This window comes from Pseudomonas fluorescens (assembly GCF_001708445.1).
GTDB classification, from domain to species: Bacteria; Pseudomonadota; Gammaproteobacteria; order Pseudomonadales; family Pseudomonadaceae; genus Aquipseudomonas; species Aquipseudomonas gorinensis.
Map to the genome: position 1 here is coordinate 2,739,564 of NZ_CP015637.1, position 230,686 is coordinate 2,970,249.

The 230,686-nt window shown below is 59.8% G+C and carries 191 protein-coding genes and 9 pseudogenes (2 of these 200 only partly in view); 107 read left to right on the top strand and 93 right to left on the bottom strand.

The window, feature by feature from the left end; translation table 11 throughout:
- The 4 genes from A7317_RS12205 to A7317_RS12220 all read right to left on the bottom strand — a co-directional run.
- Positions 1-478, bottom strand: partial view of an FAD/NAD(P)-binding protein gene (locus A7317_RS12205; RefSeq protein WP_069075910.1) — the 5' portion only. The gene continues 992 nt to the left of window position 1, outside the view; 478 of the gene's 1,470 nt are visible here — the first part of the coding sequence; its start codon is at positions 476-478; the stop codon falls past the left edge of the window.
- Entirely contained in the window at positions 475-909 is a 435-nt protein-coding gene (locus tag A7317_RS12210) for a nuclear transport factor 2 family protein (protein ID WP_024075322.1), read from the bottom strand. The genes A7317_RS12205 and A7317_RS12210 overlap by 4 nt, the downstream gene beginning before the upstream one ends.
- 111 nt (positions 910-1,020) lie before the next feature.
- Positions 1,021-1,563 carry an ester cyclase gene (locus A7317_RS12215; RefSeq protein WP_069075911.1) on the bottom strand — a complete coding sequence of 181 codons (543 nt, stop codon included), beginning with the start codon at positions 1,561-1,563 and terminating at the stop codon, positions 1,021-1,023.
- Positions 1,564-1,591: 28 nt separating this feature from the next.
- Positions 1,592-2,596, bottom strand: a complete 1,005-nt coding sequence (locus tag A7317_RS12220; RefSeq protein ID WP_069075912.1) for a polysaccharide deacetylase family protein — start codon at positions 2,594-2,596, stop codon at positions 1,592-1,594.
- Positions 2,597-2,697: 101 nt separating this feature from the next.
- On the opposite strand from A7317_RS12220, the gene A7317_RS12225 reads away from it, so the two are divergent.
- The 5 genes from A7317_RS12225 (at position 2,698) to A7317_RS12245 (ending at position 10,314) form a co-directional block, all read left to right on the top strand.
- Positions 2,698-3,594: a LysR family transcriptional regulator gene (locus tag A7317_RS12225; protein ID WP_069075913.1), complete on the top strand. Its 897-nt coding sequence runs from the start codon at positions 2,698-2,700 to the stop codon at positions 3,592-3,594.
- Between the two features lie 204 nt (positions 3,595-3,798).
- The gene (gene mexE / locus A7317_RS12230; RefSeq protein WP_024075318.1) at positions 3,799-5,040 is read left to right on the top strand and encodes a multidrug efflux RND transporter periplasmic adaptor subunit MexE; all 1,242 of its coding nucleotides are present in this window, start codon (positions 3,799-3,801) and stop codon (positions 5,038-5,040) included.
- 15 nt (positions 5,041-5,055) lie between these two features.
- Complete coding sequence (locus A7317_RS12235) at positions 5,056-8,235, top strand: efflux RND transporter permease subunit (protein ID WP_024075317.1); 3,180 nt, start codon at positions 5,056-5,058, stop codon at positions 8,233-8,235.
- The gene (locus tag A7317_RS12240) at positions 8,232-9,647 is read left to right on the top strand and encodes an efflux transporter outer membrane subunit (protein ID WP_024075316.1); all 1,416 of its coding nucleotides are present in this window, start codon (positions 8,232-8,234) and stop codon (positions 9,645-9,647) included. The genes A7317_RS12235 and A7317_RS12240 overlap by 4 nt, the downstream gene beginning before the upstream one ends.
- Before the next feature lie 139 nt (positions 9,648-9,786).
- A complete protein-coding gene (locus A7317_RS12245) occupies positions 9,787-10,314 on the top strand; it encodes a hypothetical protein (protein ID WP_041160930.1) in 528 nt (175 codons plus the stop codon).
- 737 nt (positions 10,315-11,051) lie between these two features.
- Here A7317_RS12245 and A7317_RS12250 read toward each other — a convergent pair.
- A complete protein-coding gene (locus tag A7317_RS12250; protein WP_069075914.1) occupies positions 11,052-12,074 on the bottom strand; it encodes an AraC family transcriptional regulator in 1,023 nt (340 codons plus the stop codon).
- Between the two features lie 167 nt (positions 12,075-12,241).
- Between A7317_RS12250 and efeU the strand changes: the two genes are divergently transcribed.
- Genes efeU through efeO (A7317_RS12270) form a run of 4 tightly spaced genes read left to right on the top strand, consistent with a single transcriptional unit; the run spans position 12,242 to position 16,468 of the window.
- Entirely contained in the window at positions 12,242-13,087 is an 846-nt protein-coding gene (efeU, locus tag A7317_RS12255; protein WP_024075313.1) for an iron uptake transporter permease EfeU, read from the top strand.
- Between the two features lie 10 nt (positions 13,088-13,097).
- Positions 13,098-14,300 (top strand): iron uptake system protein EfeO, encoded by a 1,203-nt coding sequence (gene efeO, locus A7317_RS12260; protein WP_069075915.1) that lies wholly within the window; start codon positions 13,098-13,100, stop codon positions 14,298-14,300.
- Between the two features lie 14 nt (positions 14,301-14,314).
- Complete coding sequence (gene efeB, locus A7317_RS12265) at positions 14,315-15,622, top strand: iron uptake transporter deferrochelatase/peroxidase subunit (protein ID WP_069077392.1); 1,308 nt, start codon at positions 14,315-14,317, stop codon at positions 15,620-15,622.
- Positions 15,623-15,649: 27 nt separating this feature from the next.
- Entirely contained in the window at positions 15,650-16,468 is an 819-nt protein-coding gene (gene efeO / locus A7317_RS12270; RefSeq protein ID WP_024075310.1) for an iron uptake system protein EfeO, read from the top strand.
- A 55-nt stretch (positions 16,469-16,523) separates the two neighbouring features.
- Here efeO (A7317_RS12270) and A7317_RS12275 read toward each other — a convergent pair whose 3' ends face one another.
- From A7317_RS12275 to pssA, 3 genes are all read right to left on the bottom strand, one after another.
- On the bottom strand, positions 16,524-19,469 hold the full coding sequence (locus A7317_RS12275; protein ID WP_155766393.1) for a hypothetical protein: 2,946 nt from the start codon (positions 19,467-19,469) through the stop codon (positions 16,524-16,526).
- 147 nt (positions 19,470-19,616) lie between these two features.
- The gene (locus tag A7317_RS12280; protein WP_069075917.1) at positions 19,617-19,916 is read right to left on the bottom strand and encodes a hypothetical protein; all 300 of its coding nucleotides are present in this window, start codon (positions 19,914-19,916) and stop codon (positions 19,617-19,619) included.
- Positions 19,917-20,012: 96 nt separating this feature from the next.
- Positions 20,013-21,356 (bottom strand): CDP-diacylglycerol--serine O-phosphatidyltransferase, encoded by a 1,344-nt coding sequence (gene pssA / locus A7317_RS12285; RefSeq protein WP_069075918.1) that lies wholly within the window; start codon positions 21,354-21,356, stop codon positions 20,013-20,015.
- 124 nt (positions 21,357-21,480) lie between these two features.
- Here pssA and A7317_RS12290 point away from each other — a divergent pair, with 124 nt between their 5' ends.
- A complete protein-coding gene (locus tag A7317_RS12290) occupies positions 21,481-22,044 on the top strand; it encodes a TetR/AcrR family transcriptional regulator (RefSeq protein ID WP_024075307.1) in 564 nt (187 codons plus the stop codon).
- 42 nt (positions 22,045-22,086) lie between these two features.
- Positions 22,087-22,566, top strand: coding sequence for a DUF1348 family protein (locus tag A7317_RS12295; protein ID WP_024075306.1), 480 nt, complete (start codon positions 22,087-22,089; stop codon positions 22,564-22,566).
- A gap of 202 nt (positions 22,567-22,768) precedes the next feature.
- Here the strand turns inward: A7317_RS12295 and A7317_RS12300 are convergent, their stop codons facing one another.
- Together A7317_RS12300 and A7317_RS12305 are read right to left on the bottom strand one after the other, a co-directional pair.
- Complete coding sequence (locus tag A7317_RS12300; RefSeq protein WP_069075919.1) at positions 22,769-23,926, bottom strand: PQQ-dependent sugar dehydrogenase; 1,158 nt, start codon at positions 23,924-23,926, stop codon at positions 22,769-22,771.
- Positions 23,927-23,948: 22 nt separating this feature from the next.
- Positions 23,949-24,266 (bottom strand): hypothetical protein, encoded by a 318-nt coding sequence (locus A7317_RS12305; protein WP_024075304.1) that lies wholly within the window; start codon positions 24,264-24,266, stop codon positions 23,949-23,951.
- A gap of 183 nt (positions 24,267-24,449) precedes the next feature.
- Here A7317_RS12305 and A7317_RS12310 point away from each other — a divergent pair, with 183 nt between their 5' ends.
- On the top strand, positions 24,450-25,301 hold the full coding sequence (locus A7317_RS12310; RefSeq protein ID WP_024075303.1) for a Ku protein: 852 nt from the start codon (positions 24,450-24,452) through the stop codon (positions 25,299-25,301).
- Between the two features lie 26 nt (positions 25,302-25,327).
- On the top strand, positions 25,328-27,832 hold the full coding sequence (ligD, locus tag A7317_RS12315) for a DNA ligase D (RefSeq protein WP_069075920.1): 2,505 nt from the start codon (positions 25,328-25,330) through the stop codon (positions 27,830-27,832).
- Between the two features lie 17 nt (positions 27,833-27,849).
- Here the strand turns inward: ligD and lpxO are convergent, their stop codons facing one another.
- Positions 27,850-28,749 carry a lipid A hydroxylase LpxO gene (gene lpxO / locus A7317_RS12320; RefSeq protein WP_024075301.1) on the bottom strand — a complete coding sequence of 300 codons (900 nt, stop codon included), beginning with the start codon at positions 28,747-28,749 and terminating at the stop codon, positions 27,850-27,852.
- Between the two features lie 341 nt (positions 28,750-29,090).
- Between lpxO and A7317_RS12325 the strand changes: the two genes are divergently transcribed.
- A complete protein-coding gene (locus A7317_RS12325) occupies positions 29,091-29,477 on the top strand; it encodes a TIGR03067 domain-containing protein (RefSeq protein WP_069075921.1) in 387 nt (128 codons plus the stop codon).
- Between the two features lie 138 nt (positions 29,478-29,615).
- Here A7317_RS12325 and A7317_RS12330 read toward each other — a convergent pair whose 3' ends face one another.
- The gene (locus A7317_RS12330) at positions 29,616-30,428 is read right to left on the bottom strand and encodes a class I SAM-dependent methyltransferase (RefSeq protein WP_024075298.1); all 813 of its coding nucleotides are present in this window, start codon (positions 30,426-30,428) and stop codon (positions 29,616-29,618) included.
- A gap of 155 nt (positions 30,429-30,583) precedes the next feature.
- On the opposite strand from A7317_RS12330, the gene A7317_RS12335 reads away from it, so the two are divergent.
- The 3 genes from A7317_RS12335 (at position 30,584) to A7317_RS12345 (ending at position 35,010) form a co-directional block, all read left to right on the top strand.
- A complete protein-coding gene (locus A7317_RS12335) occupies positions 30,584-31,822 on the top strand; it encodes an MFS transporter (protein WP_069075922.1) in 1,239 nt (412 codons plus the stop codon).
- Between the two features lie 142 nt (positions 31,823-31,964).
- Positions 31,965-33,551 carry an ABC-F family ATPase gene (locus A7317_RS12340; protein WP_024075225.1) on the top strand — a complete coding sequence of 529 codons (1,587 nt, stop codon included), beginning with the start codon at positions 31,965-31,967 and terminating at the stop codon, positions 33,549-33,551.
- A gap of 283 nt (positions 33,552-33,834) precedes the next feature.
- The gene (locus A7317_RS12345) at positions 33,835-35,010 is read left to right on the top strand and encodes an MFS transporter (RefSeq protein ID WP_069075923.1); all 1,176 of its coding nucleotides are present in this window, start codon (positions 33,835-33,837) and stop codon (positions 35,008-35,010) included.
- On the opposite strand, the gene A7317_RS12350 is transcribed toward A7317_RS12345, so the two are convergent.
- Together A7317_RS12350 and A7317_RS12355 are read right to left on the bottom strand one after the other, a co-directional pair.
- Positions 35,004-36,041, bottom strand: a complete 1,038-nt coding sequence (locus A7317_RS12350) for an alpha/beta hydrolase family protein (RefSeq protein ID WP_024075223.1) — start codon at positions 36,039-36,041, stop codon at positions 35,004-35,006. The genes A7317_RS12345 and A7317_RS12350 overlap by 7 nt on opposite strands.
- A 241-nt stretch (positions 36,042-36,282) precedes the next feature.
- The gene (locus A7317_RS12355) at positions 36,283-36,894 is read right to left on the bottom strand and encodes an FMN-dependent NADH-azoreductase (protein ID WP_024075222.1); all 612 of its coding nucleotides are present in this window, start codon (positions 36,892-36,894) and stop codon (positions 36,283-36,285) included.
- A gap of 124 nt (positions 36,895-37,018) precedes the next feature.
- Here A7317_RS12355 and A7317_RS12360 point away from each other — a divergent pair, with 124 nt between their 5' ends.
- Together A7317_RS12360 and A7317_RS12365 are read left to right on the top strand one after the other, a co-directional pair.
- On the top strand, positions 37,019-37,927 hold the full coding sequence (locus A7317_RS12360) for a LysR substrate-binding domain-containing protein (protein WP_024075221.1): 909 nt from the start codon (positions 37,019-37,021) through the stop codon (positions 37,925-37,927).
- On the top strand, positions 37,924-38,280 hold the full coding sequence (locus A7317_RS12365; RefSeq protein ID WP_024075220.1) for an MmcQ/YjbR family DNA-binding protein: 357 nt from the start codon (positions 37,924-37,926) through the stop codon (positions 38,278-38,280). Before A7317_RS12360 ends, A7317_RS12365 begins: the two co-directional genes overlap by 4 nt.
- Here the strand turns inward: A7317_RS12365 and A7317_RS12370 are convergent.
- Together A7317_RS12370 and A7317_RS12375 are read right to left on the bottom strand one after the other, a co-directional pair.
- Positions 38,269-38,652 (bottom strand): DUF1294 domain-containing protein, encoded by a 384-nt coding sequence (locus A7317_RS12370; RefSeq protein ID WP_024075219.1) that lies wholly within the window; start codon positions 38,650-38,652, stop codon positions 38,269-38,271. The genes A7317_RS12365 and A7317_RS12370 overlap by 12 nt on opposite strands.
- A complete protein-coding gene (locus A7317_RS12375; RefSeq protein WP_024075218.1) occupies positions 38,649-39,479 on the bottom strand; it encodes an undecaprenyl-diphosphate phosphatase in 831 nt (276 codons plus the stop codon). Before A7317_RS12375 ends, A7317_RS12370 begins: the two co-directional genes overlap by 4 nt.
- Positions 39,480-39,709: 230 nt before the next feature.
- Here A7317_RS12375 and A7317_RS12380 point away from each other — a divergent pair, with 230 nt between their 5' ends.
- The 3 genes from A7317_RS12380 to A7317_RS12390 all read left to right on the top strand — a co-directional run bounded on the left by A7317_RS12380 (position 39,710) and on the right by A7317_RS12390 (position 42,555).
- Positions 39,710-41,344, top strand: a complete 1,635-nt coding sequence (locus A7317_RS12380; RefSeq protein ID WP_024075217.1) for a methyl-accepting chemotaxis protein — start codon at positions 39,710-39,712, stop codon at positions 41,342-41,344.
- A gap of 132 nt (positions 41,345-41,476) precedes the next feature.
- Positions 41,477-42,040: a nicotinamide riboside transporter PnuC gene (pnuC, locus tag A7317_RS12385; RefSeq protein WP_024075216.1), complete on the top strand. Its 564-nt coding sequence runs from the start codon at positions 41,477-41,479 to the stop codon at positions 42,038-42,040.
- A complete protein-coding gene (locus tag A7317_RS12390) occupies positions 42,037-42,555 on the top strand; it encodes an AAA family ATPase (RefSeq protein WP_069075924.1) in 519 nt (172 codons plus the stop codon). Before pnuC ends, A7317_RS12390 begins: the two co-directional genes overlap by 4 nt.
- 109 nt (positions 42,556-42,664) lie before the next feature.
- On the opposite strand, the gene ggt is transcribed toward A7317_RS12390, so the two are convergent.
- Entirely contained in the window at positions 42,665-44,389 is a 1,725-nt protein-coding gene (ggt, locus tag A7317_RS12395) for a gamma-glutamyltransferase (protein ID WP_024075214.1), read from the bottom strand.
- Between the two features lie 160 nt (positions 44,390-44,549).
- Between ggt and A7317_RS12400 the strand changes: the two genes are divergently transcribed.
- Complete coding sequence (locus A7317_RS12400) at positions 44,550-45,197, top strand: TetR/AcrR family transcriptional regulator (RefSeq protein WP_069075925.1); 648 nt, start codon at positions 44,550-44,552, stop codon at positions 45,195-45,197.
- Positions 45,198-45,242: 45 nt separating this feature from the next.
- On the opposite strand, the gene A7317_RS12405 is transcribed toward A7317_RS12400, so the two are convergent.
- The 4 genes from A7317_RS12405 to A7317_RS12420 all read right to left on the bottom strand — a co-directional run bounded on the left by A7317_RS12405 (position 45,243) and on the right by A7317_RS12420 (position 51,331).
- A complete protein-coding gene (locus A7317_RS12405; RefSeq protein ID WP_069075926.1) occupies positions 45,243-48,764 on the bottom strand; it encodes a molybdopterin cofactor-binding domain-containing protein in 3,522 nt (1,173 codons plus the stop codon).
- Positions 48,765-48,766: 2 nt separating this feature from the next.
- Positions 48,767-49,252 (bottom strand): (2Fe-2S)-binding protein, encoded by a 486-nt coding sequence (locus A7317_RS12410; RefSeq protein ID WP_024075211.1) that lies wholly within the window; start codon positions 49,250-49,252, stop codon positions 48,767-48,769.
- A gap of 462 nt (positions 49,253-49,714) precedes the next feature.
- Positions 49,715-50,149, bottom strand: coding sequence for a MarR family winged helix-turn-helix transcriptional regulator (locus A7317_RS12415; RefSeq protein WP_081329278.1), 435 nt, complete (start codon positions 50,147-50,149; stop codon positions 49,715-49,717).
- A gap of 129 nt (positions 50,150-50,278) precedes the next feature.
- On the bottom strand, positions 50,279-51,331 hold the full coding sequence (locus tag A7317_RS12420) for a 2,5-dihydroxypyridine 5,6-dioxygenase (protein ID WP_024075209.1): 1,053 nt from the start codon (positions 51,329-51,331) through the stop codon (positions 50,279-50,281).
- Between the two features lie 308 nt (positions 51,332-51,639).
- On the opposite strand from A7317_RS12420, the gene A7317_RS12425 reads away from it, so the two are divergent.
- The 7 genes from A7317_RS12425 (at position 51,640) to A7317_RS12455 (ending at position 62,819) form a co-directional block, all read left to right on the top strand.
- On the top strand, positions 51,640-52,773 hold the full coding sequence (locus A7317_RS12425; protein WP_024075208.1) for an FAD-dependent monooxygenase: 1,134 nt from the start codon (positions 51,640-51,642) through the stop codon (positions 52,771-52,773).
- The gene (locus tag A7317_RS12430) at positions 52,770-53,570 is read left to right on the top strand and encodes an alpha/beta fold hydrolase (protein ID WP_069075927.1); all 801 of its coding nucleotides are present in this window, start codon (positions 52,770-52,772) and stop codon (positions 53,568-53,570) included. The genes A7317_RS12425 and A7317_RS12430 overlap by 4 nt, the downstream gene beginning before the upstream one ends.
- Positions 53,571-53,580: 10 nt before the next feature.
- Positions 53,581-54,333: an Asp/Glu racemase gene (locus A7317_RS12435; protein WP_024075206.1), complete on the top strand. Its 753-nt coding sequence runs from the start codon at positions 53,581-53,583 to the stop codon at positions 54,331-54,333.
- A 312-nt stretch (positions 54,334-54,645) separates the two neighbouring features.
- Positions 54,646-55,278 (top strand): N-carbamoylsarcosine amidohydrolase, encoded by a 633-nt coding sequence (locus A7317_RS12440; RefSeq protein WP_024075205.1) that lies wholly within the window; start codon positions 54,646-54,648, stop codon positions 55,276-55,278.
- 282 nt (positions 55,279-55,560) lie between these two features.
- Positions 55,561-56,871 (top strand): MFS transporter, encoded by a 1,311-nt coding sequence (locus A7317_RS12445; RefSeq protein WP_024075204.1) that lies wholly within the window; start codon positions 55,561-55,563, stop codon positions 56,869-56,871.
- A gap of 153 nt (positions 56,872-57,024) precedes the next feature.
- Positions 57,025-58,170, top strand: coding sequence for a MalY/PatB family protein (locus A7317_RS12450; RefSeq protein ID WP_069075928.1), 1,146 nt, complete (start codon positions 57,025-57,027; stop codon positions 58,168-58,170).
- Between the two features lie 101 nt (positions 58,171-58,271).
- Positions 58,272-62,819 (top strand): dermonecrotic toxin domain-containing protein, encoded by a 4,548-nt coding sequence (locus A7317_RS12455; protein ID WP_069075929.1) that lies wholly within the window; start codon positions 58,272-58,274, stop codon positions 62,817-62,819.
- Between the two features lie 71 nt (positions 62,820-62,890).
- On the opposite strand, the gene A7317_RS12460 is transcribed toward A7317_RS12455, so the two are convergent.
- Positions 62,891-63,106 (bottom strand): TOBE domain-containing protein, encoded by a 216-nt coding sequence (locus A7317_RS12460; RefSeq protein WP_003173733.1) that lies wholly within the window; start codon positions 63,104-63,106, stop codon positions 62,891-62,893.
- Positions 63,107-63,423: 317 nt separating this feature from the next.
- Between A7317_RS12460 and A7317_RS12465 the strand changes: the two genes are divergently transcribed.
- From A7317_RS12465 to A7317_RS12475, 3 genes are read left to right on the top strand one after another with little or no spacing between them, the layout of a single operon-like run.
- Positions 63,424-64,380, top strand: coding sequence for an aliphatic sulfonate ABC transporter substrate-binding protein (locus A7317_RS12465; protein ID WP_069075930.1), 957 nt, complete (start codon positions 63,424-63,426; stop codon positions 64,378-64,380).
- Between the two features lie 10 nt (positions 64,381-64,390).
- Positions 64,391-65,218, top strand: a complete 828-nt coding sequence (locus tag A7317_RS12470; RefSeq protein ID WP_069075931.1) for an ABC transporter permease — start codon at positions 64,391-64,393, stop codon at positions 65,216-65,218.
- A gap of 2 nt (positions 65,219-65,220) precedes the next feature.
- Positions 65,221-65,931 carry an ABC transporter ATP-binding protein gene (locus tag A7317_RS12475; protein ID WP_069075932.1) on the top strand — a complete coding sequence of 237 codons (711 nt, stop codon included), beginning with the start codon at positions 65,221-65,223 and terminating at the stop codon, positions 65,929-65,931.
- Here the strand turns inward: A7317_RS12475 and A7317_RS12480 are convergent.
- Both A7317_RS12480 and A7317_RS12485 read right to left on the bottom strand, forming a co-directional pair.
- Complete coding sequence (locus A7317_RS12480) at positions 65,928-66,845, bottom strand: FecR domain-containing protein (RefSeq protein ID WP_069075933.1); 918 nt, start codon at positions 66,843-66,845, stop codon at positions 65,928-65,930. The two genes, A7317_RS12475 and A7317_RS12480, sit on opposite strands and share 4 nt — an antisense overlap.
- Positions 66,842-67,360, bottom strand: coding sequence for a sigma-70 family RNA polymerase sigma factor (locus tag A7317_RS12485; protein WP_024075197.1), 519 nt, complete (start codon positions 67,358-67,360; stop codon positions 66,842-66,844). The genes A7317_RS12480 and A7317_RS12485 overlap by 4 nt, the downstream gene beginning before the upstream one ends.
- Positions 67,361-67,626: 266 nt before the next feature.
- Between A7317_RS12485 and A7317_RS12490 the strand changes: the two genes are divergently transcribed.
- The gene (locus A7317_RS12490) at positions 67,627-68,592 is read left to right on the top strand and encodes a threo-3-hydroxy-L-aspartate ammonia-lyase (protein WP_024075196.1); all 966 of its coding nucleotides are present in this window, start codon (positions 67,627-67,629) and stop codon (positions 68,590-68,592) included.
- Positions 68,589-68,969: a RidA family protein gene (locus tag A7317_RS12495; RefSeq protein ID WP_024075195.1), complete on the top strand. Its 381-nt coding sequence runs from the start codon at positions 68,589-68,591 to the stop codon at positions 68,967-68,969. Before A7317_RS12490 ends, A7317_RS12495 begins: the two co-directional genes overlap by 4 nt.
- Here A7317_RS12495 and A7317_RS12500 read toward each other — a convergent pair.
- A complete protein-coding gene (locus A7317_RS12500; protein ID WP_024075194.1) occupies positions 68,957-69,583 on the bottom strand; it encodes a helix-turn-helix transcriptional regulator in 627 nt (208 codons plus the stop codon). The two genes, A7317_RS12495 and A7317_RS12500, sit on opposite strands and share 13 nt — an antisense overlap.
- A gap of 298 nt (positions 69,584-69,881) precedes the next feature.
- Here A7317_RS12500 and A7317_RS30615 point away from each other — a divergent pair.
- Both A7317_RS30615 and A7317_RS31315 read left to right on the top strand, forming a co-directional pair.
- Positions 69,882-70,034: pseudogene (locus A7317_RS30615) on the top strand (ribonucleotide-diphosphate reductase subunit beta); the annotation flags it as partial.
- A 193-nt stretch (positions 70,035-70,227) separates the two neighbouring features.
- Positions 70,228-71,199, top strand: a complete 972-nt coding sequence (locus tag A7317_RS31315) for a PAS domain-containing methyl-accepting chemotaxis protein (protein WP_069075934.1) — start codon at positions 70,228-70,230, stop codon at positions 71,197-71,199.
- 39 nt (positions 71,200-71,238) lie between these two features.
- Here A7317_RS31315 and A7317_RS12510 read toward each other — a convergent pair whose 3' ends face one another.
- Complete coding sequence (locus A7317_RS12510; RefSeq protein WP_069075935.1) at positions 71,239-72,567, bottom strand: hypothetical protein; 1,329 nt, start codon at positions 72,565-72,567, stop codon at positions 71,239-71,241.
- A gap of 293 nt (positions 72,568-72,860) precedes the next feature.
- Between A7317_RS12510 and A7317_RS12515 the strand changes: the two genes are divergently transcribed.
- From A7317_RS12515 to hpaR (A7317_RS12530), 4 genes are all read left to right on the top strand, one after another.
- Positions 72,861-74,360, top strand: coding sequence for an APC family permease (locus A7317_RS12515; RefSeq protein ID WP_069075936.1), 1,500 nt, complete (start codon positions 72,861-72,863; stop codon positions 74,358-74,360).
- Entirely contained in the window at positions 74,341-74,913 is a 573-nt protein-coding gene (locus tag A7317_RS12520) for a DUF3156 family protein (protein WP_041161224.1), read from the top strand. The genes A7317_RS12515 and A7317_RS12520 overlap by 20 nt, the downstream gene beginning before the upstream one ends.
- Before the next feature lie 119 nt (positions 74,914-75,032).
- Positions 75,033-75,995, top strand: coding sequence for a transcriptional regulator FeaR (gene feaR / locus A7317_RS12525; RefSeq protein WP_024075640.1), 963 nt, complete (start codon positions 75,033-75,035; stop codon positions 75,993-75,995).
- Between the two features lie 439 nt (positions 75,996-76,434).
- A complete protein-coding gene (gene hpaR, locus A7317_RS12530; RefSeq protein WP_024075639.1) occupies positions 76,435-76,857 on the top strand; it encodes a homoprotocatechuate degradation operon regulator HpaR in 423 nt (140 codons plus the stop codon).
- A gap of 53 nt (positions 76,858-76,910) precedes the next feature.
- On the opposite strand, the gene hpaI is transcribed toward hpaR (A7317_RS12530), so the two are convergent.
- From hpaI to A7317_RS12570, 8 genes are all read right to left on the bottom strand, one after another.
- Entirely contained in the window at positions 76,911-77,711 is an 801-nt protein-coding gene (gene hpaI / locus A7317_RS12535) for a 4-hydroxy-2-oxoheptanedioate aldolase (protein ID WP_069075937.1), read from the bottom strand.
- A gap of 16 nt (positions 77,712-77,727) precedes the next feature.
- The gene (hpaH, locus tag A7317_RS12540) at positions 77,728-78,531 is read right to left on the bottom strand and encodes a 2-oxo-hept-4-ene-1,7-dioate hydratase (protein ID WP_069075938.1); all 804 of its coding nucleotides are present in this window, start codon (positions 78,529-78,531) and stop codon (positions 77,728-77,730) included.
- A gap of 12 nt (positions 78,532-78,543) precedes the next feature.
- Positions 78,544-79,848 carry an MFS transporter gene (locus tag A7317_RS12545; RefSeq protein ID WP_024075636.1) on the bottom strand — a complete coding sequence of 435 codons (1,305 nt, stop codon included), beginning with the start codon at positions 79,846-79,848 and terminating at the stop codon, positions 78,544-78,546.
- A 48-nt stretch (positions 79,849-79,896) separates the two neighbouring features.
- Positions 79,897-80,289 (bottom strand): 5-carboxymethyl-2-hydroxymuconate Delta-isomerase, encoded by a 393-nt coding sequence (locus A7317_RS12550; protein ID WP_024075635.1) that lies wholly within the window; start codon positions 80,287-80,289, stop codon positions 79,897-79,899.
- 14 nt (positions 80,290-80,303) lie between these two features.
- Positions 80,304-81,161 carry a 3,4-dihydroxyphenylacetate 2,3-dioxygenase gene (hpaD, locus tag A7317_RS12555; protein ID WP_024075634.1) on the bottom strand — a complete coding sequence of 286 codons (858 nt, stop codon included), beginning with the start codon at positions 81,159-81,161 and terminating at the stop codon, positions 80,304-80,306.
- 148 nt (positions 81,162-81,309) lie between these two features.
- Entirely contained in the window at positions 81,310-82,770 is a 1,461-nt protein-coding gene (hpaE, locus tag A7317_RS12560; protein ID WP_069075939.1) for a 5-carboxymethyl-2-hydroxymuconate semialdehyde dehydrogenase, read from the bottom strand.
- 5 nt (positions 82,771-82,775) lie between these two features.
- Complete coding sequence (locus A7317_RS12565) at positions 82,776-83,546, bottom strand: fumarylacetoacetate hydrolase family protein (RefSeq protein ID WP_069075940.1); 771 nt, start codon at positions 83,544-83,546, stop codon at positions 82,776-82,778.
- Positions 83,543-84,208, bottom strand: coding sequence for a fumarylacetoacetate hydrolase family protein (locus A7317_RS12570; protein ID WP_069075941.1), 666 nt, complete (start codon positions 84,206-84,208; stop codon positions 83,543-83,545). The genes A7317_RS12565 and A7317_RS12570 overlap by 4 nt, the downstream gene beginning before the upstream one ends.
- A 193-nt stretch (positions 84,209-84,401) precedes the next feature.
- Between A7317_RS12570 and hpaA the strand changes: the two genes are divergently transcribed.
- A complete protein-coding gene (gene hpaA, locus A7317_RS12575) occupies positions 84,402-85,292 on the top strand; it encodes a 4-hydroxyphenylacetate catabolism regulatory protein HpaA (RefSeq protein WP_024075630.1) in 891 nt (296 codons plus the stop codon).
- A gap of 111 nt (positions 85,293-85,403) precedes the next feature.
- Here the strand turns inward: hpaA and A7317_RS12580 are convergent, their stop codons facing one another.
- Positions 85,404-86,660, bottom strand: a complete 1,257-nt coding sequence (locus A7317_RS12580; RefSeq protein WP_024075629.1) for an OprD family porin — start codon at positions 86,658-86,660, stop codon at positions 85,404-85,406.
- Between the two features lie 211 nt (positions 86,661-86,871).
- Here A7317_RS12580 and hpaR (A7317_RS12585) point away from each other — a divergent pair, with 211 nt between their 5' ends.
- On the top strand, positions 86,872-87,294 hold the full coding sequence (gene hpaR, locus A7317_RS12585; protein ID WP_024075628.1) for a homoprotocatechuate degradation operon regulator HpaR: 423 nt from the start codon (positions 86,872-86,874) through the stop codon (positions 87,292-87,294).
- Positions 87,295-87,407: 113 nt separating this feature from the next.
- Positions 87,408-87,479, top strand: a complete 72-nt coding sequence (gene pqqA / locus A7317_RS29965) for a pyrroloquinoline quinone precursor peptide PqqA (protein WP_081329280.1) — start codon at positions 87,408-87,410, stop codon at positions 87,477-87,479.
- A 56-nt stretch (positions 87,480-87,535) separates the two neighbouring features.
- Here the strand turns inward: pqqA and A7317_RS12590 are convergent, their stop codons facing one another.
- On the bottom strand, positions 87,536-88,279 hold the full coding sequence (locus tag A7317_RS12590) for a GntR family transcriptional regulator (protein ID WP_024075627.1): 744 nt from the start codon (positions 88,277-88,279) through the stop codon (positions 87,536-87,538).
- A 136-nt stretch (positions 88,280-88,415) separates the two neighbouring features.
- Here A7317_RS12590 and A7317_RS12595 point away from each other — a divergent pair, with 136 nt between their 5' ends.
- From A7317_RS12595 to A7317_RS12610, 4 genes are read left to right on the top strand one after another with little or no spacing between them, the layout of a single operon-like run.
- Positions 88,416-89,258 (top strand): ABC transporter ATP-binding protein, encoded by an 843-nt coding sequence (locus A7317_RS12595; protein ID WP_069075942.1) that lies wholly within the window; start codon positions 88,416-88,418, stop codon positions 89,256-89,258.
- Complete coding sequence (locus A7317_RS12600) at positions 89,255-90,256, top strand: ABC transporter substrate-binding protein (RefSeq protein ID WP_069075943.1); 1,002 nt, start codon at positions 89,255-89,257, stop codon at positions 90,254-90,256. Before A7317_RS12595 ends, A7317_RS12600 begins: the two co-directional genes overlap by 4 nt.
- Before the next feature lie 13 nt (positions 90,257-90,269).
- Positions 90,270-91,019, top strand: a complete 750-nt coding sequence (locus A7317_RS12605; RefSeq protein ID WP_069075944.1) for an ABC transporter permease — start codon at positions 90,270-90,272, stop codon at positions 91,017-91,019.
- A 51-nt stretch (positions 91,020-91,070) separates the two neighbouring features.
- Positions 91,071-93,443 carry a hypothetical protein gene (locus tag A7317_RS12610; RefSeq protein WP_069075945.1) on the top strand — a complete coding sequence of 791 codons (2,373 nt, stop codon included), beginning with the start codon at positions 91,071-91,073 and terminating at the stop codon, positions 93,441-93,443.
- A 135-nt stretch (positions 93,444-93,578) separates the two neighbouring features.
- Here the strand turns inward: A7317_RS12610 and A7317_RS12615 are convergent, their stop codons facing one another.
- The gene (locus A7317_RS12615) at positions 93,579-94,469 is read right to left on the bottom strand and encodes a LysR family transcriptional regulator (RefSeq protein WP_024075622.1); all 891 of its coding nucleotides are present in this window, start codon (positions 94,467-94,469) and stop codon (positions 93,579-93,581) included.
- Positions 94,470-94,636: 167 nt separating this feature from the next.
- Here A7317_RS12615 and A7317_RS12620 point away from each other — a divergent pair, with 167 nt between their 5' ends.
- The 6 genes and pseudogenes from A7317_RS12620 to A7317_RS31550 all read left to right on the top strand — a co-directional run.
- Positions 94,637-95,719 carry a 4-oxalomesaconate tautomerase gene (locus tag A7317_RS12620; protein WP_024075621.1) on the top strand — a complete coding sequence of 361 codons (1,083 nt, stop codon included), beginning with the start codon at positions 94,637-94,639 and terminating at the stop codon, positions 95,717-95,719.
- Positions 95,720-95,762: 43 nt separating this feature from the next.
- The gene (locus A7317_RS12625) at positions 95,763-97,088 is read left to right on the top strand and encodes a dicarboxylate/amino acid:cation symporter (RefSeq protein ID WP_069075946.1); all 1,326 of its coding nucleotides are present in this window, start codon (positions 95,763-95,765) and stop codon (positions 97,086-97,088) included.
- A 141-nt stretch (positions 97,089-97,229) separates the two neighbouring features.
- Entirely contained in the window at positions 97,230-98,534 is a 1,305-nt protein-coding gene (locus A7317_RS12630) for a CitMHS family transporter (protein WP_024075619.1), read from the top strand.
- 93 nt (positions 98,535-98,627) lie between these two features.
- Positions 98,628-99,881, top strand: coding sequence for an OprD family porin (locus A7317_RS12635; RefSeq protein ID WP_024075618.1), 1,254 nt, complete (start codon positions 98,628-98,630; stop codon positions 99,879-99,881).
- A 126-nt stretch (positions 99,882-100,007) separates the two neighbouring features.
- A pseudogene (locus A7317_RS31545) lies at positions 100,008-100,778 on the top strand (cache domain-containing protein); the annotation flags it as partial.
- A 261-nt stretch (positions 100,779-101,039) separates the two neighbouring features.
- A pseudogene (locus A7317_RS31550) lies at positions 101,040-101,636 on the top strand (methyl-accepting chemotaxis protein); the annotation flags it as partial.
- 96 nt (positions 101,637-101,732) lie between these two features.
- Here A7317_RS31550 and A7317_RS12645 read toward each other — a convergent pair.
- The 4 genes from A7317_RS12645 to A7317_RS12660 all read right to left on the bottom strand — a co-directional run bounded on the left by A7317_RS12645 (position 101,733) and on the right by A7317_RS12660 (position 106,781).
- Positions 101,733-103,031 carry an MFS transporter gene (locus A7317_RS12645; RefSeq protein WP_069075948.1) on the bottom strand — a complete coding sequence of 433 codons (1,299 nt, stop codon included), beginning with the start codon at positions 103,029-103,031 and terminating at the stop codon, positions 101,733-101,735.
- 47 nt (positions 103,032-103,078) lie between these two features.
- Positions 103,079-104,236, bottom strand: coding sequence for a tricarballylate utilization 4Fe-4S protein TcuB (tcuB, locus tag A7317_RS12650; protein WP_069075949.1), 1,158 nt, complete (start codon positions 104,234-104,236; stop codon positions 103,079-103,081).
- Complete coding sequence (tcuA, locus tag A7317_RS12655) at positions 104,223-105,674, bottom strand: FAD-dependent tricarballylate dehydrogenase TcuA (protein ID WP_069075950.1); 1,452 nt, start codon at positions 105,672-105,674, stop codon at positions 104,223-104,225. Before tcuA ends, tcuB begins: the two co-directional genes overlap by 14 nt.
- Before the next feature lie 171 nt (positions 105,675-105,845).
- Positions 105,846-106,781, bottom strand: a complete 936-nt coding sequence (locus A7317_RS12660; RefSeq protein WP_024075613.1) for a LysR family transcriptional regulator — start codon at positions 106,779-106,781, stop codon at positions 105,846-105,848.
- 395 nt (positions 106,782-107,176) lie between these two features.
- Between A7317_RS12660 and A7317_RS12665 the strand changes: the two genes are divergently transcribed.
- Positions 107,177-107,971 carry an SDR family NAD(P)-dependent oxidoreductase gene (locus A7317_RS12665; RefSeq protein ID WP_069075951.1) on the top strand — a complete coding sequence of 265 codons (795 nt, stop codon included), beginning with the start codon at positions 107,177-107,179 and terminating at the stop codon, positions 107,969-107,971.
- 6 nt (positions 107,972-107,977) lie between these two features.
- Here A7317_RS12665 and A7317_RS12670 read toward each other — a convergent pair whose 3' ends face one another.
- Positions 107,978-108,598 carry a TetR/AcrR family transcriptional regulator gene (locus tag A7317_RS12670; RefSeq protein WP_069075952.1) on the bottom strand — a complete coding sequence of 207 codons (621 nt, stop codon included), beginning with the start codon at positions 108,596-108,598 and terminating at the stop codon, positions 107,978-107,980.
- A gap of 162 nt (positions 108,599-108,760) precedes the next feature.
- Between A7317_RS12670 and A7317_RS12675 the strand changes: the two genes are divergently transcribed.
- From A7317_RS12675 to A7317_RS12695, 5 genes are all read left to right on the top strand, one after another.
- Complete coding sequence (locus A7317_RS12675) at positions 108,761-109,201, top strand: hotdog fold domain-containing protein (RefSeq protein ID WP_069075953.1); 441 nt, start codon at positions 108,761-108,763, stop codon at positions 109,199-109,201.
- Between the two features lie 855 nt (positions 109,202-110,056).
- Entirely contained in the window at positions 110,057-111,490 is a 1,434-nt protein-coding gene (locus tag A7317_RS12680) for a hypothetical protein (protein WP_024075609.1), read from the top strand.
- A 10-nt stretch (positions 111,491-111,500) separates the two neighbouring features.
- A complete protein-coding gene (locus A7317_RS12685; RefSeq protein ID WP_024075608.1) occupies positions 111,501-112,307 on the top strand; it encodes a hypothetical protein in 807 nt (268 codons plus the stop codon).
- The gene (locus A7317_RS12690) at positions 112,308-113,792 is read left to right on the top strand and encodes a hypothetical protein (RefSeq protein ID WP_024075607.1); all 1,485 of its coding nucleotides are present in this window, start codon (positions 112,308-112,310) and stop codon (positions 113,790-113,792) included. It begins immediately after the preceding gene.
- Positions 113,792-114,832 (top strand): hypothetical protein, encoded by a 1,041-nt coding sequence (locus A7317_RS12695; RefSeq protein ID WP_024075606.1) that lies wholly within the window; start codon positions 113,792-113,794, stop codon positions 114,830-114,832. The genes A7317_RS12690 and A7317_RS12695 overlap by 1 nt, the downstream gene beginning before the upstream one ends.
- A gap of 77 nt (positions 114,833-114,909) precedes the next feature.
- Here the strand turns inward: A7317_RS12695 and A7317_RS12700 are convergent, their stop codons facing one another.
- From A7317_RS12700 to A7317_RS12710, 3 genes are read right to left on the bottom strand one after another with little or no spacing between them, the layout of a single operon-like run.
- Positions 114,910-117,081, bottom strand: a complete 2,172-nt coding sequence (locus tag A7317_RS12700) for a DEAD/DEAH box helicase (protein WP_069077394.1) — start codon at positions 117,079-117,081, stop codon at positions 114,910-114,912.
- A gap of 43 nt (positions 117,082-117,124) precedes the next feature.
- A complete protein-coding gene (locus A7317_RS12705; RefSeq protein WP_024075604.1) occupies positions 117,125-118,420 on the bottom strand; it encodes an ATP-binding protein in 1,296 nt (431 codons plus the stop codon).
- Positions 118,417-120,837: a TerB N-terminal domain-containing protein gene (locus A7317_RS12710; RefSeq protein ID WP_024075603.1), complete on the bottom strand. Its 2,421-nt coding sequence runs from the start codon at positions 120,835-120,837 to the stop codon at positions 118,417-118,419. The genes A7317_RS12705 and A7317_RS12710 overlap by 4 nt, the downstream gene beginning before the upstream one ends.
- A 278-nt stretch (positions 120,838-121,115) precedes the next feature.
- On the opposite strand from A7317_RS12710, the pseudogene A7317_RS31045 reads away from it, so the two are divergent.
- Positions 121,116-121,262 (top strand): annotated as a pseudogene (locus A7317_RS31045) (glutathione S-transferase); the annotation flags it as partial.
- Positions 121,263-122,098: 836 nt separating this feature from the next.
- On the opposite strand, the gene A7317_RS12715 reads toward A7317_RS31045, so the two are convergent.
- From A7317_RS12715 to A7317_RS12730, 4 genes are read right to left on the bottom strand one after another with little or no spacing between them, the layout of a single operon-like run.
- Positions 122,099-125,707 carry a response regulator gene (locus A7317_RS12715; RefSeq protein ID WP_024075602.1) on the bottom strand — a complete coding sequence of 1,203 codons (3,609 nt, stop codon included), beginning with the start codon at positions 125,705-125,707 and terminating at the stop codon, positions 122,099-122,101.
- A gap of 7 nt (positions 125,708-125,714) precedes the next feature.
- Entirely contained in the window at positions 125,715-126,695 is a 981-nt protein-coding gene (locus tag A7317_RS12720) for an AAA family ATPase (protein WP_017530616.1), read from the bottom strand.
- Positions 126,696-126,706: 11 nt separating this feature from the next.
- Positions 126,707-128,623 carry a caspase family protein gene (locus A7317_RS12725; RefSeq protein ID WP_017530617.1) on the bottom strand — a complete coding sequence of 639 codons (1,917 nt, stop codon included), beginning with the start codon at positions 128,621-128,623 and terminating at the stop codon, positions 126,707-126,709.
- A complete protein-coding gene (locus A7317_RS12730; RefSeq protein ID WP_017530618.1) occupies positions 128,620-129,876 on the bottom strand; it encodes a hypothetical protein in 1,257 nt (418 codons plus the stop codon). Before A7317_RS12730 ends, A7317_RS12725 begins: the two co-directional genes overlap by 4 nt.
- A gap of 353 nt (positions 129,877-130,229) precedes the next feature.
- Here A7317_RS12730 and A7317_RS31050 point away from each other — a divergent pair, with 353 nt between their 5' ends.
- From A7317_RS31050 to A7317_RS12740, 3 genes are read left to right on the top strand one after another with little or no spacing between them, the layout of a single operon-like run.
- Complete coding sequence (locus tag A7317_RS31050; protein ID WP_227496796.1) at positions 130,230-130,490, top strand: hypothetical protein; 261 nt, start codon at positions 130,230-130,232, stop codon at positions 130,488-130,490.
- On the top strand, positions 130,487-130,750 hold the full coding sequence (locus A7317_RS31055) for a Mov34/MPN/PAD-1 family protein (RefSeq protein ID WP_227496797.1): 264 nt from the start codon (positions 130,487-130,489) through the stop codon (positions 130,748-130,750). The genes A7317_RS31050 and A7317_RS31055 overlap by 4 nt, the downstream gene beginning before the upstream one ends.
- Positions 130,750-131,817, top strand: coding sequence for an SAVED domain-containing protein (locus A7317_RS12740; protein WP_024075601.1), 1,068 nt, complete (start codon positions 130,750-130,752; stop codon positions 131,815-131,817). Before A7317_RS31055 ends, A7317_RS12740 begins: the two co-directional genes overlap by 1 nt.
- Before the next feature lie 197 nt (positions 131,818-132,014).
- On the opposite strand, the gene A7317_RS12745 is transcribed toward A7317_RS12740, so the two are convergent.
- Complete coding sequence (locus tag A7317_RS12745) at positions 132,015-132,929, bottom strand: LysR substrate-binding domain-containing protein (protein ID WP_024075600.1); 915 nt, start codon at positions 132,927-132,929, stop codon at positions 132,015-132,017.
- A gap of 266 nt (positions 132,930-133,195) precedes the next feature.
- Here A7317_RS12745 and A7317_RS12750 point away from each other — a divergent pair, with 266 nt between their 5' ends.
- The 7 genes and pseudogenes from A7317_RS12750 (at position 133,196) to A7317_RS12780 (ending at position 143,546) form a co-directional block, all read left to right on the top strand.
- Positions 133,196-134,209, top strand: a complete 1,014-nt coding sequence (locus A7317_RS12750) for a zinc-dependent alcohol dehydrogenase family protein (RefSeq protein ID WP_024075599.1) — start codon at positions 133,196-133,198, stop codon at positions 134,207-134,209.
- A gap of 713 nt (positions 134,210-134,922) precedes the next feature.
- Positions 134,923-136,338, top strand: coding sequence for a hypothetical protein (locus A7317_RS12755; protein WP_081329190.1), 1,416 nt, complete (start codon positions 134,923-134,925; stop codon positions 136,336-136,338).
- A 36-nt stretch (positions 136,339-136,374) separates the two neighbouring features.
- The gene (locus A7317_RS12760; RefSeq protein WP_069075955.1) at positions 136,375-137,781 is read left to right on the top strand and encodes a PLP-dependent aminotransferase family protein; all 1,407 of its coding nucleotides are present in this window, start codon (positions 136,375-136,377) and stop codon (positions 137,779-137,781) included.
- Between the two features lie 106 nt (positions 137,782-137,887).
- Entirely contained in the window at positions 137,888-139,531 is a 1,644-nt protein-coding gene (gene pgm / locus A7317_RS12765) for a phosphoglucomutase (alpha-D-glucose-1,6-bisphosphate-dependent) (RefSeq protein WP_024075596.1), read from the top strand.
- A gap of 118 nt (positions 139,532-139,649) precedes the next feature.
- Positions 139,650-140,708, top strand: a pseudogene (locus A7317_RS12770) (APC family permease); the annotation flags it as partial.
- A gap of 78 nt (positions 140,709-140,786) precedes the next feature.
- Positions 140,787-142,217, top strand: coding sequence for an aldehyde dehydrogenase family protein (locus A7317_RS12775; RefSeq protein WP_069075956.1), 1,431 nt, complete (start codon positions 140,787-140,789; stop codon positions 142,215-142,217).
- A 3-nt stretch (positions 142,218-142,220) separates the two neighbouring features.
- Positions 142,221-143,546: a hypothetical protein gene (locus tag A7317_RS12780; protein ID WP_172831571.1), complete on the top strand. Its 1,326-nt coding sequence runs from the start codon at positions 142,221-142,223 to the stop codon at positions 143,544-143,546.
- Between the two features lie 10 nt (positions 143,547-143,556).
- Here the strand turns inward: A7317_RS12780 and A7317_RS12785 are convergent, their stop codons facing one another.
- Positions 143,557-144,315: an IclR family transcriptional regulator gene (locus tag A7317_RS12785; RefSeq protein ID WP_024075461.1), complete on the bottom strand. Its 759-nt coding sequence runs from the start codon at positions 144,313-144,315 to the stop codon at positions 143,557-143,559.
- A gap of 248 nt (positions 144,316-144,563) precedes the next feature.
- Between A7317_RS12785 and A7317_RS12790 the strand changes: the two genes are divergently transcribed.
- The 9 genes from A7317_RS12790 (at position 144,564) to A7317_RS12830 (ending at position 154,033) form a co-directional block, all read left to right on the top strand.
- Positions 144,564-146,105: an acetolactate synthase large subunit gene (locus A7317_RS12790; RefSeq protein WP_024075460.1), complete on the top strand. Its 1,542-nt coding sequence runs from the start codon at positions 144,564-144,566 to the stop codon at positions 146,103-146,105.
- Between the two features lie 11 nt (positions 146,106-146,116).
- On the top strand, positions 146,117-147,607 hold the full coding sequence (locus tag A7317_RS12795) for an aldehyde dehydrogenase family protein (protein WP_024075459.1): 1,491 nt from the start codon (positions 146,117-146,119) through the stop codon (positions 147,605-147,607).
- 27 nt (positions 147,608-147,634) lie between these two features.
- Positions 147,635-148,429, top strand: coding sequence for an SDR family NAD(P)-dependent oxidoreductase (locus A7317_RS12800; RefSeq protein WP_024075458.1), 795 nt, complete (start codon positions 147,635-147,637; stop codon positions 148,427-148,429).
- 12 nt (positions 148,430-148,441) lie between these two features.
- Positions 148,442-149,482 carry a WD40/YVTN/BNR-like repeat-containing protein gene (locus A7317_RS12805; protein WP_041160939.1) on the top strand — a complete coding sequence of 347 codons (1,041 nt, stop codon included), beginning with the start codon at positions 148,442-148,444 and terminating at the stop codon, positions 149,480-149,482.
- 11 nt (positions 149,483-149,493) lie between these two features.
- Positions 149,494-149,952 carry a VOC family protein gene (locus A7317_RS12810; RefSeq protein ID WP_024075456.1) on the top strand — a complete coding sequence of 153 codons (459 nt, stop codon included), beginning with the start codon at positions 149,494-149,496 and terminating at the stop codon, positions 149,950-149,952.
- 14 nt (positions 149,953-149,966) lie between these two features.
- Positions 149,967-150,569 (top strand): amino acid synthesis family protein, encoded by a 603-nt coding sequence (locus A7317_RS12815; protein ID WP_024075455.1) that lies wholly within the window; start codon positions 149,967-149,969, stop codon positions 150,567-150,569.
- A gap of 61 nt (positions 150,570-150,630) precedes the next feature.
- On the top strand, positions 150,631-152,238 hold the full coding sequence (locus A7317_RS12820) for a bifunctional 3-(3-hydroxy-phenyl)propionate/3-hydroxycinnamic acid hydroxylase (RefSeq protein ID WP_024075454.1): 1,608 nt from the start codon (positions 150,631-150,633) through the stop codon (positions 152,236-152,238).
- A complete protein-coding gene (locus A7317_RS12825) occupies positions 152,235-153,014 on the top strand; it encodes a 2-keto-4-pentenoate hydratase (protein WP_069075957.1) in 780 nt (259 codons plus the stop codon). Before A7317_RS12820 ends, A7317_RS12825 begins: the two co-directional genes overlap by 4 nt.
- Positions 153,015-153,091: 77 nt before the next feature.
- Positions 153,092-154,033 carry a helix-turn-helix domain-containing protein gene (locus A7317_RS12830; RefSeq protein WP_069075958.1) on the top strand — a complete coding sequence of 314 codons (942 nt, stop codon included), beginning with the start codon at positions 153,092-153,094 and terminating at the stop codon, positions 154,031-154,033.
- A 12-nt stretch (positions 154,034-154,045) separates the two neighbouring features.
- Here the strand turns inward: A7317_RS12830 and A7317_RS12835 are convergent, their stop codons facing one another.
- From A7317_RS12835 to A7317_RS12860, 5 genes are all read right to left on the bottom strand, one after another.
- Positions 154,046-154,966, bottom strand: coding sequence for an ABC transporter six-transmembrane domain-containing protein (locus tag A7317_RS12835; protein WP_069075959.1), 921 nt, complete (start codon positions 154,964-154,966; stop codon positions 154,046-154,048).
- The gene (locus A7317_RS12840; RefSeq protein WP_024075450.1) at positions 154,939-155,337 is read right to left on the bottom strand and encodes a hypothetical protein; all 399 of its coding nucleotides are present in this window, start codon (positions 155,335-155,337) and stop codon (positions 154,939-154,941) included. Before A7317_RS12840 ends, A7317_RS12835 begins: the two co-directional genes overlap by 28 nt.
- A 253-nt stretch (positions 155,338-155,590) precedes the next feature.
- Complete coding sequence (locus tag A7317_RS12850) at positions 155,591-156,667, bottom strand: ATP-binding protein (RefSeq protein ID WP_024075448.1); 1,077 nt, start codon at positions 156,665-156,667, stop codon at positions 155,591-155,593.
- Positions 156,664-157,410, bottom strand: a complete 747-nt coding sequence (locus A7317_RS12855) for a response regulator (protein ID WP_024075447.1) — start codon at positions 157,408-157,410, stop codon at positions 156,664-156,666. The genes A7317_RS12850 and A7317_RS12855 overlap by 4 nt, the downstream gene beginning before the upstream one ends.
- 146 nt (positions 157,411-157,556) lie before the next feature.
- Complete coding sequence (locus A7317_RS12860) at positions 157,557-158,384, bottom strand: helix-turn-helix domain-containing protein (RefSeq protein WP_024075446.1); 828 nt, start codon at positions 158,382-158,384, stop codon at positions 157,557-157,559.
- A 186-nt stretch (positions 158,385-158,570) separates the two neighbouring features.
- Here A7317_RS12860 and A7317_RS12865 point away from each other — a divergent pair, with 186 nt between their 5' ends.
- The 6 genes from A7317_RS12865 to valS all read left to right on the top strand — a co-directional run bounded on the left by A7317_RS12865 (position 158,571) and on the right by valS (position 166,018).
- On the top strand, positions 158,571-159,710 hold the full coding sequence (locus tag A7317_RS12865) for a tyramine oxidase subunit B (protein WP_024075445.1): 1,140 nt from the start codon (positions 158,571-158,573) through the stop codon (positions 159,708-159,710).
- Between the two features lie 35 nt (positions 159,711-159,745).
- Positions 159,746-160,168 carry a RidA family protein gene (locus tag A7317_RS12870; protein ID WP_024075444.1) on the top strand — a complete coding sequence of 141 codons (423 nt, stop codon included), beginning with the start codon at positions 159,746-159,748 and terminating at the stop codon, positions 160,166-160,168.
- A 57-nt stretch (positions 160,169-160,225) separates the two neighbouring features.
- Positions 160,226-161,518, top strand: a complete 1,293-nt coding sequence (locus A7317_RS12875; RefSeq protein ID WP_069075960.1) for an NAD(P)/FAD-dependent oxidoreductase — start codon at positions 160,226-160,228, stop codon at positions 161,516-161,518.
- A gap of 12 nt (positions 161,519-161,530) precedes the next feature.
- On the top strand, positions 161,531-162,379 hold the full coding sequence (locus A7317_RS12880; protein ID WP_069075961.1) for an alpha/beta fold hydrolase: 849 nt from the start codon (positions 161,531-161,533) through the stop codon (positions 162,377-162,379).
- A gap of 130 nt (positions 162,380-162,509) precedes the next feature.
- Positions 162,510-163,331, top strand: a complete 822-nt coding sequence (gene nfsA / locus A7317_RS12885) for an oxygen-insensitive NADPH nitroreductase (RefSeq protein WP_024075441.1) — start codon at positions 162,510-162,512, stop codon at positions 163,329-163,331.
- Positions 163,332-163,450: 119 nt separating this feature from the next.
- The gene (gene valS / locus A7317_RS12890; protein ID WP_069075962.1) at positions 163,451-166,018 is read left to right on the top strand and encodes a valine--tRNA ligase; all 2,568 of its coding nucleotides are present in this window, start codon (positions 163,451-163,453) and stop codon (positions 166,016-166,018) included.
- Between the two features lie 139 nt (positions 166,019-166,157).
- On the opposite strand, the gene A7317_RS12895 is transcribed toward valS, so the two are convergent.
- Positions 166,158-166,388 (bottom strand): hypothetical protein, encoded by a 231-nt coding sequence (locus A7317_RS12895; protein WP_041160937.1) that lies wholly within the window; start codon positions 166,386-166,388, stop codon positions 166,158-166,160.
- Positions 166,389-166,564: 176 nt separating this feature from the next.
- Between A7317_RS12895 and A7317_RS12900 the strand changes: the two genes are divergently transcribed.
- Positions 166,565-168,226, top strand: coding sequence for a SulP family inorganic anion transporter (locus tag A7317_RS12900; RefSeq protein WP_069075963.1), 1,662 nt, complete (start codon positions 166,565-166,567; stop codon positions 168,224-168,226).
- A 21-nt stretch (positions 168,227-168,247) separates the two neighbouring features.
- Here the strand turns inward: A7317_RS12900 and A7317_RS12905 are convergent, their stop codons facing one another.
- The 15 genes from A7317_RS12905 to paaF form a co-directional block, all read right to left on the bottom strand.
- Entirely contained in the window at positions 168,248-168,436 is a 189-nt protein-coding gene (locus tag A7317_RS12905) for a CopG family transcriptional regulator (RefSeq protein ID WP_069075964.1), read from the bottom strand.
- Positions 168,437-168,705: 269 nt separating this feature from the next.
- The gene (paaZ, locus tag A7317_RS12910; RefSeq protein ID WP_069075965.1) at positions 168,706-170,754 is read right to left on the bottom strand and encodes a phenylacetic acid degradation bifunctional protein PaaZ; all 2,049 of its coding nucleotides are present in this window, start codon (positions 170,752-170,754) and stop codon (positions 168,706-168,708) included.
- A 30-nt stretch (positions 170,755-170,784) separates the two neighbouring features.
- The gene (locus A7317_RS12915; protein WP_081329191.1) at positions 170,785-172,431 is read right to left on the bottom strand and encodes a cation acetate symporter; all 1,647 of its coding nucleotides are present in this window, start codon (positions 172,429-172,431) and stop codon (positions 170,785-170,787) included.
- Positions 172,428-172,736, bottom strand: a complete 309-nt coding sequence (locus tag A7317_RS12920; RefSeq protein ID WP_069075966.1) for a DUF485 domain-containing protein — start codon at positions 172,734-172,736, stop codon at positions 172,428-172,430. The genes A7317_RS12915 and A7317_RS12920 overlap by 4 nt, the downstream gene beginning before the upstream one ends.
- Before the next feature lie 47 nt (positions 172,737-172,783).
- Entirely contained in the window at positions 172,784-173,860 is a 1,077-nt protein-coding gene (gene paaE, locus A7317_RS12925) for a 1,2-phenylacetyl-CoA epoxidase subunit PaaE (RefSeq protein ID WP_069075967.1), read from the bottom strand.
- Between the two features lie 33 nt (positions 173,861-173,893).
- Positions 173,894-174,418 carry a 1,2-phenylacetyl-CoA epoxidase subunit PaaD gene (gene paaD / locus A7317_RS12930; protein WP_069075968.1) on the bottom strand — a complete coding sequence of 175 codons (525 nt, stop codon included), beginning with the start codon at positions 174,416-174,418 and terminating at the stop codon, positions 173,894-173,896.
- Positions 174,405-175,166 carry a 1,2-phenylacetyl-CoA epoxidase subunit PaaC gene (paaC, locus tag A7317_RS12935; protein ID WP_069075969.1) on the bottom strand — a complete coding sequence of 254 codons (762 nt, stop codon included), beginning with the start codon at positions 175,164-175,166 and terminating at the stop codon, positions 174,405-174,407. Before paaC ends, paaD begins: the two co-directional genes overlap by 14 nt.
- An 8-nt stretch (positions 175,167-175,174) precedes the next feature.
- Positions 175,175-175,456 carry a 1,2-phenylacetyl-CoA epoxidase subunit PaaB gene (gene paaB, locus A7317_RS12940; RefSeq protein WP_007943393.1) on the bottom strand — a complete coding sequence of 94 codons (282 nt, stop codon included), beginning with the start codon at positions 175,454-175,456 and terminating at the stop codon, positions 175,175-175,177.
- A 15-nt stretch (positions 175,457-175,471) separates the two neighbouring features.
- Positions 175,472-176,461 carry a 1,2-phenylacetyl-CoA epoxidase subunit PaaA gene (gene paaA, locus A7317_RS12945; RefSeq protein ID WP_069075970.1) on the bottom strand — a complete coding sequence of 330 codons (990 nt, stop codon included), beginning with the start codon at positions 176,459-176,461 and terminating at the stop codon, positions 175,472-175,474.
- Positions 176,462-176,636: 175 nt separating this feature from the next.
- A complete protein-coding gene (gene paaK / locus A7317_RS12950) occupies positions 176,637-177,962 on the bottom strand; it encodes a phenylacetate--CoA ligase PaaK (protein ID WP_069075971.1) in 1,326 nt (441 codons plus the stop codon).
- A gap of 105 nt (positions 177,963-178,067) precedes the next feature.
- On the bottom strand, positions 178,068-179,273 hold the full coding sequence (gene pcaF / locus A7317_RS12955; RefSeq protein ID WP_069075972.1) for a 3-oxoadipyl-CoA thiolase: 1,206 nt from the start codon (positions 179,271-179,273) through the stop codon (positions 178,068-178,070).
- A complete protein-coding gene (gene paaI / locus A7317_RS12960) occupies positions 179,266-179,715 on the bottom strand; it encodes a hydroxyphenylacetyl-CoA thioesterase PaaI (protein ID WP_069075973.1) in 450 nt (149 codons plus the stop codon). Before paaI ends, pcaF begins: the two co-directional genes overlap by 8 nt.
- The gene (gene paaH / locus A7317_RS12965) at positions 179,708-181,225 is read right to left on the bottom strand and encodes a 3-hydroxyacyl-CoA dehydrogenase PaaH (protein WP_069075974.1); all 1,518 of its coding nucleotides are present in this window, start codon (positions 181,223-181,225) and stop codon (positions 179,708-179,710) included. The genes paaI and paaH overlap by 8 nt, the downstream gene beginning before the upstream one ends.
- A gap of 3 nt (positions 181,226-181,228) precedes the next feature.
- Entirely contained in the window at positions 181,229-182,020 is a 792-nt protein-coding gene (gene paaG, locus A7317_RS12970) for a 2-(1,2-epoxy-1,2-dihydrophenyl)acetyl-CoA isomerase PaaG (protein ID WP_069075975.1), read from the bottom strand.
- Positions 182,021-182,049: 29 nt separating this feature from the next.
- Positions 182,050-182,823 carry a 2,3-dehydroadipyl-CoA hydratase PaaF gene (gene paaF, locus A7317_RS12975; RefSeq protein ID WP_069075976.1) on the bottom strand — a complete coding sequence of 258 codons (774 nt, stop codon included), beginning with the start codon at positions 182,821-182,823 and terminating at the stop codon, positions 182,050-182,052.
- Positions 182,824-183,152: 329 nt separating this feature from the next.
- Here paaF and paaY point away from each other — a divergent pair, with 329 nt between their 5' ends.
- From paaY to feaR (A7317_RS12990), 3 genes are all read left to right on the top strand, one after another.
- Complete coding sequence (gene paaY / locus A7317_RS12980; RefSeq protein WP_069075977.1) at positions 183,153-183,749, top strand: phenylacetic acid degradation protein PaaY; 597 nt, start codon at positions 183,153-183,155, stop codon at positions 183,747-183,749.
- A gap of 79 nt (positions 183,750-183,828) precedes the next feature.
- On the top strand, positions 183,829-184,752 hold the full coding sequence (gene paaX / locus A7317_RS12985) for a phenylacetic acid degradation operon negative regulatory protein PaaX (protein WP_069075978.1): 924 nt from the start codon (positions 183,829-183,831) through the stop codon (positions 184,750-184,752).
- 83 nt (positions 184,753-184,835) lie between these two features.
- A complete protein-coding gene (feaR, locus tag A7317_RS12990) occupies positions 184,836-185,750 on the top strand; it encodes a transcriptional regulator FeaR (protein ID WP_069075979.1) in 915 nt (304 codons plus the stop codon).
- Positions 185,751-185,800: 50 nt separating this feature from the next.
- Here the strand turns inward: feaR (A7317_RS12990) and tynA are convergent, their stop codons facing one another.
- The 9 genes and pseudogenes from tynA to A7317_RS13030 all read right to left on the bottom strand — a co-directional run bounded on the left by tynA (position 185,801) and on the right by A7317_RS13030 (position 195,263).
- Positions 185,801-188,089 (bottom strand): primary-amine oxidase, encoded by a 2,289-nt coding sequence (gene tynA / locus A7317_RS12995; RefSeq protein ID WP_069075980.1) that lies wholly within the window; start codon positions 188,087-188,089, stop codon positions 185,801-185,803.
- Positions 188,090-188,196: 107 nt separating this feature from the next.
- Positions 188,197-188,718: a cytochrome C gene (locus A7317_RS13000; protein WP_069075981.1), complete on the bottom strand. Its 522-nt coding sequence runs from the start codon at positions 188,716-188,718 to the stop codon at positions 188,197-188,199.
- Positions 188,719-188,731: 13 nt separating this feature from the next.
- On the bottom strand, positions 188,732-189,253 hold the full coding sequence (locus tag A7317_RS13005; RefSeq protein ID WP_069075982.1) for a methylamine dehydrogenase light chain: 522 nt from the start codon (positions 189,251-189,253) through the stop codon (positions 188,732-188,734).
- A gap of 18 nt (positions 189,254-189,271) precedes the next feature.
- Positions 189,272-189,880 (bottom strand): methylamine dehydrogenase accessory protein MauD, encoded by a 609-nt coding sequence (mauD, locus tag A7317_RS13010; RefSeq protein WP_069075983.1) that lies wholly within the window; start codon positions 189,878-189,880, stop codon positions 189,272-189,274.
- A gap of 3 nt (positions 189,881-189,883) precedes the next feature.
- Entirely contained in the window at positions 189,884-190,423 is a 540-nt protein-coding gene (locus A7317_RS13015; protein WP_069075984.1) for a MauE/DoxX family redox-associated membrane protein, read from the bottom strand.
- Between the two features lie 13 nt (positions 190,424-190,436).
- Positions 190,437-191,585: an amine dehydrogenase large subunit gene (locus A7317_RS13020; RefSeq protein ID WP_069075985.1), complete on the bottom strand. Its 1,149-nt coding sequence runs from the start codon at positions 191,583-191,585 to the stop codon at positions 190,437-190,439.
- Positions 191,586-191,762: 177 nt separating this feature from the next.
- Positions 191,763-192,674, bottom strand: coding sequence for a methyl-accepting chemotaxis protein (locus tag A7317_RS31555; RefSeq protein ID WP_420492579.1), 912 nt, complete (start codon positions 192,672-192,674; stop codon positions 191,763-191,765).
- Positions 192,666-193,886, bottom strand: a pseudogene (locus tag A7317_RS31560) (chemotaxis protein); the annotation flags it as partial. The gene A7317_RS31555 and the pseudogene A7317_RS31560, both read right to left, overlap by 9 nt.
- A gap of 54 nt (positions 193,887-193,940) precedes the next feature.
- Entirely contained in the window at positions 193,941-195,263 is a 1,323-nt protein-coding gene (locus A7317_RS13030) for a hypothetical protein (protein ID WP_069075987.1), read from the bottom strand.
- Positions 195,264-195,507: 244 nt separating this feature from the next.
- Here A7317_RS13030 and A7317_RS13035 point away from each other — a divergent pair, with 244 nt between their 5' ends.
- The 10 genes and pseudogenes from A7317_RS13035 to tnpC all read left to right on the top strand — a co-directional run bounded on the left by A7317_RS13035 (position 195,508) and on the right by tnpC (position 206,134).
- Complete coding sequence (locus A7317_RS13035; RefSeq protein ID WP_069075988.1) at positions 195,508-195,897, top strand: c-type cytochrome; 390 nt, start codon at positions 195,508-195,510, stop codon at positions 195,895-195,897.
- A gap of 24 nt (positions 195,898-195,921) precedes the next feature.
- A complete protein-coding gene (locus A7317_RS13040) occupies positions 195,922-197,412 on the top strand; it encodes an aldehyde dehydrogenase family protein (RefSeq protein ID WP_069075989.1) in 1,491 nt (496 codons plus the stop codon).
- A gap of 547 nt (positions 197,413-197,959) precedes the next feature.
- Positions 197,960-199,327 carry an epoxide hydrolase family protein gene (locus tag A7317_RS13045; protein ID WP_024075437.1) on the top strand — a complete coding sequence of 456 codons (1,368 nt, stop codon included), beginning with the start codon at positions 197,960-197,962 and terminating at the stop codon, positions 199,325-199,327.
- Positions 199,328-199,390: 63 nt separating this feature from the next.
- Complete coding sequence (locus tag A7317_RS13050) at positions 199,391-200,464, top strand: alpha/beta fold hydrolase (protein WP_069075990.1); 1,074 nt, start codon at positions 199,391-199,393, stop codon at positions 200,462-200,464.
- A gap of 24 nt (positions 200,465-200,488) precedes the next feature.
- Positions 200,489-200,998 (top strand): cytochrome P460 family protein, encoded by a 510-nt coding sequence (locus A7317_RS13055; RefSeq protein WP_024075435.1) that lies wholly within the window; start codon positions 200,489-200,491, stop codon positions 200,996-200,998.
- A gap of 24 nt (positions 200,999-201,022) precedes the next feature.
- Positions 201,023-201,799, top strand: coding sequence for an alpha/beta fold hydrolase (locus A7317_RS13060; RefSeq protein WP_069075991.1), 777 nt, complete (start codon positions 201,023-201,025; stop codon positions 201,797-201,799).
- 248 nt (positions 201,800-202,047) lie between these two features.
- Positions 202,048-203,466 (top strand): aldehyde dehydrogenase family protein, encoded by a 1,419-nt coding sequence (locus A7317_RS13065; RefSeq protein ID WP_069075992.1) that lies wholly within the window; start codon positions 202,048-202,050, stop codon positions 203,464-203,466.
- A gap of 393 nt (positions 203,467-203,859) precedes the next feature.
- A complete protein-coding gene (gene tnpA, locus A7317_RS30620) occupies positions 203,860-204,192 on the top strand; it encodes an IS66-like element accessory protein TnpA (RefSeq protein ID WP_069075993.1) in 333 nt (110 codons plus the stop codon).
- On the top strand, positions 204,189-204,524 hold the full coding sequence (gene tnpB / locus A7317_RS31065; protein WP_003177794.1) for an IS66 family insertion sequence element accessory protein TnpB: 336 nt from the start codon (positions 204,189-204,191) through the stop codon (positions 204,522-204,524). The genes tnpA and tnpB overlap by 4 nt, the downstream gene beginning before the upstream one ends.
- Positions 204,525-204,605: 81 nt before the next feature.
- Positions 204,606-206,134 (top strand): annotated as a pseudogene (gene tnpC / locus A7317_RS13080) (IS66 family transposase).
- Positions 206,135-206,151: 17 nt separating this feature from the next.
- On the opposite strand, the gene A7317_RS13090 reads toward tnpC, so the two are convergent.
- Positions 206,152-206,610, bottom strand: coding sequence for a winged helix-turn-helix transcriptional regulator (locus A7317_RS13090; protein ID WP_003429427.1), 459 nt, complete (start codon positions 206,608-206,610; stop codon positions 206,152-206,154).
- A gap of 96 nt (positions 206,611-206,706) precedes the next feature.
- On the opposite strand from A7317_RS13090, the gene A7317_RS13095 reads away from it, so the two are divergent.
- The gene (locus A7317_RS13095) at positions 206,707-207,654 is read left to right on the top strand and encodes an aromatic alcohol reductase (protein WP_069075996.1); all 948 of its coding nucleotides are present in this window, start codon (positions 206,707-206,709) and stop codon (positions 207,652-207,654) included.
- A gap of 458 nt (positions 207,655-208,112) precedes the next feature.
- Here A7317_RS13095 and A7317_RS13100 read toward each other — a convergent pair whose 3' ends face one another.
- Both A7317_RS13100 and A7317_RS13105 read right to left on the bottom strand, forming a co-directional pair.
- Positions 208,113-208,820, bottom strand: a complete 708-nt coding sequence (locus A7317_RS13100) for an HNH endonuclease (RefSeq protein ID WP_069075997.1) — start codon at positions 208,818-208,820, stop codon at positions 208,113-208,115.
- A complete protein-coding gene (locus A7317_RS13105; protein ID WP_069075998.1) occupies positions 208,817-210,169 on the bottom strand; it encodes an AAA family ATPase in 1,353 nt (450 codons plus the stop codon). Before A7317_RS13105 ends, A7317_RS13100 begins: the two co-directional genes overlap by 4 nt.
- Positions 210,170-210,918: 749 nt before the next feature.
- On the opposite strand from A7317_RS13105, the gene A7317_RS30630 reads away from it, so the two are divergent.
- On the top strand, positions 210,919-211,287 hold the full coding sequence (locus A7317_RS30630; RefSeq protein WP_155766395.1) for a hypothetical protein: 369 nt from the start codon (positions 210,919-210,921) through the stop codon (positions 211,285-211,287).
- Between the two features lie 115 nt (positions 211,288-211,402).
- Complete coding sequence (locus A7317_RS30635) at positions 211,403-212,707, top strand: MBL fold metallo-hydrolase (RefSeq protein ID WP_155766396.1); 1,305 nt, start codon at positions 211,403-211,405, stop codon at positions 212,705-212,707.
- 430 nt (positions 212,708-213,137) lie between these two features.
- Here A7317_RS30635 and A7317_RS13110 read toward each other — a convergent pair.
- The 4 genes and pseudogenes from A7317_RS13110 to A7317_RS13120 form a co-directional block, all read right to left on the bottom strand.
- A pseudogene (locus A7317_RS13110) lies at positions 213,138-213,341 on the bottom strand (integrase core domain-containing protein); the annotation flags it as partial.
- Positions 213,342-213,353: 12 nt separating this feature from the next.
- Positions 213,354-213,596, bottom strand: a pseudogene (locus A7317_RS29995) (transposase); the annotation flags it as partial.
- A gap of 123 nt (positions 213,597-213,719) precedes the next feature.
- Entirely contained in the window at positions 213,720-216,896 is a 3,177-nt protein-coding gene (locus tag A7317_RS13115; RefSeq protein WP_069076000.1) for a UvrD-helicase domain-containing protein, read from the bottom strand.
- Complete coding sequence (locus A7317_RS13120; protein WP_155766397.1) at positions 216,893-219,511, bottom strand: PD-(D/E)XK nuclease family protein; 2,619 nt, start codon at positions 219,509-219,511, stop codon at positions 216,893-216,895. Before A7317_RS13120 ends, A7317_RS13115 begins: the two co-directional genes overlap by 4 nt.
- Positions 219,512-219,945: 434 nt before the next feature.
- On the opposite strand from A7317_RS13120, the gene A7317_RS13125 reads away from it, so the two are divergent.
- Positions 219,946-220,677 (top strand): hypothetical protein, encoded by a 732-nt coding sequence (locus A7317_RS13125; RefSeq protein ID WP_069076001.1) that lies wholly within the window; start codon positions 219,946-219,948, stop codon positions 220,675-220,677.
- Position 220,678: 1 nt separating this feature from the next.
- Complete coding sequence (locus tag A7317_RS13130) at positions 220,679-220,987, top strand: hypothetical protein (protein ID WP_155766398.1); 309 nt, start codon at positions 220,679-220,681, stop codon at positions 220,985-220,987.
- A gap of 71 nt (positions 220,988-221,058) precedes the next feature.
- Here A7317_RS13130 and A7317_RS13135 read toward each other — a convergent pair whose 3' ends face one another.
- Positions 221,059-221,598: a hypothetical protein gene (locus A7317_RS13135; protein WP_050572377.1), complete on the bottom strand. Its 540-nt coding sequence runs from the start codon at positions 221,596-221,598 to the stop codon at positions 221,059-221,061.
- A complete protein-coding gene (locus A7317_RS13140; RefSeq protein WP_069076003.1) occupies positions 221,591-222,466 on the bottom strand; it encodes a WYL domain-containing protein in 876 nt (291 codons plus the stop codon). Before A7317_RS13140 ends, A7317_RS13135 begins: the two co-directional genes overlap by 8 nt.
- 130 nt (positions 222,467-222,596) lie before the next feature.
- On the opposite strand from A7317_RS13140, the gene A7317_RS13145 reads away from it, so the two are divergent.
- Positions 222,597-223,787, top strand: coding sequence for a metallohydrolase (locus A7317_RS13145; RefSeq protein WP_069076004.1), 1,191 nt, complete (start codon positions 222,597-222,599; stop codon positions 223,785-223,787).
- A complete protein-coding gene (locus A7317_RS13150) occupies positions 223,784-226,009 on the top strand; it encodes a Mov34/MPN/PAD-1 family protein (protein ID WP_069076005.1) in 2,226 nt (741 codons plus the stop codon). The genes A7317_RS13145 and A7317_RS13150 overlap by 4 nt, the downstream gene beginning before the upstream one ends.
- 1,031 nt (positions 226,010-227,040) lie before the next feature.
- On the opposite strand, the gene A7317_RS13160 is transcribed toward A7317_RS13150, so the two are convergent.
- The 3 genes in view from A7317_RS13160 to A7317_RS13170 are tightly spaced (at most 11 nt apart) and all read right to left on the bottom strand, a layout consistent with a single transcriptional unit that may run on beyond the window.
- A complete protein-coding gene (locus A7317_RS13160) occupies positions 227,041-229,155 on the bottom strand; it encodes a hypothetical protein (RefSeq protein ID WP_069076007.1) in 2,115 nt (704 codons plus the stop codon).
- Positions 229,142-230,662 (bottom strand): site-specific recombinase, encoded by a 1,521-nt coding sequence (locus A7317_RS13165; protein ID WP_069076008.1) that lies wholly within the window; start codon positions 230,660-230,662, stop codon positions 229,142-229,144. Before A7317_RS13165 ends, A7317_RS13160 begins: the two co-directional genes overlap by 14 nt.
- 11 nt (positions 230,663-230,673) lie before the next feature.
- A protein-coding gene (locus tag A7317_RS13170; RefSeq protein WP_069076009.1) for a tyrosine-type recombinase/integrase crosses the window boundary here: on the bottom strand, positions 230,674-230,686 show its 3' portion. 1,241 nt of this gene lie beyond the right edge of the window; only the last 13 of its 1,254 coding nucleotides appear in the window; the start codon falls outside the window, past its right edge; its stop codon occupies positions 230,674-230,676.

Genomic DNA, 230,686 nt, shown 5'->3' on the forward strand with positions numbered 1-230,686 from the left:
CAAACGGCGCCGCGCTGCCGGTGCATACCAGCACCGCCGAGGCTGAACGCTGGCTGCCATCCTCCAGCTCCAAGCGGTATTCACCGTGGGCGACCGGCTTGATATGGCGCACCGCCGCACGCACCACCCGGTGCTCGATGCCCCGGGCCTCGGCCAGGTCGCGATACTCGGCATACCGTCGTTTGAGGTAGCCCGACACCCAGGCCCGCGGCACAAACGCCTGCTCACCGACATCGATGCCTTGGGCCCGCAGGTAGTGCTGGAAGTCATGCATGTCGTCGTCCAGCACCGACATGGTCTGTACCGAGGTATTGCACAACAGCGCGTCCTGGGAGGCCGTGAAGGCGATTGAATCCGCCAGCCCTTCGGGATCGATGATCTCGATGCAACCCGCCACGCCCGTGCGCACCAGCTTGATAAAGGCCGCAACGCCGGTGACTGAGCCACCAATGATGGCGACCGTCGCCCGCCGCGTCACAACGTATGCGCCTTGGCCAGGACAGGCGCCAGCAACCGCACGCCGTACCAGCCCCAATACACGCGGTGATAGGTGATCAGGCCGTTTTCGATCTCCATCATTTCCATCAGGTCGACCTGTTCGCCTTTGGGCGTCTTGCGCGGGTACTCCCAGGTCAGGTTGCGACCATTGATGAACGCTTTGTCGCTGCGATACCACTCGGCCAAGTCACTGGGGAACTTGCGCTTGCTGTCTTCCATGAACCGCTGGATCACGTCGCGCCCCACCAGTACCCCGCTGCCGTGGTCGGGGTAGATCGCCAGCACCAGGGGTGTCTCGAACACCGCGTGTTCTGCGTACAGCGCTGCAGTGGCCGCGAGGTCGCCCGCACAGACGGTGGTGTGCCAAGCTTCATAAATACCCAACAGGCCAGGATCGATAGACGAAGTCATGGAGTTTCCTCAGGGGGCAACACTGCAATAATAGAAGCCCCAACTATAGGGAATTGCCACCCCAGGATGCTTCGACCTGGCCCGAAGTGTCTGCCCTGCCCCTCTCAGGCGTCAGAGCGCGCCCAGCTGTTTCATCACACTCAGGTTGTCTTCGATGTGCCAGTTGGCGGCGATCTTGCCGTTTTCGATCTGGTAGATATCGGTGGCGATAAAATCCACCGGTTGCCCCGCCCCCTGGGTCTGGCCGAATGTACCGGTGAAATGCCCGCGAAAATGCAGGTGCACCACCACCCGGTCACCGGCAAGGATCATCTGTTCGACCTCGCAACGCAGGTCCGGCACCGCACCGCGAAAGGTCCGCGACGCCAGCAACGCGCCCTGCGGGCCGGGTTGGCGACCGGGCGGCGGGGTTTTGTCGACGAAATCATCGGCCAGGGCCTCCAGCGCCAGGCGTTCGTCACCGGTATTCCAGAAGGTGTCATAGCGCAGGGCGGCGGTTTCCATGCTGGCCCGCTGTGCGGCCGACAGGCTGTTGTCGATCACCCGCACGCCCGGCTTCACCAGCTCGGGGGTTGCCGCCATGGCCGCGCTGCAAAACGACGAGGCCAGGAGCGTAGTGACAATGCCAAAGCGCGATATCGCTGAGTGTTTCATGCTGCAGTTTCCTTGTGTGGGGGACGGTTCAAATCGTCTCGCCTTCCCTGACGCTGAGGGGGCTCTTGAGGGTGTATTGCGCGATCGCGTCCTTGCGCATGAAGGCGACGCCGGGGTGGCTGTTGGCGTAGCGCAGGAACTCATCCCAGACCCTGACCATTTGCGGCGTACCGCTGATGCGGTCGTGGGCACTGATCGACATCATGCGGCGCCGGCTGCCGGCCTCTTCGTACAGCTGGTCGAAATCCAGCTTCACCTGTTCCAGGAACTGCGACGGTGAGTAGTTGCGGCCTTCGATCAGGACAATGTCGTTGTTGCGCAAGGTGTACGGCACCACCACAAAGTCCTTGCCGTTGACCTGTTCGATAAACGGCTCGTCACGGCTCACATCATCGATGTGATAGACGTAGCCCAGCTCTTGCAGCAACGACAAGGTATTGGGGCCGCGGCGCAACCAATTGCAGTTGTAGCCGCTGACCGGTTGGCCGGTGACGTCTTGCAGCATGCGGGCGGCCTGGCGCAGGAACGTGCGTTCTTCATCACGGCTCATGGCAAATTGCGAACTCCAGCGCGGGCCATGGCCGGAGGCTTCATGGCCGCGCGCGACGATCTCGCGGGCCAATTCAGGGTGGCGCTTTACCGCGTCCCCGATCATGTGGCTGGTGACCTTGACGCCATGCCGGTCCCAGAGGTCGAGCAGCCTGGGAATACCTTCGCGGTAGCCATAGGCGAACCAGGTATTGGTGGCCGGGTCGGCGGGCACGTTGTCGGGAAAATCCACAGGGGGAAACGGGCTGTCGGTACCCTTGAGCGGTTGCCCGCCGGCTTCGAATTGCATCGACACTGACCCCACCAGGCGCGTATTGCCCGGCCAGAAGCCGCCCTTGGCCTGGCGTACGCTTGCCGCTGGGGCAGCGTCCGTTGGCGCCGTGGCCGCGTTGGCCGTGCCGAGCAACGATCCGGCGGTTAGTACCGCGGCACCGGCGCCCGCCTGGGCCAGGAAAGTACGCCGTTGCAGGTTCACGTATGACATGAGCGTCACTCCGTTGGATAAACACGGATGCAACCCTAAGCCTTTAGGTTTATTTTGATAATTGAGCGCAAATCAAAAATCACTTTCGGAAAAACCGAATAATGCTACTGAAGAACCTTGAGCTGTTTTTGCTGATTGTCGAGAAAGGCGGGTTATCCGCGGCCGGCCGGGAACTGGGTTTATCGCCGGCCTCCGTGTCGGAACGGCTGGCGCAGTTGGAGAGTTTCTACGGTGCCAGCCTGCTCAACCGCACCACCCGCGCGATCAACCTCACGGATGAAGGCCGCCTGCTGGTCGATGGCGCCCGGCGCCTGCTGGCGGAGGCGGATGAGTTGCACAGCAGCATTCGCCTGGGCACCCAGAGAATTTCCGGGCCGATCCGCCTCAGCGCCCCGGAAGACCTGGGCCGCCAATACATCGAGCCGATCCTTGCGCAGTTTATGCAGGAGTACCCGCAGGTCAGCATCGACCTGAACCTCAGCGACGGCTACGTCGATCCCGTCAGCCAGGGAATCGATTTCGCCGTGCGCTTCGGCGCGTTGGCCGACAGCACGCTGCATGCGCGGCTGATCGGTGAAAACCGACGTGTTGTGTGTGCGTCACCGCTGTACCTGGCCCGGCATGGCACCCCGCAACACCCCGAGGACTTGACCCGACATGAATGCCTGGTCATGCGCTTCGGTATCAATATCGCGCGGGAATGGACCTTCAAGCTGCACGGCAAGACACACCGCATCCTGGTGAGTGGCCGCCGCGTGGCGAATGACGGCGCGCTGGTCCGGCAATGGTGCCTGGCCGGCCATGGCCTGTGCTTGAAATCGGTGTGGGATGTGCGCGCCGACCTCGATGCCGGGCGCTTGGTCGAAGTACTCAAGGACTACGACCTGGGTGGCACCGCACTGAACATCGTCTACCCGCCCTCGCGGGTCCAGCCCCGGCGCGTGCGCCTGCTGATAGAGCGGATCGCCGCGCAGTTGACGGCTGAGGGCACACCGTAAGCCTGGATAAGTTCCTTGCAGCCTGCGCAACACACCTTTGCTATCAATCACATTGATAGCTGCCTAATGAAACCTGCATGCTAGAGGGCTGACAACGCGCTTATATCATTCCGAATGATAGTTACCTTTGCTTCATTCGATTCGTGACATACCGCCTCGCCGCGCATGATCCGCCCATCTCAAATACATTGGCGGATGCACCTCATGGAACAGTCACTCAAACACTTACGCTTTCCCTTGGCGATTTTGGCCGTGGTAGTGATGAGCGCGTGCGGCAAGGCCCCGGAACAAGCGGCCGCCATGCCTGCTGCGAAAGTCAGCGTGGCCAAGGTACTCGAACAACCGGTCAACGAGTGGGACGAGTTCACCGGTCGCCTGGAAGCGCCTGAGACCGTACAGATTCGTCCACGGGTTTCTGGCCAGATTGACCAAGTCGCTTTCACCGAAGGCGCTTTGGTCAAGAAAGGCGACCTGCTGTTCCAGATCGACCCGCGTCCATTCCAGGCCGAAGTGCGCCGCCTCGAAGCCCAACTGGCGCAAACCAAAGCCGCTGCCACCCGCAGCGATAACGAAGCCCAACGCGGCGAGCGCCTGCGCCAGAGCAATGCGATCTCCGCCGAACTGGCCGACTCGCGCACCACCGCCGCCCAGGAAGCCCGCGCGGCTGTCGCCGGGATCCAGGCGCAGTTGGACCTGGCCAAGCTGAACCTGAGCTTTACCCGCGTCACCTCGCCGATCAGCGGCCGCGTCAGCCGTGCCGAAATCACCGCCGGCAACCTGGTGACCGCCGATGTCACCACGCTGACCAGCGTGGTCTCCACCGACAAGGTCTACGCCTACTTCGACGCCGATGAGCGCGTGTACCTCAAGTACACCGAGCTGGCTCGCCAGGGCCGTCGCGGGGCGACCACCCCGGTGTACCTGGGCCTGTCGAATGAAACCGGCAACCCGCACCTGGGCCAGATGAACTTTGTCGACAACCAGGTCAACCCGGCCACCGGCACCATCCGTGGCCGCGCCGTGTTCGATAACAGCAAAGGCGAATACACCCCTGGCCTGTACGCACGCCTGAAACTGGTCGGCAGCGGCACCTACTCCGCCGTACTGATCAACGACGAGGCCGTGGGTACCGACCTGGGCAAGAAGTTCGTGCTGGTGATGGAAGGCGACAAGCCGGCTTATCGCGCGGTGGAGCTGGGGCCGAAGATCGAAGGCTTGCGTATTGTGCGCAGCGGCCTGAACAAGGACGACACCATTATCGTCAAGGGCCTGCAACGCGCGCGCCCCGGCTCGCCGGTCGCCCCGGAAACCATTCCGATGGCCAGCAAGGAAACCCTCGCCGCCTTGGCCCAACAACGACAAGCGCTTGAAGCCAGCAACCTGGAACAAGTGGCGCCGGACAAAACCGCGCCCAAACTTGCCAGCGCTGCGACTCCACGCGGTTAAGGGATACGACTCAAGATGAATTTTTCCAAGTTCTTCATTTCGCGGCCGATCTTCGCAGCGGTGCTGTCGCTGCTGATCCTGATCGCCGGTGCGATCTCGCTGTTCCAGTTGCCGATCAGCGAATACCCGGAAGTGGTGCCGCCCACCGTGGTGGTACGCGCCAACTTCCCGGGCGCCAACCCCAAGGTCATCGGTGAAACCGTGGCCGCGCCGTTGGAGCAAGCCATCACCGGCGTCGAGAACATGCTGTACATGTCCTCGCAGTCGACCGCCGACGGCAAGCTGACCCTGACCATCACCTTCGCCCTGGGCACCGACCTGGACAACGCGCAGGTGCAGGTGCAAAACCGTGTGACGCGGACTCAGCCAAAATTGCCTGAGGAAGTGACGCGCATCGGTATTACCGTGGACAAGGCCTCCCCCGACCTGACCATGGTGGTGCACTTGACCTCGCCGGATCAGCGTTACGACATGCTGTACCTGTCCAACTACGCGATCCTCAATATCAAGGATGAGCTGGCCCGCTTGGGTGGCGTGGGCGACGTGCAGTTGTTCGGCATGGGCGACTACTCCCTGCGTGTCTGGCTGGATCCGAACAAGACCGCCTCGCGCAACCTGACCGCGACCGATGTGGTCACCGCGATCCGCGAGCAGAACCGCCAGGTAGCAGCCGGTGCCCTGGGCGCCCAGCCTGCTCCAACGGATACCAGCTTCCAGTTGTCGGTCAATACCCAGGGTCGCCTGGTCACCGAGGAAGAGTTCGAGAACATTGTGATCCGCGCCGGCGCCAACGGTGAAATCACGCGCCTCAAGGACATCGCCCGCGTCGAGCTGGGGTCCAGCCAATACGCGCTGCGCTCGCTGATCGATAACCAGCCGGCCGTCGCGATTCCGATTTTCCAGCGCCCCGGCTCGAACGCCATCGACATCTCCAACGATGTGCGCGCCAAGATGGCCGAGTTGAAAAAGAGCTTTCCGGCGGGCATGGATTACCGTATCGCCTATGACCCGACGATCTTTGTGCGCGGTTCCATCGAAGCGGTCGTGCATACTCTGTTCGAAGCACTGATCCTCGTGGTGCTGGTGGTGATCCTGTTCCTGCAGACTTGGCGCGCCTCGATCATTCCGTTGGTGGCAGTACCGGTATCGTTGATCGGTACGTTTGCGGTGATGCACCTGTTCGGGTTCTCGCTCAACGCCCTGTCATTGTTCGGCCTGGTACTGGCCATCGGCATCGTGGTGGACGACGCCATCGTGGTGGTGGAGAACGTCGAACGTAATATCGAGCTGGGCCTGGCGCCGTTCCCGGCAACTGAAAAAGCCATGAGTGAAGTGACCGGCCCGATCATCGCCACGGCGCTGGTGCTGTGTGCGGTGTTCATTCCAGCCGCCTTTATCAGTGGCTTGACCGGCCAGTTCTACAAACAGTTCGCCTTGACCATTGCGATCTCGACGGTGATCTCGGCGTTCAACTCGCTGACCCTGTCCCCTGCCCTGGCCGCCGTGTTGCTGCGCGGTCACGATGCGCCGAAGGATCGCTTCTCGAAGTTCCTCGACAAGCTCTTTGGCGGCTGGTTGTTCCGTCCCTTCAACCGCTTTTTCGAGAAAGCCAGCCATGGCTACGTGGGTACCGTACGCCGGGTGATTCGCGGCACGGGCATTGCCCTGTTCGTGTACGCCGGCCTGATGGTGCTGACCTTCTTCGGGTTTGCCCACACCCCGACCGGTTTCGTACCGGCCCAGGACAAGCAATACCTGGTGGCCTTCGCCCAACTGCCCGACGCTGCGAGCCTGGACCGCACCGAAAACGTGATGAAGCGCATGTCGGACATCGCCCTGAAGCAACCCGGTGTGGAAGCCGCGATTGCCTTCCCCGGCCTGTCGATCAACGGATTCACCAACAGCCCGAACAGCGGCATCGTGTTCGTGACCTTGAAACCGTTCGATGAGCGCAAAGACCCGAGCATGTCCGCCGGGGCAATTGCCGGTGCATTGAACGGCAAGTACAGCGGCATCGAAGAAGCCTACATGGCGATCTTCCCACCGCCGCCGGTACAGGGGCTGGGCACCATCGGCGGATTCCGCCTGCAGATCGAAGACCGTGGCAACCTCGGCTATGACGAGCTGTACAAAGAAGTGCAGAACGTCATCACCAAGAGCCGTGGCGTGCCGGAGTTGTTCGGCCTGTTCACCAGCTACACGGTCAACGTGCCACAGGTCGACGCGGCCATCGACCGTGAAAAGGCCAAGACCCACGGCGTGGCAATCAGTGACATCTTCGACACCCTGCAGGTGTACCTGGGTTCGTTGTATGCCAACGACTTCAACCGCTTCGGGCGTACCTATCAGGTCAACGTGCAGGCTGAACAACAGTTCCGTCAGGACTCCGACCAGATCGGCCAGCTGAAAGTGCGTAACAACAAAGGCGAGATGATCCCACTGGCCACCTTCATCAAGGTCAGCGACACCTCAGGGCCAGACCGTGTGATGCACTACAACGGCTTTATCACCGCTGAAATCAACGGCAACGCGGCACCGGGCTACAGCTCCGGCCAGGCCCAGGCGGCGATTGAAAAACTGTTGAAGGATGAACTGCCCAACGGCATGACGTACGAGTGGACCGACCTGACCTATCAGCAGATCCTCTCGGGCAACACCGCGCTGTTCGTATTCCCGCTCTGCGTACTGCTGGCGTTCCTGGTACTGGCCGCCCAATACGAAAGCTGGAGCCTGCCACTGGCGGTGATCCTGATCGTACCGATGACGCTGCTGTCGGCCATCACCGGGGTGATCATCTCGGGCGGCGACAACAACATCTTCACCCAGATCGGCCTGATCGTACTGGTGGGCCTGGCCTGTAAGAACGCGATTCTGATCGTCGAGTTCGCCAAGGACAAACAGCAGGAAGGCCTCGACCCGCTCGCTGCGGTGCTGGAAGCCTGCCGTCTGCGTCTGCGGCCGATCCTGATGACCTCGTTCGCCTTCATCATGGGCGTGGTGCCCTTGGTGCTGTCCACCGGTGCCGGTGCCGAGATGCGGCATGCCATGGGTGTGGCGGTGTTCTCCGGGATGATCGGTGTGACCTTCTTCGGTCTGTTGCTGACGCCAGTGTTCTACGTACTGATCCGTCGCTATGTGGAGCGCAGCGAAGCGCGCAAAGCGGCCAAGGCCTTGAAGCTGGAGACACAGCAATGAGTGTGAAAGTCTTTCTGCCGAGCTTGCTGGTCCTGGCGCTGAGCGCCTGTGCCGTGGGCCCGGACTACAAAACCCAGACCCCGGAGGCGGCGAATATCACCGCCGCCGCGGACGCCAAACAGTATGACCACGCCAAATTCGAAGGCATCTGGTGGCAGCAGTTCGACGATCCGACCCTCAACCAGTTGGTCACGCAATCGCTGCAAGGCAACCGTGACCTGCGCGTCGCCTTTGCCCGCCTGCGCGCTGCACGGGCGATCCGCGACGACGCCAGCAACGACGCCATGCCGACGATTACCAGCCGCGCCAGCAGTGACCTGGCCAAGGGGCAAATCCCTGGCCAGACCACCCGGCGGGTGAACAGCGAGCGGTATGACCTGGGCCTGGACATGGCCTGGGAACTGGACCTGTTCGGGCGCATCCAGCGCAACCTGGAAGCCACCGACGCCGACCAGCAGGCCGCCGAAGCCGACCTCTACCAACTGCAAGTCACGATGATTGCCGAACTGGTGGACGCCTACGGTCAACTGCGTGGCGCGCAGTTGCGTGAACGCATCGCCTTGGACAACCTGAAGAACCAACAGGAGTCACGCACCATCACCGTCAGCCTGCGCGACGCCGGTGTGGGCGATCAACTCGACGTGGAGCGTGCCGACGCACGCCTGGCGGCGGTGGAAGCCAGCGTGCCGCAACTGCAAGCCGAGCAAGTGCGCGAGCGTAACCGCATCGCCACCCTCCTCGGCCAGCGCCCCGACAAGCTGACCGTGGACCTGAGCCCGAAAGACTTGCCGGCGATTGCCAAGGCGCTGCCGATCGGCGATCCAGGGCAACTGCTGCAACGACGCCCGGACATCCTCAGCGCCGAACGCAAACTCGCCGCCGCCACCGCGCGCATCGGCGTGGCCAAGGCCGACCTGTTCCCACGGGTCAGCCTCAGCGGCTTCCTCGGCTTTACCGCCGGGCGGGGTTCGCAGATCGGCTCATCGGCCGCGAACGCCTGGGCCCTCGGCCCGAGCATTACCTGGGCCGCCTTTGACCTGGGCAGCGTGCGTGCCCGCCTGCGCGGCGCAGACGCCGAAGCCGATGGCGCCCTGGCGACCTACGAGCAGCAAGTGTTGCTGGCCTTGGAAGAGTCCGAGAATGCTTTCAGTGATTACGGCAAACGCCAGCAACGCCTGGTCTCGCTGATCCGTCAAAGCGAATCCAGCCGCGCCGCCGCCGACCTCGCCGCGATCCGCTACCGCGAAGGCACCGTGGACTTCCTGGTCCTGCTCGACGCCCAACGCGAACGCCTGGCCGCCGAAGACTCCCAGGCCCAGGCCGAAGTCGACCTGTATCGCGGGATTGTGGCGATCTACAAGGCGCTAGGGGGTGGCTGGAAACCAGACACCGTCGTGGCGACTGCCCAGTAACGTAAAGAGCTCCTTTGGTTGGTCGCATCCAGCCAATTTTTTGCCCCATGGTCCATTCGGTCGCGGGGCTTTTTTTTAAAGTGACATTTAGGATGGCCGATAAATTAAGTGTAGTTTTCAACTAATGGAGGATTTCACGATGGCCGTTTTGTTGACTGCGGAACAAATGAGGCACACGAAAGCGTCGAACCCGTTTCAAATACAACATCCGGAACAGGTGACGAACAAATTCACAATAACGGAAGAATCAAAAGCCGCGGAAACGCTGAAACTTGGCAAGCAGCAATCGATTGATGAGTTGAAAGTATTCTTGAAAGACTATGACATGACATCGATCACCACCAACGAACTAAAAAAAGTCGGCAGCCGACTCTATAACAGTGGCGTCATTGATGGCGAAGCTTTTCATATGTTCATCTCTGGCCTGGGTGCTTTTGATGCCAACGGCCAGCAAGCCGAAACCGACGTAAAATACAATGCAATCGCGTTATTCAATGAAAAGCTAGAAGACTATCTGTCGTTTGTTGAAAGTCATCCAAACGTCAAGCGCTCCCAAGGCATCCCCGAATATATCCAAGGCATGGTCGCTGCCAATCACGCAATCAATGCACTGACATTTTTCGTCAATTCATCCAAAAACGAACTTTCGATAGAAGAGCATGCTTGAAATGAGCCCCATGCAGGGCGCCAACGACATCCTCGGCGCCCTGCTGCTTCAGGACATTACCGACCGAACCTGACCGTTCCCCAATAGGACTTGGAGACCGTTTCGCGGTTCTCTAGCATTACCCGGTAAGTACCCAGTGGACCGAGCCATGAGGCATAGGCTGACAAGGGGTTACCGGCCACTGTTTTCCAGGAACCGCCCACCTGTTGTTGAATGTAAATCTGTGGCGCTCTGCCCCCGCCTGCGGCTGACACCATTGCGTCAATATTTGCGTTAGAGCAACCGTTGGCCCCAGTAATGGTGAATGGACCAAGCGCGACAGCCTCTGATTCGGGTTGAATTATTCCGCTATAGCTGTCAGTAATAGTCAAGCACAAAGCAGACACTTGGGCCGACAGCAACATCAAAGCCAGACATGGCAATGCAAAAAGACCTTTCATGATTTTCACCTTCAGTATCAAGCCAATAATATTTATTTCCACTACTCAAGACTGATACCCGCTATGCCTTTTAATTCCCCATAGGCGGCCCTCGACTTAGCGGCGCGCAATCGCTGTAGCCAAGGCACGCCGAACATGATTCGAACCATTAAAGAAAAGTAATAACTACCGTGCCAAGGACTATGCATGATTAAGCACTGGCAGTAAGCCGGCCACTTCCTAAAATCTCGAAAGACCCTTCTGTCGTCCGCAAGAAGAACTAAGTCAGTTATTTCCTAATCCCGCACACCCCTGCGGTTACAGCCTATTTGTCTCATTCAAAATCAAACTCCGATAATGCCCCGGATTCGACCCCGCCCATTTACGAAACGCCTTATAAAACGAACTGGTGTCGGCAAACCCCAGTCGCGTCGCGATCTCGGCAAAGCTGATGTGGGGTTCCGCCAGCCAGACAATCGCCAGCTCTTTGCGCACGCTGTCCTTGAGGCCCTGATAGGTCTGCCCTTCTTCCGCCAGGCGGCGGCGCAAGGTTGAGGCGGAGATGCACAGGCTGGCGGCCAGGCCGTCGGTTTCCGGCCAGATGTCGGGTGGCATCTGGCGCAGGTCGTGCTTGATGCGGGTGGCCAGGCTGTCGGGGTCACGGTACTTGACCAGGATGTTCGCCGGCGCATGGGCGAGGAAGCGCTTGAGCTCCTCGGGGCTGCGCTTGATGGGCAGGTCGAGGCAGTCGGCGGAGAAGATCATGCGGGTGCGAGGTCGATCAAAGCGCAGGTTGTCAGAGAACATCACCTGGTAGTCATCGCAGAAATCCGGCTGGGGGCAGCGCAGCTCGATGGCGAGGATCGGTATACGCCGCCCCGCCAACCAGCAGGCAACACCGTGGACGATCATCCAGTACGTGAAATAGGTAAACGCCCGGCGTGGCTCTGCCTCGGTTTCCAACAGCACGATTTCCGCCAGGCTTTGCTGGCGCACCAGTTGCGCAGGCAGATGGTCGAGCATCAATGACAGGAACCCCAGCCCGGTTTCCAACCCATCGACCACGGTGGGTTGGGCCAGGGCGGCCCGGCACAGAAACGCCAGGCTGCCGGATTTGAGCTTGCGCGGGTCCATGCCAAAGAACTCATCGTCCAGGCGACGCGCCAGCAGGCGCCACAACCGCGCGTAGGCGGTGGCCGACACACGTGCGCCGGGCTGCAGCAACAGCTCGGGGTCGATGCCCACCTTGTTCAACGCTTCAACGGTGGCGGCCCCCGGCGCACAGCTCTGCGCCAGCGCTTCGCGCACAAGATGGATGGAAATGGTGTCTTTTTCCGACATGGGGGCGGGGCAATCCAACGGCTCAAAAGGTGGTGTGCATCATAAGGGCGGTTGCGCTTCCCCACCACCGTTCAGCCGGCGTTCAGTAAAGGTCAATATTTCTTGTTTAGCAATGAGTATCATTATGTTACAAATTAGCTTCCTATCTAGTTACCCTGCGGTGCCGAATGCTTGTCCCCTTTCTCATCATGTTGCGCGAAGGAATTGAAGCAGCCCTGATCGTTGGCATCATCGCCAGTTACCTGCAACAGACCGGCCGCGGCCAGTGGATGCCAGCGGTATGGATCGGCGTGTTTCTCGCTGCCGCGCTGGCCTTGCTGGTGGGCGGCGGTCTGGAATTGGTCAGCGCCGAGTTCCCACAAAAGCAACAGGAGTTGTTTGAAGGCGTGGTCGGCCTGGTGGCTGTGGGCATCCTCAGTTCCATGGTGTTCTGGATGCGCAAGGTGGCGCGCTCCATCAAGCATTCCCTGCACGCCTCCCTCGATCATGCACTGGCCGGCTCCAGACATCAGGTCATCGCGTTGATCCTCATGGTGTTTTTCGCCGTGGCGCGCGAAGGCCTGGAAACCGTATTTTTCCTGCTGGCGGTGTTCCAGCAAAGCGAAGGCCCCGGTGCACCGTTGGGCGCCCTGCTCGGCCTGGTCCTGGCGGTCATCGTCGGTTTCCTGATCTACACCGGCAGCATGCGCCTGAACCTCGGGGCGTTCTTCCGCTGGACCGGTCTGTTCATCCTGGTGGTGGCCGCGGGCATTCTCGCCAACTCAGTGCAGGCCTTGCATGAAGCCGGCCTGTGGAACCACCTGCAAACCGTGCTGTTCGATTTCAGCGCCGTGCTGCCGATGGACAGCCCGTTGGGCTCGGTACTGGCCGGGATGTTCGGGTATCAAGAAGCGCCGACCGTCAGCACCCTGGGCGCCTACCTGATTTACCTGGTGGTGGCCCTGGTGATGTTCTTCCTGCCCGCAGCACCGGCCAAGCCGGCCGTCACCTCTTCTTCCGTTTCCAGCCAGTAAGGACCGTCCCTTGTCCAACCCAACGCCTCAACCCGCCTCCCCGCACCGCGCCTTGCGCTGGGCGGTAGCCGGCTCGGTGGTCGTGATGATCGCCGCCGCAGGCCTGTTCTACTACGCCTCGCAAATGGCCGCCGCCAAGCGCCAGACCAACCACAATGAAATTGCCGTGACCATTCATGGCCACGCCTGCGAGCCGAACGCGCTGACCGTACCGGCTGGCCGCGCAAGCTTTCGCATCATCAACCGCTCGGATCGCGCGGTGGAGTGGGAAATCCTCGATGGCGTGCTGGTGGTCGAAGAACGTGAAAATATCGCCCCCGGCCTGAGCCAGGTGATCAATGCCAACCTGCTGCCCGGCGACTATGCGATCACCTGCGGCCTGCTGAGCAACCCGCGCGGCACCCTGCATGTGACCGCGACGGCGGAGTCCGACGCCCAGGCCAAGGCCAAGCCGTCGATGGTGGCGTTTATCGGCCCGCTGTCGGAGTTCCGCGTGTACCTGAGCAGCCAGGGCAGTGCACTGGTCAAGGCCGTGAGCGCCTTGCAGCAAGCGATCGACGCCGGTGACCTGGCCCAGGCCCAGGCGTTGTACGTGCCGGCCCGTGAGGCTTACCAGCGATTGGCCCCGGCGTCGCAACGCCTGGCGGAGCTGGACAATGCCATCAACGCCCGCGCGGATTACTTTGAAAAACGCGAACAAGACCCGGCCTTCAGCGGCTTCCACCGCCTCGAATACAGCCTGTTCCAACAGCGCAGCCTCGATGGCCTGGCGCCGATTGCCCAGCGCCTGGTTGCCGACGTGACCACCCTCAAGCAACAACTGCTGACGCAGTCGCTGCCACCGGAGCAGTTGGTGAGCATCGTGGTGCGCAACCTCAACAGCCTGGCCGATGTACGCGTCGTCAGCGGTGAAGAAGAACGCTACAGCCATATCGACCTCAACGGTTTTGCCGCCAACCTGGATGCCGCCCACAAGGTCGTGGACCTGATGCGCCCGTTGCTGAGCAAATCCGCCGCTGACTTGCTGCCCAAGATCGACAGCGCGCTCGATGCGTTCGATGCCCAGCTCAGTGGCTTGAAGGTCGACGGCCAGTACCGCCGCTATGACAGTGTTACCGCCGATCAGCGCAAGCAGATCGCCGACAAGGCCAAGGCTCTGGCCAATGTACTCGATGGAATCGACCCCGCCCTTGGCCTTTCCGGCCTGCAGTGAAGACGACCGCACACATGAGTGACTCACAATTGTTTGACCTTCAGCGCCGCCGTGTCCTGCTGGGCATGGCCGCCACCGGCGCCGCGATTGCCGGCAGCACCTTGAGCTGCCCGGCCATGGCGGCCGCCGCGCAAGCCCAAGTCACCACCGCCCCCAGCAGTGACAAGACCCAGGACCACCACGACTTTATCGGCCAACACCAGAGCGGCATCGTCACGCCGCGCCCGGCCTGCGGCATGCTGGTGGCGTTCGACGTACTGGCCAACGACCGCCAGGACCTGGAGCGCTTGTTCCGTACCCTCAACGAGCGCATCCGCTTCCTGATGAGCGGCGGTACCGTGCCGCAAGTCGACCCGAAGCTGCCGCCCACCGATTCCGGGATTCTCGGCCCGGTGGTGACGCCGGACAACCTGACCATCACCGTGTCCGTGGGTGAATCCCTGTTCGACGAACGCTTCGGCCTTGGCAGCGTCAAGCCTAAGCGCCTGAGCCGCATGGTCGGCTTTCCCAACGATGCCCTGGAGCCGGCGCAGTGCCACGGCGACCTGAGCCTGCAATTTTGCTCCAACACCCCGGACACCAATATCCACGCCTTGCGCGACATCGTGAAGAACCTGCCCGACCTGCTGCTGGTGCGCTGGAAACAAGAAGGCAGCGTCCCGCCCCAGGCCCCTGCCCGCCCTGACGAGCCGGCGCAGAGCGCGCGCAACTTCCTCGGCTTTCGTGACGGTTCGGCCAACCCGAACTCCAACGACAACCAGGCGATGGACCAGATCGTCTGGGTCCAGCCCGGCAGCGATGAGCCCGCCTGGGCCGCCCATGGCAGCTACCAGGCCGTGCGGATTATCCGCAACTTTGTTGAACGTTGGGACCGTACCCCCCTGCAAGAGCAGGAAAGCATCATCGGCCGTGTCAAGACCACGGGCGCGCCCATGGGTGGCCAGCAGGAAACCCAGGTTCCCGACTACAGCAAGGACCCGGAAGGCAAGTTGACCAAGCTCGATGCCCACATCCGCCTGGCCAACCCGCGCACCCCGCAGACCCAGGCCAACCTGATCCTGCGCCGGCCGTTCAACTACTCCAACGGCGTCAATAAAAACGGTCAGCTGGACATGGGGCTGTTGTTCATCTGCTACCAGGCTGACCTGGAGAAAGGCTTCATCAGCGTGCAAACCCGGCTCAACGGCGAGCCTCTGGAGGAATACCTCAAGCCGGTCGGCGGTGGGTATTTCTTCACCTTGCCGGGGGTCACGGGCCCTAAGGATTTCATCGGGCGCACGCTCCTCGCGGCAACGCACCCGCACACCCCTGCCAACACCTAAAACACACACCAGAGCGGAAATCGTCCCATGAAGAAGTCGTCTATCGCATTGTCGTTGTTAATCACCCTTTCGCCGCTGGCAGCGTTCGCCGCTACCGCGCCGCTGGACCTGGTAGGCCCGGTGTCGGACTACAAGATCTACGTCACTGAGGAAATCGGTGAGCTGGTGACCCAGACCCAGGCGTTCACCGATGCGATCAACAAAGGTGACCTGGCCACGGCCAAGAAGCTCTACGCACCGACCCGCGTGCACTACGAGTCGATCGAGCCGATCGCCGAACTGTTCAGCGACCTGGATGCGTCGATCGATTCGCGCGTGGATGACCATGAAAAAGGCGTGACCGCCGAAGACTTCACCGGCTTCCACCGTATCGAATACGCGCTGTTCTCGCAGAACTCGACCAAAGGCCTGGAAGCGCTGACCACCAAGCTCAACGCCGATGTCAACGACCTCAAGACCCGTGTCGACGGCCTGACCTTCCCGCCTGAGAAAGTCGTCGGCGGTGCCGCGGCGCTGCTCGAAGAAGTCGCGGCCACCAAGATCTCCGGTGAAGAAGACCGCTACAGCCACACCGACCTGTATGACTTCAAAGGCAACATCGACGGCGCGAAGAAAATCGTCGACCTGTTCCGTGGCCAGATCGAGAAGCAGGACAAAGCCTTCCTGGCCAAGGTCGACAAAAACTTCGCCACCGTAGACAAGATCCTCGCCAAGTACAAAACCAAGGATGGCGGTTTCGAGACCTATGACAAGGTCAAGGAAAACGACCGCAAGGCCCTGGTGGGTCCGGTCAACACCCTGGCGGAAGACCTGTCCACCTTACGCGGCAAACTGGGTTTGAACTGACACAACGCGCCAATGGCCGCTCACCCTCCCGCGCCCGGCGCGGGAGGTCGTCGGCTCAGCGTGCCTGCTGGAACCCGCTCAATGGCGTGCCGAACGGCCGGCCGCTGCGCGGATCAATCGCATACCAACGTCCGTTGTTGCCCGTGGCGTGCACGTCAATGCCCTGGCTCGTTCCCGCAACGCCCGCCGCTGGAGGCCGCGAGGGTGCTGCTTGACCGGCCGCCGCCATCAGATAGCACCTCATCTTCTCCTCGGCCGTTATCAAATGCGGCACAGACTTACCCAGCCGGGTCGCGCCGCCTGCAACCAACGCAGGTAACTTGACCAGCCCCTTCGTGGCCGCGCTGACCATTTGCGGGTAGCCATCGAACGGGTTGAGTGCGGCGCTGGTGAACAACACCCCTTCCCTGACGAAATCGAAGGCCTTGTCGCTGAAGGACGCTACCGGTTTTACCCAGGCCGTTTTCGGTACAAGGGGACTGAGCGTCGGCGCCAGCCGCCGGATAACCCCGGCCACGGGGGCCTGCGCCAGTGCCCTTCCCGCACGTATCAACGAGCGTGCCCGGCCAGCGGCCGACAGTGCCACCCCGCCCACATCCAATGCCAGGCTGAACAAGCCGCTGCCAATATTGCCTGCCGCAAACTCTTGATAAGCCCCCACGAAAGGCACCAACCCGAGCAGGATCCCATGATCGCGCGCAACGGCCTCGCGGTGTTGTTCAAGGGGCAACACCCCCTTCGCCCTGGCGAGCATAGTCTCTTGCGATTCATAAAAATTGCCTTGGGTGATTCGCGTCACGATGTCGGCTGTCTTCGACGATGAGTAGCTGTCAGGGACGAAATCATCGGGTGCGAAACCCTCCGGGCGGGGAACGCCGGGCAGCGTTGCGCCAAGCTTTTCAACAATGACCTTGGAAGGCTCCCGCGTTGACCGAGGATCCGATCCCTTGGCGTAGGCGTCGACGTCGATGGCCAGGGCAGTGCCGCGGACAATCGGCACGGAGGTAACGCCCCACGGCGCGGGGACGCGCTTTCTCTCCACCACGCCCCCCAACACCAACTGCGACGGCAGGTCTGTGCGCTTGACGATTGGCCCTTTGGCGAACACCTCGTAATAACTCACGGTGGTGCCGTGCTCCGCACGTATCAGGGTGCCTTGCCGGTACTTGGCCGCGTCACGATGCGCATCAGTCTCCTTGGCCTGAATCTCCCCGGTTTCGCCGCGCAGGGTAAAGAGCTCGACATTGCCCAGTTCCAGCAGCTTGCGATCCGCCAATGGCAACTCGGCGATTCTGAGTTTGAGCTGGGTCGCATAAGCGCTCTTGAGGGCGCTGCGATGCTCATCGACAGCCTTTTTCAGCAGGCCGTCCAACGCCGGTAGACGGCGAATGCGGGCATCCAGTTCGTTGCGTTTCTCGACGGGCGCTATCACCTCACTGCGTGGCTGGTAGGGCGAACTCGCCGCGCGCGCTGGTGCTTGTGGCAGGTCACTGGTGAGCACCCACTTGCCGGGGGTCAGATCACCGGTCATATAGGTCTCCACCAGCGAACGCGTACGGGGTTCGGAGACCCGCATGTTACGACGCGCCCCGGCATCGGCGAGCTGTACCGTCATGCCTTCCAGGCGGCTCGCGGCGACGCCTGGGAAAACCTTGAGCAACTCGGCAATGGCGACCGACCTGCGCGTCGGCAACCCGGACGCGCACTGCGTGAATGCGCGGCTGACATCTTCGCGCTGGCCCTGAAATGCCGCAGACGCGGCCTGAATCATGTGCGCGGAGTACTCGCCGTCGGGTGCGCGAGGAATCACCCCGTTGAGCACGGCCCAATCGGTGATGATACGCAGACCGAGCAAGCGCATCAGGGTCGCCTGCGCCTCACTGGTGGGCCCCAGGACAGTGATGGCGCTGATCTGCTCTTCGTCCATCGCCCGCGAAGTACCCGGGGCCAAGTTGTCGACCATGCCGCATCCCAGGCGCAGTTCCATCCATGCCGGGGTTCCCATGTGGATCGCATCAGGCACATCGCGTACAAGGAACTCCGGCGCAGCCTGTGCCAGGCCGATATGCGCGGCCAGTATCGCCAGTTTTGAGTCCAGGCCTTTTTGGTGGATCAGATGGTTTTCCAGGTCGCGGCGTATGGCGGTAAACGTGCGCCCCATGTTGGCGGGCTGGTAGAGGTCATAACCGGCCACCTGCCCCGGTTTTCCCGGTGCCTGCGGATCGGCGTGCAGTTTGATTGCCGCAATGACCATCTGTTGGCACACCGCCTTTGGCACTGTCGTGCCGATATCGAACGTACCGTACCAATTCACACTGCGGGCCCAGCGCTCGCCCAGATCCAATGCCTCGGGACTGTCGAGCAGGCGGTGCAGATGCCCGGCCGGATCCGCTTGCAGCGCCTCTAGGCCATGGCCCTTCAGGTAGTCGAAGCCCTCGGCGCTCGCACCGCCCAACTGTGTGTTGGCCAATGCCGCCAGCGTGGCTTTGTCTGACGCCGATAACTGGCCCGGAGCCCACGTCCAATCCATGAAACCGGCGTAATTGCCCAAGGGTGGCGCCGGAGGCAAGGTGGTGCGCAGCCATTGGATGACGTTACGCACTTCTCCCACGGTGTGTGGGGTACCCAGGCCCTTTTGCTCAACGATCTGGCGCAGCGTAGGGGAACCGTCTGCTGGCTGCGCCCCGTCCCAGGGCGTGGTGTCCGGCAAATCCGTGATGAGTCGCTCAAGCTGGTCCGCCAAGCGGGGACGTTCTTCAAGTTCGCCAAGGGTCAGCTGCACCTGGGCCAGATCGGCGGCCATTGATCGGGCCCGCGCAGGCGGCATCGACAGGCCCTGGGTGCGCAATTGCCGCTCCAATTGATTGGCCTGCTCGATGCCCATCGGAAGCTCAATGCCAAACGCCTGTAGAACCAGGTGCCGAGGCACCCACTGCTCACCGTCTGCCAGGTGGGTGAGACCTCGGTCCCGTGGGTCCAGAACCTCGCGAAGAGCACGCAACGGCGCTGAAACTTGCCACCATCCCGACGCATCGCTGGTGGAGAACCTCACAGGCGTGCGCACGCCATCGCGGACGACGTAGCCTTGGATGAAATCTTTATGCAGTCTCAGGGTCCCCGTCTCCAGGCCCTTGCTGGTCAGCCAGGCCTACAGGGGCGGCTGGCTCCAAAGCTGGCGGTAGAGCGCCAGCGCTGGCGCCAGGCTGCTGTTGGCGGGCACCTCGACCATGGCGTAACCGCTCTCCATTGCCGCACCCAACCGTTGCCCCAGCCTCACATCGGCAGCGGGGGGTTGATCACCCTGCCCCTCTGCGGCACGGCGCCCCCGCGATGCCGGCCGTGAGTGCTCAACCGGCACGCGTGGGTGCTCGGGGGTAAGCACAGTGAGCCCGACGGGGATCGGGTTATCCGGGATAAATCGCTGGCGGTTTTGCAAGGAAATGGACATGGGCACGTTCTCTTGAGGTTATTCCGTCAGAGAAGTGGTCCCAGGCCCGTCATCGGTTCACGGTTAATCATGAGAAATGTCGTGGCGAGGCCACATTCAGAGAATCCGATACAACAACCGCTCAATCCGCACCCGGCTGACGCGACGCAAGAATTTGCCGACCGCTTGCGGGTAGTCCACCAGGCTCTGCAAATCCTGATAGCGTTCGATGCGTGTGGTGTGCTGGAAGATCTGCGCCAGTTCGGCCCCCCTCGGCTCCAGCCACTCATGCTTGGGATCATCGATCAGCAAGGCGTTTTCGAGGTCGAGGCGGAATGCCCGCGGGTTGAGGTTGTTACCGGTCAGCAACGTGTAGCGCTGGTCGATCCACATGCCCTTGAGGTGGTAAGTGTTATCGCCGTCGCGCCACAGGTGCAGGTTCAGTTGGCCGCTGTCGATCATCGGCTGATGACGCTTGGCAAAGCGGCGCAGGCTGATTTCGTATAGATACGGCAGCGCTGCGATGACCTTGAACGGTTCGCTGGGCGGGATGTAGAAATCGTTGGCGGTCTTGTCGCCGACGATGATGTCGATGTTCACCCCGCGCGCCAGGGCGCGGTTGATCTCGCGGGTCACCGGCAGCGGCAGGTTGAAATACGGCGTGCAGATGGTCAGTTGGTGCTGGGCGCTGGCGATCAGCTCCAGGATGACCCGGCTCAGTGGGTTGTTCTTGCCCACACCAAGCAACGGGCTGACCGAGAGGTTGCCATTGGGCAACTGGCCCGCCGTGGTGTCGTAGGCCGCATGCTTGAGGCGGCTGCGCAGGTCACCAATGTCATTGCGCAGGCTGCGCGTGGTCGGCGGGTTGGGCAAGTCGAGTCGATGCACCGCCTTGGAGGCCACCAACCCGTGCTCCACCAGATGCTGCATCGAATCGGCCAGCGCTTGGCTGTGGATCAGGTGGTAACGGTCGAAGCGGTATTTGTCGAACTTGTGCAGGTACACGTTGTTCAGGCTGGCACCGCTGTAGAGCACAGTGTCGTCAATCACAAACCCCTTGAGGTGCAACACGCCGAACAGTTCGCGGGTTTGCACCGGCACGCCATACACCGGCACTTCACTGGCATGGCTCTGGGTCATGGCCTGGTACCAGGCGCTGTTGCCCGGCTGCTTGCCGGCGCCGATCAACCCGCGCTGGGCGCGCAGCCAGTCGACCACCACGACGATGTCCAGTTCCGGTCGCGCGGCCTTGGCCGCGTGCAAGGCGTCGTAGATCTCCTGCCCCGCTTCGTCCTGCTGCAAGTACAGCGCGACGATGTAGATGCGTCGCGTGGCCTTGTGGATTTGTTCCAGCAGGCAGCGACGAAACGCATCGGCGCCGGACAACACATCGATGGCATCGGTAGTCAGAGGAAAACCGCGCAGTTTGGGCAACAGGGAGCGTTTGAAGAACGACGGCATAAGGCTCGCAATGGGTCGAATCCGAAGAGGCCCCGAGCTTACACCATGGGGTTGCTCAGGTCTCGCTGCCCGGCATGGAAAAAGCCTATTGACCAAGAAGAACGATCGTTCTACTTTATGCAGCATGAACGACATGACCCACAATGAAACTCGCGACATCATCCTCGACGTCACCGAAAAGTTGATCTATCGCCATGGCATCGCCGCCACCGGCATGGACTTCCTGGTGAAAACCGCCGGGGTCTCGCGCAAAAGCATTTACCGTTACTTCGCCAACAAGGACGAGTTGGTGGTCGCCGCCCTGCAACGCCGTGATGAGCGTTGGATGCAGTGGCTGCGCGACGAAGTGGAGCGCGTCGACGATAGCGGCGAACGCTTGCTTGCGCTGTTCAGCGCACTCAAGGCCTGGTTCGGCTCGGCGGACTTTCGCGGTTGCGCCTTCATCAACACCAGCGGTGAAACCGGCAACCCTCAAGACCCCGTGCGCCTGCTGGCCAAGGCGCACAAACAGAAACTGTTCGAATACACACGCCAACTGTGTCAAGCACATGGCACCCCCGACCCCGAACGGCAGGCCGCGCAACTGCTGATCCTGATCGATGGCGCCATTACCGTTGCCCTGGTGATGGGCGATTCAACCGCTGCTGATAATGCGCAATGCATGGCGCGAACGTTATTGGGGCTTTGAACGCATCACCCGCGCAACTTTCTTTAGCCCAGGAGCCATGACATGTCATCCACCTCGCAAATCCGTCCACCGCTGCCGCCCTTCACCCGTGAATCGGCGATCGAAAAAGTCCGCCTGGCCGAAGACGGCTGGAACTCCCGCGACCCGCAACGGGTGTCCCTGGCCTACACCTTGGATACCAAGTGGCGTAACCGCGCCGAATTCGCCTACAACCGCGAAGAAGCCAAGGGCTTCCTGACCCGTAAATGGGCCAAGGAGCTGGACTATCGGCTGATCAAGGAGCTGTGGGCGTTCACCGATAACCGTATTGCCGTGCGCTATGCCTATGAGTGGCACGACGACTCCGGTAACTGGTTTCGTTCCTACGGCAACGAGAACTGGGAGTTTGACGAGAATGGCCTGATGGCCAACCGCTTTGCCTGCATCAACGATTTGCCGATCAATGAAAGTGAACGCAAGTTCCACTGGCCCCTGGGCCGGCGCCCGGATGATCACCCGGGGCTGTCCGAACTCGGCCTTTAGGGCTTGCACGCTTCCAGAAGGCGGGAGCCCCCCGGCACCTATAAGATAATTTATTGATTATCCAAGATTAAATGCCGGCTTAAACGACTGCACTTTGTGGTGAGGGCGCTTGCTCCCTCACCACAGGGGTTCCAGTTTGCTGTGCGGCAGCGCTAAGTTGCAGAGTCAGCGGGCTATCCCACCGTTTGGAAACCCGTAAGTGTCAGTCCTGATTCAGACCGACGCGATACAACACCCCATCGTCTTCATCCGTCAGCATGTACAGAAACCCATCCGGCCCCTGGCGCACGTCACGAATCCGCGCTTTCAAGCCCCCCAGCAAGCGTTCCTCATGGATCACCTTGTCGCCATCGAACTGCAGGCGAATCAACTCCTGACTGGACAGCGCCCCAATGAACAGGTTGTGCTGCCAGGCCTTGAAGCGGTCGGCGTCGTAGAACGCCATGCCGCTGATAGCTGGAGACTTCTCCCACACATGGTGCGGCGCGACTGTGCCTTCCACCGTCTTGCCCTGGGCTTCGGGAATCGGCGTCAGGGAGTAGTTGATGCCATGGGTCGCCAGCGGCCAGCCATAGTTCTTGCCACGCTCGATGATGTTGACTTCATCGCCGCCACGCGGCCCATGCTCGTTTTCCCAGATCGTGCCGCTCCAGGGGTTCAGTGCCAGGCCCTGGGGGTTGCGCTGGCCATAGGACCAGATTTCCGGACGTACGCCTGGCTGCCCCACGAATGGGTTGTCATCGGGGATGCGGCCATCGGGGTAAATCCGCACCACCTTGCCTTGCAACTTGTCCAGGTCCTGGGCCGTGGACCGGTCGTTGTTTTCGCCCAACGTCACGAACAGGTAGCCATCACGGTCGAAGGCCAGGCGTGAGCCAAAGTGATTACCGGTGGACAGCTTGGGTTCCTGGCGCAGGATCACCTTGAAGTCCTTCAAGCCACTCAAGTCGTCCGACAAACGCCCGCGCCCTACCACCGTACCGGCCGTACCGCCCTGGCCACCGCCCTCAGCGTACGACAGGTACACCATGCGGTCCTGCTTGAAGTCGGGTGAGAGCACCACGTCAAGCAAGCCGCCCTGCCCCTTGGCCCAGACCTCAGGCACACCGCTCAGCGGCGCCGACAGCTTGCCGTCCGGGCTGACAAAGCGCAGGTGCCCAGGCCGCTCGGTCACCAGGAAGCCCTGCCTGTCGGGCAAAAAAGCCACCGCCCATGGGTGGTCCAGGCCCTTGGCGATCGGGGTGACGGTGATGCTGCCCTGCTCACTTGGGAATTGCTGCACATCGGCTGCGTAAACCGCCGTCAGCGGCAGCAAGGTCGTGGCACAAAAGGCGGCAAGAAACGTTTTGCGTAGAAACATAAGGCGGGGTCCTTACCGGCGCTCAAGGCCGGCGATTGCCGTTGGCATCAACAGTGGGGGCTTTGGTTTCGGTCGCGGGGCGGCTGGGTGCTGCGTCGCGCTGCGGATAACGATTGCCGATGCCGCCGTTTTCCAGGGTGGGTGTACGCGGGGTCGGAGCGGTCTGGATGCCGCGTATCAGCGACGGATTGGGCTGGGTGCCCTGCATGCTGTTGGGGTTGGCCCGGTGGATCGGGCCATTGTCCGAGTTGTTGCTGCCAGGCAGGTTTTGCGCCTGGGCAGCGGTGGCCAGCGCCAAGCCCAATGCCAGCGCTGCAAGATGACGCACACAGATGTTCATGACAAAGCCTCTCTGGGCGAGGAGTACGTGCTTTCGATAACACGCTACGCGCTGGGTTCGAATTTCGACACTAAATAGTTTCTCATCAGGTGTAACACGATCTGTCCGCGCATCCGCTGATCGAAACTTTTGCCAACGCCCACGAGTCAGCCGCACATAGCCTCTTCTCAAGGAACTGCACGCATGCCTAGGGCAATCTGGAAAGGTGCCATCAGTTTTGGCTTGGTCCATATCCCGGTGTCGCTGGTTTCGGCCACGGCTTCCCAGGGGGTCGACTTCGACTGGTTGGATAAACGCAGCATGGACCCGGTGGGCTACAAGCGCATCAACAAGACCAGCGGCAAGGAAGTCACCAAGGACAACATCGTCAAGGGCGTGGCGTTCAAGAAAGGCCGCTACGTGGTGCTCAGCGAAGAGGAAATCCGCTCGGCCCACCCCAAGTCGACCCAGACCATCGAGATTATCGCCTTCGTGGCCAGCGACCAGATCCCCCTGCAAAACATCGATACGCCCTACTTCCTGGCCCCGGACAAACGCGGCGGCAAGGTGTATGCATTACTGCGCGAAACCCTGAAGAAAACCAACAAGGTCGCCCTGGCCAATGTGGTGTTGCACACCAAGCAGCACCTGGCTGCGCTGATGCCGCTGGAGTCGGCCCTGGTGCTGGTGATGCTGCGTTGGCCCGCTGAGGTGCGCAGCCTCGATGAACTGGAGCTGGGCAGCGATGTGACCCGGCCCAGCCTGGCCAAGGGCGAGCTGGACATGGCCAGGCGCCTGGTGGAAGACATGAGCGCCGACTGGCAGCCCGATGCCTACCGTGACAGTTTTCAGGAGAAGATCATGGCGTTGGTGGCGAAGAAGGCCAAGGCCGGCAAGATCGAGGACGTGGAAAGCCAGGCCGGCAGCGAAGAACGCAAGTCGGCTGACGTGATCGACCTCACCGAACTGCTCAAGCGCAGTCTGGCCGGCAAATCCGCCGCCAAGCGCCCGGCGAAAAAACCAGCCGCGAAAAAAACCAGCAAAAAGGCCTCTTGAGTCCGCCATAGAAGGGAGAAAACGACATGGCAAAACCCTTGAGCGAATACCACCGAAAGCGCGATTTCGAGATCACTGGCGAACCTGCGGGTGACTCGAAACCCAACAAGCGCCAGGCATCGGCGTTGGCGTTCGTGATTCAAAAGCACGATGCGCGCAGCCTGCATTACGACTTTCGCCTGGAACTCGACGGGGTACTCAAGAGCTGGGCAATACCCAAGGGCCCCAGCCTGGACCCCAGCCAGAAACGCCTGGCCGTGCATGTCGAGGATCACCCCTTGAGCTACGGCAGTTTCGAGGGCAGCATCCCGGCGGGCCAATATGGCGCCGGCGATGTGATCGTATGGGATCGCGGCGTCTGGCAACCCCATGACGATCCGCAAAAAGCCTACGCCGCCGGCAAGCTGAAATTCACCCTGGTCGGGGAGAAACTCGCCGGCGACTGGACCCTGGTGCGTACCCGCCTCAAAGGCAGCGGCGATAAGCAGCAATGGCTGCTGATCAAGGAACAGGATCAGCAGGCACGCCCGAGCAGCGACTACGATATCGTCCAGGCACAGCCCCGGAGCGTGCTCAGTGATGCATCGGTGGGCACGCCGACGACCGCCGCCAAACCCTCCGCGAAAAAAGCCTCACGCAAGAAAACGCTCGCCCTGCCCGATCAATTCGCGCCTCAACTGGCCACCTTGGTCGACCGTGCACCGGAGGGTAACTGGCTCTACGAAATCAAGTTCGACGGCTACCGCATGTTGGCGCGTATTCGTGACGGCGAAGTGCGCCTGTTCACGCGCAACGGCCATGATTGGACTGACCGCTTGCCGCGCCAGGCCAAGGCCCTGCAAGCCCTGAAACTCAAGGACAGCTGGCTCGACGGCGAAGTGGTCAGCCTCAATGGCGATGGCTTGCCGGATTTCCAGGCCCTGCAAAACGCCTTCGATATCGGACGCAGCCTGGACATTGTCTATTACCTGTTCGACGCGCCGTTTCTGGAAGGCCGCGATCAACGGCAAGACCCGCTGGAAAAACGCCGCGCTGCGCTCAAGGCGGCCTTGGCCGGTAGCAAGAGCAAACTGTTACGTTTCTCCGAGGCGTTTGCCGCCAACCAACACGATATCTTCGAAAGCGCCCGCGACCTGGCATTGGAAGGCGTGATCGGCAAGCGTGCGGGTAGCCCCTATGTATCCAGTCGCAACACCGACTGGATCAAGCTCAAATGCCGCCTGCGCCAGGAGTTCGTGATTGTCGGGTACACCCGCCCCCAGGGTTCGCGCAGCGGGTTTGGCGCGCTGTTACTGGCGGTCAACGGCGATGCCGGGCTGGTCTATGCCGGGCGTGTCGGCACCGGGTTTGATCGGGCCGCGCTGCAGGACATCTACGCCCGGCTTACGCCGCTGCAGCGCAAGACTTCACCCCTGGACAAGCCACTGACCCGCGCCCAGGCCCGCGGCGTGCATTGGGTGGAGCCGCAATTGGTCGGCGAGGTGCGATTTGCCGAGTGGACCCGGGAAGGCGTGGTACGCCAGGCCGCGTTTGTCGCGCTGCGTTCTGATAAACCGGTGCAACAGATCATTCATGAGCAGCCACGCGCGGCCAAATCGCTGCAAGCACCAACGGCCCGGAAGTCCGGCGCGCCCAGCACCGTCGCCGGGGTGAAGATTACCCACCCGGAGCGGATCATCGATCAGCACAGCGGCACGCAAAAACTGCAACTGGCGCAGTTCTACGACAGCATCAGCCGTTGGATCCTGCCCTTCCTGCACCATCGCCCTGTGGCATTGCTCCGTGCCCCGGAAGGTGTGGGGGGCGAGCAGTTCTTCCAGAAGCACACAGAGCGCCTGGCGATCCCGCATCTCCAGCAACTGGACCCGGCGTTGGACCCAGGTCACGCCCGCCTGATGGAAATCGACAGCACCGCCGCCCTGGTGGGCGCGGTGCAGATGGGCACCGTGGAGCTGCACACCTGGGGCGCCACCTCGGACAAGATCGAGACCCCAGACCTGTTTGTGCTCGATCTCGACCCGGACCCCGCACTGCCGTGGAAAACCATGCTGGAAGCGGCGCAACTGACCTTATCGGTGCTGGATGAATTGGGGCTGCAAGCCTTTATCAAAACCAGTGGCGGCAAGGGCTTGCACCTGGTTGTCCCGTTGGCACGTCGCGACGATTGGGACACCGTGAAAGCCTTCGCCAAGGCCATCGCCCAGTTCATGACCCAGCAACTGCCGGAGCGCTTTACCGCCACGTCAGGGCCGAAAAACCGCGTCGGCAAGATTTTCATCGATTACCTGCGTAATGCCCGTGGCGCCAGCACGGTCGCGGCCTACTCGGTTCGGGCACGACCCGGCCTGCCGGTATCGGTGCCGGTCAGCCGTGACGAATTGAAAGGGTTGCGCGGTGCCCAGCAGTGGACGGTGGCCAACCTGCACGAACGCTTGCAGGGTTTGAAGGACAACCCGTGGGCGGGTTATGCCAATCGACAGAAGATCAGCAAGAAGATGTGGGACAAGCTGGGCGCGACTCCACCTGAGTAAGTCGCGCCGGCCCAGGCTCAGATCAGGATGAAGATCAACGCCAGCACTGCGAAAATCGCCCACTTCTCCAGGTAGTAGCGCGTGCGATTGCGCTTTTTCAGCTCTTTGCCACGCAGGCGAATCTTGTACAGGCGGTTAAAGGCGCGGTTCAGGCCACCGGTTTTGTCGCCGTCATCATTGGGCGAGCCGGCTGCCGCCATGACCGTGCGGCTGAACCAGCGGTTGAACGCCGCCGCCCAGCGGTATTTCATCGGTCGTTCAATATCACAGAACAAGATAAGACGGTTCTGCGCGGTGGTGTTTTCCGCGTAGTGAATATAGGTCTCGTCGAACATCACCGGCTCGCCATCACGCCAGGAATAGCTTTCGCCATCCACATTGATGTAGCAGCCGGGATCGTTAGGGGTGTCCAGACCCAAGTGATAGCGGTAGGAACCGGCATAGGGGTCGCGGTGCCGCACCAACCGGGAACCTGGTGGCAGCTCGGCAAACATGGCCGCCTTGATCGAACCGATGCTCTGCACCAGCTCAGTGGTACGCGGGCACAGCTTCATCGCCGAAGGATGACTGTCGCCGTACCATTTCAAATAGAAGCGCTTCCAACCTGACTTGAAGAACGAGTTGAAACCCACATCGTTGTACTGATCCGAGCGCTTGATCGCCCCTTCCCGCATCAGGTTCTCGCCTTCCTCGCGGATTTCCTGCCAATGCTCCTGTAACGGGCTCAGGTCCGGAAAATCGCTGGGCGACAGGAAGGGCCGGCTGGGCAGCTTGGAGAACAGGTAGAGAAAGCAGTTGACCGGCGCCAGGAAGGTCGAGTGATCGCTGAGCTGGCGGCCCAACTTATGCCGCACCCGGCCACGCAGGTGGACATACGCAATAGAGGCAACGTAGAGAGCAACAATGATGAGTTTCAAGAGATTTCGTCACAAGTCAGAAGAAGACAGGCTGCTCCTGCGTGCCCACGACGGCCGAGGATTGGATAGCAGCACCTGAAATCACAATTCACATAGACGCAGCATGACCGGCCGGGTGACAGACCGGTCATGCGCATTGGCCGTTATTTAGCCACATCTTGTAACCAAAAGTTAACTAAGATTTGTGAAAAGCTGTCTAGTGAGTGTGCTTTTGAGGGTGTGGAAGATGACGGTCGGGCATCGATCAGATCCATCCCACATCTGATAGCGTCTCAGGTGATTTAATCGTCCTCCCTTCCCAAGACCGCCTGCAATTAGCCCTTCAACAAAAAGGAATTTGTATGTCATCCATTTCAGACCCGGACTACCAAGCCCTTCAAGGTGCCTGGGAGCAAACTTCGCTCGAAGACAGTGGCGTGCTTAACCCGGTGGATGCCCATAGCGCGCCTGGTGCTCTAACCACCATTACAGGCGACCAGTTCACCGTGACTACCACCACTGGAGCAATATTACTGGCTGGCCGATTCTTCCTGGACAGCAGCGCAGTGCCCAAGCGCATTACCTGGGTGGACGCCATGGGCGAAGATGCGGGTAAGCAACTGCCTGCCAGCTACCGCCTCGAAGGGGATGATTTTGTGTTCATTGCCGCAGATGAAGGCATGCCCAGGCCAACCGTCTTCAGTACTGGCCCAGGTCAGACAATGAGGACCTTTGTACGCCGGCGGTAAGCGTATACACCGCGCAAACTTGCGACCGCATTTTCACGAAGCGTTCACTTCGCGGTCTATAGAGTGAAACCTACCTACTCCAGTGAATCCCTTAGCCCGCCTCTACGTGCGGGCTTTTTTTGCGTGCCGAAAAGGTCGTTATACGCAGCGCTTGGTCGCTGTCAGGGTAAAGCACAAGGGCAATTGCGCCGGCTGATCCTCATACTGATCGTAGAGTTCCTCGCGATTGCAATGCGGGTATTCCTGCAAGTGGCCGATCTGCAGGCCCGCCGCAATCGCTCCGTTGACCAGGCTGCCCAGGGTATGCACGAACCAATAGGAGGTTGGACCGGTGGTTTCAGCCAGCCCTTCGTACACGATGGATTCCTGCAGCACAAAGGGCTCACGCTGAAAGTAGGCGCTGGCGGGCCGCAACGGGTCGCTCGCCCGCGGGTCGAACACCTCGAGGAACGGATGGGTTTCATACATCACCAGGGTGCCACCCGGCTTCAAGGTACTGGCAACGTGCCGCATGAACAACGCCACATCGGGCATCCAGCCCAGTACACCGATCGTCACTAAGGCGACATCGAAGCGTTCGTGCAAGCGCTCGGGTAGTTGATGGATATCGGTTTCGATGAATTCGGGGCAATGGGGCGACACGGCAGCCAGCTCTTCGGCCTGTTGCAGGAAGGCCCGGGATTGATCGACCCCGACGACCGAGCGCGCGCCCAGGCCGAACAGCGACAGGCTTTCGCGGCCGTTGTTACAACACAGTTGCACCACATCCTTGCCCTCTACGCCGACCGCTTGCAGCAGCGCGGTGATGGTCGGGTCCAGGCACGAAAACCTCGGGTTGACCACCGCGCCCAACAACGCTTTCCAGGTCGGCGTGTCTTTGTGCAGCCTGGCGGATGCATCCCAGGCGTCCTTATTGCTGGCAATTGCTTGTTGAGCCGAGGGCATGTCCATTGCATCTCCTAAGAATCAGTGCGGCAAGCTTGGGAAAATAGGCCAATTGCCTGTCAGATAAAACCCTCTGCGCAGGGGAAACTTCCCGGCAAGCCCGAAGGTCATTAAGCCAACGGGTGTCCAGTCCTTGAACACCGCTCCTCGAAGATCGCACCGTGGCCCATCACAACGACCTGCGCACCACCTTGTCCCTGGACAGCCTGAATTTCTTCCTGGCCGATGTGCGTGACGGCCTGGGACCGTACCTGGCGATTTACTTGTTGGCCGTGCACCAATGGGACCCGGCCAGCATTGGCGTGGTCATGACCCTGGCCGGGATCGCCGCCTTGATCACCCAAGGCCCGGCAGGCGCGCTGATCGATCGCACTCGCAGCAAACGCGCGGTGATCGCGGTTGCGGCGCTATTGGTCACCGCCAGTTGCCTGATGCTGCCCTTTGTCAGTTCGTTCAGCCTGGTGGCGCTGACCCAGGCCGCCAGCGCCGTTGCAGCCTCGGTGTTTGCCCCGGCGATCTCCGCGATTTCCCTCGGCATCACCGGGCCACGGGCCTTTACCCGCCGCACCGGACGTAATGAAACCTTCAACCACGCCGGCAATGCCGTGGCTGCGCTGCTGGCCGGTGGCCTCGCCTATCTGTTCGGGCCGGTGGTGGTGTTCTACCTGATGGCGTTTATGGCGGTCGCCAGTATCGTCGCGGTCAGTTGCGTGTCGGCCAAGACGATCGACCATGAGGTCGCCCGGGGCTTCGATCCTGCCCATCACACCGCGCATGAGCAGCCATCCGGCGTGGCCGTTTTGCTGGCCAACCGGCCGTTGCTGCTGTTCGCGATCTGCTGCGCGCTGTTTCACTTGGCCAATGCGGCCATGCTGCCACTGGTCAGCCAGAAGCTGTCGCAGATCAACTTGCACATGGCCACGCCACTGACCTCGGCCTGCATCGTCGCCGCACAACTGGTAATGGTGCCGATGGCCTGGCTGGTGGGCGCCAAGGCCGACCTGTGGGGGCGCAAACCGCTGCTGCTGATCGGCTTCATGATTCTGCCGTTGCGGGGCGTGCTGTATACCTTGTCCAACGATCCCTATTGGCTGGTCGCGGTGCAGATGCTCGACGGCATCGGCGCGGGCATTTTCGGCGCGCTGTTCCCGGTGATCGTCAAGGACCTGACCCAGGGCACCGGGCGTTTCAACGTCAGCCTGGGCGCGCTGTCCACTGTGTTTGGCCTGGGGGCGGCATTGAGCAACAGCCTGGCCGGTTTCGTGGTGCAACAAGCCGGCTATAACGCCGCGTTCCTGACCCTGGCCGGTGTTGCCGCCGTGGCCTTGGCGCTGTTGTGGCTGGCCATGCCGGAGACGCTGGAAAAACCATCTTTCGCGTGCCATACAACTGTCGCCTGACATATGCGACAATGCGCGCCAAATTCCAACACACATCCCCCATTTTTTGCTCAGCGACCGGGTTTCGCGCCTTGATGTCGCTGTTGACGCATGCCTGGAGGCTCACGCCGCCACGCTCGCAACCCATTGATAGGTAAAGTAATTGATCTCCACAGCTAACATCACCATGCAGTTCGGCGCCAAGCCGCTCTTCGAGAACGTCTCGGTCAAGTTCGGCGCCGGCAACCGGTATGGTCTGATCGGTGCCAACGGTTGCGGCAAGTCGACCTTCATGAAAATCCTCGGCGGCGATCTCGATCCGTCCGGCGGCCAGGTCATGCTGGAACCAAATGTTCGCCTGGGTAAACTGCGCCAGGACCAGTTCGCCTACGAAGAATTCACCGTGCTCGACACCGTGATCATGGGCCACGAGGAGCTGTGGAAGGTCAAGGCCGAGCGCGACCGCATCTACTCGCTGCCGGAAATGAGCGAAGACGACGGCATGGCCGTGGCCGAGCTGGAAACCGAATTCGCCGAGATGGACGGCTACACCGCCGAATCCCGTGCCGGTGAGCTGCTGCTGGGCCTGGGCATTCCCCTGGAGCAGCATTTCGGCCCGATGAGCGAAGTGTCCCCTGGCTGGAAACTGCGCGTATTGCTGGCCCAGGCGCTGTTCTCCGATCCTGAAGTGCTGTTGCTCGACGAACCGACCAACCACTTGGACATCAACACCATCCGCTGGTTGGAAAACATCCTGACCCAGCGCTCCAGCCTGATGATCATCATCTCTCACGACCGTCACTTCCTGAACAGCGTGTGCACCCACATGGCTGACCTGGACTACGGCGAGCTGCGCCTGTTCCCGGGCAACTACGACGAGTACATGACCGTGGCGACCCAGTCCCGCGAGCAATTGCTGTCGGACAACGCCAAGAAGAAAGCGCAGATCTCCGAACTGCAATCCTTCGTCAGCCGCTTCTCGGCCAACGCCTCGAAAGCCAAGCAGGCGACTTCCCGTGCCAAGGCGATCGACAAGATCCAGCTGGCCGAGGTCAAGCCTTCGAGCCGCGTGAGCCCGTTCATCCGTTTCGAACAGACCAAAAAGCTGCACCGCCAGGCAGTCATCGTCGATCGCATGGCCAAAGGCTTCGACGGCAAGCCGCTGTTCAAGGACTTCAGCTTCCAGGTCGAAGCCGGCGAGCGCGTGGCGATCATCGGCCCGAACGGTATCGGCAAGACCACCCTGCTGCGTACCCTGGTCAACGAACTGACCCCGGATGCCGGTAGCGTCAAGTGGACCGACGCCGCAGAACTGGGCTACTACGCCCAGGATCACGCGAGTGACTTCGAAAACGACATGAGCCTGTTCGACTGGATGGGCCAGTGGACCCAAGGCGAGCAAGTGATCCGTGGCACCCTGGGCCGCATGCTGTTCTCCAACGATGAGATCCTCAAGTCGGTCAAGGTCATCTCCGGTGGTGAGCAAGGCCGCATGCTGTTCGGCAAGCTGATCTTGCAAAAGCCGAACGTGCTGATCATGGATGAACCGACCAACCACCTGGACATGGAATCCATCGAGGCGCTGAACCTGGCCCTGGAAAACTACCCCGGCACGTTGATCTTCGTCAGCCACGACCGTGAGTTCGTATCGTCCCTGGCCACCCGCATCATCGAGTTGAGCGCCAACGGCGTGATCGACTTCAGCGGCACCTACGACGACTACCTGCGCAGCCAAGGCGTGGTGTTCTAAAAGCAGCGACCTGAAGTGGCGAGCGGGCTTGCTGTGGCGAGCGGGCTTGCCCCGCGTTGGGCTGCGAAGCGGCCCTAAAACCAAACACCGTGTTTTGCCTGGCAGAACGCGGTGTTTTTTTATTGGGGCTGCTTCGCAGCCCAACGCGGGGCAAGCCCGCTCGACACAGCAAACTCACGCTGCCCCCGGCAAGCCTATTCATCAGCCAAATTAGTTAGGCTGCTTCCTTTTCCCCCAAGCCCTTGCCATGATGCGCTCACCGCCCGCCCGCGAACGAGCACCCATGCCTGCCGCCACCCCCAGCTCATTGTCGATCACCCTGCAGATCGTCTCCATCGTCTTCTACACCTTCATTGCCTTTATCTGCATCGGCCTGCCGATTGCGGTGATTCCAGGTTATGTGCATGAGCAATTGGGCTTCAGCGCAGTGGTGGCCGGGGTCACCATCGGCTCGCAGTACCTGGCCACCCTGCTCAGCCGCCCCATGGCTGGGCGCATGTCCGATACCGTGGGCACCAAGCGTGCGATCGTGCTGGGCTTGGCCGGTATCCTGGTCAGTGGCGTGCTGACGTTTGTCGCGACACTGATGGAAAGTCTGCCGGCGCTGAGCCTGGGCATCCTGATTGCCGGGCGCTTGTTGCTCGGCGTGGCCCAGGGCCTGATCGGCGTGGGCACCATCAGTTGGTGCATGGGCCAGGTTGGCGCCGAGCACACCGCACGCTCGATTTCCTGGAATGGCATCGCCTCCTATGGCGCCATTGCCATCGGTGCGCCGCTGGGCGTGGTGATGGTTGCCGAGTACGGCTATACCAGCCTCGGGGTCGCGCTGGCGGCGCTGGCAGCCCTGGGCCTGGTGCTGATCCGCAACAAACCTTCGGTGCCGGTGGTACGTGGCGAGCGTCTGCCGTTCTGGGCAGTATTCGGGCGTATCGCACCGTTTGGCGCCAGCCTGTGCCTGGCCTCGATCGGCTACGGCACCCTGACCACTTTTATCACCCTGTATTACCTCAATCGCGGCTGGCAAGGCGCGGCCTACTGCCTGACGGTATTCGGTGTGTGCTTTATTGTCTCGCGCCTGGTGTTTATCTCGGCCATCAGCCGGTTTGGCGGCTTCAGGGCAGCGATCGCCTGCATGATCATCGAGACCCTGGGCCTGACCCTGCTGTGGCTTGCGCCGTCCACCGGCGTGGCATTGATCGGTGCGGGGCTGACCGGCTTCGGTCTGTCGCTGGTGTACCCCGCGCTGGGTGTGGAAGCCATCAAGCAGGTGCCCAACAGCAGCCGGGGCGCGGGGCTGAGTGCCTATGCGGTGTTTTTCGACCTGGCCCTGGCGATTGCCGGGCCGTTGATGGGCGCCGTGGCGCTGAACCTGGGTTACGGCTGGATCTTCTTCTGCGCGGCGCTGTTGTCAGTCACGGCGCTGGGCGTGACCCTGCTGCTCAAGCGCCGCGCTTACTGATCGGCCGTCTGCAAACCGGCGCGGGTGGACTGCCCCAGGGTGTGACTGAAAAAGCGCCCGGCCTCGGAGATCAGGTCGCGGTGAATGCCTTCGCGGTCGACCCCATCGGCGTCGGTGCAGATCGCCGGCATCAACGCCAGCTGATCGCTGTCGCACGGTGCCATGAATACGAAGTGCCCTGCCCCGGCCAGCAACTTGAAGTCCGGCGGTTCCGGCAACTTGCGCGCCAGGGCGGCGGCATTCTTGTCCACGGCCACCAGCTTGTCGCCGTCGCCGCTGTAGAGCAGCACCGGCACATGCACATCGGCCAGGGTATGGCGGCCGAACATCAAGCTCAGCGGCGCCATCAACATCAAGGCATGGATACGCGGATCGGATTGCGGCTGCAGGTCATCGCGGTCTACCACCAGTTCACCCTTGGTGGTGCAGGCATCGCGGTCTTCCGGGCGCTCCTGGCAATAGCGGCGCAGGCGGTCGAAATCAGGCTTGGCGCCCGCCAGGATCAAGGCGGTTTCGCCACCGGCCGAGTAACCAATGACCCCCACCTGATCGACGTTGACGAACGGTGACAGCATGGGGTCCGCCAGGGTCGCGGTGATCGCTTCGGAAATCTGGATCGGCCGCCCATACAGGTTGCTGACCGTGCCCAGGCGACTGTGATCCTTGTAGTTGTCGCCGGGGTGCAACACCGCCACCACCACAAAGCCCTTGCGCGCCAGCGAGGTGGCCAGGTCATGCAGGGCCAGCGGCGTGCCGGTGTTGCCGTGGGACAGCATCAACATCGGGAAGCGGCCGATGGCAATCTTGGAATCTTCGGTGGCGGCGACGCGATAAGGCCCCAGCTGCGTGCTGTGCTCGTCGTCGGTGGAGGGGTAGAACGCAACGGCTTTCATCGGCTGCAGATCCAGCGGATCGAGAAACGTCATGCGATGGAAGCCCACGCTCCAATGCGGGTGCGGGGCGGGTGCGGCGTGCACTGAAACCAGGCCGCCGAGCAGGGAAAGAACCAAAACAGCACAAAGACGCATCATGAGGATGTCCACCTTTGCTGTGCAACCACGCTCAACACCCGCGGCATGTCTGATTGAAAAGTCCATGGTTCAAGGTACTCGCACCGAGTGATATACCCATGCTGCATAACCTGGGCCAAAGTAAAGACTGCGCGCAAACGAAAAAACTCCGTACTCCGATCACTTTTCAGGCGATCAGAATACAGAGTTTAGGCGCCCGGCTTCGGATTGAAACCGGTCAACGGCGAAATTTACACAAGCCTTACGCGGCGGCGAACAATTGTTCGTTGATGAGTACGTTGGCGTCGTTCAGGGCTTTGCTGCGAGCGTCGTCGCCGTACGCCAGGCCGTGGGCACGGACGAATTCGATGTCGGTGATACCGAGGAAGCCCAGCATGACTTTGAGGTATTCCTCATGGGCTACACCCGTTGCCTGGCCAACATGCAAGCCACCGGACGTGGAGACGATGATGACTTTCTTGTTGCCGCACAGGCCTTCCGGGCCGGCTTCGGTGTAACGGAAGGTCTGGCCGGCAACCGCGATGCGGTCGATCCAGGCCTTGAGCTGGGTCGGAATGGTGAAGTTGTACATCGGCGCACCGATCACAACAGCATCGGCGGCGAGGAATTCAGCCAGGGTCGATGCGCTCAGGTCAGCCTCGTGTTTTTGCGCAGCATCACGCAGGTCAGCGGCAGTCCCCAGGGCCCCCAGGGTCGCGCCGGAGAAGTGGCTGATACCTTCGTTGGCCAGGTCGCGATAGGTGACTTCCACACCCGGCTCAGCCGCTTGCCAGGCTTTGACCACGCCGGCAGTGAGCTGACGGGAAGCCGAGTTGTCACCGAGGATGCTGGAATCGATATGCAACAGTTTCATGGGAAAGCTCCAAATAAGGTCAGCGGTAAGGATTAGATGGTGTTAAGCCTACGCATGAAACCAATAGCCGATAAGGTGGTTGAAATGCGATAGTTCGTCCCACTGACAGGACAATAGGCCCATCATGCAAGACCTCAATGACCTCTACTATTTCGCCAAAGTCGTCGAATCCGGCGGCTTTGCGGCGGCCGGACGCCTGCTGGGGATTCCCAAATCGCGCCTGTCGCGGCGCATTGCCGAGCTGGAAGAACGCTTGGGCGCGCGCCTGTTGCAACGCACCACCCGGCAATTGACCCTCACCGCCGTCGGCGAGCGCTACCTGCGCCATTGCCAGGCGATGCTGCTGGAAGCGGAAATGGCCGATGAGGCCGTGGCCAGCATGTCCAGCGAACCCCGCGGGCGCCTGCGTGTCAGCTGCCCGGTAGGCATGGCCCAACACATCCTGCCGGAACTGGTCGCCGGGTTTCTCGCCGCCCACCCGTTGGTGCAACTGGAAATGACCCTGGTCAACCGTCGCGTGGACCTGGTAGCCGAAGGCATTGACGTGGCCCTGCGCGTACGCGAGCTGGGCGATGAAGACCCGCTGCTGGTGACCAAGCGCCTGCGCCAGGCCCAGACCGTGCTGGTTGCCAGCCCCGAGTTCATGCGCAGCCGGCAGGTCAACGACCTTGATGACCTCAAGCAACTGCCGGTACTCGGCGCACTGGAAGCCGACCGCATGGTGCACCTGCGCGTTCTCGACCCCCAGGGCAATCCCCAGGACCTGGTGATGGAGGCGCGGCTGGGCATCGACGACTTTATCGTGCGCAAGGCCAGCGCGATCATGGGGCTCGGCTTTACCGTACTGCCGATGATGTATTGCGAAGAGGAATTGGCCAGCGGCCGATTGGTACAGCTGTTGCCGCAGTGGTCGCTGCCAGGCGGCTGGCTGCAGGCCGTGTACCCGCATCGGCGCGGCGTACTGCCGGCCATTCGTGCCTGGATCGACTACCTGGAAGAAGGCTTCAAAGACTGTGGAGACCGCTTGCTATGAACATGACCGAAGCACAAGTCGCACACTTCTGCCTGAGCCTGCCGGGCGCGCGGGAAGACTACAAATGGGGCGGCGTACGGGTGTTCTCGATCGCCGGCAACAAGATGTTCGCCGTGCAGCACCTGCGCGGTGACTCGTTGGCGTTCAAGGTCGACAAAGACCTGTTCCTCGGCCACGTGGATCGCCCAGGCATCCACCCGGCGCCGTACCTGGCACGCGCACAGTGGATCATCATGAACACGCCCTACCCGTTGGGCGCCGAGGAGTTGCGTGGCTTGTTGCAGCGCTCCCACCAGCTGGTGGTGAGCAAGCTGCCCAAGCGCACGCAGATCGGGTTGTTGCTAGAGGATTGAACCCAAGGTGCCGCCCAGGAATAACTGATCCAGCCAGAACACCTGGTGCAACAGCACGATTGCCCAGAACAGCACCTGGTAAGACACCTTGCGCGTCTTGTGGCGGAACACCTGTTGGGCAATCAACGCCCCCGGCCAGCCACCCGCCAGCTCGACGGCGTGCAGGATGTTTTCCGGGGTGCGCCAGCTGTCGGTACGCGCCTTGCGCTTGTCGTTCCAGTACAAAAAGAACGCCACCACGCTGACCACGCCATAGGCCACCAGCGGGATCACCGTTTCACCGCGCTGCCACACCAGCACCGACCCCAACAGCGGCGCCGCGCACAACAACGCGAAGATCAGCGCCTTCAGGCGCGGGTGTTGAATCGTCATGCCTTGGCCGCTGCCCAGTCGATCCAACCGAACTGCCAGGTCGCCAGGATCAGCAGGCCGAAGGCAATCCGATACCAGGCAAACACCGCATAGCTATGGCTGGCGATGAACTTGAGCAGACCCTTGACCGCGATCATCGCGAAGATGAACGAGGTGACAAAGCCGATGGCGAACACCGGCAGGTCGGCCGGCTGGAACAGGTCACGGTACTTGTAGCCCGAATACACCGCCGCACCGACCATGGTCGGCATGGCCAGGAAGAACGAGAACTCGGTGGCGGCCTTGCGCGACAGGCCGAACAGCAGGCCACCGATAATGGTCGAGCCGGAACGCGAGGTGCCGGGGATCATTGCCAGGCACTGGGCAAAGCCCACCTTCAGCGCGTCTTTCCAGGTGATGTCATCGACGGTCTCGGCATGCACTTCGTGTTGGCGGCGCTCGGCCCACAACATGACGATGCCGCCCACTACCAGCGCCGTGGCCACGGTGATCGGGTTGAACAGGTAATGGTGGATCAGGTTGGCGAAAATCACCCCCAGTACCACCGCCGGCAGGAACGCGATCAACAGGTTGAGCGTGAATCGCTGGGCGTTGCGCTGGGTCGGCAGGCCGGTGACCACGTCGAGAATCTTGCGCCGAAACTCCCAGACCACCGCGAGGATCGCGCCGAGCTGGATGATGATGTTGAACGCCATGGCACGTTCGCCGCCGAAGTCGAGCAAGTCGGCGACGATAATCTGGTGGCCTGTGCTGGAGATGGGCAGGAACTCTGTCAGTCCTTCCACCACGCCGAGTATCAATGCCTGTGCGGCGGTCCACAAATCCATACTTCCCCCAAAGGTCTTGCGCTACGGCAAGCCTCGCTAGTCTTTTTAATGGTTCACTGACAACGAGCGCACTAAAGTGCCCGGTGTTGAGATTCAACGCCGGTCTGCAAAAATTCTGTGAAAAATCAGGCAGTACTCAGGTTTTCCAATTTCAGGCCGAAAGCCTATCAGACAAGCCGGAAATGTCGATGCGACGGCCACAATTATAAAAAGCACGGAGTGACAGGACGATGAACAGTTTGCGCAATATGTCGATCAGCCGGCGCCTCTGGCTGATCCTGATAGTCGCCGTGCTGATGCTGCTGACCCTGGGTTTGCTGATGCTCAAGCAGATTCATGGCGACCTTTATCAGGCCAAGCGCCAACAGACCCAGAACGTGGTACAGACCGCCAGCGGAATCCTGACTTTTTATCACAGCCTCGAAACCACCGGCGTCATGACCCGCGAAGCTGCGCAAAAACAAGCCCTGAGCGCGGTGCGCGGTTTGCGCTATGGCCATGACGATTATTTCTGGATCAACGACCTGACGCCGGTGATGATCATGCACCCGGCCAACCCCAAGCTCGATGGCCAGAACCTCTCGGCGATCCGCGACCCGGACGGCTTTGCCGTGTTCAACGAGTTCGTCAGCCTGGCCAAGACCAAGGGCGCCGGGATCATCAGCTACCGTTGGCCGAAGCCGGGGTCCGACGCACCGGTTGAGAAGACTTCGTATATCCAACTGTTCGAGCCCTGGGGCTGGATCATCGGCTCCGGCGTGTATGTGGATGATGTCCAGGCCGAGTTCAATGTGCAGGTGTGGAAAGCGTCGGGGATCGGCCTGGCCATCGCCGTGGTCATGGCCCTGCTGGTCTCGCTGATCGTGCGCAGCATCGTGCGGCCATTGCAGGAAGCCGTGAACGCCATGGGCAATATCGCCAGCGGCGAAAGCGACCTGACCCGCAGCCTCGACACCCACGGCCGGGACGAAGTCACCCAGTTGTCCCAGCATTTCAACAGTTTTACCGCCAAGCTGCGCCAGGTCGTCAGCCAATTGCAGGTCTGCGCCAATGCCCTGGGACAGTCGTCCACCGAGCTGGGCAACAACGCCTCCCAGGCCCATGACCGCAGCCAGCAACAGTCGCAGCAGATGGAGCTGGTGGCCACCGCGATCAATGAAGTCACCTACGGCGTGCAGGACGTGGCGAAAAACGCCGAGCACGCCGCCAGTGAAATGCGCGACGCCCAGGCCCAGGCACAGCAGGGCCAGGTCAATATCGACAGCAGCCTGCAACAGATCGACCAACTGTCCACCACCATCAGCCAGGCCGTGGAAGTGATCCGTACCCTGTCCAGTGAAAGCACCCAGATCGGCGGCGTGCTCGAAGTGATCCGCTCGATCGCCGACCAGACCAACCTGCTCGCCTTGAACGCCGCGATCGAAGCCGCGCGGGCCGGCGAGCAAGGGCGCGGGTTTGCCGTGGTCGCGGATGAAGTGCGCCTGCTGGCCCAGCGCACGCAAAAATCCACGGCTGAAATCCAGGCGATGATCGAGCGCCTGCAAGGTCACTCGGAAGCTGCGGTCAAGGTCATCAGCGATAGCCACAGCGCCTCGCAACTGACCATCGAACAGGCCGGCCAGGCCGGTGCCAGCCTCACCGCCATCGGTCAGGCGCTGCAAAACCTCAACGGCCTCAACGCCTCGATTGCCAGCGCCACCCTGCAACAGGCGCACGTAGTGGAAGACATCAACCAGAACGTGACCCAGGCCGCCGGGCTGTCCCACAGCACGGCGCTGGCGGCAGAACAGTCCAGCGTGGCCAGTGCGCACCTGCGTAGCCTGAGCGAGCAACTCGAAGGCTTGCTGCGCCAATTCAAGGTCTAGCGCCGTTCAACCTGTGGGAGGGAGCAAGTCGAATCGTCGCACCGCCCCTCCCACATTTGCCCTCCGGTGTTTTGAAGATTGCCTGCCTCTGGTTACAATCCCGGCCCTCTCCCACTCTCCCAAGGAACCACCATGTCCGGGCTTGAACTGTTCGCCGCCGCCCTGGGGGTGATCGCTGTCTGGCTGACAGTCAAGCAAAACCCCTGGTGCTGGCCCATCGGGCTGGTGATGGTGCTGCTCTACACTTGGGTGTTCTATGACGTGAAACTCTACTCCGACATGCTGCTGCAGGTGGTCTACGCCGCCTTGCAGGTGTACGGCTGGTGGCAGTGGACCCGCGCCGGCGAGGTCAGGCAAGGCCGCCAGGTCACCCGCCTGGGCTGGCCTGCAATCATGACCAGCCTGGCCATCGGTGCGGTCGGCAGCCTGCTGCTCGGCGCTGCCATGGCCCACTGGACCGACGCCGCCCAACCCTGGCTCGATGCCGCCCTGACTGGCTTCAGCCTGGTGGCGCAGATGTGGATGGCGCAGAAGCGCGTGCAGTGCTGGCCGCTGTGGGTCGCCCTCGATGTGATCTTCGTCGGGCTGTTTCTCTACAAAGGCCTCTACCTCACCGCCGCGCTTTACGCCTTGTTCACGGTGATCGCCGTGCAAGGCTGGCGTGAATGGCGCGCCGACCCGGCGTTGCACGCATGAAAGTAGTGGTACTGGCCGGCCCCGAATCCAGCGGTAAAAGCTGGCTGGCGAGCGAACTGCAAGCCCATTTCGGCGGGCTGATGGTGGGGGAATACGTGCGCTATTTCATCGACCAGCATCAGCGTGACACCCGCCTGGCCGACATTCCGGCCATCGCTCGTGGCCAACTGGCCTGGGAAGACGCCGCCCGCGCCGAACAACCGCACCTGCTGATCCTCGACACGCACCTGCTGACCAACAAACTGTGGAGCCAGACCCTGTTCGGCGACTACCCGGCGTGGCTCGACGACGAACTGCTGGCCCGGCACTACGACCTGCACCTGCTGCTATCCCCGGAGGATGTGGAATGGACTGCGGATGGCCAGCGCTGCCAACCGCAATTGGCCGACCGCCAGGCGTTTTTCCAGGATGGCCTGGAGTGGATGCAGCAGCATCGACAGGCGGTGGTGGTGATTCGAGGGGATTGGGAAGCGCGCCGCGCCAAAGCCTTCGCGGCAGTCAAACAGATACTGTAGGAGCGAGCTTGCGCGCGAAGAACGCAGGGGCACCGGATCAATCCAGAATGCCCGCGTTATCGTTGACGTTCTTCGCGAGCAAGCTCGCTCCTACAGGGAGTTGCAGCGGTTAGTAGCCCAGCGACAGCCCCGTATTACGGCGCGGGTCATTGGCCCCATAGAAGCGGTTATTCCCCACCGGCTTGCCCTCCAGCGACGGTGCGCCCACCAGGATCGCGGCCAGGTGGTTGGCATCCTGAGGCCCGGCAAACTTGTGGCCCCAGCTTTCGAGGATCTTCTGGGTGTCGGGGCTCACCGCGAAGGTTTCGAGGTTGGTGGTGTCTGGCATCCACTGTTGGTGGAAACGCGGCGCGTCGACGGCTTCCTGGATGTTCATCTTGTAGTCGATGACATTGAGGATGGTCAGCAAGGTGGCGGTGATGATGCGGCTGCCACCCGGCGTACCGACGACCATCACGGCCTTGCCGTCCTTGGTCACGATGGTCGGGCTCATCGACGACAACGGCGCCTTGCCCGGTGCGATGGCGTTGGCTTCACCCTGCACCAGCCCATACATGTTCGGCACGCCGACCTTGACGGTAAAGTCGTCCATTTCATCGTTGAGGATCACCCCGGTCTTGCTCGCCATCACGCCGGCACCGAACCAGTCGTTGAGGGTGTAGGTCACCGACACCGCGTTGCCCCACTTGTCGACGATGGAGTAGTGAGTGGTGTTGTTGCCTTCATGGGGCGATACGCCGGGCTTGATCGCCTGGGAGTCGCCGGCCTTGTTCGGCTCGATCGCGTCACGCAGTTTCGTGGCGTAGTTTTTGTCGAGCAGATGCTCGATCGGGTTCTTCACGAAGTCCGGATCCCCGAGGTAGCTGTTGCGGTCCACATAGGCGTGGCGCATCGCTTCGATCTGGTAGTGCAGGCCCTGGGCCGAGTGATAGCCCAGGTCGGCCATCGGGTAGCCTTCGAGGATGTTCATGATCTGGCAGATCACCACGCCCCCGGAGCTCGGTGGCGGCGCCGAGACCACGTGGTAGCCACGATAGTCGCACTCGATAGGCGCCAGTTCGCGGGTCTTGTACTTGTCGAGGTCAGCCTGGGTGATGATGCCTTTGCCGGCCTGGCTGGAATCCACCAACGCCTTGGCCACCCAGCCTTTATAGAAGCCGTCGCTGCCCTTGGCAGAGATTTCTTTCAACGTCTTGGCCAGGTCTTTCTGGACCAGCTTCTGGCCCACCTGCATCGGTTGGCCGTTGTGCAGGAAGATCGCGCGCAGGTCCTTGTCTTTTTCGAACTCGCCAGTGGCGGTGTGCAGCAGGTCGATATCGCCCTGTTCCAGTTCAAAGCCGTTTTCCGCCAGCTTGATCGCCGGGGCAATCACCTGGGCGCGCTTGAGGGTGCCGTATTTGCTCAAGGCCAGCTCCATGCCCGACACCGTGCCGGGAACGCCGACCGCCAGATGGCCCTTGGCGCTGAGGCCGTCAACGACATTGCCGTCCTTGTCCAGGTACATGTCGGCGGTGGCCGCCAAGGGGGCTTTTTCGCGGAAGTCGAGGAAGGTCTTGCGCCCGTCGGCCAGTTGCACGGTCATAAAGCCGCCACCGCCGAGGTTACCCGCCGCCGGATACACCACCGCCAACGCGTAGCCGACGGCTACGGCCGCATCCACCGCATTGCCGCCAGCCTTGAGTACATCCACACCCACATGAGTGGCCAAATGCTGGGCGGTCACCACCATGCCATTTTCACCGGCTACCGGGGCCTGGGAGGCGGCGTGCACGCCGCTGACCGTCAACACCAGCGCAGTGGCAATTAATGTGCGGCTGAAAGGTTGGTATTTCATCCATGACTACTCTAGTTATTGAGATGCACCAAAATAGCCCGGCGCGGATTGAATCCCCAGCGCAATGGCGTTTTTATTACAGAACTTGTCGGTCACAGAACGGAGCGGAAAATCCCCATGCTATATTCCGCGCCCAAACTGTCGTGCGAGGCACTTTGACATGGTGATCAAGAAGACCGGCATTCGGGCACAACAGGCCGACCAGACCCGCGCACGCATCCTCCAGGCGGCGGTCAAGGTGTTCACCCGCGACGGCTATTCCGGCGGGCGCGTCGATACCATCTCCAAGGAGGCCGACTCCAACGACCGCATGCTCTATTACTATTTCGGCAGCAAGGAACACCTGTTCGTCTGCGTGCTGGAACACACCTACGAGCAATTCAACCAAGCCGAAGGCAAACTCAAGCTGAACCTCGACACACCCGTGCAGGCCCTGCGCGACCTGGTGGGGTTTATCTGGAACTACTACGTCAAGCACCCGGAGTTCGTGGCGATCCTGAGCATCGAGAACCTGCACCAGGGCAAGCACGCCCGGCAGTCGGGTGAGATGCGACGGCTGTCAGGCGAAGCGGTTGGCGTATTGCGGCCGATTATCGAAGCCGGCCAGGCCCAGGGCGTATTCCGCGAGGATGTCGACCTCAAGCACGTGTACTTGATGATCGCCTCGCTGTGCTACTTCTATAACTCCAACCGCCATACCCTCAGCTCGTTCCTGGGGGAGGATTTGTCGAACAAAGGGCCGCAGCAGGATTGGCTGGGATTTATCAGTGACCTGGTGGTCCGGGGCGTCACACCGCCCCCCTTGTAGAAACCGGACCCACCTGTGGGCGCAAGCCCGCTCGCCATAATAGTGTCAGTGCGTACCAGGGTTGGCGCGTAGGTGGGCGACCTTCTGTTCCAGCCCTTCCCAGCCTGGCGCATTCGGCGCAAATCGCCCGCGCAGATAGGCCACCAGATCCGCCACCTGAGTGTTCGACAGGCTGTCCTTGAAGCCCGGCATATAGCCCAGATCCTGTGTGGCCGGGTTGTTGATGCCTTGCAGGATCACCTTGATCAAATTGTCCGGCCGATCGCTGTGCACATTGGTATTGGTCGCCAGTGACGGGCTGACCCCAAACAATTTCGGCCCCAGGCCATCGGCATGGCAGGCTTTGCACGCGCCCTCGAACACACGCCGGCCATTGGGATTTGGCACCGGGGTCGCCACCTGCACATCAGCAACGGCCTCGCCCTTCAGCGACGCCAGGTACACCGCCATCGCACGGATATCCGCCTTGGGCAATTTCGACAACTCACTGACCACCGGCCCCATCGGGCCTGCCGCCACGCCATGGGCATCGGCATAACCGGTACTCAAATACGTGAACAACTGATCTTCGGTCCACGGCGTCGGCGCCTTCGACAGCCCCGTCAGCGCCGGGGCCTCCCAGCCGTCCACGATGCCACCGGCCAGGAACGCCTTGCCGCCCTTCTCTGCCCCCAGCAGATTGCGCGGCGAATGGCACGCCGCGCAGTGCCCCAAGCCGTTCACCAGATAATTGCCGCGATTCCATTGCTCACTGCGTTCAGGCTGCGGGGTGATTTCACCGCGACGCAGATTGAGTGCATTCCACCCCGCCATCAGGGGCCGGAGATTGAACGGAAACCTCATGGCATTCGGCGTCGGCGCCTGGCTAACCGGCGCCTGGGCCATCAGGTAGGCGTACAGCGCCTGCATGTCGGCATCGTTGATGTTGCGAAACGCCGTATAGGGAAACGCCGGGTACAGGTTGCGTCCGTCACGGCCAATCCCATCGCGCATCGCCCGCTCGAACGCGGGGTATGACCAGGCGCCAATGCCGGTCTCGACATCCGGGGTGATATTGCTGCTGTACAGCGTGCCGAACGGCGTCTGCATCGCCAGGCCACCAGCATTGGCCGCTCCACCAGGCGCCGTATGGCACACCGCGCAATCCCCTGCCGCCGCCAGCAAACGCCCGCGTTCCAGCGTGGCCTTGGACCAGGTGCCGGCGCTGGGCGGCGCAATGGGTGCAATCTCGCTGTGAAACGGCCAGGCCGTGGCCAGCACCGCGCCCAGGGTGGCGAACAGCGCACCGAACCACCACTTGCGGCGTTTTTCCGGCGACTTGGCGGCCCCCCCCAAGGTGCCGGCATTCAACGCCGCCAGCACACGTTCCGGGGTGATCGGCAACTCGCGAAAGCGAATCCCGGTGGCGTCGTAGATCGCATTGGCAATCGCCGCCGCGCTGGGCACCGACGCCGACTCACCAGCGCCCATGGGCGGCTGATCCTGGCGCGGCATCATCATCACATCGATCTGCGGCACTTCGGGAAAGGTCAGAATCGGGTAACCGCCCCACTCCTTGCTCGCCACCGTCGACTCTTCAAACGTCACGCGCTCTTTGAGTACGCGGCTGGTGGACTGGATCACGTTGCCGTGGATCTGATGTTGCACGCCCGCCGGGTTGATCATCATCCCTGCGTCATGGCCGATCACTACCCGCGTCACCGACACATCGCCGGTCTGCTTGTCGATCGCCACGTCCGCCACCCACGCCGCCCAGGCCGCACCGAAACCTGGGAATTTGCTATGGATGTAGCGCGCGTAGGCAAAGCCGCGGCCGCGCAGCAGGTGGTCTTCGCTGGCGGTCTGCATCGGCGCAGTGCGCGGCGACCAGTTGGCGCGTTCAGCGGTGGATTTGACCAGATCGATGGCGCGCTCATCCTTGAGATAACGCAGGCGGTATTCCACCGGGTCCACGCCGGCAGCGAACGCCAGTTCGTCGATATAGGATTCGTGGGCGAAGGTGTTGGGCAAGGCCGATACGCCGCGCATCCACGAAGCCCGCACGATGGGTGCCATGTCGTTGATGGTCACGCGCATGGACTCGATGTCATAGGGTGGAATCGAGGTGCGGTCGCCCATCTCGAACATCGCCGCCACCGGCTCGACACGACCGGTCAACAACAGCGCCAGGGTCGGCGCGCCATTCGAGGGGTAGCTGGTTTCAAAATCGTAGGCGGCAATGCTGCCGTCGGCGTTGAGGCCGCCATCCACTTCCATCAGCTGCGCGGTGCCCTTGGGCTCCCACAGGTGTTCCTGTTCACGGCTCAGTTGCACGCGCACCGGCTTGCCCACCGCGCGCGACAGCAGCAGCGCGTCGGCACACACATCGTCGGCACAATTGCGCCCGTAACAGCCGGCAGCCTCCATGCGGATCACCTCGATCAGCGCTTCATCGCAGGCCAACAACCACGCGAGGTCAGCGCGCAGCAGGTGCGGGTTCTGGCTGCCGGACCATACGCGGCTGCCGGCCGGCGTGTAATCCGCCACGCCGCAGGATGGGCCGATGGAGCCGTGCATCTGGTATGGCCACAGGTAACTGCGCGGCATGCGCTGGCTGGCATTGGCGAGCGCTTCGTCGACATTGCCCTGGTCGAGCACCGTGCGGCGAACGCGAGGATTGTCGCGGATCGCCTGCTCAACATCGCTCATATCCGGCAACCCATTGTTCCACGGTTTCCAGTGCACCTGCAGCGCCTCGGCGGCCTTGATCGCCTGCTCCTCGCGCAGCGCCACCACCCCGACAAAATCACGGATCACCACCACCGCGACGATGCCGGGGATATGCGCGATGGAGGACTCATCTACGCTCAACAGGCTGTTGCCGACAAAGTCGCCGCAATCCAGCCCTGCATACGGCGGGCGCACCACCCGACCATGGAGCATGCCGGGCACACGCATGTCATGGACATAGGTCAACTCGCCAGTGGCCTTGCCGGGGATGTCTACCCGTTCGGCGCCCTTGCCCACCAGGCGATAATCCTCAAGGGCCTTCAAGGGGGCATCACCGCTGACGCGCAACTGATCGCGCTGGCCGCAGACCAGCTCGCCATAGGTGAGGGTTCGCCCGTCTGACGCATGAATCACGCCCGCTTCCACCTTGAGGCTCGCCGTACTCACGCCCCAACGCCCGGCGGCCCGCGCCAGCAGAAAGCGCCGCGCTTCGGCCGCCGCGTTACGCAGCGGCACTGCGGAAATCTGCAAGGTCGCGCTGGCAATCGTCGCGCCCTGATTTGGCACGCGCTCCGTGTCGCCGAGCACCATCCTCACCTGGTCCAGGTCCAGATCGAGCTCTTCGGCGACGATCTGCGCCAGCGCGGTGCGGATACCGGTGCCCAGGTCCACATGGCCGTTGAAGGCGTACACCAGACCGTCATCGTTCACGGCGATAAACAATCCCAGTTCCTTGGGCTTCACGGTGGGCGTCCCGCCCTTGGCCACCGGGCCGGAAGGCGGTAGCACATCATCGACGATCAGCAGCACGCCGGCCTTGGCCAGCCACTGGTCACGGGAAAGCGGAGTATCGGTCATGGTCATCGATCCACGGTCATAAGGCGGGCGGCACGCAGCACCGCGCGGAGGATTTCGAGATGGGTGCCACAGCGGCAGAGGTTGCCCGACAACTCATTGCGCACCTCGGCTTCGCTGGGGTTGGGATTGCGGTCAAGCAAAGCCTTGGTGGTCATGATCATGCCGTTGAGGCAGTAACCGCATTGGGCGGCCTGCTCATCAATAAAGGCCTGCTGCACCGGGTGCGGCGCCTGGCGCGTGCCGAGGCCTTCAAGGGTGACGATCTTGCGCCCTGCCGCCCCCGACAGCGGGAATACACAGGAGCGCGCGGCCACGCCATCGATGATCACGGTACATGCGCCGCACTCCCCCAAACCGCAGCCGTACTTGGGGCCGTTGAGTTGCAGGTCATTGCGCAACACCAGTAGCAGCGAGGTGTCCGCCATGGCGCTGACTTCGCTGGGTTGGCCGTTGACCTCAAGCGCTACCGTGATGTGGGGGCTGATCATTCGCTTCGCCTGTCTCCATTGATGAAGTAGTCACTACATGAAACAGTCAAAAAAAAGCGTCACGGACCTGGGGCCTCGCGACACACTTGACTCATGAAGTGGCTGCTACATCAATTCAGAGCAAAAACGATGCCAAGGGGGTGGACGCATCCTCTGTGGCAAGTGGGCTGGTTGTGCTGTGGCAAGGGGACTTGTTGTGGTGAGCAGGTTTGTTGTGGCGAGCGGGCTTGCCCCGCGTTGGGGCGCGAAGCGGCCCTAACCCCAGGCGCCACGGTTTTTTCAGAAAGAACTCGGCGACTTTATTGGGGCGGCTTCGCCACCCAACGCGGGGCAAGCCCGCTCGCCACAACAAGCCCGCTCGCCACAACAAGCCGGCTCGCCACAACAGGTCCACTTGCCACAACAAGGTCCCCTTGCCACTACGGGCCCGCTAACCAAACCAAGCCCGGCTCCAGGCCGCTATCAGTCCTGGGGATCGTCGATCATCTTGCGCAGCAGGAACAGCACCGCCACCCGTTCGGCGGGGTTGAGGTTGCTCATGGTCAACTCGCTGATCTGTGCCGCGCGCGGCGTAGTGTGTGCGACCAGTTCGGCGCCCGCGCCAGACAGGTTGACCACCACCTTGCGCTTGTCTTGCGGGTCGGGCTCCAGGGTAATCAGTTCCTTCGCCTTGAGCCGTTCGACAATCCCGCGAATGGTCGCCTGGTCCACAGCCGTGGCCTTGACCAGCTCAGTCAGGGAACTTGCACCGTGATCGCGCAGCGCACACAGGGTGACGAACTGCACAGCAGTGAGCTGCGAATCGCCGACATTCTGCTGAAAGATCGCCAGGTGGCGCTGGTAGGCCTTGCGCAACAGGTGGCCAACTTGTTCAGAAAAGACGTAGGAATCAGGCACGGCGGACTCGGTGGGTGGTTGGCGATGGGAAGGCATGATGGCGGGGATGCCGAAATGACTCAAGGCACTCATCGCCTGAAAGCACTCAAAAATGCGGGAGGGGACTTGCCCCCTGCCCACACGGGATCTTCAGCGAGCCAAGGACGCTGCGGGGGCCACCACATCCCCCGCAATCACCACCGCCTCATCATCCAGGTACACGTCGCAATTGCGCAGCGGAATATCCATATGGCACGGCGTCTTGCGCGTGCCGCCCACCTCGGTATTCGGCCCGGTGGAAAACAGGAAGTTGCCATAGAACGCCCGCGCATCCATGCACATGCCGTCGTTCTTGTCATGCAGGCCCATGGCGGTCCATTGCGCCCGCGGCTGCAAGCCCCAGCCGATATGGGAGATGCCGTACACCTCAGGGTCGTTGAAGTACTTCATGTAGTCGCGCAGGTATTCGGCCTCGAAACCACCATGAATCCCGGTGATAAAGCCCTTCTCGATCTCCAGGGTGATCTTCTCGCGGGTGTAGGTCTTGAACGGCAGGAGGATGTCGCCAATGTCCAGCACCAGCACGCCCTCGGCGGTTTCTTCGTTAGGCCAGGAGAACAGAAAACCACTCGGCCAGTGGTCCCAGCGCCCAGGTTCATCGGCAAAACCGTATTCAGTCACTGACGGGTACTGCCCCAAGGCGGCGCGGAAATCGCTGCCGGCGCGGGATTTGACGTGGATCGAACGCGCTTTCTTCAACATCTGTTCGGCCGCCAGTACGCGCACCTTGTCGTCTTCGCTGGGCAGCATGCGCGCCAGCACTTCCGGCGGCTCCACAGCCAGCAGGATGCGCGTGCCGGTCTTGAGGATCTGCTCCTGCTCCGGCGAGTGCAGCAGCATCATGGTATCGACGATCAGGTCGGCGGCTTCGAGCGCACGCTGGGCGGCGATATTGCCGGTGAGTGCGGTGTCACCGCAGTAGGCGGTCATGTCATTGCCCATCGCCCGTGGATGGTTGAACGACGGCAATTCCACTGCGTACACCTTGGCGCCCAAGCGCTGCGCCGCGTCCATTGCGGCACGCACGGTACGCGCGTCGGAATAATGGCTCTTGAGCACGGCCACACTCTGGGTCGCATCGACCTTCGACAACCGCAGCACATGTTCAAACATCTGGGTCAGTTCGCAATCGCTTACCGGCATTTTCCTGTCTCCTGTTGGGTTGCACCAAGTTCAGGCATTGCGCTTCACTCTAGTGCACTTTTATAGCGTATACGCCATTTAATAACGATAAGACCTGAATTGCAGGCCGACTGCAAGCGCCGCGCCAAACCGTTACCAACCCACACAAACCTAATATTTAATGGCTACCAAGCGTTACACAGGCCGATTGACGCCCAAAAATAAATTTTCAACGATGGACTTCCCATTTCAAAAAATGAGCGTATACACTTTAAAAACCTTGCGGAAAGATACCGCCGAAAAATCAAAAAGAGAGAGGAACACGCCCCATGGGAAGCACACAAAAAATCGCCATCGTCGGTGCCGGCCTGGGTGGCGCGGCGGCAGCCACCCTGTTGCAACAAGCCGGCTTCGACGTGGACGTTTTTGAGCAGGCACCGGAATTTTCCCGGTTGGGCGCGGGCATCCACATGGGCCCCAACATCATGAAAATCTTCCGCCGCATGGGCATCGAGAAGCAGTTGGACCTGATGGGCTCGCACCCCGAGCACTGGTTCAGCCGTTGCGGCGAAACCGGCGACTACCTCTCGCGCATCCCCCTCACCGGCTACGGTGCTTCCTATATCACCGTGCACCGCGGCGACCTGCACGCCTTGCAGATGTCCACCCTCAAGCCCGGCACCCTGCACTTCAACAAGCGCCTGGAAACCCTTGAAGAAACCGATACCCAGGTGCGCCTGACCTTTGCCGACGGCGAAGTGACCTACGCCGATATCGTGATCGGCGCCGACGGCATCAACTCAAAGATCCGCGAAGAACTGCTCGGCGTGGAAAAACCGCTGTACAGCGGCTGGGTCGCGCACCGCGCGCTGATCCGTGGCGACCAGCTGGCCAAGTACGACCTCACGTTCGAGGACTGCATCAAGTGGTGGACCGAAGACCGTCACATGATGGTCTACTACACCACCGGCAAGCGCGACGAGTACTACTACGTGACCGGTGTGCCCCATGCCGAATGGGACTTCCAGGGTGCCTTCGTCGACAGCAGCCGCGAAGAGATGTTCGAGGCGTTCAAGGGTTACCACCCCACCGTGCAGGCGCTGATCGAATCCACCGAAAGCGTGACCAAATGGCCGCTGCGCAACCGCAACCCGTTGCCGCTGTGGAGCCGCGGCCGCCTGGTGCTGTTGGGCGATGCCTGCCACCCGATGAAACCACACATGGCCCAAGGCGCGGGCATGGCCATCGAAGACGCCGCCATGCTCACCCGCTGCCTGCAGGAAACCGGGATCAGCGACTACCGCACCGCCTTCCAGCTCTACGAAGCCAACCGCAAGGAACGTGCGTCCCGCGTGCAGGCCGTGTCCAACGCCAACACCTGGCTGCGCACCCAGGAAGATCCGGCCTGGGTCTACGGCTATGACCTGTACGCCCAGGAGCTGAAATCGGGGGTGGCCGCGTGAGCACCCTCCTCTATGGCGGCAACGTGCAGGCCAATGGCATTCGCCAGCATTACCTGCGCTACGGCGGCAAAGGGCCGGCGCTGATCCTGATCCCGGGCATCACCAGCCCTGCAATCACCTGGGGGTTCGTCGCCGAACGCCTGGGCGAACACTTCGACACCTACGTGCTGGACGTGCGCGGGCGTGGGCTGTCCTCCACCGGACCTGGGCTGGACTACAGCGCAGACACCTGCGCCGAGGACATTGGCGCCTTTGCCGATGCACTCCACCTGGACAGCTACCACTTGGTCGGCCATTCCATGGGCGCGCGCTTTGCCGTACGCAGCGCGGTCAAGCACCCCAGGGGCGTCAACCGTGTGGTGCTGATCGACCCACCAGTGTCCGGCCCCGGCCGGCGTGAATACCCGAGCAAACTGCCGTGGTACGTCGACTCGATCCGCCAATCCCTGATCGGCATGGACGCAGAGGCCATGCGCACCTTCTGCGCCACCTGGACCGACGCGCAACTGCAACTGCGCGCCGAGTGGCTGCACACCTGCTTTGAACCGGCCATCGTGCGGGCCTTCAATGACTTCCACACGGTGGACTTCCACCAAGACCTGCCGCACCTCAAGGCCCCGGCCCTGTTGATGGTGGCCGGGCGTGGTGGCGTGATCCTGGATGACGACATCGCGGAAATCCAGGCCCTGCAACCGAGCATCCAGGTCGCCCGCGTACCGAATGCCGGGCACATGATTCCGTGGGACGACCTCGAAGGCTTCTTCCACGCCCTAGGCGACTTCCTCGTACAACAATAAGGACACCACCATGCAGAAGCTTTACCGCATTGGCCAGATTGTGCCGAGCTCCAACACCACCATGGAAACCGAGATCCCGGCGATGCTCACCGCGCGCCAGGCGATCCGCCCCGAGCGCTTTACCTTTCACTCCAGCCGCATGCGCATGAAGCAAGTGCGCAAGGAAGAACTGGCGGCGATGGACGGCGAATCCGATCGTTGCGCCGTCGAACTGTCCGACGCCAAGGTCGACGTGCTGGGCTATGCGTGCCTGGTGGCGATCATGGCCATGGGCCTGGGCTATCACCGCAACTCCGAACAGCGCCTGCGCAAGGCCACTGCCGATAACGACGCCAACGCCCCGGTGATCACCAGTGCCGGGGCACTGATCGAAGGCTTGAAAGTCATGGGCGCCAAGCGCATCGCGATTGTCGCGCCCTATATGAAGCCGCTGACCGAACTGGTGGTGAACTACATCCGCGAAGAAGGCTTCGAGGTGGTGGACTGGCGCGCCCTGGAGATCCCCGACAACCTCGACGTGGCCCGTCACGATCCGGCCAACCTGCCGGCCATTGTCGCCGGAATGAACCTACAAGGCGTCGATGTGATCGTGCTGTCGGCCTGCGTGCAGATGCAGTCGCTGCCGGTGGTGGCCAAGGTCGAAGCACAAACCGGCAAGCCAGTGCTCACCGCCGCCATCGCCACCACCTACGCCATGCTCAAGGCCCTGGACCTGGAACCCATCGTTCCCGGCGCCGGCGCCCTGCTCTCCGGCGCGTACTGAAGCGCAGATGGAGAAGTGGCGAGCTGACCTGTCGTGGCTAGCGGGCTTGTTGTGGCGAGCGGGCTTGCCCCGCGTTGGGGCGCGAAGCGGCCCTAACCCCAGGCGCCACGGTTTTTTCAGGAAGAACTCGGCGACTTTATTGGGGCTGCTACGCAGCCCAACGCGGGGCAAGCCCGCTCGCCACAACAAGCCCGCTCGCCACAACAGGTCCACTTGCCACTACAGGCTGGCTCACCACACCAGGCGAGCTGACCCCAACAAACTCCATCACCACAGGGTAAGTGCACTGTCCAAATATGAGGGATTGAAACGATGAGCGAACAATCCGCCAACGCCAACTACCAGGGCGTCTGGGGCAACCGCATCGGCTTCGGTAAAAAAGCCGCCTTGCTGATGATCGACTTCATGCAGGGCTACACCACCGAAGGCGCACCGTTGTTCGCGCCGGGCGTGGTGACTGCCGTGGCTGAGAGCGTCGAGCTGCTGGCCACCGCGCGCAAGCACGGGATTGCGGTGGTGCACACCAATATCCGCTACCATCCCGGCCATTTCGTCGACGGCGGTATCTGGGTAAAAAAGGCCCCAGTGATGAAGGACATGGTCGAAGGCAACCCCCTCGCCGCGTTCTGCGCCGAGGTCGTGCCCCAGGCCGATGAAGTGGTGATCACCAAACAATACGCCAGCGCGTTTTTCGGCAGCAGCCTGGCCCCGATGCTGCACGCCCAGGGCATCGACACAGTGGTACTGGCCGGCTGCTCCACCAGTGGCTGCATTCGTGCAACGGCGGTGGACGCGGTGCAACACGGGTTTCGCACCATCGTCGTGCGCGAGTGCGTCGGCGATCGACACCCGGCGCCCCATGAAGCCAACTTGTTCGATATCGACAGCAAGTACGGCGACGTGGTGAGCAAGCAGGAGGCGATGAGCAAATTCAGGGAGCAATAAGACGTTACTAAGAACTGCGCCGTAGAGCGCGGTCTTGAAAAAACTGAGGCCTGAAGCCAGGCACCTTACCGGTGGCGAGCGAGCTTGCTCGCGTTGGAGTGCGCAGCGCTCCCAGCACTCTGGGGCTGCTCGACGGGAGCAGGCTCCCTCGCCACCGGTAAAGGCCAACCCGACCCCCTCAGTCTTCTGACACTGCCTTTGGACGTCGCTTGTACAGCACGCCGAAGTGCTGGAACAAAGCGGCAGCATAAAAACCATAAGTCACCGCCAGGAGACACCCCAATGCCCATTGCGAATGCAGCACCCGCGACCACGGTCGCCGATCCCGTCAACACGCTCTACCACAAGATCACCTGGAAGCTGATCCCGTTCCTGTGCTTCTGCTATCTGGCCGCGTACCTCGACCGGATCAACATCGGCTTCGCCAAACTGCAGATGCTCGACCAGTTGCAGTTCAGCGAAACCGCGTTCGGCCTCGGGGCCGGCCTGTTCTTCGTGGGCTACATCATCTTTGAAGTACCGAGTAACCTGGTGCTGGAGCGGGTCGGCGCAAAAATCTGGATCGCGCGCATCATGATCACCTGGGGCCTGCTCTCGGCCTGCACCATGCTGGTCACCTCGACCACCCAGTTCTACATCCTGCGCTTTTTGCTCGGTGCCGCCGAAGCGGGCTTTTTGCCTGGGGTGCTGTACTACCTGACCACCTGGTTTCCCACGCACCGGCGCGGACGCATCATTGCGTTGTTCATGATCGGCCTGCCGCTGTCCAGCGTGATCGGCGGCCCGCTGTCCGGCTGGATCATGGGGCACTTCGACCATATGGCGGGCCTGCGTGGCTGGCAGTGGCTGTTCCTGATCGAAGCAGTGCCCAGCGTGCTGCTCGGCGTCCTGACGTTCTGGGCGTTGCCCAACAGCTACCAACAAGCCAAATGGCTGTCGATCGAGGAAAAGACCCTGCTGGAACGCGAGCTGCGCAAGGATGACGCCGACGGTGCCGGCAGCAAGCACAGCTTCCGTGACGGGTTCTTCAACCTCAAGGTGTGGATGCTCGGCGGGATCGACTTTTCGATCCTGCTCAGCGCCTACGCCATGGGGTTCTGGATGCCAACGTTTATCCGCAACGCCGGGGTCACCGACACCTTCCATATCGGCATCCTCACCGCGCTGCCGAGTGTCGCCGCGCTGCTGGGCATGCTGCTGATTGGCGCCAGCTCGGACAAGCACCGCGAACGCCGCTGGCACATCATCGTGCCGTTTTTCATTGGCGCAGCCGCGATGGCCACCAGCACCTTCTTCACCCATAACGTGGCTGCCACCGTGGTGCTGTTCGCGATTGCCTCGGCGGCGATCATCGGCGCGGTGCCGGTGTTCTTCAGCCTGCCGGCGACCTTTCTCAAAGGCACCGCGGCGGCCACCGGCTTCGCCCTGGCCTGCTCGGTGGCGAACATCGCGGGCCTGGTGAGCAACTCCTTGATGGGCGTGGCGATCGACGTCACCGGCAGCAGCGCGGGTGCGTTGTGGTTCTTCGCCGGTTGCCTGATCCTCAGCAGCTTCCTGGTCATCGCCTTGCCGGCGAAACTGGTGAATCGCTGATACCCCAACTTTCTCGGATGAATCACCCTGCAAGGTTTTCTGAAACGCTGGGGACTGACCGACTGAACACCTGCGGCAAGTTGCGCATCGGCAAATGAATGGCGCTAGAATCAGCGCCATTCTTGCCCCCGCCTTTTCCGACACGAGCCCCCCATGAGTTTTGATTTCGACACGATCCACCCCCGCCTCGGCACCGGCAGCACCAAGTGGAACCGTTACCCGCCAGATGTCTTGCCAATGTGGATCGCCGACATGGACATCGCCGCGCCGCCGGCGGTGTTGCAAGCCCTGCACGAGCGTCTCGACCAGCAGATCCTCGGCTACAGCGTGGCCGGCCCGGATGTGCGCGAGGCGATTGTCGACGACCTGTGGGCCAAGTACGCGTGGCGCGTGCAACCCGAAGAGCTGCTGTTCCTGCCCGGCGTCGAACCGGGGTTCAACATGGCCCTGCACGCCTTCGTGCAACCCGGCCAACCGGTGGTGCTGCAAACCCCCAACTATCGGCCGATTCGCCTGGCCCCCGGGCACTGGAACCTGCCCCGTATCGAAGTGCCGTTCGACTGCATCGACGGCGAATACCTCACGCCCCTGCCCGCCTTGCGCCAGGCGCTGAGCGGCGCTGGCGCGCTGCTGCTGAGCAACCCGCACAACCCCGTGGGCAAGGTTTTCCCCCGCGCAGAACTGCTGGCCGTGGCCACCGCGTGCCTGGAACAGGGCGCACTGATCATCAGCGACGAGATCCACGCCGAGCTGTGTTTCGATGGGCGTCGCCATATCCCCACCGCCAGCCTCAGCCCGGAGATCGCGCAGCGCACGATCACCCTGATGTCGGCGAGCAAGGCCTACAACGTGGCCGGCCTGAAGACCTGCTTTGCCGTGGTGCAGAACGCCGAGATTCGCGAGCGCTTCAACCACGCGCGTTGCGGCATGGTCGATAGTGTCAGCCCCCTGGGCCTGGAAGCCACCCGCGCGGCCTACAGCCAATGCAGCGACTGGCTGGCGGCGCTGGTGCACTACCTGCAAGGCAACCGCGACTACTTGCTTGAGGCGGTGCGAACCCGCTTGCCCGGCGTGGTGATGCATGCACCGCAAGGCACCTTCCTGGCCTGGCTGGATTGCAGCGCCCTGGGGCTGGACGACCCGCAGCAGTTCTTCCTCGAACAGGCCAAGGTCGGCCTGAGCGCCGGTATCGAATTCGGCGATGACAGCCAGCAGTTCGTGCGCCTGAACTTCGGCTGCCCCCGAGCGATGCTCGAAGAGGGTATTCAACGCCTGGAGCGCAGCTTACAAAACCGCTGAAATCGGCTGGAACCGCAACACCGACGTTTCCCACACAGATCAGGTCCACGCCTTGGCGGGGCCAGTCCAGTTGTAGAAACGTTCGCGGAGCCAGCCATCCCATGACGCAATCAATCCAGAACACCGCCCTGCCCCCTGTGCTCGTCCTTAACTCCTACACAGGGGAGGCTCCCCGCAATCAACCGGCCTACACCATTTCGCCGCCGTCGAGCCGCGAAACGCTCAGGCACCAGGGCGACAGCCAACTGGTGCAAAGCCTCGGTCCCGCGCCGTTCGACCATCCGCTTTCGGGCCCGGACTCACTGTTCAACGTCCCGCCCCATTCCACCCTGGGGCTCTGGTTGAAGCAATTGGACGATGCCCTGCGCACGCCAGATTTCAAGCAGTGGATGAAGGCCAATAACATTTCAACGTCAAACGTACAGTTCCACCCCGGGCCCAATACCCTGGAAGTCACCGTCGATGGCCAAGCCAAGACCTTCAGCCTGGACGACCACTCCGGCTTTGCGGCAGTGGCCGGGCCGCTGATCCAGGCGGTACAAGCCCTGGGTTTCTGGCCGCCCTCCAGCGGACGACTGCTCGACTACCCGTCCAAGCCGTACGACGTGGCCAGCGCCCAGGATGTGCTGCGCTTCTATGGCATCAGCCAAGCTGACTCGAATGCGCTGAACACCACGGCCCGCAAACAGACGTTTGCGCCCATCACCGACACTGACCCCCTGCGCGGCGCGGCCGCCCTGGCCGCACAACAGCGCGTGGTCGGTGACAGCCATGACCGACATCACCTGATCGCCGGCCTGGCCCGACTGCTGGCTGGCCTGCCCGCGCCGCCAGAAACCCTCCTGGCCTTGGCGCGAGGCCTGAACAGCAGCCAGATCAGCGTGCATCCAGGCTCCTCCTACAGCCAGGAGCACCACAACGGCATGGCCGCTCGCGCCAGCCTGGCACAGGTGCTCCAGGCGTCGGGCAGGCGCCCACCCAAAACATCCGGTCAGTTGAAGCGCCTGCTACGCGACCTGAAAGCAGCCGGGCCGCCAAACCCTGTGGACCTGCGCGAAAAATCCCGCTACGCGCAGCGCTTGCAGTCCATGCAGAACGCGCTCCCCAACGTGCGCAACGAGGCGAAGAAGTGGGCCGAAGAGATCATCTTCACCTTGACTGGGCGCAAGGTCGATGCTGACACCGTGTTCCTCAATCGCTTCTACAACGCGGATTCGGCGCCCACCGTCACCGGCTGGGAACACCTGGGCACAGAGCCGTTACGCTCCCAGCGCCTGCCGGACGCGCTGCTGAGCAACTTCGGCGAGCAGGATTGGACGCCGGGCGTGCTCGACCAGGATGCCGGGCTCTATACAGTGGGTACCGGCGAGAGCAAAAAACGCGGTTATGGCGTGCATAATCAGTTCCCGCTCACCCCTTCAAGGCTGATGCATGAGAGTTGGAAAACCGACTTTCAGGAACTCACGGCGACCCGGCAGGCGCGCTTCTGGAAAGACCATGGCGACGACTACCGCATGGCCTTGAAGGGCAATTTTGTCGCCCAGGCGCGCCAGCAACGCATGGCGTACGAAAAGGCTTCGCCGGCCGAACGTGAGAAAATGCCGCCTGAGCAGCGGTTTACCCATGACGACTATCAGTGGGTGATGGGAGCCGCGTCCAACCTGCCACTGAAGGAGCATCGGCCCCTGACCGTCGAACAGCTGAAGGCGACGGCTCCGGTCAAGGTGTCGACCCACGTGTTTGATATCAACGGCTTTCAATCCAGCGATATCCTGCGCTTTACCGGCCACGACGAGACGTATCGATCGGTGCGCGACCGTCGCGACGGCGTGCAGATCCTCTACATTCCAGGCCATCAACCGGCCTTTCTTCGCTTCGATTCCCTGGAAAAAATGGACCAATGGGTCGCCGAGCAAGGCAAGGATCCCGATAAGCTCAAGGCGCTGGCATCACATTTTTCGCTCAGAGATCGGCAGGACAACGACAACGGTTTCTGGACAGGCTTGAAGACGTTTTTCACCGGCGACGATCAATCGAACAAAGGCGTGGACCGCGCCTTGAAGTACCTGGGCAGCGGGTACTGGGACAATCTCGAAGGCACCGTGATCGATCAAGCCAATGTGCGCATTCAGGGCGATGTATTCAGCGCCATGACGGACGCGGCCCGCAAACGCATGACCAGCGATACGGACATCGCGATCAAATCCAACAGCGAGGTGACCCGTGATACCTGGCTGAACGATGTGACCGCAGCGGCGGGCCTGGTGACCAAGCTGGCGGTGATTGGCGAGCCGGTGGTCGTGGGCATCGCCGCCGCCACCGGTCTTGCAGAAACGGCGTTGGGCGCAGAGAAAGCCTATTCCGGCGATACCCAGGCGGAACGCAGGCAGGGCGCATCCGCGGCGCTGGACGGTGTGCTCAATACGCTGTTCGCTGTCGCGGGCGGCACGGACCCGGTGGCCAGCGACCCGTTTGACCTGCCGCGCGAACGCCCCGCCGTCCTCCCGCTGCGCAACGAAGTGTTTTCAGACGGCCAGCGCGCCCAGGTGATTGACCACGCCCTGACGCCGAATGCCTACACCCTGCCCCGAACCAACGGCTACGACCTGGTCGACGGTGACAGGATCTATCGCTACCGAGACTCCCGGCCTGGGGAGCTGACCGACCTCCAAGCGCAGGAGCCTGCCCAGCCCCTGGACGATTTCGAGGCGATTTGCCCGGCCCCCGCGGCGGGGCGGCGTGTCCGGCGCGGCGCCAACGACGAATGCTTCGCCAAAATCCTTAACGACCTGCCCGAGCCCAAGGCACAGCTGCAGGCCCTGGAGCATGTGCGGCTGTTCCCCTCCAAGCCCAGTTTGTTCAGCAAGGACCGCTGGGTGATCCACGAAAAACGCCTGCATAAAATGCTTGAAACCGACATCGGCTCACAACTGGTGCCGGTCAACGACGCCAAGCGCATCACCTATAAACGCCAGGTCCGCGGCAAGCTCGTGGCCGACCCGGGCTTTGGGTTCTATCCAGGCAACACCTTGGGGCCACTCGCGGAACAGACGCGGGTGGTCAAGCTGAACAAGATCAGCGAAGCCGTTGACGACCAGCGTCAACTGAGGGCCGTGGTCGTCACCAGCGGTACCCAGCCCTACCTGGTCGTGGAAGCGGACACCGCCGAGTTCTACTATGCCCCGCTGGACAAAAAACAGACCGGCGATATCACGTTCAAAAAGTGCAGCCCCACCGAATTGGACCTGGTGCAAGGCTACCGACAGTTCCTGGGCTTGAACCACAGCACCCAGGCCCTGGATGCCGATTTCATCGCACTGCCCAAGCTCAAGGGCGTGTACCCGCAGCTCGAAGCGGCGGGCTATGCAAAAGCCGATGTGGATGAACTCAAACAGCTGTGCAAAGCGTTGACCGATGAGCAGCAGCGGGAAGTGGTCTACCAGCTGCAGCGGGCCAAAGCCATCACCCCGCCTGACGTTGCACTGCGGCCACAGCAGGTTTCAGCGCTGGAAAAACCGGCGGACTTTGCCCGCTGGCCCGCCGCCCGGCAGAACCGGTTTTACGCCGAGAACGCCAAGGCCCAGGTCCAGCAAGCGCTCAAGGCCACCGGGCTCGGCCCTGGCAACCAGCTGCGTTCGGCGAATGACCTGGCCCGGGCGGATGCGGCTGACATGACGCTCAACTGGCTGCGCCGTACCGCCGACTTGCGCGCGCCGAACGGCCCCGACCTGATCATGAAGACCGGTGCCGGCAACTGCGGCGAAATGGCGCTGCTGTCCAGGGACATCATCGGCAAGAGTGGCGGCAAGGCGGCAGAATGGCGCGCGGGCGACGCGCACGCGTTCACCGTGATCGGCGGCCCACCCGGCCCGGTCAGCGCGACAACCGACTTCGCCGGACCAGCCTGGGCCGATGCCTGGGTCGTCGACCCTTGGGCGGACATCGCCTGCCCTGCGTCTGAGTACACGCAGCAACTGCAGGCCACCATGGCCAAATGGGACGCCGCCGGCTTGAAGATTCGTCAAGGCGGCCAAGCCAATATGAGCCCCCTCGACCCGGACTGGATCGACACCCTGGTCAAGCAACCGAAGCGCCCTTACGAGCTGTCGCGCCCCCGGAACGCGAAGGCCCCGGCAGTACGCCCGCCATCATTGCAACCGGCCGCCCCTGTCCACGTGGCCATGGGCGAATCGACCACCCTCAGCAATAACCACGCCCCCCTGTCGACCCGCAGCCTGAGCGACTGCTCGGCGCTGGCGGTACTCAGCGACTGGAATGGCAGCACCTACCAGACCCGTACGCTGATGCACCTGACCGGCAGCAACCTGGAACTGGGCCTGCGCGATGGCAACGCCCAGCAACTGCTGGACAACCTGTTGGCGTCATTGAACAAGGGGGGGCGCGTGATACTGGTCGGCGGGGTCAACACCCAATCCACTCAGGGGTTGGCCACGGTTATCGGACAAACGCTCAATGGGCAGCAGCCGCTCAACGCGTTGCTCAAGGAGCGGCCGGGGGTCACGGTGACGATTGCCAGCTCAGCGGGTATTACTGTCAACGCCGATGGCACCTTCGAGCTGATCGAAGGCACCGGCAAGGGGGTACTGCCCCCCAAGGAGCTGCGCGCCATCTTCGACCGCATCGATTGAGAGGTTCAGCCACACGCCTTTCATCGGCGATGGTGGCCAGCACCGCCGGCTACCGTCACCGGTGCAGTGGGTCAAAGCTTGGCGATGGACACTTCGGTCGACTTCACAAACGCGATCACTTCACTGCCGACCTTCAATTCCAGGTCCCGCACCGAGCGAGTGGTGATGACTGAGGTGACAATCCCGGACGCGGTTTGCACGTCAATTTCAGAGACCACCTCCCCGAGCAGAATTTCCTTGATTACGCCCTTGAACTGGTTGCGCACGTTGATCGCTTTAATGGTCATGTCGGCTTTCCTTTTGGCTGTTGGGTCAATCCGCACGAATGCGCAGGCCCTCAAAATGCGCCAACCGCAAAGACATTAAAAGGAATATATAACTCTTTATTTATTCTATTTGGATATATTCAAGCTGTTGCACCACCGACACTTGATCAACAGTTTGCCCCTCTCACAACAGCCTTGGCCCTTCGAAGCCCCGTAAATACGCGTGCAAACGAGATGGCACAGAGACTGCATATTCCTGAAAAGCATGATGGAACATGCCATTTCATTTTTATGAATATAAGAAAAGCCCTCTCTCAACGCCTTGCCGGAGCTGTTCCATGAAACCCTTCACTCAACGCTTACTCGGCGCCTGCGCGCTGGTTCTGTGCCTGCAACCCCTGGCCCAGGCCGCCGAAGCCGACCCTGTCGAAGTCAACCTGGACTATGCCTACTATTCGCCCGTCAGCCTGGTGCTCAAGCATTTCGGCTGGCTGGAACAAGCCTTGCCGCACTCCAAGGTGGGCTGGGTATTGAGCCAGGGCAGCAACCGGTCCCTGGAATACCTCAACAGCGGCGGCGTGGACTTTGCCTCCTCCGCCAGCCTGTCGGCGGTATTGAGCCGGGCCAACGGCAGCCCGATCAAATCGGTGTACGTCTACAGTCGCGCCGAATGGACCGCCCTGGTGGTGCGCAAGGACTCGCCATTCAAGAGCGTCACCGACCTCAAGGGCAAGAAAATCGCCGCCACCAAAGGCACCGACCCTTACCTGTTCACGCTGCGCAGCCTGCAACAAGCCGGGTTGAAGAAGGACGATGTGGAGCTGGTGCACCTGCAGCACCCCGACGGCCGCACGGCCCTGGAGAAAGGTGACGTGGACGCCTGGGCCGGTCTCGACCCGCACATGGCCGCCAGCGAAATCCAGGCTGGTTCGCGCCTGCTGTACCGCAACAAGGCGTTCAACAGTTACGGCGTCGTCAGCGTGACCGAGAAGTTCGCCAAGGAGCATCCACAGACCATCACCAAAGTGCTCGGCGCTTATGAAAAGGCCCGGGATTGGGCGGTGAAGCACCCGGATGAGTTCGCCAAGCTGCTCGCCGACGAGTCCGGCCTGCCGTTGGAAGTGGCCAAGTTGCAACTGTCGCGTACGGATCTGAGCACGCCGTTCTTGAGCAGCAAGGATGTGCTGTCGTCCAAGGCTGCCGCACCGATCCTGGTGTCCGAAGCGTTGGTGCGCAAAGGCGTGAATGTGGACGAGGTGATCGACCAGTTGATCGACACCTCGTTCGGCCACTGAGGAACCCGTGATGACCAGCAAAACCCAAGCACTCCCCCTGGCCACGCCCGTGGCGATCAACCGCAGTGCCTGGCCAAGGCGGCTCAAGGGCCTGGTGTTGCCGGTGCTGATCCTACTGGTGCTGGAGGCGGTGGTACGCGTGGGTTGGCTGCCGTCCTACCAGATGCCGGCGCCCAGCGAGATTGCCATGACCCTGACGGACCTGGCCGAAGGCGCATTGTGGAAACACATCAGCGCCAGCCTCGGCCGGGTGGTGCTCGGGTTTGCCATCGGCGCCAGCCTGGCCCTGGGATTCGCCGCCTGGGTCGGGTTGAGCCGTGAGGCCGAAGCCTATCTGGAACCGACCTTCGCCGGCTTGCGCTCGATCCCCAGCCTGGCCTGGGTGCCGCTGTTGCTGCTGTGGCTGGGCATCGATGAAACCTCGAAAATCGTACTGATCGCGATCGGCGCGTTTTTCCCGGTGTACCTCAATGGCGTCGCGGCGATACGCGATATCGACCGCAAGCTGGTGGAGGTCGGGCAAATGTATGGGTTCAGCCGACGGCGCCTGGTACGCCGCATCCTGTTGCCTGCCGCCCTGCCCGGCCTGTTCACCGGGTTGCGCAGCGGCTTGAGCCTGGCGTGGATGTTCCTGGTGGCAGCCGAGTTGATCGCGGCCACCAAGGGCCTGGGTTACCTGCTCAGCGATGGGCGGGAAACCTCACGGCCAGACATCGTGCTCGCAGCGATCATCGTATTGGCGCTATTGGGCAAGGTCAGCGATGGCTTGCTCGCCACCCTGGAGAAACGCTGCCTGGCCTGGCGTGACACCTTCAACGGCCAAGGCACGGAGCGATAGGCATGCAACCTTTATTGGATATTCGCGTGGCGCGTAAAAACTTCGCCAGCACCACGGTCTTGAGAGATGTGCAACTGGCCCTGCAGCCGCGTGAAGCCGTGAGCCTGCTCGGCCCCAGCGGTTGCGGCAAAAGTACCTTGCTGCGCATCGTCGCCGGGCTGGAAACCGACTTCCAGGGCGAGTTGCGCAGCCCTGAAGGTGAAGTGGCGTTTGTGTTCCAGGAACCCCGGCTGATGCCCTGGCTCACGGTGGAACAGAACATCGGCTTGCGCGACGACCAGCACTACGACCGGGCCTGGGTGAGGCAGTTGATCGAGGAAGTCGGCCTCACGGGCTTTGCCCAAGCGCTGCCCAAGGCACTGTCCGGGGGCATGGCGCAACGGGTGGCGATCGCACGCGGCTTGTATTCGCGACCGCAGGTGCTCTTGCTGGATGAGCCGTTCAGCGCGGTGGATGCGTTTACCCGCATGAAGCTGCAAGACCTGTTGCTGCAACTGGCTGCGCACCATGCCATTGCTTTGTTGCTGGTGACCCATGATGTGGATGAGGCGCTCTACCTGAGTGATCGGGTATTGGTGATGGACAACCGGCCGAGCAGCATTCGCCAGGAACTGGCGGTGGACTTGCCGCACCCAAGGGACCGGCGTGATCCGTTGTTGGCGCAGCTCAAGGCGTTGTCGCTGACGCACCTGCAGCGCGCTCATGTGATCTAGGCGTTCTTGCGCAACGTTACCCAATACCGTGTCCGCGCCTGCACCTCAAGCCCCAGGGTCGAGGCCAGCAGGTTGAGGACGCGGTCGGTGTCATCCAGGCGAAAACTCCCCGTGACCCGCAACGTCTCCAGGCTCGGATCCCAGCGCAACACACCTGGCCGATAACGTGCCAGTTCGCGCAAAAAGTCCCCCAGCGCCTGGTTCTGGGCGGTCAGTACACCGTCGCGCCATCCCAATTGCAGCACGTCAAACGGCGCCCATGCACCCAGTCCGCCAGCGTTCAACGGCGCCTGCTGGCCACCCGGCAACGTCGCCAACCTGCCGCTCAAGTCGCGCACCTGCACCGCGCCCTTCAGGACCGACACCCGGCAGCCAGCGGTCAGTTGCCGCACACACACCTCGGCCTGGCTGACCCGCAGTTGCCCGTAGCCTGTATCCACCGTGAGGGCGGCCGCGCCGGGCACGTTCAAGGCCAGTTCCCCTTCCACCAAGGTGATACGCCGTTGCGCCAGGTCCACGTCCACCGCGGTGGCGGTATTGAGCTGCAGGCTGGCGCCGTCGGCCAGGGACAGGCGCTTGCGCTCGCCGGTGGCGGTGTGCAGGTCGGCACGCCAGACCTCGATAGGCAACTGGCGGCTGATCAACCAGGCGGTCGGCAGCAGCGCCGCCACGCCCAGCGCACGCTTGAGCAACACGCGCCGCCCCGGTTGCGGGCGGTCGAGGCTGGCCATCGCCAATGCCTGGGGCAACTCACTGAAGCGCTGGCGCAGGGATTGGGCTTTTTGCCAGGTCTGTTCATGCTGCGGGTGGCTGTCACGCCAGTGCTGCAGCGCGACGTGATCGCGCTCGGTGGCAGCGCCGGATTCCAGCAGCGCCAGCCACTGGGCAGCGGCGCGCGCAATCTCACGGTTCACAGGTCCACCAACAGGCAATGCTCATACGCCTGCGCCATGTAGCGTTTCACCGTGCGCTCCGACACCTCCAGCCGCTCGGCGATCTCGCGATAACCCAAGCCTTCGAGCTGACTCCAGAGAAACGCGCGGCGCACCAGCACCGGCAAGCCGTCGAGCAGTTCATCCAGGGCTTGCAAGGTTTCCAGCACCAGCCAGCGCTGCTCGGGCGACGGCACACAGGCTTCGGGCAGGTTCGCCAGGGCGTTCAGGTAAGCCTGTTCCAGGCTGCGCCGCTGATGAAAATTGACCAGTAGGCGCTTGCCCACCGTCACCAGATAAGCCCGTGGCTCCTGCATCTGCGCAATCGGCTGGGCACTGGCGAGCACCCGCAAAAAGGTGTCCTGACTCAGGTCCGCTGCATCCCAGGCATTGCCCAGGCGCCGCCGCAGCCAGCTTTCCAGCCAGCCGCGATGCTCACGGTACAGGCTCGACAGGGTCAGTTCGGGGGCGTGCGTCGGGACAACAGCATCATTCATGGCAACCACCTGCACGGCGCGATTGAGTCTCAAATGAGATTCATTCTATTTAATATCCTGCCGTGACACCATGATCTTTTCAACATTGGGTTTAGAGCGTTACAGCGTTCTGGCGCGGCAAGTCACGTTTTGGCCCCCTGTGCGCCATGCCGATCCTCCAAAGATCAGGGAAGCCCGAGCGCGAACACGCCGGTGCGTACAATCGAAACTTTACTCTTTATCTTGTTATGGATATTTTATCCAGACACTCCAACAAGGCCCGTCTCATGCTCACGTCCACTTACCAAGACGTCATCGCCGCCGCTGAACGCCTGGAAGGCTTCGCCCATCGCACCCCGGTATTCACCTCACGCACCCTCGACGCCGAGACCGGCGCCCAGGTCTTCATCAAGTGCGAGAACCTGCAACGGGGTGGCTCGTTCAAGTTTCGCGGCGCGTTCAATGCCCTTTCGCAGTTTGACCCGCAGCAGCGCAAGGCCGGGGTGGTGGCGTTTTCTTCGGGTAACCATGCCCAGGGCATTGCCTTGGCGGCGGGCCTGCTCGGCATACCAGCGACCCTCGTGATGCCCACCGATGCGCCCGCCGCCAAGGTCGCGGCCACTCGGGGCTATGGCGCCAGCGTGGTGCTGTATGACCGTTTCAGCGAGGACCGCGAGCAGATCGGCCGTACCCTGGCCGCAGAGCACGGCCTGACCCTGATCCCACCCTATGACCATCCTGATGTACTCGCGGGGCAAGGCACCGCGGCCAAGGAGTTGCTGGAATTCACCGGCCCGCTGGATGCGTTGTTCGTGGGCCTGGGCGGTGGCGGCATGCTCTCGGGCACCGCCCTGAGTACCCGCGCCCTGGCACCCGATTGCCTGCTCTACGGTGTCGAGCCCGAGGCCGGGAATGACGGCCAACGCTCGTTTCGCAGCGGCAGCATCGTGCATATCGACACCCCCGCGACCATCGCCGACGGTGCCCAGACCCAGCACCTGGGCAACTGCACCTTCCCAATCATCCGCGACAAGGTGGACGACATTCTTACCGTCACCGACGCGCAACTGGTGGCAGAAATGAAGTTCTTCATGCAGCGCATGAAGATGGTGGTGGAGCCCACCGGCTGCCTGGGCCTGGCGGCGTTGCGCCAACTGGGCAAGCGGTTCAAGGGCCAGCGCGTGGGCATTATCGTCACCGGCGGCAACGTGGATATCGAGCGATACGCCGCCCTGCTCCGCGAGGCCCCATGAAGATCATCCAGACATCGAGTGCGGCCAAACCGGCCGGCCATTACGCCCAGGCGATCGGTCACGCCGGCACCCTGTATATCTCCGGGCAACTGCCGGTGAGCGCCGATGGGCGCCATCACCCCGAGGCGTCGTTCGCCGCACAGGCCCAGGTGGCGCTGGAGAACCTGTTGGCCATCTTGAAGGCAGCGGGCGGCTCGCCACAGGACCTGGTGAAAGTCACGGTGTATGTGGTCGGGGTCCAGCACTGGGCTGAATTCGACCAGCTCTACGCCGCCGCATTGGGCGAGCACCGCCCTGCCCGCGCCGTGGTGCCGGTACCTCAATTGCACCACGGTTATCAGGTCGAGATCGAAGCGCTGGCGCGCTACTTGGCGTAGGTATAGACCGCCGCGCGCGACACACCCAGGTGCGAGGCCACGGTTTCCATGGCACGGCGAATGTCGAGGCAACCCGAGTCTTTCAACTCCTGCATCAACACGCGTCGATCTGCGGTCTTCAACGCGCGCGGCGTGGTTGCCAGGCGGGCGGCGAACTGGTCGATGCGTGCACGGATCGCATCGGCGCCGGAGGGATCGAGAGACTCGCCGAGCTTGTCGCCACTGACCGAACCGAACTGCTCCAGCAGGCCCTGCAAACCACGAAACAGCGTGAGGTCGACATTCAGGCACAGGGCGGCGACGTACTGGCCGCGAGCGTCCTTGATGCCGATCGACGTGCTTTTGACCTGGCGCCCATCGGCGAACTGGTTCTGGTAATTGGCAATGACCTGCGGGTAGTCCGGGTCGGCGATACGTGCCAGACCCAACTCGGTGGCCGGGTCACCGGGGGCACGCCCGGAGAGGTTGTTATGGATGGCCAGGATCGCGTGCTGCGGGTCGCGCAAGTCGTGCAGCACCACTTCGCAGAACGGGCTGAAGGTTTTGCTCAAGCCTTCGGCAATCTGTTCGAGCTGGCTGATCAGGGTGGTGTCTTGGAGAGAGGTCTTTTTCATGCAAGACAACATATCCAGTCCTGGACAGGGCGTCAATTTGAACCCTGCCCTTCACTTCACAGCCCGCGACATCCAATGGGCACCGGGCAGCGACCGAAAACCGCACATCTTGTCCGTTGACCACTGGAACCACACCCCATATAGTGTGCCCACAAACAAAACAGACCACTACATAGTGTGCAGCATCGGTATTTATCGACCACACTACGCGCAGTATTTCAATGCCTAGTAGCCTGCAAATCACCTATTTTTGGACGGGTTCACATGCCGTCAGAACAGACCAGGAAGGAGTATTTCGATGCTGAGTTGGGATGAAGTCGACAACGAGGACACCGGTGCAGCGGTGATCAAGGGCGCCAACGCCGGCCACGCCAGCGAAGCCAACATGGACCGCCTCGACGGTGCCGGCGCCGCTGCCGCCATCGAAGCCCGCGCCGTCACCGCCAGTGACTAAGCCCCAAACAGACGCCGGATAGATTTAAGCAAGCCAACCACATCGCCCGTTAATCAGTATTGCAAAAATGGGGGGACCATAGATTTTTTATGGCAGACAGGAGCAAATGCCTTAGCAGTCTCGTACAAGTAATCCGCATCGGTTTGCTATCAGATTCTGAGTATCGACTCGATTGGCAAAGGACAGACTGATGTTCTTCAAGAAAAGTAAACCGATGCAGGCGCTCGCTGAAACCCTCAACCGGTTGCTTGCCGGTGAGGCGGATGAGATGCAGGCGCTGGCCGCTTATCCGAGCGTGCAGGCATGTCTGGAACAGCTCGCGCAGCAGAGAGCCCATGCCAACCAACGGCTTCTTGCGGCCGATGAACGAGCCATGGATCAGGCCGCTCGATTGGAATGCGGTGAACAAGCGCTTGTAGCCGTTCGTCAGCAAGTCGAGCAAAGCCGGCAACGCGAGGAGGCACTGGAGGCCGAGCTGAAACAGCACATTCAGCTGTCACGTCAGCATCAGCAGGAGGCGCAAATCTGGGAGCTGTTGCAGTCAACCCTCACCGAGGGCTGCTGGGACATCACCGTGGTCAACGGTGACGTTCAGGACCCCGGCAGCCGGATGCGGATTTTCAATCAATTTCGCCTCCTCATGGGGTATTCCCCGCATGAGTTGCCCGACGGCTGGGATGCTCAAGTCAGCATCACTCATCCTGACGATTTGCCGAAGATCATGGCGATCTTTGACCGTGAGATTCTCGGCATGCACGGCAGTGGTGAGTACGTGTTTGAATACCGGATGCGCCACAAGACGCGTGGCTACATCTGGTGTCGAGAGCGGGGTCGAGCGGTGCGCGATCAGCAGGGACGCTTGACCCGGGTGATCGGCGCGGTACGGGATATCAGCGATGAGCAGTCAGCCAAGGCCACCCATCACCAGTTGCTTGAGCAGAGTCAGGCGACTTATGGCCAGATTGCGACGGTGGTCAGCGTCATCAAGGGCATCGCCGACCAGACCAACCTGTTGGCCTTGAATGCCGCTATCGAAGCGGCCAGGGCAGGAGAGGTCGGGCGCGGGTTTTCAGTGGTGGCCGATGAAGTCCGCAAGCTGGCGGAAAATACCCGCCAGGCGACGCATCAGATTCAGACGATGTTGCATCAGCACAAACAGTAAGCCTGTTCAGGCGCTGCACCCGGCAGCGCCTGAATGGGATCAGAACGGTACGGCCACCGTTAGCTGGCTGTAGACGTTGGTAGCGTTGCCGCCCACCTGGTTCCCACCCGTGGTCTCATCCTTTTTTGGCTGATAAATGCCGACCAAAGGGCTGATGATCAGGTGGCTGTTGACCGCCCATTCCACATACAGATCCAGCTCCCTCGCATCGAGATTCAGTGCATCGCTTTTGCGTAGGGTATTGAAGTCGAAGTACAACGCGCCGACCGTCAGGTTTTCCAATGGGGTCGCCTTCAGGCCGACATGTTGGATACCGGTGTTGCTGTTGAAGGGACCTGCGTAATTGGAGGCCACTTCACCCTGGAACCAGGTGCCGTAACCGCTGCTTAGCCCAGTGAACAGTGGGTCCCATTTTTGCGAGTAACGGGTGTAGCGGTAGGTCAGTTTCGGTGACCAGGTCACGTCCGCGAAGGTATAGCCGGCTTCGGCATACCAGGCTTTTTGAGGGCCGGCATCCTTGTCTTGCCAGGCGTATTCAAACGCGAAACTGGCGTTTTCCATGCCCGCGTTGCCTTCGCCGCGCAGACTGTAGGTATTCAGGCCTTCGCGTTGTTTCTGGAAGTCGCTGGCCCATTGGTCCGTGACATCAATGCCGTGGACCCAGGTCAGGCCGAGCGTACCGGCGGCAGCCGTGTAGTCGAGGGTGCCCGCCGCCAGCTCGGTTTCCGCCTGGGCGCGGTTATCGGACTTGAGCCACAACACCGAGCCATGCAGGCCTTCCTGCCCGCCCAGGCGCAGGACTGCGGTGCGATCGAAGGCGTGCCGCGCCGCGAGGTAGTAGGCGCCTCCGCGATTCAACGCGCCGTCGGCCGGGCCTTTCCCCAGATTAGGACCGTCGTCGTTGATCAGGAACCCTCTGCCGACCTTGACCACCTGGCGACCGGCGGAAAAATCGATGCCGTCCTTGCCAAGCGCCGGGAACAGATCGGCGGAGCGCCATCCGAGGTACGCATCTTCGATTTTGGTCGTGCGTTCCGAACCGTCGGTATTCCCTGCCGCATCGCCGTCACCCCAGGTGCCGGAACTGACCCAGTTGAGTGCGCCGTAGCCGGTGCCGAACCCGGCCAGGCCTTGGTCGCCGCTCACGCCATACTTGATGAAACCCTCCCGCCAGGTTGAACCCCCGGGCGTACCGTCGTAGTTGTTACGGCTGTTGAACATCCCGTATACCGAAAGGAAATCAGCATTCAGATGGGTGTCGTCATCGGCATACAGCTCATAGGCCTGGGCCGATGAATCAGCGATCAAGAGGGCTATACCCAGACCAACGGCCTTGGACAGTGAGCGAGTTTTCAGCGTTTGCTCCATTGTTACGTTCCCCTGCAGGGTTGGACAGCGATGGCGCATTAGGGCAACCGCGAGGGGGGCAAGTCTTTCACCTGCGTGCCACGCAATTGACCCTGCCAGCCAAGCCGTGCACCTTGGCAGACAGCAACAAAACCAAAGGCAGACATGGGCAAGACGACCAGGATGGGAGGGGCGCACAGTGATGGTGTACTCGATCCCGTTTCGATCAGGGACTGGCTGGGGAAGGCTTCATCGCCGGCGCCTTGAACGGTTCGATACATCCACTAAGAAATCCGCTTTCGAGGATCCGCACCATGTCGATCAATGACCGGCTCACACAGCATTTGAAACAGGGCACGGTGGGCTTTCCCACGGCGCTCGCCAGTACCATCGGCCTGATCATGGCCAGTCCGGTGATTCTCACCGCCACCATGGGGTTTGGTATCGGCGGCAGCGCTTTTGCGGTGGCCATGCTGATTGCGGTGGTCATGATGCTGGCCCAGGCGACGACCTTCGCTGAAGCGGCGTCGATCCTGCCGACCACCGGTTCGGTCTACGACTACATCAATTGCGGTATGGGCCGGTTCTTCGCCATCACCGGCACCTTGTCGGCGTATCTGATCGTGCATGTGTTTGCCGGCACGGCGGAAACCATCCTTTCCGGGGTCATGGCGCTGGTGAACTTCGAACACCTCAATACCCTGGCGGAGTCGGCCGGCGGTTCGTGGTTGCTCGGGGTGGGGTTCGTGCTGGTGTTCGGTATTCTCAATGCCTTTGGCGTGAGTGTGTTTGGCAAGGCCGAGATCATCCTCACCTTTGGCATGTGGACCACCTTGATGGTATTTGGTGTGCTGGGGCTGATCGCGGCGCCGGTGGTGCCACTGGAGGGCTGGTTCGGGGTATCGCAGGTGGGCACCGACATGACCACCATCCTGTCGTTGGTGGGCATGGCCATGTTCATGTTCGTCGGCTGCGAGTTCGTCACGCCGTTGGCGCCAGACCTGCGCAATTCGGCCAAGGTCATGCCCAAGGCGATGATGCTGGGGCTGCTCGGCGTCGCCAGTTGCATGTTCATTTATGGCGCGGCAATGAAGCGCCAGGTGGAGAACGTGCTGCTCGACGCCACCACGGGCGTGCACCTGTTGGATACACCGATGGCGATCCCGAAATTCGCGGAACAGGTGATGGGCAGCATCGGCCCGATGTGGCTGGGGATCGGCTTTCTGTTTGCCGGGGCCGCGACCATCAACACCTTGATGGCCGGGGTCCCGCGCATTCTCTACGGCATGGCGGTGGATGGCGCGTTGCCCAAGGTCTTCACCTACCTGCACCCACGCTTCAAGACCCCGCTGTTGTGCATCCTGGTGGCGATGCTGATTCCTTGCCTGCACGCGCTGTACCTGGGCGGCAACACCGACAACATCATGCACCTGGTGCTGGCCGCCGTGTGTGCCTGGAGCTTTGCCTACCTGTTGGTGACGATCTCGGTGGTGAGCCTGCGTATCCGCCGCCCGGATCTGCCGCGCGCCTATCGTTCGCCGTGGTTTCCGTTGCCGCAGATCCTATCCAGCCTCGGCATCCTTCTGGGCATGTGGTTTATCACGCCACCGGGGATGAACCCGGCGGACATCTACATTCCGTTTGGCGTAATGCTGGCCGGCACCGCGGCGTATGCCTTGTTCTGGACCCTGGTGGTGCAGAAGGTCAATCCGTTCAAACCGGCCTCGGTGGAAGAGGTGTTGACCAACGAGTTCGCCCATGAACCGACCCAGCCTCATGCCGAGTATCAGCGCCATGCTGCAAAAACTGTTTGAGCGGTTCAGCGCCCGGCATACCCCGGCGGGGTATCGCCCTGGGGTGACCCTGGAGCACCTGCGCCGTAACCTCGGCCTGGCGCATTTCCAGCACACCGCGTCGGCCACGGCCGAGGCCGTGTTGCAGGATGGCCAGTTGCACGTGGAGATTGTCGAACGCACCGAGTCCCAGTTGCTGATGCACCTGGTGATGACCGAGTTCCTGCTGCGCGTGCCTGCTTCGCGAGAGGGCACCGCGAGTTTTGAACTGCACCACACCGGGGCCGTCCGGCGTACCGGTATTCGTTGTCGGCAACGCAGCGGCGACCCTGCACTGCTGGCGCTGTTGCAGCCTGACGGGGACTTGCTGCGGGCGTTGATGCCTCTGGATTTCAAGCGCCTGCGCATTGAGTTGCGGGCCGGCCAGTGGTGCGTACGCCTGGAGCATATGGGCGGCAGCGAGGTGGTCAACCGCATGCCCGCGTTTCGTCGCTACATCCCGCTGAGCGCCGATCAGCGCAATGGGTTAGTCGCGACCTTGCTGCATTTCCAACGCGTGCTGGCCGCGCTCTGATCGCAGGTTTTGGCACCATTAGTGCAATCGCTTTGGTTAAGACGGATGTGTTGCGCGCACTTAGATAACATGTTAACTATTGCGCGACAACAACAACAAAAACCAAGGTGGACATAACCATGATCATGCAGTCGGCTGGACAAGAGGGGCTCGACACCTGGACCCGCGATCTGCGCGCGATCTGCGGTCACTTCAATACCGAACTGGCCTTCAATCGCTCGCTGTTTATCGGCAGTATCTCGTCCGGTTACCGTGGCGGGCTGCCCCTGGCTCACTTGCGCACCAACGCGGGCCTGATCAAGCGCCCCAAGGTCTGCGCTGACCACGATGACGACCAGCAATGTTTTCTGGTCAGCCAACGCAGCGGCTATAGCCAGATTGCCCAGGACGGCCAGGTCATTCGCCTGGGCCCAGGCGAATTGTTGTTGATGGACTCGGTGGGCTCCATCGAGATCACCCCGTTCGGGCTGATCGAGCACGCCTCCCTGTGCCTGTCCCGTCATGAAGTGTGCAAGCAACTTGGCGCGCGGCCGCGTACCTTCGGCAAGATCTCATCGAGCAAAGCCTGCGGGCGCATGCTGCATGTGCTGATGGACCAACTGTGTACGGACGCCCTGGAAGGCGAGGCGGCAGAGGCAGAGGGCCTGGCATTGCAGTCGGCGTTGGTCGCGCTGCTGGGCTCGGCCTTTGCGCAGCAGGAGGAGGCGAGTGACGACTGCGGCGCGTTGCAGGGCGTGAACCTGCGCAGCTACGTGCAGAAGGTCATTGATGAGTCGCTCAACCAGCCGGGGTTGAGCCCGGTGGGCCTGGCCAATCGCCTGAATATCTCGGTGCGGCATTTGTACCGATTGTTCGAAGCCGAGGACGACAGTGTGTGCCGCTACATCCAGCGGGCACGGCTTAAGCGCAGTGCCGATGACCTGGCCAATCCGTTCCTGCGTGGCGAGTCGATCACCTCGATTGCCTACAAGTGGGGTTTCACCGATTCAGCCCACTTCAGCCGCTCGTTCAAGAAGCAGTTCGAGGTGTCGCCCAAGGATTTTCGCTCCAGCCATTTGCAGCAGATGGCCGAGGTGGTGTGAGTGCGCAACGGGCAGGGAAGCAGTGGTCGTCGAGCCTGCATCCTGGTGATGCCAGTCAGTTAAGGAAGAACACGATAACTGTGGCGAGCGGGCTTGTTGTGGTGAGGGGCTTGTTGTGGCGAGCGGGCTTGCCCCGCGTTGGGCTGCGCAGCAGCCCCACTCAATCGGAACGCGGAGTATCAGGCACTCCTCAGCGGTTGGTTCTGGGGCTGCTTCGCAGCCCAACGCGGGGCAAGCCCGCTCGCCACAACAAGCGCGTGTTTCCTGAATCAACGCGGCGCCTGTGAGTTTTTCGCGAGCAAGCTCGCTCCTACAAAATTACGGGTTGGCCCGGCGCGCCAGTGGCGGGGGCAGTGAAACAAGTTATCGCGCGTGGCGAAGAGGACAGTGGTAGAGTTTCGTTAAAACATTAACTAACTGAAGCCTGATGCCCAGACCCATGCTCAAACCTCGACAATCCCTGACATTGACCCTGTTGCAGGCCCGCGAAGCGGCCATGAGTTTTTTCCGCCCCTCGCTCAATGAGCACGGCCTGACCGAGCAACAATGGCGGGTTATCCGCATTCTCAGCCAGCACGAGGAACTGGAAATCTACCAATTGGCCGAGTTGGCCTGCATTCTCAAGCCGAGCATGACCGGTGTGTTGGTACGCATGGAGGCCGCCGGCCTGGTTCATCGCCGCAAGGCCGAGCAGGACCAGCGGCGGGTGCTGGTGACCCTGGCAGACAAAGGCTGGGCCAGCTTCGACTCCATGAGCCAGTGCATGGAGGAGAACTACCAGCGCCTGCAAGCGCAGTTCGGCGAAGAAAAATTGCAAACGCTGCTGGGGTTGCTCGATGAGTTGAAGACCATCAAGCGTTGAGTGTCAGCCCACCTGTTGCGTCCGGGTGGGCGTGTTGAAACGACGACGCGGGGTCAGTACACACCGCCGGCCTTGAGCGGCGCCACGCCATCCTTGAACGTGGCTGCCAGGCTTTGCAGGCCGCGCATCAGCACGGTGGTGTCGACCCCCACCGCCACGAACGCAGCGCCCAGTTCGATATAGCGCCTGGCCAGGGTCGGGTCCGCACTGAGAATACCCGCGGCCTTGCCCGCCTGGCGAACTCGCGCGATGGCGTCTTCGATCGCCGCCTGCACGGCGGGATGCCCTGGGTTGCCGCGGTAACCCATCGACGCACTCAAATCCGCCGGGCCAATGAACACCCCGTCGACGCCGTCGACCTGCGCAATCGCGTCCAGGTTGGCCAGGCCTTCGAGGTTCTCGATTTGTACCAGCAGGCACATCTGTGCGTCGGCCTGGTCCAGGTAGCCGGGAATGCTGTTCCAGCGCGACGCCCGGGCGAGGGCGCTGCCCACCCCACGAATGCCCTGGGGCGGATAGTGCATCGCGCGTACCAGCTCCCGTGCCTGGTCGGCGCTTTCGACCATCGGCACCAGCAGCGTTTGCGCGCCGATATCCAGCAGTTGCTTGATCAGTGCGCTATCGCCGACCACCGGGCGAATGATCGCTTGGCTGGCGTAAGGCGCAATGGCTTGCAACTGGCCGAGCATGCCACGCAGGTCATTGGGGGCGTGTTCGCCGTCGATCAGCAGCCAGTCAAACCCGGCATTGGCTGCCAGCTCCGCGCAATAGGCATCGGCCAGGCCGAGCCACAGGCCGATCTGGGTTTCGCCGCTGCACAGGCGCTGCTTGAAGCGGTTGATGGGCATCTCCATGAACGGTCCTCCAGGGTCAGACAAATCGGCAGGCAATCGAGCCCAGCATGTCGTAGTCGACATGGAAGGTGTCGCCGGGGTTGGCTGCCACCGGACGGGTAAATGAGCCGCCGAGGATGATTTGCCCAGGCTGCAAGGTCACGTCATAGGGCGCCAGCTTGTTCGCCAGCCAGGCCACCCCCTTGGCCGGGTGGTTGAGCACGGCGGCGGATACGCCGGATTCTTCGATCACGCCGTTGCGGTACAGCACCGCAGGCACCTTGCGCAGGTCGATCTCGGTCGGGCGCACGGCGCGGCCCCCCATGACCACACCGGCATTGGCGGCGTTGTCGGAAATGGTATCGAACACCTTGCGCGTGGCCTGGGTCTGCGGGTCGATCTGCTGGATGCGCGCATCGATGATTTCCAGCGCCGGGATGACCCATTCGGTGGCGTCGAGCACATCGAAAATCGTGCAGTTCGGGCCCTTGAGCGGCTTGCCGAGAATGAACGCCAGCTCCACCTCGACGCGCGGCACGATAAAGCGTTCGAAGGGAATGTCGGTGCCTTCGTCGAAGAACATGTCGTCGAGCAGGGCACCGTAATCCGGCTCGGTGATGTTCGACGACACTTGCATCGCGCGAGAGGTCAAGCCGATCTTGTGCCCGACCAGCTTGCGTCCGTCCTTGATCTTCTGCGCGACCCAGGCGCGTTGTATCGCGTAGGCGTCGTCAATCGTGATCGCCGGGTAATCCAGCGAAAATTGCCGCACCTGTTCCCTGGAGCGCTCGGCCCGGTCCAGTTGTGCGGCGGCTTGCAGAATCTGCTGTTGATCGAGCATGACGAAGTTCTCTTACTGTGGATTGACGATGGCCGCGTCGGTGCGCAGGACCAAAAAACCGCCCAGGGCGATAAACAGGGCCAGCACATACAAGGCCAGGCTGGCGCTCTGGGTGGTGTCCCGCATCCAGCCGATCAGGTAGGGCGCGAGGAACGAGGCGATGCTGCCAAACGAACTGATCAGGGCAATCCCCGCCGCCTGGGTGCTGTTGGACAGGAAGGCCGGCGGCAACTGCCAGAACATCGGCAGGGCGGCGCTGGCCCCCATGCCGGCGATCACCAGGCCGCTCAGTACCCAGGTCGGATTGGTCGGCGACAGCCCGGCCACGGCGATACCGATCGCCGACATCAGCAGGGGCACGCACAGGTGCCAGCGCCGTTCACGGTTGCGGTCGGATGAGCGTCCGCACCCGATCATGAAGAAACACCCGGCCAGGTAGGGCACCGCACTGAGCAGGCCGACCTGGCTGTCGCGGCCGATACCGGCGCCGTGGATCAGGGTCGGCATCCAGAACGCGAGGGTGTTGACTGCGAGCATCACGGCGAAATAGATCGCCACCAGCAACCAGACCTGCGGGTCGCGCAGAATGCCGCCAAACGAGGTGATCGACTTACGCTGCTCCTCACTGCTCAGTTGCGTGCGCAGTTGCTGCTTTTGCAGCGGGTTGAGCCACGTCACTGTCTCGAAGGTGTCCGGCAGGCACTTGAGCACCACCAGGCCGAGGAGGATCACGGGGGCGCCTTCGATCAGGAACATCCACTGCCAGCCGCGCAAGCCGCCGAAGTCATGGAAGTGCTCCAGGATCGCCCCCGACAATGGCCCGCCGATGACACCGGCCATGGGTACCGCAATCGCAAACAGCGCGGTGACTTGCGCCCGACGACGCGCCGGGTACCAACGGTTGAGAAACACCAGAATCCCTGGGAAGAAGCCCGCTTCGGCCACCCCCAGCAAAAAGCGCAGCACGTAGAAACCGGTGGAGCTTTCGATCCACAGCATACTGGTGGAGAGTACCCCCCAGACCACCATCAGGCAGGCGATCCAACGCCGTGGCCCGACCCGGTCGAGGGCGATGTTGCTGGGCACGCCAAACAGCGCGTAAGCGATGAAGAACAGTCCGGCCCCGAGGCCGTACACGGTGTCGCTGAAATGCAGGTCGGCGCTCATCTGCATCTTGGCGAAGCCGATGTTGATCCGGTCCAAATGGGCAAACAGATAACAGATCAGCAGCAAGGGCATCAGGCGCCAGGTGACGACGCTGTGGGTGCGCTGGTGTTCAAGCAGGGTGGTGCTGTCGGCGGTATTGGCTGTGCTCATGATGTTGTACTTTTTTTTGAGTGGCCGTTGGCGGAAGGCGAGCGCTGTTCAGCTCGCCTGGTTTTTCAAGAAGGCATGCACGTTGTTTTGCTTGAAGTTGAGCTCCGGGTGCAGCTCGATCATCTCGAACGACAACGCCAGCAAGCGTTGTGATTGCAGCTCGGCGAAGTGCTGGGTGATCACCTCGAACAGGCTTTCGGCGACCGCCTTGCGCGTCGCCAGGTCGCGTCCGTGGCCGACCTTGAGGGTCATGTGGACGAAGGCGTAGTCGTGCTTGCCGTCGGCCATGCGCCAGGTGTCCAGGCGCACGCCACGGCTGCGGATGCCGCCAAGGGGAAATACGCCGCTGTCGCCCAGCACGGTGTGGACCTTCTGGAACAGGGCGGGCAGGTCGGCGTGCTGCTCGATGTTGTCGGTGTATTCAGCAATGAAGTGCGGCATGTGCGGCTCCCGGTTCAGAGGGGGAAAATGGCATTGATCTGGCCGGTGCCGGAACTGCCGAACGGCTGGGTGATGATCTCTGCCGGCTGGTGGTAGTCCGGCCCGCCCAGCAGGCCCAGGAGCATCGCGGTATCGTGCATCTTGCCTTCGCCGAAACAGTGTTCGGCGTAGTCCGGGAGCATCGCGCAGAACTCCTTGAAGCGGCCTTGCTTCCACATCTCTACGACGTGCAGGTCCATCTGCTTGTCGAATTCACGGGTCCAATTGTGGATATTGGCTTCGGCTTCGCGGTCGTCCGAGAAGCGGTGGGAGAGGGAACCCGAGGCCAGCACCAGGACTTTGCGGTCGCTCTTCTCGATGGCCCGGCGCACCGCGGCGCCAAACGTGAAGCTGTCTTCCAGGCGGTGCCAGGCGCACCAGGCGGCAATCGAGATGACGTCGAATTTCTGCGCGTCCGGCACGTCCATGTGCATGTAGCGCATCGGTACCAGGGTGCCGTATTCGAGTTCCAGACTCGGGATGTTGTGGGCCATGGTGCGCACGCCCGCCAGGTTGGCTTCGGCGGCGATCAACTCGCCCAGCTCGGGGCAGCCGGGGTAGTCGTATGCCATGTTCTTGATGAAGTGCGGCAGCTCGTTGCTGGTGTACGTCCCCTTGAAGTGCTCGCCGCAATTGACGTGGTAACCACTGTTGACCAACCAATGCACGTCAAACACCACCGCCGTGTCGGCCCCCAGTTCACGGGCACGGCGCCCGATTTCCTTGTGCCCGGCGATGGCCGCTTCGCGGCAACCGTGGTGCTTGCCGGGCAGTTCCGACAGGTACATCGAGGGGACGTGGCAGATCTTTGCGGCCAGGACGACTTCGCCCATGATGATTCTCCTGAATATTTATTCTTTTGTAGGAGCGAGCTTGCTCGCGAATAACGTCAACGATAACGCAGCACTTCTGTTAGCCAGCGGCGCCTGCGGATTCTTCGCGAGCAAGCTCGCTCCTACCGGAAGCGGTGTTGTATCCGGGTCACACACCCCAGCGTGGAATGTGATGACTGCCCATGGAAATGCACACGTTCTTGATCTCGGCGAACACTTCGAAGCTGTACTGGCCGCCTTCACGGCCGGTGCCGGAACCTTTTACCCCACCAAATGGCTGGCGCAAGTCCCGCACGTTCTGGCTGTTGATGAACACCATGCCGGCTTCGATGCCGTAGGCCAGACGATGCGCCTTGCCGATGTCCTGGGTCCAGATGTAGGACGCCAGGCCGTACTCGGTCTCGTTGGCCAGTTGCAGTGCTTCGGCTTCGTCCTTGAACGGGATCAGGCATACCACCGGGCCAAAGATCTCTTCCTGGGCGATGCGCATCTGGTTGTTCACATCGGCAAACACTGTCGGCTGGATGAACTGCCCGCGGCTCAAGTGCGCCGGCAGGTTGGCCGGACGCTCCAGGCCGCCGGCGAGGAGGGTGGCGCCTTCCTCGATCCCAATCTTGATGTAGCCGGTGACCTTGTCGTAGTGGGCCTGGGTGATCATCGAGCCGACCTGGGTTTTCGGGTCTTGCGGGTCGCCGACGATCAGGCGCTTGGCGCGTGCGGCAAACTCGGCGACGAACTGTGGATACACGCTCTCCTGAATGAAGATCCGGCTGCCGGCGGTGCAGCGTTCACCGTTGAGCGAGAAGATCGTGAACAGCGCGGCGTCGAGGGCGCGTTCCAGGTCGGCATCTTCGAAGATCAGCACCGGCGACTTGCCGCCCAGTTCCATCGAGTATTTTTTCAGGCCGGCGGTCTGCATGATTTTCTTGCCGGTGGCGGTGCCGCCGGTGAACGAAATCGCCCGCACGTCCGGGTGGCGCACCAGCGCATCTCCGGCGGTGGCGCCGTAGCCCTGGATCACGTTCAGCACCCCCTTGGGAATGCCGGCCTCGAGCGCCAGGCGCCCCAGTTCATTGGCCGTCAGCGGCGACAGCTCGGACATCTTCAGCACCGCGGTATTGCCCAGTGCCAGGCACGGCGCGGTCTTCCAGGTGGCCGTCATGAACGGCACATTCCAGGGCGATACCAGCGCGCAGACACCCACCGGCTGGTACAGGGTGTAGTTGAGCATCTGGTCGTCCACCGGGTAACTGTGGCCGTCCATGCGGGTGCAGACTTCGGCGAAGAAATCGAAGTTATGGGACGCCCGGGGAATCAACACATTCTTGGTCTGATGGATCGGCAGGCCGGTGTCGAGGGTTTCCAGCTCGGCCAGGTGCGGCACGTTCTGTTCGATCAGTTCACCAAGCTTGCGCATCAGGCGCGCACGTTCCTTGGCCGGCGTGCCTGCCCACTTCGGAAAGGCTTCCTTGGCCGCCGCGACCGCTTGCGCGACTTCCTCGGCGCCGCCGCTGGCGACTTCACCGATGGCTTCGCCGGTGGCCGGGTTGTAGTTGACGAAGGTGTCTTTGCTTTCGACCTCACGGCCGTTGATCCAGTGTTTGATCATATTGCTCAAGCCTCTTTACGGGCGGCGAAAAAGTCCGCCTCGCTGACAATTCGATTAACCAGGCGACCCACGCCTTCGACTTCCACGATCACTTCATCCCCTGGCACCACATCGGCCAGGCCTTCGGGCGTACCGGTGGCGATCATGTCGCCGGGTTGCAGGGTCATGAAGCTGGACAGGTATTCGATCAAGTACGGGATGTCGAAAATCATGTCTTTCGTGCTGCCTTCCTGACGCAGTTCGCCGTTGATCCAGGTGCGCAGTTTCAGGTTGCCGGGGTCTGGCACATCGGCGACATCGACGATCCATGGGCCCACCGGCGTGGTCGCATCGCGGTTCTTCACCCGCAGGTTGGGGCGGTAGTAGTTTTCCAGGTAGTCGCGGATCGCGTAGTCGTTGCACACCGTGTAGCCGGCCAGGTATTCCAGCGCGTCTGCGCGCTTGACGTTGCGCGCCGGCTTGCCGATCACCGCTACCAGCTCGCACTCGTAGTGCATGTAGGCGACGTTGTCCGGGCGCCAGGTCACCTGGTTGTGGCCGGTGTAGGTGCCGGGGGACTTGATGAAGGCCAGCGGTTCGGTCGGCGGCTTGAAGGCCAGTTCGGCGGCGTGGTCGGCGTAGTTCAGGCCGAGGGCGAACATGCTGCCGGTGGCCGGTGGCAGCCACTCGACCTGGTCTTCGGCGAGCAGGCGACCGTCGGCCAGGCGCACGGCGTTTTGGGCTTCGACCTGCACCTGGTGCGTGGCGCCTTCAAAGCGAATACGGGCATGTTTCATGACAGCTCCTCTGCCTTGATGTGGTTGACCAGCCGGCCCAGGCCACTGATCTCGACTTCAACCGTGTCGCCGGGTTGCACATCCACGCGGCCTTCGGGCGTGCCGGTGATCAGCACATCGCCTTCATGCAGGGTCATGAACTCGCTGATTTCGGCGATCAGTTGGGGAATGTCGCGCACCCAATTGGCGGTAGAGTTCTGCTGGCGCAGTTCGCCGTTGACGAACAGTTTCAGGCTCAATTGGTTGGGGTTGCCGATCTGGTCGCGGCCGACCAGTTCCGGACCGAGCGCACAGAAGCCGTCGCGACATTTGGCCTTCACGGCCGGGCGGTAGTAGCTGTCTTCGGGCAGGCTGAACTCATTGACGATGGTGTAGCCGGCTACGTGCGCCATGGCGTTCTCAACGCTGACGCGACTGGCGCTTTTACCGATCACCACGCCAAGCGCAGGGCCGGCCTGCAGGCGTTCACCGGTGGGATACACAACGCTGCCGTCATGGCCATTACGGGTGTTAGGCGTCTTGATGAACAGCACCGGCTTGACCGGTGGCTTCTGGTAAGGCGCTTGTTCGAATTCGGCGAGACGTTGGTTCAGCAACCCCTGGTAGTTCAGCGCAACGCCGAACAGGGTGCCGTTCGCAACATCGTGCAGGGCACGGCTCATGCTTTTCTCCTGGCAGTGACGGAGCGGATCAAGGCCGGCTCCTGGAATTATTGTTAACCTGTTAACGTTATAATTAAGATGTTAACTATCGTCAAGCGTGGCAAGCTCTTCCGAGCGTGGTGCAGGGCTAAAATCCGGCGCAGGATGAGCGTTTCAGGCCGGCTGAGCCCCCAATAAAAAAGAGAACGTCGCGATGATCGATCGTAAGCCGATCCCCAACATCAACATCGGCCAGGTGTACGACCAGCGCTACAGCGATGCCGAAGTGCATTACGACAAGCTGGGCAACCTGGCGGAGTTTTTCGGCCGCAACATGCCCGTGCATCGGCACGACCGTTTTTTCCAGGTGCATTACGTCAAGAGCGGCGCGGTGCGCGTTTACCTGGATGACCAGCAATACCTGGAGTCGGGGCCAATGTTTTTCCTGACACCACCGACGGTAGCCCACGCTTTTGTCACCGAAGCGGACGCTGACGGGCATGTGCTGACGGTGCGCCAGCAACTGGTCTGGGGCCTGGTCGATGCTGACCCGACGCTGGTGCCCGGTTCGCAATTGCCGGCGGCCTGCGTTGCGCTGGCCCAGTTCCCGCCTGAAGTCAGGCGGCTGGAGTTTCTGTTCGAGGAACTGAGCAATGAAATCAACATGGCCGGCGCCGGGCGCAGTGCGGCGTTGGACAGCTTGACCCGCCTGATCATGATCAGCCTGCTGCGGCTTTGCGCCAACTCGCTGCAAGCCCGGCCTGCGCGTCATGAAGACCTGCGGATCTTCCATCGCTTCAACGAGTTGATCGAGGACCATTACCTGCAACATTGGCCGCTGTCGCATTACGCTGACCGTATCGGCGTCACGGAGGCACGCCTCAATGACGTGTGTCGACGGATCGCCGATTTGCCGTCCAAGCGCTTGATCCTGGAGCGGGTGATGCAGGAGGCCAAGCGGCTCCTGCTGTTCACGGGCAGTTCCGCCAGCGAAATCTGCTACCAGCTGGGCTTCAAGGACCCAGCCTATTTCAGCCGGTTCTTTCAGCGTTACGCGCAGATGACGCCGGGGGAATATCGCCAGCGGCAATCGGGTTTGCGGTGAGGCCGTCATCGTGACTTCTCCCAGGGCGTCATTGCACTCATGATCATTGCAGCGCTGTCGCCGAAAAATGGCTTTTACGGCGAACGGCTTGCACATTTCACAGCCCTGGGATCACCACAGCGCCACGCTGTAGCCGACGATGATGCGGCTTTCGTCGATGTCGCTGGTCAAGCCATTGCTCGATCGCAGGGTGGCATTGCGCAGCCGCACGTTGACGTTCTTCAACGGCCCGCTTTGTACGGTGTAGACCAGGTCGGTGTCGCGCTCCCATTCGCGGCCATTGCGCACGGTGGCGGTTTGCGCATGCGAGCCGTCGACATAGCGCGTCATGAAGGTCAGCCCAGGCACGCCGAGGGCGGCGAAGTTGTAGTCGTATCGCGCCTGCCAGGCATCGGTGTTGGCCTTGGTGAAGATGTTGATGGTCACCAGGTTGACCGAATAGGGGTCTTGGCCCGGGAAGGCAAAGTCGCCGTCACCGGACAGGTTCTGATAGCCCAGGCCGAATTTGTGTGCCCCCACCGACAGGCTGAACATGCCGTTGAAAAAGCGGTTGTCGATTCGCCCGCCATCGACCCTGGAAGGGCTGCGCAGCCGTGCGCTGCCTTGTTCACGGGTGTCGAAATAACGCAGGTCGCTGCGCAGGCTCACGCCTTCGGCCAGCGGCAGGTCATGCACCAGGCCGATAAAATTCTGCCGGTAAATGTCCTGCATTTGCGCGTAGTAGTAGGTCGCCGCCAGATGAGGGTTGATGGCGTAGGTGCCACCGGCCAGGTCCAGGTGGCTGCTGGTGACGCCGCCGTAACTCATCGATTCGTTGTTGGAGGAGTCGCGCAGGTTCTGTTTCTCCAGGCGGCCGACGTTGAGGGTCAGGCCGTCGATCTCCTGGGAGGTCACCAGCTCACCGTTATAGGTCGACGGTAGCAAGCGGGTGTCGTTGTAGGCGGCCACCGGCAACAACGGTTGCAGGGTGCCGAGCTTCAGGACGGTTTTGGAGACGCGTAGTTTGCCGGTCAGGCCGAGTTCGCTGTAGCTGTCGGCCGGCTCGCCGCTGGCACCCGCCGGCAGCAGGCCGGTACCTCGACGGTCACGGCTGGAGTCGAGTTTGAGCCCAAGCTCACCCAAGGCATCCACGCCAAAACCGACCACGCCCTGGGTGTAGCCTGACTCCAGGCGCAACACAAAGCCCTGTGCCCATTCTTGCGCCTGGTTCTGCGGCGCGTTGCTCTGGCGAAAGTCGCGGTTCATATAGAAGTTGCGCAGGTCCAGGTTGGCCTTGCTGTCCTGGATAAAGTCGGCGTGGGCAACCAGAGGGGTAAACGCGGCGCACAGGCCAGCGCTTGCCGCCGTGCGTAAGAAGCACGAATGCATGAGGGACGTTCCTTTTGTTGTTTTTGTGGGTATGGCCCCTGTCAGCTCAGGGCTGGCATATTGTTAACATGTTATCGTTGTGCGCGGTAGGTGGTTTTGCAATATTTTGGAAAAATGTTTCTAGGTTAACGTTTTTTCGGGGCGGCCTTATTGCATGGGAGTAGCGCCGACTCTAAGCTTCGACGCTTCGACCTCAACTGTGCGTGGAACCATGTCAACCCCTAGACCGTCCCTTACGCTGACTTTGCTCCAGGCCCGCGAGGCGACCATGGCGTTCTTTCGGCCGTTGCTCAATGAACATGACCTGACCGAACAGCAGTGGCGAGTCATTCGGATCCTGCGCCAGCAGGGCGAGTTGGAGAGCCATCAACTGGCTCACCTGGCGTGCATCCTCAAACCCAGTCTGACCGGCGTGCTGAGCCGTCTGGAGCGGGACGGTATCGTCCGGCGCAGGAAGTCATCCGAAGATCAGCGCCGCGTGTTCATCGCCCTCACTGAACAGGGGCAGCAGTGCTTCGTCGACATGAGCGCAGGGATGGAAAGCAACTACCTGAAGATTCAGGAGCAGTTTGGTGAAGAGTCGTTGGCGCAATTGCTCGAGCTGCTTAACAAGCTCAAGAGCCTGAAGCCTTAGTGGTCTTGCCTGGCAGGCAATGACAAGAAGGTTTGTCACGTCCAGTCAAGTGCCGCGCTCTGGCCTGGCCTCTAATAAGCTGACTTACCGCCCCCCCATAAGAGGACATGATCATGTGGACCAAACCCGCCTATACCGATATGCGCATTGGCTTTGAAGTGACGATGTACTTCGCCACTCGATGAGCCCCCCGATACGCCTGGAAACGGCGCGCCAGCCCTAGGTGTGCGCTGTACATCGACTATTTCGCCGGGCTGGACTTGAACACGCCGCTGAGGACAAAGGCGTAGCGTTCCGGACGGATAAAGAACGTGGTGCGGTCGCAGCAGCGGCCGTCGGCAAAGTACGAGGTGCGCTCCATCACCAGCAGCGCCGCGCCGCGTTTGACGTGCAAGGTGCTGGCCAGGCTTGCATCGGCGGCTTGCGCACGAATGGCCAGGTCGGCACGGGTGACGGCCTGGCCGGTGATCGATTCCAGGATCGAATAGATCGGTTGATGCTCAACGTCGGTCCAGACCACACTGGCCAACTCGGCCGGCAGGTGGCTGCGGCCCAGGGCGATGGGTTCGTCATCCACGAAATGCAGGCGCTCCAACAGCAGGCAATCGTGCGCGGCTTCAAACAATCCCTTCAAGGCTTCCGGAACAGGCTGCAGCGTGTGGCTGATCACCTGCATGCTCGGTTTGAGTCCTTGCAATAACAAGGCTTCATGGAAACTGCGCAACGCATCCAGGCCATGTCGAACCTGTTTCGCCGCGACGAACGTGCCTTTGCCTTGCTTGCGCTCCACCACACCGTCGTCGCTGAGCTTGCCCACCGCCAGGCGCACCGTGACGCGGCTGACCCCAAAGCGTTCGCCCAGTTCGGCTTCTGAAGGCAGTTTGCCGGAGGGTTCGAAATCACCGCGCTGAATCTCCTCCAGCAAACGATGGGCGATCTGTTCGTAGAGCGAGGTGGTGCTGTCGCGAAGAATGGACGTAGACACGGTCGGCTTCCAGGGGCCTCGGAGTGGGGCGGTGCGCCTTCACTTCTAAGGTTATAAAAATAGGTTATTGGGACAACTTGTATTAATACGTATTATGTCAGGCATTCCCATTGTAAACGACCTGACGATACTTGCCATGCCCGACTCCTTGCCTTACGCATCGCTGCAAGCCGACGCCCTGACGGTCGATGCCATCAGTTTCAGCTACCCCAACGGGCATCGGGTGTTCAACGCTTTCAGCCTGAACGCCAAGCCGGGCGAATTCGTCGCGATCCTCGGGCCGTCCGGCTGCGGGAAAACCACGTTGCTGAATCTGTTGTCGGGTTTTCAACAACCCCAGAGCGGCCAGATCAGCATCAACCAGACCGCCGTGCGGCCGGAGCGCTCGGAGTTGGGCTATGTGTTTCAGGCACCGCAGTTGTTTCCCTGGCTGAGCGCGCTGGAAAACGTGCGTTTCGGCCTGCGGATGACGGCACAGCTCAACGAGGATCAACAGCGCGCGCAGGCGTTGCAGTACTTGCGTCTGGTCGGTCTGGAAAGCGCGGCGCAACGCTTGCCCCATCAACTGTCGGGGGGCATGCAGCAGCGCGTCTCCCTGGCCAGGACCTTGGCGTTGGAGCCCAGTGTATTGCTGATGGACGAACCCTTCGCCGCGCTGGATGCGATCAGCCGCAACAGCATGAATGAAGAGACGCTGCGGATCTGGGCCGAACTGGGCCAGACGGTGCTGTTCATCACCCACGACATCGACGAGGCGGTGTTCCTGGCCGACCGGGTCATCGTGCTCAACATCGCCCCGGGCGGCATCCACAGCGAACTGGACATTCATCTGCCGCGTCCGCGTTCCAACCTGAAAACCCGTCGCCTGCCGGCCTTTCTTGATTACCGCAATGAGCTGATGGAGCGCATTTCCCACGTCATGGAAGCGGCCGACGCCATCGCTGATCCCACCCCCCGTCAACCTGAGTTAACCGCATGATCAAACGTTCGCTGCTTGCTCTTTCCTTGTCTGTTGCCGCCTTGGCAAGCAGCACATTTGCCGTGGCTGCCGAAGAGAAACCCCTGCGCGTGGGGTATGTGTTCGCCATGGCCAACGCCCCGGCGCTGATCGCCGACAAGCAGGGTTACTACCGCGAGGAAGGCTTGAATGTCGACCTCAAGGCCCTGGGCGATGGCCCGGTGATCCAGCAGGCGTTGGCGGCCGGTGAACTGGACGTGGCCTATGTCGGCACACCGCCGGTGTACCAATGGTTTTCCCGCGGCCTGCAAAGCCGGATCCTGGCCAAGGTCAACTACGGGCAAGCCGCGGTCATTGTCGACGCCAAGAGCCCGATCAACAGCCTGGAGCAGCTCAAGGGCAAAAAACTCGCCGGGGTCAAGAAGGGCAGTGGCATGGACGTGCTGTTGCGCGGCTATGTGCTGAAAGAAAAAGCCGGGCTCAACCCGGACAAGGACCTGGACATCATCGACATGCCACCGGGCAACATGAACGCGGCGCTGGAGCGCGGGATTGTCGATGCGGCGTTTTCCTGGGAACCCTTTGTCAGCCAATCGTTGCTGCGCGGGTCGAGCCGGATTCTGCTCGACGTCAACCAGGCGCTGCCGAATTACCCGTGGTACGTGGTGATCGCGCTGCCGAAAACCTTGCAGGAACGTCCGGACGATGTGGTCAAGTTGCTGCGCGCGCACCGCAAGGCCATCGCGTTCCTCAATGAGCATCCTGACGAGTCGAACCGGATCATCGCCGAGGCGTTCAAGCTTGAAGCGGTACAAGGGCCCGACGGCCAGACCATTGCCCCGCAGGCCATCGTCGCCCAGGCACGGACGCGATTGGGCTGGTCGGCGGACTTGCAGGCTGCGGACATCCAATTCATCCAGCGGCTGATGAATTACTCCCACGCGCTGGGCTTTATCGACACCACGCTCAAGACCGAGCAGATCGTGGATACCTCCTACCTGGAAAAAGCCTCGCGCTGAGTCTGAGCCTGTCATGTCCTTGCCAAAACCGAATTGGGGATGGGCTTCGCTGCCATTCCTGCTGTTGATCTGGATGGCCCTGGCCAGCCGCTTTCCCACCTACATCCTGCCGCAGCCCTGGGATGTGGCGCGCGAAGCCGTGCGCTGGCTCAGCGACGCTTCGCTGTGGCAGCACCTCAGGGCGAGTGTCCTGGAAGAAGTCGGCGGCTTCTGCGCCGCAGTGCTCGTGGCGATTGGGTTGGGCACCGCCGGTGGCCTGTCTTCGCGCTTTCGCGATTTCATCTCGCCGCTCAACAGCCTGTTCATGGCGATCCCGCCCATCGCCTGGGCGCCGCTGATCATGATCATTTTCGGCCTGGGCTATGTCTCGATTGTGCTGGTGATTTTCATCGCGGCGGTGTTCCCCATGGCGGTCACGATCCAGGAGGGCGTACAGAGCATTCGCGGTGGCGAAGTCCGCGCCGCACGCACCTTGGGCGCCAATGCCGGGCAACTGCTGGCCCACGTTTATCTACCCGCTTCATTGCCGTTCGTGACCGCAGCCTTGCGCATCGGCTTCAGCCAGGGTTGGCGGGCATTGGTTGCGGCGGAAATGATCGGCGCTTCCCAAGGCATTGGCTGGATGGTCTCCACGGGCGGGCAGATCGGCAACAGCAGCCAGGTGCTGCTGGGCATCGTGCTGATCGGCCTGATTGCCTGGCTGATGGAGAGTTTTGTGTTCCGGCGCATCGAGCGTCACTACCAGAAATGGCGCGTGCAGTGAGCATCGCCATGTGTCTTCAAACCTTCAGTGGACCACTGCACGAGGTGTCATGTGAGTAACGTTTTCGATCCCCGCGAAGCCGGGCACTACATTGCCCCGCAAGGCCTCTACGAACGCAACAAGAAACGCCCGTTCCTGGGCAGCATCCACTGTGATCGCGACACGCTGGTCGCTGGCCAATGGGATGAAATCACCCTGGTCTACGAGGTGGGAGGCAGCGGCCTGGCTGACGGCGCGTGGTTGAAACTGGCCTTCAAGTTCTACTCCGACTGGGCGCTGTTCCAGACCTCGAATCCAGCCGGGCCCAACTACGTCAGCGCTGAGTATCAGGCGGGCGAGCTGGTCCCCGGCCAGAGCCAGGCCACGGTGCAGCATTTGAAAGTGCGCTTCGACCAGAAGGGGCATGAGCGGCCGTTCCAGAAAGCGATCATCATCGACATCATCGACGGCTACCTGAACCCCGGTGACAAAATCACCATTCGCCTGGGCGACCGTCGCCAGGGCGGGGCGGGCACGCGGGTGCAGAGCTTCGTCGAGAAAGACTTCCGTTTCCGGCTGTTTATCGACCCCCTGGGCAGCTCGAAGTTTGCTGAGGTGCCAGGCGATCCGTTGCTGAACATCGTGCCGGGGCCAGCGCAGAGCGTGCAGTTGATCGTGCCGCGGCTGGTCAGCGCTGGCGAGGCGTTCGACGTGCTGCTGCGGGTCGATGATGCCTGGGGCAACACGTGCCGCAACCTGCCGCTCAAGGGTGTGCTGACCCTGCTCGACCCTGAAGGCGGCGAGCGCCAACAAGCGTTTACCCTGGCCAATGAAGGGTGGGCGACGGCGCGGCTCGAGGGGTTTGACCTCGGGGCGGTGGGCGAGTGGCGATTGTCCGCCGAGGTGGAAACGCCTGGCGTGCGCGGCGCCCAGGCTTTCGTCAGCGTCGACCCGGCCGGCGGCGCATTGCGTCCGCTGTACGCCGACCTGCATGTGCACTCCGATGACACCGTGGGCACCAACGACACGCTGTATAACCTCAGCTACGGTCGCGATGTCGCCGGCCTCGATGTGCTCGGCTATACCGCCAACGACTTCAATATCACCGAGCAACGCTGGGATCAGGCGGTGAAGCTGATTCATGAACTCAACGAGCCCGGCCGTTTCGTCTGCTACCCCGGCACCGAGTGGTGCGGCAACTCCTGTGCGGGCGGCGACCGCAATGTCGTATTCCTGCATGATCGCAAGCCCGAGTTTCCGTTCGACAACCAAGGGCGGTTGGTGCGCTCCTTTGAGTGGAACGAGTTCACTGCCGGTACCATCAAGCCGGGCGCCTGGCCGGTGGATGAGTTATACGCGGCCTATGCGAAAGACCCGGAAGGTCACCTGATGATGCCCCATGTCGGCGGGCGCCGCTGCAACCTCGACTGGCACCACCCGGAGCTGGAGCGCTTGATCGAAGTCGGCTCGGCCTGGGGCCAGTTCCATTGGGTCTACGCCGAAGCCCTGCAGCGCGGCTATCGGGTCGGCGCCGCGGCGAACAGCGATGAGCATCAGGGCCGTTGCGGCGGCGGTGTACCGGCCACGGCAGTGTTCGGTTCGCGCGGCGGGCTGACCGGCGTAGTCGCCGACGGCTTCGACCGCGCGAGTGTCGGCAAGGCGCTGCGTGCCCGGCGCACGTTTGCCACCACCGGCGAGCGTTCGTTTGCCAGCCTGCGTCAGGGCCGGCACTTCATGGGCGAGGTGTTCACGGCGGATTCGAACGCAACGTTGGGCTATCGATTGCTGGGCGAGGCGGGCTGGGAGCAGGTGGATTTGTTCGATGGCGATCAACTGATCTGGTCGCGCAACCTGCATCAGGAGCTGGGCTTTTCCACCCAACGTATTCGCCTGCGCCTGGGCGGCGCGCGGATCAAGGATCGTTATCGCGGTGCCTATTGGACCGGCGAGGTTCGGGTAACCGGGGCGGTGATCAACGGCTTTCGCGCCTTGGGCCTGGATCATCCGGAGCAAACCGTGTGGCGCAAGGACGCCACGACCCTGGCCTTTCGCACTGACACCAACGGCGACACCGACAGTATCGAAATCGACCTGTCGCAGCTGGTCGGCGCGAGGTTGCAGGTGCGTAGCCGCATCGACAACTACATCAAGGTCGGCGATCCGTCTGAACCGCAACCCTACGTGCATGCGCCGACGGTGCTTATGGAGCTGTCCGGCGAAGAACTGCTGGCGCAGTCCCAGGTGATCGAAGAGTTGCCGGGCGCCGAATTGAAAGTCTCACTTGAACGAACCACCGCTGCGCCGCTGCCGCGCGAGCTGCAAGGCACGATCGAGCTGGCCCGACTCAACCTGCAAGCGGGCCGTGAGCATCCGTTGTTCATCTGTGCGCGCCAGCGCGATCAGTCCCGGGTCTGGACCTCGGCGCTGTTCCTGACACTGACTTGAGGCCGTCGCGTTCAGACCGTACGTCAGCACGTTTGATGACTGGACAGGGAAGTCCGCTACGTCAGTTGGCCGGCATTCGCGGACCGAGCGCCCTCTCATGAGGGCCATGCCCAGTGAAGGGTAAACGGGACGAACTCACTTCTCCCATTGTTCAAGCAGAATCGAAACAAACTTCTCTGCGGCTGGAGATAACGAAGCGCCGCGTCGGTAAACCAGCCCCAGTGAGCGGTTCACCACGGGCTCTACCAACGGGATGCTGACCAACGTTGGGTGATCCACGGCCGGCATCGCCAGGCTGGGGACGGCTGATACCCCGAGGCCCGCTTCCACCAGGCCCAGGGACGTCGAAAGATGCTGCACCTCATAGAACCACTGCGGGCGCCAACTCAACCCCGACAAGGCATGATCGAGCAACATCCGGTTGCCGCTCAGGCGTCCGACACCGATCAGACGGTAATTGCTGAGTTCCGACCAGGTCACCGCACTGCGTTCGGCCAATTCATGATCGCGTCGACACGCTAAGACAAAAGGCTCGTCGACCAAGGGGACGAACTCTATGTCGGGGTGCTGGCCGCTCATCATGTTGATGCCGAAGTCGGCTTCGCCGCGCAGTACCGCCTCCAGCCCTTCGTTCGCGCTCAGATCAAGCAGGCGGATCCGGATCTGTGGATAGCGCTCGTTGTAGAGGCGTATGACCGAAGGCAGGAAATAAAAGGCTGCGGTGGGGATACAGGCCAGGGTCACGCGCCCGCTTTGGCGTTCGGCCAACTCGCGGATATTGAGTATGGAGTCGTCGAAGTCGTCCAGCAGGCGGCGAGCCTTGGGTAGAAAGTCCCGCCCCACGCTGGTGAGGCTCACTCTTCTTGTGGTGCGGTCGAGTAGGGCTGTACCCAAGCCTTCCTCAAGTTTTTTCATGCGTCTGCTCAGCGCGGGCTGGGACAGGTGCAAGGCTTCAGCCGCTTCGTGGAAGCTGCCGAGTTCTGCGATTTTCACGAAAGATCGGATGTCGTTTAGCTCATATTGCATTTTTTATACCTCAACCAGAGGGGGCGGCGGCGCTCGCTCATCCTAATTTTATCATTCGCCAAACGCAATAATCCGGCCGATTTTTGCATTGGAAACATTTTTCAAAGCCTGCGACTCTTGCTTCAAGAGCATTAATCACCCCGATTGATCAATAAGAGTTAGTTTTCATGCAACGAATTCCTTGTGTGCTTATGCGCGGTGGTACGTCCAAGGGGCCGGTATTTCTCGCCTGGGACCTCCCTGATTCGATCGAGCAGCGTGATGAGCTGTTGCTCAACCTGATGGGCTCTGGCCACGAGCTGGAGATTGACGGCATCGGCGGTGGCAGCCCCCAGACAAGCAAGGTCGCGATCGTCAGCCCATCCCTGCACCCGGATGCCGATGTCGACTATTTGTTCGTTCAGGTCATGGTGTCCCAGCGTCGAGTCGATACAGCGCCCAATTGCGGCAATATGCTGTGCGCCGTAGGCCCGTTTGCCGTTGAGCAAGGGCTGGTCAAGGCCTCTAAAGGCCGCACGCTCGTGCGTATTCGCAACCTCAACACCGGGACGTTCGTGAACGCCGAGGTCTACACCCCCGAAGGAACCGTCAGCTATGAGGGCGACACCGCCATTGACGGCGTGCCGGGGACTGCCGCTCCGGTGCAACTGACCTTCCTCGATGCCGCGGGCAGCAAAACCGGCAAGCTTTTCCCGACGGGGCAGACACAGGACGTGATTGACGGCATCCCGATGACGTGCATCGACATGGCCATGCCAATGATGATCATCGAGGCGGGCCAATTGGGTAAGCGCGGTGATGAAAGCCCGGCTGAACTGGACGCCGACAAGGCGTTCCTGGGGCGTCTGGAGTCCCTGCGACTGCAGGCCGGCCTGGCAATGGGCCTTGGCGATGTGAGTGACAAAGTGATTCCCAAGCCTGTCCTGGTGTCTACGGCCAAGGCGGGCGGAACCATTCAGGTGCGTTATTTCATGCCGCATAATTGCCACCGCGCACTGGCGATTACAGGCTCCATTGGCCTGGCGACCGCATGTGTGACCGACGGCAGTGTGATTGCGCAATTGCTGGGCGGGGTGAGTGAGCCGCGCTTGAAACACGTGCGGATTGAACATCCAAGTGGTGGAATAGACGTTGTTTTGTCCTACACCGGTGCTCAGGGTGAGACAATTCGTGCCTCGGTCGTGCGTACGTCGCGCAGGCTGTTCTCCGGTTATGTATACGCTGCGGCTTCCCGACGACTCGCCGGGTAACTCCCCCTAGTCGTACCGTTTCTGCATCAGAACAATTCTAAAAATGGGTGATGCCATGAAGTTTGTAAAATCGCTCTACGTCCAGATTCTCTTCGCCGTTGTGTTGGGCGTGCTGGTCGGGCATTTTTGGTCGCAACAGGCCGTTGCCTTGAAGCCGTTGGGTGACGCCTTTATCAAGCTGATCAAGATGATGATCGCGCCAGTGGTGTTCTGCACAATCGTCACCGGTATCGCCGGCATGAGCGACAAACGCTCCCTCGGGCGTTTGTTGAGCAAGACCCTGCTGCTGTTCCTGGGCCTGACCGTGATCAGCCTGATCATCGGCCTGGTGTCGGTCTACCTGTTCAAGCCCGGTGTGGGCATGAACATCGACCCTGCGCAATTGAGTACCAAGGGGCTGTCGCAGTACACCGAGTCCGCGGCGAAGCTGGGCGTGGTCGAGTTTTTCATGCACATCATCCCGGAGACGTTCATCGGCGCTTTCAACAAGGGTGAAGTGCTGCCGGTGCTGTTCATTGCGGTGCTGTGCGGTTTTGCGCTTTCGTCGATTGGCGAGCGTGGCAAGCCGGTATTGGATGTACTGGAATCGGCTTCACACATGGTGTTCAAGATCTTCTCCTACCTGATGCGCTTCGCTCCCATCGGCGCCTTTGGTGCCCTGGCGTTCACGGTAGGGCAGTACGGCATCACCTCGCTGGGCTCGTTGGCCAAGCTGATCATGACGTTGTATATCGCCTGTGCGTTCTTTGTCTTTGTGGTGCTGGGCAGTATCTGCCGCGCCCATGGCTTCAGCCTTTGGAAGTTGCTGCGCTACTTGCGCGAAGAGTTCCTGGTGGTGCTCGGGACGTCTTCTACCGAGCCGGTGATGCCGCGGATGCTGGAAAAGCTCCAGGCCCTGGGTTGCAAGAAAAGCGTGGTGGGGCTGGTGTTGCCCACGGGCTACTCGTTCAACCTCGACGGCACGGCGATCTACCTCTCGCTGGCCGCCGTGTTCATTGCCCAGGCCTGCAACATCGACCTGAGCCTGACACAGATCGTGACCATGCTGGCAATCATGCTGTTGTCCTCGAAGGGCGCGGCGGGTGTCACCGGCTCGGGTTTTGTCGCACTGGCGTCGACCCTGACGGTGATCCATGACATTCCCCTGGCCGGCCTTGCCTTGCTGATCGGTATCGACCGCTTCATGTCGGAAGCCCGGGCGTTGACCAGCCTGGCCAGCAACGCGGTGGCGACCGTGGTGATATCGCTCTCGGAGAATGCCTGTGACCGCGAAGTCTTGATGCGGACTCTGGAAGGCAAGCCTTCGCCTGACGTGCCCCCGGTCCTGACGCCACACTGGGATGATGTGAAGGTCACCAAACACGTCTGACCGGTCACGGCTCAGGCCTGCCCCCCCAATTAAATCAATGAATACCCCCCGCCAGGCACCGTTGGTCGTGCCATCTGGCGGGAACGGGGTCGCGCGCCTGTGCGTCGGCCACGCTACTCATAAGAACAAGAGAACTTACCTATGCTCGCATTGCTTGGCTTGGCCATGGTGGTGGTCTTCACCTTCCTGATAATGACCAAACGCTTGTCGCCGATTGTCGCCCTGACGGTGGTGCCTATCGTGTTCGCCGTCATCGGTGGGTTCGGTGGCACAACCGGCAAGATGATGCTCGATGGCTTGAAAATGGTCGCGCCTTCAGCGGCGCTGTTGCTGTTCGCGATCCTGTTTTTCGGCTTGATGATTGACGCCGGTTTGTTTGACCCGCTGATTCGCAAGATCCTCAAGCGCGTCAACGGCGACCCGATGAAAATCGCTGTCGGCACCGCGTTGCTCTCGCTGGTGGTGGCATTGGACGGCGACGGCACCACCACCTACATGATTACCTGTGCGGCCATGCTGCCGCTGTATAAACGTATCGGCATGAACCCGATGATTCTGGCCACCATTGCCATGCTTTCCCTGAGCATCATGAGCGGCATGACCCCTTGGGGAGGCCCCGCCACCCGAGCGATCGCAGCGTTGGGCCTGGACGCCGGTGCTTACTTCGTGCCCTTGCTGCCGACCATGATTGGCGGCGCGATGTGGGTGGTGTTCACCGCATTCCTGCTGGGGCGTGCCGAGCGCAAGCGCATCGGTAACGTGCAATTGCAAAGCGGCGGCGGTAACTGCTACATCGAAGCGATCCTCGAGGACACGCCGTACAAACGCCCGAAACTGGCCTACATCAACCTGTTGCTGGTGATCGCGGTGATGGTTGCCCTGGTCATGGGCATCATGCATTCGGCGATCCTGTTCCTGATCGGGTTCGTGCTGGCATTGATGATCAACTATCCGCAACTGGACATTCAGAAGGAACGCATCCTGGCCCATTCGGGCAACGCCATGACCGTCGTGCTGCTGGTGTTCGCCGCGGGTATTTTCGCCGGGATTTTCTCCGGTACCAAAATGGTCGATGCCCTTGCGCAAACCCTGGTTGACTGGATCCCACCCTCCTGGGGGCATCTGTTTCCGCTGGTGGTGGCAGTTACCAGCATGCCGCTGACGTTCGTGCTGTCCAACGATGCTTATTACTTCGGGGTCGTGCCGATCCTGGCTAACGCTGCCGCCGCCTATGGCATCGATCCGGTGGAGATCGCCCGCGCGTCGATTCTGGGTCAACCGGTCCACCTGATGAGCCCGTTGGTTGCTTCAACCTTGTTGTTGGTCGGCATGGTCGATCGCGATATCGGCGACTTCCAGAAAGCCACCGTCAAATGGGCTGTGCTCACCTCCTTGGTCATCACGGCGCTGGCGCTGTTGACCGGAGCGATCAGCCTCTTCACCTGATTCAACCAGGCCACTGGGTTCTTCTTCTGACGCGCCTCACCCGCGAGGCGCGCGACTTCCTGCACTTCAAATAACAACAATGAGTAGTTTGCCATGAGCACTTTGCATTCCCGACGCGCGCTGTTTTCAGTTATTGGTTTGTTGCCGCTTGCCACTGCCAGTGCAGAAGGATTTATCGACGACAGCAAACTCAAGCTGCAATTACGCAACGTCTATTTCAATGAAAACTTCCGTGACGAGCATGGCATGAGTGCCCGAGCCGCGAGGACGGCGAAGAGCGAGCGGACTGAATGGGCCCAGGGGTTTCTGTTGGACTACCAATCGGGATACACCCCAGGCACCCTCGGGTTCGGGGTCGATGCCCTTGGCCTGCTCGGGGTCAAGCTCGACTCCGGCCGTGGTCGCAGCGGTACCGGGTTGTTGCCCGTCCATGATGACGGGCGTGCGGCTGACGAATTTGCAAGCCTGGGTGTGACGGCCAAAGCCCAACTGGCCAAGACCACCGTCAAATACGGCACCTTGTTACCCAAGACACCGGTACTGATCTACAACGATGCACGCCTGATACCGCAAACCTACCAGGGCGCGCAGATCAGCAGCCTCGACATCCAGAATCTGAGCCTCACCGGGGGCCGCCTGGATCGCTTCAAGTTGCGTGACTCCAGCAACAGCATGCCGATCGTGCCCGATGGCTACAGTGGCGATAAATCCGGCGACTTCAGCTACGCCGGTGCCGAATACAAACTGGGGAAAAACATCCGGTTGAGTTACTTCTACGGCGAATTGGAGAACTTCTACCGCCAGAACTTCGCCGGTATCCAGCACGATCTGCCGTTGGGCGGCGGCGTGCTGACCAGCGACCTGCGCTACTTCAACAGTGTCGATAGCGGTTCTGCCTACGCAGGCAAGATCGACAACGACATGTTCAGCGGCCAACTGTCTTACGCCATTTCAGGTCACACCTTCGGCGGCGGGTACCAGGCCCTCAGGGGCGACGCCGGTTTGCCCTATATCAGTGGCGCCACCGTTTATTCGTTCAGCAATGCCGGGATAGGCAAGTTCATCGAGGAGGATGAAAAGACCTGGATGCTGAGCTACGGCTATAACTTTGCCGCCCTCGGGGTGCCGGGCCTGACGTTCTCCACCCGCTACTTGAGCGGTAACGACGGCAAGTCCTCGACCAAGGTCAAGGAATGGGAGCGGGACGCCGAAGTGGCCTACGTGGTGCAACAAGGCACCTTCAAGGGGTTGGGCGTGCGGTTGCGTAACTACGTGTACCGTGCCGACTACTCCCGTGGCCGGGACAGCAACCGTATTTACTTTACCTACGACATCGCACTCTGGTGAAATCGCCGATCGCGGCTCTGCGACGTTCGCAGGCCGCGTTTTCATTGGCGGCTTCATCGGATAAGACGAAGGAAATAAATGATGTCGTTCAAAACTAAAATACTGCTGCTGACCTTATTACCGGTGATGTTGTTTGCGCTTGTTTTAGGTTTGAGCGCCCGTGGCACGTTGCAGTCCCAGGCCGAGCAGGAAGTCGCACAGACTCGCGAGCGGCTGCTCGAGGAAAGCCGCACTCGACTCACGGACTACGCGAGCATCGCTCGTACTTCCATCGCCGAACTCTATGATCGGGCCGCGACCGGGGACCTCGCCAGCCGCGCCTTGGCAATCAGCCGCTTGTCCAAAGTGAAGTATGGCGACGACGGCTATTTCATCGGCTACGACAGTCAGGTTGTGCGCCTGTTTCGCGGTGACAGCAGCGAAGGCGTCGGCACCAATATGAGTGATCGCAAAGACATCAACGGGAAGTTCTTGAACCGTGAAATGGTCGAAGCGGGAAAAAACGACACCCACTTCGTCACGTACTCAGGTGGGGTCGTCAACACCGATAAAGTCGTGCCCAAGCTCGCTTACAGTTTTTATTTGCCCAAGTGGGACATGGTCGTCGTCACCGCGATCAACCTGGACAGTATTGAAGTTCAGGTGGCCAAGGTGCGCGCCGCCGTTGACCAGCGCATCAGCAACCTGATGTACAGCATTGTGCTTATCGCCGTCGCGCTGATCGGCATCATCGGGGCGCTGGCGCTCGTGCTGGTCAAACGCAGTCTAGGCCCCTTGACCTTGATTCGGGCGCACCTTGACGAAATCGCCGCGGGGGAGGGGGACCTGACGCGGCGGCTACCGCAGGTCAGTCGAGACGAACTGGGGCAACTGGCCGGTTCGTTCAATGCCTTTATCGAAAAAATCCACAGCCTCGTCAGCCAGATCGTCGCCATGAGCGAACAGTTGACGGGGTCGGTCAGTCGTGTGGCCGAGCAGAGCAGGCAGATTGATCGGGCCATGGACCAGCAGCGCCAGGAAACCGACCAGGTGGCGGCGGCGATAAACCAGATGTCATCGGCGGCGCAGGAAGTGTCGCGCAGCGCGCAAAATGCTGCAGAAGCTGCCGTCGAGACCGACAAGCAGTCCCAGCACGCGCGGCAAATCGTCAATGGCAGCATTACTCGGATGCAGGCACTCAGGGGGGAGCTGGATGAGAGTGGGGTCTCCATGGCGAGTCTGCAAAACGATGTGACGTCGATCGTCACTGTGCTGGATGTTATTCGCTCGATCGCCGAGCAGACCAACCTTCTTGCGCTGAATGCGGCCATTGAAGCGGCCCGTGCCGGTGAGGCGGGGCGCGGTTTTGCGGTGGTTGCTGACGAAGTGCGCGCGTTGGCCAGTCGTACTCAACGCAGCACCCAGGAAATCCAGGTGATGGTTGAGCGTCTCAATAACGCAACCGGCGGTGTGGTCAAGGCGATGCACCAATCGACCGAAGCCGCGCAAGGCGCGAGTGCGCAGGCTGATCAGGCGGGTGAGTTCCTGGGCAATGCTGTCGAGCTGATTGCGACGATCAATGCGATGAACGCACAGATCGCCAGTGCCGCCGAGGAGCAGACCTCGGTGGCTGAGGAGATCAACCGTGGGGTCCATCAGATCGCGCGAGCCATTGATTCGGTGGCCAACCAGACTCAACTGGGGGTCAAGACGGTCGATGAGTTGTATACCATCGGCAGTCGTATGCAAGGTTTGCTGGGGCAGTTCAAAATTTGATGGCCTGGGCCTGGATTGACACGCAGCACGCGTCAATGCAGGCCAAGGCGATGATTGCTTTCATGCGCTATCCGGGTAAACGAAAACGCTCTTTCATCACGCGTTGACGGCCACTGCGCGTTGTTTGCGATACAGGATTGTCGTCGCGGTGAACCCGCACAGCGCAGCAAACATCAGCCAGTAGGCCGGCGATGCCTTATCGCCTGTCGCCTGCACGAGCATGGTCGACACGGCAGGCGTAAACCCTCCAAATACAGCCGTCGCCAAACTGAAGGCCAGGGAAAACCCCACAACCCTTACGTTTTGCGGCATCACCTCTGTCAGCGCAGCGACCATCGCGCCGTTGTAAATACCGAAGAAGAAAGAGAAGTACAGCAGTACGCAGAGCAGCCGTTCGAAACTTGCCGCTGCGGCCAGCCAGTGCATGGCCGGATACGCGGTGAATATGCACAGCAGGGAAATCGCCAACAATAGGGGGCGACGGCCGATGCGGTCCGAGAGTGTGCCGCCGATGGGCAACCAGATGAAGTTGCTCAGGCCGACGAAGAGCGTGACGACCAGGCTGTCGGTGGTGCTCAGGTTGAGTACGGAGCGGCCATAGGTGGGGGTGTAGACGGTAATCAGGTAGAACGTGGTAGTGGTCATGGACGCCAATAGACCGCCTGCCAGCACCGTGCGCCAGTTGTCGCGCATGGAGCGAAACACTTCATTGGCACTTGGGTGATGCCGGCGCGCTTTGAACGCCTCGGTTTCCTGCAGGGAGCGGCGGATGATGAAGATGAACGGAATAATCACGCAACCGATGAAGAACGGGATCCTCCATCCCCAGGCAGCGACCTCGGCAGCTGCCATGGAGGCGTTGATGGTGTAACCCAGCGCTGCCGCAAGAATGATCGCCACCTGTTGGCTGGCCGACTGCCAACTGGTGTAGAAACCGCATCGCCCCGGTGTGGCGATTTCAGCCAGATACACTGAAACACCGCCCATTTCCGCGCCGGCGGAGAAGCCCTGCAACAGCCGCCCCAACAACACCAATATGGGCGCCGCGATACCGATGCTGGCATAGCCGGGTACCAACGCGATCAATACTGTTCCGGCGGCCATGATCGAGAGCGTCACAATCAGGCCCTTGCGCCGTCCAACCTTGTCGATGTAAGCCCCGAGCACGATAGCGCCCAGTGGACGCATCAAGAACCCGGAACCGAATACGGCGAAGGTCATCATCAGCGAAGCGAACTCGCTGGTGGCAGGAAAGAACGTCTGGGAAATGTAGGTCGCGTAGAAGCCGAACAGAAAGAAGTCGAACTGTTCGAGAAAATTGCCGCTGGTGACCCGCAGGATGGCGCCCAGTTTTGAACCCTTGGACGGGGTGTCTTGCGTTGTTGTTTTCATCATGGCTACCGTGGTGATCAGTCTTGTTTTTGGAATGACGGTGTTAGCGATCAGTCGCTTGCGGCGTTAATCGGGTTGGGTTGGCGTTTTTCGATGGAATATTTGAGCAGCGCGGCGCTGCGGAAGATGCCGTGGGCGAACTTGCTGTAGGGCATGGTCAGGAAAAAAGCCATGACCAGGCCGAGATGGATCGCCAGCAACAGGCCCAGGGCAACGGTTTCGCGAAACGCCAGGAGCGCGAGGCCGCTGGCGCTGATGAGAAACAGCAGCGCGATAAAGCCGCGGTCCATGGGTTTCTGGTGTTCGTCGCCCTGTTCGGCGTTGCGGCGCAGGTTCAACCACAAGAGCCCCGCCGGGCCAACCAGCAACCCGAGCCCGCCGGCGATGCCGAGCATCACCGGCACGCTCAGGACGGGGTAGGGCGCCGACCAGCCCAGCAGGAAATGGTAGAGCGTGGCCACACCGGTAGCGGCGAAGCACAGCATGAAGCCGTAGAAGGTGAAGTGGTGCATGCGCCGCCGCCACAAGGTGAATTGATCGTCGGCGTTATTGCAGCCCTCGCCATGGCCGCCATCCAGGTACTTGAGCGTGGCAACATTGGCGGTCGCTTCCAGCGCCGCCGACGTTGTTTGCCGGGGTGAGGCGTCGACCGGCGAGACATTGCGCCAGAAGCGCCGCACGCCGATCGTCAACGCGAGGACCGCGAAACCAAACACTGCGCCGAACATCAGGGCCAGGGTGTTATGCGGGAAGATCCCGTAGAAATTCCCCCCGGGCATTGGCGTGAACAGATTGCCCATCACCATCAGCGTCAGGCAGAGAAACAGGGCTAGCCCCGCGCCGGATGACAGCGCCAGGGTCAGCCCGTTGCGCCGGTATAAGGTGCCCATCACCTGCGGCCAGGCGTACTCGGCGTACGTGTCGAGGCGGACTTTGGCCATGGCTTTGGGCACGTTGATAGCAAATTCATGAGGGGCGGCGTACTGGCAGGCATGCAGGCAGGCGCCGCAGTTGTGGCAGAGGTTTGCCAGGTAGTGGATGTCCGCCGCCGAAAACGCCAGGCGTCGGGTCATGGCCGGGAAGACCGCGCAGAAGCCTTCGCAATAGCGGCAGGCATTGCACACGGTCATTTGTCGCTGGACTTCGCTTTCATCAAGGTTGAGGACGGGAATCAGGGTGCCCGGCGCCTGGGGATCAAACAGCTGCATGGTGCGGCTCCTGGAATGAAGGGGACATGAAGCCGGCCGCGGCGGCGGCTTGCGCACCGGCGATGCGACCGAATGCGGTACCAATAGCCATGCCGATACCGGCGGTATAGCCCTTGCCCAATACGTTGCCTGCCATCATTTCTCCGGCGACAAACAGGTTCGGGCTGGCCTTGCCGTTGAAGTGAACGGCGGCCGTTTCGTCGGTCGCGAGGCCTAAATAGGTGAACGTCACGCCTGGCTTGAGCGGGTAGGCGCAGAAAGGCGGTTTCACCAAGGGGCGAGCCCAATGGGTTTTGGCGGGCGTCAACCCTTCGGTGTGGCAATCGTCCAGGGCGGTGTGGTCGAACGTGCCGACGCGGCAGGCCGCGTTGTAGGCCTCGATGGTTTTAACGAACGGCCCTACGGGCAGGTTTAATTGGCGGGCCAACGCTTCCAGCGAGTGGGCGGTGGTCCCAGCAAACACCGGCGGCATAAAACGGCCGACGGCCTGCTGGTCGATGATCGAATAAGCTTGTTGGCCGGGTTGACCCGCTACCAGGCGACCCCAGATCGCATAGCGCTTGGGCCAGAAATCCTCGCCTTCATCATAGAAACGTTCGCCGTCGCGATTGACCACTACGCCCAGCGACACGCAGTCGATGCGGGTGCAGATGCCACCGTCATACAAGGGCGCGCGGGCGTCGATGGCCACCATGTGCGCTTGGGTGGGGTCACCGATAAAGTCGGCGCCCAGTTGCTGCATGCGCCTAAGCAGTACGCCGGTATTGAAGCGCGTGCCGCGAATCAGGAAATTGTCCGAAGGCCACTCGCCGCGCGCGTTTTGCCCCCACGCTTCACGCAGCCATTCGCGGTTGGATTCGAACCCTCCCGCTGCCAGCACGCAGGTCCTGGCCTGGATACGTTCGGCGGGCACGCGTTGCCCATCCACTTCACGTTCACCCAAGTGGGCCGCGACGAAGGTTCCATCCTTCAATTCAATGTCGGTCACTTGAGCGTTGTAGCGGATGGTCACGCCCAACCGCTCGGCGCTGCGGTAATACGCATTGACCAAGGCCTTGCCGCCACCCATGAAAAACGCATTGGTGCGCGCGACGTGCAGTGCACCGGACAGCGACGGCTGAAAATGCACACCATGGGCGCGCATCCAGTCACGGCAGTTCGATGAGGCGCGGATGACCAGGCGCGCGAGCTTTTCGTCGGTCATCCCGCCGGTGACCTTCAACAGGTCCTGCCAATACTCCTCTTCGGGGTAGGCGTCGACCAATACATCCTGCGGTGCGTCGTGCATGCAGCGCAGGTTGCGGGTGTGTTGCGAATTGCCGCCGCGCCAGGCCTTGGGCGCACCTTCAAGCAACATAACGCTGGCGCCGGCCTCTCGGGCCATTAACGCCGCGCACAAGGCGGCATTGCCGCCGCCAATGACTAATACGTCGATCATCATCACTCCTCGATCGCGAGGAGGCATGAACGAAGGGCTCCTCGCGAGTGGCGAGACCTTAGGGCAGCGAGCGTGGGGTCGAAAGGCGCGTTATCGGTTGGGGTGTTTAGTTTTCGTAAAGGCTTTGCGGGTTAGCGCATGCCGTGAAAGATAAGAGGGGGACGCTTGAGATCAGGGTGTGATGTCTTCGATCCACGAGGCGCCGGGCCATTGCCGATCCATGACCAGCTGTCGCGCCACGTCGGTGATGACCCGTCGCGCGGCCAGTGCGGCGGGCGCCAGCTCATCATCCGGCAGTGTCGCCAACAGGTTTCGTCGACCCACGTGAGCATCGGCGATTTCCACCACCGAAAGCCCCGATTCACCTTTGAGCGCCACCGCGGCGCCGGGCTGGATGGTCGCGGCGTGACCCGCGCGTACAGCGTTCATCAACACGGCCAGGCCATCCACTTCCATGATGATGTTGGGCGTCAACCCCGACCGTTCAAAGGCCGCCATCAGCGTTGAGCGCAAACCGTGTTGCGCGCTGGGCATCACCAGGGGAAGTTGCCCCAGGTCGGCCATTTGCACACGGGGGCCTTGCGGCGCATCAGGCAGGTGTGGCGAGCAGATGACAAATAGTTTCTCGTCAAGCAAAGGCGTCACGCTCCAGCGCTTGCCGCCTTCGAGTTGAAACAGAACGGCCAGATCGATTTGGCGGGCATTCAGCTGTGTGGCCAGGTGCCCGGAGAGCATCTCAATCAGGTGCAATTGAATATCTGGATATCGCGCCCGCATCGCACTGATCAATGGCAGGGCAAGTACCGTGGCCGTCGTGGGCGGTAATCCAACGGTCACGTAGCCACTCATCCGGCCACGGTGCGCGGCGAGGATCGCATTGTCTGCTTGCCGCAGGCACAACTGGGCAGGGTGCAGGAAGGCCATTCCGGCAGGGGTCGGTGTGACACCGGTGGTCGAGCGGTTCAGCAGGCGAGTCGAGAGTTCGCTTTCAAGTTTGGCGATTTGCTGGCTCAGCGCCGATACCCCCACGTCCAATTCAAGGGCTGCACGCCCCAGGCTGCCGTGCTCGACAATTTTTACGAAATAGCGCAGTTGTCTTAGTTCCAAGCGTTACGGCTCCATTTCAAATTGATACCGGTCCAGGTGACGGTGGGGAAGAGACATCCAACCACTCCGCGCCGCGCGATGATAAAGGTGACGGGGCGTTTCTGGAATTGGCGGTATGGAGTGGGCGCGGCTCGCGGCGTGAGCCTGCCGGTCGCTCAGTTGGCTGACATCCTCCACGACCGAGCGCGAAGCGGGCACGTTCAGACTATGCTCGCGGCCACTGATGGCAAAGTAATAGTTTCCCTCGCAGCCCCTCACCCCCGAGTTTCGTGGCTCACCCACCTGAATTGACATTTATCCAGGAGCGGCTAAGCCATACAGGGGTCGCTTTGTTTCACACAACGGTTGGAACTGATGGCGGGCATAAAAGCCCGCCCATGCCTGACGGAGAAATCATGAATATTCAGTTGAAGGCTAAACGCGCACTGGTTACCGCCTCGACGGGCGGCATTGGTTTTGCAGTGGTCAAAGGGCTTGCCGAAGCGGGCGCTGCCGTTGTTATCAACGGCCGCAGTGAGCGTTCGGTGAACGAGGCGGTAGTGCGTCTGCTGTTGGCAGTGCCCGATGCGAGTGTCAGCGGTGTGGCCGCAGACCTGAGCACCGCCGAAGGTGTCGCCACCTTGCTGGCCGGTGTCAGTGATATCGACATCCTGGTGAACAATGCAGGCATCTATGGGCCTCAGGACTTCTTTGAGACCGGCGATGACGTTTGGGACCACTATTGGCACACCAACGTGATGTCGGGCGTGCGCTTGAGCCGTGCGCTGCTGCCGGCCATGGTTGCGCGCGGGTGGGGGCGGGTGGTGTTCGTTGCTTCCGAGTCCGCCCGCAATATTCCCGCGGACATGATCCACTACGGCGTCTCCAAGACCGCCCAATTGGCATTGGCGCGTGGCTTGGCCAAGCGCGTCGCGGGCAGTGGCGTGACCGTCAATAGCGTGCTGCCTGGGCCAACGCTGTCCGACGGCGTCGCTGAAATGATGAAGGGCCAGGTCGAACGCAGCGGGAAATCCCTTGAGTCGGTGGTCACCGAGTTCGTCATGCAACATCGCCCAAGCTCGATCATCCAGCGCGCATCCAGCGTGGAAGAAGTGGCCAACATGATCGTTTATGTCTGCTCGACGCAAGCATCAGCCACCACTGGCGCTGCGCTCAGAGTCGACGGTGGTGTGGTAGACGATATTGTCTGACGGCCTTTAGTCCTCACGCCCTACTGCGCGCCAGGCCGCATCTGCAAGCTGCTGCCGCAAGAGCCCAGGGTTGCGCTGGACGCGGCCAGAGAGCCAGGCGCGGCAGTAGCTCTCCGCCGAACCGATGATCAGTGACGGTATCAGCTCGGAGGGCAGGGCCTGCAAATTCTGCCGGTGGGCCGGGTCGCTGAACCACTTCTTGAGTGCGGCGTTCCTGGCGAGATTCGCCTCGGCGAGCCGCTCATTGAAGCTGCTGCGGGCAACCGCAAAGCGCGCCTGGTACTGGAAGCGCGCCCAATCGGGTTGGCTGACCACCCAATCCACGTAGCTGAACACCAGGGCATGCACCCATTCCTTGGTCGACGTCACAGCGGCAAGGTAGCTGTCCCTGAGGCGCGCCTGATCGTCCAGGGCGGTCATGTACAACGCCGCGACCAAGCCTTCCTTGTTCTCGAAATGATGATAAATGGCCCCCACGCTCATCTGGCTTTCGGCACGGATGATGTCGATGGTGGTCGCTTCAATGCCCTGCTGGTTGAACAGCGCCAGGGCACATCGAAGGATGTGCCGCTTGGACTCGGCACGACGGCCTGGGTAGCAGCGTTCGAGGAGATCGACAGGTTCCATTTTTCGGCCCAGGCAAAAAGGGGCCATGGTAATTGAAACCGAGGCTTGGCACGAGAGATTGACAGGCTGAGCATTTACAGAATATTGTTCTGTAACAGAGCAATATTCTGTAATTGAGTAATGTTTTGTCCATGACTCCAGCCACCTGACCCGAGATATCCCATGAGCCAGACTCTCAGCATGTACCAAAGCGTTGGTCCGTCCGCTTTCAGCAATATGACCTGCCAGATGGCACCGTACTTCGGCACCATCAACCCGGAAATTTCTGTATTGGCCCCCGGCCGCGGTGAAGTGAAGGTGCCGTTTCGCAAGGAAATCACCAATCACCTGGCGTCCGTTCACGCTATCGCGCTGTGCAACGCGGCAGAACTGGCGGGCGGCATGATGACCGAAGTGTCCATCCCCAGCGGCGCTCGCTGGATTCCTAAAGGCATGAGCGTCGAATATTTGGCCAAGGCCAAAACGTCCATCCACGCGATTGCCGACGGTAGCGAAATCGACTGGCAGACCTCGGGCGACAAGATTGTTCCGGTCGATATCTTCGACGAGGCCGGGGTGAAGGTCTTTACGGCACGCATCACCATGAATGTGAAAGTCGGCTAGATCGCCTGGGTTACCCGCCGTTCCGGGCAGGAGCGGCGGGTCGGGCTTAGGCAACGCGATGTGAACGACATCGGGCGGTCGTACCAATAAAGGGTCACTTGCGGTGTGATCGAATGTGCAGTCAATCGCGGCTTTTCGTTTGGAGCGTCCTGACGGGCCGTTCCGGGATGGGGACCTCAAATTAGCGGGGCGGCGTTTTTTTAAGGTCGAAATTTATCCCTGGCTATGCCCCCAATCGCAGCCAATATGCGATCGATTACGAATGGCAATTTCTGACCGAAAACCAAGGTGCAGCTAGGTGGCTTTCAGTGTGCGTCCATCCATCACGTGAATCGTCCCGGATTTTCTAGACACGTTGTAAGCAGACGGGTATCTCGTCTTGCGTATAAGTTAACTCCTTGCTCACTCGCCCGCTGCATCGGCAGGCGAGTGAGGACGCCCTTCAGAAAGGCATACGCAAACGCGCTAATGCGCAGTTTTCATCGGCCCGAGGATGGAAAACGCATAAGTCGTCATCCTGCCCAAAGGGCTGTATGGCGATTGGCTGAGGCCTCTCTGCTGCGGGACAGTATGGGGTTAATGCGGCAATATCCAGCGGATCGCCTGTTAAGCGAGGCTTGCTAGAACAGGCCGGCTGGTATTCCCAGAACAGCACTGACCATTTGTCCAAAATTAAACATTTTTGTGCTGATTTGTTGCCCTTATCTGTAGCGCTTGGCATTATTTGGCCATTACTCGACGCTGGCGCAGGGATGGCCGCGACACTCACCTATTTCTGTGCGTCCTCTTGGGCGTCAGCCTAGTGCCTTCCTATCTCTGCATCCCCTCCATTTCTGATTTTTGTGGTTCACATAAATGAGTTTTTTTCGAAAGCTGCTGGCTTTCATCGTCCAACTATTCAGTCGGAAGGATGAGCCGGATAGCGATGTACTGCCGAACATTGATCCTGAGAAAATCCAACGGGAACTTCGTGTTGTTGAGCTAGCAAAGCTGCGTGGAGCAGCGGGTGTGCCGTCTAGTACAGCGACCCAGTTGTCAGATGTTGAGCACAGTATTCGAGGGACGCTCGGAAGAATGCGCGAGCAGATACTCAAGTACGGCGAGCGGTCGCTCAAAATTCTGGATAACCGCTTGGACTCGATTGATGTGACCCGGGAGATCAAGCGCACGATTGCATTGGGTGAGGAGTTTGAGCGAAACGCTGATCAAGACATTTCAAAAATGGACGGCGAGCTAACGGAGCTTCAGCAGGTAGCTGAGGATAAGGCCCGTGCGCTGGAGGCGTTTCGCGAGCAGCACAAGTTGCAAGGTCGGCTTGCAGAGGCGTCCGATGGAGATGCGAAATGGAAGAATGGCGGCCTGCTGATCGCGATGATTGTCATTGAGGGGGCGGGAAACGCCTTTTTGTTTTCAGAGGGCATCGCCAGCGGTTATGTCGGCGGATTTGTAACTGCATTGATGCTTTCGGCATTTAACGTATTTGTATGCTTCTTTCTCGGTAGGGCCAGTACTTATAAAAACCATATAAAATCCTCTCTGGCTTTTGCAGGATATTTCGCGTTCGTTGCCTCCTTGCTGAGCATGGTCACTGTTGGTCTAGGAACTGCGTATTTCCGTTTTGTGTTGCCTCAACTGGAAGATGAATCGCAATCAGCGATTGCGCTGATTCTCGGCTATGTCCACACGTCGGTCCTTCCATTTCAGGACATCAGCACGTGCGCGTTATTTGCCCTGACGGTTATTTTCGGGCTGATGGCTGTTTATAAAGGTTATACCTGGACAGATCGTTATCCAGGGTACGCGAGGGTTTACCTGGCTTACGAAGACGCGCAACGGAGTTATGTTTTTGTAATTGAGGCGTTACGACAAGTGCTTGAACAGCGCAAGGTCGAATCCTTGCTGCTGATCGACCAGAACGTTGATCGTGCCTCATCCGCCATCCAAAACTTCAAGCGAAGTATGAGCCAAAAAGCGGTCATCAAGAAAGTTGTGGATGAGCGCATGGTGCTGGCTGACGAAACACTGACCAGTCTGGTTCGGACATACCGAATTGAAAACGAAATGGCCCGCCCTCGCGATAATCCACCGCCGGCCTATTTCGACGAGCCGGTGACTTTTGTTAAGGCTGAGATGCCCGACTTTGGCACCGAAAAGGACGAGCTAAAACTGGCCGAACAAGAACGCTTGATGCACGAAATGATCTCCAGTCTCGAGACGATCAGAGCCCGAATCCAATCGTCCTTTAACCAGAAATACGATCAAGTACAGCCGCTGCAGCAGCTATTTTAAGGAGAGCAGAATGGCAATTTATGCCCAGAAAAAAGGGCTTTCCGGTAAAGTTGTCGGCGTAATGTTCGGTGGTGTCGCCCTGATTGCGGCCAGCGCGATGATTTATATCAACTTCACCCGTGAAACCTTCGATAAGGAGACTCTTTGCCCGTCTACAGGGCCTAAAGGGCAATACGTGGTGTTGATCGACAACACCTCGCCGTTCCCGTTTACTCAGAAAGTTGCTTTGGGCCAACGGCTGAAAACAATGGTCACTGAGGAGCTGCCCGAGGGCTACCTGCTCTCGGTGTTTCTGCTCGGTGAAGACTTCAAAAGCAATGAAAAACCGTTATTTGAACGCTGCAATCCTGGGCAGTGGAAGGATAGAAACCAACAGACCAATAACAAAAAGTTTGTTGATCGTGACTTTAACCAGAAATTCGTAAAGCCGTTCGATGACATCGTGCACAAGATCTCGCTGGAAGAACGCAGCAAAAACTCGCCCATTTTCCAGATGCTGCAGCTGGTAGGCATCAATGGATTTGAGCGTGCGCATGTGTCAGGTGAGCGCAGGCTGGTGATTTACTCGGACATGCTGGCAAACATGCCGGAGTTCAGCATGTATAAGGCCTCCTTGCCGCAGTACGCGGAGTTTCGCAAGACTGCTTATGGGCAAAATGCTGCAGCGCCGGGCCTGAACGGTAGCAGTGTGGCGATCAATTTGTTGGCGGCTGATCAAAAAGCGCTGCAGAGCAACAAGTTGGCCGTATTCTGGGAGCAATATTTTCAAGATAACGGTGTATCCGTGGAAGGGTTTTCCCGGGTTGAGGGGCTGTAAATGGACGTCAATAAATGGATCAGGCGCGTCAGCACCTACTTTGCGATCGCCGTAGTACTGAAAATCAGCCTGTCGATTGCCAGTCTGTTGCTAAAAGACCCTAAGTGGCTAGGGTTTGTTTTTCCACTTTCGGTGATGGTGGGCTATTGGGCCATTGGCTATACGGTTCGACAAAAATGGGACAAGCAACTCACCCTGGCAAAATTTGCCGACTCGGTTTACTACCTGGGCTTTCTATTCACTGTGGCCAGCATCATCATCTGCTTGCTGGATATTGAGAGCCTAGGCGATAACCTGAATGGAATGGCTACTCGGTTTGGCGCCGCAATGGTCAGTACCGCGCTGGGTATGTTGGCGCGGGTTACTCATACCGGATTTCGTATCGACGCTAACGACGCGGTCAGAAGTGTCGAAGAGCGGGCGATTCACGCGGCCGAAAACCTCGCGATCTCCTTTGACAATAGCTTTCAGCAGCTCGAAGTGTTCCGGGATAAAGTCGGTGTCGCTTCCCGAGAGGCGGTGCAGAGTGTCAAGGAGCAGGTCAAGGCGCTGTATGAGCACAACATCACCGCCACCGATGCTTACTTTGCCAATGCTACGCAGCAGAGCAATGAAGCCTTCTCGCTCATCCTGGAAAACACTCGGCAAGCCAGTGACAAATTGTTGATCACTATCAATGAACTGGCCGAAAAGAGCACCATCACGTTGCGTCAGATGGAAGATAACGCGTTGGATTTCGGCACGATGGCGCGTGATCGTGTAGAGCAAATGATCTTTCCAGATGACCTGTTCACCCGCAAATTGGGTGGTTCAATCGATACCTTGGCAGGCACAACGGACAGTGTCAGTGAAGGTGTTGCATGCCTCGCCGAAGATGTCAAAACTGCCACCCGCCAAGTCACCACGGCCATACGCAATCTGAACGCCAAAACTCAGACGCTGGATGAGAATCTGGTTGCTGTAGGTGCCATTGTGACCAGCCAGGAGCGTCTGGTGGATGCGATGAAACAGCAGAGCAAAGAGGTCATGGACAGCGTTGAGCGTGTGCAGAAAGAGTACCTGGATTCGCTGGACGACCAACAAGAGGAGTACCTCAACGAAATCAAGACTCGCCAGCAATCGGTTGAACGCATTGCAGACAAGCTGGAGGCCCTGAGCATTCGAATCGAAAACGCCGATACGGTAGAGCGACTGAGTACTGAAGTCACTGATACCCTGAAGGGTGTACGTGAGGTCACTCAGACCAACCGAGACGTTTTGGCTGAGCGTCTTGAGCTCAGCCTGGCGCCGCTGATCCAGGCACTGGTTGAGAGTAATGAAAGGAATCAGGGGATCGCTGCACGTATGGAGCAGCACAATCGTGTGATCGAAACCGTTCACAGCCAGATGGATGCCCTGATCACTAAGATCGGCGACGTATCGATTGGGGAGTCGGCCAATCAACATGCTGAGCCTGCCCGCCCGGCTGATGCGAGAACCGCCTGATGAGCGGAAAGAACGATCAGGTTTTTCAGCTCTCACTTACCGAAATCTTTATCATCGTCTGCTTTATTTTGTTGTTGCTAATGGGGTACCAGATTTTTAAGTTAACCCATAAAAATCAGGCGTTGAATGAGAAAATGGCCGCCTTCCAAGATCTGGATATACGTGAAAAGGCGATCAGTACAGCAGCCGAGGCCTTGAAGGCACGTATGACCGCATTAGGTGTGCGTAAGCCTGATGAGATCATCAGCAAACTGATAGATGCCTCCAAAGCCAATGCAGAGCTGGATCGCTTGAAAGTGCTCTTGACCCAAAAAGATCAAGAGCTGACTGCTCTTGCAGCCATCGAAAAAGCGTTGATGGAAGTGGCTGGCCAGAAGAAAGGTGATGACGCCAAGCAACTGATACTAGAAACCATGATGTCGTTTGAGCAGTTGAAAAAGCTGGTTGTCGATCCTGATGACGAAAGCGACGCGCAGCCTACCGATGTGGTGAAGCGTGTCGCGGCGTTAAAGGCTCAGGAAGACATGCTAGGGGCAGCTTTCGGGACAACAAATGATCAACTCCAGCAAACAATCAAGCATGCTGTGGCCTTGATTCAGGCAGAAAAAAGTGGCGTAAATCCGGTTGAGTTGCAGAGAGCGAATAAAGACTTACGGGGCCAAGTTCAGTTTCTGCAGAACCGCTTAAATAAGGGGCGCGGCGGCGACCTTCCACCGTGTTGGGTGAATGAGGTCACGGGCAAGCCGGAGATGTTCCTCACGGTCAAACTCAGTGAGAACAATCTCACATTCGAACCTGCCTGGCCGCCTGCCCGTCAGGAGGACGCGATGGCGCTGCCAGGTATTGGCGAGTTGATGTCCTCTACCACCCGCACCTATGAAAGCTTTATTCAAGCGGCTAAACCGGTATCGGATTTGGGTTCACAAAAAGAGTGTAAGTACTACGTGCGTTTGGCTAGCCAGATTCAGGATGCAGTTACGTCTGATCGGCGCCGGCTGACAGTTGAGAATTTATTTTACAAAGTGGAAGTCAGGCGGTAAGGGATTCGTCTTGAAATACCTTGGTGTTGTTCGGACAGGAGATTGTCCGAACAACACCAACCTCTCAAGGTTTAGATTCAGCTCATCGACTGTCTTTGGGCAAAGCAAACAGCGGTTGAGATATCGAGCGATATGGAAGCAAAAGACTTCACGAGCAACGATTCCGGCAACGCCCAATCCCACTTTTCGCGCAACATGTTCTGTACGTCCTCCAAAATCGAATTGAGGTCACTTGGGTCCAGGCCTCCAACAACCGCAAGTGCCTCTTTTGCCTGATCGATATTCGCATCGATTTCTATAGCCAGACCCGAGTTATCACAAAAAAGGCCCGCATGATTAAGCAGCAGCCTTAATGCATCATTAGCGTAATCACCCAACCAACTAATCAAATAACATTTCCCACCCGACTCGATAAGGTACCGCTCACCAAGCCCCAATAAGGCAAAAGTTTTCCGGGCCTCTTCGAGTAAAGCTTTGGCACCATGATCGATAAAAGGGCAGGGGCTGGAGTCCGCTAAGACTGCTCGCATCTCCGCGCGTACGGCGTCATGTACCATTGCGCCCAAGCCATCGAACGGTGGAGGAGCACCGCCGCGTGCCGCTGAGACGATGATGACCTTGGCCTGCAGGTCAACATCACGCACCTGCCATCGACGGCCACCGAAGATAATGCGTTGGTCTTTGGTCAGCGGACGGCTAACGGGGACCGAGCCCAAGGCTTTACCGTCGCATACCAGACGGAATTCTTCATCGCTAGTGAATGCGCTGTAGAACTCATAGTGATTGATCATGCGCTCACCAACTGTTCCAGGCAGCAGCAATCCTGAGCTGTCCTGGACAATCAATTCGTGCTCCCCAAGAGATTTGAGTAGTTTCACAAAGTCCGGTTTTTCAATACCTTGAAATGCGCCTTCAGCAATCAAGTTTTTCCATAGGTCGGCAGCCGAAGCGCCGCCGCATTGAGCAATGATAGAAAGGCATTGCTGAACCAAGGTGGAGGCATGAATGCCCTGCGCTCTGGGAGGTTCAAACCAACCTCTGGTCAGCAGTCGAACCATGGCAATTGTTTGTACCAACCCTTGGCGTAATTGGTCGGATAAGCCAGATTTATCCGTGAGCGGTGATTCTTTACAGTAAACGCGTAACGTTGCTTTCTCTCCTGGGCGTCTGCCGGAACGCCCTAAACGTTGACGCAGACTTGCCACGGAAGGTGGGGCACCAATTTGCACCACCGTTTTGATACTGCCGATGTCTATTCCGAGTTCAAGGGTTGTAGTGCAAATCGCCGATGCTGGCCGGTCTCCGGCTTTCAGCGCATGTTCAGCCTGCTCCCGCAAGTCTTTCGAGAGACTGCCGTGATGAGGCCAGAACTCGTTGGGCACGCCGTCTTTCTCGCATCGTCGGCGCAGTTGGTCTGCGTACCATTCAACCTGGGACCGACTATTCGGGAATATCAAGTTATTGCTGCCGCGTAGTACCTGGTAGAGATGCTCCGCAATCGCGAAGTCGGGGCTTGCCTCATTTTCCGTTTCGTCTTCATTCCCCTCATGCTCATTGGGTTGAGCAGGTTTCTTTTTAAGCTCGCTCATTGGCGGCTGAATGTAGCCGCGAACTTGCACCTGAAGTGTCTGGTTAGCGTTTTTCGATTCAATAACGGTAACGTTATCGGCATTGGCTGGGCGCAAAAACGCTGACGCCATCTGCATATCGCCGAGGGTGGCTGAAAGCCCAACCCTAGGAAGGCGCCTCCCCGCAGCAAGTTCAACCCTGTGCATCAATGACTGAAGTTGTTTGCCTCGCTCACTGCCGATGAAAGCGTGTAGTTCGTCCACGACGATATAGCGCAGGTGTTGGAATACCCCGCCGAGACTTGAGCCACGGTTGACGAACAATGCTTCAAGAGATTCGGGAGTGATCAGCAGCACGCCTTCAGATGATTTGAGAAAACGGTGTTTTTTGCTGGATGAAACATCTCCGTGCCAAGCGACAACAGGGATCTCAAGCTGCTCACAGAGTCGGCTTAACCTGTCCCATTGATCGTTAATCAAGGCCTTGAGCGGACTGATATACAGCACCGCGCCAGGCGGATCATCGTTATTGAGCAGATTCGTCAGGATGGGCAAGAAGGCGGCTTCGGTTTTGCCAGCGGCTGTTGCTGCGGCGATGATGACGTCCTGATCGGCGTGCACCAAAACAGGCACGGCCCATTCCTGGGCGTCGCGAAGGGAGGTCCAACCTTCAGCCCAAATCCAGCGCTGGATTCGGGGCTCTAGCTGTTCGAAGCCTGATGAATCAGAGTGTGAAGGTGGCAAGTTCATCGTCCGCATCGACCTTCATATCATCCTCACCGCCGGAATCCTTGGCGACCTCGACCGCCCCTAGCAGTGTTCGCCAATCGGCCCCTGGGTTTTGCTCCAGGATGGCCAGTAGATTGATGAACGCTGTGATTGTGGTGCGCGGTGTGCGGAAGTAGGCTTCCCCTAGGCGTTGGTTGCAGTGAGCCATAAACAGAGGAAGCGCCTCGTCAGGCAGCAAATACTTTTCGGCATCGCCGCCGGCATATACGTGGCGGAGTTTTTGAAGCAGTACGTAGAAGTCCTCAGGGGTAAGACTGGTAAGGCGAATGACCGGCCCCGAGAGATCCACCAGTCCGGTTTTGGCAAACGAGTTCTCAGCCAATCGCGACTGCAGGGCGGGGTAGCTGAATAACCCTCGACGAGTGTCCATCAAAAACTCGGGCGTGCCGCCTAGCACGAAACCCAATCCTTCGGATGACCCTTGCAATGAGTCGTTGAGGATGCGGAGGATCTGTTCGTAGTTGGCATTACGAGCCTGCGTATTCGCCAGTTTGTAGAGGTTAACCAGTTCGTCGAGGCATATCATCAGGCCACCGAACCCTGCGAGTCTGACGAACCTGGAAAGCAATTTGAGCTGGTCGTAGACGGAGGCGTCGTCAATGATCGTCCGCACGCTCAGGGCAGCGCGGGCATCGGTTTTGGTGGTGAATTCTCCGCGTAGCCAACGAATGGCGTCCGCCTTCAGTTGCTCATTGCCTTCCTCAAAGCCGCGGCAGTAGGCAGCGATCACCTCGGCAAAGTCATAGCCATTAACCATTTCGGTCAATTCGGCCAAGTGTTTACGAATTACTGTCTCGCTGTCGGTACCCGCTGCCTTGGCTTCTGTTTTGGCCTGGGAAATGAATTTCTCCACGATGCCTTGCATGGCACCACCGTCAGGCTTTGTGCGCGTTGACATATTCTTGGCCAGTTCGGAGTAAAGCGAGCGAGCTTGCCCCCCAGTGGCGTGTAACCGGCGGTCAGGGTTCAAGTCGGCATGCATGGTCACGAGTTTTCGTTCCATGGCGATAGCACGAACCAGGTTCAGAAAGAACGTTTTACCTGCGCCGTACTCGCCTATCACCACCCGAAACGCTGATCCGCTTTCCACCAGGCGTTCGACATCCTTGATCAGAGCATCAAGCTCACCTACACGGCCAACCTGAATCAGGTGCTGACCAACACGTGGCACTACGCCCGCGCGTAACGATTGAATGACCGCATCGCGATCCTTGGCTCTGATAGTGCTCATAGGGCTAATTCTTCCAGGATGTCTGTGTTTATCTCGACCGGGTCGTCGCCTTCTGTGACGGGCATGTCGAATCGTTCAAAAGCCATGTCGTTAATTTGTTCCAGAGCGCCATCGAGCATCAGCTCCATGTCGCTGGCAGCGATTTCCAGTTCTGCGCGGGTCCATTCCGGGCGAGAGATCAACAGGCGGAGGAAGGCCGAGTGTTCCAGATCAAGCCCAGGCACGTCCACGCTCGACTCCGAATTCGGTTCAGCGCTTTCAGTCGGCCGCTCCGGCTCCTCAACCTGATCCTCAGTGAACACCTTGGCGAGGAGGGCGGAGACCTCCGCTGTCTCCCGCTGAAGCTGTGCAATCCGATCATGATCAAGGACGAAACCTTGTTTCGAAGATGAGGCAGGCTGCGCGCCGGGTTCGGCGGATGGGTAAGTGGTGGCAGGCGTCACGGCGATACCCACACCGGCTGCCGCCCCATGGAGGTCGCTGTAAAGCAACTGGCTATCCAATTGCAGTGCCTTATAAACACGCTCCAGCAACTTCACTTCCGCAGGGCTGACGATGCCATCGGCCTGCGCCAGATGAGCGAGGAAGCCGGCAATGGTGCGTTTTGCATCGACGGGCAAGGGATCGAGCTTTTTCTTAAGGCTAGCAAGCGTGGGTGGTTGTTGGAGTTGGATTTGCAGATGTGCTTTGAGGCGTTTGTGATGGGCACCGCTCAAGTGACTCCATGAATCGATATGCTGAGCAAGCAGTGTGATTTCTTCGTTGGAGGTATCACCGTCGGCCGAAGCCACCGCACTGGCCAAATCAAGGGTTACCGATGCAGCGTTGTATGCAGCAGACGCACGGAGTGATCCATCTTCAGGCTGGGTTACAAACAACGCGATCCGGTCCTGGGCTTTTGGCGTCTTGCTACCACCCAGTACGTCGGGTTCCATTCCAATATGCAGCGACTCCAATGCGCGGGCCAGAGCGAGTACTTTGTCTCGAGACAACGCGCCCGCGCTTTTAAAGCGTCCTGCGAGCTCTCCAAAACTCATGACGATCAGGTCGTTACCAATCCTAGACCGCAACTCATCCAATTCATCGTGGGCTGCCTTCGGCCAGAGCGCGACAGGAAGCTGCAGGAGCCCCTCAAGTGCCTCTGCGCTTTCAGGGTTTCTTCCCAAATAACGGCTGTAGGGCTCAACTTCGTTGGTGCATTGCTCGACCAGCAGTTGCAAAATTTTACGTGTGCCCGAGGTTGCCATGATGTCAGGTAGATCCCCCAGGGTAAGCGTGGGGGCCTTTATTACGGCAGAGGCAGGGCGATAGCTGGCCTTCAGCTTGGTTTTGTTCTGCGCCAATGTCAGGCCCGCAGGATAAGTGTTTTCGTACTTGAGCTTGAACAAGCGTGAAAACACATCTTTGCAGCGTATGACTGGCGTGCGTTTACTGATGTTGGGGTCAGCCAACGCCCATGCCAGTGCCCAATCGGCATTCAGCGGATGCTTATTGGCTGCGTGCTGACCTAAACCAATGCGCAGCGGCAAAGGCATTTCGTAGCTGTGTTCGGCCACATTGGGTGGCAGGCCAAGGTAGAGATTCGCGTCAACAACGCGGTTGCCTAGGTAGTCAAGGAAGCCTTCTGCATAGCCTCGGAATGACCCATTTCCTCTATAAATACTCAGTAGACGCCGGACCTCGTCGACTATTAGAGGAACCTCATTAATGACCTTTGAATCGTAAATGGGATCAATGAGGGCTCGACGTTCTAAACCGTAGAAAAACAAAAATACATAGCCGGTATCCGCCAACGGATCACTACGCCCACCTGCGAGCCATTGCAGGTATCCGCGTCGCGCTTGCGGTGTAATGGAGTGAAAGCTCGGCCAATAAGACATCAGTCGCTCATTGAGGTCGACGTAGTTCTTGGCAATCCGAAGCTTTGGGTTGATCAGTGAAGGCTCTTGAGCATCATGTGTGCTACCGAGTGTGCTCCCGATATAAAACATGCCGCCAGGCAGGGAGAAGCCGGCAACTTCGATGATTTCGCCAGCAGGCACCCAGCGGGCGTCGGCCTTCTGTGAGCTGATACTTGGAATTTTAAAGGTATTGGCAGGGGGAGAGCCGAGTTGCACCGTATAAAACTCGGGGCTTTCCTCATTGTCCCTATTGCTCGTCGAGACTTCACGCATGGAAAACGTTACGCCCAAGCTTTGTGGCTGTTGCGGGCGTACATTCTTTGCAGCGGATGCTTGAAGCTGATTGAGCCGGCGTTTTCCGCGTTCGGCCAGCAGCCACATAATGGTGCCGATACCCGCTATGACACCGATCGCTATCCAGGCATTTTTTGGGATAGCAGCGAGAGCACTGAATGCCAGAGCAAAAATAATAAGTATGCCGGTGCCACCGGAGTTTTTTGCTTTCTTCCTTGCCATGTGTCATTTCAACCTTGAAAAATGGGTGCTGGCGCAATGGCAGTATCCAATATTTCTAACGCTTGAGCCAATGGCTTGGCTGAGCAGATGATCGGAAAGTTGAACGATCTTGGATGTAGGTCATTTCAGCTCAAGATTTGATGCTTAACGCATTTCATCTGAACGTCACGGCGTTTACGTGAGCCATCCTCAGTAATTTCAAGCATCAGTAGTGAGACCTGCCTGACAACAACTTGAGTCTAACGAAGCCTTCCGCCCCCATTAGTAGATACGGACCATATACCCAGGCGGATATTCCTGTGGGACGCTCGGTTAATCGCTGGTTCGACACGCCGTTCGAGCATCCGTGGTTGCCGGCAGTGGCGGATTATTTCCAGCGCTTGAGCGAACTTGCCGGATCCCTCCTGCAGGGCATAGGTGCCACGGGGTGGCGTAGGGGCGCCCTGATGCAGTGTCCTGCTGGCCCTCGGCATCGTTGGAAACGATCACGTGCCGCTGTCGTCTTGGCCGAATGATGGTGCGCTACCATCATTGTCGATCACACGACTCCTCACTTCTTCTCGTATGGAGGTTCTCAGCTATTAACTGAAGTTATCGACTAGCGCTCACGGCGGCTGGGAACGACGCCGGGGAGACTTTTCGAGAACGGAACTGTTGAGCCTTAGACTGAGGGCATCCTTTTCAAAACATCCAAAGCATGCCCTCAGATGTGCCCCCAATGTACCAATCCACTGGAAGTGGATGGAGCTCCATGGTTTGTGGAAAGGCAAAAATGATCAGATGAACAGCCTGCCCGACGACGCCTAGAGACTCTCAGGATCGCCGAAAAACATTTTGACTGGGCTCTAGGACGGTAGTTATCACCCGAAAAAATCGAATCGTGCCCCCAGTTTTGCCCCCTTTATCAACCAGCTGATTCTCGCCAACTATCCACCCGGTGCTTATTTCAACTTACTTCTGGGGCGCATGCTGTCGATTTTCCCCTACGGCACCCTGACCTGCCGATGGCCGCAGCTGAACAGGCGAGTATCGTACTTCTGGAGCGTGATTCCGTTCTTCTGCGAGTTACGACCGAACGTTTATGTCGCGCTGGCCTGCAACGGCCACGGCACTTGCTGGGCGCGCCGAAGCCGGCGTGAAATCCGCCTGAGCCGATACTGTTGAACGAAATGAACTTCACCCTTCATAGCGAGCAGTTAAACGCGGGGCTGGAGGGCTGATCGAGAGCTAGTAGCTGACAGCGCTGTGGGCATCAGGGCACTTACGCTTTGACGCTGGGGCCATCGATGCACTCCATGACCCACCGCAGCAGTTTGTCCGACTTGCTCGTGGACCCTTGAGCGCCATTCTGCAGCGCCAGATCGTGGTGTTCAGGCAGATCTGAGCTGGCGTAGATGAAATAAGGGGTCAGGTTGCCTGCTTCGCGCAGGGCCTTGAGCAAGACATAGCCTTCAGCCGATCCCTCCCTACGGCCCATATCGGAAATGATCACGGCAAAACGGCGCTTCTCAAGCGTCTCCAAGGCCTCGTCGGTGGACAGCGCCAAGGTGCAGCGCACTTGTTGGGAGGCCAGAGCGTGGCGCTCCCACTCGTTGTTACCCGGCCGATCGTCGACCCACAGGACCTGACGCATCCAGCGACTGTCGCTAATGGCCGACAGTGGCTCCTCGAACACCCTCACCGTCCTGCCATCGCTGAACGCGATGCGTTGCCCGGTCGCCGAAAGTCCCAGCCTCACATGCCTGACCTCGGCGAGCGCGGTGATGACCTGCCAGCTGTTCAGTCGGGTCATGCTCAGGGTGTCCCATAGGTCCAGACGTCCATACGCAGTCAACGTGGCGAAGCGATGGCCATCGGCGCTTGCCGCCGCCTCTCGCAAGATGCCGTTAAGGTACCGGGGTTGCCGGTCGAGCAACGGCTGCGACGTGCGGTTGGAAACCCGCATATCATGGATCGAACCCTGGTGCAGGAAGCCTGCCGCGGTAATGGCGAAGACGGAGTCATCCAGCGTCCAGCCGGCAAATATCTGGTCATGCAACAAGGTATGCACGTTGTCCTCCTTGCGCAGGTCGCAGATGGACAGCAGGGGGACTTCGGGGGGGTGGAGTTTTCTGGCAGTGCTGGGGGACAGCAAGCGGGGTTCCTCTCCTGCGATCCACCAGCGCCGGTCCAAGGGTGAAAAGACCGGTCGTCGTGGGATGCCTTCACCTGAAATCACCTCTTTCAGAGGGGCGTTTTGATCCTCTCGGTCGCGCTTGATGTAGGTCGAGCCTTGCGCATCCATGCAGACCAATTGCTCCGCACCGGGCTGCTCGTTTCGAGACCCGCGAGGTGTTTCGAGTGCGGGACGGACGAACAGGTGAGTCAACGGAATTGACGAACGATGGAAGGCCAGCAGCCCGCTGTCGATGTCGCCACTCAGGCTTTTGCGACCCACATTCAATGCGGCCACTGTCGTTGCCGCACCATCATGGCTTGCGATGCCGATCTGGTTCTCCGAGAGCCACGTCATGGCCGTTATCGGCTCGTTCTCCGTAGGTAACAACCGCTGTATTCGTTTGCAAAGTGTATTGGTCAGCCAACTCAGCTTCGCCCAGAACTCAGAAGTCGATAGGTACCCAGATGCCTGCAGATCACGCTCTTTCAGGTGAATGGTTTTGTGGATCAGAGGATGGGCGGAACGCTTTGCGCCCATCTCCACGCAAGAGGAGAGGATGTTCTTGCGCGCGATGAAACGTTCTATCGCGGTAAACTGCAGCGGTTGGGCATGGGCCCAGCGTGAATACTCGCTCGTCTGGAATATCAACAAGGCCTGAGCCGGATTTCGCCGGTTGTTCAACACGATGGGATTGCGCAGCCGCTTGATCCGGACACGACCCGGCAGGCGCGCCATCAGTGCTTCGCTGAGGCGACGAACGATCATCTTGATGGCTTCGAGCTTTCCGCCTTCGTCCTCAGGCCCTGCCGGCACCCACCAGTACAGGACCAAGGTCGGTTTTCTGATGCTGGCGACGTTTTTCTGCTGGCGCAGGGTCCTGCTGTCGGTTTCGTGGGCCGGTCGCCAGAGATCGATCCCGCTGAAGGTGCGAATCGCCAGGCGTTCTTCATCGAAAGGCGACCATTGCAGTTCCTGGACCGGTTCACGCAACGTGCGTGTCCACTGGTTCTGTGCGGACTGCAAGGGTGGAGCTGGTTTGGGCGCAGGTGATCCTTGGTCCGGGTCGGGCTCCGTAGAATGTACTGGTGTCGGCTTTCCGGGTTTTTGCGCTGTGCTGCTGGTCGCGCGCGGCCGCAGGCCGATCCGTTCGAGAAACCCCCGGGAAACCATGGCGAATGCTTGGTGCTCGGACGACAGCTCGTGCAACTGTTCGTCACTCCAGGTCTCTACCACCGCACGCATGTCCAGGGTGCTGTCATGCATGCGTTCCAGATAGCGTCCGACGAGCAACTGCGTCTCCAGCCCCAAGACCTTGGGCATGCCTTGCTGCAACAGGGGGCGCACGCCTTCGATGAAATCGTAGGTCAGGGTATCGGCTGGGGTGTCAGCGGATGAGGGCTGTACTTTCAGCAAGCCACCGAGGACAAATTCGGCCAAATGCGAGGTATCCGAGTGTGGCAGCATCGCCTGCTGTACCCAGCGCATCACCGGGAAGCTCAGCGGTGCGGTCACCGACAGGTGCTGGGCAAGTAGTCGGGCAAGGGGGGACGACGCCATGCGGTATTGCATGGCCAGGCGCTTGGCGTCCACAGGAGGCGACGTCTGCTCTTGCACCTCATCCGCCGCTGGCACTTCCGGTTCACGCTCATCCAGCAGGATGGCGGCCATCGACCCTGCGCGCCCCATCAGCAGCCTGGCCCAAGCACTCAAGGGCTGAACCGCCAGTTCGACCAAGGGAATGGCCAGCCGGGCATCGTCGCGTACCGCAGCGTTGCTGAGGTGGAGTACGCGGACATCCAGCGCGCGTGCAGGAACCAATGCCCGTGCGCTGCTGACTGAGGCGTCCGGGGTGCCGGTCCAGGTCCGTGACCATAAGCGGCCGGGCAGGGTGTGCAGCAGCGCAACCGGCTGGCGCGCCGCCAGGCCGCGCAGCAGTTTCAGGTAGGTGCCGTCCCACCATCCGTTGCTGGTGAAGTCGCTGGCGATCAGGATGATCTCCCCAGGCCACCATTTGATGCGCTCTGCCGACCGCTCGACGCCGATGGGCTGGCCTTGCCGGTCGAGTTCACTAAGCACCGCCATGGGCGCTTCTGCGCCGGCTTCGCGCTCGCCCAGCGACCACTCGCGCTGCAACTTGAAGGTGCCCTGGCCATGGAACAATGCCGCCAGCTCATCTAACGGCTGCGTCCACAGGGCGTTGGTGCCGCTGCGTTCCCTGATCAGGCTCAGACGCAGCGAGCGGCGCGAACCTGGCATGAACACCGGCTTCAGTGCTTGCAGGCTGTCCTCGGCGACGCTTCGGACCATCGCCCGTTCGTCGAGCCGTTGCGAAGGTTGGCGGTGTTGTGAGCGCAGTTGCTTCACTGCGCGCTTGAACGCGGCGCGCTCGGGCAGCGAGGGAAGAACGCCAAGCGCTGCCGTCTGTCCCGCGACCGGGCTTGCGGCAGTCGGGACGAGCGGGATGTCATCGACGACTGGCGAGGTTGGAGGCGGGCTCTCGACCGTGGCCGGCAGGGCGGGCGTGCTAGTAGACGTGTCGATGGGCGCCTCCACGTCTTCCTGCCATGCAGGCTCGCTGGGGCGCTGCGCGAGCGGCTTCTCTGCGGCGTTATGCGCGCCCATGGCCATTCGCAGCCACAGTGTGTTGGCGATACTGTCGCTGTCCACCGACGCGCCACTTTCGCGCAACGCCTTTATCAACGTGTCGAGCATGGTCGTGTCAGCTCAGTGGGCGGGTCAGCAGGTCGTAAAACTTCTGCGCTTCGTCAGGCGTGCCCTGGTTGACCTTGTGGATCAGGTAGGCAGCGTTCAGCAGCTGGTCGGTGGCGCTGACCGTATCGTTCTCGGCAAATTCCGAGATGTACTTCTGCACCTTGGCGGCGGCCTCGCTCCCCATCTGTGCTTCGACGATCTTCGTCAGCGCCTTGTCATCCGGTGCCTGCAATTCGATGCGAATGCAGCGGCGCAAGAATGCCGCAGGGAACTCCCGTTCGTCGTTGCTGGTGAAGACGATGAACGGAAACTCATGGCACTGCACCCGTCCGCCCCTGATCCTGGCTTTCTCAACCTGTGCTGTCATGACCTTGGCGGACGATGCGACCCGTACCTCCACCTCTTCGCATTCATCTCGCTGCAACTCTGGGATCTCGAACCAGCCCTCTTCCAGCGCGTTGAGCAGGTCGTTGGGCAGGTCAGGGTCTGCCTTGTCGAGTTCATCGATCAGCAGCGCCCGCGGGCGCTTCGACGGCAGCAACGCTGTACCGAGGGCTTGCAGGCGAATGTACTTGCCAATGTCCGGCGCCGAGCCGCCGCTCAGGCTCTGGTCGCGCAGGCGGCCGATGGCATCGTAGTCGTACAGGCCATTTTCCAGGGTCGTGCGCGAATTCACCGGCCAGACCAGCACCGGGCCCAGTTTCAGTTCGTAGGCGATACGGTAGATCAGCGAGCTTTTTCCGGTGCCTGGAGGGCCGGTGACCAATAATGGACGACGGAGAATCAGGGCGGCGTTGATCGCATCGATGATTGCGGGCGGCGTCTGGTAGGCCCTAGCATGATCCCAGTAGCGGTCGTCATCCTCGACTGATCCGCAGTCGTACAGTTGATCGGCGGCCGGTTCGACGAAAGTGCGCCACGGTGGTGCGGGAGGCAGGGTAACGGTCGCAGGTTTGCGCTCACCCGAAAAAATGTGCCACTGGGTCATGTTCATGTCCTTTAGGAGGGTTGCTTGAAGCGACTGGAAAAGCCGCCAGCACCGTCTGGAATCTGGTCGGGGTTGTCAAATATGCAGGTAATGCCATGCTGCCCTTGGGCGTTGAGTGTGGCCAACTCGGTGCGGGTCTGGTGCAGGTAGGCAAACAGCCCGCTTTCCACGATCGCAGTGACCTGCTCCATATGCGCAGGCTCGCACCATGTGGCACAGGCTGCGCCTTGCTTGAGCAACCGCTCGAGGTCGGCCCTCTGGGTGTCTAGGTGCGCTGTGCCGTGCCAAAGCCAGTCACTGCGGGGCATCGCGGTGCCGGAGGAGAGCCAGGCCATTTTCGGCGGTCGCCCGCTGTTGACCTTGGCGTCCTTCCAGTGGCGTTTCCACACACGATTCCAGCGCTCGTCGGTCCAGCGCTCCAGAATGCGCAACGCCAGCAGCGACTCGCCATGGCCCAGGTACGCGGGTACCTCATCCCGGATGAACTCAAGGCCGGTATAGGGCTGGAAAAGATCCGCCGCCGGCACCACGACTTCGAACAGGGTGGTGCGATACACGCATGGACTGGCGCAGAGTTGCTCCAGCACACTACGCAGGCGTTCGGTCAGGCTGGACTGAGGCGTCGTGAAGGGCTCCATGTCGGTGGGCTCGTCATTAGAGTACGTCCACACCCGAGTTTCGTTTGGGTTTTGGCTACCGCGCAGGTCGATGATGATGAGGTCTGCTCTTGCCATCGCCTCGTTCTCGAAATGGCCCTTCAACTGGTTTACAGCGGGCCTGTCGTGAGCGCCGGGCCATTTGAGGATCCAGTTAAAGACCTTCTCGATGTCGGCGTCCCAATTCGTGCTGCCGCAGTTCTCCTTGAGCTGGACCATCACCGAATGCAGGTGGATCGCGAACTGTTCAATGTTCGTCAGCCCGCAATCCTCGGGGGCGACCAGTCCGTCCAGCAACTGCAGTAGCGACAGGGGGCGGGTCGGGCGCTCTGATGTTCCGCGCCGGAACCGTCGGGAGATGGCCTGGATAAAATCCGTGGTCATCCCTTGGCTTGTGCCGAGTATCCGTTCCAGTTCCGCCAGAGCGCCTTGGTCGGTGGCGAGGGAACCCAAGACTTGCGACTGCTCCTCCATGTTGTGATCGCGATAGGAGACGGACATCCGGTTGTTGAGAGCCCAGGGAGAGGCGTCCATCGCCTTGCGCACCTCTTCGATATTCAGCCCTTCCAATGTGTCCTGGCCTGCAAGGGCCTTCATGAGGGCGGAGGAAAACCCCCCGGTCTGTCGTACTTGATCGTTGCCGGCCGATTGGCCGGGACGTGCGGCGTTGAAGATATATTGATGGCTATCAGGCACCGTCCTTGGTGAATCTTGAATGGCCAGGCATTTCAGGGGGAGGCCTCCCGGCAGGGTCGCGCAGATGTCCTGGATGATCCACTGGCGGTGGAAGCGGTTCGCGCCGGTGTAGTAGGCGAACCGGTTGGCAATCCCTGTCAGGTTCACCACGTGGCATTGGCGCTCGGAGGCATCGGCAGTAACCAGGTAGCGCTTTGGTGCTTCTCCACCTTCCCACAGGCCATGACCGCCCAGGTAAAGGACCAAGGTTTTCACGCCGACACCGTCCGGTGTGAGCAGGTTCTGGGGCTCCAGGATGTCGTCCAGTTCTTGGCGTGTGGGGTTCTGTCGCAGTTCGACGCCTGCGTCGCGCAAACAGGCCTTCAACTGCTCGCGTTGCTCGCCCAGCGCTTCGCTGATGTCGGTGTCCTCGTTGATCAAGACCTTCATGTTGCCTGGGAGGACGCCTTTTTCCAGCAGCCAGTTGGCCATGCGCAGCGCATCCATCGCCGGGCCGTTGAGCGTCCAGCCGGCTTGTCGGTAGCACTCGATACCGACCACGATAGCGTAGGTATTCGCTGCCGAGCCGAGCTTCATGTGCCAAGGGTTTCCAGGAATCCGGCGATCCGCTTCCAGACCTCGACGTTGTCCCAGTAGGTGCTATGCGATGCAGGGAAGGGTTGATGGCTGCGGATTTCGCAGTCACTGACCCTGGCGCCGTTGCCCAAGATGGCCTCTGCCTTGAAGGACAGCAGGTCGTCACGATCGTAGATGTTCAGCCAACTGGGCATATGGCCCGGCAATGCGGCGGGTTGCTGGAGTTGGGTTAACGCGCCGATCTCGTACAGAAACGGTGCTTGGGAGCCGGCGGTGATCACGGCCTTGACCTGAGGTGGCGGCGACGAGATCAACAGATCGATGCAAGCGATGCCACCCAGGCTGTGGGCTAGCAGCACCACTGGCGTCTCACCCGCGTCTGCAACCGCCTTGGCGATGATCGAGCGAATTGTTTCGCCCCGGGCCTGGTAGAGCAGGATGTCGCCAACGGCAGGCGTCGCTGCATTGGCGATGCTGTGGCGATAGGTCCGTCCGCCCCAAGCGGCGACCTGAAGCACCGGGTCGGCAACAACTGCGCCAAGGAAGGTGCGTAACGGCTTGGTCACGAAGCTGACGATATCGCCGACCACTCCTCTGACCTGAGCGCCGCTTCCTCCCATGAGGTGGAAGGCCGCCAGTTGCAGCGCGTCGCGGGTGGTGGACGGAACCACGGGTGACCCCGTAGTCATTTGCGCCTGCACCCAACCTGCTGTCACGGCCCGGGCCAGCAACTCGATGAGAGGGTCGAGCCCCTTGCCGCTGTTCTTGCCGAACTGGACGCCCTCGGCGATTGCGCTATCGAGTTCCGGTAAGTTATCGATCGCTTCTATCGCAGCGACGGCGCTACCGTCGACCTTGCCGGGCACGGGGGGCCAGGTGCCAGTGTCGATTGCATTCCGCAGTTCGGCCAGTGCCTTGCGCACTTTAATCACCGGGCTGTCGCCGAAGCCGTCGAAGGCTATGTCACCACTCGTCCTGGCGGCCAGCAACCGCAACTCGACCAGCGGATCGTCGTACAACAGTGCCCATTCGGCGAGGGCTTCGTCTTCGGGCGTTTGCTGGTTGATGGCCCTGGCCTGGTCATACAGCGGCACCGACAAGCCCTTGCCGATATCACTGCCATGGTCGCCCCAATAACAACCCGTCACGGATGCAGCGGGCAGAAAGTGCGCCACATGAGCCTTGACCGTATTGAAGGTGGCTTCGAATGCGGGCAAACGAACGCCCGTGCCGTGCACGAATATGATTTTCATCGTCCGTCCTCTGGATGCTGGCAGCGTTAAATCGGATGGCATATCGCCACGCCGCCCATAATCTTAGCAATTAGGGGAAAAGAGAAGTGGCAGAAAGCCATTTCGGCGAACAATCATAAGATGCTCTAAGGTCCAGACCATCTCCATCCCGGCCTTAGAAGTCCAAGAAGACGTCACTGTGATTGCTGCGCACCCGTCTCGCTTTGCCACTGACCTACTTGCTCGTCCCGAAGCGACGATCTTCCCATACTCCGCTTATTTGATTGGCCTGTCTGGAAGATGGCTCTTTACGGCGCCATTCGATGTTAGGCCGATCGATCTTGGCCCAACCGATGGTCGGAGCATGGAGGTACATGATGGCGACGTTGAGGCCTTCAAGGAATTCTTCGCAGACCTTCTACCAAAAGCCAACGATGCAAGTTGAATTTGCGGATAGCGTCAAGGAGCAGTTGCGAAAGGCGCTCAGAGCGGCGGGTAGTCGAGAGATTGGCAGTGTGTTGATGGGGGAGCAGATTGAGCCCGGTTATTTCCGAGTTGTTGACTTGATGATTGACAGCCAGACGGGAGGGCAAGCGCATTTCGTCCGGAGCTCGGAAGCCCATGCCGAGGCATGAATGCGTTCTTCTGCGAAACCGGGCATCAATATGATCGCTTCAACTACTTGGGTGAGTGGCATTCGCACCCTCGATTCCCGGTGACGCCTAGTGCTCAGGACGTTGAGTCTATGGTCGATCTTGTCAACGGTGAGCGCGGTATCGATTTTGCGGTACTGCTGATCGTTCGGCTGCAATGGTGGCGGAAGATCTCATGTTCTTGCACCTTGTTTCGTCGCCATTTTAGCCCATCACCGGTTGTCATTCTGGAGCATAGATAGTGATAAATTACTTCATTAAATCGCTTATCGATTGGGTCTTCAGGCGATGTTTGCCGGGCGTCACACTGATTCGAGTAGGCGTGCCCCTCTTTGGTCTGGTGCTCGTAGGACTGACAGTCGGCATTACGATTCCAACTTCCCAGGTGCCGTTTAACTTTAGCTGGGATACCTCTGGAAGCTCCGGTGCATTGAGTTGGGGTGTGTTCGCGAGAGCTTGTGTGATTGTATTGCTAGGTGGATGGCTGGTCGTTCGTGATATCCGCCGAGAGAGCCGTAAGAAGGTCATCGTGATCAAGGCCAGAGGGTTGAGAGATTGGCAAGGTCAACCTCTGGCTTCAGCAGTTCCCTCATCAATACTCGGTCGCCGTGAGCAGGTGATCATCGACTTGAGGCAAGGAATTGTAGACGGACAGATCGTGAGCCCAGAGGCTGCAGTACGTCGAATTTCAAGCCTGCCTGATGACATTGCACGACGTTGCGATGGGTTGGATCGATCCGATATATCGTTTGTGCTCGGTGGGCTTGCACCGGTGCCATTGCTTTTTCTCCTCGGAGTGATCGTCGTCGACGAGTCAAACACGGTCATCATGGACTGGGATCGGCTACTGCGTGCCAGGCGTGGGTTGACCGTTGATGATGACGGTAAACGCTTTGTGGTGGCAGGCTTGGATACCTTGCAAGCAGGGGCGACCCGCGTGGCGCTCTGTGTGTCCGCTTCGTACGATGTTTTGGATGTTGATGTGCAGATCACTGAGGCAGTAACGCCCATTATCCGGATGGATCTGGAAGGCCGTGGTACCGACACGCATTGGTCCGAGTTGAAACAACAACTCGCTCAGCTGTTTCTCGATACAGTGATTTCCTTGGTTCGAAAAGGCGTTACAGAAATAACTTTGTTTCTGGCTGCCCCTGCAAGCCTGGCATTGCGGCTAGGCATGCTGTATGACAAGCGGAATCTCCCTCGCCTGGAGGTCAATCAGTACGAACAGGCCGATCCCAAACGATTCCCTTGGGTAGTGCGCATGCCTGTAGCGGGGGTGCTCCAGCCGGAAATAGTGCACCGATGATGTCGCTAAAGTTCTCTTGGCGCTTAGCGACACACTGATGCTTAGGCAGGATTGCGGGCAGTGGGGGCATCCTTTTCAAACCATCCAAAGCATGCCCTCAGATGTGCCCCCAATGTAGCAATCCACCGGAAGTGAATGGAGCTCCATGGTTTGTGGAAAGGCAAAAATGATCAGATGAACAGCCTGCCCGACGACGCCTAAAGACTCTCAGGGTCGCCAAAAAACATCTGAATCCTCGACCGCAACCACCGCTCCCCCGGATCATTGTCCTGCGATCCCCGCCAGGCCATATGCAACTCAAACGAGCGCACCGGCAACGGCGGTTCCTCAGCCCGCAAGCCGCCCGCGGCGGTCAGTGCTTCGGCGGCGTAGTCCGGCACGATGGCGACAATATCGGTCCCCGCCAGCAACGTACCCAAGCCATTGAACTGCGGTACGGCCAGCACCACATGGCGTTTGCGATCGAGCTTCTCCAGCTCTTCATCGATAAACCCGCTCAAGTCGCCGGCAAACGACACCAGCGCATGGGGGCGGGCGCAGAAGTCGTCCAGGCTGAGGGCGCCGGGTACGCTGTCAGCGCGCAGCAGTTTGGGCAGGCTGCGGCGCAGCACCTTGCGCTTGGCGTTGGCCGGCAAGTCGGCGGTGTAGCTGACGCCGATGGAGATTTCTCCGGAAGCCAGCAGGCCAGGCATCAGGATGTAGTTGACGCGGCGTACCACCAGCACGATGCCAGGGGCTTCGGCACGCAGGCGCTTGAGCAATTGCGGAAGCAGGGCGAACTCGACGTCGTCGGACAGGCCGATGCGGAACACGGCGGTGCTGGTGGCCGGGTCGAACTCGGCGGCGCGGCTGACGGCGGTGGAAATAGAGTCCAGGGCCGGGGAGAGCAGGGCGAAGATTTCCACGGCGCGGGCCGATGGCTCCATGCTGCGCCCGGTACGCACGAACAGCGGGTCGTCGAACAGGCCGCGCAGGCGCGATAATGCTGCGCTGATGGCCGGTTGGCCCAGGAACAATTTCTCGGCCGCGCGGGTCACACTACGCTCGTGCATCAAGGTTTCGAATACGATCAAGAGGTTCAGGTCGACACGACGCAGGTCGTTACGGTTCATCTTGTGTCCTGGAAGAGTCAGCAAACTTGACGAGAGCGGCCATATAGAGCCCTTGGGTTCTACTTGGAAGCATGACCGGCATGAATCTTACGGGGAAAGGCTGGTACTCTGCACCGGCTAATTGAGTTTTCCTACGATACTTGAGGGTTATTCCTCAGATGCGGAATCAATGACAGACATGTCGACTATTAACGGCGACCGGTGGTCTTACCCGGAAAGCCCAGATAGAGTTCGTGGCAATAGAGGTTACTTTGACGAGGTTTGCGATGTCCCGCACGATCCGTTTTCACAAGTTTGGTCCGGCCGAGGTGCTCAAATGCGAAGAGCATGCAGCCGCGCAGCCTGCACCGGGCGAAGTGCAGGTGCGTGTCGAGGCGATTGGCATCAGTTGGTATGACATTTTGTGGCGCCAGAACCTGGCATCCTCCCATGCACGCCTGCCGTCTGGCCTTGGCCATGAAATGGCGGGTGTTGTGGTGGCGCTTGGTGACGGCGTGGATGATTTGGCCGTGGGCGATAAGGTGGCCAGTTTTCCGGCCGAGAGCCCCAATGATTATCCGGTGTATGGCGAACAGATCGTCTTGCCACGCACCGCCCTGACCCGTTATCCGGATGTCTTGAGCCCGATCGAAGCCAGCGTGCACTACACGCCACTGTTGATTGCCTACTTTGCCTATGTCGACCTGGCGCGGGTCAAACCCGGCCAGTTTGCACTGGTGACTGACGCCAGCCATTGTGCCGGTCCGTCCTTCGTGCAACTGGGCAAAGCCTTGGGTGTTCGGGTGATTGCCGCGACCAAGGACAGCGCTGAGCGCGAGTACCTGCTGTCCCTCGGCGCCGAAAAGGTCATCGTCACCGAAGAACAGGACCTGCTCATGCAGGTCAACAAGATCACCGACAACCGCGGTGTCGACGTTGTGTTCGATGGCTTGGGTGGCCCACAAATGTCGCTGCTCGGCGATGTACTGGCTCCGCGTGGCAGCCTGGTGCTGTACGGCTTGCAAGGTGGCAACCAGACACCCTTCCCGGCGTGTGCCGCGTTCCAGAAGAACATTCAGTTCTTTGTACATTGCATCGGCAACTTCACGGGTAAACCGGAGCTGGGCATCATCCAGGACCAGGTTGCGCTGCAACGAGCATTGCGTGATATCAACCAGTTGACCGCCGACCGTGTGCTGGTGCCCCTCAAAACCACGGTGTTTCCGTTCAACCAGTTCGTCGAAGCGCACCGCTATATGGACGAATGCCCGTGCCGAGAGCGTGTTGCATTGCAGGTTTAAGCTGTTTGAGCTGTAGGAGTATTCGCAAATGAATGCTCGGTCGTCTGGATGAATGAGGCAAATGTGCCATTTGTCAGGGCTTAACCCGCGCGAGGGTTGAGCCATCGTTCAGGCACATCGTCCCGCAAAACCCGACCTTTCTCCCCGATGCCGCCCTGAATCCCAGTGCGGCATCTTTACGTTTGCGTCAGCTTCGCCGTACCCATTTACCATCTGAACGGATTTCTCGTCCTGTTCTGTATCTGTTAATCATTATTCCAGCACTGATAATTGTGTCTTCACTGTCATCTCAAGGATTGAGCAATGATTGAATATCTGACATTTGCGCTTCAAATGTATGAAACTGGAACTTCTCGACGGTTACCGATGAGGAAGATCGTGGGCGTCCCGGCAGGCGATCCCCGCTCTTTCAAGAACAATTCATTTAGTCGGATAAATTATAGTTGTCGGAAACTTCTTTAGTTTTCCGGATAAGCCAGTGTAGGACGCTGTCAGAGCGTTCCTAGGGCCTAATCAGGGCCTTGGTACAAGGGTTTCAGGGAAGAAGGGCGCGACGGGTGCGTAATTGGCAAGCCCTGGGACTTTGTTGCAGCGTGCTAAAGTTTATCCAACGTCATACCGCGCGATGGACCACGCGTCTACATATGTAATAAGTCGAGCAAATATGCTCAATAGTTGCTTGAAACTGATACTTCAACTCAGGTAGTAGAACGATGAGCTCTATTCACGAACAAGCCATGAACTATGTTTATCATCAAGTTCTGCAACGTTTAATCGGGCACTTTACGCGTGCCGAACGTACAGCACTTCAATTGCTTATTCAGCGAATCGTCGTGGCGGCCGGCGGCATGGAGCAAGTGGGGCAATACAAGATCATGGTGGCCCATGGGGGTGGCGAGGTCAGCAGCTACACCCTGGCGCTGTTGCGTGCGGCGCAACTGAGTATCGCCGTTCGCGCGCCCGGGACGTTCCAGCTACGGGTTGCCACCTTGCGGCATACGGGCATGACCCAGGCCACGCTCGATACCTTGCATCATGGCTACGGCATGTTGTTTTTCCATGACGACCCCCGGGTGGAGTTGTTGATGGTGGAAAATCAGGAAGTGCTGCCTTTCAACCACCAACGCCCGCCCTCCAGTGCTGGCACCTCCGTAAGTCAGCGCACTAGGGTGATGGTGGGGCACATGACCTCCGGGGATGTTCGCGCCACGCTGTGCAATGACACTTACCTGGCCCTGGCGGATTTCTACCCGCGCGTCACCAGTTGGAACGCAGGCGTGCATGCCTTGGTCAGCGGCGACTCCCCGCGCAAGCAGGGCCAGTACCTGGCCTGGCTGAAAAAGAATGCGCTGGCGGCGGGTGTCGTCATTCCCCCCGGCAGCCCCTCGTCGCTCAACCGTCTGTTTGCCTGCATGGAAGAGTGGAGCAACGGCTGTTACCAGGATCTCTACGGCGACCAATACACGCCCCCGGAAAGTCCCGGTCGGGTCGGGCACCGCCATCTGGCGTATATCGGGATTGCCGACTTGCTCAATGGCATGAACCCGGCCACAGCGCCGTTGCTTACCGAGTTTTTGAGCTATAGGCCTGATCCATTCGGTGTCCACTTCAGCCATCCCACTTACCCGAACCCTTTGCTGATGGCCCATCTGCGAGGCTTGCAGGCCGAGTGTCTGCGCGATCTTGCCTATGAGGATGGGGTGGAGGCGTTTCTCCGGCAGGCGCAGGATTACATGTGTAGCCGGCAGATTCCCGAACACTTGATCGCGCAAGCGCCGACGGGGGACGGTCGTGCCCTGTCAACGGCCTATGCCCAGGCGTTCTTTGGCCTGGATGAGAGCCAATTGACCTGCCTGCTGTTTTCGCCCTTCATTCACCATGGCGAGCGATTGGAAGGTTACCTGCGCCAATGCCATCCGGGCATGCTGGTGGCGCTCCCCGAATTGCACAAGGCGCTTCAAGGCAAACCCGTCGCCGATATGCTGTTGCAGTGGGTCATTGACGCCAGTGGCTTGCCGTTGTCCTTGTTGCAGCATCTGTACCGCAAGCGGCCCCTGGAGGCCGGGCATGCGCGGAGGCGGCGCGGTACGCATGCCGAGGCGCAAGCCTTTCAGTTGTCCGGGCGTTGAGTCCGTGCGCTGGCGTATTGGTCCGGGTGCGTGGCAATGACCCTGCGTGGTGAGCGGCAGGCGGACTTTGCCTACCAGGCGGTGTACCGCTACATGATCAACCTTATCAACGAAGTCAGCCTGGATACCCCGGCCAAACTGCCGTCCCTGCGGCAATTATCGACGCGCCTGAATGTGTCGATCTCGACGATCCAGTACGCCTACTCGCTGCTGGAAAAGGAGGGCCGGGTCTACTCGGTGGCCAAATCGGGCTATTTCGCCTGGCCCGTAACGGCTAACCCACTGATGGCGGTGGGAGGCGACCTGCTCGAGCGCTTATATGCCGCCGCGCGGCGACCGGGGATGAGCGTGCTCAGCGGCGATGAGCCGACGCTGCTGGGCTCGCTGGATAGCGCCTTGCTGACGCTCGAGCGCCAACTGGTGCGCCTGCATCCGCGCCACCTGCAACCCTGGTCGCAACCGTGCGGGGTGTGGGAGCTGCGCGCGGCGCTGGCGGCCCGTTATACCTCGTCGCCGACGCGCTGCTGGCAGGCGGATGACGTCTATATCGGTGCGGACCTGCGCGGGGTACTGGAGATCCTGATCGAGGTGCTGGGCCTGAAGGGTAAGACGGTCGTGGTCGAATCCCCCTGCGATTACTTGATCCTGCGCTTGTTGCAGGCTGCTGGCGTACGGGTCGTCGAATGGCCCTGGCAGGCCGATGGCAGCCCGGACCTGGCGTTGTTCGAGCACTGGCTGCGCCACGAATCGGTGCACCTGGTGCTGCTGTCATCAGTGGTCAGCATGCCTTCGGGCCACGCCTTGCCTGCCTACGATCAGCTACGACTGGCGAGCCTGTTGGACCAAGCTGGCTGTTGGTTGCTGGAGAATGATTGTTTTGGTGAGCTGTGCTTCGCGCCACGCCAGAGAGCAATGCGTGACCTGATCAACCCTGAGCGGCTGATCGTGTTCTCGTCGTTCGAGAAAATGCTCGGCCCGGAGGCGCCCTTCGGGTATGTGCTGTCTCGTCATCTGGCCAGCGAGTTGCAGCGCCAGTTCCTGTTGCGCGCGTTTCGCCTGTCGTCGATGCGCCAGCATGCGATTGCGCGCCTGTACCAAAGCGGGCGGCTGGACCAGCACCTGGGGGCATTGCGTCAACGCTTGCGGGAACAGGCCGCGGCCATGAGTGAACGCCTGGATATGCGCCTGGAAGGGCGCGTGACCTATCGAATGCCCATCGCCGGGGCCAGTTTCTGGTTGCAGTCGGTGGCGGCGGTGGACATGCGCCAGGTATTCCAGCGTGCAGTAGCCCAGCAGGTCGTGATCGCCCCTGGTGAATTGTTCAGCCTCAGTGGCCTGCATCACCAGCATCTGCGACTGAGCCACACGTTCAATGGGCAGCCCAACCTGGACATTGCCCTGGATACCCTGGCGCAGGCGCTGTTGCAGGCACAGACCGGCTAGGATGTTAAAAAATTCTCTTAGGCTTGTAGGATCGATACCGTCGCGCAGTAGTCCAACTCTCAGTAAACTGTCATTTTTTCCGAATCCATCTCTCTGAGGTTTATGCATGACAATCAGTCCTTTTGCGGGCAAGCCGGCGCCAGCCCAGTTGCTGGTGGATATCCCGCGACTGGTCACGGCCTATTACACCGGTCAGCCTGATGCAGCGATCTCCACCCAGCGCGTGGCCTTTGGCACTTCCGGTCACCGTGGCAGCTCGTTCGACCTGAGCTTCAACGAATGGCATGTACTCGCCATCAGCCAGGCCATTTGCCTGTACCGCGAAGCCCAAGGTATCGACGGCCCGCTGTTTGTCGGCCTGGACACCCATGCGCTGTCGACGCCCGCGGGTGCCAGCGCCCTGGAAGTGCTGGCTGCCAACGGCGTCCATGTGATGCTGGCCGAAGGCGATGAATACACGCCAACCCCGGCGATTTCCCACGCGATCATCTGCTACAACCGGGGCCGCACCCATGGCCTGGCAGACGGGATTGTCATTACCCCGTCCCACAACCCGCCACAAAGTGGTGGCTACAAGTACAACCCGCCCAACGGTGGCCCGGCCGATACCCACGTCACCAAGTGGATCGAAGCCAAGGCCAACGAACTGCTGGCCGCCAAACTGGCCGGGGTCAAGCGCATCACCCACGCCCAGGCGCTCAAGGCCGACACCACCCATCGCCATGACTACCTCAACAGCTATGTGGCCGACCTGATCAACGTGATCGACATGGACGCGATTCGCAGTGCCGATCTGCGTCTGGGTGTCGATCCGTTGGGCGGAGCAGGGGTGCGCTACTGGTCGGCCATCGCCGAGCATTACCGCCTGAACCTGGACGTGGTGAACACCGAGGTCGATGCCACGTTCCGCTTCATGAGCGTCGACTGGGACGGCCAGATTCGCATGGACCCGTCCTCCAGCTACGCCATGCAGGGCCTGATCGGCCTGAAGGAGCGTTTCGACGTGGCCTTCGCGTGTGACCCGGACCACGATCGCCATGGCATCGTCACCCCATCCGGTGGGCTGTTGGCGCCGAACAATTACCTGGCGGTATCCATCGACTACCTGTTCCAGAATCGGCCTGACTGGCGCGCCGACGCCGCCGTGGGTAAGACCGTGGTCAGCAGCGGCTTGATTGATCGCGTGGCCGCACGCATCGGCCGTCGCCTGTACGAAGTGCCGGTGGGCTTCAAGTGGTTTGCCGACGGCCTGTTCGACGGCTCGCTGGGCTTTGGCGGCGAAGAAAGCGCCGGCGCGTCGTTCCTGCGCAAGGACGGCACGGTGTGGAGCACCGACAAGGACGGCCTGATCCCAGCGTTGCTCGCGGCAGAAATGACCTCGCGCAAAGGCCAGGACCCAAGCCAGATCTACCGTGGCCTGACGGACGCCCTGGGCGAACCCTTCGCCATCCGCGTCGACGCCAAGGCCACGCCGGCGCAGAAAGCCCTGCTGGGCAAACTGTCGCCGCAGCAAGTGACCTCTACCCAGTTGGCCGGGGAAAGCATCCAGCAGATCCTCAGCCATGCACCCGGCAACAACCAGGCGATTGGCGGCTTGAAGGTCATGACCGAAAACGGCTGGTTCGCCGCGCGCCCATCGGGCACCGAGGACATCTACAAGATCTACGCCGAGAGTTTCATTGGCGAAGATCACCTCAAGCAGTTGGTGGAAGAGGCGCAGGTGCTGGTAGACGGCGCCATTACTCAATAACGCCAGGTGGGAGGGGGCAAGCCCCAATGCCAGCCAGTCAAGGCGGCACGCTGTAACTGTGGCGAGCGGGCTTGTTGTGGCGAGCGGGCTTGCCCTAATGCCGTTCAGTTAAGGCTTTTTTGTAGGAGTGTTGCCCTGGTGGGCTTACTCGCTGATGGCGATGGCGAGCATCGCGATCCTGGGCTATCGCAAGATTGACCTGTCGGCGCGGGTGCTGTCGGTGGTGGTGATCGCCGAGTACCTGGCGATCCTGGTCCTGGACTTCGCCATTCTCAAGTCTGGCGGCGACAACGGCATCAACCTTGATTCGTTCAGCAGCAGCCATGTGTTCAGTGGCACGCCGTCAATCGGCCTGTTGTTCTGTTTCGCTGCCTTTATCGGCTTCGAGGCCACGACCATCTACGGCGAAGAGGCCAAGGACCCCAAGCGCAGTATTCCGATTGCCACCTACTGTTCGGTGTTGCTGATCGGTGGTTTCTACGCGTTGTCGGTGTGGTCGATGGTGGTGGGCGTGGGTTCAGACAAGATCGTGCCGCTGCTGCAATCCTTGCAGGACCCGACCACGTTTATCTACGGCATGTCCGACCACTTTGTCGGGCCGCAACTGACCCAGATCATTCGCGTGCTGTTCATGGTCAGTATCTATGCCGGCCTGTTGGCCTTTCACAATGCCGCCGCGCGTTACTTCTATGCCATCGGCCGTGATGGCTTGTTGCACAGCCTGCTGGGCACGACCCATCGCGTGCACCAGAGCCCGCATATGGGCTCGGCGTTGCAGAGCCTGATCGCAGCGGTGGTGGTAATGATTTTCGCCGCGATGGATGCCGATCCGATCCTGCAACTGTTTGCCTGGCTGTCCAACCTGGCCACGCTGTGCGTGATTTTGCTGATGGCACTGACCTCTGTGGCGGTGTGCGTCTACTTCCATCGCCATCCCGAGCTTAACGTCGGGCTCTTGCGCGGACGTATCCTGCCCGGTTTCTCCTGCCTGGCGTTGTTCCTGGTGCTGGTGCTGGCGGTGGTGCATTTCGATGTACTGACCGGTGCCAGCCAACTGCTGTCATACAGCCTCTGCGCGATTATTCCCGCGGCCCTGATCATCGGCATCGTGCTCGCCGCGCGGCTGCGAAGGATCTCCCCGCAACGGTTTCTCGCCTTGGGCAGCCACAAGCTCTAAGAACGCTCCAGTTAATCAGACAATTACCGCCTGTCGTTGCTCGACAGGGTGGGTCTGCACGTGAAAGGAAGGTTTCAAATGCACAACTACAAGATGCTCATCGATGGCGCTCAAGTGGCCGGCGAACAAGGTCAGTTTGACGTGATCAACCCGGCCACGGGTGTCGCATTTGCCCAATGCCCGGCAGGATCCCTGGGGCAACTCGACCAGGCAGTCAACGCTGCGCAGCAGGCATTCAAAAGCTGGCGCCACAGCAGCCACCCTGACCGCTGTGAGCGTTTGTTGGCGATTGCGGCGGATATCGAGCAGGAGGCCGATTCACTGGCCCGGCTGATTGTGCTGGAGCAAGGCAAACCGCTGGAGCTGGCGTTTTCCGAGGTCATGGGGGCCGCTGCCTGGACCCGCTACGCGGCCGCTCAGGAGATCGCGGTGGAACTGGTGGAGGAAACCCCCACGCAACGCGTCGAACTGCACCGTAAACCCTTGGGTGTCGTGGCGTCGATCACCCCCTGGAACTGGCCGTTCATGATCGCCGTCTGGCACATCATGCCGGCGCTGCGTGCCGGTAACTGCGTGATCAGCAAACCGTCGAGCCTGACGCCGCTGAGCACCTTGCGTCTGGCGCAAATCATTGCCCGTCACGTGCCCCACGGCGTGATCAACTGCGTGACCGGTGAGCAGGGCTTCGGCAGCGCGATCACCTCGCACCCCGGTATCCAGAAGATTGTCTTTACCGGTTCTACCGCTACCGGGCAGAGCGTGATGCGTGGCGCCGCCAGCAACCTCAAGCGCCTGACCCTGGAGCTGGGCGGGAACGATGCGGCAATCGTATTGCCAGGAACGTCGGTGGAGGCGGTGGCCGAGGAAATCTTCCAGGCGGCCTTTCTCAACATGGGCCAGACCTGCGCGGCCCTCAAGCGCCTGTATATCCACGAGTCGCAGTACCAGGCCTTTGCCGATGCGCTGACGCACATTGCCGCGCGCCAGGTGGTGGGGGATGGTCTGGAGGCCGGTGTGACCTTCGGGCCCGTGCAGAACCTTGAGCAACTGGAACTGGTGGAGGCATTGGTCGCCGACGCGCGGGCAAACGGTGCACGGGTGTTGTGCGGCGGTGCGCGCCTGGATAAGCCTGGGTTTTTCTATCCGCCCACGCTGGTTGCGGACGTTACCGACGGGCATCGCCTGGTGGACGAGGAACAGTTTGGCCCCGTGCTGCCCTTGATTGCTTACCGGGACGTGGGGGATGTGCTGCGCCGCGCCAATGCCGGTGACATGGGGCTCGGCGGATCGGTCTGGGGACCGGATACCGAGCAGGCCCAGGCCTTGGCCAGTCGCCTGGAAAGCGGGGTTGCGTGGGTCAATTGCCACGCACAGATCCAGCCGAACACGCCGTTTGGCGGCAGCAAGATGTCGGGGTTTGGCGTCGAGTTCGGCCTTGAGGGGCTGCTGGAGTTCACCGGCCAGCAACTGTTGTTTGTGCGCAAGCGCGCTGACGAACAAGGCGTTTGAACCATGTACGATCCAGCACGTCGCCCCCTATTCGGTCGCACACTGGTGTGCTTGTTGACGCTTGGCGCCATCAATCAAGTGCACGCTTATGAGCTGTACAGCGATGACAGTCGTCATCTCAACGCCAACATGACGGCGGTGTACGGTCAGTTCAACAGCCGCTACAACTACGATGGCGCGCCGGGCGGTTCCAGTTGGCGCGAGGGCTTTATCAAGTACGGCTTGAGCGCTGACCAGGCCTTGGGCGGGAATGGCACCGCGTACGGGGCTTTCGCCCTGGTCAGCTCCGCCACGTGGGGCGATGGGGATCCAGGCGGCAACAGCCTGGGCACCGAGCGTAAGACGACGGTTGAAGACGCCTACCTAGGCTGGCGCTCCGGTGACCTGTTTCCGCTGTTGGGCAAAGACGGCGTGGATATTTCCGGCGGACGCCAAGTGGTCAAGGTCGGTCAAGGGTTCCTGATCAACGATGACGGCCTGAATCCGGGCAAGGGCCCGGCCGATGGCAGCTTGAACCGTGGTGGCGCTTACTACCTGGCGGCCCGGCACTCGTTCGATCAGACCGCCGTGTTGCGCCTGGGTGGCCAGGATGGCCTGCATGGCAGCGTGTTGTGGCTCAAGTCGGACAACCGCATCCAGGCCGAGACCGAATTGGCCGCCGGCACCCTGGATTACACCGCCCAACCGGGGACGCTCGGCTTGACCTGGGTGCATGGCCTCGACGTGAACGATCAATGGGCCAGCGACTTTCAGCGCCAGCGCAAGGGCATGAACATCTACAGCGTGCGCGGTGAAGGCGATGCAGGTATCAAGAACGTCAGCCTGGCGTTCGAGTACGCCTGGCAGGACAAGGATACGGGGCCTGAGAAGGCCTGGTACGGCGAAGCCGGCTACACCTTCGCGGATACCGCCTGGGCCCCCAAGGTGACTTATCGCTACACCCGCTATTCGCAGAACTGGGACGCGCTGTTCACCGGTTTGAGCACGGGCTACGGCACCTGGTTCCAGGGCGAAGTGGCCGGCAATTACGCCGGGCCGTTCAACACCAATACGCGCATCCACCATGTCGGGTTGAAGGCAACCCCACTGGAAAACCTGAGCCTGGGCGCGCTGTATTTCGATTACGCCACCGTGCGTAAAAGCAATGCGCTGAACCTGGATGGCCGCGAGTTGGACGTGTATGCCGAGTGGGCGGTCAACCCGCACTTGATCATCACCCCGCTGGTGGGGCTCTACAAACCCAACCAGGACTCGACCACCGGTGGCAATCAAGTCGGCGGCAATGGCACCAACCTGTATAGCCAGTTGTCGGTGGCCGTACCGTTCTGAGCGTGACGGGCTAGGCCGTGGTGCTGCTCGGCGGGTTGCGCATGTTTTCGGCAATGCGCCGGGTGGTATCCATGACCATTTCGATCACGGTTTCCTGGCGCAGCAGCTTGAAGCTCTGGCTGCTGCCGACGGCGGACAGGCTGCCGACCACTTCGTCCAGGTCCGCCTGGATGATCGGCGCGGCGATACCGGTCAGGCCCAGGTTGAGTTCGTCATGGGTCAGGCAGTAACCGTCCTTGCGGATTTTTTTCGCGGCCTTGGAGAAGCTTGCCCAGTCATACGGGCTGTCCGGGTCGTTGGCCATGTGCTCGTCGAACAAGCGTTGCAGGCGGCGACCTTTCTGGAAGGCGATCAGAACCTTCGATTGCGCCCCGCGGAAAAACGGCAACGGTTGCCCGCGCCCGAACGCAAAGTGATAGGTGTCGGTGGGTTCGGCGATATAGGTGTTGATGATGCGCCCGTCGTAAAACACGCTGGCAAACACCGCCAGGCCCGTTTGTGCGGACAGCTCGTGCATCAACTCGCGTCCGGCGATAAGGATCGGGTCGTACTGACGCATCATCCAATCCAGCTCAATCACACGCGGCCCCAGGCCGTAGCTGCCGGCGTCCACGCGGGTGAGCATACCGGCGTCACATAAGTCCTTGACGTAGCGGTACACGGTTGCTCGTGACAGGCCCATGCGCTCGGCGATGGTGTCGGGTTCGATCTTCAGCGTCTGTGGACCAAACAGGTCCAGGATACTCAGCAATTTGCTCAGGCTGCTCATTGTGTTCCTAAAAGAAAGGGAAGGGCGGTTGTTGCGTACCGGCAGGGATCCGGCCACCCACGCGAGCCCCAAGCGCTGGAGCAACACTACCTCAGTGAGAGAAAAACGCAATCTTGGGCAGGTGTTTTCCCTGATTAAAATTGCATTTATCTCAATTATTGAGAAACACACTAATAAAACGCTTGTTGCTCGTAGTCTTTTGTGTGATAAATCTCATCACTGCAAATGCTCAAGCAAGAGGGCTGAAAATGAATGGTGCGCAACTGATAGTGAATGCGGCAGCGGCAAGCGGTATCGAGTACTGCTTCGCCAACCCCGGGACCACCGAGATTCCCCTGGTGGCCGCCATGGCCAGCGCACCTGCTCTCAAGCCGGTGCTGTCGCTTTTCGAAGGGGTCTGCACGGGCGCCGCGGACGGCTATGGCCGTATCGCCGGCAAGCCGGCGATGACCCTGACGCACTTGGGCCCCGGCTTTGCCAATGGCATCGCCAACCTGCACAACGCGCGTCGGGCCAATACGCCCATCGTTAACGTCATCGGCGATCACGCCTCATGGCATGTGAACTACGACCCACCGTTGGCGAGTGACATCCAGGCCTTGGCCGGCACTGTCTCGGGCTGGGTGCGCACCTCGCGCACGGCGGCAGGTATCGGTGAGGATTTGCAGGAAGCGGTACGCGCGGCGTGGCAGGCCAAAGGTCAGATCGCCAGTTTGATTTTGCCCATGGACCTGCAAGCTCACGCGGTGACGCACAACGGTGTGTTCGCACCGTTGCGCGCGCCGGTTCGCCGATTTGCCGGTGACCGGGTCGAGTCCGTGGCGCAGGCATTGCGTGACGGCAAGCGGCTGGTGTTTATCGTCGGCGATGAGGGTTTGTCGGTTGCGGGCCTGGAAGCGGCGGGGCGCCTGGCGCAACTGCCGGGTGTACGCCTGTTTGCCGAGACCTTTCCGCGCCTGAGCTACCGTGGCGGTGGTTTGCCGGATCTGGATCGCCTGCCGTATTTCCCGGAAGTGGCGATTGAAATTCTTGAGCAGTACGACCTGGTCGTGTGTGCTGGCGTGCCCGAGCCCATCAGTTACTTTGGCTACGAAGGCATCCCGTCGCGCCTCGCCGAACGTGAGCGCCTGCTGACGTTGGCCGAAGTCGGTGACGATGTCGCCGGCGCGCTGACGGCGTTGGCCGATGCCCTCGATGCACCCGCCTACGTACCGACCCCGGAGGGTATCGAACTGCCGCCCGGCCACGCCGAGTTGACGCCGCAGTCCATCGGCCAAGTGCTGGCCGCGTCACTGCCCCACGACAGCATTGTCTCGGTTGAAGGCGGCACCTGCGGTTATCCCTTCTTCACCGCCTCCGCCCGTGCCGCGCGGCATCGGGTATTGACCAATACCGGTGGCGCGATTGGCCAGGGTATTCCGGTGGGGTTCGGCGCCGCCTTGGCGGAACGCGGCAATAGCGTGTTCTGCCTGCAATCGGACGGCAGTGCGCAGTACACCATCCAAACCCTGTGGAGCATCGCCCGCGAGCAGTTGCCGGTGGTGATCCTGATTGCCGCTAACCATCGCTACGCGATTTTGCAGAACGAGTTGCGTCGTTTCGGCATGACCGAAATGGACCCGCAAGCCCTGCGCCTGACCGTGCTCGACAGCCCGCGCATTGACTGGAAAGCCCTGGCAAAAGGCTACGGCGTACCGGCCTGCACGGTGCAAACCAATGCCGAACTGCAACGGGCACTGGCCAATGCCAAGGCCGACGGTGGTCCTTGCCTGATCGAAATGGCGCTGTGAAGGAGTCGATGATGAAACAGTTCGAAGTGCTACCCGCTGTCCAGGCCTTTCTGTCCCAACCGGGCCGCTTGTTTATCGGCGGCAGTTGGCAGGACGCGGCCGCTGGCCGACGGTTTGCCGTGGAAAACCCAGCGACTGAAGAAACCCTGACCGAAGTCGCCCAAGGCGATGCGCGTGACGTGGATGCAGCGGTCGCCGCGGCTCGCGCCGCATTCACCGGCGCCTGGGCGCTGCAGTCTCCCGCCCAGCGCGGCCTGTTGCTGTTCCGCCTGGCGGACCTGCTGGACCAGCACCGCGAGGAGCTGGCGCAGTTGATCACCCTGGAGAACGGCAAGCCTATCGCTGCCGCTCGCGGTGAAGCCGCCAGTGCGGCAACCATCCTGCGTTACTTCGCCGGTTGGCCGACCAAGATCGAAGGCAGCACGCTGCCGGTATCGCCGGCCAGCGGCGCGCCGATGCTCAACTACACCTTGCGTGAGCCGGTAGGGGTCTGTGCGCTGATCGTGCCGTGGAACTTCCCGCTGAACATGTGTGTATGGAAGCTCGGCCCAGCGTTGGCGACCGGTTGCGTGGCGGTGCTCAAGCCTGCCGAACAGACCCCGCTGGTGGCGATTCGCTTGGTGCAGTTGATCGAGACCGCCGGGTTCCCGGCCGGGGTGGTCAACCTGATCACCGGCCTTGGCGCCGAAACAGGCGCGCCGCTGGCCCAGCATCCCGATATCGACAAGATTGCCTTTACCGGCTCGACCCAGGTCGGCCGGCTGATCGCGCAAGCGGCCACCAGCAACATGAAAAAAGTCTCGCTGGAACTGGGCGGCAAGTCGCCGAACATCATCTTGCCGGACGCCGATATCGTGCGCGCCGCCAAAGGTGCCGCCGATGGGATTTTCTACAACCAGGGCCAGGTCTGCACCGCAGCCTCGCGGTTGTACGTGCACGCCAGCGTGCTGGACCAAGTGTTGGAAGAGCTTGAGCGGCATGCCGCCGCCCATGTGCTCGGCAACGGCCTGGACCCGGCCAGCAGCATGGGGCCGCTGGTGTCGGGGCGCCAATTGAGTACGGTCAAGGGCTACCTGCAACGCGGCCAGGAGGAGGGCGCCGAACTGATCTGCGGTGGCGATCGCCCAGCCCACCTGGAGCGCGGCCACTTCATTGCGCCCAGCGTTTTTCTTGACCGCGCCGAGCGTGCCTGTGTCGCCCGCGAAGAGATCTTCGGGCCGGTGCTGACCGTCATGAGCTGGACCGAAATCGACGACCTGGTGCTGCGCGCCAATGATTCGCCATATGGCCTGGCGGCCGGCCTGTGGACCCGCGACCTGCGCTCGGCACACCGCGTGGCGGCGCAGCTCAAGGCTGGCTCAGTGTGGATCAACTGCTGGAACGTGGTCGACGCGGCATCGCCGTTCGGCGGCTACAAGCAATCCGGCTGGGGCCGGGAGATGGGTAAAAACGTGATCGATGCCTACACCGAGACCAAGAGTGTGTTTGTCGATCTGGCCTGAACTGAATAATCACAAGAGGTAATTGCTATGGATCTGGAATTGAAAGGCCGCGTGGCCATTGTCACCGGTGGTGGTATGGGCATCGGCAAGGAAGTCGCACGTTTTCTCTCCGAGGAAGGCTGCAAGGTGGTGATCTGCGCGCGGCGCATGGCGTTCCTGCAACTGGCGGCCGAAGAAATCAGCGCACAGACCGGCAATGAAGTACTGCCGCTGTTCTGCGACACCAATGACATGAAGGCTGTGTCGGAGATGGTCGAGGCGGCGTACGCGCATTTCGGCCGTATCGACATCCTGGTCAACGGTGCCGCGGCGCCATCCGGTGTCGTGCGCAATGACATCGAGCATGCCGGCGACGATGAGCTGCTGTCGGATCTCAACACCAAGGTGATCGGTTACTTCCGTTGCGCCAAGGCCGTGACCCCACACATGAAGGCGGGCGGCTTCGGTCGCATCATCAACATCGGCGGGCTCACCGGGCGCAGCAGCAAGGTGTTGTCGGGCATGCGCAACCTGGCGATCGCCCACATGACTAAAACCTTGTCCGACCAGCTCGGCCCTTCGGGCATCACGGTCAATCTGATTCACCCTGGCGTGGTGGACACCCCGCATATCCAAGAGCTGTACGAGCGCGAAGCGGTCAAGCAAGGCAAGACTGCGGAGCAGGTCGAACAGGCCTACATCGACGCAACGCCGATTCGCCGAACCCTGGCACCGATTGAAATGGGCTGGTTGATTGGTTTCCTCGCGTCGCCCAAGGCCGCCGCTGTGACGGGCGAGTCCATCGGTATCGACGGTGGTTTGACCCGTGGCATCTATATCTGAGGAGCATCTGTGATGAGTAACGGAACCCTTTTAGTCGCCACCGTCGGCCAAGCGGTGATCCGCAGTGCCGACGACGGCAAGAGCTGGCATCGCCTGGGCCTGGGGCAGGACCTGGAGTTCGACGCGATCACCCGTTCGTTGAGCATGCACCCCGACGCGCCGGAAGTGATCTATGCCGGCACCGATATCGGTTTGTGCGTCAGCCATGACACCGGCGGGCACTGGCAGCAGGTCGACTCACCGTTCAACGGCGAGACCGTCTGGAAGGTGGCGGTGGATCCCCAGGATGCACAGCGGATTTTCGTCGGCACGGGTGCGCCTTCGCGCGCTGTGCTCTGGCGCACCCTGGACGGCGGCACCAGCTGGGATCGCGCCCCGGTGGAGATTCCCGAGTTCTGCGACGGCGTCAGCCGTCCACGCCTGCTGGCCTTCGCCTATGACCCCACCGACCGCAACCAGGTGTGGTTCGGCCTGGAGGAGGGCGGGTTGTTTCATTCCCGCGACGGCGGTGACAGTTGGGCACGCATCGATGACCGGCTGCTGTGGGACTACAACTCGGACATCCACAACATCCTGGTACTGCCCAACCACGGCGAGAAAGTCATCGTGGTGGTCTGTGTCAATGCGGTTTATCGCAGCCTGGATGAAGGACTGACCTGGACCGGCATTATCGGCCGGGAAGCCTTCGGCCTGTACTACATACGCGCCATGAACGCGCCGTTGGGCACACAGAACGAGCTGTACCTGAGTATTTCCGACGGTACGCCGGGCACCACCAGCAAGATTCTGGTCTCCCGTGATGCCGCGCTCAGTTGGACCGTGCTGCCGCTGCCACAGCAGCCCAACTCCTGCGTCTGGGCGATTGCCTTCAACCCGGCCAACCCGCGCCAGATCGTGGCGGGCACCAAGTACGGGCATTTGTTCACCTCCGACAACGGCGGTGACGGCTGGCAGAAGCATTGGCGGGAATTCAGCGAGATCGCTGATGTGCTCTGGACGCCTGCGGTTGCGCAGATCAAGTCCGGGCACCAATCCATCGTCAAAAAACACTGAGGAATACCGCCATGAAGGTCGAGATCCTGCGTACTCACTTATCGCTCTGGGTCAGTGACCCTGACGTATCGGCACGCTGGTACGCCGACATCCTGGGCATGCACGAAAGTGCCCGAGGCGAGAGCTGGGTCATGATGGCATTTGGGGGCAAGCACCACGATATCGCCTTGATTCGTGCCGAACCGGGTGCCCATCAAGGTGGGCTCGGGTTGCAACACTATGGCCTGGAAATCGCCGGGGACATGACAACCTTGCGTCAGCTGTACGGGATGTTGCTGAGCAAGGGCGTCGAGGTGGTGAAGATCACCGATCACGAAATCGGCAACGGCCTGTATTTCAACGACCCCGATTGCAATCGCATGGAATTCTTTCTTGAAACCGAGCATGACGATGCGTGTGGCAAGGCCCGCTTCAAGGCCGCCGGTGCGCCGAGTCGCAACATCACGCTTGATCCACTCGAACCCCTTTGAACAGAGGCACACTGATGAAAACCGCAAATTTCGCCAGCTATCACATCCGCAAATGGTACAGCTTCGTTGAAGAGACCCTGGCCAATGAAACCGGGCAGTTGGCCGATGGCGAGCCGGTGTTCAAATACGCCGTCGCTGCTGTGATCGCCAACCCATATGCCGGCCGCTACAGTGAAGACCTGTCGCAATTGATCGAGCCGTCGCCGCTGTTGGGTCAAGAGTTTGGCCGGCGCATCCAGGCACTGGCCGGTTCGCGCCAGATTCAAAGCTATGGCAAGGCTATCCTGGTGGGCAGCGCAGGCGAGTACGAGCACGGTAATGCGTTCCTGACCAACCCGGCCGCCGATCCGATTCGCGTCGCGCTGGGCGGCGGCAAATCGTGGGTGCCGTCCACCGGCAAGCGTGGTGGCCCAGGTTCGACCATCGACGTGCCGTTGGCGCACAAGGACGCGTTGTACGTGCGCTCGCACTACGACAGTTTCTCGCTGACTTTCGGCGACGGTCCTTCGCCGGATGAGATCGTCGTGATCTGGGCCTTCGCCACGCGCGGACGCCTGCATGCACGCTTGGGCGGGCTGAAAGCCGAAGACGTAAAAGGCCTTGACGGTCTGCACTGATAAGCGCGCAGGATCAAGCGGTGCTGGACTCAAACCACAACAAAAAAAGCGGTGAATAGCGATGAAGCAGGAGAAGACCCAAGTTGTCATCGTGGGCGGTGGCCCCAACGGCATTACGGCCGCGCACTATATGGGAATGTACGGTGTCGACTGCGTCGTCCTTGAGCTTGCCGACTGCATATTGCCTTACCCCCGCGCGGTGGGCATGGATGATGAAGCGCTGCGCGTTCTCCAGGCGATCGGCATCGCTGAACTGGCGGTGCGCGACATGATCTGCGATGTGCCGCTGCGCTATTACAACGCACGCGGCGTGTGTTTTGCCGAGGTCAAACCGAGTACCGCCCATTACGGCTGGCCGATGCGCAACATCTTCATGCAGCAGTTGCTCGAAGGCACGCTGCGCGAAACGCTCGGGCAGCGCAGCAGTGTGGTGTTGCGCCAAGGCCATGAAATGCTCGAGCTGGAGCAGGATGGGGAGGGCGTGACCTTGCAGGTGCGCGATGCCCAGGGCGAGGTCTACCAACTGCGCGCCGATTACGTGATCGGCGCCGATGGCGGGCGCTCCACCGTACGCAAAAAGCTCGGTGTTGAACTGATCGGTCTGACCCATGCGCGAAAATGGGTAGTGGTCGACACCGCCAATGACACCTTGGATGCGCCTTATACCGCGCTGCACGCTGACCCGCAGCGGCCATTCGTATGCATCTACCTGCCGTACCAGCAGCGGCGCTGGGAGTTCATGCTGATGGAGGGCGAAGACGAGGCGAAGATGTGCGAAGAGAGCACCATCCGCGATCTGATTCGTGGGCATATCGGCGACGCGGTGGACACGTTGAACATCATCCGTATCCGCGCCTACACCCACCATTCCCGCGTGGCGGCGCGGTTCGTCCAAGGGCGCGTGGCGCTGGTGGGCGATGCCGCACATATTTCGCCACCGTGGGCCGGGCAGGGCCTCAATTCCGGGCTGCGTGACGTGGCCAACGTGGCCTGGAAACTGGCGGCGATCATCCACGGGCGCGCTGCCCATGGGATCCTCGCCACCTATGACCAGGAACGTCGTGGGCACGCCACCGAACTGGTCGCCCTGGCCGACAATATGGGCACGGTACTGGGGCTGACCAACCCGTTGATGGCCGGCGTGCGTGACTGGTTGTTCCAGGCGGTGAACAGCGTAGATAACCTGCGCTCGCATCTGTTGGAGTTCAAGTTCAAACCCAAGGCCACCATCACCAAAGGGTTGGTCTATCACGAACGTGCCGAACTGCGCGAAGACGACCTGGTCGGCCAGCTGTTTGTGCAGCCGTATATCGAAGATGCCCAGGGGCAGCGTCGACGTCTTGATGATGTGCTTGGCAATTCCTATGCGGTGCTGGGTTATCGGGTCAATCCGCGCGCGCAACTGAGCGAAGAAATGGCCACGTTCTGGGCACGCTGGGACACGCGCTTTATCCAGGTCAACCGTTCGCGCAGTGGTATGGGGCGCAACCAGCCATTGACGGCCACGGATGCCATCAGCGTGGAGGACGTGGATAACCGCCTCGGCGAATGGTTCTCGAGGGTGCGCGATTGCGTCGTTGTGGTGCGTCCGGATCGGTTTGTCGCCGCCATTACCACGCCTGAGCGGCTTGAATCGGTGTTGCGCAAGTTAGCGGAGCAGCTGTCATGACTGCCGATCATCGCGTATTGAGCCAGTTGGACCAGGCCACGCTCAGGGTGCAAGCCATTGCGCCGCTCCCCCCCGAGGCGCTGGACCTGAACGCCGGGTACGCGCTGCAACGCCAGGGGCTGGCTTTGCGCCAGGCCTTGGGCGAACAACTGAGCGGTTGGAAGATCGCCTTCGCCGGCAGCGCCGCGCAACGGCGCTTCGGCATTGACGAACCGGTGTATGGCGGCCTGACCGACCAGATGTGCGTACAGCCGAACACAGCGGTGGCGATGTCGCGGTTGATCCAGCCCAAGCTGGAGATCGAGGTGGCGATTGTGTTGGGGCGCAGCCTGGCGCCGGGCGAGTACAGCGATGAGGAGATCCTGGACGCGATTGCCGAGGTGGCACCGGCGTTCGAGATTGCCGACTGCCGTTGGCAGGGTTGGGCGTTCGGGGTGGGGGCCTTTCTCGCCGATAACGCGGCGGCGGGCCTTTATTGCCTGGGCCCCAGAATCGCGTTCGACCCTGTCAAGCACGCCAATGTGGCGTACCGCCTCGAATGTACCGGCGCGCTCTGTGGCGAAGGCGATACCGAGGGCCGCGAGGACCCGCCGCTGACCAACCTTTGCTGGCTGATTCGCCGCCTGCTGGCCGACCGTCAGCCGGTGGAGGCCGGGCAGGTGGTGCTGTCCGGTGCGTTGCTGGCGCCGATGGATATCCAGCCTGCCACGTACCGCCTGCATATGTTTGGCACGGAACTGGCTTTGCTTTTCACCACGGACAAAACCGCGGTGTGAACCATCGCTGCCGTCAAGGATGACTTCAGTCCCCTTCAGGCCAATGACGACAACGGGGCCCCCGAGGAACGACGACCATGCTTGCTGAAGTTCGAACCTTCAATGACCCTCAACTGCATGCCGGCTCCATCCAGGGCTGGCGGCAAGTGTATGACCAACTGGGGCGTGGTTGCCTGACGAGCGGGCTGCGCCAGTTGTCTGCCGAGCGCTTTCAGATCTTCCAGGAAGTGCTGGACAAACGCGTGGTGCAGCGCGGTTTTGCCCCCGCAGGGCGACTGTGCGTGGCCATGTCGTTGGGCAGTGCGCCGGTCGTACAGGGGCAGCAGGTGGGGGCGCACAACGTGGTGCTGTTGCGCGACGGCGAGGAGTTTGTGTTGCATGCGCCCGAAGGCACAGATTTCTTCGCGCTTAACGTCGACACCGTACGCTTTGCCAAACTGGCGGCCTTCGAGTTGTCCAGTGACCAGCTCAAACGCATAACCACCCGCTCCCAGATTTGCGTGGACGATGCGTTACTGCTGCGGATACGGCGGCGTATCTACCCACTGTTTCGTCACCTATTGCAACAGACGGAGGCTATCAGCACGAGCGCCGAAAAGATGCTCGAAGACGAACTGCTTGGCGCCTTCCTGGACCTGTTCAGCAACGCCACCGATGAGGTGCGTTGCCGGCGCGGCAATTTCGCCGTGAGTGCCTACCTGGTCAAGCGTAGCCAGGAGTTGATCGATGCCAGCGGCGATACGCCATTGAGCATTCTCGACCTGTGCGAACAGCTGCGGGTGAGCCGGCGGACCCTGCAGAACAGTTTCCAGGCGGTGACCGGCATGCGCCCGGTTGAGTACCTGCGAAACCTGCGCCTGAATGCGGTGCGTCGACGCCTGATCGCTACGCCGGCCTGCAGCCAAAACGTCGGCGACGTAGCGGTGACGATGGGCTTTTTCCACCTGAGCCACTTTGCCGCGCATTACCGCGCACTGTTTGGCCAGTCACCGTCGGAAACCCAGCGGGCGATCATCTGAACAGACGAAGGATCAGGTAGACGCCTCATCCAACCCCGGATCCACGCGTTTGCCGATGTCCTTGAGCCGAGCCAATTGGTCGACCACGCTGGGGGCTTCATCCAGGCAACTGACGAACGTCCACAGGTAAGTCATCACCGAATAGATATGCCCGGCCTTCACCGCAGGCGCCAGTGCCAGTTGGCTGATGGCGACCACAAACAGCAAGGCCGCGAGGATACCGATGGTGAGGAAGGCGATGGCCTCACGGTCCGACAGCCAGATACGCAGCCGTGACAGCACCTGATAGTGACGGCGCAAGGTGTGGGCACCGACCTTTTCCACCAGGCTGATTTCCTTTTCCAGGCGGTTGTTCAAGCGCTCATGCAAGCGCTGGTTGCGCCGCGCAAAGCCTGGCACCACCGCGAGACACAGCCCCAGCGCCACCAGGCACGCCAGGCCGACCCAAGGCTCAATCACCAGCAACATCGCGGCCGCGCCGATGATCGAGACCAGCGCCGTGGCAATCGTGGGCACGTGTTTTTCGAAAAAATCGACGAATTCCCGTGCCAATACCACCCGTGCGGCGGCCTTCGAGGTGCTATGACGTTGCAGGCGCTGGTTAAGAATCACCGGTACCGCAAGGTCAGCGTAGATACGCGTAAAGGTGCGGGTGTCGAGGGCGCGTCGGGCCGCGCCCACTACCCAGAAGCCCAACACCACGGCGGCATAGAACAAGGCGTTGCCGGCATCGCCACGGAGCATGGCGTCTACGGCAAACCCAGCAAACAACGGGTAGGCCAGCAGCAGCGCGTTTTCCAACGCCACCAGCGACAGGGTACAAAACAACTTACCGGGATAGGCCTTGGCGATCGCCTTGAGCGTCTGGCTGGCGGACTGTTGACCGAGCTTGCGGCTGTGCTCAATCAGTAGTGGAGGTGTGACGGAGGACATGGGCCACCTGGTTTGTGCAAAGTACGGGGGTGGGAACTCAGGGTTCCGGCATACAGACCGTGGGTGACGTCGAGCAGATAACGTGTCTCCTCGGTCATCAGTAACAAGTCGATCTGCACTTCTTCGATAACGATTTCCAGGATGATCAACAGGCAAATGGCAGGCGCGGTAAACAGCCAGTGGTAATAGGACTGGCTGACCAGCGAGGCGATAACACCGAGGATCCACAGTGACAACACCAGCCGGGGCGCCTGTTTCTGCAGGGGAATCCAGAAACGTTGCAGCCTCCTGAGCTTCGCGCTATAGAGCCGTACGGAGTCTTCAAGCAGGGTCACGTCAATCAAGTTTCGATCGCGATAGTTAGTAGACATACATGCAATCCCAGGCTGAACTACAAAGTGCGGGTGTTTGACCTGGCCAAGGCGTGCGCAGGCAGCGCCTTGTACAACCAGGCCAGGTTGACTTCGTTGACTTGCACCCATTCGCCGTTCTGTGGAGTCCCTTCGCAGCTCTTGAAAGCGATACAGCGTCCCTGTGTGTCGAGTAAGGCAAAGTGGCGGTACTGCTGAACGCTATTGACTCTAAAAATAGACAAGCGCATGTCGTCACCCGGGACGGTTGGGTTTAGATGGCGACCAGTTGGTCGGGCCAGCTCAGTTCGAATAAGGTGCCGCCGTTGTCCAGGTTCCGGCAGGTCACGCTGCCCCCATGGGACAGGGCAATTGCGCGCACGACGGCGAGCCCCAGGCCGCTGCCACCCTGGGCGCGGGATCGCGAGCTTTCCCCGCGCTGGAACGGCTCAAAGATGTGCGCTGCAAACGCTTCTTCAATCCCTGGGCCTTCGTCCTCGACACTCAGGGCATTCAGGCCATCCTGGCTGCTCAGGCGCACCGTGACATTGCCTGGGGTTGCATGCCGTTTCAGGTTGTCCAGCATGGCCAGCAACGCTTGGCGGATCCTGGCCGGATCACACTGGATGGGCCGTTCGAGCAGGTCCAGATGCAGCACGAACCCGGCGGCAAGAAGGCCTGGTTCAAACAGGCGGGCGTCTGCCTCGATTTCCTCGGCCAGGTTGGCACTTTGGATCTGGATTTCGAGGTAGCCGTTGTCCGCCAGGCCCACGACCCGCAGGTCTTCGATCAGGCGCGTCAGGCCTTCCACCTGGTTCAGCAGGCTGTAGAACTGCGCCTGGTCCGGCGTGAACACGCCTTCTGCCAACCCTTGCAAGCGGCCACGCAGGATGGTCAGCGGGGTGCGCAGTTCATGCGCAATCGCGGCGTTCCAGAAAGATTGTTCTTCAGCCATGCGTTTCAAGCGTTTAGCCATACTGTTGAAGTCATCCACTAACAGGGAGGCCTCAGCCAATGAGCGGTCGGAGGCCGTCGCCCGGGCATCGAGGTCACCGTCGGCAAGGCGGCGCAGGCTGGCCGCGACCGAGTTCAAGGGCATCAGAATGCGTCGGGACAGTTTGATCGCCACCACGGCCCCCACCGCCAGGCTGATGCAGGTGATCAGTGCCATCCATGCCCACTCCATGCCGGAGGGCAGCCATTCGTCCATGTCCAGATCCGACGGCGGCCAGAACATCCAGAGCAGCGCGTAAAACACATAGGAACCGACCACCGACAGTGCGATCACGCAGAGCACTACGGTAGACATCGACAAGATGATCTGTCGGCTCAAGCTGTTGGCGATCTTCATGGGTTGTTCCCGAACCGGTAGCCGACTCCACGGATACTGGTCGGTACGCCCTGTAGACCCAGGTCTTCGATTTTGCGCCGCAACTTGCTGATATGGCTGTCCACCGTACGCTCCAGGCTGTCACTCTCGGGCGAACACAGGGCCAGCAATTCAGCGCGACTGAAGACGCGCTTGGGCGCCTTGGCCAGTTGTGCCAATAGCCTGAACTCCGTCACGGTCAGGTTGAGCGAATGCTTATGTGCCCCGATCTGCACATTGACTTCATGGCTGTCGATATCGATTTCAAAGGCATTTACCCGCAGCACACTCTGGCGCGCACCGTAGCCGTGATCGAGCGAACGACGCAGCACTGCCTGGGTCCTGGCGACGACTTCGGCGGGGTTGAACGGCTTGACAATGTAGTCGTCGGCACCGATACGCAGCCCCATCAACTTGTCCACGTCCTGGTCCTGGGCGGTCAGCATGATCACCGGCGTGGTACCCCGGTGGCGGATCTCGGCCAGTACCATCCAACCGTCCAGTTTCGGCATCAGCACGTCCAGCAACACCAGGTCGGGCTTGAGCGATTGATGCAGTTCAAGGGCACGGCGCCCATCCAGGGCATGGGCGATCTGGAAGCCACTGCGCTTGAGATAGGCCGTCAGGATGTCGGCGATTTCGGGCTCGTCTTCAGCGATCAATATCAACGCCTGGCGTTTATCCGCGAAGTCCGTTGGCGTCGATTCAAGGTGCGATTCAGTCATGGTTGGCTCGGTCGTGCTGTTCGGTCATTACAGTATGGCGAATTACCCTGTAACGACGAAGGCTACTGTGCACCACGAGCATGCGCTTTCATGGGAGGTTTTATGGAGAAACGATGGAGACGCGGGTTTATTTGCCAACAGCCTGGTCAGGCGTAGCTGATCCTGTCGCTGTAGGCGTTTTGCGTCATCTTGCGTTGGTAGTCGCAGGGGGTGGTGCTGACCAGTTTCTTGAAGTCGCGCAGGAAGTGAGATTGATCGGAAAAGCCCAGGTCGAGGGCCAACTGCGAAAACGACACATCGTGCTGGGTATTGAGGGTGTCCAGGGCCGCCTGGCAGCGGATGATCCGGCAAAATGTCTTGGGTGACATACCGGTGTCCTGGTTGAACTGGCGGTGCAAGGTGCGGCTGGTGTAGCCGCTGAGGTCTTCGAGTTGCTGGACGCGAATATCGCCGCGATGGCGCATCGCCTGCTGGATGATCATGGCGGTGAGTTTCGAGGTCTTGCCCATCAGGCGTGGGGTCAGGTAGTCGTTGAACAGTCGCATCTGATCGCCCAGCAGCGGTGTCTGGACGATGCTTTCGAAGATGCGTTGGGCGAACTCGGAGACCTCCAGCAGGTCCAGTTCGCGTTCGGTCAACTCTTCTGCGAGCACATTGACGAAGCCCGGAATAACGCCCGGTGAGAAGCGTACGCCGAAGTAATGGTGGTGCTGGTGCAACTCGACCGCCTGGGCAACCAGCGGCGTGCCACAGATCCGCGCGGTAGGGCGCGTCGCATCACAGTCGAACAAGATATCTACGCAGCCGTCCGGGACGGCCAGCAGGTTGGCCGATTGCGCCACATCGAAGGCATAGAAGTGCGAGATCGCCGGATGTGCGCAAGGCATCACCGAATAGCGTGAAGAGTTGAGCACGAACCAGGGCTGTTCGTTCGCGGTGTGGTGCCGGGGAGTCGGCACGTTCTGTTTGATCATGGTTGCACCTTGGGAAGGCAGCGCTACGGGAAGTTTAACGCATTTATCGCGCCAACTATCGTCCTACCAGACTGAGCGGCATGTCCGAAATTTACAATACCGCCAACATCTCCCACCTGATACTCGATCTCGACAGCGTGGAGCTGCGCCTACCGCAGTGATATCACCTTCAGTCCGAGAATAACTATGTCTACAACTACAAAAATCGACTTTATCTACCTCTCCGAGCAGGACATGATCCGCGCGGGAGTGACCGACATGCTGGCCTGCGTGAATACCATGGAGGAGATGTTCGGCTTGCTGTATGCCGGTGACTACCGCATGGCCGGCCCGAACAATGATTCCCATGGTGCGATGGTGATTTTCCCGCAGGATTCGCCGTTCCCGAACATGCCCAAGCCCACGGCTGACCGGCGCATGATGGCGATGCCGGCCTACCTGGGCGGCAGCTTCTGCACTGCCGGCGTGAAATGGTACGGCTCCAATATCGCCAACCGCGAAAAAGGCCTGCCGCGTTCCATCCTGATGTTCACGCTCAATGATCCCGACACTGGCGCGCCGTTGGCGCACATGTCGGCCAACCTGTTGTCCGCATACCGCACCGGTGCGATTCCTGGCGTGGGCGCACGCCACCTGGCACGCAAGGACTCGAAAGTCGTCGGGCTGCTTGGCCCGGGAGTCATGGGCAAGACCACGCTGGCGGCATTCATCGCAGTATGCCCGCATATCGACACCCTGAAGATCAAGGGGCGTGGCCAGAAGAGCCTCGACAACTTTATCGCGTGGGTCAAAGAAACTTATCCGCAGATCACCACGATTACCGTGGTCGATACCCTTGAAGCGGTGGTCCGCGACTCGGACCTTGTTACTTATTGTAGCTCCGGGGAAACGGGTGACCCGTCGACCTACCCAATTGTGCGGCGCGAATGGGTCAAGCCAGGTGCGTTCCTCGCGATGCCGGCGGCCTGCTCGCTGGACGCAGGAATGGAAGAACCCGACGTGCGCAAGGTGCTGGACAACACCGGTCTGTACCAGGCCTGGTTCGAAGAGTTACCCAAGCCTGCGCATCACAACGTGCCGGTGATTGGCGTGCGCTTCATGGACATGATTGCCGAGGGCAAGATGCAACTCGATGAAGTCGAGGACATCGGCAAGATCATCGCCGGGGCCGCACCAGGCCGCAAAAACGATGAAGAAATCATCATCATGTCGGTGGGCGGCATGCCCGTCGAAGACGTGGCCTGGGGCACGGTCGTGTATCGCAACGCCATCGAAAAAGGCATCGGCGTGACGTTGAACCTGTGGGAAACCCCGGTACTGCGCTAAGCCTCATCTTCATCCCATTTGACGAGATATCCGACATGACAAAAATCACCAAGCTCAAGACCGGTTCCCCATTCGAAGACCAGGCCAGCTATTCGCGCCTGGTCGCCGTGGACAACTGGATCTACGTTTCCAACACCGCGGGCCGTAACCCGCAGACCAAGCTGATTCCCGAGGATGTCCTGGAGCAGACTCTCCAGGTGTTTGCCAACATTGAGTCAGCCCTGAAGGCAGTCGATGCGAGCCTGGCCGATGTGGTGTGTTCGCGGGTGTTTATCCAGGACCCCAAGGACGTGCCGGCCGTGATGGGGTTGATCGGCGAAAAGTTTCGCGGTGTCGATCCGGCCAGCACCGTTACCTGCCCGCCACTGGGCTCGACGGTCTACAAGGTTGAGCTGGAAGTGACTGCGTATCGCAACGCCTCGAAGGCGCAGGTCGACGTCATTCGCCTGTCGCAATAATCGTCACGTGGCGATGTGCATGCGTGGCTTCCCTAATTCGCTAACCGAGTCTTGACCATGGCACCGATAATAGCGCCCGTCACAACCTCCACCGTGTTTCCCAGCGCGACGTCCGTCGTCATCATTGGCGGCGGGATCATCGGCCTGACGGCTGCGCTCGCCTTGGCTGAGCGCAATATCGCGGTGGTGGTCCTGGAAAAAGGCCGGATCGCCGCCGAGCAGTCATCTCGTAACTTGGGATGGGTGCGCAAAACCAGCCGTCACGCGGCCGACATACCGCTGGCCCTGGCCGCTGACCGCTTGTGGGCGCAGATGCCTGAGCGGGTAGGGGCGGATGTGGGGTATCGCCAGGAAGGCATCATGTTTTTAGGCCGTACCCCGGCGCAAATGGCAATGCATGAGGGCTGGCTCAAGTCGGTAGAGCATTTGTCGCTGGATTCGCGGTTGCTCAGCAAGCGTGAGATTGATGCGCTGGTGCCGGGCGGCGTGGGTGACTGGGCCGGCGGTATTTTTACACCCTCCGATGCACGTGCGGAACCGACGCTGGCCAGCAGCGCCATCGCCAACGCCGCCATGGCCATGGGCGTAGTGATCATCGAGCAGTGCGCGGTGCGTACGCTGCAGATGTCCGCAGGTGCGGTCAGTGGCGTGGTCACGGAAAAAGGTGAAATTCGCTGTGATCACGTATTGCTCGCAGGCGGCATGTGGTCCCGTCGCTTTCTGGGCAATCTGGGGGTGTCGTTGCCGACCTTGCCCTTGACCTGCTCTGTGCTGCGTACCCAACCGATGGAAGGGCCGACGCAGATTGCCGTCGGCGCCCCGGATTTTTCGTTTCGCAAGCACAAGGACGGCGGTTTCATCATTACCCAGCGCGGCAAGTTGGATGCTTTCCTGACCCTCGACCACCTGTTGCTTGCCAAGCAATATATGCCGCAGTTTCGTGCGCAACGCAGCGTGCTGAATGTGTCGTTGGGCAAGCCGTTTATTAACGACCTGATGCTGGCACGTCGTTGGCACGCCGACAGTGTCAGCCCGTTCGAGCGCATCAGGGTGCAGGATCCGGCCGCCAATCCGCAGCTCAATAACGACGCGCTGAACAATCTGATTGCCGCCTGGCCGGTGTTCGAACAGGCCCGGATCGCGCATGCCTGGGCGGGCACTATCGACGTGACACCCGATTCCAATCCGGTGATCGGACCGGTAGCGCAGATCCCAGGCTTGACCGTGGCCACCGGCTTCTCGGGGCACGGGTTCGGTACGTCGCCTGCGGCGGGCCATCTCGCGGCGGATCTGGTCAGTGGGCATACGCCGATCATTGACCCGAGCCCTTATCGCTTCGACCGTTTCTAAAGGAGCAAGGCCATGCCTGCTGAGAGCTGTTTCTTCACCAATCGTTCGGGCTTGCGCCTGCATTATTTGCGCTGGGGCGCCTCGACAGGCGTGCCCCTGGTGCTATTGCACGGCTTGCGAGCCTATGCACAGACCTGGGAGTCGCTGGTACAGGCCCTGGGGGAGGGCTACTGCGTCTATGCCCTGGACCAGCGCGGCCGGGGGCTGAGCGACTGGGCCGAACCCGCCAGTTACCACACCCAATCGTATGTCGAGGATCTGGAGGATTTGATCGAGCATGTTGGCCTACAGCGTTTTGTATTGCTGGGCCACTCATTGGGCGGCGCCAACGCCCTCGAGTATGCGCGGCAACACCCGGGACGCTTGATGGGCTTGCTGATCGAGGATATCGGCCCCGGATCTTCAACCCAAGGCGATGGCGCCGCGCGTATTCGTCGCGAGATGGCCCAGACGCCATTGCAGTTCGAAAGCTGGGACGCGGCCCGTGCATTCTGGAAGGCCTCACGTCCAGGTTTGTCGGAGGAGGGCGTGGAATCAAGGCTGGCGCATTCGATGCAGGAGCGCGACGGAGTGATTGGCTGGCGCCATGATCAGCAAGGGATTGCCGAGGCACGACTGAGTATCGAACCCACTGATTTGTGGCCGGCGGTGCGCTCATTGGATTGCCCAAGCCTGTTCATTCGCGGTGGCCGCTCGGACTTTCTACCCCCTGTGATGCTGCAGGCCATGTGCGCCAGCAACCCGCACGTCCAAGCCGTGGAAGTGGCGGATGCCAGTCACTATGTTCATGATGATCAAGGCGAAGTGTTCAATCGTTTGGTCGCCGGCTTTTTGAGCGGCCTGGTGCATGCAGGTCAGTGAGCGGTTTTACTGACACACTGAACGTACCTGTGTGGATCGGTTTGGTTTGCGTGGTAGATGAAACTTCCCCCGGGAGGCGTGCTGCGCTGCCGGGGATTTGGTAGCCTCGATTTCTATTTGGAGATATCGAATGACAGCCAACGCCCAATCGAAACTGGCTGCCCGCTATGGCGCGGCGGACATCTCGCCCCTCAAGCCCTGGAACGAGACGATCGACCTGCTGCTCGACCATCGCAGCGTTCGTGCCTTTACTGATCAGCCACTGCCTGACGGCACCCTCGAGACCCTGGTCGCCGCGGCGCAATCAGCCTCAACCTCGTCAAACCTGCAGGTCTGGAGCGTCGTCGCTGTTCAGGACAGCGACCGCAAGGCGCGTCTCTCGTCCCTGGCGGGAAACCAGGCCTATATCCGCCAGGCGCCTCTGTTTCTGGTCTGGCTTGCTGACCTTTCCCGGATCGCTCGAGTGGCTGAGCAGCAAGAGGTGGAGCTGGAAGCCGTCCCTTACCTCGAGAGCCTGTTGCTCGGCACGATCGACGCCGCCTTGGCGGCTCAGAACGCCGTGGTTGCCCTGGAATCGCTGGGGCTGGGCAGTGTGTACATTGGCGCCATCCGAAACGACATTGAAGGCGTGGCCAAGGAGCTTGGTCTCCCTGCGCAGGTCTATCCCGTTTTCGGCCTTTGTGTCGGCCACCCCTCTACCGAACGGCCAGCGGAAGTGAAGCCAAGGCTCCCGCAACGCGCCGTGCTACACCATGAGACCTATTCGGCAGCGACAGATGTGGCTGCGGTCGCTCAATACGATGAGCGCTTGGGCGCCTTCTACCAACGTGAGGGCATGAAGGCGTCCGGGTGGTCGGAGCAGGTGGTCAATAGGCTTCGCAGTGTCGCAAACCTCCATGGGCGAGAAGAGCTGGTGGAAGAGCTGAAACGAATGGGATTTGGGCTTCGCTGAGCCATTAAAACAAAACCAGGGATGTCCTTGTTCAGACTGATCTCACTGGATTAGGGGGTTTACTTTTCAAAGGCGATTCAATATAAAATCAGCCCGGCGCGCACTCACTGTCGTGCCCTTTGATATTAACAGGAGGATGCTATGTCACCGTTAAACGTGATGAAGTTCTAAACGATCAAACTGTCACCCCCTCGCTCGAAAACCTTGAAACACGCTGGTCTCAACGTTGGCAGCTCGAAGGCACGTATGCCTTTGACCACACAGCCCAACGCGACGCTGTGTTCTCCATCGATACACCCCCGCCGACGGCCTCAGGCTCGCTGCATATCGGTCATGTCTTCAGCTATACCCATACAGATATCATCGCTCGATACCAGCGCATGCGAGGTAAGGCTGTGTTCTACCCCATGGGGTGGGACGACAACGGCTTGCCGACCGAACGCAGGGTCGAGAATTTCTATGGCGTACGTTGCGACTCGCTGGCAGCTTATCAGCCTGGTTTCAGGCCACCTGAGCCCATTCCATTAAAGCGAGGTGACTTTACTGTCATCAGTAGGCGCAACTTCATCGAGTTGTGCCACGAACTGACGGCCATTGATGAGCAAGCGTTCCGTGCACTCTTCGTGCAACTGGGCTTGTCCGTTGATTGGAGCCTTTCATATGCCACCATTGATGAGCGCTCCCAACGAGCGAGTCAGCGCGCTTTGCTTCGTAACTATCAGCGTGGCGAACTGTATAGCCAGGAAGCCCCGTGCCTGTGGGACGTAACGTTCCAGACAGCCGTGGCTCAAGCAGAGCTTGAAGAGCGTGAGGTCGCGGGTGCGTATCACGAACTCCGTTTCGAGACGGCTGATGGCGCCCCATTGAGGGTGGCTACCACTCGGCCTGAGCTACTGATGGCATGCGTGGCGCTGGTGGCTCACCCGGACGACGTTCGTTATAAGGCGCGGCTCGGACAATCCGTGCGCTCGCCGATTTTTGACGTGGACGTACCGCTGCTGGCACACCCTTTGGGCGATCCTGACAAGGGCACCGGCTTGGTGATGGTCTGCACCTTTGGCGATCTTACCGATGTGATCTGGTGGCGGGAGTTGCAGTTGCCAACGCGGTCAATACTGGGAAAAGATGGGCGCCTGTTGCTTGAGACGCCCCCCTGGTTGACGACACCCCGCAGCCAACAGGCCTATGCAGGCCTGGCTGGCCGTAATTTGTCCCAGGTTCGCACACAGCTCGTGTCGATGTTGCGCGACTGCGGCGCCATGCAGGATGAACCCCGACCGATTCAACACGCGGTAAAGTTTTTCGAGAAAGGCGACCGGCCTTTGGAAATTCTTGCCACTCGGCAATGGTACTTGCGTAATGGCGGACGCGACGCAAGCCTGCGGGACTTGTTGCGTGCCTCAGGCCAGACGCTGGACTGGCATCCGCCGCACATGCTCAGGCGTTACGAGCATTGGGTAGGCGGTTTGAACGGAGATTGGCTCATCAGTCGCCAGCGTACGTTCGGCGTACCGATTCCGTTCTGGTATAGGCTGGATGCACAAGGCGAAGCAGACTACAGCGCGCCGATTATTGCCGGTGAGGAAAGCCTGCCCGTTGATCCGAGCCTGGATACTCCGCCAGGGTATCGCCCCGAGCAACGTGGTCAACCGAATGGTTTTGTCGGCGAACAGGACATCATGGATACGTGGGCCACCAGTTCGCTGACGCCTCAGATCGCCGGAGGCTGGGGAGAGGACGACGCGTTGTTCGCCAAAATATACCCCATGGATCTCAGGCCTCAAGGTCACGACATCATCCGCACCTGGCTATTTTCGACACTGGTACGCAGCCATTTTGAACACGGTTGCGTGCCATGGCGTAATGTCGCGCTCTCTGGGTGGATCCTTGATCCCGACCGTAAGAAAATGTCTAAATCCAAGGGTAACGTGGTAACGCCACAAGCCTTGCTCGACCAGTATGGAAGTGACGGTGTGCGCTACTGGGCAGCCTCAGCGCGGCTCGGCAGTGATACAGCCTTTGAAGAACAGCAGATGAAGATCGGCCGCCGTTTGGCCGTCAAGCTGTTCAATCTATCGAGGTTGGTTCAAGGCTTTGCAAAGGATGACAACGGGGATATCGACCAGCCGCTGGATCAGGCCATGCTCAAACGCCTGGGCGGCGTAGTCCATGACGCTACGTGTGCGTTGGAGGCGTACGACTATAGCGTGGCGTTGTCACGTATCGAAGGGTTCTTCTGGTGGTTTTGCGATGACTACGTCGAATTGGTCAAGCGTCGCGCCTATCGACCAGAAGGCCATTCGGCCCGTAATGCTTTTGCACATGCACTGAGCGTGCAGCAGCGAATGTTTGCGCCATTTCTGCCATTTGTGTGTGAGGAAGTCTGGCAATCCTGGAATTGCGGCTCAGTGCACAATGCGCCTTGGCCGCAAGGGGATGCTTGTCCTGACGCGTCTATTGAAAGCTTATTGATGAGTGTCAGTGCCGTGCTATCTGCGATTCGCAAAGCAAAATCTGACGCCCGCCAATCCATGAAGGCTTCGGTAGCACGTGTTGAACTGGTTGACGGGGCTGCGCAGCTTGAAAGGATAAAAGGCGTTCGCCAGGACTTGATCGAAGCAGGTCAGGTTGAGGCTTTGGTGTTTATAGAGGGAACTGAGCAGCGGGTCGATGTATGGCTGAAGTGACGTAGACCTGAGGGCAAGTCAATTCGCGGAGCGATCAAGGAGATCGCTTCGCGAGCACGTCTATAGTCGTCCAGCAAACACTTGGGCTTTGAAGGGCTTGGAACAGGGACGGCGTGTTGGCTGCATGAAGTCCCCAGGGTTAAAAGTGGATTTCAGCCGCCTTGAGGCCCAAGTCGCGAAGTTCTGCGACCAAGTCATCCAAATGCCCGAAAGACTCGACCTCCTCGTTGTCATCAACCAAAAAATAACTTCTCCCGGCGTCCTTCTTGAAGAACACAATCCACTCCTTGGGGTTGGTTGGGTTTGCGATCACATGCGTGTCGAAGGTCACGCCTTCGGCATGTTTGGTTTTCACAGCTTGACGATTCATGTCTGTCACCACGCTACGCGCGTTTTCAAAAATTCTCTATTGGCAGTGCATCCTCGCTCAGCTCCCTCTGAGCTTCCACCCTAGACATCTCCAGCCGCACGAAGCAGTGGCGCCAGGGGATTTCAATTATCACTGGATGTTAATATTATGCACATGCATCCACTGAGGAGCTAGCCATGATTGCGATAGGTGAGGCATGGAAGGCGGGGTTGTTGGGACGAGGACACTGGCTTCGCAATGTGATGTCTGGCGTGATCGTCGGGATCGTGGCACTCCCGCTGGCCATGGCGTTTGCCATTGCATCTGGCGTCAAACCTGAGCAAGGCATCTACACCGCCATCATCGGTGGCCTGCTGGTTTCGCTCTTTGGCGGAAGCCGCTTGCAGATTGCCGGGCCGACAGGTGCGTTCATCGTGATTCTTGCGGGCGTCACGGCCGAGCATGGTGTTGACGGCCTGCAGATCGCCACGATGATGGCGGGGGCCATGTTGTTACTGCTGGGGATGGCCCGGCTCGGTGCAATCATCAAGTTTATCCCCGACCCGGTGATCGTCGGATTCACTGCGGGCATCGGCGTGATCATCTGGGTCGGGCAGTGGAGAGACTTTTTCGGATTACCGAAGGTCGGAGGAGAGCACTTCCATGAAAAGCTCTGGCATCTGCTCCAGGCCCTGCCGAATCTTCATATGGCCACGACCCTGCTGGCGGTACTCAGCCTTTTACTGGTCATCACTGCGCCCAGAATTCCCGGTCTCAAACAAGTACCGGGCCCACTGATCGCCATGGCGGTTGCGACAGCGATCCAGTCCACCTTTCACTTCGAGGGGGTTGCCACGATTGGCAGTGCATTTGGTGGCATACTTCAAGGTTTGCCAGCGTTGAGCCTGCCTGAAATCACGCTGTCGCGGGTCATCGATCTGATTGGTCCGGCGTTCACTATCGCCATGCTCGGGGCAATCGAATCACTGTTGTCCGCGACGGTGGCCGATGGCATGGCAGGTACCAAGCACGACTCCAATCAGGAGCTGATCGGTCAGGGGGTGGCCAATCTGGTCACGCCATTGTTCGGCGGCTTCGCCGCTACCGGGGCCATTGCCCGCACGGCCACCAATATCCGTAACGGCGGCACAAGCCCGCTGGCCGGCATTACGCACGCAGTCACCTTGGTGCTGATTATTCTGTTTCTGGCACCTCTGGCCTCAAACATCCCGCTGTGCGCACTGGCCGCGATACTTTTTGTGGTCGCGTACAACATGAGCGAGCTAAAGCATTTCAAGCGCATGGTCCAGCGAGCCCCGCGCGCGGACGTATCGATCCTGCTCATCACCTTCGGCCTCACCGTGTTCAGTGATTTGGTGATCGCCGTGAATATCGGCGTCATTCTGGCGATGCTGCACTTCATACGCCGCATGGCCTCATCCGTGGAGGTGCAACAGGTCGTCGAGTACGAGCTTGAAGAAGAGCTGAAAGCTAATGGCCATGCTCAACTGCCGCCGGGGGTATTGATCTATACGATTGAGGGGCCGCTGTTCTTTGGGGCGGCCGAGACGTTCGAGCGTGTCCTTGCACAGACTCATACCGACCCGCGCCTGCTGATTATCCGTTTGAAGCGCGTACCGTTTATGGATATCACGGGCTTACAGGTGTTGGAAGAAGTCATCCAGCAACTGCACAAGCGGCATATCGTGGTGAAACTCTGCGAGGCGAATACGAAGGTACTCAACAAGCTCAATAGGGTGGGCATCTTGCAAGAAATCGGCGCGGAGCATTACCACACCGACTTCAACACCGCGCTGGCGAAAGCTGTCAGTCTCGTGGAGGACACATCGACCCTCTAGAGGCTAACTGCCCATGTTCGGTTATGACTTGCTGCTGGTGGCGTACTTGCTTTTGGTCGAATAGCTGGCACCGTGGGTGTCCAGGTAGTCACGAACCAGCTGACGGACCACCTGCGAAGGCGTCAAATCCTGTGCTGCACAGAGCTCCTCGAACGCCTTTTTCTTGATGGGATCGATGAGCACAGTGAGGCGCGCAGTCTTGCTTTCCATGGGGTATTCAATCACTCAATCGCTGGATGTTAATCAAATTGTAATTGCCTTGTCCGGTGCTGTCACTGTTACGACTGAGGGGCGTTCGGCAGGTCGATTGTGATCGGTCATATGCGACTGGAAAGACTCCAGAGCTATCTCTGTCGAGCGCCTGGCGCAGCGGATCGGTTGTAGACCGGACGACCGGTTGTGGCAGGATCGATACCCTCAAAACCCAGTACGCCCAGGTCGAGTTCATCGACCGCGCGCACTGGATCGTTTATTGAGTCTTAGCGCTTTACGACTAACGTCAGAATGTCATAACTGGCGACCAGTTCGCCCATCTGGTTGGTCACCTCCACATCCCACGCTACCACCCCTTGCGCAATGCCTTGCGGGCTCTTCTTGCCCTGGTCGATTTTGCGTTTGCAGGTCAGGCGGGCCTGGATGGTGTCGCCGATGCCCACCGGGTTGATAAACCGCAGGGTATCCAGGCCGTAGTTAGCCAATACCGGTCCTGGCGCTGGTGACACAAACAACCCGGCCGCCGCCGACAGCACGAAGTAACCATGGGCGATCCGCTTGCCGAACTGCGATTCCTTGGCGGCGATGTCGTCGAAGTGCATGTAGAAGTGATCGCCCGACAGGCAGCCGAAGTTCACCAAGTCTGCCTCGGTGACGGTGCGGCGGTGGGTCAGGAGGGATTCTCCGACTTGCAGGTCCTGGAAGAAGCGCCGGAACGGGTGTACTTCGGTCTCGATGACCTTGGCGCCGCGTATGTGTTCGCCGGTGACGGCCGCCAGCATGGTTGGCGAGCCTTGTACTGCAGCGCGTTGCAGGTAGTGTTTCACCGCGCGCAGGCCGCCGAGTTCTTCACCGCCGCCGGCGCGCCCTGGGCCGCCGTGCTTGAGTTGAGGCAGGGGCGAGCCGTGGCCGGTGGATTCCGCGGCGGATTCGCGGTCGAGTACCAGCAAGCGGCCGTGCCAGGCAGCAGCCACCGGTATGGCTTTGGCGGCGATCTGCGGGTCTTTGGTGATCAGGCTTGCCACCAGGCTGCCTTTGCCGCGCGCGGCCAGGGCCAGGGCTTCGTCCAGATCGTCGTAGGCCATCAGTGTGCTGACCGGGCCAAAGGCTTCGATATCGTGGGCGCCGCCTTCGGCGTGTGGGTCGCGTGATTGCAGCAGGGTCGGTGCAAAGAACGCGCCTTGGCTGACGTTTTCGCCACGCGGCTCGAAACCGTCGCGAGCGCCGAATAGCAGCTCGCTGCTGTGCAACAAAGCCTCCAAGCGTTCGGCCACATCCTTCTGTTGATCATGGGACGCCAGAGGCCCCATGCGCACGCCTTCCACCGACGGATCACCGACGACCACCTTGGCCAAGCGCTCGCGCAGGCGGCTGGCGACCGCATCAATGTGCTTGGCCGGCACAATGGCGCGGCGGATGGCGGTGCATTTCTGCCCGGCCTTGACGGTCATTTCGCGGGCGACTTCTTTGATGAACAGCTCGAACTCTTCATCGTCCGGCGTCACGTCCGGGGCGAGGATTGCGCAGTTCAGCGAGTCGGCCTCGGCATTGAACGGCACCGAATTGCGGATCAGGTTCGGGTTCACCCGTAGCTTGGCCGCCGTGTCGGCGGAACCGGTGAAGGTCACCACGTCTTGGCCTTGCAGGCGGTCGAGCAGGTCACCGGTGCTGCCGATCACCAGTTGCAGGCTGCCCGCCGGTAACAGGCCGGACTCGTCCATCAGGCGCACCACGGCTTCGGTCAGGTAGCTGGTGGCGCTGGCGGGTTTGACGATGCAGGGCACGCCGGCCAAAAAGCTCGGGGCGAATTTTTCCAGCATGCCCCAGATCGGGAAGTTGAAGGCGTTGATGTGCACCGCCAGGCCGCCACGTGGCACCAGGATATGGGTGCCGGCGAACGTGCCTTTTTTACCCAATGGCTGCGCCGGTCCTTCGTGGACAATATTGCCCGATGGCAATTCCCGCGAGCCGAGGCTGGCGTAGGTGAAGAGGGTGCTGTTGCCGCCTTCGATGTCGATCCAGCTGTCGGCGCGGGTTGCGCCGCTGTGGTGGGAGATCGCGTAGAGCTGTTCCTTGCGCTCGCTCAGGTACAGCGCCAATGCCTTGAGGCGTTGGGCCCGTTGCTGGAAGTCCAGCGCCATCAAGCCGCTGACGCCCAGGCTGCGGCCGTGGGCGACGGCTTCGGCGAAGTCCGGACGCTCTTCATGGGTGCGTGCGAGTTCGTGGCCGTCGATGGCGCTGCGCAGGACTTGGGCACCGTGTTGGCCGATCCAGCGACCGGCGATAAAGCTTTGCAGGGTAGGGGCGTGAGGCATCACGATTCCTCCAGGGTAGACATTCAAGGGTTAGTGTTTGCTGGCGTCCGAGGCGCCGATTCCGGTCATGGAACGGATGAACTGCGCCAGGTATCGGCCGCGCTCAAGGGCTGCACGCGGCGAGGTGTCGGTGACGGAAAACAGCCAAGCGCTGAAAAACGCCAGGCTCATGGAAAACAGCGCCGGGTTGGAGTAAGGGAACAGCGCTTTGTTGTAATGCAGCACGTTGACCCACACCGCAGGGCTCAGCACCAGCAGTACAATCGCCGAAACCAGCCCGGCCAGGCTGCCGGTCACGGCGCCGCGAGTGGTCAGGCCCTTCCAGTACATCGAAAGGAATAGCACCGGGAAATTCACCGACGCCGCAATCGCCAGCACCAGGCCGGAGAGAAACGCGATGTTCTGCGATTCGAACAATAGGCCGAGGATGATCGCCAGCACACCGATGCACAGCGTGGCGACGCGCGACACGCGGATCTCCTGCTGCTCGGTGGCCTGGCCTTTGCGCATGACGCAGGCATACAGGTCGTGGGACACCGCCGAAGCGCCAGACAACGCCAGTCCGGCCACCACTGCCAGGATCGTGGCAAACGCCACCGCCGAAATGAACCCGAGAAACAGGTTGCCGCCCACCGCCTGCGCCAAGTGCACCGCGATCATATTGCCGCCGCCGATGATCGCGCCGTTGGCGTCACGGAACGCCGGGTCGGCGCCGACCATGACGATGGCGCCAAAGCCCACCACGATCAGCAGCAGGTAGAAATAACCAATGAACCCGGTGGCATAGAACACGCTCTTGCGTGCTTCCTTGGCATCGCTGACGGTAAAGAAGCGCATGAGGATATGGGGCAGGCCGGCGGTGCCGAACATCATGCCCACGCCGAGGGAAATCGCATCAATGGGGTTGGACAACAAACCGCCCGGCGCCATGATTGCGCCGCCCTTGGCATGCACGGCCGTGGCGCCGGCAAACATCGCCTCGGTGCTGAAACCGAAATGCTTGAGCACCATGAAGGCCATGAATGTGGTGCCGAACAGCAGCATCACCGCCTTGATGATCTGCACCCAGGTGGTCGCGAGCATGCCGCCAAAGGTCACGTAGAACACCATTAGCACACCCACCAGCATCACCGCATACAAGTAGTCGATGCCGAACAGCAGCTCGATCAATTTGCCCGCGCCGACCATCTGCGCTACCAGGTACATCAGCGCCACGGTGAGGGTGCCGAAGGCCGAAGTGAGGCGTACAGGGGTTTGCTCCAGACGGTACGACACCACGTCGGCAAAGGTGTACTTGCCCAGGTTGCGCAGGCGTTCGGCGATCAGGAACAGGATTATCGGCCAGCCGGCCAATACGCCCAGGGCATAGAGCAAGCCGTCATAGCCGTTGAGGAACATCATCGCAGAGATGCCCAAAAAGGAGGCTGCCGAGATCATGTCACCGGCAATCGCAAGGCCGTTCTGGAAACCGGTCATGCCGCCGCCGGCGGTGTAAAAGTCACTCGCCGAACGCGTGCGCAACGCCGCCCAGCGCGTCACGCCAAACGTGAACAGCACAAACACCAGGAACATGCCGATGGCGTTCCAGTTCAGTGGCCGCGCCACGCCATCGGCAGCGATGGCCAGGTCAGTGACCAACGCCATGGGCAATAGGCACCACGCAATCAAACGGCTCATGCGGCGCACTCCTGCTTGAGTTTGTCGTTGAGCGGGTCGATCACATGGTTGGCGCGGTGCACATAAAAACCGGTCAGCGCAAAGGCCAACAGCACGATCACTACGCCCACCAGCATGCCTACCGTGGTGACGCCACCGCTCAGGGACCGCCCCAGGGTGGCGGGGGAGAACGCCACCAACAGCACAAAGCCGAAATAAACCACCAACATGATCAGCGACAGTGACCAGTACAGGCGCTGTTTGCGCCGTACCAACTGGATAAAGTCGGGGTGCCGGTGGATGCGTTCGATGTCGTCGAGGGTCATGGCGCTGTGGTCCTTTTTATTGTTGTGTTGGGGTGTGGCTGCACGCGTCAGAGTTGGTCGAAGTCCAGTACCACCTTGTCGCTGATCGGGAAGGCTTGGCACGACAGAACGTAGCCGGCGGCTACTTCGTAGTCCTCCAGGGCGTGGTTGCTGTCCATTTCCACTTCGCCTTCGATGACCTTGCACTTGCAGGTGGAGCACACGCCGGCCTTGCACGAATACGGCAGCTCGGCGCCCTGGGCGTTGCCAGCGTCGAGGATGCTCTGGCTGTTGCGCGGCAGGTCGAAGGCCAGGGCGCGGCCGTCGCTGATCACGGTGATCTGGCTGACGGCGGCGTCCAGTTCGCGTGCGGCTTCGCGGGCTTCACGCTTTTGCTGGCTGCCGGCGGCGGCGAACAGCTCGAAATGAATACGCTCAGCCGGCATGCCTCGGGCCTTGAGACTGTCGCGAACGGTCTCGGTCATTTCCTGCGGGCCGCAGATAAACGCGGCGTCGAGTTGCTTGACGTCCAGCCAGCGGGAGAAGAGCTGCTCGCACTTATCGCCGTTGATGCGGCCGTTATAGAGGTCGACGTCCTGCTGTTCGCGGCTGAACAGGAAGATCAGGTTCAGGCGCTGCAGATAGCGGTTTTTCAAATCTTCGAGCTGCTCGCGAAACAACGCGCCAGAGCTGGAACGGTTGCCATACAACAGCGTTACGCGACTGTTGGGCTCTGTTTGCAGCGTGGTCTTGATGATTGACAGGATCGGCGTGATGCCGCTGCCGGCTGCCACCGCCAGGTAGTTACCGTGGCGCGCAGGGTCCAATTCGACATGGAAATGCCCGGCGGGTGGCATCACCTCCAGGCGGTGCCCGACCTTGAGTTGTTCATTGGCAAACGCCGAAAAACGCCCGCCTGCCACGCGCTTGATGGCGATGCGCAGTTCACCGTCGTTGACCCCGGTGCAGATCGAATAGGAGCGGCGTACTTCTTCGCCGTCCAACTGGGTGCGCATCACCAGGTGCTGGCCCTGGGTGAAGTGAAAACTGTCCTGCAGGTGCTGCGGAATCTCGAAGGCGATGGACACTGCGTCACGGGTTTCGCTGCGCACATCCTTGACGATCAAGCTGTGAAATTTGCTCATTTTTATTCTCCAACCGAGGTGGCCAACGACCCCTCAGATGCACTTGAAATAGTCGAACGGCTCGAGGCAGTCACGGCAGCGGTACAGCGCCTTGCAGGCAGTGGAGCCGAATTCGCTGAGCACTTCGGTGTGGGTGCTTGCGCATTGCGGGCAGACCACAACCGGGCTTTCACCGAGCAGCCTGAGCTTGCTGGTACTGCCCACTGGTGGTGCGATGCCGTAGGCACGTAGGCGTTTGCGGCCTTCTTCGGTAATCCAGTCGGTGGACCAGGCCGGGGTCAACTTGCGCTCCAGGTGTGGCGCGCGAAAACCGGCCTGCTCCAGCGCTTCACGGATATCGCTCTCGATCACTTCGGTGGCGGGGCAGCCGGAGTACGTCGGCGTGACCACCACATGCAGATGACCAGCCTGCCAGTCGAGGTCGCGCACGATGCCGAGGTCGACCACGCTGACCACCGGCACTTCCGGGTCCATCACCAAGGCCAGGGTGGCCCAGGCGACGGCCAGTTCGGTGGGCTGCGCCGGCCGGTCGCTGGCGATCAGCTCACCAGGTCGCATCGGGGTACGCTCGGGGCAAAAACTGCATCTCGGCCAACAGAATGCCCAGGTGCTCGGTGTGCAGGCCACGCCGGGCATTCAAGTAGAAGTAGCTCGGTGCCGGCGGTACGGGCAGGGTGGCGATGGCAAACACATCGTTGACGGTGTTTTGCCAGGCGGCGGCGACCTGTGCGGTGTCCGGGGTGATGCCGGCAACGTACAGGCGCTGTTCGCTGTCATCGGTACTGGCCAGTTCGACGGTGAAGCGCCACACCTCGGGAATAGCCGCGAGCATGCGTGCATGGCTGTGCTCGGTACCGTCGCCCAGACGCTCCACCCACTCACCGGAACGGCGCAGGTGGTAGGTGACTTCCTTGACGGCCTTGGCGGCGATCCCGGCGATGCGTTGATCACTGGACTGGCTCAGGCCCACCAGCACCGGCAAGTGCCAGGCGTCGTACAAAAATTGCTTGAGGATGGTCACTGCGTAATCGCCGTTGGGTTGTTCCACCAGCAGCAGATTGCGGTAGGCGCGCTCGTCGCGGCGGAAGGCCAGGTCGTCGGCCGTGCGGCCGTCGTCCAGCAACTCGGCGGCGTATTCGAGCCAGTTGCGTGCCTGGCCCACCAAGTCGAGGCCGACGTTCATCAGCGCCAGTTCTTCTTCCAGCGCCGGCGCGTGGCCGCACCATTCGCACAGGCGCTGGCCCTGGATCAGGGCGCTGTCACCGAGGCGCAACAGGTATTCGATCAGATCGGTTTGCGTGTTCATGGTCGACCTCACATGTGCCCGACTTCGGCCGGCAACTCGTAGAAGCTGGCGTGGCGGTACACCTTGTCGTCGGAGGGGTCGAACAGCGGGTCTTTTTCATCCGGCGACGAAGCGGTGATCAGAGCCGAGGGCACCACCCACAGGCTCACACCTTCGCTGCGACGGGTGTACAGCTCGCGGGCGTTCTCAATGGCCATGGTGGTATCGGCGGCATGCACGCTGCCGACGTGTTTGTGGTTGAGGCCGTGCTTGCTGCGCACGAAGACTTCAAAAAGGGTCCATTCAGACATAGCGGTAACTCCGGATCAGGCAGCGTTCTTATTGTGTTTTTTTCGGGCGTGGGCAACGGCGGCTTCGCGCACCCAGGCACCGTCTTCAATGGCTTTGCGGCGGGTTGCAACCCGTTCCTGGTTGCACGGGCCGTTGCCCTTGAGCACTTCGTAGAATTCGTTCCACTGGATCTCGCCGAAGTCGTAGTGGCCGCGTTCTGCGTTCCACTTCAAGTCCGGGTCGGGGCACGTGCAGCCCAGCAGTTCCAGTTGCGGGATGGTCTGGTCGATAAAGCGCTGGCGCAGCTCGTCGTTGCTTTGACGCTTGATCTTCCAGGCCATTGATTGGGCGCTGTTGGGCGAGTGTTCATCGCTTGGGCCGAACATCATCAGCGACGGCCACCACAGGCGGTTGATCGCGTCCTGCACCATGTCTTTTTGCGCCTGGGTACCGTGACGCATCATGGTCAGCAGAATTTCGTAGCCCTGGCGCTGGTGGAAGCTCTCTTCCTTGCAGATGCGCACCATCGCCCGTGAGTAGGGGCCATAGGAGGTGCGCTGCAGCACCACCTGATTGACGATCGCAGCGCCATCCACCAGCCAGCCCACGGCGCCCATGTCGGCCCAGTTCAGGGTCGGGTAATTGAAGATGCTCGAATACTTGGCCTTGCCGCTGTGCAGCTTGGCGATCTCTTCATCGCGGTCGGCGCCCAGGGTTTCCATCGCGCTGTACAGGTACAGGCCGTGACCGGCTTCGTCCTGGATCTTGGCCATCAGTTGCAGCTTGCGCTTGAGGGTCGGCGCACGGGTCACCCAGTTGCCTTCGGGGAGCATGCCGACGATTTCGGAGTGGGCGTGCTGGGAGATCTGCCGGATCAGGGTTTGACGGTAGGCGTCAGGCATCCAGTTCTTGGCTTCGATCTTGATTTCGGCGTCGATTTTTCCCTGGAAATGGCGCTCCTGTTCGGACATCTCCGACAGGTCCTTGATGCGCTTTACTCCGGTCTCTACAAGCTGTGCGTACATGGTGGGGTCTCCCGCCTGGAATCTGTTAAAGGCATGGAGAACTTTATAAGTGATACAGAAATATTTATCAAACACAAAATAACGTGTCACAAGTGTTTTTGTATCGCTTTACTGGTTATGGTTTTCCTGCGAGCAAAAAAAAGCCCCGCCGGAGCGGGGCTAAAAAGTGCAGCAGTCATGCTTTAGGGCGGTTATCGATCACGTGGCAGGCCTTGCCTTCAGAGCGTTTGATTGAATGCATGGGCTGCAAAACGATACGCGTACTGATCCCAATATACGTTTTGATGTGACGGCTCAGCTCGCCGGCAATTACTTTTTGCTGTTGCTCGCCCAAGTGCTGGTGCTCGGCCTTGAGCTCCACATGCACGTCGACGCTGTCCAAATTGCCGTTGCGATACAGATGGATTTCATAGCACTCGCACAGCTGTTTGACTTTCAGTACCTGTTCTTCAACCTGAGTGGGGAACACGTTGACCCCACGTATGATCAGCATGTCATCACTGCGGCCGGTGATCTTGTCGATGCGCCGCATCGGCCGCGCCGTGCCGGGCAGCAGGCGCGTCAGGTCGCGGGTGCGATAACGGATCATCGGCAGCGCTTCTTTGCTCAGGGAGGTGAACACCAGTTCGCCCATCTGGCCGTCCGGCAGCACTTCACCGGTGACCGGGTCGATGATCTCCGGGTAGAAATGGTCTTCCCATATGGTCGGGCCGTCCTTGGTTTCGGCGCATTCCATGGCCACGCCCGGCCCCATGATTTCCGAGAGGCCGTAGATGTCGAGGGCGGTGATGCCCAGGCGGTTTTCGATGGCGCTGCGTAACTCGCCGGTCCAGGGTTCGGCACCGAAGATGCCCAGGCGCAACGCGAGTTTTTGCGGATCAAGGCCCTGGCGTTCGATTTCATCGGCGATGTTGAGCATGTAGGAGGGCGTAACCATGATGATGTCCGGCTGGAAATCCTTGATCAGTTGCACCTGCTTTTCAGTCTGGCCGCCAGACATCGGGATCACTGTACAGCCCAGGCGTTCGGCGCCGTAGTGCGCGCCCAGGCCGCCAGTGAAAAGACCGTAGCCATAGGAAATATGCACCTTGTCTCCCCGTCGCCCACCCGCTGCACGGATCGAACGGGCGACGACGTTGGCCCAAGTGTCGATGTCGTTCTGGGTGTAACCGACCACCGTCGGCTTGCCCGTGGTGCCGCTGGAAGCATGCAGACGTACCACGTCGTGCATAGGCACCGCGAACATGCCGTAGGGGTAGTTGTCGCGCAGGTCTGACTTGGTGGTGAAGGGGAACTTCGCCAGGTCTTCCAGGCAAGTGATATCGCGGGGGTGCACGCCTAGCGCATCAAAGCGCTGGCGGTACAGCGGCACATTGTTGTACGCGAGGTTGAGGCTCCAGCGCAGGCGCTCCAGCTGATGCTGGCGCAACTCATCGATGCTGGCGGTTTCCAGCGGGTCCAGCACAGGTTCAAGCACGGATTGGGCAATTGGCATGTTCATGACTTCACTCGAATTATTGTTGTGTTCCGGCCCTGTTGCACCAGGGCTTTGAGTGCATGTCCCAAGGATACCGCTCGGCTCCCCGGGAATTCAGGTTATTTGGCTCTATAGGCGCTCGATGATCAGTGCGATGCCTTGGCCGACGCCGATGCACATGGTGCACAAGGCATAGCGGCCCTGGCGCTCCTCCAACTCATGCAGGGCAGTCGTCACCAGGCGTGCGCCACTCATGCCCAGCGGATGGCCGAGGGCAATCGCGCCGCCGTTGGGGTTGACCCGTGGGTCGGTGTCGCCCAGGCCCAGTTCGCGCAGTACGGCCAGGCCCTGGGCGGCGAAAGCTTCGTTGAGCTCGATTACGTCCATCGCCGCCAGGCTCAGGTTGGCCAATTCCAACACCTTGAGGGTCGCTGGCACAGGGCCGATGCCCATGATGCGCGGCTCGACGCCCGCAGTGGCCATGGCCACCACCCGGCCGCGCGCCTTCAGACCATAGGCCTTGGCGATTTCCGGGCTGGCCAGCAACAGTGCACATGCGCCGTCATTGACCCCGGACGCATTGCCGGCGGTGACACTGCCGCCTTCGCGAAACGGCGTGCCGAGCTTCTGCAGTTGCTCAAGGGTGGTGTCGCCACGCGGGTGTTCGTCATGCTCCACGACCTTGGCCGGGCCCTTGCGCTGTGGTATTTCGACTGGGACGATTTCCTTGGCCAAGCGCCCGCTGGCTTGCGCAGCGCCGGCGCGTTGCTGGCTGCGCAGGGCAAAACCATCCTGGTCGGCGCGGGAAATATTGAACTGTGCGGCGACGTTTTCGGCGGTCTCCGGCATGGAGTCGATGCCATACGCCTGCTTCATCAGCGGATTAACGAAGCGCCAGCCGATGGTGGTGTCATGGATCTCGGCTTGGCGCGCAAACGCCTGCTCGGCCTTGCCCATCACCAACGGTGCGCGGGACATCGACTCTACGCCGCCCACCAGCATCAACCCCGCCTCACCGCAGCGAATGGCGCGTGCGGCGGTGCCGATGGCATCCAGCCCGGAGCCGCACAAGCGGTTGAGGGTGGTGCCTGGCACGTTCACCGGCAAGCCGGCCAGCAGCGCCGACATGCGCGCGACGTTGCGGTTGTCTTCACCGGCCTGGTTGGCGCAGCCGTAGATCACATCGTCCACGGTGCTCCAGTCCACGTTCGGGTGACGGCGCAGCAATTCGCGCAGCGGCACTGCGCCGAGGTCGTCGGCACGCACACTGCTCAAGGCTCCGGCGTAACGGCCGATGGGGGTGCGCACCGCATCGATGATCAGGGCGTCATTCATTCGGGGTCTCCTGCGCCAGCACCGTGCCGCGCACTTTGTAGGATTTGCCATGGAACAGCGCGATCAACTCGCCCTGTTGGTTTTCGATACGCACGTCATAGTTGCCGATGCGACCGGAGCGGCTTTGCTCGATGCATTCGGCATTCAGGGTGTCGCCCAAGCGGGCCGGGGCGACGTAGTCGATACTGCAACCCATCGCCACCGTGGCGTTGTTGTAACTGTTGCAGGCCAGCGCAAAGGCCGAATCGGCCAGTGCAAACAGGTAGCCGCCATGGCAGGTGCCGTGGCCCTGGAGCATGTCGGCGCGCACGCTCATGCCCACGCGGGCGGTGCCCGGCGCGACCGAGAGCAGGCGCATGCCCATTCCCTGGCTGGCGCTGTCGCGATCGAACAGGGCTTGGGCGCAGGCACTGGCCAAGCGCATCGCGTCGTGATTAGTCATGCAAACGTCTCCCTTCGGCCACGCGACGGCGCAGTAGCAGCGACGGCCGGTAGCGTTCTTCGCCATAACTGGCTTGCAGGTTTTCCAGCACACGCAGCACATGGGCCAGGCCAATGGCATCGGCCCAGGCCAGCGGGCCTTGGGGGTAATTGACCCCGGCGCGCATGGCCAGGTCGATGTCGGCGGCAGACGCCACGCCGTGTAGCAGGGCGTCGGCCGCTTCATTGGCAAGCATCGCCACCGTGCGCAGCACGGCGAGGGCCGGGCTGTCGCTGAGCAGGCTGACGCTGAACCCGGCGTGTTGCAGCAGCGCCACGCCATCTCCAAAGGCCGCCGGGTCAATGCCGGCCGCGCAACTGATGGCGAGGCGGCTCGCAGTGCCGTAGTCATGCGCCAGGTCCAGCAGAATCAGGTTGCGCAGGCCATCTTCCTGGGCGCGCTGGCAGGCCATGCGCCCGTCGCTCAAGGCCAACACCGCATCGCCGACCCGCAGCAGGCCTTGGCCGTCGCGGATGAGGACTTCGATGGCTTGCTCGCGCATGCGTGGGATCAATGCGTTGGCGATGCCCAAGTCACCTTCGACCACGCAGCGGGTGACGGTCCGCTCGCTGTGGGTGGTTTTTGCGGATGCGCGCTCGGCACCGTTCGCATAGTTGTAGAAACCCTGGCCGCTCTTGCGGCCCAGGCGCCGGGCGTCTACCAGGTCTTTTTGGATCAGTGAGGGTTGGAATCGGTTATCGCCGTAGTAGGCGTCAAACACCGAGCAGGTCACCGCGTAATTGACGTCATGGCCGATCAAGTCCATCAGCTCAAATGCGCCCATGGCAAAGCCGCCGGCGTCGCGCATCAGCCCATCCAGTGTCGGACAGTCGGCAACGCTTTCTTGCAACAGCCGCAGGCTTTCGGCGTAGAACGGACGGGCCACACGGTTGACGATAAAGCCCGGCGTCGAACGGGTGTGCACCGGTTTTTTGCCCCAGACCTGGGCGGTTGCGTAGAGGCAGTCGGCCAAGGCTGGGTCGCTGGCCAAGCCGGAGACAATCTCCACCAGCGCCATCACTGGCGCAGGGTTGAAAAAATGCAGTCCAAGCAAACGCTGTGGACGTTCCAGCTGGGCAGCAATGCTGGTAATCGACAGCGAAGACGTGTTGCTGGCCAGGATGCATTGCTCGCCGCAGATACCTTCCAACTGGCGGAAGAGGGCGCGCTTGACCTCCAGGTTCTCGACGATAGCCTCGATAATCAGCGCGCAATCGGCCAAAGCCTCGATGGACTCCACCGCCTGCAGGCGAGCGATGGTAGCCGCACGGTCATCGGCCGAGAGCTTGCCTTTTTCGACGCGTTTACCTAATTGCCGGTCGATCCCGTCGATGGCCTGGGCGGCGGCACCAGGGCGGTTGTCCAGCAGCAGCACCGAATGGCCGGCCTGAGCCGCGACCTGGGCGATCCCGGCGCCCATCGCGCCGGCGCCGATCACCGCAATGCGCGCAGTGGTGTTCAGTGTGGTCATGGCTCAGCGTCCCTTGAAGCTTGGGGTGCGTTTTTCCATAAAGGCGCTGACGCCCTCACGGTAGTCCTCACTGCGCCCGGCCAGGCGTTGCAGGTCTTTTTCCAGCTCCAGCTGTTCGTCGAAGGTGTTGCTCAGGCTGGCGTTGAGGCTGCGCTTGATCAGTGCCAGGCCGTAGGTCGGTTGGGTGGCCAGGTGGCGTGCGAGGGTCAAGGCCTCGTTACGCAGCTCGGCATCGTCTACGCAGCGGTAGATCAGCCCCCATTGCTCAGCCTGTTCGGCGCTCAAGCGGTTGCCCAGCAGCGCCAGTGCCTTGGCCCGGGCCATGCCCACCAGGCGCGGCAAGGTCCAGGTGCCGCCGGAATCGGGGATCAGGCCGATCTTGCAGAAGGCCTGGATAAAGCTCGCCGACCGTGCGGCCAGCACGAGGTCGCATGCCAGCGGAATATTCGCCCCGGCCCCGGCCGCCACGCCATTCACCGCGCAAATCACCGGCATCGGCAGGTCGCGCAGCTGGCGGATCAGCGGGTTGTAGAAATTCTCCATGGACTCGCCCAGGTCAGGCACGGCGCTGCCCGGTGCGACGTTGCGGTCGCTGAGGTCTTGTCCAGCGCAGAAGCCGCGGCCTTCACCGGTCAGCAGCAACACGCGCACGTCTGGGCTCTGGCGCACTTGCTTGAGGGCTTCTTTGACTTCGCCGTGCATCTGCGTATTGAAACTGTTGAGTTGCTCCGGCCGATTGAGGCTGAGCAGGGCGACGCCGGCGTCGATGGAAAACAGGATGTGCTCGAAGGTCATGATCAGGGTGCTCTCTGGGAAGACTGGGATTACTGGCCGGTGAAGCTCGGCGGGCGTTTTTCCTGGAAGGCGCGGATGCCTTCGTCGCGGTCGCGTGTGCCGGCCAAAACGGTAAAGGCGTGGCGCTCAAAACGCAGGCCGCTGGCCAGGTCTGTGTCCATCGCCTTGAGCAGTGCTTCCTTGGCCAGGCGCACGGCGAGCGGCGCTTTGCCGGCGATGTTGCGGGCGATCTGCAGGGCGCGTTCGACGGTGAACTCAGGTTGGGTCACTTCGCTGACCAGGCCGGCGCGCTGCGCATGGCGGGCATCGATGGGCTCGCCGGTGAGCACCATCTGCATGGCCATGGACTTGCCCACTGCCCGTAGCAGGCGTTGGGTGCCACCAGCGCCGGGCATGATGCCCAGGTTGATTTCCGGCTGGCCGAAGCGGGCGTCTTCGCCGGCAATGAGAATGTCGGCATGCATCGCCAGCTCACAGCCACCGCCAAGTGCGAAGCCGTTTACCGCCGCGATCAGGGGTTTGTTGAAATGGGTAATGGCGTGCCAGGCAGCCTGGCGTGGGTCATTGAGAATGCCCACCAGATTGTGCTCCGCCATTTCATTGATGTCGGCGCCGGCGGCAAAGGCCTTGCGGCTGCCGGTGAGCACTACGGCGCGGGTGTCGTCGTCTGCTTGGGCGCTGGCCAATTCGGCGGCCAGCTCTCTCAGCAGTTCGGTGTTGAGAGCATTCAGCGCCTGGGGGCGCTGCAGGGTGATCAGGCGCACGCCCGGTGCAAAAAACTCGACGGCAAGGGTCTGAGGCACGGCGGATGCCCTCGGTGCACGCACGGCGTGGACGCCGGCTTATTGTTGGATCGGCCGCAGCTGGCCGGTTTTGCCCGAGTATACCTACAATGCGATACGCAAAATCAAGAATAAAATTAAATTAGTGTGTCCTATTTTTGTGATTCTGCTCTTCGGCCAAGGTGGAATTGTGGGCCATAGCCGCTATTTCCTGAGCGGATCTTGCTTTTTACGGGGGTTATAAGCGGGTCGCTAAAAGCGATACGGTTTTTTGTTGTTTGTGTTTTAAATGTGACGTGATACAAAATAAGTCTGCATGCGCATCGCTTTGCACCTTCAAGGAGTTTTCTATGACGTGCTACAGCCTTAACGGCCTCACCCCGGTGGTGGACCCCAGTGCCTATGTGCATCCTTCGGCCGTACTCATCGGCGATGTCATTATTGGCCCGCACTGTTATGTCGGGCCGCTGGCCAGCTTGCGTGGTGACTTTGGCCGCATCGTGCTGGAGGAGGGCGCTAATATTCAGGACACCTGCGTCATGCACGGTTTCCCGGAGAGCGACACGGTGATCGAGCGCAATGGCCATATTGGTCACGGTGCGGTGTTGCACGGCTGCCGCATAGGCGAAGATGCCCTGGTCGGCATGAATGCAGTGGTCATGGACGGCGCAAGGATTGGCTCGCGTTCATTCGTGTCGGCCACAGCCTTCGTCAAGGCGGGCTTTGAATGCCCCGAGCAATCCCTGGTGATGGGCACCCCGGCCAGCGTCAAGCGCGGCCTCAGCGATGCGGAAGTGCGCTGGAAGCAGACCGGCACCCGCGAGTACCAGCAACTGGCCCAGCGTTGCCTCACGCACATGCAGGAATGCGAGCCACTGCAGGCGGTTGAACGCGACCGGCCACGGGTTAGCGACAGTGGCCTGCGGCCCAAGGGTGCAACGCTGTGAGCCTTCATTGCATGCGCAGGATGGTCACAAGGCCCGCTCGCCGGGTATATTTCAGCCTTTTTTCCTGTCCGGTACGCCCATGTCGTCCCTAGCCCCATTGAATTCCCTGATCACGCGCTTTCAGGAGCAGACGCCGATTCGCGCCAGTTCGCTGATCATCACCCTCTATGGGGATGCCATCGAACCCCACGGTGGCACCGTCTGGCTTGGCAGCCTTATCCAACTGCTCGAACCCATTGGTATCAATGAACGGCTGATCCGCACCTCGATTTTCCGTTTGACCAAAGAGGGTTGGCTCACCGCCGAGAAAGTCGGGCGGCGCAGCTACTACAGCCTGACCGGCACCGGGCGTCGGCGTTTCGACAAGGCCTTCAAGCGCGTGTACAACTCCACCGTGCCGGCCTGGGACGGTTCCTGGTGCTTGGTGATGCTCACGCAGCTAGCCCAGGACAAGCGCAAACAAGTGCGTGAAGAACTGGAATGGCAAGGTTTTGGTGCGATCTCGCCGGTCTTGTTGGCCTGCCCGCGCAGCGACCGCGCCGACGTCAACGCGACGTTACAGGACCTGGGTGCCCTGGAAGAAACCATTGTCTTCGAAACCACCGCCCAGGACGTATTGGCCTCCAAGGCCCTGCGTCTGCAAGTGCGCGAAAGCTGGAGAATCGAGGAACTTGCGACCCATTACAGCGAATTCATCCAGTTGTTCCGCCCACTCTGGCAGGCGCTACGCGAGCAGGAAAACCCGCTTCCAGCCGACTGCTTCCTGGCACGGGTTCTGCTTGTGCATGAATATCGCAAATTGCTGTTGCGCGACCCGCAGTTGCCGGACGAGCTATTGCCCGGGGATTGGGAAGGCCGCGCCGCACGACAGTTGTGCCGTAACATCTACCGTCTGATCTTCGCCAAGGCCGAAGAGTGGTTGAACAGCGCACTGGAAACCGCCGACGGCCCCTTGCCGGATGTCGGCGAAAGCTTCTATCGACGCTTCGGTGGGCTTAAATAACCCGCCACCCATCAAGCCATATCGCTGTCCGTTTTAGCGTGGATCGACGTAGATAATAAAAATAAGCCTGCGTGAGGCCTCACATGAATTCTTCAATTGCACAACGCCGTGATGGGTTCGATCAATGGGTCCATCAGATCAACCAGATCTGCGGCGCCTTCAGCGCGCAAACCCTGGGCGACGGATTTTCCGGGCATATCCGCGAATACCAGAGCGGCGCGCTCAAACTCAGTTTTGTCGATGCCTGCCAGGCGCGGCTGTACCGCACGCCACGGGAGGTCGCGGCGGGCGAGGGCAGAAAGTACTTCGCGGTGTTCCAGCTCGAAGGCACGGCCTGCATGGCCCAGGGCGACAACCGGGTGGCGTTGTCGGCCGGTGATATCACCCTGATCGACGCTTCACAGCCCAGCGATTTCACCTACAGCGAAAGCTCCCGGCAGTTGTCGTTGATTTTGCCGTACCCGCTGGTGGAGCAGTCCCTGCGCTTCAATCCGGTGAAGTGTGGTCATCGAATCGCCGCAACGTCACCCATCGCCACGCTGTCCCACCACTTGATACTGGACGCCACGCGCCACAACACCTTGAGCCAGCAGGAAAGCGAAGCGACCCTGGACGCGGTGGTCAGCCTGCTGCGCCCGGTTATCACCCACAGCGATGCGGCCGATGATCTGCACGAGCGGATCTTTCGCAAGACCCTTGGCTACATCGATGAGCACATTCGCTCCGAAGACCTGTGCCCTGAGTTGCTGGCGCGGGAGGTTGGGGTTTCGATGCGTGGGCTGTACCGGATGTTTTCGCGCAAGGGGTTGGTGGTGGCGCGCTACATCAAGAATCGCCGCCTGGATTTATGCGCCGAGTCCCTGCGCCAATCGTGTGCGGAACAGAAGCTGTCGGCATTGGGGTATTCGTGGGGGTTTTCTGATTCGAGTTACTTCTCTACCGCGTTCAAGTCGCGCTTTGGCATTTCGCCGGGCGAGTATCGCAAGCAACACGCCTGAAGCCAAAAAGCCCCTGTCGCGAGGGTGACAGGGGCTTTTTGCTACGTGGGTCATTTAGGTGAGTTGAGGTTCAGTGTCGGCGTTTCATCAAAGAAATTCCACGGTTTGAGCAGTACGTGCACCCACTCGGTCGGCATGATCGGCCACTCTTCCGCCCGGGCGATGTGAGTCGTGCCGGTGGTCAGCCAGACCACGTCGTCGCTGTTCTCGATCGACTGGTTGTCCTGGGTGAACTGCCCAAGGCCGGTGTCGCTTTGCGAACGGTTCGGGTACTTGCCCTCCGGGTACTTCTCCTGCGGGTTGTAGCGCGTCACCCACAGCTGTTTGTCCATGAAGCTCAGGCGGTGATAGAGCCATTCATCCTTGCCAAAATTGGCGCCCTTGGCCACCGGGTGTGTACCGCCGGCGTAGGGTATCAACTGGTAGGAAACCGGGTTGCCGACTTTGTTTTCCTTACCGAAGTTGGTCAACAGGCGCACGGTGGAGGGGTCGAACTTCTGTGCGGCCTGCTGCTCGGTGCTGACCACTCGTTGTTCGGTCTGCATGGTGCTGGTGCGCGGCCCACCACGGTCGTTGGGCGCAACCACCGGGTTCACTTCCACCAGTGAGTTGTTCTCGCCGTCGATGTCCATGTCCAAGCGGAAGTTGTAGATATGCTGGTGGGTGGTGCCGACGATGTTGTGGTCCAGCAGCGTGCCGTAGCGTGTGTCTTCCTTGGCGGTGGCCTCGTGCATGGTCTTGGATTTGACACCCTTGACCGCTTCGATGCCGGTGGCGCCGGCGTCGATACCGATGGTGCCGTTCTGCTGGAATACCCAGTCGAAGATGTAGTCGTAGTTACCCACGGTGCTGATCCAGCGGATCACCAGCTCTCGCCGTTCGGCGCTGATGTTGGGCTGGCCCATTTCCTGGTGTTTGTATTCGGGGCCGGCGTAGCGCTCGAACACCGCAATCGCATGGGGGATGGTGGTCGGGGCGCCGGTGTAGTCGGCAATGGTTGCGTCCAGCAGCACGGCGTTTTCCGGGGCGTCTTTGCCACGCGCAATCGGCGAGGTGAGGGTGCCCATGCCGTAGTCGCCCGAATCAAGGTAGGCCTTGAAGTACCAGCCGGCATCCGGGTCGCCGTACGGCACGATCATACCGCCCAGGTTGCCTTCGTACATGATCTTGCGTTTCTTGCCCTTGTCGTCATAAGTGACCGTGGACAGGATCGGCCCGACGCGGGAGTCGAGGCGCACATGAAAATCCCAGTTCTGCCAATGGATGCTGTTGCCGGTGATGGTGTAGTTCTTGCCTTCCGGCTCAATGATCTCCAGCGGCTTGAGCGCCACGCCCTTGCGGCCCCGGCCGTCATATGGGGTGGGTTTCATCGGTATAGGGACAACAGCGCCATCTTCGACTTTGATCAGTTTTTTCTGCTCAAGATCGACCACTGCCACCAAGCCCTCAATCGGGTGTGCCCAGTAGTTGCCGTCACCGGTGTCGAGGTAGCTGACGATTTTCAGCAGGCGCTTGTCCTGGACTAGACCGTCCTTTCCGTCGAAGTAACCGACGGTCAACGGCGTTGTCACCACTTTCTTGATGTCGGTGATGCCACGCTTGGCCAATGCCTGGGCATATTCAGTGCTGGTGGTGATCACCGATTGCACGGTGGCGAAGTCGTCCAGCAGCACCATGCCATGGGCGCCTTCAATTGGCTTCCAGGACAGCAGCGACTTGCTGTCCAGGTCGACCTGGCCCTCGATCACATGCTTGCCATCAAGCACCACGATATTGGCCTGGCGCGACTGGGTCGGTTTCTGTCCGCTGTAGATGAAATTCCACACCTGATCCTTGGGCGGCGTGTGCACCGACACTTCGGTGAAGCGCAAACCTGGCTTGTAGTGTGCCGAGTGCTTGATGATCTCGACTGCGCTGTTGATCTCATCCGCGCTCAGCGGGTTGAGCGGGCTGGGGCGGGTCTCGACGATAAAGGTCTTGTCCAGGCCGGATTGGAACACCTGGTTGATAAAGTCCTTGGACATGTACGCGGTCTTGCCCTTGAACACCACCGGCACCTGCAACTCCATGCGCTTGCCGTTGAGTATGGCGACCTTGCTGTCAGGCTTGACCTTGACGTAGGCGCCGTCCTTGGCAATCACGAATAAGTTGGCGTAGTCGTCCCATTTGACGGAGGCGCCAAACGCTTCAAGGGTCGATTGCAGCGGCACCATTTCGGCAGTACCGCCATGGGCCTGCGCCGCGGATTGCAAGCCAGGCAAGCCGAAAGCTCCCAGGGCAATGGCCAGTGCGAGCCGGGCCAGGGGGGTTCTTTTGAGCAAAGCGGCGGACGAAAACATGGCTGAGTTCCTTGAGGAAAACCGAGGACAGTGACAGCGCACTTTGCTACAGCCTGTAGAGCGATGCATTTGGATTCTCGCCAAAATACTTTGGCTGCGTGCCTGAATCAGTAGCTCATCCCATCATCAATCGCAATTCCCCGGTCACGCATCGCCTTGACCAGCGTAGCGCGGGTGCCTGGCAAGTTGAGCATAGCCTCCTCGCGCAGTGTCTTGACCTCTTTCGCGGTGTAGGGCGTGTAGTCCATTGGCGTGCTGCTGCCGGCCATGCCGTCTTTGCGCACGAGCCAGTTCAGCAGGTCGGCCAACTGGGCATTGTTCAACGCCGACTGTGACATCCCGGGTACCCGCACGAGAAACTCACGCCCGCCCGGCACTTTGAGGAAATTACCGACAAACCCCTTGAGTCGGGGCGTGTCGTTGGCAGCCGACCCCATGCCGTCGCCCAGGTGGCAGCCGGCGCACTGCAGTTGATAGTTCACGCTGTTGCTGTAGCCGGCTTGTGAAATCGGGGTTTGCGGCGCTTCATTGCCCGGCGCATGCCGCTGCGCCGGGTTGGGAATAGCCCTGGCGTACGCCAGGGGAGCGGTCATCACACAGGCGAGACCGAGGGCTAGCAACCTACGCATGACCGCCTCCTTCTTAGACCGCGACGCCGCGAATGACCGACACGGTGCAGTGGTAGATGTGGGATTTGGCGGCCAGGCACCAATTCACATCGTTGTTGTTGAATGGGCGATAGGCCGGTTCTTCACTGTCGTTACGGGTGCAGGCGCATTGGGCGCAGCTTTGCTTACCGCAGCAATCGTTGTACGAAATGATGTAGTCCTTGCCATCGGCCGGGTTACGGCAGGTGCCGATCCAGGTGACCTGCGACGCCTCGGTGCCCGGTGGGCACGAGGTGACCGAGCCGCCGCAGCAACTGCACAAGAAGCCGTCAATGGAGCAGTAGCGCCAGTAGTCACAAGTATTCGGGTCGCCGGGGTCGCCCGCTTTCGGGTTGTCGGCAGCAAGGGCCTTGCTGGTGCGGTCCAGGGGCAGCAACAGCGGTAGCGCGGCGCCAGCTACCATCAACGAGCCCATGCGAGACAGTAATTTGCGCCGAGACGTTGTGTCGGCTACCCGGCGCGTGGAGCGTTCAAACAACAGGTCCAGTAGTTTCATGAGGTATTCCTGCCTAGATCAGTGGCTGTGGACGTGTGGGTGCGGCTGGCTGTTCAGGTATTCCTGCAGCGTGGCGCTGTTGAGGTGCTCGACTTCGAACAGGCTGTCCAGGTGCTCGCGTGAGTTGACCAGGCCCTTTGCACGCAGGGTGCCGTTCTTGTCGATCAGCGCGGCATACGGCAGCTTGCCGATCTGATAGGTCATGCCCACTTCCGGGCCGACTACGTAAGTGGCGTGCTCCAGTTTGTGTTCGCGGATCAGCGCTTGCTGGGCGTCCATGTCGCCATCGCTGATGAAAACCACGTCGAGGCGGTCGGCCTGTTCCCTGGCAATGGATTTGATTGCTGGCAACAGCGACTTGCAGATGGGGCAAGTGGGCGAGAGAAAGAACAGCAATTGGTTCTTTTCGCCGGCGTAGCCGAAGTTCACCGGGCGGCCGTTACGGTCGGAAGCAGTGACTTGCGGAGCGGCTTCGTTCACGGCCACGCCCTTGTCGACCATCAGCGCGCCGGCTGGCGCCAGGCGGCCGTGGAGCACACCAATCTGGCGGACCAGGCCCATGACCACAAACGCCACGGCCACCAGCAACACCCAGAGCAACACGTTGGATACGATTAAACCTTCCATTGATCACCTACCAATCAGTTTGAGCAGAAGAGGGGAGTTCGCCAGCAGGCCGTCGGCCGCGGCGTAAACCAGCAGCAGCACGGCGGTGGCCGCTACGCTGACAAAACTATCGAAAACACCCAGGTCACGGGCCACCGGTGCCACGCCAGCGAGCAGTGCCAGCCCCACCAGTGCGCTGTTGCGCAGCAGCAGGAGCGGGCGAAGTGGTTGTGCCTGGTCCGGGCCTGCACAGCCGCAGTCGATATCCCGACGGCCGCGCCACAAGTTGATCGCGATCGCCAGGGCGTACAGCGCAATCAGGCCAGCGGCAGCCAGTGCCGCTCCGCCTCGACTGGCGGGGACCAACAACGCAAAAGCCACCATCAACTCCACCAGGGGGATCACTCGGGCAAGGGGGCGTACCGCTGAATCGGGCAACAGTTGATAGTCCGCCAACTGCTTGGCGAAACGTGCCGGTGCGCGCACCTTGTGGGTCGCGGCGCTAGCCAGCAATACCGCGAGCGTGAGCGCACTGGTGAGGATGAAGATCGGGTCTAAGTGCATAGCCGAGCCTCCCTTAGTAGCTCATGATCTGGGTCGCGGTTTTGGCGACCTTGGGCATGCTGGCGTTGAGCTTGTTGGTCTTGAGGTCGAAGATCTGCAGGCCCCCTTCGATGTCGGCGCCAAGCAGCAACGGCTTGTCATCGCCGGTCGCTTGCAGGCTCCACACCGGCACCGGCGCTTCCAGGGTGGCGACTTTTTTGTGGGTCTTGAGATCGAACGCCCAGATCAGCGGGCTGGGGTCTTCCCACTTCATTGGTTCATGGGCGTCGTGCATCAGCACGTACAGGCGGTTCAGCTTCGGCGCGACCGCCATCAACTGCCAGCCTCCTGGCGCCCAGCCGGCTTGCTTTTCCGCCTCGGTGGTGAGCGTCCAGGAACCGAGGATTTTCGGCGCGTCTCCCGAGAAATCCACCGGGCGCACCGTACCCGTAGTGGTGGTGAAGTAGTAGGTGTCGCCCACGTTCACCGCGCGCTCGTTGAGCTTCTCTGCATTCGGGTCGAAGAACGCTGTGCGGCTGCGAGCCGTTTCCTGGCCCTGATCGTTGAGCGTGACCACCTGCAGGCTGCCATCGCCGCAAAGTGAGGCAAAGCGACGATTGCCCACCGGGTAGTTGAGCACGCAACCGGGAATCGCCAGCTCGGCGGTAACAGTCTTGGCCTGGGTGTCCACCACGGTCACCGAGGTGGACGGTGTGAAGTTGTAGACGTAGACGAAGCGGTCATCGGCGCTGGTTTTCAGGCCGTAGCGCTGGGTCAGCGACTCGGCGCGCTTGCTGGGAATCAATACCTCCCAGGCTGGCGAGAGGGTGGAGCTGTCCCAGGCGGTCAGCACGTCGGTGCGGGTGCCACGGGTGCCGCGTGAGTAGAAGATGTCAGCGCTGTACAGGGTTTTCTGGTCGTGACTGAGCGTGGAGGGGGCAGCAAAGCCCGTGGGGACCATGCCGAGCACGCGTTTTTTATCGGGGTCGACCACGGTGACGCGGCCTACCACAAAGCTTTCGAACTCGACGTCGACGATAAACGCGCGGTGGGCTTCAGGTGGAAACGCCAACACGGTGTTGCCGATGGTGTCGGCCGGCAGGTCCGCGTTGGCCGTATTCAAACCCAGTACCAACAGGCTGATGCCCAGCGCTGAGGGAACGGTGATTCTGGTGGCTCGCATTCGGGGGAACTCCCTTGGTTATTGTTCGTGCAGATCGCGGTGGCAGAGTGCTGCAGTTCGATTCTGCCTGGGTCGGCGGGTGCGGGAATTAGGCTGCGTGCCAACCGTTTGTGTGTGTGTGCCAGTTGCTGGGCATGGGGCGTCGGCTGGCGGAGCGTTTCAGATTAACGGGGAGGTTCAAATCCGAAAGCTCCCCACCAACTGCTTTAGCCGCTCGGCTTGTCGTTCCAGCTCTGTACAGGTCAGCAGGGTCGCTTGCAGGTTTTCCACGCCCTGGCTGTTCAGCAGGTTGATCTCGGTGATGTCCACATTCAACGCTTCGACGACGGCGGTCTGTTCCTCGGTGGCGGCTGCGACCGATTGGTTCATGTTGTCGATTTCACCGATGCGTTGCGTCACGCTGCCCAGGCGTTGGCCGGCCAGGTGGACGGTGCTGACGCTGGATTCGCTGTGTTGCTGGCTCTCGATCATGGTGGTGACGGAGTCGCGGGCGCCGACTTGCAGGGTTTCGATCATCTGTTGGATCTCCTGGGTCGACTCCTGGGTGCGATGGGCCAGGCTGCGTACCTCGTCAGCGACTACCGCGAAGCCACGACCGGCTTCTCCTGCGCGGGCGGCTTCGATGGCGGCATTGAGCGCCAGCAGGTTGGTCTGCTGGGAAATGCTCTTGATCACTTCGAGGATCCGCCCGATGTTTACCGTTTTGTCGTTAAGCACCTCGATATTGGCGCGCGAGGTACTGATCTTGCCGGACAGTTCGTTGATTAACTGAATCGTATGCTGAACCACTTCGTGACCGTCACTGGCTTGTTGCCGCGCGGCGGAGGCTTGCTGCGAGGCGACGGCGGCGTTGCTGGCGATTTCCTGGGCGGCGGCCCCCAGTTGGTTGATCGCGGCGGCCACGCTGTTGGTTCGCTGGGATTGTTCGTCCGAGTTGCGCAGCGACGAGTTGGATGCCAGCAGTACGCGCTTAGCCCCTTCATTCACGCCCAGCGCGGCTGATGACACTTCGCGGATCGACTGGTGAATGCGCTCGACGAAACGGTTGAACGCCGTCGCGAGTTGGCCGAGTTCATCCCTTGAGTGCACGTCCAGGCGGCGGGTCAGGTCGCCTTCGCCCAAGGAGATGTCTTCCATGACCCGCGTCAGCACCTGCAGCGGGCGGGTGATGCGAAACGCGGTGTACCAGATCAGTAACAGACCAAGCAGTGCCGAGCCGCCGCCCAGCAATAGCTCCAACACCTTGCTGCGGGCGCTCTGCCCATCCAGTTCGTATTGCAGTGCCGTGACCGGCGCCAGCAACACGGCCTGCGGTACGCTGACCAGCACGCCCCATTGCGCTACGTCGGCAATCGGCGGCAACGGCTCAAGCACTTTGATCTGTTGCGGGTCGACAAACACCTGGGGCTGGCCTTGGCGCAGGGCATCCATGATGCCTGCCGCTTCGGATGTGCCCAGGCGACTGACGTCTTGACTGTTGGCCGAGATCACCCCGAGCGGGCTGACGATGCTGATCTGGCCCTGGCCACCGAACAGTTGCTGAGCACTGGCTTCGCTTTTGTGTTGCAAGTCGGCGAGGTTGATATCCAGACCGACCACGGCGATGACCTTGCCATTCTCCAACAAGGGGAACGCAACGCTGGTGACCAACTTGCGGCTGCCGGAAGCTTCATCGAAGTACGGCTCCAGCACGCAGGCTTTGCGACTGTCGCGGGCGCACGTGTAGAACGCGTTGTAGGGCGCGCCGCTGGGGCCTGGGGCGGTGTTGGCAAGTAGTGCTTCTTCGCCGACGACGGCTTGTAGTTCGCCGGGTTGGCTTTGCACCCAGTAGAGTGAGAAGCGCCCAGCGTCGTTGCTGCCCAGTGCAGGCTGGTTGGCAAAGTCGATGTCGGCGCCGTCCAATGCATCGGGCTCGAATATAACGTAAATCCCCAGGAGGTCGGGCTTGTCGATCAGGGCCTGGTGAACCTGCCGGGTCACTTCCTCGCGCAGTTGCTGGCGCGTCAGGGTGCCCTTGGCGTGCAGTTGGCGCAGGTACAGCAGGTACCGTGACAAGCCTTGGCCGTACTCGTGGGTCAGCGTGAACGTGCGCTGCACCTGCATCGCCTGCAATTTACCCAGGGCCTGCATATGCTCCCTAGCCGCATCGGCCAGCATCGCGGTGCTGGCTTGGTCGACTTGCTGGCGACTTTGATGGGTTTGGTAGAGTGACAACCCCATCAACATGCCGACTACCAATAGCAGGCAGAGGCCGGCGAGCAGGGTGATCTTGCTCTGAATCGTCAGGCGTTTTATGTGCATCGGATAAGCCTTATTCCACCGGTGCAATGGCGTATGCCACTGCACCGGCCGGGGTTAGAAGGTGGTGGCGAAGACCAGTTGGCTGTAGACATTCCTGTCGTTATTACCCAGTTGGGTGCCGCCGTTTTCGGCGCTCTTGTCCGGTTGGTAGAGGCCTATCAGCGGCATCACCGTGAGGTGCGCGTTCACCCGCCATTCGGCGAACAGGTCGATCTCGTGACCATCGGTATTGCCCTGGTCGCGGTCGAGGGTGTCGAAGGCAAACAGCACCGCGCCAATGCTGACGCTTTCCAGGGGGGCGGCTTTCAGCGTGACCGACTGGATGCGCGAGTTGGTGTTGAACGGGCCGGCATAGTTGCCTGCCACCTCACCCTGGAACCAAGTTCCGTAGCCACGGTTGAGGCCGTAGAAGAGCGGGTCGAAACCTTTCGAGAAGCGGCTGTAGCGATAGTTGGCACTTGGCGCCCAGGCGATGTCGGAAAAGGTCCAGCCGGCTTCAAGGTACCAGGCGTTTTCACTGGCGGTGTTGGGCTTGTTCTGCTTGGCGTATTCACCGGACAGGAAGAGATTGGTCACCCCGGCATTGCCCTGGGCGCGCAGGCTATAGGTCTTCATGCCGTCGCGCTCCGCCTGGATGGGGGAGGCGTATTGCATGTCGACTTTGGTGCTGTCGATGTAGGTCAGGCCCACGGTCCCCTCGGGGGCCACGTGTTCGAGCGTGCCGACGTACATTTCAGTCTTGGCCTGGGCGCGGTTATCGGATTTGAGCCACATCAAGTCACTCCGCCATCCTTGCTTGCCGCCCAGGCGGAGCACGGCGGTCTGGTCGAAGGCCTTGCGCGCTGCCAGGTAGTAGGCGCCGCCGCGATTGTATTCGCCGTCGGCCAGGCCCTTGCCCATATTCAAGGCGTCGCCGTTGATCAGGAAGCCGTCGCCGACCACGATGTTCTGTCGACCGAAAGACAGGTCTACGCCGTCGTCTCCCAAGGCTTCGAACACCTTGCCGGAGCGCCAGCCGAGATACGCGTCTTCAAATTGTGTGCGGCGCTCGGAACCGTCGCTGAAGCCTGCGGCATCGCCGTCGCCCCAGGTGCCGGAGCTCAGTATGTTGGCCGCGCCATAGGCGGTGCCCTTGCCGGCCAGGTCCTTGTCGAAGCTCAAGCCATATTTGATATAGCCCTCGCGCCACGCTGAAGAACCTTGGCTCAGGCGGCCGGACGGGGCGTAGTTTTCCTGGCTGTGGAACAGGCCGAATACCGCTTCGAGCGTGGCATTCAGATGGCTGTCACCATCGCCGTAGAGTTCGTACGCGTGGGCGTGCCCGGCACTGAGCAGCAGGGCGAGAGTCGACGTGCAAAGCTTGGGAGACTTGAGCATGAGGGGGCATCCGTTTTTGTTCTTGAACGCGGGTTTGCGCTCCTTTTCGATACTAAGGCGCGGAACTTTTGCGGCCTTTTGTGTGGTTGCCAAAGCCTTGGTTGTGCTTGCCAGATTGCACGGTTTGGCAGGCCGGCCAAAGTAACTGGCACGCAGGGAAAACCCGGGCGTGCAACGAGCACCGACAATCGCGACAACCCTGCCGAACCCTCGGCGATTCCCTGGATTGAAAGGTTGCTTGCTTATGTTCTGCTCTCTGCGGTTGCCCCTTGTCGGTTTGCTGTCATTGACCTTCGCCCATGCCGTGCTGGCGGGCGAATGCGCTCCGGTCCTCCATCAAGGCGCCGAGGTTTTCGCCCGGGAATGTGCGGTTTGCCATGCGGTGAGCAAAGGCACAACCGGCATGATGGGGCCGAATCTATCGGGTGTGATCGGACGCAAATCCGGCACGTTGACCGGGTTCAACTACTCCCAGGCTATGCGCGACAAAGCCATCGACTGGCAGGCCGAGACCATCACCCAATTCATCACCCAGCCCCAGGCCTACTTGCCGGGCACTTATATGCCCTACATGGGCCTGGCCGACGCGGGCGATCGCGAGGCGGTCGTGTGCTACCTCAAACAACAACAGTGAACGTATTGGAACGGAAGGTGAATCATGAGCAACGTTAAAGTCCTGCCGCAGGTTGCTGCATTCCTTGACCGTCGCCACGGCTGCTTGATTGATGGCCAGTGGGTCTTTGCCGAAGGGCAGCGAATTGCGGTGGTCAACCCGGCAACCGGCCAGACCCTGTGTGAAACCCTGGACGCCCCGCCCGAGCTGATCGAACGTGCCGTGCAGTCGTCCCATGCGGCGTTCAAGTCCGGCGTGTGGTCTGGTTTGCGTCCCGCCGACCGCGAACGCATCCTGCTGAACTTCACGCGCCTGGTAGAAGAGCATGCCGAAGAGCTGGCGCAACTGGAGACGTTGAGCCAGGGCAAGTCGATCAACATGTCGCGGGCCCTGGACCTGAACGCCACGGTTGAATTCATGCGCTACATGTCTGGTTGGGCCACCAAGATCGAAGGGCAGACCTTTGACGTTTCGATCCCGCTGCCACCCGGGGCGAAGTTCACCACCTTTACCAAACGCGAACCCGTGGGCGTGGTGGTCGGTATCGTGCCGTGGAATTTCCCGCTGATGATCGCCGCCTGGAAGCTGATGCCGGCCCTGGCCACGGGCTGCACGGTGATCATCAAGCCGGCGATGGAAACCCCGCTGACCGCCATGCGCCTGGCTGAACTTGCGATAGAGGCCGGCATTCCTGCGGGTGTGTTCAACGTCGTGACCGGCGGCGGAGCCTCGGTGGGTGGCGTGCTCACTACGCACCCGCTGGTGAGCAAAGTGTCGTTCACCGGCTCAACCGCAGTCGGCAAGAGCGTCGGCGTGGCGTGCATGCAGAACATGACCCGGTTTGCCCTGGAGTTGGGCGGCAAGAACCCGATGATCGTGCTCGCCGACGCCGACCTCGACAAAGCCATCCAGGGCGCAATCCTCGGCGGCCTGCTGAACAACGGCCAAGTCTGTGCAGCGGCATCGCGCTTCTACGTACATCGCTCGATCCACGACGCATTCGTCAACGGCCTCGCGGCAGCAGTATCGGCGTTGCCGATGGGCGCGGGTATGGACAGCGATGCGGTAATCAACCCGTTGGTATCGCGCAAGCAGCAACAAAGCGTGCTCAAACACATCGAGCAGGCACGCGCTCAAGGCGCGCGCGTGGTGTGCGGCGGCCAATTGCATGAAGGGGAGGGCTTCTACGTGCAGCCGACCCTGCTGGCCGATGTGGACCACAGCATGGCGGTCGCCCGAGAAGAAGTGTTCGGCCCGGTGCTGGCGGTGATGGCGTTCGACGACGAAGACGCGGCCATTGCCCAAGCCAACGACAACCCCTACGGCCTGGCTGCCAGCCTATGGACCAACGACCTGACCAAGGCACTGAACCTGGTACCCCGCATCGAAGCTGGCACCGTGTGGATCAACGCACACGTGCTGCTCGACCCGGCGATGCCGTTTGGCGGGGTCAAGCAGTCTGGCATGGGGCGCGAGTTTGGGCGGGCGGTGATCGAGGCTTGCACCGAGCTGAAATCGGTGTGCATTGCGCATTGATTGCGACTTTTTTGATCGCTGAAGTGAAAGGGGGCGATACCCGTGGGTTTGGTACCGGGTATCGATCCTCGCACTGCCGATGTTCGCCTATCTAGTCACGAGGGCTGAGTTGCGTTCTGCGAGAGCTTGGGATTGGACATTCCCAGGTTCAAGCGTGGAGGGGCGTGAAGTTGAGCGGGGTATCTGCCCGTTCCTTGGGTAGTCATGCCGCCTGGCAATCGACGCGGTCTCGATGCCCTTTGCCGGGCTTGATGGGCTGAAAAGCCCTTATGTTTTCCACATCCCAGAAAAGCCAATGCCCCGGCAAGTCGGGGCATTGGCTTTTCTGATGAGCGAGTGGTCGGTTTGTATTGTTTTGTATCTGCGCTTTGGATAGATACACAGCGATTCTTTTAAGTCGGTTGATGACACATACGGGATACCTGCGGGGCTTTAAATGAACCCATCGAGAAGGCGCAAACCTTCTCCAATGGATGACTCATTTAACTCGCGGCTGTCTCTGCGCGTTTCGCGACGTTGTCGACCTATGACTTATAGGAAATTCAAAATGCCTGCAGCTACGTTCGGTTTCACCTGGCGCCATTGTCTGGCTTCTTCCGTGAGAATGGGCGTTTTGGGGTTGGCCCTGATAGCCGGCAGCGGTGGTGCCTGGGCTGCTGGCCCGGCCGCCGATGCGTCAGTTGCCAGCTCGGCCTCGACCAATCCCGAATCGATTCGACCTTATCGAATTCACGTCGATGAAGCTCAATTGACCGATCTGAAAAAGCGCATTGCGGCGACCCGCTGGCCGGACAAAGAGACCGTCAATGACGTTTCCCAAGGCGTGCAGTTGGCCCAGGTCCAGGCGCTGGTGAAGTATTGGGGCAGCGGCTATGACTGGCGCAAGGCCGAAGCAAAGCTCAATGCGCTGCCTGAATTCATCACGACTATCGACGGCGTCGATATTCAATTCATCCATGTTCGCTCGCGAAACCCCAACGCGATGCCGCTGCTTCTGACACACGGATGGCCAGGCTCACAGTTTGAGTTCCTGAAGACTATCGGCCCGCTGACGGATCCCGTTGCTTACGGCGGTAAGGTTGAAGATTCGTTCGACGTGATCATTCCATCGATTCCGGGACACGGTTTTTCCGGTAAGCCAACTGAATTGGGCTGGGGGCCGGATCGAGTCGCGAAGGCTTGGGATGTGCTCATCAAGCGTCTGGGTTATACCCACTATGTTTCCCAGGGCGGAGATCACGGTTCGGTGATATCGGATGCATTAGGCCGCCTGAATCCGCCGGGTCTGTTGGGCATTCACTTGAACATGCCGGCCACCATCCCGCCCGAATTGGTCAAGCCGATCAATAGTGGTGACCCGGCCCCTGTCGGGCTCACTGAGCCTGAACGCAAGGCGTTTGATTCCTTGAGCACCTTCTTCGGCCGCAATGCAGCATACGGCGCGATGATGGTTACGCGCCCGCAGACTATCGGTTACCTGCTGGCCGATTCGCCTACCGGTACTGCGGCGTGGATGTACGAAAAAATCGCCGCGTGGACGGACAGTGATGGTCAGCCTGAACGGGTATTGACCCGTGACGAGATGCTGGACGATATCAGCCTGTACTGGCTGACGAACGCAGGCGCATCGTCATCGCGTTTCTACTGGGAAAACAACAACAACAATTTCAGCGCTGCCGCGCAGAACACCGCAAGCATCAAGGTGCCGGTGGCGATCACGGTCTTCCCGCACGAGATCTATCAGGCGCCAAAAAGCTGGGCGCAACGCGCCTACCCATCACTTTCCTACTACAGCCAGGTTAACAAGGGCGGCCACTTCGCCTCCTGGGAGCAACCTCAATTGTTCAGCGAAGAGTTGCGGGAGGCCTTCCGGCCGCTGCGCGCCAAGCTGAGCGCAACGAAGACAGCCCAGTAGCTCACACGCAATCCAGTCAACACAACCGAGCCGCTATTCGGCGGCTCGCTACGGAGAAGCACCATGGAGATGACCTTGCTGAACAACCAAAATAAATCCAGCCGCCTGCGGGGTCTTGCCCCATCGCTGTTGGCAGCAGCGGTGCTGCAATTCGCAGCGGTGGCTGTCGGTTTTTCCCAAGCCAGCGCGGCTGATGTACCCGCGTCCACCATTGGGGCTATCACGCCGGGAGCCCACACCTCTCTCGGTGCTCTTAAGCATGTGAAAGCGGGGCTGCTGGACATTTCTTACGCGGAACTCGGCCCAGCCGATGGCCCTGTGGTCATTTTGTTGCACGGCTGGCCCTACGATATCAACGCATACGCTGATGTCGCTCCTGCTTTGGCGGACAAGGGATATCGAGTGTTGATCCCTTCTGCGCGGGGTTATGGCGATACGCATTTTCTCTCGGCCAAGACAGTTCGCAATGGTCAACCTGCTGCGCTGGCGACTGACCTGATCGACTTCATGGACGCGCTGAAGATCAAGACGGCGGTGCTGGGTGGGTTTGACTGGGGCGCCCGCACTGCAGATATCGTTGCCGCACTGTGGCCGGAAAGAGTGAAAGCCCTGGTCGCTGTGAGCGGTTACCTGATAGGCAGCCAAGAGGCGGGCAAGGCGCCATTGCCGCCAGCCGCCGAACTGCAGTGGTGGTACCAGTTCTACTTTGCGACCGAGCGCGGGCGCCTGGGCTACGAGAAAAACACCCATGACTTCGCCAAGCTCATCTGGAAGCTGGCGTCGCCACAGTGGAATTTCGACGACTCCACTTATGAGCGTAGCGCGGCGTCCTTGCAAAACCCTGATCACGTGGCCGTGTCGATTTTCAACTATCGCTGGCGCCTGGGGTTGGTCAAGGGCGAGGCCAGATACGACGCGCTGGAGAAGAAACTCGCGGTATTTCCATCCATCAGCGTGCCCACCATCACCCTGGAAGGTGATGCGAACGGCGCACCGCACCCACCTGCCGAAGCGTACGCCAAGCGCTTCACTGGCAAGTATGAGTACCGATTGCTCACCGGCGGTGTTGGTCACAACTTGCCGCAGGAAGCGCCGAAAGCCTTCGCCCAGGCGGTGATCGATGCCGATCATCTTTGAACACCGGCTGAGAGGATGGCGATGATGAAGCTGAAATTTCTTGCCGCGATGTCGGCTGCCATTGCAATCGCAGCGTTGACCGCTACCGGTGTTGCCTCGGGCGACGCCAGTACTGGCGACGCCTCACCGATCTATGGCGTGAAATTGCCTGAAAACTACCGCCTATGGCCGCTGATTGCGCCGGCGCAGGAAGCAGCCCCCCTGAATGAACTGCGAGCCGTGCTGGGCAATGACTCGGCCATCAAGGCTTATCAGGACTCAACGCTGCCATTCCCCGATGGCACGGTGCTGGTAAAGCTGGCCTGGAAACATGTGCAGTCCCCGGAATTCGAGCCGGCGTCCATCCCGGGGCCGGCCACGACCGTGCAGGTGATGGTCAAGGACTCGAAAAAATATGCAGCAACCGGTGGTTGGGGATTCGGGCGGTTTATCAACGGTAAACCGGCCGATGAAGCCCAACACGAAACCTGCTTCGCCTGTCACCAGGCGCGAGTGCGGAATCACGACTTTGTCTTCACTCGCTTCGCCCCCTGATTCCCGTCAAACCCGGAGTTAGCAATGAAAAAGGTATTAACCGCACTGGCCGTCGCCGTCAGCCTGAGCATGGCGACATACGCCTGGTCGCAAACTGAAAAACCCACGATTGTGCTCGTACATGGCGCCTTTGCCGATGCGTCGAGTTGGAATGGCGTCGTGAAGATTCTCGAGAAGGACGGTTACCCGGTGGTTGCCGCTGCCAACCCATTGCGCGGTGTAAAGAGCGATGGTTCGGCAATCTCGGCATTGCTGACGAGCATTCATTCGCCGGTGGTGTTGGTCGGCCACTCCTATGGCGGCAACGTTATCAGTGATGCGGCCAACGATCATGTCAACGTCAAAGCCCTGGTTTACGTCAGTGCGTTTGCACCTGAGGCCGGGGAAACCGTCGCCGGGCTGGCCGGCAAATTCCCAGGCAGCACGCTGGGCCCAACGCTGGCTGCGCCTGTACCACTGGCCGATGGGGGCAAGGACTTGTACATCCAGCAGGACAAATTTCACAACCAGTTCGCCGCGGACGTCCCCGCGAAAGAGGCGGCATTGATGGCCGCCACCCAACGTCCGGTAACGGAAGCGGCGCTCAATGAAGCGTCCGGCAGCCCTGCCTGGAAGCATATTCCGTCCTGGTACATCTACGGCGACAAGGACAAGAACATTCCACCACAAGCCATGGCGTTCATGGCCAAGCGCGCAGCTGCCAAAGCCGTGGAAGTGGTCAAGGGCGCTTCACATGTCGTGATGGTATCGAACCCGGAACCGGTTGCCCGCCTAATCGAAAAAGCCGCCACGGCGAAGTAACACGCCAAGGGCGAAGCGGCAGTGGGAGACATCGCTCTGATCATCCCCCTCCGTGTTTCGTAAGTAACCTTTCCAAAGAGGGCCCATTCGGGAGGCTGCAGATTTCCGCGCCCGTCATCCGGAGGGGCGCACGTGAGCCGATGCCCGGCTGAAAAGCGGGAGAGGGTGGGGCGACGACGAGGCCAACGCCTGGGCATACCGGGCGTTGTGCTTATCGCGGGCAACCGCAATCAATCAGGTACGCCACGATGTGGAAGATCAATCACAGTTACATTGATGGAGCATTCGTTCCCGTTCAGGGCAATGAAACGGTGCAATGCATCAATCCGGCTACCGGGGAGGTCATCGGTACGCTCACCCTGGCTGATCGTGAAGATGCCAAGCGCGCTATCGCGGCGGCTTCGCGTGCTCAAGTCGCGATGGGCCGCACCTCCAAGGCCGAGCGTATCGACATGCTCGAGCAGTTGCAGGCTGCCGTGCTGGCGAGCACGAATGAAATTCGCGATACCGCCATCGAAGAGTACGGTGCGCCGTTTGCCCGTGCGCAATGGGTCAGTCGCTACGCCTCGCAGTCATTTACCAATGCGGCGCAGGTGTTGAAACACTTCGACCTGAGTCGTTCGGTCGGTGACGCTACCGTGGTGATGGAGCCGGTCGGAGTCGCGGCGCTGTTTGCCCCCTGGAACAGCACCGCCGGGACGATATGCAACAAACTGGCACCGGCCATTGCGGCTGGCTGTGCCTCGGTCATCAAACCGAGCGAGTTGAGCCCCTTGCAGACCACCGTGCTCGCCCAAGCGTTGCATCGCGCAGAGTTGCCCAAAGGGGTTTTCAACATTCTGTTGGGACGCGGCAGTGATGTGGGTGACGAAATCAGCGCCAGCCCACTCATCGCGAAAGTTTCATTCACCGGGTCCACCGCCACCGGAAAGCTCATTGCACGCGCCGGAATCGAGACCATGAAGCGAGTGAGTCTGTCGCTCACGGGGAAGTCGGCCTCTATCATCCTGGATGACGCCGATCTCGACATCGCCATTCCCCTGGCTCTGAATGCTGCGTTCATGAACAACGGTCAGGCATGTGTCGCCGGCACACGTCTGCTGGTGCCACGCACGCACGCCGAGGACATTATCAACCGCGTCAAAAGCCTGGTTGGAGCGATGGTCGTCGGCAATCCGCAGGATCCGGCCACTGCGCTCGGGCCGCTGGTCAATCGCGCCCAATTCGACCGCGTACAAGCTTTCATCCGCCGCGGGCAGGCGCAAGGCGCGACGTTGATTATCGGCGGGGAGGGCAGACCAACCGGCTTGGATAAGGGCTATTTCGTCAGGCCTACGGTCTTTGCCGACGTCAGCAGTGACATGGACATCGCGCAAGAGGAGATTTTCGGCCCGGTGCTATCGATCATTGCGTATGACTCGCAAGAACAAGCGATCGCTATTGCCAATGCCAGTATCTACGGTTTGCAAGCTTATGTGTTTTCCCGGCAACTGGAACGTGCCCAACGCCTGGCAACCCAACTGCAGGCCGGCTCGGTGTTGATCAACAGAATTTCGCCAGAGCTGCTGGCGCCGTTCGGCGGGGTAAAGCAGTCCGGTGTCGGTCGGGAGTTTGGAGTCTTTGGGCTGGAAGCATTTCTTGAGGCCAAAAGCATCGTGTCCGATTAGCCTGGGGGTGGCGGGAGATTGCCCAGTAACCTGGCATGACACGCAATTGAACAAGTGGGCGATGTTAGATGTTCATAAGCAGGTCAACAGCCCAAGAATACTAGCTCAATACCCTTGAAATGAACGCAACTGTTCACCGATTGATGTTCATAGACCCAGCTTTCCCCGTCATTAGCCTCGTCAACCCGAGCTTTATTTGTCCTTCCAGTGTTGCTGGAGGTATGTTCGATGGTGGCACGGGTTACGCTTGCGTGGCGTCTAGAGAATCCGAGGCGATTCAGTACAACAGGGTAACCGTCCGAGCAACACATCTTCCTGATGCCATCGGTTAAGGCGATGGTGTCCACCTAAATTTAAGTGGACACCATTTTTAGCCTTTTTAAGCGGACGCCCATGCCACAAGAACGCCGTTCCTATTCCAAGTCCTTCAAGGCCCAGGTCATTACTGAGTGCGCCCATCCTGACACTTCAATTGCCAATGTCGCCTTGACCCACAACCTCAATGCAAACCTCGTCCATAAATGGATTCGGGTGCATGCGCAGAAAAGCCTGGCACTGCAAACTGCCTTCATCCCGGTCAAGACTTCGCCGCCGGTGCCGATGCATCAGGCCCTTCCTGCCACGATCCGAATCGAAGTGCCGCATCCAAAAGGTGTAGTCGTGGTGAGTTGGCCAGCAGAAAATGCAGCGGCGTGTTCTGCTTTCCTACGAGACCTGCTGCGATGATCCGCGTCGATTCCATCTGGCTCGCCACCGAGCCCATGGACATGCGCGCCGGCACTGAAACCGCGCTCGCACGAGTCGTGGCGGTGTTCGGTGCGGCGAAGCCGCACTGTGCCTATCTGTTCGCCAACCGCCGCGCCAATCGAATGAAAGTGCTGGTGCATGACGGCGTGGGGATTTGGCTTGCCGCCCGGCGTTTGAATCAAGGACGCTTCTTCTGGCCGGGTGTGCGACACGGCTCCGAAGTTGAGTTGGATGCCGAGCAACTTCAGGCCCTGGTGCTCGGTTTACCTTGGCAGCGCGTCGGTGCAGGCGGAATCATCTCGATGCTTTAACATCTGCCATGGCGTGCTTGCCAGCGCAATTGGCCCATAAGTCTATCGTCGCCATCAGCCCTCTCTGGCAAAATCGGCGGCATGACTTTGCATCCAAATCTCGATCAATTAAACCCTGAACAACTGCGTGCCCTGGCGGCGCAGTTGATCCAGCGCGTCGAGACAATGGACAAGCAAATCACTCATCACAAGTCGGTCAACGAGAAACTGGCCCACGAGATCGCGCTGCTCAAACGCTTCAAGTTTGCCAAGCGCAGCGAGCAGTTGAGCCCGGATCAAGCCAGCCTGCTCGACGACTTGATCGATACGGATATCGCCGCTATCGAAGCCGAACTTGAGGCGCTGCAACCGGCACCTGTCGAAGCCAAAGTGCGCCAGCAACCCAAGCGCGCACCGCTGCCACCGCAGTTTCCTCGCACACTGATCCATCACGAACCGGACAACAGCCACTGCCAGTGCGGCTGCGCCCTCAAGCGCATCGGCGAAGACGCCAGCGAAAAGCTCGACTACACGCCCGGCGTATTCACCGTCGAGCGTCACATCCGTGGAAAGTGGGCCTGCGAGCAGTGTGAAACGCTAATCCAGGCGCCGGTACCGGCGCACGTCATCGACAAAGGCGTCCCGACCGCAGGCCTGCTGGCCCACATCATTGTGGCCAAGTTCGCCGACCATCTGCCGCTGTATCGCCAAGAGAAAATCTTCGGCCGCGCCGGGCTGCCCATCGCCCGTTCGACACTGGCGCAGTGGGTGGGTCAAACCGGCGTACAACTGCAACCGCTCGTGGAAGCACTGCGCGAGGCAGTGCTGGCCCAGCGAGTCGTCCATGCCGATGAAACACCCGTGCAGATGCTGGCACCGGGTGAAAAGAAAACGCACCGAGCGTATGTCTGGGCCTACTGCACGACACCATTCTCGGCACTGAAGGCGGTAGTCTACGACTTCAGCCCGAGCCGTGCTGGCGAACATGCGCGCAACTTCCTGGGCACTTGGAACGGCAAGCTGGTCTGCGATGGCTTCGCAGGCTACAAGGCCGGCTTCGAAGGGGGCATCACCGAAATCGGCTGCATGCCCATGCTCGCCGCAAGTTCTTCGACCTGCATGTGGCGAACAAAAGCCAACTGGCCGAACAGGCGCTGCACTCAATCGGCGGCCTATACGAGGTTGAACGAAAGGCCAAAGAGATGAGCGATGAAGATCGCTGGCGATTACGTCAAGAAATGGCGATTCCTATCGCGGAGAAGTTGCATGAGTGGATGCTGGCTCAGCGCGAACTTGTGCCCGAGGGCTCGGCCACAGCCAAGGCTCTGGATTACAGCCTGAAACGCTGGGTAGCGCTGACGCGCTACCTCAATGATGGTGCTGTGCCCATCGACAACAATCGGGTCGAAAATACGATCCGGCCTTGGGCCCTTGGCCGTTCGAATTGGCTCTTCGCCGGATCACTGCGCAGCGGTAAACGAGCGGCGGCAATTATGAGCTTGATTCAATCGGCACGCATGAATGGGCATGATCCGTTCGCGTATCTCAAGGATGTACTGACGCGGTTGCCGACACAGAGGGCCAGTGCAATTGACCAATTACTACCGCATCAATGGGCACAGGGCTCCTAACACGCTATGAGCTACATTCAGTCCGACGCGTCTGAATCTAATGGTGTCGATGGAGGTATTTGCCATGCGGGTTTTTTGTCATCCTGACTGTCGAAAATACGCCGCGCCTTGCGGAAATCCTCAACGTTCTCGACAACCCAAGTCCAGATAGGTGACATGCGGATCAACAGTCCCATACCCAGCGGCGTCAGCTCATACTCGACACGTGGCGGAATCTCACCGAACTCCCGCCGAACCACTAGCCCATCCCGCTCCATGGAGCGTAGCGTCTTGGTTAACATCCGCTGAGTCACCCCAGTCATCTGCCTTTTTATTTCGGCATGGCGCATCGTGCCGTAAACCCCCAGGGCATGCAGAATACCTAACGACCAGCGGCTACCTGCGTGAGCAAGCACTTCTCGTCTGACGCCATCATCGTCTTCTCTAAGCGTTCGGCAAATTGTTTCTGCCTGGCTGAGAGCCTCCTGATCGGTCATTTCATTCTCTGGTATCACAGGTGTGCCTTCTTACGAACGTTGCCTAATCGTGCAAGCATTTGTTCATCTTACAGGCAACAGGTCTCAGGAGAAATCATGACCGAAGTGACCCAGCTTTCCCCCCAATCCATTCTCGTTCTAGGCGCCGGTGAGCTTGGGCTGCCGGTTCTGCGCAATCTTGCGCGAGTAGCAAAGCGCGCGCCCGGCTCCACAATCAGCGTCCTGCTCAGGGATTCGACCATCAACACTCAGGTGCCCGAGAAAAAGGTCGAAATCGATGAGCTTCGAGATTTTGGCATCCAGATGGTGGCCGCAGATCTCGTGAATAATTCAATCGATCAGTTGGCTGAAGTGTTCGCACGGTTCGATACCGTAATAGGCTGCGCAGGCATGGTTGCAGGCCGGGAAACCCCGATGAAGCTGGCTACAGCAGCTCTCAAGTCCGGTGTGAAGCGCTACTTTCCTTGGCAGTTTGGTGTCGACTTCGAGGTAATCGGTCGGGGCAGTCCTCAAGATCTGTTCGATGCTCAGCTTGATGTACGCGAATTGCTTCGCGCCCAGGATAAAACTGAATGGGTAATCATCTCGACGGGTATGTTCACCAGCTTTCTATTCGAGCCAGTATTCGAGGTGGTTGACTTCGAAAACGATACCGTGAACGCGCTAGGCAGTCTTGAGACCAGCGTGACGCTCACGACTCCAGAAGACATTGGTGCGTTGACAGCGGAAATTGTTTTCTTCGAACCTCGCTTCCGCGATCAGATTGTGTACCTCTCGGGAGATACAGTGACGTACGGAGAGGTTGCGAGCCTCCTCGAACGTGTACTGGGTCGCCCGTTCAAACGTAACGTGTGGACTGTTCCGTACTTGCTCCAAGAATTGGAGAGAGACCCAACGCATCACATCAAGAAGTACCGCGCTGTGTTCGCCCAGGGCAGAGGCGTGGCCTGGCCTAAAGCAGGCACTTTCAACGCGCAGCAGTCGACTCAAGTCACGACCGCTGAGGAGTGGGCCCGTGCAAATCTGGCAACCTCATCAGCATAAGGGCAGTAGCTGAACGAACGTTCTCGCGCTCGGAGTTGACCTGCTAAAAAGCTCCTCAGTCTGATAATGGGCGCTGATAACCGAAGCTAAGGCGCGGAGAATGGGTCTGGTAATCCAAGACGACCGAATCTTTATCTTATCCGCACCATCTGCCGAGGTCTGAGGCGTCCCACTTCACTATCTATTGAGTTTTCTAAGCGCGAATTCCGAACCACGGTGACTTAACCAAGCGCTTACTAAAGCCTTGCAAATGAGCGTGGTTTTGAGGAGCACGGGGGAGAATGGTGTGGTCAAGGTGTGTCTGCCGGACGCTTACACAACAGGAATCCTGGAACCGCTTGATAGGCCAAAAAAAGGCCGCTATTGAAAGCGGCCGTCTGACTAAAGAGCATTTCGATAAATCATTCCAAGTCAGGCGGATGCTACCGATCTGTTACCCGAGCTGTGCTGCGGATAGCTTAAGGAAGAACCCGAGTAATCGCCTGATATCCACTGGCAACATCGAAGCAGTGTTTCGCTGTACCTGGAATACGATCCAGTATGCGCCTGAGCATATCTGGATCGTCTTTGAAAACCGTCATCCAAATGGACCAGAAACCTTGGATCTGCAACACAATTTGATCGCGCATCTTTGGGTGATCCAACTCAAAAAGGTTCTGCTTCGATTCCAGCGCGATGTCCCATGCCTCGCGCCGGTTGTTCCAACGACGGTCGGATGCTTCATTTTCCTGATCATTAACGCTAGGAACTTTGTGTAGACCAACAAGGCGGATCGTGCGAGTGGCTCGAACATTGTCATGCCCTGGTGCGGCTTCGACCAACCCACCTTGCTTGTAGATTAAGGCAAGAAAGGTGTTGTCCCGATCCGGCCACATGTAGTCATCGAGCACAACGTCCTTATTGTCCTTCGTGCTATTGCAATTTGTACACGCAAGTAAAAAGTTGTCCCAACTTAGCTCGCGAACCAGGTCATTCGCGATGGCGCCCGGCGGTTTCTTCGGCTGGACATGCTCGATGGCCAAACTAGTATCAAGATGCACTTCACAATAGGAACAACATTCGCCGAGTCGCTCGATAAGCTTACCCCGAGCCATTGCGTAAGCTTTAAATACGACAACCCTTCCATCTGCTCCAGTGGGGCAGGCCCCGCGAATGACTGGTCTCATTCATCATCCGCCTTAGGGTTTCCCTCAGGAGCACCATCGATACCCGAAACCAATCGCTTCATTGTCAAAAAGGCGTGATAGGCAACGTTGTCACTAAATGGATCGGACAGTGCGTCAAGGTCTGCTTTAATAGCTTCCTTCTGCTCATCACTCACATCTCCAGCAGCATCATTGAGCAGCCGGAAGTATTCAATGGCCGCCTCATGCATTTTCTGGTAACGCTCCCCACGCTGCGGCACCGGAATCTTCATGACCTCTTCGGTGATGTCCTCAATAGATCGATTAGCGTATTTTGCCTCCGAAGCGGGAGCGGCAATACCATCAGGAATCGAGTCCGCTTGAGCGGGTTTTAACCCCCGCTCCAGGTCTATAACTTCCCCCGGCTCTAGAGACTGCAAGATGAAAGGGGAATGAGAGGAGACAACAAACTGCAGAAGCGGAAATGCATTTTTCAGGTCCGAAACCACACGACGCTGCCACTTAGGGTGCAGATGCAAATCAATTTCATCGATCAACACGATCCCTTGAGTTTTGATAGCTGCATCCACACCTAAATGCGGGTTTAAGCGTGAGGCACGGTGCGCGATGTCCGCAATGATGCCAACCATATTGCGATACCCATCACTGAGATCATCAAACGGCATTAAGCCTTCATGATCCAACGCAATCATCAGGTGATCGTAACCCGCGTCGAAATAGAAATTTTGCGCACCAGGAATACAAGAGGTCACCGCATTGGTCACCGCATCCAGTGCAGGTATGTCTTTCCCTTTTTGTATCTTTGCCATAGATAAGCGTTTGAACCATTTCTCAAACGCTTTGTGATCCGATTTCGGATCGAGGCAATAACGGTAGCCCGTTAGGCGGGAAGACGGGCTGTCCGCCACTACATCATCATGCTTATCCCATAGTCGCCCCGCGCCGTAGTAAAGCAGCAGCGGAAGATTCACATGAGGCTGATGTATAACGCGCTCACGCGCTTCTGCACCAACCCTGACGAAATCCTTAGCCTTCTTACCACGGTCACCCAGATCTCGCCGCCAGCGAATGGGCGGTTCTTCGTTCGTTTGACAGACAGCCTCCAGCCAGACCTCCGTAAATGCCTCACGGAACACCTGACCTTCGACCTCTTGAAAAACAGCTCGCGCATCCGAGTCCTTGATCGTGCCGCCACCAGTCGTCAGTTTGCCGCCCTGAAAGTAAGTGTTGAGCAGCATCGCCAGTGCGTCGAGTATGGTCGTTTTGCCCTTACCATTGTTACCAATCAGGACGTTGAACTGGGGATTGAACTGGAGATAGGCTTCGTCGTACTTTCGGAAGTTGTGCAGCACTAATTCAGTGATTTTCATGAGTTACCAAACTGGGTGAGTACGAACTTCAGGGCCAGCTTGAGTTCTAGGAAGGTGCTGCCGCTCTAAAATCTCTGCGGCCCGGCCTCACACGTAGGATCTGCAAGCGGGAATGTTGAGTCACGTCGATGAGTCGATGATAGCAAGATACAACGCCTTAAGCCTCAATTCGAAACGGGTTGCTAACGAGGTATGGTCACACGGCTACTCGCTCTGAACTCAGCTTCGCAAGCGAGCAATAACAACGATGTAGCTACGCGCCCGATTGAGGCCAACACCTTTGTAGTAGGTGCTCAGGAGCAATGGGTCAACCACAGCACAAACCCAGCCATCCCTCGAACCCTGCCTGAATAATCCTGTAGTGCATACGCTTTTTCTAGCCCTGGCAGGCCATCAGATTGATCTTATCAAAGAGGGTAATTGGACCAACATGATCCGACATCGTGTTGACTTGGCAGGTGGCCACTACTCTCGAGGTACCCCAAGATCTTTTGCCCAATCGACTGGCCATAGCCTGTATTTTAAGACCGCGTCAGCAAGCTGGTATCGCCATTTAAGAGCGTGCGGTTGAATCGCCCCAGGGGGGGCGCACATCACCTACAGGTGCAGGCCACTAGGCCGTCCTCGTCGAGATTCGGCCGAGCAATCCTTGGATCCAAAATATCTTTCAATTAAAACCGACTTCGGGCTAATCTGCATCAGTAATGGCTCCATGCCATCCTCAGAGATAGATCGTCGAGAAAATTAAATTGGATATAAAAATAGTTACCGTTTTACATCAAGGCGATGAGAAAAAAGAATACATTGTGCTTCAAGCATTAGATAAATGCAATTTAAAGCCTTATATGATTCTTGATAACACCTACGACACTGATGGAGTCGCGAGCAATAAACATCGCCACGTATTTAAGTTCCCTGACTGGACAGTTGAAAAAAATGAGTACATTTTTCTAACCACCAAGCCTGGCTTAAACAAAAAAGGGCAAACTAATACGAAGGAGCCCGCCAGCTATCTGTATTGGGGTTTGAATAGCCCTGTATGGAATCAAAGCGGAGATAAAGTTCATTTAGTAAAAATTACAGATTCAACCGTATTCAACGTGCCAAGCGTAGTCTAGTTTTTCACTCCGAATCAATCAAACCTCGTGGGCAAGGTTTGATTTTTTTCAGAATTTACGTAATTTTTTCATCGTGTGCATTGATGGTAGATGCGAATACTACAAGGAGAGTTTCTTGACCGCAAAAAAATTTATTACGACGATCAAACAGATTCCTGTTGGCCAGGGTGGATTCCTCATAGGCCAAATAGAGGATGAACATTCACGAATTTTCACCTACGCTTTCGATTGCGGCTCGATCAATCGAGAGCACTTCGAACAAGGGCTGAAGATGTGTTCGCTTCAAAAAATTGACATACTATTTGTATCACATTTAGATGTGGACCATGTAAGTGGAATTGATGCACTGGCAGCACAGGTGCAGATTGACATGGTCGTTCTTCCCTGTCTGGACGCTCTTCACCTCACAATGATCGCATGTGAAGCAGCAGGAAACTCTACACTTCGATTGTCGACTCAGTCGTTTTTGACAGACCCCTTTGGATGGTTAGTCGATCGGGGGGTCAAGGAAATCATTCAAGTACAGCGCGCAGACGATACACTTAATGTAATTCCTTATGAGCCTGATCCAGAAGGGCAACCCGATAGCATTATAGTGCCCGTGCCCGAAGGCGGTGACCCGAGTCGCCCATACACAATCAGATCAGAAATGGTAGAGGAAGCTAAATCTGTTCGTTCAGGTGCCGGTACTGTCCGAACACTCGGGGAACATACATCGATCTCTGTGGAGGTAAAGGGTAAATCAATTCCTTCATGGCTGCTCGTCCCTTATGTGCATCCATTTCCCAAAGAAGCTATCGCGAGCTTTAGAAGAGCTGTAGGAAAACAGTTTCCTCATACATTCGCGGGGCGTTCACTGGCATCAAAAGCCTTTACTAAAAAACTGATCCAGTTGTTAAGTGACAAGGCAAGCTGCGAAGAATTGAAAGCTTGCTACTCCATCATATCAAGAGATCACAATAAAATCTCACTGAGTCTGTATTCAGGGCCTCAAGCTCACAAAAACAACTTGAAAATCTCTCGAACCAATAAAAACTTCGATTGGCCATTCCCTAAGCCTTATCAAATAATTCACTCGGAAGATACACTTATAAGAAAAAACGGTGGTGCGTGGATTTGTACGGGTGATGCAAATTTAAACCAGCGCGGTACGAGATCGGCGTGGCTTAAGAGGTTCGGCAAGCTCCTAAAGAATGTAGATGTTTTTATTTTGCCCCACCATGGCAGCAACGATAGCATTCACGATGAGGTTATCAAGAAACTAAATAACTCAGAGATGATTGTTTGTGCAGCAGCCGGTCGTGAAAAACACCCCCACAATTTGTTGCTGGGTCGGCTGCGCAGTTACGAAAGCAGCCTTTGGCATGTTTCGGAGAATCCTGAAAGCGGTTTTACATTAAAGGTATCTTTTTCAGTTTGAATATGGTGAAAGGCGCTCACGGGGTGATCACCGGACTCCCTGAGCGCTTTTTTCTCACTACGAACAACCTAATCCCCATGAACAGTATTCGTTACGTGCTTTCGAACCAAGCTTCAACAAAAAGCTGGCATCACCGAATCCCGACAAGCTTCATACATCGATAATGCATTGAAATCGAAATTCAACAACACCAACAGCAGGAATCGAACGTTTTATTCGTATCAACAGCCCCCACCCGCCCGTTGAGCTTTCTCAGATTAATAACGCAACGGCCCTTGATCTGAATCTGTACCTCACGCTCATCCCGCGAGCTAGTCGCGTCGTAACCAGCCTGTCTTGCGCAGTGCAAATTCAAGCCTAGCGTCCGCACATGATGTCACCGTCGAACTTTCTCTCTTACGAGATTGATCGCAAGCCGAGTTTGTAGTGGTCAACTAATCCCGGACACGACGTTAAGTTTTTTCTCGGCCTGAGCCGGTGGCAGCCCACCATTAAATTGGTGCGGTCGAATCCAGTTGTATCGGTGCATCAAAAAATGGCTGATATCCCGCTGAGCTTGTTGGACCGTCGTGTAGCCCATGGTCGGTATCCACTCGGTTTTCAGGCTCCTGAACACCCGCTCCATCGGCGCGTTGACGCTCCTATGTCAACAAGATCGAGCTGAATCGGCTAAATCTGCCAGGATCAAAGGGTATAGCTCCCTGACGATATAGCGCTTTAAACAGCGCTGGATTTCTTTGGAAGACAAACCTTCAGCACTACGACGGGCGACGTAGCTTTGGGTTTTGGGATCACCTCGCATGCGTACCATCGCAATGGTCCATAGGGCGTTGTTCGCAGACCGATTCCCACCTCTGTTTAAACGATGTCTCACCGTTTTACCCGAGGATGTCCGGTTTCATTAGACCACTACAATGAGCGCCGTCTGTGTTTGCGAAACCGAGAGGAACTTTACATCCATATCTACACCACCTTTTTCTATTGATCTAAACTCGGCGCACTTCTGAGAGCGTCAGGACAGGCGGACGGCTCGTGCAGCAACCGGAAAATAGAGCCATCGCTGGCTCACGGGCTTGCCGGTTGCGCTGAGAAGGGCATGGCCATAGGATTCTAGCTGTGGCCCATGCAAGGCTATCAGGTCGTCGTCTCTGGCTGACCCCGCGGGGTTCGACTTGTGGTCCACCAGAATCCAGCCGTCTGGCAACTCCACCAGCAAATCGATGCGGCCCCGGATACGAGTGCCGTTCGGGCCATCTGCTTCGATGGGTACCTCGACGTAAACGGGACAGTCGGGCCAGCGCTTGGCTATCCAAGCTTGGAACGCTGAGGTCTGGGTGCACACGGCATCCTTATCTACAGAACCAGCCACGGCCCAGGTCTTCAGAATGCCCTCGACGTCAGGGGGAGAAATACCGCCAAGCACGCCTGCGCGTGCGATACATAGATGAAGCGCCGTGCCCAGCGATGCCATGTCGGGCTTGCCTGCCAGGCTTAGCCGAACTCCGACGGCGTCGGTCTCGACAACCGTGAATGCACCGCCCGAAGCAGAGCTCGGTCGGTGCCACAAAGGTTCGGCCTGCACGCGCGGACGAGTTGTAAACCAGTGGCAAGCCTCCGGGGCTTTGGCAGGTGGCTCCGTTGAGCACTCATCCTTGTTCCAGGACTTAGATAGCCTGGAAAGCTGTTTGCCTTCGGAAGTCGTTATTATTTCTGAGTCACCGAACAACAGCTCGGCTGCACCTTTAATCTCGCCGACCCAGGCGCGGCCTGGGCCTGACCTGCGCACGAAAGATAGTGCGACGTTCATGTCACGTGCACGGGTCAGGCCCACATATAGAAGACGCTTGTTCTCCGCCAATGCCTCTGCCTGCATGGCTTGGCCAGTTACGCTGGCTTCGGCATTGAGTGCGGCTTGGGGCTGGGACCGCTTGCCCCAGGTCTTTAACCAGCAGTGGACGAAGCGGTTGGCGAGTGGCTGCTGCGGGTCGAAGTCTCCAACTGTCCTCGCGCGCACGCCCCAAAGCGAAGTACGTGCTATCGCATCGAGGCTTGTCAGCACGACGACTGGCCACTCCAGTCCCTTTGCCCCGTGATAAGTGAGAACCGAGACTGCGTTGTCTGCTGAAGTTGCCCGATTATCATCCTCTTGGCTAGCGAGTTCGTCCAGCCAACGAAGCATGCCGCTAACCGTCGCTGGCCGCTTCGCGGCGACGCACTCGTCCTCGAAAGTCTTTCCGAGCTCGACCAGTGCCTCGACGTTGGACATCCGGTTGCGGCTCTCGTGGGGGGAAGTGGACCATTGACCGACCAGTCTTGCTACTTGGGACTCGGCAGCAGCAAGTCGCAGCACTTCCAGTGGCGTCAAAGCCATTAGCGTCGGACGCAGTGTTTCCAATCGGGCAATTAGTTTATGGGCGCTATCGCCCGTCGTGAGCCACTCGTATGGCTTGGTCTCGTCCGTTGCGAGATGCTGCAGCCTGTCTGCAAGCCAGGTTTCGATCGGAGTGCTGTCAGCCAGGGTTAGAACCAGCGCGGTGGCGACAGTGTCGGTTGGGTCGCTCATACGCCTCAGGCAGGCCATGACATAGATGGCTTCGGCAGTTCCCAATAAGCCGGAGCGTGGGCTGGCTGACGGGATGCCCCAGTGGGTGAGCGACGTAACGGCAAATTCGACCTGGTCGTTGTAGCGACAAAGCACTCCTATATCACCGGACTGAATCGGACGGAGCTCCTTGGTGTCCTTGTCTTCGACCTTGGCCCCGGACTCCAGCAGCTCGCGGATGGCCTGGCCAAGACATAGGTAATCCGAGTCGTTTCGGCTGCTCTCGAAGTTCCAGTTCAACAGCGCGGGCTGGTCCGGAATGTCCTTGCGCAGTGGCTGCAACCGAACCTGTTCGGGCGTCAGCTCGGGCTCGAACGCAGAGATGAATAGACCATTAGTGAGCGAGACCAGGCTTTCGTTGGAGCGCCTGGAGGTGTCCAGGACCTTCCCTAAGATTCCGCCCCAGCCCTTGATGGCGTTGAGAACGCCGGAAATGAGGCTTGCGTCAGTTCCGCGGAAGCCATAGATAGCCTGCTTGGGGTCGCCGACCCACACCGACTTCTTAGCCAGCTTGGCCAGCTCGATGAAAAGCGCCAGCTGGAGAGGGCTGGTGTCCTGGAACTCATCAACCATGATGAGATCCAGTTCTGCCGCCAAGACTTCCCGGACAGATGGCTTTGTCCTCAACGCACGTAGCAGCAACACCTCTTGGTCGCTGAAGTCGACGGCACCCAGCGCCTTCTTAGCCTGCTCGTAGGCATTGAGAACGTCGGCGGCGAGGTTGAATATCTGGTCAAGGTACTGGCGGACTTCGGCATGAAAGGCCGGGTGAGACTCGTGGACCTGCGCTGCGGATTTGACTGGCGCCACGATATCTCTGACCTTGGCGCCGGCGTCAAATCCGGCTGCGCCGATCCAGTCGGGCCAGCACCAGCGGCCTTCACGGAAGAGTCGATCTAGCTTCTGAAGTCCCTCTAGGCCTTTTAATAGGTTGTCTGCAACTTTGGCACCGACAGCTTGCTGCTGTTCTACGTATGCCGCTACCCCCTTGTGTGCTTCGGCCAGCGCAGTCGCCAATGCTTCGGTTGGGTCCAGCCCAGTAGCCGGAGCAGGCCAATTCGTGAGCATCGCGTCCGCGTTCTGGGAACCCATCACTCGAAGCTCCTCCGGTCCAATATCGTTGTCGAGCGCGGCCTTAACGACAGCCTCAACAGTCTTGGACCAGTCCGCCTGCTCAATGCCGAACCGCTCTGTGAGCCGAACAAGCTCCGTTTGAGCGTCGGCTTCCATCGACTCGGCAAGTGTAGCTTTGAGCAGTCTCTTGGATTGACCTTCGCCCAATACAGTCTGATCGGGAGACAGGCCCAGCTCAAAGCAGAAACGCTTGAGCATCTGGCCGCAAACGCTATTGACGGTGCCCAAGCGGGCCTGGCCGATAGCTGTGGCCAGGTCTATACGTCCATTTTCAAGCAGCCAGGAGCGGGCGCGTTCGCGCAGCTCGGTAGCCGCCTTCACGGTGAAGGTCGTGGCCAAGATGGCGTGAGGGCGCGCTGTGCCCGATTCGAGAGCTTGAGCGAGTGTTTCGGTCAGCTTGTAGGTCTTGCCACTGCCGGCGCCTGCACTGATGAATTCGATGCTGTTCATCATTTCCAGCCTCCCAGCAAGATAAGGTGGTCTCGGTCCCATTTGTTTGGACCGTTGACCGGAAGGGTTCCCTCAGGGCCTTGGAACTCGTCACTCGGATCTTCCGGAACGACTTCGATGGTCCCCGCATCCAACTGCTGTTTGCGCCACTCCCACGTGGTGCGGGCACGGTCTAGTAGGTTGGAGACGGTTACGCCGTCGGGCGGTCTTCTGACTTGCGCTTTTGGGAAAATGTCGGCAGCGGTGATGTACAGTCCGCCGCTTTCTAGGATGAAATAGCCAAGCGCGGCGGGTGCGACACCGCTTGTTTGCTCTATGAGGCTGGAGTAGAGCGCCAACTGTAAGTGCTCACCAGAGCGAAGCAGCCCGGCGTAGTAGGTATCGCCTCTCCACTTTATGTCCAAGGCGACAGTTCGCTTGTCACCAAGCGTGACCAAGAGATCAATTTTGCCGATCAGCGGAACTGCTCCCAAGGTTCCTCTGAACTCCACTTCAGTCTGAACCTGAATGGCACCTGCGAGCCTGAGGTGATCGAGGAGACTCCCTATGGCTCGTTCGCAAACCTTCCGGAAGTGTTGCTGCGTTACCCCCGCACCCTGCATAAGCAGTACAGCGCCTTCAGTCAGCAACAGCGAGTCGGCTTCGGCGCGGAACCAAGCAATGGCATCGGCGTTTGACCAACTCAAGGCATTGTTGTGCGCGAAGAGTTTCTCGAGCACCCGATGAGCGAGGATGCCCAGCAGGCGGTTGCCCTCATCAACCCCCAGGACTGAAGTAGGATCTAGCTTCGCCACTCGTTTCAAAACGAATAGAGCCGCGTCATTGAAGAGCTCGTTGAGCGTAGTAAACGACTGTGAGGCGTCGCCGAGCTGCACGGGATGAGGGAGTTGGATGTGTCGTGGAATAGCGGGCAGCGCCTGAGGTGCAAGCACCTCGGCGGTTACCCCGAGAAGCGTGGAGTTGAGTGCAGTGTCCAAGTCAAGCGAAGTGGACTCGATATCCGGTACGAGCTTCTTAATAAGCTGGCGAATCGGATGTATTTCTGTACCAGGAGGAGGGCAGACGATGATGAATCTTTTTCTCGCGGCAAGTAGTGGCCGCAGCCACTTCAGTGCTAACGACACGAGTTCACGCGCCGGGTCTCGCAACTGCACACCTGATTGAGTCAGAGCGTTCACCTCGGCAGGAGACCAAGGTAGAGGCGAGGGCAGGGCAGGCGTCGACGGCATCCACCAGATCACTTCATCAGCTGCTTCGATGCACGCGGCTGCCGTACTGGTCGAGCGCATGCAACCAACTTGGGAAACCGCAGTGGGGTCGGTTGCTCCGGCGGGTGTGGCGTGGGCAACCAACTGCTCAACTTCTCGAGGCAATAGCGTAGCCATACCTTGCCGAGCCAGCTCGATTAACGCTTCTTGAACAGCCGCACATTGGCTATGCGCCGCAACAAAGCTTGCCGCGTCAGCGGGCTCACCTGAGAGGCGACGCCGCATAGCCTCCTGCATCCGATCGACACGAGCAATCAGTGCATCTAGCGGCACGCCAACTGTGCGTGACCAGCGCTCTGACTCCAGCCAGAAGGTGATTTCATTTGTCACTTCCTGGGCATCGTCACCTGCAGCGATCCTGTTCTTGACCGTCGTCCAAGCTTCGCCGCCTATCCCGGGTTGGTTGGCGACAGCGCGTGCGAGCTTGCTTCTCGCAGCGCGACTGAATGGGCCGACCGGATGGGTCAGGAAGTCCAACAATCGGTTCATGTCCACTGGGTCCCAGCACAGCTCCAATGCAAGGGATAGAGCCTGAAGGGCTGGGCGGAGCTGACTAGGGCGTTCGAACCCGCAGTTGACGTTGCCAGTCACGGACAGCGATACGTCCAACGAGTCTCCAGCCTCCTCGGCCAAGATCATTCGGTCTTCGGGCATGTGCGCGTGTTGCATGCTTAGCCAGTGTTCGGCAGTAGTGGCTGCGAGGGTGTGTACCAGCAAAACGCTCCCGTCGGTCTGCACGGCCAAACTCCCCGCAGAGCCTCCGTTCAGTACGGTCAGGGCGTGCTCCTGCACCTCGCGAAGTTGGCCTGCTCCCTGTGGTTCAGGAAGGCGAACTTCAACCTCGGGTAGGTAATCCAACACCTGTTGCCAGAGGCGCGGGAAGTCCTCCGGCGGGTCAACCAGGTGAACTGACTTGATGGGACCAGGGCCGGAAGCACTCAGAGTGTATATCACCAGATGCAAGCGTTCGGCCTCTCCTGGCGGTAGAGCTGCGAGAGCGGCGTTTTCGACGGCTGCAAGGTCCTGGATTCGCGGTGGGTGCTCCGGGTTCGCGCAACCGTCCCAGCCGCCAAGCCGCCACTCGTCACGCCAAGCAAGGAGGCGCGCGGCCGTACCGATACTGTCGACTTTCAAGGACTCACTGTAGAAGCGCGAGCCGTTGTCATTGGCCCGCAGCAGACCAGAGTAGATGGTCACGCGTCTGGCCGCTGAGGCTTCTGGCGCGCTTAGACCAAGGTAGGTCTCCAGCAGTGACAGAAAACCGAGGCGACCGACTATCGGGCTATTGAAGAAGTTCGTTGGGGACGGTCCCTGACGGGCATCCAAGAAAAGGCCAAAAGTGATGTGCATGCTGCGCTGACTTCCTTGACGGCAATCGAATGCAGGTGTCCTATTGCATCTTGTTCCCCTGCTCCTAGTCGACAAGACTAACCGAAAGTCAGCATTCGCGTACCGTTATTGGCCTCTGTTTGACTGATTGAAGGAGCGCCACCACTTGGCAACCATTTACTGCAACCTCGCAAGAAATATCGGTTTTCCGTCACGCACTGGGCGCCGTTCGCTCTGGATGAATCACCGCCTACAAGCATTGGCTGTGGTGGTTACGCACTAGAATGGAAATAGCACGGCCTATTCGCGCAGACTGGAACGCGTGCAAGTTGCCAGCACATGGCTTACCTCGCCCTGGACTGTACGCAGAGCGGGCTGAATGAGCATGAGTTCGAACAATCTTGCGCCTCACTATAATAAGATGTGAAACCAGCCGGGGAGTGGAGCCTAGCCACATGGAGAAGTACACGTTTATTGATCGGTATTTTCACAGCCAGCGCGAACTGTTGGACATCAGGCATTCTGAAGAGCGGGACATCAACACGCTGTTTACCTACCTGAATAACCTCCACTCTACGGCTGATAAGCTGCTTGAGCTATTCAACTGCAGCATCAAAACTGCTCCAGAATTCAAAATACTCCGGCTTATCAGAAACTATTTTCACCATGTCGGCGACGTTGACGAAATTCGTCTCCGTGTCAAGGTCGAGGAAAATGTTCTCGTTAGCCATTCGCAACACCTTCTAATACCACTAGAAGTGCTCGCAAAAAGCGTGAAATCATTTATCGATAACACGATACCTGACGAAAAAAACAAAAATTACAAAGCCAAATTGCGATTCATTCAAAGGGAAATGAGTAATATCGCTGAGATCTTCGACTACGCCGCAAATCTCACGAAAGACCTCGAAATGTTCTGCCAAAAGCCTAGCCTAAGGCTTGACGGAAGGGTCTACGAACTCGGATTTGATATGTACAAATTCGTTTTCAACATTACGAATACTATTGCAGACAAATGCCGAGAAATCCCAGAGCTACGCGAAAAGAAGGTAATCCTGGAGCTCGATTGGTCTTATCGCGCTGAAAACAACATTGGCAAACACGACGTTTTTTGCAGCCCGTCCAACGTACCAATCACCACCACCGAAGGCTTCGTATACGCTAAGGACATTGATCTGGTTCGTTAACTTGCTTGCTGTGAACCGCCTGCGTTTGCAGCCCGCGGAAGCAATGCGCTGGTTCGACAACTCACTGGATTTTCAATCGCGGTTACCAACCCCTCGAAATTTGGTGGTGTCGGCGTACGCGGAAGGTTTCATCTACCTGTTCCGCACCGACGCTTCTGCGCTGACATTCACTCGTATTGTGGCGCAGTGGCAAAACACGATGCGCCCGTTATGCCGGCTCACTCTCATTGGCCTGTTCCTGGCCAGTGGCGGTTGCTTCTTGTGGTTTGTCTTCCTACAGCTGAAGATTCTCCTGCCGAATCTGCTTTGAGTTGCTGTCTGACGAAGTCTCAGCGGCAGGCAGTGAGCCTGCCGCATCAAACTCCCAAGCAAGAACCTAATTCAGGCTTGAGGGGAGGTTGGAGTGGGCGGTTTGACCGGCTCCGCCTCACCAGCCCGAGTCTGTCCACTCCGGGTTTTATCAATGCCCCACACCGCCTTCGCGACCTCCTCAATTTTCGCCACGAACTTGTCGACGTTGAAGCCGGCTATGAAGGCCAGTGCGAAAAATCCAATTTCGCTTGCTCCGGCGTTCGCGGTCGACTCCAGTACCAACAAGCCTGCCTTCAAGAAGAGGTAGCTCACCGCACCGGCGATTGTGCTGGTGATGGGGCGGATGAAATACCAGACGTGCCAGTCCGGATCCCAGCGCTTGTGGACGCACTTGTTGAGGTAAATCGCACGGAAGCAGTACAGGGCACCGCCAACGTAGGCGATCGCGCCACACATCAACGGCACTCTCAGAGGCCTATAGGGCTCAGAAAGCCAACCCAGAGCCATCGCACCGATGGAGTAGGTCGCGAAGACCAGAAGTGCCAGCAGATAGATGATGATGACGATCGTCAGATCTGTCTTTGGCTTGGCTGAAGTGGTTTCACTCATCTTCTGCTGACTCCTTGCGAGCATTCTCAATCCGAAGCATCACAATCTGCTGATGCTCACTGACCGGGTCGCCTGGCTTCACATTCAGGTTCAGCCGGCGGTTTAGGTAATACAACTGTGGCTTGCGAGCTCTGAGCCGAGCTTCGCCATTCACCATCTGGTAATCGTGCTCGATTGCTTTTTGCTTTTGTGGCGGGTAGCTCGGATTCGGGCCGATCACCACATCGATGAAGGTCTCCCATTCAACGTCCTCTGGCACCTCTGAAGGAGGGGCAAACGAAGTCTTCAGGGCATTGATGCGACCTAAAACGAAATCCTTGAATATCCCTGACTTGAAGCAGAAGGCGCGGGTGTGCCAACGAAAGCCGTCATGGGCGAACGATGTGGGGAAGATAGTCCGAACAGCTGGCTCGTCGAAATTGGTCATTGATCGATAGTCGACGTCCACTGCCTCGCCTGCCTGGAGCGCCCTGATGAGCTTGATCAGGATCTGTTGATCAACCTGCCTCATGGGAGAAGGTAGGTTCGCCACTGGGGGCGCCCAGCCGATGAAACTATCCGTTGGGGCGATATTGCCTATGCCACGCTGCTGTAGCTCATTTAGATAGTGCGCTGGATCCGGGTTGGTCAAGACGGGTTTGAAGTCAGGGCCTGCCACGTACGCTTTCAGCGTTCGGTCATAGGCCATGTTGTCAGGAGCGAGTTCTTGATAGGTCGCGAAATCCAATGACGCTTGAGGAACAGAAATCCCAAAAAAAATGGTCAGGTCTGAGCGATTGAGTTTTCGCTCCCACAGCAGCCGAAAATCTATAAATTCAAGGCGGCGTTCCTGGCCCCAGCGTCCGGTACGAGTAGCGGTAGCAGTCATCTGAAATCAGCCTGGTAGGTAATTGGTATAAAAAATATTCGAATAGTATCTAGACGGGTTGAGTTTCTATACGTATCTTACAGTATCTGTAGCATTTCTCAAAGATGGCCCAGTGCCCGGGGAGGGATATATGGCTGCCAAGGTGACGTTTTTTCAAGTGGGTACGGGTGACATGACGTTGATCCGGTTGGCCGATACGTTGGTCACCACCATTCTGATTGACTCGCGGATCCGCCAGGCTGCGGACAACCCAGACGATGACACTCCTGACGTGGGCAGGGCATTGCGAGAGCGGCTGCAGTGGGATGCCAAAGACCGCCCATTCGTCAACGCCTTCCTATTGAGTCATCCTGACCAAGACCACTGTGCAGGCCTGAGAAATCACTTCTGGCTTGGCGATCCTGCGGACTACCCTGACGACGGCAAGGATCGTTGGGAGAGGCGGATTTTGATCCGTGAAATGTGGTCGTCGCCTCTGGTATTCCGTCGGAGTTCGAAGAACCACATCCTCTGTGACGACGCGAAAGCTTTCGATAAAGAAGCGCGGCGGCGAGTGATCTACTGGCGCAATTATCGCATTGCAGGTGATGGGAACCGCATTCGCATCATGGGCGAAGACAACCAGGGGAAGACTGACGATCTTGGCCCAATCCTGGTTAAAGCCGGCCAGACTTTCAGCCAGATCGCAGGTGAAAACCTTCCGCAGTTTTTCACCTCGCACCTGCTCGCACCGGCACCGCATGAAGATGATGCGGATCTTGAAGAAGACCTGACAAAAAACGAATCGAGCGTGATCATGAATATTCAGATCTCGCCGTCGGCTTACTCGCAAACCAAAACCAAATTCCTTGTTGGCGGTGACGCTGAGGTATTGATCTGGGAGCGGATGTGGAGTCATTACGAGTCCACGCCCGAGGTGCTTGAATATGATCTGCTCCTAGCTCCGCACCACTGTTCCTGGCACACGCTTTCGTGGGACAGCTGGTCGGGCAAGGGCGAGAACGCCAAGGTAAGTTGGGATGCCCGTCAAGCCCTGAGCCAGGCACGCAATGGTGCAACGATCGTTTCCAGCAGTGTTGAGATTCTCGACGATTATTGCGATCCACCCTGCATCCGGGCGAAGCGTGAGTATCAGGGCATCCTGGACGAAGTTGATGGTTGGTTCTCTTGCACTGGGGATCTCGGTGAGAAGGCTTGCATGGACTTCGAGGTTCGGTCGGATGGTAAGGTCAAACTGCTGGCCGTTGCTGCAGCGCTTGCTGGAGCTGTACCGAGTTCCGTAGCGGCGTCGATTCCGCCACGCGCTGGCAAGTTCAAATGATCGATTACTACGAGCTCGGTGAGGTTTTGGACTGTGCAGATGAGGATCACCTCTATCCCCATACCCAGGCACTCCTCAAAGCTTTACGTGCTTGTCCCTACACCGATGTTCGAGAAATCAGGAAGGACAAACCAGGGACGATAATCAGCGAATACATTGTCATCGATGCCGGCGACGGTACAGTGGATTCGGGTAATCTCGGAGGAGTCAGGCGACGCGAGCGATTGGCGGTCGGTGTAAACCCCGACTTCCGCGTGCCGGTAGTAGTCTACACGCTGCGCAAAGACTTCCCTGTGCTGTCGCACCAGCATCCACCTTCCATAGGCGGGGCTAGGGTGCTTTGTCTGTACGACAGCAATTGGTCGACGGTCGAGCGAACCTGGACGCCGGAGCGTTTCATCGCTCGAATGTTCTGGTGGTTGCGAGAGTCTGCTCTGTTGAAACTGCACCGGAGTGATCAGCCGGTTGAGCAGCTTTTTTACATGAGCCCTTACCAGCTTATCCTGCCTTCCAACTATACCGATTACGCAAAATCGGGTAGCAACACGTTGACCATTTGCAAAGTGGATGTAGGTGACTCGATCATCTTGAGGGCCGATCCCACTCGGCCAGGCGACCAGTCGAAGCTGGTCAGGATGGTCTCAATGGTGGTCAATCCTGTGGGATCCCCAACGTTGGCTCGCTATCCAGAGACCTTGGGTGATCTGCATGATCAACTCGTAAGCTGGGGCAGCGACCTCTATCAGTCGCTTCATGCGACCGTTTACGACGCCATTGAAGGCGGTGTTTCTGCTGCTCCCGCCCAAGGCCAAGGTGTACTCATTACTGTCTGGATTCCGCGCGTACGCGACGGCGAGGCTGAACGCTTTGACGTAGCTGGGTACATGCTGGACGTCTCTCTGTTTGACCTAGCAACGGCCCTAGATATGCTAGGCCCCCCTGATTCGAAAGGGCTGAGTCACCGTAGCGTGATCCTCGGTGGAGCTGGCAGTATTGCCTGGCGATTGATCCCGCTCATGTCGGTAGAAGTTCGAAGTGCTCTCACAGCCAAAGTCGCTCGTGATCTATCGGGCACCCCTGAGGAGAACAGTGACATCCAAGGCGTCCTGGCCGGGGTGGGGGCGTTAGGTAGCGTGTTGGCTGATCTATGGATTCGCCAAGGCTGGGGGCGGTGGACGTTCATAGACCCTGATCGGGTGCTGCCTCACAATTTATGCCGCCATGTGGCGTTCGATTTATACATTGGCCGGCCAAAGGTCAACGTAGTGAGGGATCTGGCTGTAGAAATCTTTCCGAACTGGGATCCACCCAAGGCAATTGCCAAAAGCATACTTGAGGATACCGAGGAGATCGCCTCGTCGTTGAGCGTTGCCCAAATCTTGGTGGATGTAACGACAACGTTGGAGGCACCACGTGAGCTCGCCCGTAGACCGGAAGCTCCCCGCACCGTGAGCTTGTTCGTTACACCTTCAGGTCTCTCAAGTGTGATGATTCTCGAAGATCAGGACAGGCTTCGGCGCATTGACGGTCTGGAGGGACAGTACTACCGAGCGATACTGGAAAACGAGTGGGGTCATCAGCACTTGGCCCAGCCTCTGGGGGATCGCTGGGTGGGCGGTGGCTGTCGTGACATTTCGGTAAGGATGTCGGGTGAATCTATTCATGGTCATGCAGGAATTCTTTCCAGGCAGCTTCGGCAGTCAGTCGCCAAGTCGCAGGCAAGGATTTGTGTCTGGGAATCAGATGACCGATCCGGATCAGTTACCGCTCATGAGATCGACACCGCGCAAGTGCATACTGCGCAATCATCTGGCTGGACGGTGAAGTACGACGAGTCACTGGTTCAGAAATTGTACACCGCTCGACAGAAGGCCCTTCCGAACGAAACGGGTGGCGCAATCCTCGGCGTCACGGATCTCAAAACGAAGACGATTGTCATTGTTGACGTTCTGCCGGCACCGCCGGACAGCGAGGCCAGTCCGAGCCATTTCATTAGAGGGCAAGAGGGCCAGGCAGAAGCGCTGGAGGTAGTACACAAGCGTACTGCTGGCATGGTGGATTATGTGGGCGAATGGCATTCGCATCCCGACGGTTGTCCGGCTCGCCCGAGTGAGCTCGACGAGAATTTGCTGAGTACCCTGCATAGGCAGATGAGCGTTGAAGGATTGCCAGCGCTGATGGTGATCGCTGCCAAAGGTGCTGTAGGGATCTTTGTGTGTTGATTCACCAAGCACCCAGGCCCACTGCTCGTCAGTAGCCATGAGATGAACCTTTTGGCTAATAGAGGAGGCAGTGGGATGATGCCTCCCGCCGTCGGGGTAGAAATCGTATTTTTCTCTATCGGGCGAACTCTGGTGGGGGAATGCGTTGACGGCGTGATCCAGCAGGTTTTCTCATCACCCCTTTCAAGCGCTCAGCAGGACCTTCTAACTCGGACGGCGACTGAATCGCCCTGCGTTTTGTAGATACCTCGCTTCCCTAAACTGAGGCCGAGTACGAGGAGCCCTAAGCAAGCCGCGTCTGGTTGAAAACACAACGGCGATAAAAGGGTGAATACGAGGGAACGTCTTATGAGAGTTCAGAGCAATACAGCAGAAAGGCAAAAGCCCGGTCGTTACCGGGCTTTGCAGATCCCTCAAGGGGAGGTAAAGCTGAAGTGCCTCAAGGGCTACAAGCCAAACTCTACGAGCGGTTGGCGCTCATGTCAACGCTCTGCGTGTAGGTCGAAGTAGTTAGGATATGTGTACCGTAATGTGTAGTCGTCAGAGCTGAGACAGTCCTGTCTAGCACTGTGGGCAGGTTACCATGCCGCAATCTGTAGTCGATACGAAGACTACTAATCTTATCTATTGGGTGTTTCTCAACGGTGCCATAACTGACTCTACGTCCAGACCGTTCATGAGGCAGTTGTGTGCTATCACTGACAGAGCCTCGAAAAGCTTGTCTCGCTGTATTGCCAACGCAGCGTTCTCCGCTTGAAGACTTGCAATACGCTCTTCGAGACTCCTGCGCCGGCGGGCACCATCCGGATCCCTCCCGCTTTCCCTCATTTGAACAACACGAGCGGCCTCAATTCTGTCTCCACGGTCACCTCCTAGCGTAGCTCGGCTTGTCAGGCCCAGCCGGCGCTGCACCTCCGGTCGGGAAATGGGAGCGAGCTCCACTCCTGAGCTAATCATCTGGGCGAGGAGAGCGTCTATTGCTTCGTCAAGAGTGCCGCCCCTCAATGTCTGTCGTCGCGTCATAATTGCCCCTAGTCATCTGAAACCGAACTGTGTCGTTTGTCCGAGTCCGCAACCGTCATTGGACGCCCACTTTGAAACACGCGTTGTACACCTGCATTGGTGTCGCGTGCTAGGACGGATTTTAGATTATTGAGTTTCTCCTGTTGGTCCGCCAGCCATACATCGCTGCCTGCCTCTCCGGCGCCGGCATCGCGCATGATAGTAATTGCGGCCGTAAGATTTTCGGCTTGTTTCTCAAGGTTCGTCCGTTCCGATGGAGTGCCCATCAGATGGAGATGCGAGCAGCCATTCCAGCACTGAAGATGCTTAGGGCAGGGCGCTTGGGAGAAGTCGTGAATGCAACCTCCAAAGGGTGTCACGTGCAGCGCCGTTGCGTGTACGGTGAGGAATGCTTCTGCCGTGATCGTGCCTTTATCTGACAGCAGCGCATGGTAACTGTCGGTCAAAGCGCCCTGGATGCGCTTATCTCTTATGCCCGTATGTAGAAAGTCAATACGCTCGTGATGACTATTAAACGCCAAGAACTCTTGATGGGCAGCAGTATCTTCTTCAATGCTTGTGTGTTGGTAATAGACATTCTGGTCTATGCGTTTTCGACCAAGGGCCAATGCCTGCTGAACATTACTCATGCCTGTAAGATGGTAAATAGTATTTCGCCAGTGGCGCGGTTGATGACTAGTTAGCTTGATCGGCGTCCCGTCCGCCTCCAATAATGAACGGCGCGAGAATATGGACGAGAATTGCGGATCCGCACCGAGAGCCCGGTTGATGTCAGCCAACATGACTCGCCGCGGTACGGCACGGAACACATTGCTCTCACGGCCACCTAAACGAAATTGGCCGTCAAACGCAATTGCAAGCGTTTCGCTAGTTGTAAGTACTTTCCGAGGCATACCACCGAAATTCTCCGTTAGCACCTCATGACCGCGCAACTTAGGAATGAGTAACTTTTCAATCTCACCGGCTAGGTACCTCCGCCTCCTAGCTTCAGTGCGTTTAAGCTTTGTTTCATCGTCGAATGGGGCAACGCCATTTCTAGAAAGATACAAGTAGAGATTCCGACCTGAGCTTAACCCGTCACTAAATCCAAGCCACTCGAGAACTTGATTTTCAGTCAGAATTGCCTGCGGCGAGTAATGCCAAAGACGTCCCGGATTGGCTTCTTGCCATCTAGCGATTTCTCGCTGTTCATGCGTCAGTACCTTGAGTCGTTTGACTGCACGCCTAGCTAGAGGAATGTCACTTTTTGCAAACCAATGAACACGAGATTGAAAATGTTTTTCCGCAAAATATCTGATTCCACATTCGATCAGACGCTTGCCATTTGCATCTACAACTACCTCGCCTGTTGCTCCTTTGATTGGCCTTTCGACCCAACAGTCAAAAGGAATTACCGCTACCTCGTTCCCCCTTTGGCCTGTCGCGATCAGTAAATCGATAACTCGCAGCAAGATTTCTTCGCCGTCATTAAGTGGGTTATTCGAGCAAAGGGCGTAGGCCTCCATCGCCTCCCGAGAGGGTAGCCTCTCGTCAGATTTACGCTGTTTTACATCACGATCAGGATCATGCAGTGAAATGTAATCGTGACGACGCTTTTCTGGTTTTGCATCGTGTTCAAAGTGGATGGCGATCTCGGTTAATTGCAGGCTATCAATCGTATCGGCTACTACTTGAAGATGAGAGATCGCGTCGTACAGATTCTTGTAACCACTTCGGCTGAGGAACTCTACGACGCGATCAAAATCGCCTCTTGTCAACTCTGTTGGATCAGATGCGCCGCGCTCAAATAAGGGGTTGTACAGCCGCCGTATAGCAATATTGTATGCAGCCACCATCGAAAACTTCAGGCTCCGGGTGCGCTGTAAATACACAATCAGGGCCTTGTTAAAATCTTGGAACACGAGGGGGAGTGGGCCCTTCGCCGGAGAAGGATAGCCCGTTTTTTCGAGTGCTTGTCGGTGCGTCTCGAAGGTGAGCGTATTTTGCTTTCCCCGTTGCGGTAACCAGCCTCCGACGCCCCATAACGATGACGCCCACAGTGTTGAAATCGGTAACGAATGGAAAATCGCTTGTTCTTGTGTAACAAAACCTTCGAGGCGTTGATTTGCTCTAGACAGCGTCATCTGCAGCATCCTCAGTTTGTTGCCGGCAGCGCTCGATCGTAGCGCTAACCGCGAGAATGGTTGTCTGATGCTGGGCCAGGGGCCGGTTGTGAATGATATCACCGGCTAGTTCTGCCATATCAATGAACCGTTGGACCTCTCGCTGGAGCGCATCCTTTACCTGCTCATGGCGGCCGTCAGCAAAGGGGTGGAACTTCTTGCAGGTGTAGCACGCGTATATAGGATTGTAGGGGCAGTGGGTATGGACGGGCAGGGCGCAGGCACCAATATCGCCTATGTACTGCGTATCAATGACGCCTCGGACGGCTCTTTCAGGAGCAGTATCGCGGCGTTGGACGATTTTCCCCGTTAGTAAACTGCGCATGATACGTTGATAGGCCGGGCTCTTCCCCAGTGCTTTCTCTTTGATACGGGCAATGTTGGGGGTGGCCGTTACGTAAGCACGCGCCGCAACCGTGCTGTTGTGTCCGAGCAGTTCGGCAATCATGTCTGCCGGAGTACCCTGATCCGCCAGGCCTTGCCCGAGGTGATGACGCAACAATATGGATACCTGATTCGGCCTATCTATACCAGCTTCACCCAGCTCGTGTTTGAGACCTGAACCGATTTCGCTAACCGAGAGACGCCTTCCACAAGGATTGACAAATAATGGTTCACAGTCGCTACCAAAACGGTGTTGAATTTCTAGAATGTGGCGTGAGATTTTCACCCCCAGGCGCGAGGTTATTTTACGGGGGCGCCGCTCAGGTCTGAGTTGGCCAACTTTTTTGGCCATGGGTAGCCACAGGGTGTAGTACTTCTCGTGATCAGCGCTTTCAATAAACTCAAAATCAGCAATGTCTAGCGAATGAAATTGAATCGATCGAGGTGCGAGTTCGAAACCTAAGTGAAGTACTATATTAAACTGGACATCCTCCCAAGAGTCAGTCAAAGATTGTCGTTCAATGCGTTTAAGCAATAGAATTTCCTCATCGAGTTCCAAGCCTGACTGAGAGAGAAAAATTCGAGAGTAGGGAGATGAGCGTTCGGTTTTGAAGTCCTTGATCTTTAGATAAATATCGTTACTAAATCCGGCAATTCCTCTATCCATTACCCAGCGATAAAGCGTGCGAAAGACGACTACGTACTCTCTTGAGCTGTTCCAACTGTTGAATGCACTAATAATTTCGTCGGCTGCCCAAGGGAATTTCAAGGAAATATCACTTTCCGAAACCCGATGGAGCATTCTGGCGGCCCTATATGCAGTTGAAGGGGAGTATTTCTCTAACATATGTGCCATAAATGCCTTTGCTATTTCGACAAACTCCGAGCTCAACTTTAGACCAGACCAATCAATATTCATTGCCGTTCCGCCGTCGTACCACGTCCAGACGTTCAATCGAGTATCGACATACTTTGGCTGGTCATTAGTGCGAGTCCGAATCGTAACGTAAGCGGGCCCCCTGAACACGTAAGCTGGAAAAGAGGAGGCCGGTGATGCGTGTTCTTGATCGGCTGATTTGGTCACGGCGTACCTCCTTAACTGTCAAGT

Excerpts from the sequence above, each read along its gene's own strand:
- A7317_RS12310 (WP_024075303.1), top strand. The coding sequence starts at position 24,450 with ATGCCTAGGGCAATCTGGAAAGGTGCCATCAGTTTTGGCTTGGTCCAT.
- A7317_RS12620 (WP_024075621.1), top strand. The coding sequence starts at position 94,637 with ATGCAACGAATTCCTTGTGTGCTTATGCGCGGTGGTACGTCCAAGGGG.
- ggt (WP_024075214.1), bottom strand. The coding sequence starts at position 44,389 with ATGAAATACCAACCTTTCAGCCGCACATTAATTGCCACTGCGCTGGTG.
- A7317_RS12605 (WP_069075944.1), top strand. The coding sequence starts at position 90,270 with ATGTCCTTGCCAAAACCGAATTGGGGATGGGCTTCGCTGCCATTCCTG.
- A7317_RS12760 (WP_069075955.1), top strand. The coding sequence starts at position 136,375 with ATGACCCTGCGTGGTGAGCGGCAGGCGGACTTTGCCTACCAGGCGGTG.
- A7317_RS13115 (WP_069076000.1), bottom strand. The coding sequence starts at position 216,896 with ATGATGAACAGCATCGAATTCATCAGTGCAGGCGCCGGCAGTGGCAAG.
- A7317_RS12500 (WP_024075194.1), bottom strand. The coding sequence starts at position 69,583 with ATGAAAAAGACCTCTCTCCAAGACACCACCCTGATCAGCCAGCTCGAA.
- A7317_RS12290 (WP_024075307.1), top strand. The coding sequence starts at position 21,481 with ATGAACGACATGACCCACAATGAAACTCGCGACATCATCCTCGACGTC.
- A7317_RS13125 (WP_069076001.1), top strand. The coding sequence starts at position 219,946 with ATGGAGAAGTACACGTTTATTGATCGGTATTTTCACAGCCAGCGCGAA.
- A7317_RS12225 (WP_069075913.1), top strand. The coding sequence starts at position 2,698 with ATGCTACTGAAGAACCTTGAGCTGTTTTTGCTGATTGTCGAGAAAGGC.
- A7317_RS12595 (WP_069075942.1), top strand. The coding sequence starts at position 88,416 with ATGCCCGACTCCTTGCCTTACGCATCGCTGCAAGCCGACGCCCTGACG.
- A7317_RS13065 (WP_069075992.1), top strand. The coding sequence starts at position 202,048 with ATGTGGAAGATCAATCACAGTTACATTGATGGAGCATTCGTTCCCGTT.
- A7317_RS12485 (WP_024075197.1), bottom strand. The coding sequence starts at position 67,360 with ATGAATGATGCTGTTGTCCCGACGCACGCCCCCGAACTGACCCTGTCG.
- A7317_RS13160 (WP_069076007.1), bottom strand. The coding sequence starts at position 229,155 with ATGACGCTGTCTAGAGCAAATCAACGCCTCGAAGGTTTTGTTACACAA.
- A7317_RS12905 (WP_069075964.1), bottom strand. The coding sequence starts at position 168,436 with ATGGAAAGCAAGACTGCGCGCCTCACTGTGCTCATCGATCCCATCAAG.
- A7317_RS12330 (WP_024075298.1), bottom strand. The coding sequence starts at position 30,428 with ATGGACATGCCCTCGGCTCAACAAGCAATTGCCAGCAATAAGGACGCC.
- A7317_RS12565 (WP_069075940.1), bottom strand. The coding sequence starts at position 83,546 with ATGAAACATGCCCGTATTCGCTTTGAAGGCGCCACGCACCAGGTGCAG.
- A7317_RS12215 (WP_069075911.1), bottom strand. The coding sequence starts at position 1,563 with ATGAAACACTCAGCGATATCGCGCTTTGGCATTGTCACTACGCTCCTG.
- A7317_RS12670 (WP_069075952.1), bottom strand. The coding sequence starts at position 108,598 with ATGGAACCTGTCGATCTCCTCGAACGCTGCTACCCAGGCCGTCGTGCC.
- A7317_RS12870 (WP_024075444.1), top strand. The coding sequence starts at position 159,746 with ATGACAAAAATCACCAAGCTCAAGACCGGTTCCCCATTCGAAGACCAG.
- paaX (WP_069075978.1), top strand. The coding sequence starts at position 183,829 with ATGTCGTCCCTAGCCCCATTGAATTCCCTGATCACGCGCTTTCAGGAG.
- A7317_RS12720 (WP_017530616.1), bottom strand. The coding sequence starts at position 126,695 with ATGACCCAGTGGCACATTTTTTCGGGTGAGCGCAAACCTGCGACCGTT.
- A7317_RS12280 (WP_069075917.1), bottom strand. The coding sequence starts at position 19,916 with ATGTCCATTTCCTTGCAAAACCGCCAGCGATTTATCCCGGATAACCCG.
- A7317_RS12460 (WP_003173733.1), bottom strand. The coding sequence starts at position 63,106 with ATGACCATTAAAGCGATCAACGTGCGCAACCAGTTCAAGGGCGTAATC.
- A7317_RS12300 (WP_069075919.1), bottom strand. The coding sequence starts at position 23,926 with ATGTTTCTACGCAAAACGTTTCTTGCCGCCTTTTGTGCCACGACCTTG.
- A7317_RS12900 (WP_069075963.1), top strand. The coding sequence starts at position 166,565 with ATGATTGCGATAGGTGAGGCATGGAAGGCGGGGTTGTTGGGACGAGGA.
- A7317_RS12775 (WP_069075956.1), top strand. The coding sequence starts at position 140,787 with ATGCACAACTACAAGATGCTCATCGATGGCGCTCAAGTGGCCGGCGAA.
- paaG (WP_069075975.1), bottom strand. The coding sequence starts at position 182,020 with ATGACCTTCGAGCACATCCTGTTTTCCATCGACGCCGGCGTCGCCCTG.
- A7317_RS12570 (WP_069075941.1), bottom strand. The coding sequence starts at position 84,208 with ATGAGCCGTGCCCTGCACGATGTTGCGAACGGCACCCTGTTCGGCGTT.
- paaC (WP_069075969.1), bottom strand. The coding sequence starts at position 175,166 with ATGAACACGCAAACCGATCTGATCGAATACCTGTTGCGCCTCGGTGAC.
- tynA (WP_069075980.1), bottom strand. The coding sequence starts at position 188,089 with ATGTTTTCGTCCGCCGCTTTGCTCAAAAGAACCCCCCTGGCCCGGCTC.
- A7317_RS12520 (WP_041161224.1), top strand. The coding sequence starts at position 74,341 with ATGCTGCAAAAACTGTTTGAGCGGTTCAGCGCCCGGCATACCCCGGCG.
- A7317_RS12305 (WP_024075304.1), bottom strand. The coding sequence starts at position 24,266 with ATGAACATCTGTGTGCGTCATCTTGCAGCGCTGGCATTGGGCTTGGCG.
- hpaR (WP_024075628.1), top strand. The coding sequence starts at position 86,872 with ATGTCAACCCCTAGACCGTCCCTTACGCTGACTTTGCTCCAGGCCCGC.
- A7317_RS12445 (WP_024075204.1), top strand. The coding sequence starts at position 55,561 with ATGCCCATTGCGAATGCAGCACCCGCGACCACGGTCGCCGATCCCGTC.
- A7317_RS12920 (WP_069075966.1), bottom strand. The coding sequence starts at position 172,736 with ATGACCCTCGACGACATCGAACGCATCCACCGGCACCCCGACTTTATC.
- paaA (WP_069075970.1), bottom strand. The coding sequence starts at position 176,461 with ATGTACGCACAGCTTGTAGAGACCGGAGTAAAGCGCATCAAGGACCTG.
- A7317_RS12750 (WP_024075599.1), top strand. The coding sequence starts at position 133,196 with ATGTCCCGCACGATCCGTTTTCACAAGTTTGGTCCGGCCGAGGTGCTC.
- A7317_RS12210 (WP_024075322.1), bottom strand. The coding sequence starts at position 909 with ATGACTTCGTCTATCGATCCTGGCCTGTTGGGTATTTATGAAGCTTGG.
- A7317_RS12425 (WP_024075208.1), top strand. The coding sequence starts at position 51,640 with ATGGGAAGCACACAAAAAATCGCCATCGTCGGTGCCGGCCTGGGTGGC.
- A7317_RS12350 (WP_024075223.1), bottom strand. The coding sequence starts at position 36,041 with ATGATGCGTCTTTGTGCTGTTTTGGTTCTTTCCCTGCTCGGCGGCCTG.
- hpaA (WP_024075630.1), top strand. The coding sequence starts at position 84,402 with ATGATCGATCGTAAGCCGATCCCCAACATCAACATCGGCCAGGTGTAC.
- A7317_RS13035 (WP_069075988.1), top strand. The coding sequence starts at position 195,508 with ATGTTCTGCTCTCTGCGGTTGCCCCTTGTCGGTTTGCTGTCATTGACC.
- A7317_RS12800 (WP_024075458.1), top strand. The coding sequence starts at position 147,635 with ATGGATCTGGAATTGAAAGGCCGCGTGGCCATTGTCACCGGTGGTGGT.
- A7317_RS13055 (WP_024075435.1), top strand. The coding sequence starts at position 200,489 with ATGAAGCTGAAATTTCTTGCCGCGATGTCGGCTGCCATTGCAATCGCA.
- tnpB (WP_003177794.1), top strand. The coding sequence starts at position 204,189 with ATGATCCGCGTCGATTCCATCTGGCTCGCCACCGAGCCCATGGACATG.
- paaY (WP_069075977.1), top strand. The coding sequence starts at position 183,153 with ATGACGTGCTACAGCCTTAACGGCCTCACCCCGGTGGTGGACCCCAGT.
- paaH (WP_069075974.1), bottom strand. The coding sequence starts at position 181,225 with ATGACCACACTGAACACCACTGCGCGCATTGCGGTGATCGGCGCCGGC.
- A7317_RS12435 (WP_024075206.1), top strand. The coding sequence starts at position 53,581 with ATGCAGAAGCTTTACCGCATTGGCCAGATTGTGCCGAGCTCCAACACC.
- A7317_RS12375 (WP_024075218.1), bottom strand. The coding sequence starts at position 39,479 with ATGGATTTGTGGACCGCCGCACAGGCATTGATACTCGGCGTGGTGGAA.
- pcaF (WP_069075972.1), bottom strand. The coding sequence starts at position 179,273 with ATGAATGACGCCCTGATCATCGATGCGGTGCGCACCCCCATCGGCCGT.
- A7317_RS12345 (WP_069075923.1), top strand. The coding sequence starts at position 33,835 with ATGCCTGCCGCCACCCCCAGCTCATTGTCGATCACCCTGCAGATCGTC.
- A7317_RS12510 (WP_069075935.1), bottom strand. The coding sequence starts at position 72,567 with ATGGAGCAAACGCTGAAAACTCGCTCACTGTCCAAGGCCGTTGGTCTG.
- A7317_RS12245 (WP_041160930.1), top strand. The coding sequence starts at position 9,787 with ATGGCCGTTTTGTTGACTGCGGAACAAATGAGGCACACGAAAGCGTCG.
- tcuB (WP_069075949.1), bottom strand. The coding sequence starts at position 104,236 with ATGCAGCTGTTTGATCCCCAGGCGCCGGGCACCCTGATTCCCGTCCTC.
- hpaR (WP_024075639.1), top strand. The coding sequence starts at position 76,435 with ATGCTCAAACCTCGACAATCCCTGACATTGACCCTGTTGCAGGCCCGC.
- paaB (WP_007943393.1), bottom strand. The coding sequence starts at position 175,456 with ATGTCTGAATGGACCCTTTTTGAAGTCTTCGTGCGCAGCAAGCACGGC.
- A7317_RS12825 (WP_069075957.1), top strand. The coding sequence starts at position 152,235 with ATGACTGCCGATCATCGCGTATTGAGCCAGTTGGACCAGGCCACGCTC.
- A7317_RS13095 (WP_069075996.1), top strand. The coding sequence starts at position 206,707 with ATGACCGAAGTGACCCAGCTTTCCCCCCAATCCATTCTCGTTCTAGGC.
- efeO (WP_024075310.1), top strand. The coding sequence starts at position 15,650 with ATGAAGAAGTCGTCTATCGCATTGTCGTTGTTAATCACCCTTTCGCCG.
- A7317_RS12420 (WP_024075209.1), bottom strand. The coding sequence starts at position 51,331 with ATGCCGGTAAGCGATTGCGAACTGACCCAGATGTTTGAACATGTGCTG.
- mexE (WP_024075318.1), top strand. The coding sequence starts at position 3,799 with ATGGAACAGTCACTCAAACACTTACGCTTTCCCTTGGCGATTTTGGCC.
- A7317_RS12365 (WP_024075220.1), top strand. The coding sequence starts at position 37,924 with ATGAACATGACCGAAGCACAAGTCGCACACTTCTGCCTGAGCCTGCCG.
- A7317_RS13045 (WP_024075437.1), top strand. The coding sequence starts at position 197,960 with ATGCCTGCAGCTACGTTCGGTTTCACCTGGCGCCATTGTCTGGCTTCT.
- A7317_RS12355 (WP_024075222.1), bottom strand. The coding sequence starts at position 36,894 with ATGAAACTGTTGCATATCGATTCCAGCATCCTCGGTGACAACTCGGCT.
- A7317_RS13005 (WP_069075982.1), bottom strand. The coding sequence starts at position 189,253 with ATGAAACTACTGGACCTGTTGTTTGAACGCTCCACGCGCCGGGTAGCC.
- paaZ (WP_069075965.1), bottom strand. The coding sequence starts at position 170,754 with ATGCCTCACGCCCCTACCCTGCAAAGCTTTATCGCCGGTCGCTGGATC.
- A7317_RS12370 (WP_024075219.1), bottom strand. The coding sequence starts at position 38,652 with ATGACGATTCAACACCCGCGCCTGAAGGCGCTGATCTTCGCGTTGTTG.
- A7317_RS12470 (WP_069075931.1), top strand. The coding sequence starts at position 64,391 with ATGACCAGCAAAACCCAAGCACTCCCCCTGGCCACGCCCGTGGCGATC.
- A7317_RS31315 (WP_069075934.1), top strand. The coding sequence starts at position 70,228 with ATGTTCTTCAAGAAAAGTAAACCGATGCAGGCGCTCGCTGAAACCCTC.
- A7317_RS12860 (WP_024075446.1), bottom strand. The coding sequence starts at position 158,384 with ATGATCAAACAGAACGTGCCGACTCCCCGGCACCACACCGCGAACGAA.
- A7317_RS12360 (WP_024075221.1), top strand. The coding sequence starts at position 37,019 with ATGCAAGACCTCAATGACCTCTACTATTTCGCCAAAGTCGTCGAATCC.
- A7317_RS12645 (WP_069075948.1), bottom strand. The coding sequence starts at position 103,031 with ATGATGAAAACAACAACGCAAGACACCCCGTCCAAGGGTTCAAAACTG.
- A7317_RS12855 (WP_024075447.1), bottom strand. The coding sequence starts at position 157,410 with ATGACTGAATCGCACCTTGAATCGACGCCAACGGACTTCGCGGATAAA.
- A7317_RS12240 (WP_024075316.1), top strand. The coding sequence starts at position 8,232 with ATGAGTGTGAAAGTCTTTCTGCCGAGCTTGCTGGTCCTGGCGCTGAGC.
- A7317_RS12675 (WP_069075953.1), top strand. The coding sequence starts at position 108,761 with ATGAGCCAGACTCTCAGCATGTACCAAAGCGTTGGTCCGTCCGCTTTC.
- A7317_RS12725 (WP_017530617.1), bottom strand. The coding sequence starts at position 128,623 with ATGAAGCTCGGCTCGGCAGCGAATACCTACGCTATCGTGGTCGGTATC.
- A7317_RS12600 (WP_069075943.1), top strand. The coding sequence starts at position 89,255 with ATGATCAAACGTTCGCTGCTTGCTCTTTCCTTGTCTGTTGCCGCCTTG.
- A7317_RS12875 (WP_069075960.1), top strand. The coding sequence starts at position 160,226 with ATGGCACCGATAATAGCGCCCGTCACAACCTCCACCGTGTTTCCCAGC.
- A7317_RS12400 (WP_069075925.1), top strand. The coding sequence starts at position 44,550 with ATGGTGATCAAGAAGACCGGCATTCGGGCACAACAGGCCGACCAGACC.
- pnuC (WP_024075216.1), top strand. The coding sequence starts at position 41,477 with ATGTCCGGGCTTGAACTGTTCGCCGCCGCCCTGGGGGTGATCGCTGTC.
- A7317_RS12380 (WP_024075217.1), top strand. The coding sequence starts at position 39,710 with ATGAACAGTTTGCGCAATATGTCGATCAGCCGGCGCCTCTGGCTGATC.
- A7317_RS12630 (WP_024075619.1), top strand. The coding sequence starts at position 97,230 with ATGCTCGCATTGCTTGGCTTGGCCATGGTGGTGGTCTTCACCTTCCTG.
- A7317_RS13020 (WP_069075985.1), bottom strand. The coding sequence starts at position 191,585 with ATGCGAGCCACCAGAATCACCGTTCCCTCAGCGCTGGGCATCAGCCTG.
- A7317_RS12410 (WP_024075211.1), bottom strand. The coding sequence starts at position 49,252 with ATGATCAGCCCCCACATCACGGTAGCGCTTGAGGTCAACGGCCAACCC.
- A7317_RS13060 (WP_069075991.1), top strand. The coding sequence starts at position 201,023 with ATGAAAAAGGTATTAACCGCACTGGCCGTCGCCGTCAGCCTGAGCATG.
- efeU (WP_024075313.1), top strand. The coding sequence starts at position 12,242 with ATGCTTGTCCCCTTTCTCATCATGTTGCGCGAAGGAATTGAAGCAGCC.
- A7317_RS12715 (WP_024075602.1), bottom strand. The coding sequence starts at position 125,707 with ATGCTCGACACGTTGATAAAGGCGTTGCGCGAAAGTGGCGCGTCGGTG.
- A7317_RS12665 (WP_069075951.1), top strand. The coding sequence starts at position 107,177 with ATGAATATTCAGTTGAAGGCTAAACGCGCACTGGTTACCGCCTCGACG.
- ligD (WP_069075920.1), top strand. The coding sequence starts at position 25,328 with ATGGCAAAACCCTTGAGCGAATACCACCGAAAGCGCGATTTCGAGATC.
- A7317_RS12810 (WP_024075456.1), top strand. The coding sequence starts at position 149,494 with ATGAAGGTCGAGATCCTGCGTACTCACTTATCGCTCTGGGTCAGTGAC.
- A7317_RS12830 (WP_069075958.1), top strand. The coding sequence starts at position 153,092 with ATGCTTGCTGAAGTTCGAACCTTCAATGACCCTCAACTGCATGCCGGC.
- A7317_RS12495 (WP_024075195.1), top strand. The coding sequence starts at position 68,589 with ATGAAGATCATCCAGACATCGAGTGCGGCCAAACCGGCCGGCCATTAC.
- A7317_RS12635 (WP_024075618.1), top strand. The coding sequence starts at position 98,628 with ATGAGCACTTTGCATTCCCGACGCGCGCTGTTTTCAGTTATTGGTTTG.
- A7317_RS12680 (WP_024075609.1), top strand. The coding sequence starts at position 110,057 with ATGAGTTTTTTTCGAAAGCTGCTGGCTTTCATCGTCCAACTATTCAGT.
- nfsA (WP_024075441.1), top strand. The coding sequence starts at position 162,510 with ATGACAGCCAACGCCCAATCGAAACTGGCTGCCCGCTATGGCGCGGCG.
- tnpA (WP_069075993.1), top strand. The coding sequence starts at position 203,860 with ATGCCACAAGAACGCCGTTCCTATTCCAAGTCCTTCAAGGCCCAGGTC.
- tcuA (WP_069075950.1), bottom strand. The coding sequence starts at position 105,674 with ATGATCGACGTATTAGTCATTGGCGGCGGCAATGCCGCCTTGTGCGCG.
- A7317_RS12705 (WP_024075604.1), bottom strand. The coding sequence starts at position 118,420 with ATGAGCACTATCAGAGCCAAGGATCGCGATGCGGTCATTCAATCGTTA.
- A7317_RS13000 (WP_069075981.1), bottom strand. The coding sequence starts at position 188,718 with ATGCGTAGGTTGCTAGCCCTCGGTCTCGCCTGTGTGATGACCGCTCCC.
- A7317_RS12450 (WP_069075928.1), top strand. The coding sequence starts at position 57,025 with ATGAGTTTTGATTTCGACACGATCCACCCCCGCCTCGGCACCGGCAGC.
- A7317_RS12915 (WP_081329191.1), bottom strand. The coding sequence starts at position 172,431 with ATGAGCCGTTTGATTGCGTGGTGCCTATTGCCCATGGCGTTGGTCACT.
- A7317_RS12805 (WP_041160939.1), top strand. The coding sequence starts at position 148,442 with ATGAGTAACGGAACCCTTTTAGTCGCCACCGTCGGCCAAGCGGTGATC.
- A7317_RS13050 (WP_069075990.1), top strand. The coding sequence starts at position 199,391 with ATGGAGATGACCTTGCTGAACAACCAAAATAAATCCAGCCGCCTGCGG.
- paaI (WP_069075973.1), bottom strand. The coding sequence starts at position 179,715 with ATGACTAATCACGACGCGATGCGCTTGGCCAGTGCCTGCGCCCAAGCC.
- A7317_RS12580 (WP_024075629.1), bottom strand. The coding sequence starts at position 86,660 with ATGCATTCGTGCTTCTTACGCACGGCGGCAAGCGCTGGCCTGTGCGCC.
- A7317_RS12295 (WP_024075306.1), top strand. The coding sequence starts at position 22,087 with ATGTCATCCACCTCGCAAATCCGTCCACCGCTGCCGCCCTTCACCCGT.
- A7317_RS12820 (WP_024075454.1), top strand. The coding sequence starts at position 150,631 with ATGAAGCAGGAGAAGACCCAAGTTGTCATCGTGGGCGGTGGCCCCAAC.
- A7317_RS12895 (WP_041160937.1), bottom strand. The coding sequence starts at position 166,388 with ATGAATCGTCAAGCTGTGAAAACCAAACATGCCGAAGGCGTGACCTTC.
- A7317_RS13040 (WP_069075989.1), top strand. The coding sequence starts at position 195,922 with ATGAGCAACGTTAAAGTCCTGCCGCAGGTTGCTGCATTCCTTGACCGT.
- pssA (WP_069075918.1), bottom strand. The coding sequence starts at position 21,356 with ATGCCGTCGTTCTTCAAACGCTCCCTGTTGCCCAAACTGCGCGGTTTT.
- hpaE (WP_069075939.1), bottom strand. The coding sequence starts at position 82,770 with ATGATCAAACACTGGATCAACGGCCGTGAGGTCGAAAGCAAAGACACC.
- A7317_RS12690 (WP_024075607.1), top strand. The coding sequence starts at position 112,308 with ATGGACGTCAATAAATGGATCAGGCGCGTCAGCACCTACTTTGCGATC.
- A7317_RS12815 (WP_024075455.1), top strand. The coding sequence starts at position 149,967 with ATGAAAACCGCAAATTTCGCCAGCTATCACATCCGCAAATGGTACAGC.
- A7317_RS13030 (WP_069075987.1), bottom strand. The coding sequence starts at position 195,263 with ATGCTCAAGTCTCCCAAGCTTTGCACGTCGACTCTCGCCCTGCTGCTC.
- A7317_RS12730 (WP_017530618.1), bottom strand. The coding sequence starts at position 129,876 with ATGAAAATCATATTCGTGCACGGCACGGGCGTTCGTTTGCCCGCATTC.
- A7317_RS13140 (WP_069076003.1), bottom strand. The coding sequence starts at position 222,466 with ATGACTGCTACCGCTACTCGTACCGGACGCTGGGGCCAGGAACGCCGC.
- A7317_RS12880 (WP_069075961.1), top strand. The coding sequence starts at position 161,531 with ATGCCTGCTGAGAGCTGTTTCTTCACCAATCGTTCGGGCTTGCGCCTG.
- A7317_RS12250 (WP_069075914.1), bottom strand. The coding sequence starts at position 12,074 with ATGTCGGAAAAAGACACCATTTCCATCCATCTTGTGCGCGAAGCGCTG.
- A7317_RS12405 (WP_069075926.1), bottom strand. The coding sequence starts at position 48,764 with ATGACCGATACTCCGCTTTCCCGTGACCAGTGGCTGGCCAAGGCCGGC.
- paaK (WP_069075971.1), bottom strand. The coding sequence starts at position 177,962 with ATGAACATGCCAATTGCCCAATCCGTGCTTGAACCTGTGCTGGACCCG.
- A7317_RS13100 (WP_069075997.1), bottom strand. The coding sequence starts at position 208,820 with ATGAGACCAGTCATTCGCGGGGCCTGCCCCACTGGAGCAGATGGAAGG.
- A7317_RS12780 (WP_172831571.1), top strand. The coding sequence starts at position 142,221 with ATGTACGATCCAGCACGTCGCCCCCTATTCGGTCGCACACTGGTGTGC.
- hpaI (WP_069075937.1), bottom strand. The coding sequence starts at position 77,711 with ATGGAGATGCCCATCAACCGCTTCAAGCAGCGCCTGTGCAGCGGCGAA.
- paaE (WP_069075967.1), bottom strand. The coding sequence starts at position 173,860 with ATGAGCAAATTTCACAGCTTGATCGTCAAGGATGTGCGCAGCGAAACC.
- hpaH (WP_069075938.1), bottom strand. The coding sequence starts at position 78,531 with ATGCTCGATCAACAGCAGATTCTGCAAGCCGCCGCACAACTGGACCGG.
- A7317_RS12550 (WP_024075635.1), bottom strand. The coding sequence starts at position 80,289 with ATGCCGCACTTCATTGCTGAATACACCGACAACATCGAGCAGCACGCC.
- A7317_RS12695 (WP_024075606.1), top strand. The coding sequence starts at position 113,792 with ATGAGCGGAAAGAACGATCAGGTTTTTCAGCTCTCACTTACCGAAATC.
- feaR (WP_024075640.1), top strand. The coding sequence starts at position 75,033 with ATGATCATGCAGTCGGCTGGACAAGAGGGGCTCGACACCTGGACCCGC.
- feaR (WP_069075979.1), top strand. The coding sequence starts at position 184,836 with ATGAATTCTTCAATTGCACAACGCCGTGATGGGTTCGATCAATGGGTC.
- A7317_RS12625 (WP_069075946.1), top strand. The coding sequence starts at position 95,763 with ATGGGTGATGCCATGAAGTTTGTAAAATCGCTCTACGTCCAGATTCTC.
- A7317_RS12850 (WP_024075448.1), bottom strand. The coding sequence starts at position 156,667 with ATGAAGATCGCCAACAGCTTGAGCCGACAGATCATCTTGTCGATGTCT.
- A7317_RS12710 (WP_024075603.1), bottom strand. The coding sequence starts at position 120,837 with ATGGCAAGGAAGAAAGCAAAAAACTCCGGTGGCACCGGCATACTTATT.
- A7317_RS12490 (WP_024075196.1), top strand. The coding sequence starts at position 67,627 with ATGCTCACGTCCACTTACCAAGACGTCATCGCCGCCGCTGAACGCCTG.
- pgm (WP_024075596.1), top strand. The coding sequence starts at position 137,888 with ATGACAATCAGTCCTTTTGCGGGCAAGCCGGCGCCAGCCCAGTTGCTG.
- A7317_RS12390 (WP_069075924.1), top strand. The coding sequence starts at position 42,037 with ATGAAAGTAGTGGTACTGGCCGGCCCCGAATCCAGCGGTAAAAGCTGG.
- A7317_RS12835 (WP_069075959.1), bottom strand. The coding sequence starts at position 154,966 with ATGTCCTCCGTCACACCTCCACTACTGATTGAGCACAGCCGCAAGCTC.
- A7317_RS13105 (WP_069075998.1), bottom strand. The coding sequence starts at position 210,169 with ATGAAAATCACTGAATTAGTGCTGCACAACTTCCGAAAGTACGACGAA.
- A7317_RS13150 (WP_069076005.1), top strand. The coding sequence starts at position 223,784 with ATGATCGATTACTACGAGCTCGGTGAGGTTTTGGACTGTGCAGATGAG.
- A7317_RS12795 (WP_024075459.1), top strand. The coding sequence starts at position 146,117 with ATGAAACAGTTCGAAGTGCTACCCGCTGTCCAGGCCTTTCTGTCCCAA.
- A7317_RS12515 (WP_069075936.1), top strand. The coding sequence starts at position 72,861 with ATGTCGATCAATGACCGGCTCACACAGCATTTGAAACAGGGCACGGTG.
- A7317_RS12465 (WP_069075930.1), top strand. The coding sequence starts at position 63,424 with ATGAAACCCTTCACTCAACGCTTACTCGGCGCCTGCGCGCTGGTTCTG.
- A7317_RS13120 (WP_155766397.1), bottom strand. The coding sequence starts at position 219,511 with ATGCACATCACTTTTGGCCTTTTCTTGGATGCCCGTCAGGGACCGTCC.
- A7317_RS31055 (WP_227496797.1), top strand. The coding sequence starts at position 130,487 with ATGAATGCGTTCTTCTGCGAAACCGGGCATCAATATGATCGCTTCAAC.
- A7317_RS12840 (WP_024075450.1), bottom strand. The coding sequence starts at position 155,337 with ATGTCTACTAACTATCGCGATCGAAACTTGATTGACGTGACCCTGCTT.
- hpaD (WP_024075634.1), bottom strand. The coding sequence starts at position 81,161 with ATGGGCGAAGTCGTCCTGGCCGCAAAGATCTGCCACGTCCCCTCGATG.
- A7317_RS12685 (WP_024075608.1), top strand. The coding sequence starts at position 111,501 with ATGGCAATTTATGCCCAGAAAAAAGGGCTTTCCGGTAAAGTTGTCGGC.
- A7317_RS12545 (WP_024075636.1), bottom strand. The coding sequence starts at position 79,848 with ATGAGCACAGCCAATACCGCCGACAGCACCACCCTGCTTGAACACCAG.
- efeB (WP_069077392.1), top strand. The coding sequence starts at position 14,315 with ATGAGTGACTCACAATTGTTTGACCTTCAGCGCCGCCGTGTCCTGCTG.
- A7317_RS31050 (WP_227496796.1), top strand. The coding sequence starts at position 130,230 with ATGATGGCGACGTTGAGGCCTTCAAGGAATTCTTCGCAGACCTTCTAC.
- A7317_RS12325 (WP_069075921.1), top strand. The coding sequence starts at position 29,091 with ATGTCATCCATTTCAGACCCGGACTACCAAGCCCTTCAAGGTGCCTGG.
- A7317_RS12475 (WP_069075932.1), top strand. The coding sequence starts at position 65,221 with ATGCAACCTTTATTGGATATTCGCGTGGCGCGTAAAAACTTCGCCAGC.
- A7317_RS12790 (WP_024075460.1), top strand. The coding sequence starts at position 144,564 with ATGAATGGTGCGCAACTGATAGTGAATGCGGCAGCGGCAAGCGGTATC.
- A7317_RS12785 (WP_024075461.1), bottom strand. The coding sequence starts at position 144,315 with ATGAGCAGCCTGAGCAAATTGCTGAGTATCCTGGACCTGTTTGGTCCA.
- A7317_RS12865 (WP_024075445.1), top strand. The coding sequence starts at position 158,571 with ATGTCTACAACTACAAAAATCGACTTTATCTACCTCTCCGAGCAGGAC.
- paaD (WP_069075968.1), bottom strand. The coding sequence starts at position 174,418 with ATGCGACCTGGTGAGCTGATCGCCAGCGACCGGCCGGCGCAGCCCACC.
- A7317_RS12755 (WP_081329190.1), top strand. The coding sequence starts at position 134,923 with ATGAGCTCTATTCACGAACAAGCCATGAACTATGTTTATCATCAAGTT.
- A7317_RS12440 (WP_024075205.1), top strand. The coding sequence starts at position 54,646 with ATGAGCGAACAATCCGCCAACGCCAACTACCAGGGCGTCTGGGGCAAC.
- A7317_RS12220 (WP_069075912.1), bottom strand. The coding sequence starts at position 2,596 with ATGTCATACGTGAACCTGCAACGGCGTACTTTCCTGGCCCAGGCGGGC.
- A7317_RS12455 (WP_069075929.1), top strand. The coding sequence starts at position 58,272 with ATGACGCAATCAATCCAGAACACCGCCCTGCCCCCTGTGCTCGTCCTT.
- A7317_RS12615 (WP_024075622.1), bottom strand. The coding sequence starts at position 94,469 with ATGCAATATGAGCTAAACGACATCCGATCTTTCGTGAAAATCGCAGAA.
- A7317_RS12235 (WP_024075317.1), top strand. The coding sequence starts at position 5,056 with ATGAATTTTTCCAAGTTCTTCATTTCGCGGCCGATCTTCGCAGCGGTG.
- A7317_RS13015 (WP_069075984.1), bottom strand. The coding sequence starts at position 190,423 with ATGCACTTAGACCCGATCTTCATCCTCACCAGTGCGCTCACGCTCGCG.
- mauD (WP_069075983.1), bottom strand. The coding sequence starts at position 189,880 with ATGGAAGGTTTAATCGTATCCAACGTGTTGCTCTGGGTGTTGCTGGTG.
- A7317_RS12745 (WP_024075600.1), bottom strand. The coding sequence starts at position 132,929 with ATGAACCGTAACGACCTGCGTCGTGTCGACCTGAACCTCTTGATCGTA.
- A7317_RS13090 (WP_003429427.1), bottom strand. The coding sequence starts at position 206,610 with ATGACCGATCAGGAGGCTCTCAGCCAGGCAGAAACAATTTGCCGAACG.
- A7317_RS13135 (WP_050572377.1), bottom strand. The coding sequence starts at position 221,598 with ATGAGTGAAACCACTTCAGCCAAGCCAAAGACAGATCTGACGATCGTC.
- A7317_RS13145 (WP_069076004.1), top strand. The coding sequence starts at position 222,597 with ATGGCTGCCAAGGTGACGTTTTTTCAAGTGGGTACGGGTGACATGACG.